This is a genomic window from Streptacidiphilus rugosus AM-16, assembly GCF_000744655.1.
GTDB lineage: Bacteria > Actinomycetota > Actinomycetes > Streptomycetales > Streptomycetaceae > Streptacidiphilus > Streptacidiphilus rugosus.
Genome location: NZ_JQMJ01000003.1, coordinates 57,672 through 284,155 on the forward strand (window position 1 = coordinate 57,672; position 226,484 = coordinate 284,155).

General features: G+C 71.0%; 212 protein-coding genes, 9 tRNA genes and 3 pseudogenes (2 of these 224 cut by a window edge). 74 read left to right on the top strand and 150 right to left on the bottom strand.

Translation table 11 applies throughout. The features are described from left to right. Positions 1-141 carry the 3' portion of a hypothetical protein gene (locus tag BS83_RS03620; protein WP_232248037.1) on the top strand. 108 nt of this gene lie to the left of the window's left edge, so only the last 141 of its 249 coding nucleotides appear in the window; its start codon lies beyond the left edge, outside the window; the stop codon is at positions 139-141. A 101-nt stretch (positions 142-242) separates the two neighbouring features. Here BS83_RS03620 and BS83_RS03625 read toward each other — a convergent pair whose 3' ends face one another. From BS83_RS03625 to BS83_RS03635, 3 genes are all read right to left on the bottom strand, one after another. Further along, on the bottom strand, positions 243-1,514 hold the full coding sequence (locus tag BS83_RS03625; RefSeq protein WP_198035137.1) for a styrene monooxygenase/indole monooxygenase family protein: 1,272 nt from the start codon (positions 1,512-1,514) through the stop codon (positions 243-245). A gap of 113 nt (positions 1,515-1,627) precedes the next feature. Beyond that, on the bottom strand, positions 1,628-2,359 hold the full coding sequence (locus BS83_RS03630; protein WP_037600907.1) for an MBL fold metallo-hydrolase: 732 nt from the start codon (positions 2,357-2,359) through the stop codon (positions 1,628-1,630). Positions 2,360-2,646: 287 nt separating this feature from the next. Then, positions 2,647-2,973 carry a carboxymuconolactone decarboxylase family protein gene (locus BS83_RS03635; protein ID WP_037600910.1) on the bottom strand — a complete coding sequence of 109 codons (327 nt, stop codon included), beginning with the start codon at positions 2,971-2,973 and terminating at the stop codon, positions 2,647-2,649. 420 nt (positions 2,974-3,393) lie between these two features. Between BS83_RS03635 and BS83_RS03640 the strand changes: the two genes are divergently transcribed. Further along, the gene (locus BS83_RS03640) at positions 3,394-3,633 is read left to right on the top strand and encodes a hypothetical protein (protein WP_157596878.1); all 240 of its coding nucleotides are present in this window, start codon (positions 3,394-3,396) and stop codon (positions 3,631-3,633) included. A gap of 105 nt (positions 3,634-3,738) precedes the next feature. Here the strand turns inward: BS83_RS03640 and BS83_RS03645 are convergent. Beyond that, positions 3,739-3,811: transfer RNA gene (locus tag BS83_RS03645), tRNA-Lys, on the bottom strand. A gap of 166 nt (positions 3,812-3,977) precedes the next feature. Between BS83_RS03645 and BS83_RS03650 the strand changes: the two genes are divergently transcribed. Beyond that, on the top strand, positions 3,978-4,940 hold the full coding sequence (locus BS83_RS03650) for an SPFH domain-containing protein (RefSeq protein ID WP_037600916.1): 963 nt from the start codon (positions 3,978-3,980) through the stop codon (positions 4,938-4,940). A gap of 189 nt (positions 4,941-5,129) precedes the next feature. On the opposite strand, the gene BS83_RS03655 is transcribed toward BS83_RS03650, so the two are convergent. Further along, a complete protein-coding gene (locus tag BS83_RS03655; RefSeq protein WP_084713121.1) occupies positions 5,130-5,879 on the bottom strand; it encodes a nucleotidyltransferase domain-containing protein in 750 nt (249 codons plus the stop codon). Between the two features lie 112 nt (positions 5,880-5,991). On the opposite strand from BS83_RS03655, the gene BS83_RS03660 reads away from it, so the two are divergent. Then, positions 5,992-6,816 carry a metallophosphoesterase family protein gene (locus BS83_RS03660; RefSeq protein WP_157596880.1) on the top strand — a complete coding sequence of 275 codons (825 nt, stop codon included), beginning with the start codon at positions 5,992-5,994 and terminating at the stop codon, positions 6,814-6,816. Between the two features lie 311 nt (positions 6,817-7,127). Here the strand turns inward: BS83_RS03660 and BS83_RS03665 are convergent, their stop codons facing one another. The 3 genes from BS83_RS03665 to BS83_RS03675 are packed head-to-tail and all read right to left on the bottom strand — an operon-like array spanning position 7,128 to position 10,721. Further along, positions 7,128-9,047, bottom strand: coding sequence for a JmjC domain-containing protein (locus BS83_RS03665; protein ID WP_037600921.1), 1,920 nt, complete (start codon positions 9,045-9,047; stop codon positions 7,128-7,130). A 52-nt stretch (positions 9,048-9,099) separates the two neighbouring features. Beyond that, positions 9,100-10,494: a helix-turn-helix domain-containing protein gene (locus tag BS83_RS03670; RefSeq protein WP_051942571.1), complete on the bottom strand. Its 1,395-nt coding sequence runs from the start codon at positions 10,492-10,494 to the stop codon at positions 9,100-9,102. Further along, positions 10,494-10,721, bottom strand: coding sequence for a hypothetical protein (locus tag BS83_RS03675; protein WP_037600922.1), 228 nt, complete (start codon positions 10,719-10,721; stop codon positions 10,494-10,496). The genes BS83_RS03670 and BS83_RS03675 overlap by 1 nt, the downstream gene beginning before the upstream one ends. A gap of 143 nt (positions 10,722-10,864) precedes the next feature. Between BS83_RS03675 and BS83_RS45085 the strand changes: the two genes are divergently transcribed. Next, a complete protein-coding gene (locus tag BS83_RS45085) occupies positions 10,865-11,995 on the top strand; it encodes a phospholipase D-like domain-containing protein (RefSeq protein WP_157596882.1) in 1,131 nt (376 codons plus the stop codon). Here BS83_RS45085 and BS83_RS03690 read toward each other — a convergent pair. From BS83_RS03690 to BS83_RS03725, 8 genes are all read right to left on the bottom strand, one after another. Continuing rightward, positions 11,877-12,869 (bottom strand): arginase family protein, encoded by a 993-nt coding sequence (locus tag BS83_RS03690; protein ID WP_037600929.1) that lies wholly within the window; start codon positions 12,867-12,869, stop codon positions 11,877-11,879. The genes BS83_RS45085 and BS83_RS03690 overlap by 119 nt on opposite strands. A 121-nt stretch (positions 12,870-12,990) precedes the next feature. Next, the gene (locus BS83_RS03695; RefSeq protein WP_051942572.1) at positions 12,991-14,349 is read right to left on the bottom strand and encodes an MFS transporter; all 1,359 of its coding nucleotides are present in this window, start codon (positions 14,347-14,349) and stop codon (positions 12,991-12,993) included. Then, on the bottom strand, positions 14,349-15,014 hold the full coding sequence (locus tag BS83_RS03700; protein WP_051942573.1) for a GAF domain-containing protein: 666 nt from the start codon (positions 15,012-15,014) through the stop codon (positions 14,349-14,351). Before BS83_RS03700 ends, BS83_RS03695 begins: the two co-directional genes overlap by 1 nt. Further along, positions 15,001-15,921 (bottom strand): S8 family serine peptidase, encoded by a 921-nt coding sequence (locus tag BS83_RS03705; protein ID WP_232248038.1) that lies wholly within the window; start codon positions 15,919-15,921, stop codon positions 15,001-15,003. The genes BS83_RS03700 and BS83_RS03705 overlap by 14 nt, the downstream gene beginning before the upstream one ends. Before the next feature lie 94 nt (positions 15,922-16,015). Then, positions 16,016-19,237 carry an adenylate/guanylate cyclase domain-containing protein gene (locus tag BS83_RS03710; protein ID WP_037600932.1) on the bottom strand — a complete coding sequence of 1,074 codons (3,222 nt, stop codon included), beginning with the start codon at positions 19,235-19,237 and terminating at the stop codon, positions 16,016-16,018. After that, positions 19,224-21,404, bottom strand: a complete 2,181-nt coding sequence (locus BS83_RS03715; RefSeq protein ID WP_037600933.1) for a B12-binding domain-containing radical SAM protein — start codon at positions 21,402-21,404, stop codon at positions 19,224-19,226. Before BS83_RS03715 ends, BS83_RS03710 begins: the two co-directional genes overlap by 14 nt. Before the next feature lie 97 nt (positions 21,405-21,501). Then, positions 21,502-21,696 carry an aroma-sacti cluster domain-containing protein gene (locus BS83_RS03720; RefSeq protein ID WP_037600936.1) on the bottom strand — a complete coding sequence of 65 codons (195 nt, stop codon included), beginning with the start codon at positions 21,694-21,696 and terminating at the stop codon, positions 21,502-21,504. Positions 21,697-21,939: 243 nt separating this feature from the next. Further along, the gene (locus BS83_RS03725) at positions 21,940-24,150 is read right to left on the bottom strand and encodes a DEAD/DEAH box helicase (RefSeq protein ID WP_037600937.1); all 2,211 of its coding nucleotides are present in this window, start codon (positions 24,148-24,150) and stop codon (positions 21,940-21,942) included. Positions 24,151-24,459: 309 nt separating this feature from the next. Here BS83_RS03725 and BS83_RS45090 point away from each other — a divergent pair, with 309 nt between their 5' ends. Next, positions 24,460-24,954 carry a hypothetical protein gene (locus BS83_RS45090; RefSeq protein ID WP_157596884.1) on the top strand — a complete coding sequence of 165 codons (495 nt, stop codon included), beginning with the start codon at positions 24,460-24,462 and terminating at the stop codon, positions 24,952-24,954. Here the strand turns inward: BS83_RS45090 and BS83_RS03735 are convergent. Then, on the bottom strand, positions 24,945-25,295 hold the full coding sequence (locus BS83_RS03735; RefSeq protein WP_037600940.1) for a metallopeptidase family protein: 351 nt from the start codon (positions 25,293-25,295) through the stop codon (positions 24,945-24,947). The genes BS83_RS45090 and BS83_RS03735 overlap by 10 nt on opposite strands. A 113-nt stretch (positions 25,296-25,408) precedes the next feature. On the opposite strand from BS83_RS03735, the gene BS83_RS03740 reads away from it, so the two are divergent. The 7 genes from BS83_RS03740 (at position 25,409) to BS83_RS03770 (ending at position 32,811) form a co-directional block, all read left to right on the top strand. Continuing rightward, positions 25,409-25,481: transfer RNA gene (locus BS83_RS03740), tRNA-Glu, on the top strand. 31 nt (positions 25,482-25,512) lie between these two features. Continuing rightward, positions 25,513-25,586 (top strand) — tRNA-Asp (locus BS83_RS03745). A gap of 27 nt (positions 25,587-25,613) precedes the next feature. Further along, positions 25,614-25,687, top strand: a tRNA-Phe gene (locus BS83_RS03750). Positions 25,688-26,166: 479 nt separating this feature from the next. Further along, entirely contained in the window at positions 26,167-27,636 is a 1,470-nt protein-coding gene (locus tag BS83_RS03755) for a DUF3375 domain-containing protein (RefSeq protein WP_037600943.1), read from the top strand. 23 nt (positions 27,637-27,659) lie between these two features. After that, positions 27,660-28,220 (top strand): DUF4194 domain-containing protein, encoded by a 561-nt coding sequence (locus tag BS83_RS03760; RefSeq protein WP_232248039.1) that lies wholly within the window; start codon positions 27,660-27,662, stop codon positions 28,218-28,220. Beyond that, positions 28,217-31,642, top strand: a complete 3,426-nt coding sequence (locus BS83_RS03765) for an ATP-binding protein (RefSeq protein ID WP_051942574.1) — start codon at positions 28,217-28,219, stop codon at positions 31,640-31,642. The genes BS83_RS03760 and BS83_RS03765 overlap by 4 nt, the downstream gene beginning before the upstream one ends. Next, positions 31,639-32,811 carry a Wadjet anti-phage system protein JetD domain-containing protein gene (locus tag BS83_RS03770; RefSeq protein ID WP_037600948.1) on the top strand — a complete coding sequence of 391 codons (1,173 nt, stop codon included), beginning with the start codon at positions 31,639-31,641 and terminating at the stop codon, positions 32,809-32,811. The genes BS83_RS03765 and BS83_RS03770 overlap by 4 nt, the downstream gene beginning before the upstream one ends. A gap of 93 nt (positions 32,812-32,904) precedes the next feature. On the opposite strand, the gene BS83_RS03775 is transcribed toward BS83_RS03770, so the two are convergent. The 3 genes from BS83_RS03775 to BS83_RS46270 all read right to left on the bottom strand — a co-directional run bounded on the left by BS83_RS03775 (position 32,905) and on the right by BS83_RS46270 (position 35,591). Further along, complete coding sequence (locus BS83_RS03775; protein ID WP_037600951.1) at positions 32,905-34,113, bottom strand: tyrosine-type recombinase/integrase; 1,209 nt, start codon at positions 34,111-34,113, stop codon at positions 32,905-32,907. Then, positions 34,113-34,280, bottom strand: coding sequence for a helix-turn-helix domain-containing protein (locus BS83_RS47205; RefSeq protein ID WP_037602464.1), 168 nt, complete (start codon positions 34,278-34,280; stop codon positions 34,113-34,115). Before BS83_RS47205 ends, BS83_RS03775 begins: the two co-directional genes overlap by 1 nt. Before the next feature lie 678 nt (positions 34,281-34,958). Further along, entirely contained in the window at positions 34,959-35,591 is a 633-nt protein-coding gene (locus BS83_RS46270; RefSeq protein WP_037600953.1) for a helix-turn-helix domain-containing protein, read from the bottom strand. 621 nt (positions 35,592-36,212) lie between these two features. On the opposite strand from BS83_RS46270, the gene BS83_RS03790 reads away from it, so the two are divergent. From BS83_RS03790 to BS83_RS41345, 6 genes are all read left to right on the top strand, one after another. Continuing rightward, the gene (locus BS83_RS03790; protein WP_037600956.1) at positions 36,213-37,259 is read left to right on the top strand and encodes a hypothetical protein; all 1,047 of its coding nucleotides are present in this window, start codon (positions 36,213-36,215) and stop codon (positions 37,257-37,259) included. Positions 37,260-37,339: 80 nt separating this feature from the next. Beyond that, positions 37,340-37,969, top strand: a complete 630-nt coding sequence (locus BS83_RS03795) for an ATP-binding protein (RefSeq protein ID WP_051942807.1) — start codon at positions 37,340-37,342, stop codon at positions 37,967-37,969. A gap of 107 nt (positions 37,970-38,076) precedes the next feature. Further along, positions 38,077-39,024: a DUF2637 domain-containing protein gene (locus BS83_RS03800; RefSeq protein ID WP_051942575.1), complete on the top strand. Its 948-nt coding sequence runs from the start codon at positions 38,077-38,079 to the stop codon at positions 39,022-39,024. A gap of 290 nt (positions 39,025-39,314) precedes the next feature. After that, positions 39,315-40,055 (top strand): plasmid mobilization protein, encoded by a 741-nt coding sequence (locus BS83_RS03805; RefSeq protein WP_157596886.1) that lies wholly within the window; start codon positions 39,315-39,317, stop codon positions 40,053-40,055. Further along, positions 40,052-41,812: a relaxase family protein gene (locus tag BS83_RS48215; RefSeq protein ID WP_037600959.1), complete on the top strand. Its 1,761-nt coding sequence runs from the start codon at positions 40,052-40,054 to the stop codon at positions 41,810-41,812. Before BS83_RS03805 ends, BS83_RS48215 begins: the two co-directional genes overlap by 4 nt. 271 nt (positions 41,813-42,083) lie before the next feature. Beyond that, the gene (locus BS83_RS41345; protein WP_051942577.1) at positions 42,084-42,416 is read left to right on the top strand and encodes a hypothetical protein; all 333 of its coding nucleotides are present in this window, start codon (positions 42,084-42,086) and stop codon (positions 42,414-42,416) included. A gap of 67 nt (positions 42,417-42,483) precedes the next feature. Here BS83_RS41345 and BS83_RS03820 read toward each other — a convergent pair whose 3' ends face one another. The 12 genes from BS83_RS03820 to BS83_RS03875 form a co-directional block, all read right to left on the bottom strand. After that, complete coding sequence (locus BS83_RS03820) at positions 42,484-42,894, bottom strand: NUDIX hydrolase (RefSeq protein WP_037600962.1); 411 nt, start codon at positions 42,892-42,894, stop codon at positions 42,484-42,486. A gap of 53 nt (positions 42,895-42,947) precedes the next feature. Continuing rightward, positions 42,948-43,595 (bottom strand): L-threonylcarbamoyladenylate synthase, encoded by a 648-nt coding sequence (locus BS83_RS03825; RefSeq protein ID WP_037602476.1) that lies wholly within the window; start codon positions 43,593-43,595, stop codon positions 42,948-42,950. 96 nt (positions 43,596-43,691) lie between these two features. Then, positions 43,692-44,456: a phytanoyl-CoA dioxygenase family protein gene (locus tag BS83_RS03830; protein ID WP_037600965.1), complete on the bottom strand. Its 765-nt coding sequence runs from the start codon at positions 44,454-44,456 to the stop codon at positions 43,692-43,694. Beyond that, positions 44,437-45,273 carry a creatininase family protein gene (locus BS83_RS41350; protein WP_084713125.1) on the bottom strand — a complete coding sequence of 279 codons (837 nt, stop codon included), beginning with the start codon at positions 45,271-45,273 and terminating at the stop codon, positions 44,437-44,439. Before BS83_RS41350 ends, BS83_RS03830 begins: the two co-directional genes overlap by 20 nt. Then, entirely contained in the window at positions 45,270-46,061 is a 792-nt protein-coding gene (locus tag BS83_RS03840; protein ID WP_037600966.1) for a methyltransferase domain-containing protein, read from the bottom strand. The genes BS83_RS41350 and BS83_RS03840 overlap by 4 nt, the downstream gene beginning before the upstream one ends. Continuing rightward, positions 46,058-46,720 (bottom strand): HAD family hydrolase, encoded by a 663-nt coding sequence (locus BS83_RS41355; protein WP_051942579.1) that lies wholly within the window; start codon positions 46,718-46,720, stop codon positions 46,058-46,060. The genes BS83_RS03840 and BS83_RS41355 overlap by 4 nt, the downstream gene beginning before the upstream one ends. Next, positions 46,699-47,160 carry a hypothetical protein gene (locus BS83_RS03850; protein ID WP_037600969.1) on the bottom strand — a complete coding sequence of 154 codons (462 nt, stop codon included), beginning with the start codon at positions 47,158-47,160 and terminating at the stop codon, positions 46,699-46,701. The genes BS83_RS41355 and BS83_RS03850 overlap by 22 nt, the downstream gene beginning before the upstream one ends. Further along, positions 47,157-48,206, bottom strand: coding sequence for an enolase C-terminal domain-like protein (locus BS83_RS03855; protein ID WP_157596888.1), 1,050 nt, complete (start codon positions 48,204-48,206; stop codon positions 47,157-47,159). Before BS83_RS03855 ends, BS83_RS03850 begins: the two co-directional genes overlap by 4 nt. Further along, complete coding sequence (locus BS83_RS03860; RefSeq protein ID WP_037600972.1) at positions 48,206-50,251, bottom strand: phosphoketolase family protein; 2,046 nt, start codon at positions 50,249-50,251, stop codon at positions 48,206-48,208. The genes BS83_RS03855 and BS83_RS03860 overlap by 1 nt, the downstream gene beginning before the upstream one ends. Continuing rightward, positions 50,245-51,342 carry a hypothetical protein gene (locus BS83_RS03865; RefSeq protein WP_051942582.1) on the bottom strand — a complete coding sequence of 366 codons (1,098 nt, stop codon included), beginning with the start codon at positions 51,340-51,342 and terminating at the stop codon, positions 50,245-50,247. Before BS83_RS03865 ends, BS83_RS03860 begins: the two co-directional genes overlap by 7 nt. Before the next feature lie 316 nt (positions 51,343-51,658). Further along, entirely contained in the window at positions 51,659-51,886 is a 228-nt protein-coding gene (locus tag BS83_RS03870) for a hypothetical protein (protein WP_037600974.1), read from the bottom strand. Beyond that, a complete protein-coding gene (locus tag BS83_RS03875; RefSeq protein ID WP_051942583.1) occupies positions 51,883-52,440 on the bottom strand; it encodes an ATP-binding protein in 558 nt (185 codons plus the stop codon). Before BS83_RS03875 ends, BS83_RS03870 begins: the two co-directional genes overlap by 4 nt. A 135-nt stretch (positions 52,441-52,575) precedes the next feature. On the opposite strand from BS83_RS03875, the gene BS83_RS03880 reads away from it, so the two are divergent. Both BS83_RS03880 and BS83_RS03885 read left to right on the top strand, forming a co-directional pair. Further along, the gene (locus BS83_RS03880; RefSeq protein WP_232248040.1) at positions 52,576-53,802 is read left to right on the top strand and encodes a helix-turn-helix domain-containing protein; all 1,227 of its coding nucleotides are present in this window, start codon (positions 52,576-52,578) and stop codon (positions 53,800-53,802) included. A 27-nt stretch (positions 53,803-53,829) separates the two neighbouring features. Then, the gene (locus tag BS83_RS03885; RefSeq protein ID WP_037600979.1) at positions 53,830-54,303 is read left to right on the top strand and encodes an NUDIX domain-containing protein; all 474 of its coding nucleotides are present in this window, start codon (positions 53,830-53,832) and stop codon (positions 54,301-54,303) included. Positions 54,304-54,556: 253 nt separating this feature from the next. Here the strand turns inward: BS83_RS03885 and BS83_RS03890 are convergent, their stop codons facing one another. Next, positions 54,557-55,096, bottom strand: coding sequence for a hypothetical protein (locus tag BS83_RS03890; protein WP_030459225.1), 540 nt, complete (start codon positions 55,094-55,096; stop codon positions 54,557-54,559). Further along, positions 55,093-56,196 (bottom strand): ImmA/IrrE family metallo-endopeptidase, encoded by a 1,104-nt coding sequence (locus BS83_RS03895; RefSeq protein ID WP_037600983.1) that lies wholly within the window; start codon positions 56,194-56,196, stop codon positions 55,093-55,095. Before BS83_RS03895 ends, BS83_RS03890 begins: the two co-directional genes overlap by 4 nt. 62 nt (positions 56,197-56,258) lie before the next feature. Here BS83_RS03895 and drmD point away from each other — a divergent pair, with 62 nt between their 5' ends. Genes drmD through drmC form a run of 5 tightly spaced genes read left to right on the top strand, consistent with a single transcriptional unit; the run spans position 56,259 to position 70,125 of the window. After that, positions 56,259-59,558 (top strand): DISARM system SNF2-like helicase DrmD, encoded by a 3,300-nt coding sequence (gene drmD, locus BS83_RS03900; protein WP_232248041.1) that lies wholly within the window; start codon positions 56,259-56,261, stop codon positions 59,556-59,558. Further along, on the top strand, positions 59,555-63,634 hold the full coding sequence (locus BS83_RS03905) for an Eco57I restriction-modification methylase domain-containing protein (protein ID WP_037600986.1): 4,080 nt from the start codon (positions 59,555-59,557) through the stop codon (positions 63,632-63,634). Before drmD ends, BS83_RS03905 begins: the two co-directional genes overlap by 4 nt. Next, positions 63,631-67,365 (top strand): DISARM system helicase DrmA, encoded by a 3,735-nt coding sequence (drmA, locus tag BS83_RS03910; protein WP_037600989.1) that lies wholly within the window; start codon positions 63,631-63,633, stop codon positions 67,363-67,365. Before BS83_RS03905 ends, drmA begins: the two co-directional genes overlap by 4 nt. Then, positions 67,362-69,398 (top strand): DUF1998 domain-containing protein, encoded by a 2,037-nt coding sequence (gene drmB, locus BS83_RS03915; RefSeq protein ID WP_037600992.1) that lies wholly within the window; start codon positions 67,362-67,364, stop codon positions 69,396-69,398. The genes drmA and drmB overlap by 4 nt, the downstream gene beginning before the upstream one ends. Then, entirely contained in the window at positions 69,373-70,125 is a 753-nt protein-coding gene (drmC, locus tag BS83_RS03920) for a DISARM system phospholipase D-like protein DrmC (RefSeq protein ID WP_037600995.1), read from the top strand. The genes drmB and drmC overlap by 26 nt, the downstream gene beginning before the upstream one ends. Positions 70,126-70,173: 48 nt before the next feature. Here drmC and BS83_RS03925 read toward each other — a convergent pair whose 3' ends face one another. Both BS83_RS03925 and BS83_RS03930 read right to left on the bottom strand, forming a co-directional pair. Continuing rightward, the gene (locus BS83_RS03925) at positions 70,174-70,653 is read right to left on the bottom strand and encodes an ASCH domain-containing protein (RefSeq protein ID WP_232248042.1); all 480 of its coding nucleotides are present in this window, start codon (positions 70,651-70,653) and stop codon (positions 70,174-70,176) included. Further along, positions 70,650-72,707 carry a GNAT family N-acetyltransferase gene (locus tag BS83_RS03930; protein ID WP_051942585.1) on the bottom strand — a complete coding sequence of 686 codons (2,058 nt, stop codon included), beginning with the start codon at positions 72,705-72,707 and terminating at the stop codon, positions 70,650-70,652. The genes BS83_RS03925 and BS83_RS03930 overlap by 4 nt, the downstream gene beginning before the upstream one ends. A gap of 186 nt (positions 72,708-72,893) precedes the next feature. Here BS83_RS03930 and BS83_RS45095 point away from each other — a divergent pair. Beyond that, positions 72,894-72,971 (top strand) — tRNA-Phe (locus BS83_RS45095). 87 nt (positions 72,972-73,058) lie between these two features. Here BS83_RS45095 and BS83_RS03935 read toward each other — a convergent pair. The 20 genes from BS83_RS03935 to BS83_RS04030 form a co-directional block, all read right to left on the bottom strand. After that, a complete protein-coding gene (locus tag BS83_RS03935; protein ID WP_037600999.1) occupies positions 73,059-74,294 on the bottom strand; it encodes a site-specific integrase in 1,236 nt (411 codons plus the stop codon). After that, positions 74,294-74,479 (bottom strand): helix-turn-helix domain-containing protein, encoded by a 186-nt coding sequence (locus BS83_RS03940; protein WP_037601001.1) that lies wholly within the window; start codon positions 74,477-74,479, stop codon positions 74,294-74,296. The genes BS83_RS03935 and BS83_RS03940 overlap by 1 nt, the downstream gene beginning before the upstream one ends. Before the next feature lie 123 nt (positions 74,480-74,602). Next, positions 74,603-75,661, bottom strand: coding sequence for an AAA family ATPase (locus BS83_RS03945; RefSeq protein ID WP_037601004.1), 1,059 nt, complete (start codon positions 75,659-75,661; stop codon positions 74,603-74,605). Between the two features lie 36 nt (positions 75,662-75,697). Next, positions 75,698-76,567: a bifunctional DNA primase/polymerase gene (locus tag BS83_RS03950; RefSeq protein ID WP_037601007.1), complete on the bottom strand. Its 870-nt coding sequence runs from the start codon at positions 76,565-76,567 to the stop codon at positions 75,698-75,700. A gap of 67 nt (positions 76,568-76,634) precedes the next feature. Beyond that, positions 76,635-76,988, bottom strand: a complete 354-nt coding sequence (locus BS83_RS03955; RefSeq protein ID WP_051942586.1) for a hypothetical protein — start codon at positions 76,986-76,988, stop codon at positions 76,635-76,637. After that, the gene (locus BS83_RS03960; RefSeq protein ID WP_051942587.1) at positions 76,985-77,923 is read right to left on the bottom strand and encodes an adenine nucleotide alpha hydrolase family protein; all 939 of its coding nucleotides are present in this window, start codon (positions 77,921-77,923) and stop codon (positions 76,985-76,987) included. Before BS83_RS03960 ends, BS83_RS03955 begins: the two co-directional genes overlap by 4 nt. Continuing rightward, positions 77,920-78,573 carry a GGDEF domain-containing protein gene (locus tag BS83_RS03965; protein WP_063774087.1) on the bottom strand — a complete coding sequence of 218 codons (654 nt, stop codon included), beginning with the start codon at positions 78,571-78,573 and terminating at the stop codon, positions 77,920-77,922. Before BS83_RS03965 ends, BS83_RS03960 begins: the two co-directional genes overlap by 4 nt. Before the next feature lie 97 nt (positions 78,574-78,670). Continuing rightward, the gene (locus BS83_RS03970; protein WP_037601010.1) at positions 78,671-79,150 is read right to left on the bottom strand and encodes a single-stranded DNA-binding protein; all 480 of its coding nucleotides are present in this window, start codon (positions 79,148-79,150) and stop codon (positions 78,671-78,673) included. A gap of 129 nt (positions 79,151-79,279) precedes the next feature. After that, on the bottom strand, positions 79,280-79,597 hold the full coding sequence (locus BS83_RS03975; protein ID WP_037601013.1) for a hypothetical protein: 318 nt from the start codon (positions 79,595-79,597) through the stop codon (positions 79,280-79,282). Between the two features lie 12 nt (positions 79,598-79,609). Beyond that, positions 79,610-80,023, bottom strand: a complete 414-nt coding sequence (locus BS83_RS03980) for a hypothetical protein (protein ID WP_037601017.1) — start codon at positions 80,021-80,023, stop codon at positions 79,610-79,612. A gap of 21 nt (positions 80,024-80,044) precedes the next feature. Then, positions 80,045-80,236: a hypothetical protein gene (locus tag BS83_RS03985; RefSeq protein WP_037601021.1), complete on the bottom strand. Its 192-nt coding sequence runs from the start codon at positions 80,234-80,236 to the stop codon at positions 80,045-80,047. A gap of 17 nt (positions 80,237-80,253) precedes the next feature. Then, positions 80,254-80,520, bottom strand: coding sequence for a hypothetical protein (locus BS83_RS03990; protein WP_232248043.1), 267 nt, complete (start codon positions 80,518-80,520; stop codon positions 80,254-80,256). Positions 80,521-80,683: 163 nt separating this feature from the next. Next, entirely contained in the window at positions 80,684-82,849 is a 2,166-nt protein-coding gene (locus tag BS83_RS03995; RefSeq protein ID WP_037601024.1) for a cell division protein FtsK, read from the bottom strand. A 96-nt stretch (positions 82,850-82,945) separates the two neighbouring features. Continuing rightward, positions 82,946-83,203 carry a hypothetical protein gene (locus BS83_RS04000; protein ID WP_037601027.1) on the bottom strand — a complete coding sequence of 86 codons (258 nt, stop codon included), beginning with the start codon at positions 83,201-83,203 and terminating at the stop codon, positions 82,946-82,948. 28 nt (positions 83,204-83,231) lie between these two features. Further along, on the bottom strand, positions 83,232-83,564 hold the full coding sequence (locus BS83_RS41360; protein WP_051942589.1) for a hypothetical protein: 333 nt from the start codon (positions 83,562-83,564) through the stop codon (positions 83,232-83,234). A gap of 20 nt (positions 83,565-83,584) precedes the next feature. Then, entirely contained in the window at positions 83,585-83,785 is a 201-nt protein-coding gene (locus tag BS83_RS04010) for a hypothetical protein (protein WP_037601030.1), read from the bottom strand. Positions 83,786-83,805: 20 nt separating this feature from the next. Beyond that, positions 83,806-84,627: a DUF2637 domain-containing protein gene (locus tag BS83_RS04015; RefSeq protein ID WP_037601032.1), complete on the bottom strand. Its 822-nt coding sequence runs from the start codon at positions 84,625-84,627 to the stop codon at positions 83,806-83,808. Continuing rightward, entirely contained in the window at positions 84,624-84,833 is a 210-nt protein-coding gene (locus tag BS83_RS04020) for a hypothetical protein (protein WP_037601035.1), read from the bottom strand. Before BS83_RS04020 ends, BS83_RS04015 begins: the two co-directional genes overlap by 4 nt. Beyond that, the gene (locus BS83_RS41365) at positions 84,830-85,204 is read right to left on the bottom strand and encodes a WhiB family transcriptional regulator (RefSeq protein WP_051942590.1); all 375 of its coding nucleotides are present in this window, start codon (positions 85,202-85,204) and stop codon (positions 84,830-84,832) included. The genes BS83_RS04020 and BS83_RS41365 overlap by 4 nt, the downstream gene beginning before the upstream one ends. After that, entirely contained in the window at positions 85,204-85,548 is a 345-nt protein-coding gene (locus BS83_RS04030; RefSeq protein WP_332262311.1) for a hypothetical protein, read from the bottom strand. Before BS83_RS04030 ends, BS83_RS41365 begins: the two co-directional genes overlap by 1 nt. Positions 85,549-85,723: 175 nt before the next feature. Between BS83_RS04030 and BS83_RS04035 the strand changes: the two genes are divergently transcribed. After that, the gene (locus BS83_RS04035) at positions 85,724-86,080 is read left to right on the top strand and encodes a GntR family transcriptional regulator (protein ID WP_037601038.1); all 357 of its coding nucleotides are present in this window, start codon (positions 85,724-85,726) and stop codon (positions 86,078-86,080) included. Between the two features lie 214 nt (positions 86,081-86,294). After that, positions 86,295-87,530, top strand: a complete 1,236-nt coding sequence (locus BS83_RS04040) for a helix-turn-helix domain-containing protein (RefSeq protein WP_037601041.1) — start codon at positions 86,295-86,297, stop codon at positions 87,528-87,530. Positions 87,531-87,697: 167 nt separating this feature from the next. Here BS83_RS04040 and BS83_RS45100 read toward each other — a convergent pair whose 3' ends face one another. Together BS83_RS45100 and BS83_RS04045 are read right to left on the bottom strand one after the other, a co-directional pair. Beyond that, a complete protein-coding gene (locus BS83_RS45100; RefSeq protein ID WP_157596891.1) occupies positions 87,698-88,222 on the bottom strand; it encodes a HEPN domain-containing protein in 525 nt (174 codons plus the stop codon). Further along, complete coding sequence (locus BS83_RS04045; protein ID WP_037601044.1) at positions 88,219-89,361, bottom strand: DUF262 domain-containing protein; 1,143 nt, start codon at positions 89,359-89,361, stop codon at positions 88,219-88,221. Before BS83_RS04045 ends, BS83_RS45100 begins: the two co-directional genes overlap by 4 nt. Positions 89,362-89,833: 472 nt before the next feature. Between BS83_RS04045 and BS83_RS04050 the strand changes: the two genes are divergently transcribed. Beyond that, positions 89,834-90,472 (top strand): hypothetical protein, encoded by a 639-nt coding sequence (locus tag BS83_RS04050; protein ID WP_157596893.1) that lies wholly within the window; start codon positions 89,834-89,836, stop codon positions 90,470-90,472. Positions 90,473-90,771: 299 nt separating this feature from the next. Here BS83_RS04050 and BS83_RS04055 read toward each other — a convergent pair whose 3' ends face one another. Then, entirely contained in the window at positions 90,772-91,515 is a 744-nt protein-coding gene (locus tag BS83_RS04055) for a hypothetical protein (protein ID WP_037601050.1), read from the bottom strand. A 125-nt stretch (positions 91,516-91,640) separates the two neighbouring features. Next, positions 91,641-91,853: a hypothetical protein gene (locus BS83_RS45105; RefSeq protein ID WP_157596895.1), complete on the bottom strand. Its 213-nt coding sequence runs from the start codon at positions 91,851-91,853 to the stop codon at positions 91,641-91,643. A 179-nt stretch (positions 91,854-92,032) separates the two neighbouring features. Here BS83_RS45105 and BS83_RS04060 point away from each other — a divergent pair, with 179 nt between their 5' ends. Continuing rightward, positions 92,033-92,380, top strand: a complete 348-nt coding sequence (locus BS83_RS04060; RefSeq protein ID WP_157596897.1) for a hypothetical protein — start codon at positions 92,033-92,035, stop codon at positions 92,378-92,380. 24 nt (positions 92,381-92,404) lie between these two features. Here BS83_RS04060 and BS83_RS41370 read toward each other — a convergent pair whose 3' ends face one another. Continuing rightward, entirely contained in the window at positions 92,405-92,929 is a 525-nt protein-coding gene (locus tag BS83_RS41370) for a hypothetical protein (RefSeq protein WP_051942592.1), read from the bottom strand. Positions 92,930-93,089: 160 nt separating this feature from the next. Between BS83_RS41370 and BS83_RS04070 the strand changes: the two genes are divergently transcribed. Further along, positions 93,090-94,016, top strand: coding sequence for a TolB family protein (locus BS83_RS04070; protein ID WP_037601056.1), 927 nt, complete (start codon positions 93,090-93,092; stop codon positions 94,014-94,016). A gap of 125 nt (positions 94,017-94,141) precedes the next feature. Here BS83_RS04070 and BS83_RS04075 read toward each other — a convergent pair whose 3' ends face one another. From BS83_RS04075 to BS83_RS43535, 5 genes are all read right to left on the bottom strand, one after another. Next, positions 94,142-94,543, bottom strand: coding sequence for a hypothetical protein (locus BS83_RS04075; protein WP_051942593.1), 402 nt, complete (start codon positions 94,541-94,543; stop codon positions 94,142-94,144). A 163-nt stretch (positions 94,544-94,706) separates the two neighbouring features. Further along, positions 94,707-95,252: a Clp protease N-terminal domain-containing protein gene (locus BS83_RS48805; protein ID WP_037601058.1), complete on the bottom strand. Its 546-nt coding sequence runs from the start codon at positions 95,250-95,252 to the stop codon at positions 94,707-94,709. Position 95,253: 1 nt separating this feature from the next. Continuing rightward, a complete protein-coding gene (locus BS83_RS04085; protein WP_037601062.1) occupies positions 95,254-95,505 on the bottom strand; it encodes a hypothetical protein in 252 nt (83 codons plus the stop codon). Between the two features lie 104 nt (positions 95,506-95,609). Continuing rightward, positions 95,610-96,734 carry an alpha/beta hydrolase gene (locus tag BS83_RS04090; protein WP_051942594.1) on the bottom strand — a complete coding sequence of 375 codons (1,125 nt, stop codon included), beginning with the start codon at positions 96,732-96,734 and terminating at the stop codon, positions 95,610-95,612. Positions 96,735-96,887: 153 nt separating this feature from the next. Beyond that, the gene (locus tag BS83_RS43535; protein WP_051942595.1) at positions 96,888-97,751 is read right to left on the bottom strand and encodes a M23 family metallopeptidase; all 864 of its coding nucleotides are present in this window, start codon (positions 97,749-97,751) and stop codon (positions 96,888-96,890) included. A gap of 242 nt (positions 97,752-97,993) precedes the next feature. Between BS83_RS43535 and BS83_RS04100 the strand changes: the two genes are divergently transcribed. Continuing rightward, the gene (locus BS83_RS04100; protein WP_232248142.1) at positions 97,994-98,641 is read left to right on the top strand and encodes a VIT1/CCC1 transporter family protein; all 648 of its coding nucleotides are present in this window, start codon (positions 97,994-97,996) and stop codon (positions 98,639-98,641) included. Positions 98,642-98,705: 64 nt separating this feature from the next. Beyond that, positions 98,706-98,779 (top strand) — tRNA-Asp (locus BS83_RS04105). 276 nt (positions 98,780-99,055) lie between these two features. On the opposite strand, the gene bldC is transcribed toward BS83_RS04105, so the two are convergent. Together bldC and BS83_RS04115 are read right to left on the bottom strand one after the other, a co-directional pair. Next, positions 99,056-99,262 carry a developmental transcriptional regulator BldC gene (gene bldC, locus BS83_RS04110; RefSeq protein WP_033321412.1) on the bottom strand — a complete coding sequence of 69 codons (207 nt, stop codon included), beginning with the start codon at positions 99,260-99,262 and terminating at the stop codon, positions 99,056-99,058. A gap of 665 nt (positions 99,263-99,927) precedes the next feature. Next, a complete protein-coding gene (locus tag BS83_RS04115; RefSeq protein WP_037601069.1) occupies positions 99,928-100,896 on the bottom strand; it encodes a hypothetical protein in 969 nt (322 codons plus the stop codon). Positions 100,897-101,066: 170 nt separating this feature from the next. Here BS83_RS04115 and BS83_RS04120 point away from each other — a divergent pair, with 170 nt between their 5' ends. Beyond that, positions 101,067-102,200, top strand: coding sequence for a Glu/Leu/Phe/Val dehydrogenase dimerization domain-containing protein (locus BS83_RS04120; RefSeq protein WP_037601072.1), 1,134 nt, complete (start codon positions 101,067-101,069; stop codon positions 102,198-102,200). 337 nt (positions 102,201-102,537) lie between these two features. Next, the gene (locus tag BS83_RS04125) at positions 102,538-102,792 is read left to right on the top strand and encodes a DUF3073 family protein (RefSeq protein ID WP_037601075.1); all 255 of its coding nucleotides are present in this window, start codon (positions 102,538-102,540) and stop codon (positions 102,790-102,792) included. Positions 102,793-103,032: 240 nt separating this feature from the next. Here BS83_RS04125 and purM read toward each other — a convergent pair whose 3' ends face one another. The 3 genes from purM to BS83_RS04140 all read right to left on the bottom strand — a co-directional run bounded on the left by purM (position 103,033) and on the right by BS83_RS04140 (position 106,653). Continuing rightward, positions 103,033-104,109 (bottom strand): phosphoribosylformylglycinamidine cyclo-ligase, encoded by a 1,077-nt coding sequence (purM, locus tag BS83_RS04130; protein WP_037601078.1) that lies wholly within the window; start codon positions 104,107-104,109, stop codon positions 103,033-103,035. A gap of 75 nt (positions 104,110-104,184) precedes the next feature. Then, positions 104,185-105,762 carry an amidophosphoribosyltransferase gene (gene purF, locus BS83_RS04135; protein WP_037601080.1) on the bottom strand — a complete coding sequence of 526 codons (1,578 nt, stop codon included), beginning with the start codon at positions 105,760-105,762 and terminating at the stop codon, positions 104,185-104,187. Between the two features lie 90 nt (positions 105,763-105,852). Further along, entirely contained in the window at positions 105,853-106,653 is an 801-nt protein-coding gene (locus BS83_RS04140) for a maleylpyruvate isomerase family mycothiol-dependent enzyme (protein ID WP_037601082.1), read from the bottom strand. A gap of 370 nt (positions 106,654-107,023) precedes the next feature. On the opposite strand from BS83_RS04140, the gene BS83_RS04145 reads away from it, so the two are divergent. Beyond that, positions 107,024-107,992: a DMT family transporter gene (locus BS83_RS04145; protein ID WP_232248044.1), complete on the top strand. Its 969-nt coding sequence runs from the start codon at positions 107,024-107,026 to the stop codon at positions 107,990-107,992. Here the strand turns inward: BS83_RS04145 and BS83_RS04150 are convergent. The 5 genes from BS83_RS04150 to purS all read right to left on the bottom strand — a co-directional run bounded on the left by BS83_RS04150 (position 107,965) and on the right by purS (position 112,872). Beyond that, a complete protein-coding gene (locus BS83_RS04150; RefSeq protein WP_037601085.1) occupies positions 107,965-108,540 on the bottom strand; it encodes a transglutaminase-like domain-containing protein in 576 nt (191 codons plus the stop codon). The two genes, BS83_RS04145 and BS83_RS04150, sit on opposite strands and share 28 nt — an antisense overlap. A 62-nt stretch (positions 108,541-108,602) precedes the next feature. Further along, complete coding sequence (locus tag BS83_RS04155; protein ID WP_037601089.1) at positions 108,603-109,478, bottom strand: RNA polymerase sigma-70 factor; 876 nt, start codon at positions 109,476-109,478, stop codon at positions 108,603-108,605. A gap of 210 nt (positions 109,479-109,688) precedes the next feature. After that, positions 109,689-111,944 (bottom strand): phosphoribosylformylglycinamidine synthase subunit PurL, encoded by a 2,256-nt coding sequence (gene purL, locus BS83_RS04160; protein ID WP_037601092.1) that lies wholly within the window; start codon positions 111,942-111,944, stop codon positions 109,689-109,691. Then, positions 111,944-112,624, bottom strand: coding sequence for a phosphoribosylformylglycinamidine synthase subunit PurQ (purQ, locus tag BS83_RS04165; RefSeq protein WP_037601094.1), 681 nt, complete (start codon positions 112,622-112,624; stop codon positions 111,944-111,946). Before purQ ends, purL begins: the two co-directional genes overlap by 1 nt. Further along, positions 112,621-112,872: a phosphoribosylformylglycinamidine synthase subunit PurS gene (gene purS / locus BS83_RS04170; protein WP_037601097.1), complete on the bottom strand. Its 252-nt coding sequence runs from the start codon at positions 112,870-112,872 to the stop codon at positions 112,621-112,623. Before purS ends, purQ begins: the two co-directional genes overlap by 4 nt. A gap of 365 nt (positions 112,873-113,237) precedes the next feature. Between purS and BS83_RS04175 the strand changes: the two genes are divergently transcribed. The 4 genes from BS83_RS04175 (at position 113,238) to BS83_RS04190 (ending at position 114,144) form a co-directional block, all read left to right on the top strand. Next, positions 113,238-113,564: a histone-like nucleoid-structuring protein Lsr2 gene (locus BS83_RS04175; RefSeq protein WP_037601100.1), complete on the top strand. Its 327-nt coding sequence runs from the start codon at positions 113,238-113,240 to the stop codon at positions 113,562-113,564. Between the two features lie 152 nt (positions 113,565-113,716). Beyond that, positions 113,717-113,788: transfer RNA gene (locus tag BS83_RS04180), tRNA-Gly, on the top strand. Between the two features lie 94 nt (positions 113,789-113,882). Continuing rightward, positions 113,883-113,958 (top strand) — tRNA-Gly (locus BS83_RS04185). A gap of 110 nt (positions 113,959-114,068) precedes the next feature. Next, positions 114,069-114,144, top strand: a tRNA-Gly gene (locus BS83_RS04190). 88 nt (positions 114,145-114,232) lie between these two features. On the opposite strand, the gene BS83_RS04195 is transcribed toward BS83_RS04190, so the two are convergent. The 4 genes from BS83_RS04195 to purD all read right to left on the bottom strand — a co-directional run bounded on the left by BS83_RS04195 (position 114,233) and on the right by purD (position 120,237). Next, positions 114,233-115,138, bottom strand: a complete 906-nt coding sequence (locus BS83_RS04195) for a phosphoribosylaminoimidazolesuccinocarboxamide synthase (protein WP_037601102.1) — start codon at positions 115,136-115,138, stop codon at positions 114,233-114,235. Between the two features lie 94 nt (positions 115,139-115,232). Next, a complete protein-coding gene (locus BS83_RS04200; RefSeq protein ID WP_037601105.1) occupies positions 115,233-116,729 on the bottom strand; it encodes a N,N-dimethylformamidase beta subunit family domain-containing protein in 1,497 nt (498 codons plus the stop codon). Between the two features lie 186 nt (positions 116,730-116,915). Then, positions 116,916-118,403 (bottom strand): M48 family metallopeptidase, encoded by a 1,488-nt coding sequence (locus BS83_RS04205; RefSeq protein ID WP_037601108.1) that lies wholly within the window; start codon positions 118,401-118,403, stop codon positions 116,916-116,918. A 580-nt stretch (positions 118,404-118,983) separates the two neighbouring features. Then, a complete protein-coding gene (gene purD / locus BS83_RS04210) occupies positions 118,984-120,237 on the bottom strand; it encodes a phosphoribosylamine--glycine ligase (RefSeq protein WP_037601111.1) in 1,254 nt (417 codons plus the stop codon). Positions 120,238-120,530: 293 nt separating this feature from the next. On the opposite strand from purD, the gene BS83_RS04215 reads away from it, so the two are divergent. From BS83_RS04215 to BS83_RS04230, 4 genes are all read left to right on the top strand, one after another. Further along, entirely contained in the window at positions 120,531-121,325 is a 795-nt protein-coding gene (locus tag BS83_RS04215; RefSeq protein WP_037601114.1) for an SLATT domain-containing protein, read from the top strand. 116 nt (positions 121,326-121,441) lie between these two features. Next, positions 121,442-122,707: an IS701 family transposase gene (locus BS83_RS04220; RefSeq protein ID WP_037601117.1), complete on the top strand. Its 1,266-nt coding sequence runs from the start codon at positions 121,442-121,444 to the stop codon at positions 122,705-122,707. A 291-nt stretch (positions 122,708-122,998) separates the two neighbouring features. Further along, on the top strand, positions 122,999-124,342 hold the full coding sequence (locus BS83_RS04225) for a hypothetical protein (RefSeq protein WP_037601118.1): 1,344 nt from the start codon (positions 122,999-123,001) through the stop codon (positions 124,340-124,342). Beyond that, complete coding sequence (locus tag BS83_RS04230) at positions 124,309-126,105, top strand: FG-GAP repeat domain-containing protein (protein ID WP_198035139.1); 1,797 nt, start codon at positions 124,309-124,311, stop codon at positions 126,103-126,105. The genes BS83_RS04225 and BS83_RS04230 overlap by 34 nt, the downstream gene beginning before the upstream one ends. Positions 126,106-126,167: 62 nt before the next feature. On the opposite strand, the gene BS83_RS04235 is transcribed toward BS83_RS04230, so the two are convergent. The 6 genes from BS83_RS04235 to BS83_RS04260 form a co-directional block, all read right to left on the bottom strand. Continuing rightward, a complete protein-coding gene (locus tag BS83_RS04235; protein ID WP_037601121.1) occupies positions 126,168-126,815 on the bottom strand; it encodes a hypothetical protein in 648 nt (215 codons plus the stop codon). A 40-nt stretch (positions 126,816-126,855) separates the two neighbouring features. Beyond that, positions 126,856-127,608: a GntR family transcriptional regulator gene (locus BS83_RS04240; RefSeq protein WP_051942599.1), complete on the bottom strand. Its 753-nt coding sequence runs from the start codon at positions 127,606-127,608 to the stop codon at positions 126,856-126,858. 175 nt (positions 127,609-127,783) lie between these two features. Then, entirely contained in the window at positions 127,784-129,139 is a 1,356-nt protein-coding gene (locus tag BS83_RS04245) for an aspartate aminotransferase family protein (protein ID WP_037601124.1), read from the bottom strand. Positions 129,140-129,218: 79 nt separating this feature from the next. Beyond that, positions 129,219-129,677, bottom strand: coding sequence for a GNAT family N-acetyltransferase (locus BS83_RS04250; protein WP_037601126.1), 459 nt, complete (start codon positions 129,675-129,677; stop codon positions 129,219-129,221). A 15-nt stretch (positions 129,678-129,692) separates the two neighbouring features. Then, a complete protein-coding gene (locus BS83_RS04255) occupies positions 129,693-130,289 on the bottom strand; it encodes a GNAT family N-acetyltransferase (RefSeq protein ID WP_037601129.1) in 597 nt (198 codons plus the stop codon). Between the two features lie 143 nt (positions 130,290-130,432). Continuing rightward, entirely contained in the window at positions 130,433-131,719 is a 1,287-nt protein-coding gene (locus BS83_RS04260) for an adenylosuccinate synthase (RefSeq protein ID WP_037601130.1), read from the bottom strand. A 132-nt stretch (positions 131,720-131,851) separates the two neighbouring features. Here BS83_RS04260 and BS83_RS04265 point away from each other — a divergent pair, with 132 nt between their 5' ends. Then, entirely contained in the window at positions 131,852-132,667 is an 816-nt protein-coding gene (locus BS83_RS04265) for a diacylglycerol kinase family protein (protein ID WP_063774088.1), read from the top strand. Between the two features lie 113 nt (positions 132,668-132,780). Here the strand turns inward: BS83_RS04265 and BS83_RS48530 are convergent, their stop codons facing one another. The 6 genes and pseudogenes from BS83_RS48530 to BS83_RS04290 form a co-directional block, all read right to left on the bottom strand. Then, positions 132,781-133,038 (bottom strand): Rieske (2Fe-2S) protein, encoded by a 258-nt coding sequence (locus tag BS83_RS48530; protein ID WP_232248144.1) that lies wholly within the window; start codon positions 133,036-133,038, stop codon positions 132,781-132,783. A 216-nt stretch (positions 133,039-133,254) separates the two neighbouring features. After that, a pseudogene (locus tag BS83_RS47220) lies at positions 133,255-133,713 on the bottom strand (DoxX family membrane protein); the annotation flags it as partial. An 8-nt stretch (positions 133,714-133,721) separates the two neighbouring features. Then, positions 133,722-134,813, bottom strand: a complete 1,092-nt coding sequence (locus BS83_RS04275) for a hypothetical protein (protein WP_037601136.1) — start codon at positions 134,811-134,813, stop codon at positions 133,722-133,724. Positions 134,814-134,898: 85 nt separating this feature from the next. Then, positions 134,899-136,122 carry a cytochrome P450 gene (locus tag BS83_RS04280; RefSeq protein WP_037601139.1) on the bottom strand — a complete coding sequence of 408 codons (1,224 nt, stop codon included), beginning with the start codon at positions 136,120-136,122 and terminating at the stop codon, positions 134,899-134,901. A gap of 13 nt (positions 136,123-136,135) precedes the next feature. Then, complete coding sequence (locus tag BS83_RS04285) at positions 136,136-136,555, bottom strand: DUF3151 domain-containing protein (RefSeq protein WP_037601142.1); 420 nt, start codon at positions 136,553-136,555, stop codon at positions 136,136-136,138. Positions 136,556-136,665: 110 nt separating this feature from the next. Beyond that, positions 136,666-137,493, bottom strand: a complete 828-nt coding sequence (locus tag BS83_RS04290; protein WP_037601145.1) for a nuclear transport factor 2 family protein — start codon at positions 137,491-137,493, stop codon at positions 136,666-136,668. 277 nt (positions 137,494-137,770) lie between these two features. On the opposite strand from BS83_RS04290, the gene BS83_RS04295 reads away from it, so the two are divergent. Both BS83_RS04295 and BS83_RS04300 read left to right on the top strand, forming a co-directional pair. Then, positions 137,771-139,018, top strand: a complete 1,248-nt coding sequence (locus BS83_RS04295) for an IS701 family transposase (RefSeq protein ID WP_198035140.1) — start codon at positions 137,771-137,773, stop codon at positions 139,016-139,018. Then, a complete protein-coding gene (locus tag BS83_RS04300) occupies positions 139,011-140,126 on the top strand; it encodes an XdhC family protein (RefSeq protein WP_037602534.1) in 1,116 nt (371 codons plus the stop codon). The genes BS83_RS04295 and BS83_RS04300 overlap by 8 nt, the downstream gene beginning before the upstream one ends. 626 nt (positions 140,127-140,752) lie before the next feature. Here BS83_RS04300 and BS83_RS04305 read toward each other — a convergent pair. From BS83_RS04305 to BS83_RS04435, 27 genes are all read right to left on the bottom strand, one after another. Continuing rightward, positions 140,753-140,974: a hypothetical protein gene (locus BS83_RS04305; protein WP_037601147.1), complete on the bottom strand. Its 222-nt coding sequence runs from the start codon at positions 140,972-140,974 to the stop codon at positions 140,753-140,755. 47 nt (positions 140,975-141,021) lie between these two features. Further along, a complete protein-coding gene (locus BS83_RS04310) occupies positions 141,022-141,639 on the bottom strand; it encodes a TMEM175 family protein (protein WP_037601150.1) in 618 nt (205 codons plus the stop codon). An 86-nt stretch (positions 141,640-141,725) separates the two neighbouring features. Further along, entirely contained in the window at positions 141,726-142,067 is a 342-nt protein-coding gene (locus tag BS83_RS04315) for a nuclear transport factor 2 family protein (protein ID WP_037601152.1), read from the bottom strand. A gap of 28 nt (positions 142,068-142,095) precedes the next feature. After that, entirely contained in the window at positions 142,096-143,541 is a 1,446-nt protein-coding gene (locus BS83_RS04320) for an ATP-binding protein (RefSeq protein ID WP_037601167.1), read from the bottom strand. A gap of 19 nt (positions 143,542-143,560) precedes the next feature. After that, the gene (gene glgB, locus BS83_RS04325; RefSeq protein WP_051942601.1) at positions 143,561-145,441 is read right to left on the bottom strand and encodes a 1,4-alpha-glucan branching protein GlgB; all 1,881 of its coding nucleotides are present in this window, start codon (positions 145,439-145,441) and stop codon (positions 143,561-143,563) included. Next, positions 145,438-147,477, bottom strand: a complete 2,040-nt coding sequence (locus BS83_RS47225; RefSeq protein WP_408640962.1) for an alpha-1,4-glucan--maltose-1-phosphate maltosyltransferase — start codon at positions 147,475-147,477, stop codon at positions 145,438-145,440. Before BS83_RS47225 ends, glgB begins: the two co-directional genes overlap by 4 nt. A gap of 179 nt (positions 147,478-147,656) precedes the next feature. Then, a complete protein-coding gene (locus BS83_RS41375) occupies positions 147,657-148,493 on the bottom strand; it encodes an FAD binding domain-containing protein (protein WP_051942607.1) in 837 nt (278 codons plus the stop codon). Further along, complete coding sequence (locus tag BS83_RS04340; protein WP_037601169.1) at positions 148,490-150,883, bottom strand: xanthine dehydrogenase family protein molybdopterin-binding subunit; 2,394 nt, start codon at positions 150,881-150,883, stop codon at positions 148,490-148,492. The genes BS83_RS41375 and BS83_RS04340 overlap by 4 nt, the downstream gene beginning before the upstream one ends. Before the next feature lie 34 nt (positions 150,884-150,917). Further along, the gene (locus BS83_RS04345; RefSeq protein WP_232248045.1) at positions 150,918-151,382 is read right to left on the bottom strand and encodes a (2Fe-2S)-binding protein; all 465 of its coding nucleotides are present in this window, start codon (positions 151,380-151,382) and stop codon (positions 150,918-150,920) included. A gap of 32 nt (positions 151,383-151,414) precedes the next feature. Then, a complete protein-coding gene (locus BS83_RS04350) occupies positions 151,415-152,152 on the bottom strand; it encodes a type 1 glutamine amidotransferase domain-containing protein (RefSeq protein ID WP_037601171.1) in 738 nt (245 codons plus the stop codon). Positions 152,153-152,307: 155 nt separating this feature from the next. Continuing rightward, positions 152,308-153,459: a glycogen synthase gene (gene glgA, locus BS83_RS04355; protein ID WP_037601173.1), complete on the bottom strand. Its 1,152-nt coding sequence runs from the start codon at positions 153,457-153,459 to the stop codon at positions 152,308-152,310. A gap of 15 nt (positions 153,460-153,474) precedes the next feature. Beyond that, positions 153,475-154,797, bottom strand: coding sequence for a sugar phosphate nucleotidyltransferase (locus tag BS83_RS04360; protein WP_037601174.1), 1,323 nt, complete (start codon positions 154,795-154,797; stop codon positions 153,475-153,477). Between the two features lie 14 nt (positions 154,798-154,811). Next, positions 154,812-155,594: a MinD/ParA family ATP-binding protein gene (locus BS83_RS04365; RefSeq protein WP_232248047.1), complete on the bottom strand. Its 783-nt coding sequence runs from the start codon at positions 155,592-155,594 to the stop codon at positions 154,812-154,814. Beyond that, positions 155,591-156,805, bottom strand: coding sequence for a PP2C family protein-serine/threonine phosphatase (locus BS83_RS04370; protein ID WP_084713131.1), 1,215 nt, complete (start codon positions 156,803-156,805; stop codon positions 155,591-155,593). The genes BS83_RS04365 and BS83_RS04370 overlap by 4 nt, the downstream gene beginning before the upstream one ends. Positions 156,806-156,846: 41 nt before the next feature. Then, complete coding sequence (locus tag BS83_RS04375; protein WP_063774090.1) at positions 156,847-157,281, bottom strand: ATP-binding protein; 435 nt, start codon at positions 157,279-157,281, stop codon at positions 156,847-156,849. Continuing rightward, positions 157,274-157,585 carry an STAS domain-containing protein gene (locus tag BS83_RS04380; RefSeq protein WP_037601177.1) on the bottom strand — a complete coding sequence of 104 codons (312 nt, stop codon included), beginning with the start codon at positions 157,583-157,585 and terminating at the stop codon, positions 157,274-157,276. Before BS83_RS04380 ends, BS83_RS04375 begins: the two co-directional genes overlap by 8 nt. Positions 157,586-157,646: 61 nt before the next feature. Next, positions 157,647-159,773 (bottom strand): glycogen debranching protein GlgX, encoded by a 2,127-nt coding sequence (gene glgX, locus BS83_RS04385; RefSeq protein WP_232248048.1) that lies wholly within the window; start codon positions 159,771-159,773, stop codon positions 157,647-157,649. Between the two features lie 25 nt (positions 159,774-159,798). After that, complete coding sequence (locus BS83_RS04390; RefSeq protein WP_037601178.1) at positions 159,799-160,137, bottom strand: STAS domain-containing protein; 339 nt, start codon at positions 160,135-160,137, stop codon at positions 159,799-159,801. Continuing rightward, positions 160,137-161,975 (bottom strand): AGE family epimerase/isomerase, encoded by a 1,839-nt coding sequence (locus BS83_RS04395; protein WP_037601180.1) that lies wholly within the window; start codon positions 161,973-161,975, stop codon positions 160,137-160,139. Before BS83_RS04395 ends, BS83_RS04390 begins: the two co-directional genes overlap by 1 nt. After that, entirely contained in the window at positions 161,972-162,418 is a 447-nt protein-coding gene (locus BS83_RS04400) for a VOC family protein (protein WP_037601182.1), read from the bottom strand. Before BS83_RS04400 ends, BS83_RS04395 begins: the two co-directional genes overlap by 4 nt. Continuing rightward, positions 162,418-163,035: a DJ-1/PfpI family protein gene (locus BS83_RS04405; protein WP_232248049.1), complete on the bottom strand. Its 618-nt coding sequence runs from the start codon at positions 163,033-163,035 to the stop codon at positions 162,418-162,420. The genes BS83_RS04400 and BS83_RS04405 overlap by 1 nt, the downstream gene beginning before the upstream one ends. Beyond that, positions 163,028-164,644, bottom strand: coding sequence for a GMC family oxidoreductase (locus BS83_RS04410; RefSeq protein ID WP_037601183.1), 1,617 nt, complete (start codon positions 164,642-164,644; stop codon positions 163,028-163,030). Before BS83_RS04410 ends, BS83_RS04405 begins: the two co-directional genes overlap by 8 nt. Before the next feature lie 32 nt (positions 164,645-164,676). Continuing rightward, the gene (locus tag BS83_RS04415; RefSeq protein WP_332262312.1) at positions 164,677-165,054 is read right to left on the bottom strand and encodes a nuclear transport factor 2 family protein; all 378 of its coding nucleotides are present in this window, start codon (positions 165,052-165,054) and stop codon (positions 164,677-164,679) included. Positions 165,055-165,114: 60 nt separating this feature from the next. Further along, positions 165,115-165,564 (bottom strand): nuclear transport factor 2 family protein, encoded by a 450-nt coding sequence (locus BS83_RS04420; protein ID WP_037601188.1) that lies wholly within the window; start codon positions 165,562-165,564, stop codon positions 165,115-165,117. Positions 165,565-165,595: 31 nt separating this feature from the next. Next, on the bottom strand, positions 165,596-166,042 hold the full coding sequence (locus BS83_RS04425; RefSeq protein ID WP_037601190.1) for a hypothetical protein: 447 nt from the start codon (positions 166,040-166,042) through the stop codon (positions 165,596-165,598). A 33-nt stretch (positions 166,043-166,075) separates the two neighbouring features. Next, positions 166,076-167,731, bottom strand: coding sequence for a thiamine pyrophosphate-binding protein (locus BS83_RS04430; RefSeq protein WP_037601192.1), 1,656 nt, complete (start codon positions 167,729-167,731; stop codon positions 166,076-166,078). A gap of 4 nt (positions 167,732-167,735) precedes the next feature. Continuing rightward, positions 167,736-168,560: a type 1 glutamine amidotransferase domain-containing protein gene (locus BS83_RS04435; RefSeq protein WP_037601195.1), complete on the bottom strand. Its 825-nt coding sequence runs from the start codon at positions 168,558-168,560 to the stop codon at positions 167,736-167,738. A 300-nt stretch (positions 168,561-168,860) separates the two neighbouring features. On the opposite strand from BS83_RS04435, the gene BS83_RS04440 reads away from it, so the two are divergent. The 5 genes from BS83_RS04440 (at position 168,861) to moaA (ending at position 173,635) form a co-directional block, all read left to right on the top strand. After that, positions 168,861-170,567 carry an FAD-dependent oxidoreductase gene (locus BS83_RS04440; protein WP_051942611.1) on the top strand — a complete coding sequence of 569 codons (1,707 nt, stop codon included), beginning with the start codon at positions 168,861-168,863 and terminating at the stop codon, positions 170,565-170,567. Positions 170,568-170,727: 160 nt separating this feature from the next. Beyond that, positions 170,728-171,063 (top strand): putative quinol monooxygenase, encoded by a 336-nt coding sequence (locus BS83_RS04445; RefSeq protein ID WP_037601196.1) that lies wholly within the window; start codon positions 170,728-170,730, stop codon positions 171,061-171,063. Further along, positions 171,060-171,542: a group II truncated hemoglobin gene (locus BS83_RS04450; protein ID WP_037601199.1), complete on the top strand. Its 483-nt coding sequence runs from the start codon at positions 171,060-171,062 to the stop codon at positions 171,540-171,542. Before BS83_RS04445 ends, BS83_RS04450 begins: the two co-directional genes overlap by 4 nt. A 55-nt stretch (positions 171,543-171,597) precedes the next feature. Further along, positions 171,598-172,632, top strand: coding sequence for a GTP cyclohydrolase II (gene ribA / locus BS83_RS41380; RefSeq protein WP_051942613.1), 1,035 nt, complete (start codon positions 171,598-171,600; stop codon positions 172,630-172,632). A 13-nt stretch (positions 172,633-172,645) separates the two neighbouring features. After that, the gene (gene moaA / locus BS83_RS04460) at positions 172,646-173,635 is read left to right on the top strand and encodes a GTP 3',8-cyclase MoaA (protein ID WP_037601201.1); all 990 of its coding nucleotides are present in this window, start codon (positions 172,646-172,648) and stop codon (positions 173,633-173,635) included. A gap of 20 nt (positions 173,636-173,655) precedes the next feature. Here moaA and BS83_RS04465 read toward each other — a convergent pair whose 3' ends face one another. Together BS83_RS04465 and fbaA are read right to left on the bottom strand one after the other, a co-directional pair. Then, on the bottom strand, positions 173,656-174,585 hold the full coding sequence (locus BS83_RS04465) for a TolB-like translocation protein (protein ID WP_037601203.1): 930 nt from the start codon (positions 174,583-174,585) through the stop codon (positions 173,656-173,658). A 199-nt stretch (positions 174,586-174,784) separates the two neighbouring features. Beyond that, a complete protein-coding gene (gene fbaA, locus BS83_RS04470; protein WP_269664841.1) occupies positions 174,785-175,813 on the bottom strand; it encodes a class II fructose-bisphosphate aldolase in 1,029 nt (342 codons plus the stop codon). A gap of 193 nt (positions 175,814-176,006) precedes the next feature. On the opposite strand from fbaA, the gene BS83_RS04475 reads away from it, so the two are divergent. Continuing rightward, positions 176,007-176,741: a DedA family protein gene (locus BS83_RS04475; protein WP_037601207.1), complete on the top strand. Its 735-nt coding sequence runs from the start codon at positions 176,007-176,009 to the stop codon at positions 176,739-176,741. Positions 176,742-176,757: 16 nt separating this feature from the next. On the opposite strand, the gene pyrE is transcribed toward BS83_RS04475, so the two are convergent. The 5 genes from pyrE to BS83_RS04500 form a co-directional block, all read right to left on the bottom strand. After that, on the bottom strand, positions 176,758-177,294 hold the full coding sequence (pyrE, locus tag BS83_RS04480; RefSeq protein WP_037601209.1) for an orotate phosphoribosyltransferase: 537 nt from the start codon (positions 177,292-177,294) through the stop codon (positions 176,758-176,760). A gap of 234 nt (positions 177,295-177,528) precedes the next feature. Continuing rightward, the gene (locus tag BS83_RS04485; protein WP_037601211.1) at positions 177,529-178,371 is read right to left on the bottom strand and encodes an aldose epimerase family protein; all 843 of its coding nucleotides are present in this window, start codon (positions 178,369-178,371) and stop codon (positions 177,529-177,531) included. Between the two features lie 53 nt (positions 178,372-178,424). After that, on the bottom strand, positions 178,425-179,276 hold the full coding sequence (locus tag BS83_RS04490; RefSeq protein WP_051942616.1) for an SRPBCC domain-containing protein: 852 nt from the start codon (positions 179,274-179,276) through the stop codon (positions 178,425-178,427). Between the two features lie 41 nt (positions 179,277-179,317). After that, positions 179,318-180,808 (bottom strand): polyamine aminopropyltransferase, encoded by a 1,491-nt coding sequence (locus tag BS83_RS04495; protein ID WP_051942617.1) that lies wholly within the window; start codon positions 180,806-180,808, stop codon positions 179,318-179,320. A gap of 131 nt (positions 180,809-180,939) precedes the next feature. Beyond that, the gene (locus tag BS83_RS04500; RefSeq protein WP_037601214.1) at positions 180,940-181,446 is read right to left on the bottom strand and encodes a DUF2617 family protein; all 507 of its coding nucleotides are present in this window, start codon (positions 181,444-181,446) and stop codon (positions 180,940-180,942) included. A 438-nt stretch (positions 181,447-181,884) separates the two neighbouring features. Here BS83_RS04500 and BS83_RS04505 point away from each other — a divergent pair, with 438 nt between their 5' ends. Then, positions 181,885-182,493 (top strand): DUF1707 and FHA domain-containing protein, encoded by a 609-nt coding sequence (locus BS83_RS04505; RefSeq protein ID WP_232248050.1) that lies wholly within the window; start codon positions 181,885-181,887, stop codon positions 182,491-182,493. On the opposite strand, the gene BS83_RS04510 is transcribed toward BS83_RS04505, so the two are convergent. Further along, positions 182,432-183,478 (bottom strand): Lrp/AsnC family transcriptional regulator, encoded by a 1,047-nt coding sequence (locus BS83_RS04510; RefSeq protein WP_051942620.1) that lies wholly within the window; start codon positions 183,476-183,478, stop codon positions 182,432-182,434. The two genes, BS83_RS04505 and BS83_RS04510, sit on opposite strands and share 62 nt — an antisense overlap. A gap of 84 nt (positions 183,479-183,562) precedes the next feature. Between BS83_RS04510 and BS83_RS04515 the strand changes: the two genes are divergently transcribed. Both BS83_RS04515 and BS83_RS04520 read left to right on the top strand, forming a co-directional pair. Next, a complete protein-coding gene (locus tag BS83_RS04515) occupies positions 183,563-184,984 on the top strand; it encodes an MFS transporter (RefSeq protein WP_037601218.1) in 1,422 nt (473 codons plus the stop codon). Between the two features lie 97 nt (positions 184,985-185,081). Next, positions 185,082-185,888: a hypothetical protein gene (locus BS83_RS04520; protein WP_037601221.1), complete on the top strand. Its 807-nt coding sequence runs from the start codon at positions 185,082-185,084 to the stop codon at positions 185,886-185,888. A gap of 6 nt (positions 185,889-185,894) precedes the next feature. Here BS83_RS04520 and BS83_RS04525 read toward each other — a convergent pair whose 3' ends face one another. Then, complete coding sequence (locus tag BS83_RS04525) at positions 185,895-187,064, bottom strand: pyridoxal phosphate-dependent aminotransferase (RefSeq protein WP_037601224.1); 1,170 nt, start codon at positions 187,062-187,064, stop codon at positions 185,895-185,897. 126 nt (positions 187,065-187,190) lie between these two features. Between BS83_RS04525 and BS83_RS04530 the strand changes: the two genes are divergently transcribed. Beyond that, complete coding sequence (locus BS83_RS04530; RefSeq protein ID WP_037601227.1) at positions 187,191-188,180, top strand: zinc-binding dehydrogenase; 990 nt, start codon at positions 187,191-187,193, stop codon at positions 188,178-188,180. A gap of 59 nt (positions 188,181-188,239) precedes the next feature. Here BS83_RS04530 and BS83_RS04535 read toward each other — a convergent pair whose 3' ends face one another. Then, the gene (locus BS83_RS04535) at positions 188,240-188,992 is read right to left on the bottom strand and encodes a hypothetical protein (RefSeq protein ID WP_051942622.1); all 753 of its coding nucleotides are present in this window, start codon (positions 188,990-188,992) and stop codon (positions 188,240-188,242) included. Positions 188,993-189,203: 211 nt separating this feature from the next. Between BS83_RS04535 and BS83_RS04540 the strand changes: the two genes are divergently transcribed. The 4 genes and pseudogenes from BS83_RS04540 (at position 189,204) to BS83_RS46275 (ending at position 193,061) form a co-directional block, all read left to right on the top strand. Beyond that, positions 189,204-191,033: an N-6 DNA methylase gene (locus tag BS83_RS04540; RefSeq protein ID WP_051942624.1), complete on the top strand. Its 1,830-nt coding sequence runs from the start codon at positions 189,204-189,206 to the stop codon at positions 191,031-191,033. 47 nt (positions 191,034-191,080) lie between these two features. After that, on the top strand, positions 191,081-191,686 hold the full coding sequence (locus BS83_RS04545; RefSeq protein ID WP_157596905.1) for a hypothetical protein: 606 nt from the start codon (positions 191,081-191,083) through the stop codon (positions 191,684-191,686). Continuing rightward, a pseudogene (locus BS83_RS04550) lies at positions 191,683-192,797 on the top strand (serine/threonine-protein kinase); the annotation flags it as partial. The gene BS83_RS04545 and the pseudogene BS83_RS04550, both read left to right, overlap by 4 nt. Positions 192,798-192,884: 87 nt before the next feature. Beyond that, entirely contained in the window at positions 192,885-193,061 is a 177-nt protein-coding gene (locus BS83_RS46275; protein WP_198035141.1) for a DUF6191 domain-containing protein, read from the top strand. A 99-nt stretch (positions 193,062-193,160) separates the two neighbouring features. Here BS83_RS46275 and BS83_RS04555 read toward each other — a convergent pair whose 3' ends face one another. From BS83_RS04555 to BS83_RS04590, 8 genes are all read right to left on the bottom strand, one after another. Further along, the gene (locus BS83_RS04555) at positions 193,161-194,168 is read right to left on the bottom strand and encodes a L,D-transpeptidase (protein WP_037601233.1); all 1,008 of its coding nucleotides are present in this window, start codon (positions 194,166-194,168) and stop codon (positions 193,161-193,163) included. 117 nt (positions 194,169-194,285) lie between these two features. Beyond that, entirely contained in the window at positions 194,286-194,837 is a 552-nt protein-coding gene (locus tag BS83_RS04560) for a type III secretion system chaperone family protein (protein ID WP_037601236.1), read from the bottom strand. A gap of 144 nt (positions 194,838-194,981) precedes the next feature. After that, positions 194,982-197,576 carry an ATP-dependent chaperone ClpB gene (gene clpB, locus BS83_RS04565; protein WP_037601237.1) on the bottom strand — a complete coding sequence of 865 codons (2,595 nt, stop codon included), beginning with the start codon at positions 197,574-197,576 and terminating at the stop codon, positions 194,982-194,984. Between the two features lie 131 nt (positions 197,577-197,707). Next, on the bottom strand, positions 197,708-198,214 hold the full coding sequence (locus BS83_RS04570) for an LURP-one-related/scramblase family protein (RefSeq protein ID WP_037601239.1): 507 nt from the start codon (positions 198,212-198,214) through the stop codon (positions 197,708-197,710). A 98-nt stretch (positions 198,215-198,312) separates the two neighbouring features. Further along, the gene (locus BS83_RS04575) at positions 198,313-199,011 is read right to left on the bottom strand and encodes a flavin reductase family protein (protein ID WP_051942630.1); all 699 of its coding nucleotides are present in this window, start codon (positions 199,009-199,011) and stop codon (positions 198,313-198,315) included. Positions 199,012-199,322: 311 nt separating this feature from the next. After that, positions 199,323-200,666: an RNA polymerase sigma factor gene (locus BS83_RS04580; protein ID WP_037601242.1), complete on the bottom strand. Its 1,344-nt coding sequence runs from the start codon at positions 200,664-200,666 to the stop codon at positions 199,323-199,325. Beyond that, positions 200,639-201,058, bottom strand: a complete 420-nt coding sequence (locus BS83_RS04585) for a YciI family protein (protein WP_037601245.1) — start codon at positions 201,056-201,058, stop codon at positions 200,639-200,641. Before BS83_RS04585 ends, BS83_RS04580 begins: the two co-directional genes overlap by 28 nt. Before the next feature lie 141 nt (positions 201,059-201,199). Then, positions 201,200-202,135: a DMT family transporter gene (locus tag BS83_RS04590; protein ID WP_198035142.1), complete on the bottom strand. Its 936-nt coding sequence runs from the start codon at positions 202,133-202,135 to the stop codon at positions 201,200-201,202. Positions 202,136-202,209: 74 nt separating this feature from the next. Between BS83_RS04590 and BS83_RS04595 the strand changes: the two genes are divergently transcribed. Beyond that, a complete protein-coding gene (locus BS83_RS04595; RefSeq protein WP_037601252.1) occupies positions 202,210-203,121 on the top strand; it encodes a LysR family transcriptional regulator in 912 nt (303 codons plus the stop codon). Positions 203,122-203,234: 113 nt separating this feature from the next. Beyond that, the gene (locus BS83_RS41390; protein ID WP_051942631.1) at positions 203,235-203,804 is read left to right on the top strand and encodes a hypothetical protein; all 570 of its coding nucleotides are present in this window, start codon (positions 203,235-203,237) and stop codon (positions 203,802-203,804) included. Positions 203,805-203,856: 52 nt separating this feature from the next. Here BS83_RS41390 and BS83_RS04605 read toward each other — a convergent pair whose 3' ends face one another. Together BS83_RS04605 and BS83_RS46280 are read right to left on the bottom strand one after the other, a co-directional pair. Then, the gene (locus BS83_RS04605; RefSeq protein WP_232248051.1) at positions 203,857-204,552 is read right to left on the bottom strand and encodes a hypothetical protein; all 696 of its coding nucleotides are present in this window, start codon (positions 204,550-204,552) and stop codon (positions 203,857-203,859) included. Between the two features lie 100 nt (positions 204,553-204,652). After that, positions 204,653-204,853 (bottom strand): hypothetical protein, encoded by a 201-nt coding sequence (locus tag BS83_RS46280; RefSeq protein ID WP_198035143.1) that lies wholly within the window; start codon positions 204,851-204,853, stop codon positions 204,653-204,655. Between the two features lie 536 nt (positions 204,854-205,389). On the opposite strand from BS83_RS46280, the gene BS83_RS04610 reads away from it, so the two are divergent. Beyond that, a complete protein-coding gene (locus BS83_RS04610) occupies positions 205,390-205,629 on the top strand; it encodes a hypothetical protein (protein WP_037601254.1) in 240 nt (79 codons plus the stop codon). Between the two features lie 56 nt (positions 205,630-205,685). On the opposite strand, the gene BS83_RS41395 is transcribed toward BS83_RS04610, so the two are convergent. The 3 genes from BS83_RS41395 to BS83_RS04625 all read right to left on the bottom strand — a co-directional run bounded on the left by BS83_RS41395 (position 205,686) and on the right by BS83_RS04625 (position 208,331). Next, complete coding sequence (locus BS83_RS41395; RefSeq protein WP_051942632.1) at positions 205,686-206,198, bottom strand: hypothetical protein; 513 nt, start codon at positions 206,196-206,198, stop codon at positions 205,686-205,688. A gap of 365 nt (positions 206,199-206,563) precedes the next feature. After that, positions 206,564-207,829, bottom strand: a complete 1,266-nt coding sequence (locus tag BS83_RS04620) for an IS701 family transposase (protein ID WP_037601117.1) — start codon at positions 207,827-207,829, stop codon at positions 206,564-206,566. Between the two features lie 64 nt (positions 207,830-207,893). Next, entirely contained in the window at positions 207,894-208,331 is a 438-nt protein-coding gene (locus BS83_RS04625) for an SMI1/KNR4 family protein (protein ID WP_037601257.1), read from the bottom strand. Between the two features lie 66 nt (positions 208,332-208,397). Here BS83_RS04625 and BS83_RS04630 point away from each other — a divergent pair, with 66 nt between their 5' ends. Beyond that, positions 208,398-210,215 (top strand): thioredoxin-like domain-containing protein, encoded by a 1,818-nt coding sequence (locus tag BS83_RS04630; RefSeq protein WP_037601260.1) that lies wholly within the window; start codon positions 208,398-208,400, stop codon positions 210,213-210,215. A gap of 54 nt (positions 210,216-210,269) precedes the next feature. On the opposite strand, the gene BS83_RS04635 is transcribed toward BS83_RS04630, so the two are convergent. Next, positions 210,270-211,580, bottom strand: a complete 1,311-nt coding sequence (locus tag BS83_RS04635; protein WP_037601263.1) for a M18 family aminopeptidase — start codon at positions 211,578-211,580, stop codon at positions 210,270-210,272. Positions 211,581-211,845: 265 nt separating this feature from the next. Then, positions 211,846-213,675 carry an acyl-CoA dehydrogenase gene (locus tag BS83_RS04640; RefSeq protein ID WP_037601266.1) on the bottom strand — a complete coding sequence of 610 codons (1,830 nt, stop codon included), beginning with the start codon at positions 213,673-213,675 and terminating at the stop codon, positions 211,846-211,848. Positions 213,676-213,812: 137 nt separating this feature from the next. Between BS83_RS04640 and BS83_RS04645 the strand changes: the two genes are divergently transcribed. From BS83_RS04645 to BS83_RS04655, 3 genes are all read left to right on the top strand, one after another. Further along, positions 213,813-214,238 (top strand): SseB family protein, encoded by a 426-nt coding sequence (locus BS83_RS04645; RefSeq protein ID WP_037601269.1) that lies wholly within the window; start codon positions 213,813-213,815, stop codon positions 214,236-214,238. Between the two features lie 125 nt (positions 214,239-214,363). Beyond that, positions 214,364-215,323: a pirin family protein gene (locus tag BS83_RS04650; protein WP_037601272.1), complete on the top strand. Its 960-nt coding sequence runs from the start codon at positions 214,364-214,366 to the stop codon at positions 215,321-215,323. 192 nt (positions 215,324-215,515) lie between these two features. Beyond that, positions 215,516-216,256, top strand: a complete 741-nt coding sequence (locus BS83_RS04655) for a hypothetical protein (RefSeq protein ID WP_037601274.1) — start codon at positions 215,516-215,518, stop codon at positions 216,254-216,256. A 12-nt stretch (positions 216,257-216,268) separates the two neighbouring features. Here BS83_RS04655 and BS83_RS04660 read toward each other — a convergent pair whose 3' ends face one another. Both BS83_RS04660 and BS83_RS04665 read right to left on the bottom strand, forming a co-directional pair. Continuing rightward, the gene (locus BS83_RS04660) at positions 216,269-217,090 is read right to left on the bottom strand and encodes a protein phosphatase 2C domain-containing protein (RefSeq protein WP_037601277.1); all 822 of its coding nucleotides are present in this window, start codon (positions 217,088-217,090) and stop codon (positions 216,269-216,271) included. 52 nt (positions 217,091-217,142) lie between these two features. Next, entirely contained in the window at positions 217,143-218,186 is a 1,044-nt protein-coding gene (locus BS83_RS04665) for a P1 family peptidase (protein ID WP_037602587.1), read from the bottom strand. A gap of 382 nt (positions 218,187-218,568) precedes the next feature. Here BS83_RS04665 and BS83_RS04670 point away from each other — a divergent pair, with 382 nt between their 5' ends. Both BS83_RS04670 and BS83_RS04675 read left to right on the top strand, forming a co-directional pair. Beyond that, the gene (locus BS83_RS04670) at positions 218,569-218,961 is read left to right on the top strand and encodes a VOC family protein (protein ID WP_037601280.1); all 393 of its coding nucleotides are present in this window, start codon (positions 218,569-218,571) and stop codon (positions 218,959-218,961) included. A 49-nt stretch (positions 218,962-219,010) separates the two neighbouring features. Further along, positions 219,011-219,391 carry an ArsR/SmtB family transcription factor gene (locus tag BS83_RS04675; RefSeq protein ID WP_084713136.1) on the top strand — a complete coding sequence of 127 codons (381 nt, stop codon included), beginning with the start codon at positions 219,011-219,013 and terminating at the stop codon, positions 219,389-219,391. Positions 219,392-219,402: 11 nt separating this feature from the next. Here the strand turns inward: BS83_RS04675 and BS83_RS04680 are convergent, their stop codons facing one another. Next, entirely contained in the window at positions 219,403-221,433 is a 2,031-nt protein-coding gene (locus BS83_RS04680) for an APC family permease (RefSeq protein ID WP_037601281.1), read from the bottom strand. 167 nt (positions 221,434-221,600) lie between these two features. On the opposite strand from BS83_RS04680, the gene BS83_RS04685 reads away from it, so the two are divergent. After that, positions 221,601-222,035 carry a hypothetical protein gene (locus BS83_RS04685; protein WP_037601284.1) on the top strand — a complete coding sequence of 145 codons (435 nt, stop codon included), beginning with the start codon at positions 221,601-221,603 and terminating at the stop codon, positions 222,033-222,035. 137 nt (positions 222,036-222,172) lie between these two features. Here BS83_RS04685 and BS83_RS04690 read toward each other — a convergent pair. From BS83_RS04690 to BS83_RS04700, 3 genes and pseudogenes are all read right to left on the bottom strand, one after another. Then, positions 222,173-223,188, bottom strand: a pseudogene (locus BS83_RS04690) (acyl-CoA dehydrogenase family protein). Positions 223,189-223,190: 2 nt separating this feature from the next. Beyond that, entirely contained in the window at positions 223,191-224,327 is a 1,137-nt protein-coding gene (locus BS83_RS04695; protein WP_037601287.1) for an acyl-CoA dehydrogenase family protein, read from the bottom strand. Next, on the bottom strand, positions 224,327-225,184 hold the full coding sequence (locus tag BS83_RS04700; protein ID WP_037601291.1) for an enoyl-CoA hydratase: 858 nt from the start codon (positions 225,182-225,184) through the stop codon (positions 224,327-224,329). Before BS83_RS04700 ends, BS83_RS04695 begins: the two co-directional genes overlap by 1 nt. A gap of 45 nt (positions 225,185-225,229) precedes the next feature. Here BS83_RS04700 and BS83_RS04705 point away from each other — a divergent pair, with 45 nt between their 5' ends. Both BS83_RS04705 and BS83_RS04710 read left to right on the top strand, forming a co-directional pair. Continuing rightward, a complete protein-coding gene (locus BS83_RS04705) occupies positions 225,230-226,021 on the top strand; it encodes an SDR family oxidoreductase (protein WP_037601294.1) in 792 nt (263 codons plus the stop codon). Next, positions 226,014-226,484, top strand: partial view of a TetR/AcrR family transcriptional regulator gene (locus tag BS83_RS04710; protein ID WP_037601296.1) — the 5' portion only. Its footprint extends 108 nt past the window's final position; only the first 471 of its 579 coding nucleotides appear in the window; its start codon is at positions 226,014-226,016; its stop codon lies off the right edge, out of view. Before BS83_RS04705 ends, BS83_RS04710 begins: the two co-directional genes overlap by 8 nt.

The following is a 226,484-nucleotide window of genomic DNA, read 5'->3' on the forward strand; positions in this document are numbered from 1 at the left end:
ATCCTCGGCACCGAGGTCGGCAAGGCGCACAGCTTCCGCGACGTGGTGGAGTTCTGCCGCCGCGCGGGTCTGGACGAGAGCGACCTCGAATCCCAGGACCTGATCGAGTGGATCGGCGGCGGCCCCGACATCTGGGAGTGACGGGCCCGCCGGAGGCCCCGGCCGCTCGGGACGGCCGGGGTCCGCACCGCCTGCCCGCCGGGCGGAGCGGAGCCGAACTGCGCCGCCGGCCGCTGCGCCGGTCAGACCGACGGGCCGGCGGTCCCGCCCGGAGCCGCGGAGCCGGTGAGGTAGCGGGCCGTCGCCTCGGGGGAGCCGAGCCAGCGGGAGAAGTCGGTCGGGTCCTCGTAGGTGCCGGCGAGGCGGGCCGCGACCTCGGGGCGGGCGGCGGCCTCGGCGAAGGCCCAGCCGATGTGGTCCGGCAGCGGGCCGAGCATCGCCGCGGTGAAGTCCACGGTGTGCCGGGCCTGCTCCCAGTACGCGGCGAAGACGCCCCGCATCCACGCCTCGTCGAAGGGACCGTCCCCGTGTTCGGTCACCGCCGCGGCATGGAGCGCGGCGCAGCGGGTCGCGTTGTTGGCCCCCTGGGCGGTGATCGGGTCGTTGAGGACCAGCGTGTCGGCCATACCGAGGACGGGCCCGCCGTCCGGCGTCGGCCGCGCCACGGGGTGGCGCACGATCGGGGTGACCGCGCCGAAGAGGGTGGCCCCGGCGTCCGTGGGTTCGGCGTCGGAGAGCGCCTCGTACTCCCAGGGGAGATGCCACCGGATCAGGTCGAGCGAGCGGGCCAGCGCCGTGGCGGGGTCCGGGCCGTCGCCGAAGACGTCGAGCGGGCCCCCGGGAACGGCCTCCCAGAGCAGGATCACGCAGGGCCCGGAGAGGGTCAGCGCGGGCTGGAGCACGAGTTCGCCCGCCCCGGCGACGATGTGGATCCTGGCCGGGTCCCCTGCCGTGGAGGGCAGGTCGGCCGGGGTGCCCACGCCGTTCAGGTACAGGCAGGCGAGGGTGCGCTGCGGCGCGTCGAACCGGCTGCGCGCGTCGTCCCGCGCGAAGACGGAGCCGAGCGCGCCGCGTCCGGCCGCGACCACCGTCAGCTCGTGCCGCGCGGCGAGCGCGGCCAGCCCGTCCGGCTCCAGGCGGCGGTACTCGACCCGGCCGCCGCGCTCCTCGAAGAGCTCCAACCACGCGGCGGTCTTCACCCGCTGGTCCACCGAGTGGGCCGCCGCCGCGGGCTGGGCGTCGATCGTCAGCACCGGCTTGGCGTCGACCCCGACCACCGTGTGCAGGGCCCGGGTGTCGGGGGCCACCCCGTCCCACAGGGCGAGTCCCGCGGCCCGCTCGATGGCCCGGGCCGGTCCGAACATGGCCTGGGACGAGGTGATCCGACCCGCCCGGATCTGCTCCGGGGTGCGCTCGGCCACGACCGTCACCCGGTGCCCGTCCGCCTGCAGCGCCAGCGCCAGGTGCAGCCCCGACTGGCCCGCCCCGACGACCGCGATCTCCCGCATCCCCATCCCCCGCGCCTTTCGAAAGCTCCGGCCGTGACCGTGACGGCTCGTCACTCCCCCATCCTCGGTGGCCCTCCGGCCCGCCACAAGGCGGCCTCGACCGGTCGTCTTCCGTGCGCTCAGGCGTCCTTGAGCGCCTCGGCGTCCCGCAGGAAGCCGCGGACCTTCTCCCTGGCCTGCTCGGAGACATGCTTGCCGTGGGTGAACGCGGCGATCTGGTAATCGAGTTCGCCGAGCACGTGGGCCGTCTGCCGGTTCAGCCTGATGTCCTGGCAGAAGGCCTTGACCGACCACTTCATCCGGCGGATGTTCCAGATCGAGTCACCGGTGATCAGCACCCCCGTCGTCTCGGCCAGCAGGGCGACGTGACCGGGGCTGTGGCCGGGCGTGTGGACCACGCGGAGCCCGCCCGCGATCGGCAGCACGTCGCCGTCCTTGAACTCCTCGCCGATGATCACCGGCGGGAAGGCCGGCTTCTTCGCGTCCTGCTTGGAGACCATCCGGCCGAGGAAGGTGCTCTGGTCGCGCGGCGGCGCCTTGCCCTCCCGCGCGAAGGGCGCGTCGATCTCGTGGATCGACACCCCGGCGCCCGACTGCTCGGCGATCCTGGCCGCGCCGCCGGCGTGGTCGCCGTGGGCGTGGGTGAGCACGATCCGGGTGATGTCGGAGAGACCCTTCCCCGCCAACGCCAGTCCGGCCTCGATGCGGCCGCCGGAGCTGGCCATGCCGGTGTCGACCAGGGTCACCTGGCCGTCGTCGTCCAGCAGGACGAAGGCGTTGACGAAGTCGAACGGCCCGGCGGGGATTCGCCAGACATTGGGTGCCAGCTGGTAGGCGGCGGGCTTTGCCACGATGACTCCTCGCGGATCGGCGTCTGTGTCGGTCGGGCGCAGGGGACCGGCGAACTCCCTCGGCGGACAGGAGTGTTTCCGATCGCCGCAGCAACCGCAAAGGGATTCCCCCGCCCGCCCAACGGTCCTCCGCGTACCGTCAACTCCCTTACGGCCCTTCAGGCAACGCCCCGGAGACCGGAAGAACGCCGCCGCGGCCACCGCCCCGGGCCACCCCCTGTGACGAAGGCCCCCGACGCCGGGTCCGGCGTCGGGGGCCTTCGCTGCCGCATGGCCCGGCCGTCCCGCTACGGGGCCGGCATCTCGATGTCGGCGACCGCGATGGCGATGCCCAGCGCCTGCGCGATGTGCCCGGCGGCGGCCATCACCCGGGCGGTGCCGATCACCGGGGCGACGGCGACCAGGACGTCCTGCACCTGCTCGGGGGTCAGGCCGGCCTCGGCCGCCGGACCGAAGTGGGCGAGGTACGAGATCGCCGGCGCGTCCATCGCGGCGAGCGCCGCGATGCGGGTGAGGATCAGCGTCTTCTCGTCCAGGCCGCAGCGGTCGAGCGAGTCGACCGTCATCGCGGCGAGGGTGTCGAGGACGGGGGTTTCGGATGATGCCGTGGTCATGCGTGCCTCCGTGAGTGCTCGGCAGACCGCACGAACCCCTGGGGCGCTGCTGTCCCAGCCGGGCGGCGGCTTGCCCCTTCGAAGCTAGGTGCATTCCGGGTGGACCGCATGCCGGGAAGCCGACGGAGCGTCGGACCGCCCCGAGCCGATCGGTCAGCCGAAGAGCGAGGGCAGGAACAGCAGCGCCGCTGCGATGAAGGTGAGGGCGATGGGGGTCCCGATCGGGATGAAGAGGTGCATCGTGCCGCCTTTGCGTCGCGGTTGCGGTGGTCGACCGCCGGCCGACTCCGCACGGAACGGGGGTCGGTCCCAGCGTGGCGGCGCAGCGCCGGGGCGGCATCCCGACCGCGTCCGGCCTGCGCCGACCGGGTGTCCGCCGGCGCGGTCGCGATCACCGCGGGCCGGAGTCACCCTGGAGTGGTGAGCACCAAGCACTTCCGGGGCCCGCTCCAGCCGATCTACGTCGGGCCGCTGAACCCCCTCGACCGGCACCGCCAGGTCCGCGTCGAGCCGCCGTCCGGCACCCCGATCTGGCGCAGCACGGCCAACGAGGCCGACCTGCTCGCACTCGTCGCGGAGATCCGCCCCGACCTGGACGTGAAGGCCCATCCGGAACTGATCCACTGGATCAGCGACCCGTGGACCTGGTCCGGCGTCTAGCCGTCCCTGGTCGGGTCGGGGCAGCCGCAGGTCCGGCCCGTCCGTCGTGGCCGCCGGGAAGCAGAAGAGCCGGCTCAGCGAGGGTGCTGATGCCGGCTCCGAAAGTGGGGCGCGTGGGGCTCGAACCCACAACCTACGGATTAAAAGTCCGCAGCTCTGCCAATTGAGCTAGCGCCCCGCGGCCGGGCTGCCCAGGGGGGCGGTGGACCGGCCAGGCGTAGCCTACCTGGTGGGAACGGGAACGTGTCGATCATTGTGCTGCGGGAGCGCCGGAGGGCGGCGTACAGTCCTGGCTGCCGCCATGGCGGCGGCACAACAGGGGACTGTACGGAGCGGGTGGGGACATGAGGCGCAAGCGCGTCGTCTACGGGGTGGCCGCGGCAATCGGCGGGATCATCCTGCTCAACGTGGGGCTGTCGTTCTCCGACGCCTTCGACCGTACCGACGGCGGGCAGGTCGCCGTCGTGCGCAACGGGGGGCCGTTCGACGACAGGAACATTCGACAGGTGATCCAGCCCGCGTCCGGGCTGACCTGGATCGGGTGGTACTCGGAGAGCCACAAGTACCCCTCGCAGCAGCGGTTCTACACCATCACCGCCGACCCGAAGGGCGGTGACCGCCCCGGCGTCGACGTGGTGCACACGCCCTCCGCCGACGGCGTCAACATGGGCATCGAGGGGACTCTCTACTTCTCCCTCAACACGGACGACAAGACCCTGCGCGACTTCGACACCAAGTTCGGCACCCGGACCTTCACCGCTGCGAACGGCAACGCGTATCACGCGTACGACGGGGACGCGGGCTGGTCCGCCTTCCTGGACCAGATCATCCGGCCGGTGATCGACAACGACCTGCGCGAGCAGATCGGCAACTTCCGCTGCGCCGAACTGGTCTCGTCCTGCGCGCTGGTGCAGAACGGCGGGTCCTCACCCGCGTCGACCGGCGGCACCGGGACGAACAACAACTCCAACATCGCCGCCGTGCAGAACGCCATCAACACCTCGCTCGCCCAGGACCTGCAGAGCACGCTGGGCGACAAGTTCCTGGTCGATCTGCGCTTCAACCTGGTGCGGGTGACCCTGCCGGACAACGTGCAGTCCGCCGTCGACCAGGCGCAGGCGGCCTTCGCCGCCGTCTCGGAGGCCCAGGCGAAGGTCGCCCAGGCGAAGGCCGAGGCCCAGGCCAACCTGATCCGCCAGCAGGGCTACGCCGCCTGCCCCGCCTGCGCGACCATCGACGAGATGAAGGCCATCCCGCCGACGGTCACCACCTTCGCCCCCGGCTCGGGCTTCGCGGTCACGAAGTGACGGCGACGACGTAGCGGAGGCCGCGGCGCGCCACTGCGGGCCTGACGGACCGGCCCGTGGTGTCCGGCGCGGTCGGCCGCACGGCGCGGAATCGGCCCGGCACGGGCGGTGCCCGGGCGATTCGGCGACGCGGCAGCCGGGCGGTGCCGGGGCGCCGCGAGCCCGGGGGATCCTCCCCCCAGGCCGGCCCTAGGCTGCCGCCGCCAGGCCGGCTCGGCGGACGCGGCGCAGCCAGGCCTCCGCCGGACGCTCGTCCGGGGCGTCCGGCAGGGCGCCGCGCGCGGAGAACGCCTCCTCCGCCCAGCGAAGCCGCTCCTCCGCCGCCGTCGGCTGCGCGGCCAGCCGCTCGCCCTCGGCGCGCAGCCGGTCCGGGTCGGCGCACCGCACCCGCAGCTCGCCGGTGCGGTGCAGGTGGACGCCCTGCTCCAGCAGCCGCACCAGGTGGCGGGCGTGCTTGGCCTGCCGGGCCGGCGGCGCGTCGCCGCGGCCGTCCCTGGCGACGAGCTTGCGGAACTGCTGCGTGGCATAGCCGAGGTAGGCGTTCCGCACCGGCTTGGCCGCGTGGAAGGAGCGGCGTATCGCGATCAGCTCCTCGCCGAGCCCGGTGCGCACCTCGTAGCAGTCCTCCGGAAGCCAGACCAGCTCGGACGCGGTCGGATTGCTGCCCAGCGCGAGCCGACACCACTTCGCGGCCTCGTGCAACGTGCTGTCCGGCGCGGAGGTCACCCGCGACTCGGTGGGTCGGTGCAGGCCGAACAGCTCCTCCGTCGGCACGGCGTAGACGCCCAGCCGGTCGATGTCCGACCCGGCGTGCGCCAGGCCGTACGCGGTCGAGCCGACGATGCCGCTCAGCAGCACGCCGGACACGCTTCGGGGCTGACGGGACCCGCGGAGCGGCAGGTCTGCCAGGTCCGGGCGGTCGGCGGCGTTGTCATCCATGGGCGGAGTCTGCACGGGGCGGCGCCTCCGCGGCCATCGAAATAGTCGGCAGGAACCCGGCTACGACCGTCATCTCCCGGGCACCATCGTCTGGTTGACGAGGGAGGACGAGATGGACGACACACCTGGCGCACCCGTCCGACACGGCCCTGCGGCGTGGGAGGGACCGCCCAGACGCCACGGCCCGGTGGCCAGGGTCGCCGTGCTGTCCGACGTCCATGCCAATGTCACCGCCCTGGAGTCCGTGCTCGCCGAGCCGGACGTCCGCGCGGCCGACCTCCTCGTCTTCTGCGGCGACATCACCTGGGGCCCGGAGCCGGAGCGCACGCACGCGCTGATCGCCGCGCTGGGCGACCGCGCCCTCGCGGTACGCGGCAACGGGGACCGTTTCGCCGCCGAGATCGCCGCGGGCGTCCGCGAGCCGGGCAGCCCGCGTGAGCGCTGGATCCCGGCGCGGCATTCCGCCGCCGCGACGCGGTTCGTCGCCGGGCTGCCGTTCAGCCTGCTGGTGGAGATCGAGACCCTGGGACCGGTCCTGTTCTGCCACGGTTCGCCGCGCAGCGACAACGAGTTGGTCACCCCGGCCACCCCGGCCGACCGCTTCGCCGCCCTCGCCGCGTCGGCACCTGCGGGCGCGCGGACGATCGTGACCGGGCACACGCACCTGCAGTTCGACCGGGCCGTGGCGGGCCTGCGCAGCGTGAATCCCGGCAGCGTCGGCCTGCCCTTCCACCGCGGGATGCCGGGAACGGCGTACTGGGCGCTGCTCGGTCCGGACGTTTCCCTCCGGTCCACCCGTTACGACGTCTCCGCCGCTCTGGCCCGCACCCGCGCCACCGGCGACCCGGCCGCCGACCGCATCGCGGAGCTGCTGCTCCGACCGCCGAGCCCCGAAGAGATCATCACGGACGCCGAGTCCCGCGTCTTCGCCGACTGAGGCGCTCCCGCGCTCCCCGCGGCCCGATCGCCCCGCGGAATAAAGGCATTGCAAGCCGTGGATCGACCTGCTTACTGTGGGTCCACACTGAAAGGAGGTGATCCTGAGTTGAGTACTCCCAGGACGCGTGAGGTGGCTGCGCGCTAGCGCTGCCCTCGCCCGTGGCGGCTGGTGCCGCGGGTAGCAACACCGTGCGCGCGAGCGCAATCCATAGCAGTCACCCGGCCCGCAGGCTCACCGGATCGTCCTCCGGTGCCTCGTTCCTCCCGGTGGGAGAGGCGAGGAGTCAGCCTGCGGGCCGTCTGCTGTTCTCAGACCGCCGCCGAGGCCGTCACCCAGTCCGCGATCAGGCGGCCCCAGGCGGTGAGCCCGGTGCGGACGCCGGGATCGAGGACGGCGTCGGCCGTGCCCAGACGGGCCTCGACCAGGGCGGCCCTGGCTGCCCTGCGTTCCGGCACCGAGAGCTGATCCGGCGCGAAGACCGGCTGCAGCCGCAGCAGGGTCTCGATCTCCTGCCTGGCCCGCGCCGCGCGTAGCGCGGCCGTGAGCCGGATCGGGTCCTCGTCGCCTGCCACGACCAGCCGGGTCGTCCCGCCGCAGGCCGAGGTGGGGACCCCCTCCCGCAGCAGGATCCAGCTCAGGAAGGCGTCGTCCACCGGGTCCAGTGCGGCCCAGGCCGAAGCGAGCCGCTCGAGGCGCGCCGGCAGCTCCGCGGCGGGGACCGCAGCCCCGAGGGCGCGCGGGTCGGCCTCCGGATCCCTCCGGAGCCAGTCGGACACGGCGGTGGTGACCACCGCCCGACGCCCCTCGCGCTCACCCGCCCAGGGCAGCCGGGTGACCGAGAGGCCGCCGGAGGCCGTGCCGTGGCCAGGCTCCAGGACGCGCGGGCCGCCGGGCAGGAAGGCGCACGGGACGCCGTCCCAGAGACCGAGGCTCACCCGGCCTGCCGCACCGAAGTCCCCGGCGAGGCGCAGACCCAGCCGACGCAGTTCGAGACCCCCGTCCTCGTCCAGCGGCACCCGCACCACCAGGGGATCCGACCGGTCCCTGAGGGCGACGAGCTCCGGCAGCACCAGGGCTCCCAGGAAGTGGCCGAGCGGGTCCTCCTGGCGCGGGAAGGCCACGGGCAGTTCGCGTTCGGCGACGGCCAGCCAGGAGCACAGCTCCGGGTCCCCCAGCAGCGGTGCGAGCAGTTCCAGCGTCGACGCCGAGGGGGAGGACAGCACGTCCGCGACGACGCCGTAGACGCGCAGGGCGTCGCTGTCCGTCGTCCGGGTCGCGCGCTCCGCGCACCGCGCGCGCAGCGCGTGGAGGTTGCGCTCACGCCGGGCCCGGATCGCGAAGGCCGGCAGGTCGGCGCCGCCCGGTGGAGGTTCCGGCAGTGCGGGAGTGGCGTCGGTGGCGGTGTCGGGTGCCGGACCTGCGGTCGGGCCGGCCGCGGCCCGCGCTCGGGGCTTGGCCACGACCCGGCTGCCTTCGCGCTCGACGATTCGGGCACGGACCGGATCCCGGAGCGGGGTCGGCAGGTCCTCGGTGGCGAGCCGCTCGAGCAGCCGGTTGCGCACGGCAGTGCTGCCGGGCCCGACCGGAAGCGGTCGCCACCAGCGCTCCTCGTGTCGGAGTCCGTCCATGAGCACCTCCTCGAGCGCGTGGAGGGCGGACGCGACGTTGACCACCAGGCTGACGCTGGTGCTGTCGCCGTCGGAGAAGCCCCAGTGCACCCAGGTGCTCGGGATGTACAGCACGTCGCCGGCCTTGACCTCGAACATCTGCACCTCGGTGCTCGAGACCGTCGCACGACCGAGCGCGGGCTCCCCGAGCAGGCGCCGTCGCCTGTCGTCCGGGTGGATCCGGTCGGGCGTCGGCGGGCTCAGGAACCACTGCTTGTTGCCGGTGAGCTGGATGGTGAAGTTGTCGCTGCCGTCGTAGTGGCTGCCGATGGTCGACGGTCCCCGGGTGGCGAAGACGTCGCACCAGACGTCGTGCCACTCGAAGTGGCGGCGCGCCGCGCCGACCAGCTCGGGGAAGCCGGGGAAGCCGTCGGTCAGTCCCTCCAGGAACCACACGGTGGAGCCGTCGGTCTGGTGGTCGGCGCCGGATCCGATGGCATCGAAGATCGACTGCCGCGACGGCGGATCGGGCAGGAACCGGCGTGCGGCCCCCGGGAGATGGAGCGGCGCGCGGCGCCAGTGGTCCTCGATGAAGGTGTCGGGCAGGCCCCACGCTTCCATGACGGGCTCTCTCCTGATGGTGAAGGGGTGAAGGGGGCGGCCGTGGTCGGGCTCAGGCCACACCGCTGTGCAGGGGGCCGCGATCGGTCGCGGCGAGCGCCACGGGACCCTCCAGCATGCGCAGGGCAAGGAAGGTCGTCCGCGCGCCCGCCTCGGCCGGCCGCACCAGGCCCTTGAGCAGCAGCTTCTGGACCAGCGCCGAGGACGCGGGCAGGGTCAGGCCGGCGAGCTCGGCGGCCTCCCGCACCGTCCAGGCCCACTCGCGCTCGGTCAGCAGGGTCAGCAGCCCGCTCTCCTCGGCCGTCAGTCCGCGCTGCTGTTCGGCGAGGTAGTGGTCCAGGTCCGTCAGCCGTTCGCCCGCCAGCGCGCGGCAGGTGGTGCGCAGTTGGGCGGACATCTCCTCCGGTTCGAAGAACAGGAAGAGCGCCGACGCCTCCGCCAGGGCCGCCGGGATCCCGTCCAGCGCGCGGCACAGTTCGGCGACGACGCGGGCGTTGTCCGCGTCCAGGCGGAAGTCAGGCCGGAGTTCCCGGATGTGGCGGGTGAGGAAGTGGACGGCGGGCACCCGCGCGAGCGATTCGACCGGACCGGACTCGTGGGCGGCGCCCGGCACGGCGAGCGGCCACAAGGGCAGGCGGCGGGCACCGGCCGGGGCGAACCCGGTCCGCGCGGTGCAGAGCACCCGTGCGGACCGATGCCGGGTCAGCAGCTCCCGCACGTCCTGAGCCCGCTCGTCCGGCGCCACGGTGCCGAGCGGCCCGCTCCCGGCCAGGGCGCCACCGTGCCCCGGGACCTGGGTCCCGGTGGCGTCCATGGCGTCCAGCACCACCAGCCGGGGGGCGTCCGCGGACGCCTGGCTCCGGCCGAAGAGGTCGGGCCCCAGGTCGCCACTGCGGATCCGCTCGCGCGCGTCGCGATCCGCGTGCGAGAGCCAGGAGACCGCGAACCCCTCCTCCCGGTGCAGGCGGGCCGCCACCTCCAGTGCCAGCCGGGTCTTGCCGACCCCGGGAACCCCGGTGATCACGGCCAGCCGGTCCGCGCCGTCGCGCAGCAACTCCACCAGCAGGTCGGTCTCGGCGCCGCGCCCGACCTGCAGATCCACCGGGCCCGGCGCGGCTCCGGTCACAACCGCCGCACCGGGCGAACCGGCAAGGGCCGGGCCTTCGTCGTACGGCGGCCGACCCGGCGGGAGGGCCGCGGCGTGGACGCCGGGCTCCACCGCCCCCTCCGCCAACGCGACACGCTCCCGGCCGGACAACCGCAGTGCGTCGCTGATCAACCGAAGGGTCTCGGAGCGGGGCCGGTGCGCCCGGCCCCGCTCGAGTTCGCGGATGGTCCGGATGCTGACGGTGGACAGGTCGGCCAGCTGCCGCTGGGTCACGCCACGGCGTCGGCGATGGGTCCGGATCAGCTCGCCGAGGAACGGCCCCGGCTCGGTGAGCTGCATCAGACGAGGTGAGCGATCGGGCCGGCCCCGTCCCAGTTGAGGTCGCCGTCGAGGGTGACGGTCACGCCCGGCACGGCGACGGTCCCGGCGACGGCCCCGACGGCCGCCCGGTGGGTGGCCGGTGCGCCGCCCTGGCCGGCCGCGCAGATCAGGGGGAGCGCGAGGAGCAGTGCGGTCAGCACCGCGACTCTGACGGGACGGCGGCGGACGGTGATCGTGCGAATCATGGTGACTCCCCAGGTCAGTGGCCAGGCCGCGCTGATGGGACGCGACCCGGTTGTGATGGAACTAACCCTCCTGTGTCTCCACCTCCAGTGGGTACAGTTACCGGGCTGCATATTTCGGCGCGCCATTTCCCGCAGGTGAACAGATGTCCGAACAGCCAGACTTTCCGGTTCCTTTCGCCCTCGACCCCGAACTCAGGGACGCCTATCGGCGGATCGCCATGGGGACGGGTAATTCGGACTCAGTTCCTCCGGATGTACTGGAGCAACTCCTCTCCTTGGGCCTGGTGACCCGCGGACCCGAAGAGGGTGCGCTTCGCGCGGCCGATCCGGCCGCGGCCGCACGCCGGCGCACCACCCGGTGGCGGGCCCAGGCGGCGACCCTGGAATGGCAGGCGAGCGCACTGGAGGAGCAGTTCGCCCCGCTGGCCGCGCAGTACCAGGCCCTGGCCCGACAACCCTCCGCCCAGGGGGAGTTGGAACTGCTGGAGGGGCACGAGGCGATCAACGGGTTCATCCGCGCCACGGCCGCCGGCGCCAAGCGGGAGCTGATCACCGCGCAGCCGGGCGGCGGACGCGGCGAAGTGGGCCTCGACGCGGCGCTCCAGGCCGCGCTCGCGTCGCTGGCCAGGGGAGTCGCCATGCGGACGCTCTACCAGAGCACCGCGCGGTTCAGCGAGACCACACGACGATATGTCGGCGTGGTCACCGAAGCCGGGGCCCAGGTGCGGACTTCCGACGACTCATTCGAAAGGCTGCTGGTCTTCGACCAGGAGATCGCGCTGATCCCGGCGGACAAGCGGCGCTCTTCGGCCCTGGTTATCCGGAGGCCGGAAATATGCCGCTATCTCATGGAGTCGTTCGACTACCGATGGGACCTCGCCGTCGATTTCGTCGCCGGCAATCCGCGGCTCACCGCGGCGGAAGTGGTCCCGAGGGTCCGCGAACAGATCAAGGACCTGCTCCTGGCCGGACACACCGGAGAGACGATCGCACGACGCGTCGGCCTGCGGCCGCGCGCCTACCAGGACCACGTCACCGCGCTGAAGCACAGCTACAACGCCTCGACGCTGGTGCAGCTGGGCTACGGCATCGCCATGGAACGCCAGCGCGCCGAGCAGGCGCGCACGGCGCCCGCCCGGGAGGCCGGCGGCCGGCTCAGCCCTGCGGAAGGGGAGTTACCGAGGCGTCGAGGGCACGCAGCAGCAGCTCCGCGGCCACGGCAGCGGAGAACGGGTCCTTGTCGGGCAGGAACTCCACCATGTCCATGCCGATGATGCGGCGCTGCGAGCAGAGCCCCTCCAGCAGCGGCACCGACTGAGCCAGGGTCAGTCCCCCGGGGAGCGGCGTGCCGGTGCTCGGCATGTCCTTCGGGTCGAGGAAGTCCACGTCGATCGTGACGTAGTACGCGAGGTCCTCGGGCAGGCCGGCCAGGACCTCCGCGAGCGCCCCGGCCGCCGTGGTGCCCGGCCAGCGCGTGATCTTCTCCGAGGGGCTCGGAGCCTTCGCGATCAGCTGACGGACCCCGATCTGCACGACCCGCTCCACCCGGTCGTCGCCTACCAGCCAGTCCATGAAGTTGCCGTGGTGGCACTCGCCGCGCCAGTCGTCCCGTCGTGGGCGGCCGTAGTCCAGGTGGGCGTCGAAGTGGATGATGCCGACCCGCTCGCCGCCCGCCATGACCCCGCGCACGGCCGGCAGCGTGACCGAGTGGTCCCCGCCCAGGACCACCGGCACCTTGCCCGTCCGGGTGGCGGCGGCGGTGAGCTGTTCCAGCGCGGTCAGCGTGTCGCCGTTGCGCGTGTGCACGTCCGCCGAGAGGTCGCCGAGGTCCGCGATCCCGACCCCGGCCAGGACCTGACGGTCCCGCACCGGGTCGTACATGCCGGGCGCCCCGGGCAGTCCCGCGGCCCGGAACAGGCCCTGGCTGGCGGTGCGCAGGTAGTGCGGCCCGAACCGGGAGCCCGGCCGTCCGGTGGACCCGACGTCGTAGGGCACCCCCAGCACCACGACCCGCGTCCCCGGGTCGCCGAGGGCGTCCACGACCTCACGCCGGGCGCTGCCGAACAGACCGGGGCCGGGCCCCCGCGCCGCGGACGAGGAAGCCCCCGACGGGCCGGTCGCCGCCTCGTACGTCTCCGTGGCCGACATGATCTCTCCTGGTCGTGATTCGGGTCCTGGTTCGGGCTCTGGTCCGGGTCCTGCGCGGGCGGCGTGCCCGCCGTCGCGGCCGGCCCGCCGGGGTCGGTGCGCGGCGGTCGTTGAGCCGCGGTCAGTGCGCGGCGGCGGGCTGGGGTGCGGGGGCCGCGGCCGGCTCGGGTTCCCGCTTGCGGGGCAGCGAGATCGCCGCGTACAGCCCGGCCATGACGATGCAGAGTCCGGCGGCGGAGAACACCGTGTCGATCGGACCGATGCCGACCCCGGCCAGGTGGCCGTGGAAGTCGCGCAGCGCGGAGCTCGCGAGCCAGCCGGCGACCACGACCGAGAGCATCGAGGCGAGTTGGTTCACCGGGTTGAACACGGCCATCATCCGGCCCAGGTACTCCGTCGGCGTGGCGTCCAGCAGCAGCGGCGTCATCGCCGTGTTGAGCATCGCCACGGGCAGGGAGAAGGCCGTCAGCAGCACCACGCCGCCGACGAAACCGGTCTGCCGCGCGTAGGCGAGCACCAGCGCACCGGTGAGCAGCAGCGCCGCCCACGTCGTGGTCCGCGCGCCGAGCCGTCGCACGACCCGCCCCGCGAGCAGCGATCCGGCGATCGCCCCGACGCCGAAGGCCGTGGACACGAAACCGTAGAGCCGGGAGTCGGTGTGCAGGTTGCCGGTGACGAAGAAGATGTTCAGCGAGTTGATCGCCCCGGTGCCGCACTGGGCGATCACCGCGATGCCGAGCAGCGCCACCAGGAAACGGTTGCCGACGAAGAACCGCAGCCCGGCGACGAACTCCTGACGGAGGCGGCCTGCGCCCGCGGCGGACTGCCCGTCGTGCTGCTGCTCCGCGACACGCACCGAGCGGATCGCCCACCAGGAGAACACGTACGACAGCGCGTTGAGCACCAGGGCCCACTGCAGCCCGGCCGCGAACAGCAGCGGCGCGGCGAGCGGCGGTCCGATGATCGAGGCACTCGCGGTGGTCGCCTGACCGATGCCGGCCGCACGGGTGCGGTCCGCGTCCCCGGAGACGACCTGGCCCAGCACCGCGAACCGGGCCGGCGAGAAGAACTGCCCCGCCGCGTTGACCCCGAAGACCACCGCGTAGATCAGCGCCAGCCAGACCCCGGTCGGCAGCGCGGAGGCGGGCAGGAACGACACCGCCGCCAGCGACCCGGTCAGGAGCGCCCGCACCACCTCGGTGCGCAGCAGCACCCGTTTCCGGTCCCAGCGGTCCACGAAGACCCCGGCCAACGGGCCGACGACGAGCACCGCGGTGCCGACCGCGAGCATCACGCCGCTGACCGCGGCCGGAGCCCACGAGCGTCCACGGGCCAGGTCCGTCGCCACCCAGAGGACGAGCGTGGTGTCGAAGACGAAGTCCCCGAGCGTGGAGACCGCCTGGCCGTACCAGAGCCTGGCGTAGTCCCGGTTGATCAGCTGCCGTTCGATCCCGCCGCGCAGGGCGGACAGGCCCGCCATCAGATCCCCCGCGAGCGGGTCGCCGCCTCGCTGAGCCCGCCGGCCAACTGCAGCATCTGGCCCACCAGCCAGGTCTCACGCTCGCTGAGGTGGGGCATCCCGGCCGTGATCCGGTCCAGCACCGCGGCCGGCTCGTCCGCGCCCGCGCCGACGCCGACGGTGTGGCCCTCATCGCGTGCCGCCGAGCGGAGCGCGCTCTGCCGCCGCACCCGCTGCAGCAGTTCCAGGCCGAGCGCGGCCTGGCTGGCCAGCAGGCCCAGCAGGTCGAGGGTGCCCAGCTCGTCGTGCTGGTCGCCGCGGTCGAGCACCTCCAGCACGCCGATGCACTCCCCGGCACGGAAGAGCGGCGCGGCGGCGAGGGTCTTCGGCACGTAGCCGGTGGCCTCGGCGGCCGGCTTGGAGAACTGCGCGGAGGTGTCGAGGTCGTCGGTGATGAGGGCCTGACCGCAGGAGACGACCCAGCCGGCGATGCCGGTGCCCGCCGGGAAGCGGGTCCCGACCAGGTGCTCCTCGCCCTGGCCGGAGACGGCCTCGAAGACCAGGTCGCCGCTGTCCTCGTCGATCAGGAACACCGAGGCCGCCTGCGCGTGGAAGGCGGCCTGCGCCACCTCGACCACGCACTGCAGGAGCTGACGACCGGTGATCTCACACTCACTGTCCCACATGGACGACATGAGGCTCCTCCCTACGCTCTTGATCGGCACGCTTGCTCTCGGACATCCCCGCCACGTTCTTCGCCGCCAGGTACAGCACTGTCTTCAGCTGGAACGGGGTCAGCCACGGATGCTTGCCCAGCACGCGCGCGCAGACTCCGGCCAGGTGGGGCGCGGCGAAGCTGTTGCCCGTGCTGATCTTCTCGGTCCCGCCCACCCAGGGGACGCTGACCTTGACCCCGCGGGCGTAGAAGTCCACCGGCGGGGCGGCGTTGTAGTAGTAGAGCGACGAGTCGGGCTCGTTGTGGCTGGCGACCGAGATCACCGAGGAGAAGGTCCACGGGAAGCTGTGCACCGGCATGTTGTGCGCGGAGACCACCAGCGCGCTGCGCTTGAAGTAGGCCCGGTCGGCCAGTTCGCGCAGCTGCGGTTCGAGCGCGGGGGACGTCGTGGCCAGACTGAGGTTGATCACCTCGAACCCCTGGTCGATGGCCCATTCGAGCCCGGCCATCAGGGCCTTCCCGCTCCCGTACTTGCCGCGGGTCAGCACCCGCACCGAGGAGAGCGAGGCCCCGGGTGCGATCGAGCGGATGACCCCGGCGCAGGCCGTGCCATGACCGGCCAGATCGCCGAAGTCCCCCTCCTCCACGTGGACCTCGTCGTTCTCGTCGGCGACGACGGAGGCCGAGCGCTCCAGGCCGCCGACCCTGGGATGGTCGGCGTCGACGCCGGTGTCCACGACGCAGACCCGAACCCCACTGCCGTCCGAACCGCCCCAGGCCCACTCAGGGGTGACATCCTGCATCAGGCTGATGTCGAAGTCCTCCAGCGGAGTGCTGGACGTGGGCATTCCCCAGGCGGGGATGCCGGGGAACTTCTTCTGCTGGGGACGCTGCCACGGTGGCGCATCCGTTGTCACTCGTCCACTCCCTTCACTCCGGCTTCACTCCTGTCTCTGCCGGCCACCCCGACGGCCACCGGCCCACGCGGTGCCGGCCCGGTCCCTACCCGGCTCACGACGCCGTCTCCGCGCCGAGCCTGACGAGCAGTCGCTCCGCCCGTTCGACGCCGGTGACCGCGCCCTTGGACCGGTGTCGGTCCAGCGCCTCGGCGGCCGCCTCCAGGGCGGGCTGCCGCGCGCCGACCGCGTCGAGCAGTTCGGCGACGTCCTCCAGGACGGTGCCCTGGAAGTACGGGTCCTCCATCCGTGTCAGCAGCAGGCTCCGCGCGCGCTCGCACAGGGACCGGGCCAGGTCGAGGTCCGGGGTCCCGGCACCGGCTCCGACGCCGGTGAGTTCCGCGCGGGCACGGAGGACCGCCGCGAGCGGACCGGTCCTGGGGTCACCGACCGCCTCGACCTCCGCCTCGGACATGTCGGCGAAGCGCCGTGGCACCGGCTCCCCCAACGCCACCGACGCGCAGGCCGCGTAGGCCTCCAGCAGCAGCGCGCCCTCGGCCTGTCCGGCTGCCTCCAGCACGCCGCGCACCCGGTCGAAGTGGTCGAACGCGGTCCGGTGGTCGCCCCCCATGGAGGCGATGACCCCGGCGACATGGGCCAGGCCGATGTCCGCGCTGCGCAGCCGCAGGTCCTGGGCGTACTCGTTGGCCCTGCCCCACGCCTGCCACGCCTCGTCCTGGCGCCCGGCCAGGCCGAGCAGCCCGGCGGTCGCGGCCAGGATCGGCACCAGCGACACCCGGCTGTCGCCGACCGCGTCCGCCAGCTGACGGCAGCGCTCCAGGCCCTCGGACACCGGCGTCGGGCCCCACAGGGCCAGCTCGCCGACGGTGCGGCGGACCCGGTCCAGCTCGTAGTCGTCCGGCAGCCCGGCCGCCGCCCGCTCGGCGCACCGCAGGCTCTCCTCGGCCGCGCCGATCCGTTCCTGCATCAGGTGCCGGTTCGCCCGCAGCTGGTGGAAGCGGCACCAGAGGAGGTCGCCGGCACCCAGGGCGAGGAGATCCCGCTCCAGTTCGGCCTCGGCCGCCAGGATCTCCGCGGGGGTCCGCGCGCCGAAGCCGAGCTCCAGCAGGTGCCGCTGGATCTCCAGGCCGAGCCGACGCTGGCGCACGTCGTCGGCCCCGCCGGGGTCCGCCGCCACGGCTCCGAGGGCGCCCTCGCGGTCCTGCAGCGCGAGCCGGCCGTCGGACAGCCGCAGTACCAGCTCCAGATGGCCGGGAGCATCGCTCGGCAGGATCTCGTGGGCTCGTTCGAGCAGGCTCACGGCGGCGGGCAGATCCTTGCGGTCCATGGCCACCGCGGCCTGCGCCGTCAGCACCGCCGCGGCCCGGTCGGCCACGTCCCTGGTCGCCGCGCCGTTGGGGTGCAGCTCACGGGCCAGCCCCCAGGCCGCCTCCAGGTGGTAACCGAGGTCGTCGAGGTCGGCCGGCTCCGCCAGGTGCCCGTCGTGCTCCGGAAGGCGGCGGCGCTCGATGCCAGCGGCCAGCACCAGGTGCCAGCGCAGCCGGTGGCGTTTGGCCGTGAGTTCGTAGGCCGTGTCCCTGACCAGGGCCTGCGCGAAGCGGTAGGGCTCGCTCGCGCCGCGCCCGATGACCAGGCGCCCGCGGCGCAACCGGTCCAGGACCGCGCCGAGGTCGGTGTCGGACCTCTCGTCCGCGTCGAGCAGCGACCTGGCCGCCCCCGCCGTGAACTCCCGGCCGGCCACCGCAGCCATCTCCAGGACCAGCCGCTCGTCCGTGGGCAGCCGGTCGAGGCGGGCTGCGAGCATCGCCTGGATCGTCGCGGGGGTGGGGTTGTCGGGGGCCTCGCCGACGACGTCCAGCATCAGCTCGGCGAAGAGCGGATTGCCCTCGCAGGACTCGGCCACACGACGGCAGACGTCGTCCAGGTCCTGCGCGGCCACCTCGCCGTCCGCGGCCAGTTCGAGGACCAGTTCGGCGGTCTCCTGCTCGGTGAGCGGCAGCAGCTCGAGGACCATCGTGCCGGCCTGGCCACCCGACCACGAGGTCCTGCTCTCCAACAGCTCGGGGCGGGCCACGCACAGGTGCATGACCGGGAAGTCCGACAGCTCGTCGCACAGGTACTCGACCACGTCGAGCAGGGTGGGCTCGGCCCAGTGCAGGTCCTCCCAGACCAGCAGCAACGGGCCGCGCTCGGCCAGCGACCCGAAGAAGACGCGGAGCGCCCAGGCGATGTCCCGCACCTCGGCGCCGTGCGCGCCCTCGTCGGCCGCGCCGCGGGCCGGAGTCCGCAGCACCGTGGACAGGTAGCCGACCGCACGCCGGATCTCCGGATCCGTCTCGCCCCTGAGCTGGAACGCGGCCCAGCCCGCGGCCGCGGACTCCAGCATCTCGGCCACCGGCCGGTAGGTGACGCCCTTCCCGTAGGAACGCGCGTGGCCGCGCAGCACCGTGGGCGCCGCACCGCCGATCGTCCCCTCGAACTCCGTGGCCAGTCTGCTCTTGCCGATGCCGGGCGGGCCCAGCAGCGTCACCAGGCACCCCCGTTCCCGCAGGATCGTGCGCCGGTAGGTGTGCTCCAGCTGCGTCAGCTCGAAGTCCCGGCCGATGAGTCTGACGGTGCGGCCGACCGCGGCCGCGTCCGGGCTCGCGGAGAGCACCCGCCAGGCGCGCAGGGGAGCCTCCTTACCCTTGACCCGCAGCGGCGGCACCTCCTCCAGCGCCATGTGCGGCCGCACCACCTGGGCCGTCGACTCGCCGAGCAACAACTCCCCCGCCTGGGCGGCGGACTGGAGCCTGCTGGCGGTGTTGACGGTGTCGCCGACGATCCTGAAGTCGCCGAAGGTGTCGTAGGAGGCGGAGACCGGACCGGCGTGCACGCCGATCCTGATCTTCAGGCCGATCCCGTAGTCGCGACCGAGTTCGGCGTTGAGCGCGCCGAGTTCGGTGATGATCTCCAGACCGGCGCGGGCGGCCCGCAGCGCGTCGTCCTCCCTGGCCACGGGAATGCCGAAGACGGCCATCACCGCGTCGCCGATGAACTTCTCCGTGGTCCCGCCGTGGTTCCAGATCACCTGCGAGCACAGCCGGAAGTAGCGGTCCATCACCGCGCGGAGCACCTCGGGATCGAGTCCCTCGCTGATCGCGGTGAAGCCCTCCAGATCGGCGAAGAGCACCACGACGTGACGTCGCAGCTCCGCGACCTGACCGCCGGCGGAGAGCGAGGCGCCGCACATCGCGCAGAAGCGACTGGTCGCGTCCGGCACCGTCCCGCAGGTGCCGCAGCGCCGCTCGGCGGCGGCTCCGTCAGGCTCGAACACGGACGACCGCCTGTCCGGGGCTCAGCACGATCCCGAGGCTGCGCAGCACCTTGGCGTAGTCGACCGAGTCGTTCCCCGAGGCCAGCGTGGCGGAGCCGCCTCCCGGCAGCACGACGGCCACGCTGGAGCCACGGCGCGAGGAGCCGTCCCCGCCCAGCCAGGCGGCCATGCGCGGGTAGTCCACACCGTCGGGCCCTGCGGCCAGGCGGGAGTGCTCGCCCTCCAGGTCGGCGGCGGTCGTGAAGCCGTCGAGATCGGTGAAGGGCACGTCGAGCAGGTGCTGACGCACCAGGGCGACCCTGGCCTCGCCCTGGTCACCGGTCGGCAGCAGGCCGCGTCCGTGCTCGCTGAAGTAGAGCAGCGAATGGCTGCTGTCGATGCCGCCCACGAAGGGCCTTCCGCCCAGTCCGCGGCGGATCTGTGCCTTGAGCGCGGCCGGGATCGGCGTCTCCGCCTCACCCCTGGTCTCCACGCCGGTCGTCAGGTCCCGCCAGCCGACAGCGCGGGCGATGTCGTGGGAGCGCGGCAGTTCCAGCACCTCCACCCCGAACCGCTGCGGCTGCTTGGCGATGATCGAGCCGGGGGTCAGTGAGAATCCGCCGACTCCCGCGAGCGACCACCACTGCTTGTGGCGGGCCAGGAAGTGGTAGGTCTCCTCGGCCTCCTCCTGCGTCTCGGTGGGGAAGCCGGTGAATCCCATCATCTGCGCGCCGATGCCGGCCTCCGCCAGCTGTTCCAGGATCAGCGGGACCTGGTCGATCCGCACGCCCTTGTCGATCAGATCGAGGATCCGCTGGCTGCCGGACTCGTAGCCGAAGGCGATCGACACGCATCCGGCGGACCGCAGCAGCTGCGCGGTGCCGCGCTTGGGGAACGTCCGCTCCAACCTGAGCTCGGCGCTCCACCGGAGCCCGAGCTGCTCCTCCGCGAGCTGCTCGGAGAGCGTGCGCAGGTAGCGCGGCGACATCGCGTCGACCGAGAAGTAGAGGGTCCGGGCGAAGCCCGATATCTGCCGCAGGTCCTCCATCACGAGCTCGACGGGCCGTTCCCTGGAGGGCGAGGTCGGCCGGTCGGTGTTGAGCCCGTAGTCGCAGAAGGTGCACTTGTTCCAGTAGCAGCCGCGGGTCGGGCTGTAGAGCACGACCGGCTCGGGCGACCAGTAGACGGGCCAGTCCCACACGTCGTACTTGGGGCCGGGCAGCCGGCCGACATGCTCGTAGTTGAGCCGCATACCGCGGCGGTCCGCGCCGCGGTGCAGCACGCCGCCCAGGCCGATGAAGCCCTCGGGCCGCTGGGCGGAGGCGCCGTCGCGCACGGCGCAGAGGATGTCGACGAGGGGCGACTCGCCCTCGCCCGGCACGATGAGATCGGCGTGGGGGAACATCCGCCAGATGTCCGCGTCCGCCCGCGCGTACTTGACGTCGTCGCAGACCTCCGTGCCGCCGAAGACGATCACCGCGTCAGGGAGCAGCTCGCGGATCTCGCGCGCCATCCTGAGCGCGAAGGGCAGTTGCGAGGCGTAGTTGACCGATAGGCCGACCATCCGCCAGGGCCGTTCGGCGAGCACTTCACGGAACGGGCCGGTCACGTAGTCGAGGAACGGGCCGACGATCTCGTCCAGCAGCTCCTGGTCGGCGAGGTCGCGGTGGCTCAGGTAGTTGACCGCTCCGCCGGTGCGCAGGGTGAACCCGTTGTAGACGCCGGGCACCGAGCGCAGCGACAGCAGGTTCAGCCAGCGGTGCACCGCCATCGTGGCCTGGTGGTAGGTCGGGTAGTGGTAGAAGTCCCGGCCGTCCTGGAACACGTCGATGGCGCGCCGCATGAAGTCGGGCTCCAACCCGACGCCGGAGAGAGCGGCCTGGTAGGCGATCTCCTCCCCCCGGCTCAACTGCGGCTGCTCGCCGGCCCACTCGCGGAATCCGGCGGCCTGCTCCAGCAGGCCCTCGACGTACTCCGGGCGGGCGAGGTGGTTCAGGGCCTCCACGTTCGCGTCCAGGCAGCGGTGTCCGGTGAAGCCGAACTCCTCGCAGGAGGCCACGAGATAGGAGATGGAGTGGTACGGATAGGTGGGATCGGTCAGGGGCGGGTTGATCAGCAGATAGGGGACTTCAGCGTTCTCCGGTCGGGACTTCTCCCGTCCGACGGACAGCTGGAGCGGGGGTGCCATCCTGTGCCTCCGAAACCATCGATCCTGGGTCTGCCACCTGCAGGGGTGACGGCTGCGGAATCGCGCCGCCACCCCTTGCGGGTGTCGAGGGGAGTGATCAGCCGATGCGGAAGATCACGACGTCCTGGCCCTCGACCTCGCCGCCGCCCACGGCGTTCAGGCGAGCCTGGACCGAGGTCAGGACGGCGACCTCCTCCTCGGACAGCTGGGCCACGACGGCCTGCTGCTCGACGGTGAGCAGGTCCACGGCGTTGCCGGCGGAGGCGAGCTTGGAAAGAGCGTCAAAAGCCATGAGCTTCTCCTCAGTTGGTGTTTCGCTGTGTTCGGACCGAAGCGCTTCGAGAAGAAAGTTATGGCCGGGCGACCGGCAGAAGCGGCAGCGTTCGGCGGCAGCTTCAGCCCCGGAGCGGCAGCCGCGGCGGCAGCGGCAGAGCGGCGGCAGAGCCGGTGTGGGCACACGGAAAAGCGGACTGGCCGCCACCCGGAGGGGTGGCGGCCAGTCCGCTTCTGCTCTGAGCCCCGGTGGGGCTACGCGTCAGTTCTTCCAGCGCGGCTTGCGGTCCGCGGAGCCGGCGCCGCCGGCGGAGGGGCGGCCGTAGCCGGCCGGGCCGCGGTCGTCACGGCGCTGGAAGCCGCCACGGTCGTCACGGCGGTCGTCACGGCGGAAGTTGCCCGAGGCGGGACGGTGGTCGTCGCGGCGGCCGGCGCCGAAGGACGGGCGGCTGCTGCGGTCACGGTCACGGTCGCCGAAGGACGGGCGGCCGCCACCGAAGGACGGACGGTCGTCGCGGCGCTGGAAACCACCGCGGTCGTCACGACGGTCACCACGGTCGTCACGGCGGAAGCCACCGTCACGGTCGTCCCGACGCTGGAAACCACCACGGTCGTCCCGACGCTGGAAACCACCGCGGTCATCACGACGGTCACCACGGTCGTCACGGCGGAAGCCACCGTCACGGTCGTCCCGACGCTGGAAACCACCACGGTCGTCCCGACGCTGGAAACCACCGCGGTCATCACGACGGTCACCACGGTCGTCACGGCGGAAGCCACCGTCACGGTCGTCCCGACGCTGGAAACCACCACGGTCATCGCGACGCTGGAAGCCACCGCGGTCATCGCGGCTGCGCTCGTCGCGGACCGAGTAGCTGCGCTCGGTGCGCGGCGCGCGGGCCTCGACCCCGACCGGGGCGGCGTCGTCCGCCGACTCGGTCGCGACGACGGCCTCGGACTCGGCGGTGACCGCGGTGGTCTCCTCGGCGTCCTCGTCGTCCAGACCCAGCTCGGCGCGCTCGGCGGCGACGCGGGCCGCCAGGCGGTCCGCCTCGTCGCGGAGGTTCGCGGCGTGGCGGGTGGCCCGCTCCAGCTCCTTGGTCAGCGCGGCGACGTCACGCTCGGCCTGCTTGGCCTGCGTGGCCGCCGACTCCGCCTGGACGTGGGTCAGCGAGCGGGCGCCGGTGATGCGGATCAGGTCCGCGTCGAAGGAGCCGCCGACGATGTGGCGGGTGGCCTCGACCCCGGCGTCCTCCAGCAGGCGGAAGGTGCTGCGGCGCTGGTGCGGCAGGATCAGCGTGACGACCGTGCCGGAGCGGCCGGCGCGCGCGGTGCGGCCGGAGCGGTGCAGGTAGTCCTTGTGGTCACCGGCCGGGTCCACGTTCAGGACCAGGTCGATGCCGTCGACGTGGATGCCTCGGGCGGCGACGTCGGTGGCGACCAGGACGTTGACGTAACCGTCCTTGAAGTCGGCCAGGGTGCGGGTGCGCGCGCCCTGGGTCATGCCGCCGTGCAGGGCGTCGGACTTGACGCCCGCGTCGCGCAGCTGCTCGGCGACGCGGTCCGCGCCCATCTGGGTGCGGACGAAGATGATGGTGCGGCCCTTGCGGGCGGCGATCGCGTTGGTGACCGGGGCCTTGTCCTTGGGCTTCACGACCAGGACGTGGTGGGTCATGGTGGTGACGGCGCCGGCGGACGGGTCGACCTCGTGGGTGACCGGGTTCACCAGGTAGCGCTTCACCAGCGAGTCGATCTCGTTCTCCAGCGTGGCGGAGAACAGCATGCGCTGACCGCCGGCCGGGACCTTGTCGAGGATCTCGGTGACCTCGGGCAGGAAGCCCATGTCGGCCATCTGGTCGGCCTCGTCCAGGACGACGATCTCGGTCTCGTCCAGGGTGCAGGCGCCACGGTCGAGCAGGTCGCGCAGACGCCCGGGGGTGGCGACGAGGATGTCGACGCCGCGCTCCAGGGCCCAGATCTGCTTCGGCATGGAGGTACCGCCGCAGACGACCTTGAGGTTCAGGCCGAGCACCGAGCCGTAGGGCTCCAGGGCGTCGGAGACCTGCATGGCCAGCTCGCGAGTCGGGACCAGGATCAGACCGCGGGGGCGCTTGGCGCGGGTGCGGCCCTGCTCCAGGCGGGCCAGCAGCGGCAGGCCGAAGCTCAGCGTCTTGCCGGAGCCGGTGCGGCCGCGGCCGAGGACGTCCTTGCCGGCCAGCGCGTCCGGGATGGTGGCGGCCTGGATCGGGAACGGCGTGGTCACGCCGCGCTTGGCGAGGGTGCGGACCACCTCGGCCGGCAGACCGAGGTCGCCGAAGGTGATCGAGGGGGTCTCGGGGGTGTCGTCGGCGGTGTCGGTGCCGGCAGCGGCGGCGTCCGCCAGGACCTCGGCAGCCTCGACGACGGCCTGGTCGACGTGGTCGGCCTGGTCGTTTTCGGGCATGGCGAAGCGGGCGTCGTCAACGAGGGACATGAAAAACCTTCCGGATATCGGCACGCGCCAAATCCGCAGGATTCCAAACCGCCTCAATGCGGTGAGCCACGGAGTACCGGTACGCGCCAAGGGCGCCTGTTACTTACACGGCGCCGGGCAAATTGAGCACAACGATCTACCAAGATAGCGCAGCGGGGGCGGAAGCGGCAAACCGCCCCACTTCACCCCGCAGAAGCGCTGGTCGAAGGGGTGGGTGTGGGGGTCGGCGGGGGTGGCGTGGGCGTCGGCGGAGGAGTGGTGGGACTCGGGTGATCCGTCGGGCTGGCGCTGGGCTGAACGGGCGGGGTCGTGGGCACGACGGGACCCGTCGCGCTCGGCCCGGGCGTGACCGCGACCGGCAGGCCGACTCCGCCGCCGACGACCGCGCCCGCGGAGGAGCCCGCGCTGGGGCGACCGCCGTCCGGGCTCGCCGAGGCGCTCACTCCGGCGTCCGCGCCGGGCGCGCCGCTGGGGTGGTGCCTGCCCTCACGCCGGGTGCGCACCCCGTCCTGCGACCCGCCGTCCTCGGCCACGCCCGCCGTCGGCACCCCCGCCCCGGTCGGAGCGACAGCCGGGCCCACCTCCATGCACCCGGCCAGCGTCCCGACCGCTCCGACCGCCGCCCCGGCCACGACCGCCCACGCCGCGGCCCGACGCACCCCCGCTCCGACCTTGCCCAATGCGTCCGGCCCCGCTTCCTTCGCCCACGTCCTGGCCCCCGCCTTCTCCCCCTGCTCAACGGCGGCGGCACCCCAAAGGACACGGCACCTCTTCGCGACGCGCCCCTTCCCTGTTCACCCGTAGCCCAGCTCGTGCAGCCGCTCCTCCTCGATCCCGAAGTGGTGCCCGATCTCGTGCACGACGGTGACGCCCACCTCCCGCACCACCTCGTCCTCGCTCCGGCACATCCGCAGCGCGGGATTCCGGTAGATCGTGATCCGGTCCGGCAGCACCCCGGCGTACCACTCGCCGCGCTCGGTCAGCGGCGTCCCCTCGTAGAGCCCGAGCAGCTCCGGCGAGCCCGCGGGCGGCTCGTCCTCGACGAAGATCACCACGTTGTCCATCAACCGGGTGAGCTCGACGGGGATCCGATCGAGGGCTTCCCCGACCAACTCCTCGAACCGCTCGCGACCCATCTCCAGCACGCCGACGCCCCTGACCTCGAATCGACCTCGAAACCGATTTTGGCGATCCCGCTCGCACCCCGTATGCTTCTGAACGTCCCCGACGGCCGCAAGGTAGCCGGGAGGGTCCAATCGCCCTCATCGTCTAGTGGCCCAGGACGCCGCCCTTTCAAGGCGGTAGCACGGGTTCGAATCCCGTTGGGGGCACGGTATTACCGTGCATGTAGGTTGTGCACATGGCTCCGTGGAGCAGTTGGTTAGCTCGCCACCCTGTCAAGGTGGAGGTCGCGGGTTCAAGTCCCGTCGGAGTCGCTCAGGATCCCCCGCAAGGGGGAGCCTGGCCAGGTAGCTCAGTTGGTACGAGCGTCCGCCTGAAAAGCGGAAGGTCGCCGGTTCGACCCCGGCCCTGGCCACATAGCCTGACCAGGCACGATGCCCTCGAAGCAAGTCGCTTCGAGGGCATTTGCGTGCCGGTTGACGCCAGCACTGACGCCAACGGCCCCGAATCGCGGCACACCGGGCCGCTCGTCCTCGGGCATCCGATGATCGACATCAAGTGATGTACATCACATTCGGGGTCCGCCGGGGCCCGCCGTCGACATCCCCGGAGGCACACGCCTCCAGCCCGAGTCCGGCCATTCACGGAGCAGGCAGGGCGCAAGAGCAGCAGCCTTCCTCGCCTGCGACCAGGGCAAACGGGTCACGGCTGCAGCCGACCGAGAGAACCGCGAGCACGCGCTCCCGTTCAGAATGCCGCCTTCACCCCAAGTGGCATGAATTCGAAAATATATTCGCTTTCTGCTTTTTGTCGGTGGCCCCTTCTAAGGTGGGCGCTGCCCGCCTTCCGTAGGCGGGCGTGGTGCCGAACGCGTGCGATCCAGGGTGGGGCTGCATGGAATTCGATGACGTCACTGGTCTACTCGACCATCCGGCATGGCGGCTGCTGCGGGCGGAGAACGCCCCGCTGGTGCTGGGGTTCTGCGGCACGGTCTTCGTCGATGAGAACGTGCGAGGCGTACCCGAGAACGTGCTGGTCTCCCGCCTGGACGATCAGCTGTATGACCTCAACGAACGGGGAATGGGCTCATTCCCACGCCCTGCTGCCGCATATCTGACGGAGTGGACCAACAGTGGCTGGCTGCGTAAGTACTACCCGCCCGACGAGGACGAGGCCCATTTCGACGCGACCAGCGCCCTGGAGAAGGCCGTCGCCTGGGTCCGGGGGTTGCCCGCTCGTTCCTTCATCGGCACCGAGTCACGGCTGAGCACCATCGTCGCCCTGCTGCGGCAGATGACATTCGGTACCGAGACCGATCCGCAGGCGCGTATCGACGAACTCCGTCGCGAACGTGATCGGATCGATGAGCAGATCGCGCAGCTCCTCGCGGGCGAAGTCGATCTCCTGTCCCCGGTGGCCCTGCTGGACCGCTACCAGCAGGTCGAAAACACGGCGGTCGAGTTGCTGCGGGACTTCCGGGAGGTCGAGGCGAATCTGAGGGAACTGGATCGGCGGCTTCGTCAGGACGTGGCAACCGCGGAGGGAAGCAAGGGCGAGCTCCTGGCCTCATTCCTCATGGACCGGGAGATGATCGCCGAATCCGATCAGGGCCGCAGCTTCCAGGCGTTCTTCGATCACCTCCTCTCCCCTCAACGCCAGGAAGAGCTACGAGGCCTCCTGGAGCAGGTACACCAGTTGCCGCAGTTGGGCGGCAGAGCCAACAGGAACCTGCTGAAGATCCCATTCGCATGGCTGGAAGCGGCGGAGAGCACTCAGGACACAGTGCGGCAGCTCACCGAGCAGCTCCGCCGGTTCCTGGCCGACCACGGCCGCGAGGAGGACCGCAGGGTCGTGGCGCTGGTTCGCTCTGTGCAGCGCCACGTGGCAGCCCTCGACGGCCGAAGTGATCTTCCCGGCATCGAGCTGGAGGTCCCCCAAGTGGAGCTGGCTCTGCCGATGGAGCGCCGGCTGTACATGCCGGTCGAACGAGTGGAGCTGGACAGCACTGCCGTCGAAGCGTTCGACGACTCGGAGGTGGACGTCTCCGAACTGTTTGCCGGCGTCCATGTGGACCACGAGACTTTGGTCGCACAGGTACTGGAGCTGATCCAGGCCAGCCCGAGTGGTCAGGCGAACCTACCCACCGTCGTCGAAAAGTACCCGTTGGCCCTGGGACTCGCGGAACTGCTGGCGTACTTCCAACTGGACCAAGGGGGCCTGGACATCGTGATCGACCCCAGCCACACCCACAACCTGGTCTACGAGCGATTCCACTCTCCAGGGCACTCCATGGCCACCGTCCCGCAGGTGACGTTCGTGCTCAACGAGGGCGGCGTGACCGCCGGAGAGGTAGAGCAGGCATGAATGACGCTTTGACCGTACCCATCGTGAACCTGCTGAAGGCAGGCGTGCTCTACCAGAGCGACGTGCCCGCGATCTGGGACCAGCTCACAGCCCACCAAGCAGCCATCGGTGACTACCTGCGTGTGATCGGCCTGGACGTCGTGGTCGACCGTGCCGAAGGCTATGCCTACACGCGCCAGCTCGACCCGGATACCCGCGATGACGGCGTGACCGTACCGCGGTTGGTGACACGCCACCGGCTCTCTTTCCCCGTCAGCTTGATGCTCGCCCTCCTGCGTGGGCGACTGGCGGAGAGCGATGCCACCTCATCGGACCCCCGTCTTCTTCTGACTCGTGACGACCTCGTGGAAATGGTCCGTAGTTTCCTCCCTCCTCGCAGCAACGAGGCACACCTGGTCGACCAGATCGACAGCAACATCAAGAAGTTGTGCGAGCTCAAGGTGCTCCGCCAGACCAAGCAGCCGGGCTTGTTCGAGGTACGGCGCCACATCAAGGCCCTGGTGGACGCCCAGGTTCTCAACGACTTCAACGAGCTGCTCGCCACCTACCGCGGCACCATCGCGACGCCGGAGGACAACGAATGAGCCTCATCTCCTCGGAACTGCCCCTCATCCCGCAGCAGTCAGGTCCAAGCGACGACACCCTCGGCATCGGCCCCGGCTTCCGGCTCACCCGCCTGGAGGTGCTGAACTGGGGGACCTTCCACCGCAGCATCTGGTCTTTCACCGTCGACGGGCGAAGCGCTCTGTTGACGGGCGGCGTCGGATCCGGCAAGTCGACACTGGTGGACGCGATGACCACCCTCCTGCTCCCAGCTCACAAGATCGCGTACAACAAGGCTGCCGGCGCCGAGGCAAAGGAACGGGATCTGCGCTCGTACGTGCTGGGCCACTACAAGAACGAGCGGGTCGAGGCGACCAACAGCACCCGTCCGGTCGGGCTGCGCAACGCCTCCTCGTACAGCGTGATCCTTGGCGTGTTCAGTAACTACGTGCTCGATACCCACGTCACACTCGCTCAGGTCTTCTGGGTTCCCGACGCCAACACCGGGCAACCCGACCGGTTCTACGTCACGGCCGACACCCCGATGTCAATCGACGCCGACTTCACCGGCTTCGGCACCGACATCGCAGATCTGCGCCGACGCCTGAAGCAGAGGAAGGCGACGGTCTATGGTCACTACCCGCAGTACGGAAAGGCCCTGCGTCGCAACCTCGGTATCCCCAGTGATCAGGCTCTCGACCTGTTCCACCAAACGGTCTCGATGAAGGCCGTCGGGAGCCTCGACGAGTTCGTGCGAGACCGGATGCTCGAGCCCTTCGACGCACGAGCAGCGGTCGACAAGATCGTCGCGCACTTCGACGCGCTGACCGCCAGCCACGCCGAGGTGGTCCGGGCCAGGGAGATGATCGACGGGCTCGGGCCGATCGTGGATGCCTGCGAGCGGTGCGACGGCATCCAGCGAGACATCACGATGCTGCAGCAACGCCGTGAGGTCCTACCGGTGTTCTTCGCCCAACATCGACGCCGGCTTCTGGATCTACTCAGCCAGGACCTGAAGTCGCGGATCACCGAGCTCGCCGATCAGCAGACGGGCCGTGAGTCGGAACTGGAGCGGCTCCGCGACTCCGCTGACACCTTGCGCCGCCGCATCGACGGTGCCGGCGGCGAGAAGTTGGTGGAACTGGATGCCCGGATTAAGGAACTTGGCCGCGACCGCGAGCGGCGTCGCGATCAGGCTTCCAAGTACGACGGCTGGCTTGGTCAAGCCAGCCTGGCACCCGTCATCGATGCGGTGTCGTTCCGTGAACGCTCCGACCAGATCGCCCAGGTCCGAGCTCGGATCGAGCAGCAGGAGCAGCAAGCGCGCGAGGAACTCGATGCCCTTGCCGTGCAGCGAGACAAGAACAACACGGCAACGCAGGAACTCCGGAGGGAGATCACCAGCCTGCAGAGTCAGCGCTCCAGCATCCCCTCGCGGCTGCTGAGCCTGCGCCAGGACCTCGCCGCCGCTCTTGAGGTCGTCGCCGACGAACTTCCCTTTGCCGGTGAGCTCATCCAGGTCCGCGATGACGAGGCGGCATGGGCTGGCGCCGCTGAGCGTGTCCTGCGCGGCTTCGCCCTGTCCCTCCTCGTACCCGAAGTCCACTACGAGAAGGCCTCGGCCTGGGTGAACGGCAGACACCTGGGATTGCGGCTGGTGTACTACAAGGTCCCGGCCCACACACCGGCACAGGAACCGCCGAACGATCGCGACCTGCTTCTGGGCAAGCTCGAACTCAAAGACGACTGCTGGGCCCACGACTGGCTCGCCATGCAACTGCGGAACCGAGCCGACTACCTGTGTGCTGCGGATCTGGACACATTCACCCGTTCCTCTCGCCCCGCGGTCACGAGGCAAGGTCTGGTCAAGGGCGGGGGTGGTCGCCACGAGAAGAACGACGCCTCCCGCATCGACGATCGCAGCTCCTGGGTGCTCGGCTGGTCCAACCAGGCCAAGCTGGAGGCGCTCCTTGCGGAAGCGGCCAGCTTGACCAAGGAGAGCGCGGCGATCACCACCCGCACAGCAGAGCTGAAAGAACAGCAGAAGGGTCGCGAGAGGATCAGCTCGGCCGTGACGCTCCTCGCCAACATCAGCGAGTACGTTGAACTCGACTGGCAGGCGTGTGTCACTGAACTTGAGCAGGCCGAGACGCAGAAGAAGGCGCTTGTGGCGGAGGCCGGCCTGGACAGGCTCACAGCCGAGCTGAAAGACACCAACGCCAGTATCAGCCACTACGACAAGCTCGTGCGCACTGGCCTGGAGGCACTTGGTGGCCTTCGACGTGACAGCGAGGACGTCGCATCTCAGCTGAAGCAGGCCGAGGGTTTCATTGAACGGGCCGACGTCGAAGCGGTCGCCAAGCACGAGAGCGCGCTGAGGCTCTTTCTGCCGTCCCCGGTCGCAGACGTACAAGTCCACTTGGACCTGCTGAAAACGGCGGAGACCGAGGCCCCGGCAAAGCTGAGTCGTGATCTCGATGGGCGAAGCGACGCCCTTCGGCGCGCTGCGAGCCAGGCCACCTCGAAGATGACAGCATTCCGAAGCACCTACCCCCAGTACACAAACGATCTCGACGCTTCCCTGGAGTCCGCAGCCGGATATCGCGCGCTCCACAGCCAACTGGTCAGCGACGACCTACCGCGATTCGAGGCCCAGTTCCTGCTGTACCTGCGCACCAACGTCATTCGAGACATCGCGTCCTTCCAGGCCAACCTCCTCAAGCAGGAACAGGAGATCAGCGAGCGTATCGAGCTCATCAACACCTCGCTGGCGGGCATCGACTACAACCCCGGCCGGTACGTCCGGCTCAACGCCGCGCCCACCACCAATGTGGAGATCCGCGACTTCCGCCAGAGCCTTCGCGAGTGCACGAGCGATGTGCTGGCCACCGAGACCGACGACGCTTACACCGAGGAGAAATTCCTTCAAGTGAAGCGACTCCTCGACCGCTTCAAGGGCCGGCCGGAGCACACCCGTATGGACGCCGACTGGACGGCCCGCGTCACCGACGTACGTCGCTGGTTCACCTTTTCGGCGAGCGAGCACAGCCGGGCCGACGGTGCCGAGCACGAGGTCTACTCCGACTCCGGCGGCAAGTCCGGCGGGCAGAAGGAAAAGCTCGCCTACACCATCCTCGCCGCTTCGCTCGCCTACCAGTTCCGCATCGACCCGCAGGCCAAGAAGCCCAAGACCTTCCACTTCGTCGTCATCGACGAAGCGTTCGGACGGGGAGACGACGCCTCGGCCCACTTCGCCTTGGACCTCTTCCACCGCCTCGGACTCCAACTCCTCGTGGTCACCCCTTTGCAGAAGCTGCACGTCATCGAGCCCCACGTCACGCGCGTCGGCTACGTCGACCGTCCCGACAAGATCCGTTCGCGGCTGACCACGCTCACCATCGAGGAGTTCCGCGCCCACAAATCGTCCCGCCAGCCGGCTCCTCACTCCGAGGCCCAGCAGTGACCCGAACCCAGTGGACGACCCCGGACCAGGTCGTCGAAGTACTCCGTCGTAAATGGGACGGCGGCCGGTTCCTCACCGAAGCCACCCAAGGACTTCCGTTCGAGCCCATCCGTATTCCACTCAAAGGCCCTGCCGCAGCCGACGTCATCAGCCATTTCGACAAGGCGCTGGCCTGGGCCCAGTCCTGGGCCGCCAGCCGACATCCCCACCTGCGCATCCAGACCAAGACCGTCAGAGGACGCGGAAACACTCCGACGAATACCATCCCTGACCGGGCCTGGATCGACACCCGCGAGAACCTCTGGGCCCTTCTCAGCGTCGACACGCAGGTCGACCTGTTCCACACCCTTCACTCCCGGGCAATCGACCACAATCAGGACCTCGCCCAGTGGATGGCCACTCATCCCATGAAGGTCCTCCAAGCCCATGCCCACTGGCAGCGCGTCGTCGACACTGTCTGCTGGATCCGCGACCACGTCACCAACCCGATCTACTTGCGGCAGATCGACATCCCGGGCGTCGACACCAAGTTCATCGAGACCAACAAGGGGCTCCTCAGCGAGATCCTCGACGTCGTCCTGCCCGCGAGCCGGATCAATGCCGACGCGCCAAGGACGGATTTCGCCGCGCGCTACGGCTTCCTCAGCAAGCCCGTCTATGTACGGCTGCGCTACCTAGCCGACCAGCCGGGCCCATTCAGCGAACTCATCGTTCGGGCCGATGAGCTGACCGCCCAGCCCTCCGGCGTCCGCCGCGTCTTCGTGCTCGAAAACGAGATCACCTACCTGTCGCTTCCTCCCGTGCCGAATGCCATCGCCATCCTCGGCTCCGGCTACGCCGCCACACTCCTGCGCCATCTGCCGTGGCTTGCCGACGTCGATCTCAGGTACTGGGGGGACATCGACACGCACGGCTTCGCCATCCTGAGCCAGGTCCGCCGCCATTTCCCGCACACCCGATCGCTACTCATGGATCGGAGCACTCTGTTGACCCACAAGTCGCACTGGGGCGAGGAGAAGACCCAGACCATCGAAACGCCCGACCATCTCACGCCGGACGAGAGCGAACTGGAACGGGATCTGCGAATGGGCACCTACCAGCCGCGCCTTCGCCTCGAACAGGAGCGCATCCCGATCAGCACTGTCGAACGGGCTCTTGCGGGGCCGTGACGGAGTCGCTCCGACCTGCACCGGAGTGGTCGTGACCGACCTGTGCCCGGCAGGACCCGTCTGCTGACGGGTCCTGCCGGGCACAGGGTATGTCTAGGAGAGCGCCTCCCCGAGGCGGCTCAGGGCCTTGAGGCGCTCGGCGAGGGAGGCGTGCGCGTAGACCTTCATGGTCACGCCGACGTCGCTGTGGCCGGCGATCTCCCGAACGATGTGCGGGGGCACGCCGAGGTCGAGCAGCAGGGTGATGCAGGTGTGGCGGAGGTCGTGGAAGCGGAGGTCGTCCAGGCCCAGGCGACCGCGGACCGCGTGCCAGCTGCGGCGCAGGTTGTCCGGCTCGTACGGGGTGCCGATCCGGGACGGGAAGACGAGGTCGTTCTCCTGCCAGTCCATGCCGGCGGCGGCGCGCTCGACGGCCTGACGCTCCCGGTGGTCCACCAGGGCGGCGAGGACCGGCGCGGGCAGCGGCAGGGTGCGCTCGGAGGACAGCGTCTTGGGCAGGACGAGTCGCAGCTCGCCGTCGACCCGCTGGAGGTTGGTGCTCACCGTGAGGGTGCCGCGCTCCAGGTCGACCGAACTCCAGCGCAGACCGAGCAGCTCGCCCCGGCGCATGCCGAGCATCAGCGCGAACACGTAGAGGGTGTGCAGGCGGTGGCCGCTCAGCTCCTTGAGCACAAGCTTGGCCTGAGCGGTGGTCAGGCCCTTTCCGATCCGATAGTCGGGCGTGGGGACCTTCACGAGCTTGGCCACGTTCTTGTGGATCAGCTCCTCTCGGACGGCATGCTCCAGCGCGTTGCGGAGCACGGCGTGCACGGACTGGATCATCCGCGCGGACAGCAGCCGCTTGCAGCACTCACCTGCGGCACAGCAGATCGGCTTGGGCCGCTGCGCGTCCCAGCCGCCCTTGCAGCACTGGCACTCGGCGCGCACCCGGTTCAGCCAGACCCGGACCTCCTGGGCCCGCAGGTCGCGCAGCCGCTTGGTGCCGAGGCCGGGTATGAGGTGGACGCGGACCACGCTCTCGTAGCCCTGGTAGGTCTTGGGCCGGCGGTTGGGCAGGACCTCCTCGGCGAGCCAGTAGTTGAGGTACTGGCCGACGTTGGAGTCGGTGTCGGGCAGCGGGATGCCGTTGATAGCGTCGGCCTGCAGCTCGACGAGGGCGTTGTGGACCTCGTCCCAGGTCTTGCCGTAGATGGAGACCCGCTTGCGGAGGCCGGAGGTGGTGATCACGTACGCGCGGCCGTGGTAGCGGCCGTCCTTGCGAAGGGTGATGCTGCCCGCGCCGTTGGGGTTGCGCTTGGCCATCAGGCCGCCACCTCCGCGAGCTCGGCGACGAACGTACGCACGGCGGCAACCGGGACGCGGCGGGAACGGCCGATGGTCACCGAGGGCAGACGGCGGGTGCGGATGAGGTCGTAGACGGTGGAGCGGCCGAGCTGGAGCTGGGCCATGACGTCCGGGATGGTGAGCAGGAGCTGCTCGTGCGGGGCCGTGGGGTCGGCCGCGCCGGCCGGAGCGGCGACAGGTACCGAGACGAGGACCGGACCGCCGAGCGAGCCAGCGGCTTCGGCGGAGGTGAGCGACGGCGGCGCTGAGACCTTCGGCGAAGCAACGATCGAGAGTGCCATGCTAGGGACAGGACCCTTCAGTTGGCGGGCGCGCGAGCGCCCAGGTGCGGAGGGATCTGGCCCGGCAGGGGCGAAGGTTTGGCGACTGGACGCCTCTGCCGGGAACAGGAGAGAAGTCCCGACCGGCCCGATGCGGGGCGGCGGGTGACTGGGAAGAAGCTGTCGGCCCGAAGGCAGCACCGGGAAGTGGTCACCGGCGACAGCGTGGATGGACCGTCAGATCGGTCTGAGGGCCGCACTCGCGGCGGGCATGGCAGGTACGGCGAGACGGCCGAGGATGACCTCGGCCTGCGCCGGGCCAGTGGCAGTCTGGCCGACGGCATGGCGACGCGTGGACAGCACGCGGTTCCTTCCCCGGTGGTTGGTGGGCGGCAACCCGGCACCGTGGTTGATCGTCGTGGATGGGCGTTTCACGCGGTTGGTAGCCGCAGTGGGGTGTGACAGTAGCTCTGGATTCCGGCCGCACCAAATGGCACGGCGACGGCCGAGGGGTGCTCGGGCGGTCGGCCCGGAACGGGCTCGTTACTGGGCGGTCTCCGAGGACTCCAGGTAGGCGAATTCATCAGGCAGCGCGGGGGGCACGACCTCCAGTTCGCGCATGCGAGCACGCCAGTTGCGGAGCGACTGGATGTCTCGTGCGTGAATCCTGTCGAGCTCGGCGACCATGTCGAGGAACTTCGCCCGGTGCTCGGGATCTCTGGCCAGGGCCGCCTCGCGGCGCTTCTCCTCGCCCAGCTCGCGGCTGAGCATCGCGACCGAGACGAGGATGCCGTGTTCGCGGAACATGTTGAGCACGGTCTGCGTGGGCGCCTTCATCGCCTCCTCCCGCGACTCACCAGTCACCCAGGCCACCGCGTCCCACATCGACACTTCCCGCCCCGGCAGCACCTCGATGGTGGGCGCGGTGCCGAGGGGGAAGAGCATGGTGATCGGGGGCACGCCGAGGACCTCTGCAAGGACGAGAAGCTCGGCCACATCGACACTCGCCCGCCGGCCGCTCTCGAGGTTGGCGATCACAGTGCGTGGGATCGGGTACCCGAGCGCGGCGCAAGCGTCGGTGACGTCCTGGGCGCTCAGGCCGAGCTCCTTGCGCCGAGCTCGAAGAGCATCGGCGACGCGGGCTGTCACCTTGGACGGCCAGTCGGTCTGTGTCATGGATGCAAAATTAGCTCCGATTGTGTGTCGCCGCAAGTCCGTGGTAGGGATTGGGGCATCGACTCCTGACCTGCCGGACGAGGTGATCCCATGACTACACAGGAAGACCGGCCTGCTGTGTTGCAAGCCGAAGCCGAGTTCCCCAGACCTTCGCGCGGTGGCGCCTTCCGTCGCGCCGGCGCGTAGCCGAGCGGGCTCGCGCCCAAGCGCTGCCGGGAGACCGTGTCGAGCAGCCTCGCGACACCGGGCGGACCGCCCTGTCTGCCGTGAGCGGATGGGGCCACTTCGCGTTGGATCTTCGAGGGGGCTCGACATAGTGTCGAGCTCGCGCCGCCAAGCGGACGGTCGCTTCAACATCCTCTGCGCGGCTGGCAGTTGACCAGATCTGCTGCGGCCTCACCGAAGAGGCCACCCACCTACACCGAGGCCCTCGGTGCTACCAACACCGAGGGCCTCCACGGATCCCCTAACCGCCCATCCACGACGATCGACCGCGGTGACCGGATTGCCGTCCGAAATGTCACCGGGGAAGGAATCTCCGTGCCCAAGCGTACGACGCCGCGTGCCGCCAGCGCACGCCTTGTCTCGCACGCCTTCTCCCCGAAGGCGGGGTGGTAGGCCATGGCGCGCATCCGCACCATCAAGCCCGAGTACCCCGTCTCCGAAGACCTCGCCTCGGTCTCCCTGACCGCCGAGCGCACGTTCGTCTGCCTGCTCACCCAGGCCGACGACGAGGGACGCCACCGCGACAACGCGGCCGTCCTCAACGGCGCCCTGTGGTCGCTGCGGCCCGAGCACACCGCGCTCGACACCGAGGACGAGCTTCGCCAACTCGCCGAGACCGGCCTCATCTGCCGGTACACCGGCTGCGACGGGCGCCAGTACCTGCACGCCACCAAGTGGCACGAGCACCAGAAGATCTCCCACCCCACCCCCTCGCGCCTGCCCGCCTGCCCCGTCCACGAGCCCGCGGGCTGGTGCGGAAAGTGCAAGGCCAAGGGCAAGGGCTGCGCGCGCCCGGCTCCGGAGAACTTCCGGAGCCTTCCGGAACCGCTCGCGGCGCTCGCGGAGACCGTCCCCGCCCAACGGCCCTTCTCGGCCGACGTCGATCCCACCCCCGCAGCGGCCCGGCCAGTGCCCAATGTGGCAGATCCGAGCGAAAGTGCAGGTCAGACGGCTTGTCCGGAGTCCCTTCGGAGGGCTCTGGAGAACGTCGTGCCTGGACCATGGACCTTGGACCATGGATCTACCCCTGAAGGGGGCGGCTTCGCCGCGCCCATCCCGGCACCCTCGTCGGCAGCACCTGACCGGGTCGGCCCGGTCCTGGTCGCCGTGCCCACCGGCAAGCCGTCAGTGAACGCGGGCGACCTGGTGGCCGAGTACGTCGCCGGCTGCCCGAAGCCGGTACCGGCCAAGGTGCGGGGGCACCTCGGCAAGGTCATCAAGGAGCTGCTCGACGGCGGCACCGGCGACGACGACATCCGTGCCGGGCTGCGGCTGTACGCGGCGAAGCCGATGAGCCCGAGCGTGCTGCCGAGCATGGTCCACGAGGCGATCAACGCCCAGCCCGCCGCGCCCTCCCACGCCGGGCAGAGCGCTGCCCGGTCCCCGTACCGGCCCTTCGCCAACCCGGCCGACGCCCGCGACTACTACGAGGGGGACCTGTGACCAGCCTGCCCAACCCCCGCCGCGCGGACGAGCGTCGCGACCCGCAGCCGGCCTCCGGCGCTGTCCTGCGCCTGGAGCGGATGCTGGCCGCCAAGGGCATCGACCCTGACCGGCCACTGGCCGACGCCGACCAGCCCTCCACGGCGCTGGAGCTCGCCGACCGCCGCATCCCCCCGCGCTACCGCCTCGCCGAAGCCGACCACCCGGAGGTCACCACCTGGGTCCAGCAGGTCACCCTGGCCTGCCGACCCGGCCCCGGCGGCACCCCGGGCATCGCCCAGGGGCCCTCGCTCCTGATCGCCGGACCCACCGGCTCGGGCAAGACCCACCAGGCGTACGGCGCAATCCGCAGCCTGCTGAAGGCCGGTGTGCGTCTGCGCTGGACCAAGCTCACCGCCACCGAGCTGTACGCCTCCCAGCGGCCCCGCCAGGGCGCGGACCTCGAGCGGGAGATGCGCGATCTGATGGCCTGCTCGCTGCTGGTCCTCGACGACCTCGGCGCCGCCAAGGCGTCCGAGTGGACCGAGGAGCTCACGCTGCGGCTGGTCGACCACCGCTACGAGCACCTGCTCCCGACGATCTTCACCACCAACCTGGCGCCCGGCGACATCAAGAACGCCCTCGGCGACCGCACCGCCTCCCGCCTCGCGGAGATGTGCGAACGCGCGATTCTCACCGGCGCCGACCGCCGCAGGCGAAGCGCAGCCTGACCGGCGCCGGTTCCCCGCGCACCCCGGCCTCCCCGAACTGAACCCCACCACCGCCTTGCCGCTTCGGCACGCCCGCCTGCGGCGAGGCCACCCCTGGAGCACCACCGTTGACCAGCATCGCAATACCCCCTGCCCACACTCCGACCGTCCGGGTCACCCTCTGGGACCGCCTCGCCGTCGCCCTGCTCGGCGTCCTCGGCTTCGTCCTGTCCTACGACGCCCTGCGGCAGATGGCCGGCGCGACCCACGTGCGCGGACCGCTCACCTACCTCTTCCCGATCATCATCGACGGCTTCATCGCCTACGGCGTCCGAGCCCTGCTCGTCCTACGCGAGGCCCGCTGGCCCGCCCGCGCCTACGCCTGGACGCTCTTCGCCGGAGCGACCGCCACCAGCGTCTGGGCCAACGCCCTGCACGCCGTCCGCCTCAACCAACTGCCCACCACCGGCAGCGGGCTGAGGCTCACCGACACCGTCGTCGGTGTTCTGTCCACCCTCGCCCCGCTCGCCCTCGGCGGCGCCGTCCACCTCTACATCCTCATCGCCCGCCACGGCCACGACACCCCAACCGGTCCCGCTGAGCAGAACGCCCTTCCGCACACCGAGACTTCTGCCGACCTGGTGACCGCCGACCCCGAGCCGGAGTTCCAGCCGGAACGGGCGGAGGACCGCAGCGACGAGAACGCGCTCCTGACGCTCATGTCCGCAGCTGGACTTCTGCCCGCAGAGTGGCGCGACGCGCTGCCCGATCCCGAACCGGCAGAAGCCGACGACCGACCGGCCGATGCCCCGGACACCCGGGCCGAAGCCGCCGAAGGCGCCGCCGGGGCGGAGAGCAAGCCGATCGGGCGTCCGCCGGGCGCGCCGATGGAGCGGCTGCTGGAGGTGGGCCGCGCGGCGGTCGCCGCTGAGGGCCGTCTCACCCGCGCGATCGTCGAAAAGGCCGTGCGCGAAGCCGGCCTTCCGCTCGGCAGTACCCGCCTCACCGAGCTGATGCGAAAGCTCCGCGAGGAGCAACCCGACGAACAGAACCCTCCGCACCCCGAGGTCGGCTGACCGGTCCTGGTGTCCGGTTGTCCGGCCCGGTCGGTCAGCCGGACACCGACTTCTGCCGACCCACGGCCGCACTCAGCAGAAGGCCACCTCCGCCCGGTCACTGCACCCGGCCGGACTCGACTCGCACCGCGGACACCAGTCCCATGCGGCAGTCGGTCCCGGGAAGGCCGCGCCTGACACGTCGCCCATACCTGCGAACTCCGGCGCGGCCAAACCGGCAACCACCCGGACACTGCCCACCCGTACTCCCACCAGCCCGAATCGCCAGCCGCCACCGAGGAACGACACGCGTGAACGCCGTCCGACGAACCCTGCACAGCCTGCTCGGGAAGCCTGTAAGCTCCCAGGACCGCACCGGAGTTGACCGCCTCCCTGCCCCTGGCGGAGCAAGCGAGTGCGTACGGGGCCCCTACGGGGCCCCGTACGCGGACGTCCCCGCCCAGGAGGGCGTGGACGGGCCGGTGCTGCCGAGGGCGGCAGCACCGGAGCTTCACCGCGAGGGCGCGGCGAAGCAGGAGAAGCCCACCGACACGCCGTCCGAGCCCGCCGCCGACGCCGCCGACGTGCTGACGCCCCCCGTTGCCAGCCCTTCCGCGAGCGCCGCCCGCCGCGCACAGCGCGCCCCGAAGCGTCGCCGCCGTGACCCCGATAACCCCTTGCCGAAGAAGGTCGGCTTCCGCTGCACCGAAGCCCAGAAGGCGCGTATCGAGCAGTTGGCCGCCGCAGCCGAACTGAACGTTGCCGCCTACCTGGAGCGCCGGGCTCTGGCCGATGACTTCGTCGGCATCACCACCCGCGACGAGCGTCTGGAGCGGGCCATCGTGGCGCTCGACGCGGCACGCGGCCAGCTGGCGCCGGTCGGCAACAACGCTAACCAGATCGCCTACCGGCTCAACGCCGGCATCGGCGTCGAACCGGGCCCTGCGGCAGCCGTCCTCGACAGGGCCCTGGCCCTGGTCGTCGAGGTCCGGGCGGCCGTCGCGGAGGTCGACTCGTCGGCCATGCGCCTGGCGAAGGCGAAGCACCGATGATCAGCAAGCCCATACGCGGGTCCAAGACGCACGGCGCGCTCAAGTACCTCTTCGGTCCAGGCAAGGCCAACGAGCACACCGATGCGCATATCGTCGCTTCCTGGGGCGGCTTCGCGCCCGATCCCGGCCGCGACCCGGGCGACCCCGATGCCATCCTCGTCCAGCTGCGCGACGCGCTCGACCTGCACGTGGTCCGCTACGGCAAGCCGGTCACCCAGCACGTCTACCACCGGCCCGTGCGGGCGGACCCGACCGACCGCATCCTCAGCGACGAGGAGTGGGGCACCATCGCCCGCCGGATCGTGGCCGCCTCCGGGATCGCACCGGACGGCGACCGGAACGGCTGCCGCTGGATCGCCGTGCGCCACGCCGACGACCACATCCACATCCTCGCGACCGTTGTGCGGGCGGACCTCACGCAGGCCCGCCTGCGCGGTGACCAGTACCGCGTCGAGACCGAACTCACGAAGATCGAACGCGAGTACGGGCTCAAGAACCTCTCCGACACCCGCACCCGCGAATACCGGGACGCGATCCCCAAGCGCGCCAAGGGCGCGGAGTTGCACAAGGCCCAGCGCCTCGGCCGGGAAGGCACCGACCGCGACCGGCTGCGAACCGCCGTACGCCAGGCCCTGGCCGGGGCCGCGGACGAGGAGGAGTTCACTGCCCGGCTCGCTGCCAAGGGTGTGCTCCTTGCCGTGCGCCGCGCGCCGTCCGGCGACGTGACCGGCTACAAGTTCGCCCTCCCCACCGGCGACGAGAGCGCGCCGATCTGGTTCTCCGGCAGCAAGCTCGCCTCCGACCTCACCCAGCCGAAGATCCAGGCCCGCTTCGCGCTCGGCGTCGACGAACCCGCCTTCCCCACGCCCGACCCCCGCACCTGGCCCGCTGACGGCCGCCACCGGGCCAGCACCACCATCGAACGCGCCTACCCGGCCTTCGAGGACGACCAGGACGCCGCCCGCGCGGAGGCAGTAATCCGAGGCGGCCTCGAAGTCCTCGACACGCTCGCCGCCACCAGCCCAACCCTCAGCAGGAAGGAACTCCACCAGGCAGCACGGGCCCTGGAGTACACCCGCACCGCCCACACCCGCGCCGCCGGTGCCGACCTGCGCGCGATGCGCTCCGCCGCCCGCGAACTCCTCTACGCCGGACCCGCCACCGGCCGGGGCGAGGACGGCACGGCTGCCGCCACGGCCCTGACCAGCCTCGTCCTGCTCGCCATCATGATCGCCAAGTGGCACGCCGCCCAAGGCCACCGCCACCAGGCCGACGCCGCCCGCACGGCGGCCGACCACCTTCGCGCCGCCTACACCCGGCACGCGGCCAAGCCGATCGCCCACCTCACCCTCGAAGGCCGACTCCTCCCAAAGCCCGACCACGACCGGCAGGCCGACGCCGTCCGCCGCACCCTGCCCGCCGACCAGGCCACCCGCCTCCTCGCCGAGGAGAACTGGGCAGCCCTCGCCGCCACCCTCGCCCAGGCCGAAGCCGCCGGCCACAACCCGGCCACCCTGCTCACCAACGCCGCCGGGCGCCGCGAACTCGCCACCGCCGACTCACCCGCCGCCGTCCTCACCTGGCGCATCCGCCGCGACGCCAACCTCCCCGCCCCCGCACCGGCCGCCACCCCCGACGAACTGCGCACCAGGGCAGCCCGCGCCCGCACGACCAACCGCACCAACGGCACACCGGCTACCACGGCCATCACACCGCCGACGCCGGTCGCACCCGACCAGGTGCGCCGAACGCGCTGACCACCCAGGTGGGCGGGTACGGAGCCTCCGCACCCGCCCACCACCCCCCCCAATCCCGCCCAGCACGGACGTCACCCGCCAGCCGCTGGCGAAAGCAGGACCAGCCAACGAAGCGGACCGCCGCGAGGAATCCGGCGTGGCCGGAGCGCCACAACTGACCTGTAGCAAGGTGACGGTGTCGATTCGATGTCCTTCTCGCTGGGAGGGATCCATTCCGACAGCGCACGTCGTATGGTCCCTTGCTGCCCCGCTGCCAACCCGAAGGGACCGCATGACCGACTACGACCACGACTTCTACAACCCCACCCCCGAACCCGCGCGTGCCGTCATCCGCGCCGTCCCGCACCCCGCCGAGCTCAACCCGCGCGGCTTCAGCATCACCTGCACCGGCTGCGGCGCCCGCCGCGACTGGCTCCTCCTCGCCGTCCACGACCAGATCTTCGTCCGCTGCCGCTGCGCCCACGAATGGCGCGAGCCCGACCTCACCCGCGCCGACTTCGACGAGCACTACACCGAACCCGAGCACGAGTGGGACGACTTCGACACCGCCATGAGAGCCCTCGCCTTCGACGGGATGATGGCCGGAGCGATCTGGAACGAGTAGGCCGAACTGGTGCGGGGACGCCACCGAACCGGTGGCGCCCCCGCGGCGAGCATGTCCGGCGGCGAGATCAACCGAGGGACGCGCCGTCCAGGTATGCCTGCACGGGCTCGAAGATCCCGTAGGGCACGTACGCGGGGATCTCAGCAGGAGAGACCCAGGCAAGCTCGGCTACTTCGTCGGGAGCCGCTACCTGCGCCTCCCCGGTCTGGGCCGCGCAGGCTACGTAGAACAGCCGCCGCCCGGTCTTCGGGTGGATACGGTCGCCCAGGAGCCTGACGGCTACCACGCTCAGGCCCGTTTCCTCCCGGGTCTCACGGACGGCGGCCTGCAACGGCGTCTCCCCGGCCTCGATCTTGCCGGCCGGGAACTGCCAGGACAGCTCCCCCTCGCTGACCAGGCGCCGCACCATCAGCACGCGGCCCTTGTGAACCACGATCGCAGCGGCGATACCGGGCACCCTGTCGGACGTCTGCGTCACGCCTACTCCTTCCGCGAGAGGTGGCGCCGAGATCGGAGCATCGGTGGCTCCTTTCAGGAAAGGATCTCGCGTCCGAGTACCGCTTCGACCGCGCGTTCGTGAACGAGCCCGGCCCGGACGAGGCGTGCGTCAGCGGTCGAGCAGTCGATGATCGTCAGGTGGTTGGCGGCCGGGCAGACACCGCCGTCCAGGATCACGGTCGCCTTGACGCCCGTGAGGCTCAGGAAGTCGGCGACCTCCTCGGGCGAGATCGCTGGCCCGCGCGCGTCGATGCCCGCATCCCCGGAGATGTTGACAGTGGTCGCGGCGATGGGCGTGCGGGTCAGCGAGGCCAGCATCCCGAGTGGGCCCGGGGAGTTGGTGACGAGGGCCGGAGTACCGACGGCAGAGTGCCGAGCGCCCTCGTCGGCGTCACGCCACGGCAGGAGGAGGGCCAGATCGCCCGGCCAGAATGCCTCCGCCAGCCTGCGGGCCTCGTCGGAGATCACGAAGCGTTGTTCGCAGTCCGCCAGGGACGGGGTGACGAGGACGAGGGACTTGGCGGCGGGCCGCCGCTTGCCTTCGAAGATGCTCCGGCAGGCGGGCGCGTTGGTGGCGTCGGCACAGATCATGTACCACCGCGAGGTGGGGACGATGACCAGCTCGCCGGCTTCGAGGGCGCTGGCGGCTCGGTCGAGCTGGTCGGTTGGGATCTGCTGCATGAACACTCCGCTTTCAAGATCGGCGAGTTGGATCAGGTCTGGCTCGGCAGTAGTGCTTCCAGCGGCTGTCGTGCACGGGGGCGCTGCGGGAGGTTCCTACGAGGACGCCGCGGCCTGGTGCAGCCCGGCGAGACCCGGGTAGTCCAGCCATGGGTCCCGCAGTGACTGGAGTCGGTGTTCGGCATGGGCGACGTGCGACACGCGGTAGTACGCCATGATCCGGGGTTCGCGGCTGAGGTTGCGGCCCACAGCGTGCGGCACGAGGTGGTGCATGAGCAGGACGTCTCCGGGTGCCCCGAGGAACGGTGTGCCGGTCCGGGCGTCGACGTCCGGGGGGACCTGGTCGGTGATGCCGAGGGACCACTGGTCGCGGAACCACTCGGACATGGTCAGGTGTCCGCCGGACTGGTAGCGCAACGCTCCGCCGGTCGGGTCCGTGATGTCGGAGAGCACTACGCCGACGAGGAGCGAGAAGGTCCGCAGTTCGTCGGGATCGAGGTGGGGGCAGGCGACGCCGTCGACGTGCATCGCCTTCTCGGGTTGCGACTCGGGGAGCTGCGACTCGGGGATGCGGACCTGGATCTGCGTGGTTGAGACGGGCAGGAAGTCTCCGAGCAGCGCACCGGCGAGAGCGGCTGCCCCGGAGCTGGAGAAGAGGCCCAGCAGATCGGGGTGGCCGCCGAGTTCAGGGGCGAAGGTGCGCTGGGTGTAGGAGTGGATGAGGGCAGGGTCCATCGACTCTCGGAGCCAGTCGTCGACGAGCGCACGAGCGCGAGCGACGAGATCGGAGCCAACGGCGCCGCGCTTGATGAGCAGGCCGTCACGTATGAAGGCGCTCTTCTCAGCAGGGGTGAGGGCCATGGGAACTCCTGACGAAGGCGGGCCGCTGCGGGCGGTGAGGGAGAAGCTGGGTGAGGACTCCGGCAGCCGAGTCCAGGGCGCTCTCGACGATCGCGTGGCCGACGTCGGGGGATGCTGCTCGCGGGTCGCCGCCGATCACCCCGCAGGCCGCGATGGCGCTGTCACCGGAGTTCCACGGCCACGTCGCCCCACGGTCGAGCACCCGACGGTCGATCTCCCTGCGCCGCCCTCCGTCGGCACTGAAGTCCACGGGGAAACGGTCGAGACGGACGTCCTCGGGAGCGAGGGCGAGCATGAGCGAGGTCTCGCGGTGGCCGGCGTGGATCTCCGGCAGCTCGCCCTCGTTTCGGAAGGCCGACAGCGAACTCGGGTGGATCACACAGGCGGCGAGCGCGTACCGGTCCTGCAACTCGTAGAGTGCGGCCTCCAGGACGCCGCGGTTGCCGCCGTGGCCGTTGACGATCAGGAGGGTCCGGGCAGGGGTGGATCGGACGTAGCCGCCGACCACCGCATCGAGCAGCGACATGAAGCTCGCCACCCGGAGCGAGACCGTCCCGGGCGACCAGATGTGTTCCAGCGACAGGCCGTACGGGATCGCCGGCAGCGCCCACAGGTCGTGGTGGTCGCCGTAGCGCTCGACCAGCCGAGTGGTGAACTGCTCCGCGATGACCGTGTCCGTGTTCAACGGCAGGTGGGGGCCGTGCTGTTCGACGGAGCCGATCGGCAGGCACAGCACAGATCCGGCACCGAGCTCGGCAGCGACGTCCGGGGCGGCAAGCCGACCGTACTGCCGAGCCGTCGCTGCGGCTGGCGTCACGTCTTGCTCCGGCGGCCGATCCGGATGAGGAACTCGTTGTCCTCGAGGAACGTGTCGTCGCTGCTGTGCTCGGCGAGGGCGGCCCGGACGGCGGTCTCGAACTCGGCGAGTCGATCGCCGAAGAGGTGGGGTGCGGCGAAGCTGGTCGAGTAGAGATAGCCGAGGATGCCCTCGGTGGTCCAGGTGCGCTGGACCGGCACCCGGACCTCTTCGACCTGGTTGAACGGGGATTCCTCCATGATTTCGCTGTAGGGCCGGTTGTGGTGCTTGAAGGTGCTGCTGCCGGCCCGGCGCTCCTCTCCGAGGAACTCCTGGACGACCGCACGCACGGACTGCTTCCAGGGGCTGTCCGCGGCCCAGAAGCTGTTGTCCCCGAAGATCGCGACCGCGCCGTCCGGCGCGACCTGGTCGTCGAGGAGTGAGAGGACGGTGGCCTGGTCGAGCCAGTGGAAGGCCCGGCAGATCGTGACGAGGTCGGCGAGCCAGCCCGTCGGAGGCGTGAAGTCCTCGGCCGTGGACTCGACGAATGCCAGGGCGGTCCCGTCCGGCAGCGCGGGGCGGAGAGCCGACTCCGCCGCCGCGAGCATCTCGGCGTCGTTGTCGATCGCGATGATGTCGTCGAACCGGTCCAGCAGGGCCTCGGCAACCAGGCCGGTGCCGGTGCCGACGTCCAGGAGCCGGCGAGGGCTGCTCTTCGGTGCGGCCTGGTCCAGGACAGCGGCGACCTCCTCCGGGATACCCGGGCGGTACTGGCGGTAGTAGCCGACGGTGCCGGTGAACAAGCTCATGGAAGCCTCCGTGCGAGTAGATGACGTACGTGCTGCACAGCATCAGCGAGATCGTTGGCCACCAGCACGCCATGTCCAACGAGTGACGTTTCGTCAGGAACCGTACGCCCGTGGGACACCCACACGGCGCGCAGTCCTGCGTCCGTGGCTCCTCGAATGTCGCACTCCCAGTCGTCGCCGACGTGGATGATCTGCGAGGGCGACACCTGGTGCGAGTCGGCGACCGCCCAGAAGGCCCGGCGGTCCGGCTTGGCGTAGCCGGTACGGCACGAGGGGAAGTGGCCACTGACCCAAGGGGACAGGAGCTTGAGGAGTCGCTCGGGGTCGGCCTCCGTGCATGTGACGTTCGACAGGGTCACGACGGTCGCCTCCCGGCTGAGTTCCTGCAGCGCATCGACCGTCCCCGGGAACAGCACGAGCGGCGTCACCGGAAGGTCTCGGGGGAAGGCCGAGGGCTCGATGCTCAGGGCACGGCACACCCGGTCGACCACCGCATCGGTGATCTCGGGCGCGGTGTGCAGGACGTCGCGCATGATGCGTCGGGCTTGCTTCGGGCCGAGCGGCGAGGCGGCGGCCAGGTGGGCGGCGAGACCTGGTCCCTGCGCGTTCCCCAGCGTGCCTCCGATGTCGAGGCTGATCAGCGATCGGACGGGCTCCATCGGGCGGTCTCCATTCCGGTGACGGGCAAGGCGGAGACGATCGCCTCGATACGCGCCGTACGGATCGACTCCGTTGTGGCCTCTCCGAGGAAGGTGAGCGCATACCGCGTCTCTGCCTGATCGAGCGCGTCCAGGTCGCGTCCGTGCCTCTGGGCCGCCTCCGCAAGGTCCGTCGGGATGGTGCGCGGACGCAGCCCGTGCGGCAGGTGAAGCATGCCCGACCAGACGGGCGCTGGCACCGGCACCCGATGCATCGGCCGCAGGACGGTGACGTCGTCGAGGCTGATGATGCGCACTGGCGCGCGCCCATCGCCGAGGTCGAGTTCGCCGGACAGGAAGGTGTCGTGGCCATCGAGGCGGTGGTCGAGCACGAGGAGGGGGCCCTGTTCGTCGTGCCGGGTTGTGCCACGGACGGGAAGGCTCTCGCTGCTCCGGGTCATTGGGGTCTCCGTGGTTGGGTGCCGAGGCCGGGGGTTCGGGGCGAGGGGAGATGGCCGTGCTCGGGTGTCCAGGGTTCGGCGTAGAGGGTCTGGCGGCGGGGCTCCCACTGACGGCGGTACTCGACGGCAGGTACGGCGTCGGGGAAGGCCGCCGCCAGGTGGATCCCCGGCACCATCGAACGGCCGTGGGGGTAGACGGGGATGCCGACCTTGCGAGCCGCCGCAACGATCTCGACAGCTCGGGTGAGCCCGCCACACCCGACGACGTCGATGGTGAGCGCCTTCGGCCTCACCTGGTCGAACAGCATGGGCAGGTCCTCGTCCGGCCGCAGTCGCTCCCCTACGGCCACGGGCAGGCCGGCATTGGCAAGGCGGTGGTAGATCCGCAGGTAGTGCTCCGGCAAGGGGTCTTCCAGCCAGGTGAGTGCCGGATTGTCGAATCGCTTCGCGAACGCAGCGGCGAGCTCGGGACTCCACGTTCCGACCGCGTCGACGGCGAAGCCGTTGCCGAGGATCTCGGCTGCCCGGTCCACGGACTGGAGAAGGTGACTCGCTTCGGTGGCGGTGGTGGAATCCGGTCGTCGCCGGAGACCCCACTTGGTGAAGGCCCAGCCCTCGTCGGCGACTTGGGTCAGGGCACCCGGCGCGGGAGGGCCGCTGAGATCAAGGCGGAGCCACGAGGCGTACGCCGGTACGGACGTGCGGCTCGCTGCCGGGGCCAACAGGTCGGCCACTGGCTGATCGGCCAGACGTCCGTGGAGATCCCACAGAGCACAGTCCACTGCTCCGACGGCCCACTCGGCCACGCTGCCGACCAGTCCGCCGGCCGCGACCTGCAGTCGTGCTCGGTGGCCGTCGTGGTCGGTCACGAGGTGACCGATCGCAGCGTGGGACAGCACGTCGACAGCGCGGCCGACGGGCTCGCTGACTGGGCCGTACCAACCTGTCTGACCACCGCCGTGCACGGTGACGAAGACGGTGTCGTCCCCGGCAGCGGCGCCTGCTCCGACCAGCATAGTTTCGACCTTGTCGATAGTGACGTCCATCAGCACGCCACCTTCCGCGAGGCGGTCAGCTTGCAGGCGGCCTGGAGCAGACCAGCCGGGTCGAGGCCGAGTTCACCAGCGAGCGCTGCCTGGGGCATCGGCCCAGGGGGCTCGCGCCAGCCGATGACTTCGACGGGACGGCCGAGCCGTCCGGCGAGCAGTCCCCAGACGGCAGCCGGATGGCCCAGCGTGGCCACGAGGACCGCAGCGTTCTCGCCGAGGTACGTCGCTGTCTCGGCCGCCGACAGACCCCTTGGCCAGATCTGCGGATCTCCGAGGACCGTCAGGTCCAGTACGCCCACGACGCGGATCCGGCAGCCCAACTGGGCTCGGATCACGGGAACCGCCGCTGTGGTGGCCTCCGCAGGAAGATCGCCTGCAACCAGGATGGTGAGCTCGGGCTCGCCTTGATCGCTCAGGTGGGGCCAGACCGCCAAGCCCCGTGCCAGTTCCTGCTCGATGGTCTCGTCCGGCTGCCGTGTCGTCGCATGCTTGCCGGCGACCACCACGTTGACGCGGCCGGTCGACCCCAGCGCCTCGTCCAGAACGAGGGCCGCCCTCGCAGGGTCCGCCGGGGTCAGCACCCGCACGACCGGATCGCATGTGGCCAGCAGAGCAGTCGCCAGGGAAGGATCGCCGTGCGTGTAGACGTTGTGCCACCCGTACGAGGTCAGCAGCAGGTTGAGACTCGGTGCGGGGGCTCCGGCGGTGAGCCGGCGGTGCTTGAGGTGGCCGACGACTCCGGAGGTCAGGAGCGGCGCGAAAGCCTCGTAGGACACCAGGACACCGCGTCGGCCACCGGCGAGCCAGCCGCACAGCCATCCCAGCAGGACCTCCTCCGCCAGGACCTCGGACACCCACGGCTCATCCTGAAGCGCACCGAGGCGGTTCGAGGCGAGCTCGTCAGGGCTGAAGAGGCGGAAACCCCCTGCGACGGCGTGGTTGCGAAGAACTTGGCTCACGGCGTGCCCGAAGTCGTCGCCACCCCGGGCCCGACGGGATACGGGCTGGATCGCGGTCGGCTGAGAGAGCGGGGCTGCCGGGCGCCGCCCTGCCGTTTCGAGTGCGCCGGCCAGCTCTCCGGTCGGGCGCCCGTCGGTGTCGAACAACTCTGCCGGCCGGTACGAGGCGAGCCACTTCCCCAGGAGCTCTCGCTGGCGGCCGTCTTCGTGTGCCAGGCCGAGCGGTGTCTTGTGGGCGCCAGGTGTGCCGAGTACGGGCCGTTCACCAATCCGCTCTGGCCCGCTCCAGCCCTTCACGCACCGCAGGAAGACGGCGGCGCGCACACCGTCCACGGCCTGCCCCACGGACTCCAGGAGAGCCTGCCGGAAGGACTCATGCTCTTCGCGGGAGGCAGCGGACACGTGCACCACGCGGCTCTGCCAGCCCAGCCCGGCCGCGTATCCGGCGACTTCCCCGTCCGTCATCGCTCCCAGCAGGGACCGGTCGCCCATGCGGAAGCCGTTGACGTGGACGATCGGGACCACCGCACTCGCGGGCAACGCCCGTGCCGCGAGCCAGGAGGCCGCCGTGGTGGGCGTTTCGCACTCGCCGTCCCCGATGATCGGGAGAACGACGCGGTCAGGCGCGTCCAGTGCGAGCCCGTGGCCGAACGCCAAGGCGCCACCGAGACAGCCCCCGGGAGCCGTCCCCGCTGTGAGCAGGGGATGAACCTCTGACCCCAGGCCGTCCACCTCCGGAAAGTCGTGGGCCAGACGCGCCAGGCCCGCAGCGTCCCGGGAGTACTGCGGACGTACAGAGGCGAGCTCTCCCGACAACCACGCGAAGGCCAGCTGCACCACACCCGCATGGCCGGCGCCAAGCACGGGGACGAGCGTCCGGTCAGGAGCCGCCTCCCCCGTTGCGAGCGCCGTGTGGGCAAGGGCCCACGCAGTCCCTGGCACCGTTCCCCAGTGGCCCGCCGGCCGGCGCTTGATGTGGTGGGCTCGCAAGGGCTCCGCCAGGAGAACGTTCTTATCGAGGTGCAGGAGCACCACCGACACGTACACGGCGGCCCTCCAGAGCGCATCAGCCCGGCTCAGCACGGGGGCACCAGGCTCTCGCCGTCGAAGGTGAAGTACCACAGCGGCCGGTAGCACTCCCAGGCTGCCGGACGGAGCCCGATCGGGCTCACGATCCGCTCGATCTCGCGACGCGCTCGAAGGTAGAACTCCAGTGAGTCCGACCCACCGGCCCGCAGGCCAGCCATGATCGAGTTGTGCGCCTGGTAGACCTGGAAGTTCGGGAACTCGGTGACGAACGGCATCAACTTGGACACCCCGTCGCTGAGTTCCGCGAGGCTGTCCAGACCGACTATGTAGGTGAACGACGTGGCATGACCGGCCGCCATCGCCCGCCGGAGGACCTCGGGCATCTCCTCGGCCGTCAGCACCGCCTTGCTGGCCTTGAGCAGCAGGTCCCGCCGGCTGAAGCACTCGGCGGTCAGCCGGAGCACGAACGGCGTCACGCGCTGGGCCAGTTCCTCGAAAGCGCTGGCGCTCCGGATCACCGAGGTGAGGAAGCCGATCCGGGCGCCGATTCCGTGGGCGCTGAGCACCTGACGCAGTCCGATCAGGTGGTCGACGGCAGCCCGCTCGCGCTCGAAACAGCCGGTCGACACGGTGACTTCGCGTAGTTCGGTCAGGTCCCGGTGGGGGTGCTGTTCGACCATGGTGGCGAGCAACTCGGTCAGCTCCCGTTCCTCGGCGAGCCGGGGGTCTGCTGCCGCCTCCAGCGTGTTCGGGCAGAACGCGCACCCCACGCAGCGGCTGCGGGCGTTGGGGTTGAGCGTGGCGGCGCGACCGTCATCCCGGAAGTACCCGCCGACCGCCTCGTCGGCGGCGACCCGCTCGACGGTGGCGATCGGGCTGCCGGCCAGCATGAGGTCGTCGCCCTCCAGCCTGAACGGCGATGCCTCGGCGTTGAGCGGGACGATCACCATCCACGAGACCTCGGGCCGGGTGGCCATGCGCACTGCGACTCGGGCCCGGTGGCGGGCGTGGACGGAGGAAATGCCGAATAGGTTGATCGCCATGAGTAGTGCGTCCTCGACCGGCACGCCGAAGCGGTCCGCCAGGCGTTCGACGTGCGGGAGGGTGAGCGCTGCTGTTGATGAGTCTCCAAGGACTGCCGTCATGATCCGTTCTCCGTCGGTGTCTGGACCCGGCCTGGGATGAGTCGTCCGCCTGTGCGCCGTGCTGGACATGCCGTCCTCCCCACCGCTATCTGGGAGGATCAGCCCGTGCGGGCCTGCCGGGTTCCGTCCGGCAGGCCCGCACGGTCTCTCTTCCGCCTACCGCCCCGGGTAGGGCGGCTGCGGGGTCGGCGGTGCCGGCGGCGGCGGGGGAGGTGGCGGCGGAGGCTGCGGCGCCTCCAGGCGAACGCTGGTGAACGTCATGGCTGTGTTCCCTTCTGATCAGCGGTGCGCGATGGTGCCGGGCCTGGCATCGTTGTCAGGCCCCGGTTTCGACCGCGGGCTCACGTAGTGGCTCGCGGTCGGGCTCGTGGTCGGCCGCCAGGGCGGGGCCCGAGTGATCAGCGCTGAGCTGGTGGTGTGCCGTGACTCCGAGGAGCGTCAGAACGATCAGGTGTCCGAGTGCCCACAGCCAGGCGAGCGCGGCACCCAACGGGTCGTGGTGCGCGCCCCGGTGTCGGGCCGGCGGCGCGTGGTGGGCGGTCACGCTGCATCAGCTCCGACTTCGGCCCAGACGACCTTGCCGCTGCCACCCTCCTCGACGCCCCAGCGCCGGCACACCGCCTCGACCAGGAAGAGCCCACGGCCGTGCTCCGAGGTCGACTTGGAGTGTTCGACGCTGGGCAACTGCGGGCTTCCGTCCGAGACCTCGATCCTCAGCCCGCAGGGGCAAGGAACGAGGCGGACATCGAAGCAAGTGCAGCCCGCCGCGTCACTGTGCAACACGACGTTGGCCGAGAGTTCGGAAGCAATCAGCTCGGCATCGTCGATCAGCAAGGCGTCGAATCCCCAGGCGTCAGCGATCCGCCTCACCGAGGTCCGGATCAAGGGCACGGAACGGGCGGACAGGACGAACCTCATCTGCACCGAGACGCACCGGACTTCTTCGGTCTGTGTGCTTCGCGTGGGCACGCTGCTGTCGCCCAGGACGAGGCTGCCCAGTGCCTGACGGGTGTGAGGACGCTCAGAGTCCGGGTGGAGGGTGACCGTCTCCTCCGGGGCGGGTGCAGCGGCCTGTCGGCCGCGACGTTCCATCGCCATGTGCCCCTCCTCGTCTCGTAACAGGCGGCTCATCAGCACTGCTTGATGGCACGTCAGAACGCTAGGAGGATGGATGCAGCGGAACCCGGAAAATTCTTCCGGGGTAAGGAAGCCAAGCAGCGCCAGGCTGGGGGCATGCGAGGGATGACCGAGACGCTGACCATCGGGGAGCGCGTCGCCTGGTACCGCCGCCGACGAGGCATACCGCAGGAGGTATTGGCCGGCCTCGTCGGGCGGACCGCCGACTGGCTGAGCAAGGTCGAGAACGGCCGCATCGAACTCGACCGGCTCTCGGTAATCAAGGCGCTGGCCGCTGCGCTCGACGTCCAACTGGGCGACCTGCTGGTCGAACCGTCCCTCATCGACTGGAGTACCGACGGCCGGGGCGGCGCAGTGCCGAAACTGCGCGAAGCACTCACGGACTACAAGCACATGTCGCCGTTACTGGCGTCCGAGTCCACGGATCCGCCACCCGACTTGGAGATCCTGCGAGCGGAGGTCGGATCCGCATGGTCGGCCTACCAGGACGCCCGGTACGCCAGAGCCACTCGTCTCATCCCGGAGATCCTCTCCGACGCCCAGCGTGCTGTCCGTGCCTACGACGGCGAGGAGCAGCTGAAGGCCAAGGCCCTGCTCGCGATGGCCTACCAGGGCGCGGCCATGGTGCTGACGAAGATAGGGGAAGCCGATCTCGCCTGGATGGCCGCCGACCGCGGTCTTGCTGCCGCGCAGGAGTCGGGCGACCTCGTCGTCACCGGTTCCCTGTTCCGATCGGTCTCCCACTGCCTCCTTTCCAGCGGCCGCCTCACCGCAGCGCGGGACTTGGTGGCGGACTCGGCGGGCTATCTGGAGAGCGGCCTCGCCGACGCCTCGCCGACCTACCTGTCGATCTACGGGACGCTCTTCCTCGTCGGCGCGGTGACCGCCGCCCGGCTCGACGACCGGGCCACGGTGAGCGCGTTCCTCGCCGAGGCGGACCAGGCCGCACAGCGCCTCGGCCACGACGCCAACCACATGTGGACGGCCTTCGGGCCGACCAACGTCGCCATCCACCGCATCTCGACGGCCATGGAACTGGGCGATGTCCAGGTCGCCGCGGACCAGGGGCCGCGCGTGGACTCCTCCACCCTGCCGCTCGAGCGGCGTGTCCGGCACACCCTCGAAGTGGCCCGCGCCTACAGCGCGCAGAACCGGATGGACGAGGCACTCGCCCTGGTACTGGACGCCGAGGAACTGGCCCCGGAACAAGTCCGCTACCACTTCATCCCACGGCACTTGGTGACCACCTGGGTCCGGCAGCAGCGCGGCAAGCCGAGCCACCAGCTTGCGGGCGTGGCCCAGCGGCTGCGCATCGTGGGGTAGTCCGGCGGGGACGGCTACAGTCATGGCATGAGCGACTCCGACGCACCCGAGGCCGTTGCCCAGCCGCGCACCGCCGCCGGCGTGCTGTTCTTCGACGAAGCTGACCGCGTGCTCCTGGTGAAGCCCACATACAAGCCGGGCTGGGAGATCCCGGGCGGCTACCTCCACCCCGGCGAGACCCCGAGCGAGGGCGCGGCCCGAGAGGTCAAGGAGGAGCTCGGCATCACCCCGCCCATCGGCCGCCTCCTCGTCGCGGACTGGGCACCCCACCCGACCGAGGGCGACAAGCTGCTCTTCGTCTTCGACGGGGGCATCCTCCCCGCAGAAGAGCGAGCTCAGATCAACCTGGACGGGGTGGAGATCGGCGAGTACGCCTTCCACACCGCCGACCAGATCGACGAGCTCCTCATCCCTCGTCTGGCCCGGCGGGTCCACGCCGGCCTTGACGCCCGATCTCGCTCGGCGACCTCCTACCTGGAGCACGGAACGCCTCGCCTCTGACCAGGTGCCCGGGGCGTCCTCAGAATGCCCAACTCGGCCTCCAACAGCCTCACTTCTCCTGGCGAACACTTCTTGAGCGCCCTGGCTACCGACCCGCACCTGACAAGTACAGCGCTGCTCCGCCGAAGCGCCACGCGAAACGCAAGTGCGGCCCCGAACACCACGATGCCAAGAGTGGCGTCCCAGGACCCGCTGGCCACGCCACCACCCGCTGGGCCAGGCCCGCATACGAGCCAGGTACACGTGCCGGTCGTCAGTTCAGAAGGTCAGCCGCGGACGAGGGCAGCCGCAAATGCCGCCCCTGGGCGGCCATTGCCCGCATTAACGCGTAGGCGTCCTGTGCACTGATATCCCCGTTCACAGCCGCGATGGCCATGAGATCAATTGTCTCGCGGGTGGTGATGCCCTTGAGTCGTGCGTATCTGAGCGCCTCGTTGTCATCCGAGATCCACCACGAGCCCGCGAACTCCCCGAGGTTCAGAATGACGTGGCAGGTCTCCGCTTCGCCGAGGTGCTTCAGCGGCTCGTCGTCGGTGCCGCCGAAGACCGTGCGGCGGATGCGGTTGATCTGTTGGACATCGACGTCACTGGTGATCTCGATTGGCTCGCCGAGCCAGCCGTCAGCTGCGACGTTGCCGAGGGAGGGCAGGACGGATGCTGACCGGTGCGCTTCGTAGGCGACTGCGGCGGTCCACCGTCCGCGATCGTCGAGTACTGCCTTGAGCAGATCGAGTCGCTCCACCGAGGCAAAATTGCACAGCACCGTGTTGTCAGGGAAGAAGTAGGCGTTCACGAGGAGCTGGAAGCCTCGCTTCCCGTTTCCAGATCGCGCCTCAGCGCGTCAACGTCCCTGCCAAGAAGGCCAGCGTACGGGCGGAGCGTGGCCTCGCCCGCCTCGTAGGCTGCATAGGTGTCGCGCACGAGGAGTCCTGGGGGTCGAGAGCTGCTTGTGATGACGGTCCGTCGGGCGAGCTCCTCACCACGGCCAGCCAGGGCTGCCGCATTGGCCGAGGTGATGGCCTTGTAGCGCTCGCAGGCGCCGGCGTCGATCAGACGAAGGTTCAGCAACCGATACGCGAGAGCCGAAGGGGTCACCATCCAGTCGCAGGCTAGAGCGGCAAAAGATGCCTCGGTGAGACCGGTCGTGCCGACAGCCTGGCGCATGTCCTCTTCTGGCGTGAGGAAGGCTGCAGCGAAGGCGTTGGCTTGGATCTCGCTCGGCTCCTTCGCGTACGCCTTGTCGAATACGTCGTTGTCGAGGTGCAGCTCTTGGTTGTCACCTGCCAGCAAGTGACCAAGTTCGTGGGCCAGAGTGAACCGCTGCCGAGAGGGGAGGTGGCAGGTAGCGAGCACAATGATCTTCGCCTCGCTTGACGCGGCAGCAAGCCCGTCGAAGTCGGGGCCCACCTCGACGACCGCCACGTCGACTCCGAACACCTCCTCCACCAGCTTCGGGAGGTCCTCCTGTTGTACAGACAGGCCGCGGCGAGCTACAGCACCCAGTGCGTTCGTGGCCAGACGGCGACCCCGCTCCGTCCAGTTCCCTGCAGCGGGCCCCTGGAGCACAGGCTGCCACGGCTGCGGGAAACCAACAGCTGCCATGTCTGATCTGAGCGTGCTGTATCGCCTCGCGGCGCGGATCGCCTCGCCGGCGCTACCGCCGGTGGTCCGCGCTGCCAGAGCCAGCGGAGGCTCCTCCCCGGTGATCAGCCAGTCGACTGTCACGGTGCACAGCTCGGCGATACGCGCCAGGTCAAGCGACGAGAAGCGGCGACTGCCGCTCAGGGACTTGGACAGCTTGGAGTCGTCGAGCCCGATTCGGAGGCCGAAATCGCGTTGACTCAGCCCCGATGCCTGGATCAGCTCGCGTACGCGGTCGGGGGTGTTCGGCATGCAAGCCATGCTAGCAGGGCCGTTTGCGAAAATCGAAAAACAGCGCGAGGATGATGGGACACATGGGCCGTCGTACTCTTCCGCTGGTTTGCTCCAGAGATGGTCCCGGCTCGGGCATGATCAGGTGGCAAGCAGCGGTGGTAGCGAAGGGGCACCCGATGGCGGTTGTATCTGACGAGCAGGTGCAGCGGGGCCCGCGCACCGTGCAGCCTGCGGCCCTGCCGCAGGTCCCCGAACCGGGGCAGGTCGTCAATGTCCGGGGCTCCACCTGGGCTGTGACCGATGTGCGCCAGCAGGGCTTGCCGCGCAGCCCCGCCGACGAGGGCACTGCGCAGCTCACCCACGTGGTCAGTCTCCAGTCCCTCGAAGAGGACCGCCTGGGCGAGGAGCTCGCGGTGGTCTGGGAGCTGGAGGTCGGGCACACCGTCGCGCCCGATCAGGGGCTGCCAGAGACCATCGCAGTGGATGGCTTCGACGACCCGAACACGCTCGCGGCATTCGTTGACGCCGTACGTTGGGGTGCGGTCACCTCCGCTGACGCCGACTCGTACCAGGCACCGTTCCGTAGCGGCGCCAACGTCGAGGCATACCAGCTGGAGCCACTGCGCCGCGCCCTGCAGTCTTCCCGCACCAACCTGCTGCTTGCCGACGACGTGGGCCTGGGCAAGACCATCGAGGCCGGCCTGGTAATCCAGGAGCTGCTGCTGCGGCACCGGGCGCGCTCGGTCGTCATCGTCTGCCCGCCGAGCCTTGCACTGAAGTGGCAGGACGAGATGCGGGAGAAGTTCGGCCTGGACTTCGTGATCGTCAACAGCGAGCTGATGTCGCAGGTGCGGCGCAGCCACGGGCTGAACGCGAATCCGTTCCGGCTCTTCCCGCGGGTCATCGTGAGCCTGTCGTGGCTGCCGACGGTGCGCGCACAGCGTCTGCTGCGCTCGATCTACGCCGACGCCCGGGACACGGCCACTGCCCGGCGGTTCGCGTTCGATGTGCTCGTCGTCGATGAAGCCCACCATGTTGCGCCCGCCGGCCCGAGCGCAGCGGACGGCCACCGCGGGTACGCCGTGGACAGCCAGCGCACGGTGGCCACCCGCGAGCTGGCGGAGCGGTGCGAGCACCGCCTGTTCCTGTCCGCTACCCCGCACAACGGCTACCCGGAGTCGTTCACCGCGCTACTGGAGATGATCGACGGTCGGCGGTTCAGCCGCGGCGCCCTCCTTGACGAGCGAGCGCTGCGCGAGGTGACGGTGCGTCGGCTGAAGACTGAGCTGAAGGACAAGGGCTTCAAGACCCGGCAGCTGAAGACCATCCCGTTCACGCCGGACGACGACGAGCAGCAGCAGTTCGCGGTTCTGGAGCGCCTCCTCGCCGAGAGCGCCCGCGCCAACGGCAAGAAACGCTCGGGCGACATCGTGGCGATGCTGCTGAAGAAGCGGTTCCTGTCCAGCCCCTGGTCGTTCGCCCGCACGCTGGAGCTCTACGAGCAGGCCGCCGCAACGGGTCGCCTGCCGGATCTGGATGACGAGGACGACTACTACGAGGAGATCCTCGGCAGCCAGCAGTCGGACGAGGAGGAGGGCCGGGAAGACCATCCGGAGTTCACCGCACTGCGGCAGAGCAAGGGCTCCGATCCGCTGGTAGCCGCGAGCCCCCAGGAGATTTCCGCCCTGGTCTCATGGGGCCGGCGCTTCGAGCACCGGCCGGACTCGCGTCTGAAGGCGCTGATCGGCTTCCTCGACGCGATCTGCCGTCCGGACGGCAGGACCTGGACGAATGAGCGGGTGGTGGTGTTCACCGAGTACGCCGCCACCTTGGACTGGATCGCCGACGTGCTCACGCAACGCGGCTACGGCGAAGTGCTGGCCACTATCCAGGGATCCACGCCCACTGAGGAGCGGGAGGAGATCCGCGCCCGCTTCACCGAGGACCCGAGCAAGGAGCGCGTGCGGGTGCTCGTCGCCACCGACTCGGCTGGCGAGGGCATCGACCTGCAGACGTACTGCCACCGACTGGTCAACTTCGACGTCCCGTTCAACCCCTCCCGGTTGGAGCAGCGAATCGGGCGCATCGACCGCTACGGCCAGCACCACACGCCCGAGATCTACCACTTCGCGCCCGACTCGACCTCGGCGACCTACGCCGCGGACATGGACTTCATGCGCCGCATCGCGGAGAAGGTCGGCAACGTCGCCCACGATCTCGGCTCGGTCAACCAGATCATCGACGGCGAACTGCAGGAGCATTTCAGCCCGACCACGGCCACCCGCAAGAGCCGGTCCACCGACCGCGAAAGCGGCGACGCGATCATCACCCGAGCACTGGCGGGCGGCATCGAGCTAAACCGCCGCCTCACCGAGCTGTCCCGCACCTACGACCAGCGCAAGCTGGAGATGCACCTGACGCCAGGCAATGCCCGTCGCGTGGTGGACACGGCTCTGGCGCTCACTGCACAGCCACCGCTGATCGAGATCGGCGACGACCGCACCGACGCCAAGGTGTTCGAGATCCCCTCGCTCGGGTCTGCGTGGCAGCACGCCCTCGAAGGGCTCGACACCCGCCTGAACCCTGGTGCCCTGCGCCTGATCACCTTCGATGACAAGGCTGCTCAGGACCGCACCGATCTGGTGCACGTGCACCTCGGCCACGCGCTGATGCAACGCTCGGCCCGGCTGCTGCGCAGCGCACTGTTCAGCGTCGACTCCCCAGTGCACCGGGTTACCGCAGTCGTGGTCGAGGACCTGCCGCAGTCGTGCGTGGCCGCCGTGTCCCGGCTGGTCCTCGTCGGGCGCGGGGGCTTGCGGCTGCACGAGGAGGTCTTCCTCACCGGCGTGCGTCTGCGGGGCCAGGCCATGGCCGAGGCCAAGGTGGAGGAGGTGCTCGACCAGGCCCTCGACGCGGAGCACCTGATCCTGGCCGACGAGGGCGTGCGCGCCACGCTCGCCCAGCTGTGGGACGCGGAGGACTCCCGGCTGCGAACCCGCCTACTCAATGCCGTGGCGCGCAGGGCCGAGTCCCACCAGGAGCGAGTCACGGAGGCGCTGCGCACCCGCCAGGAGTCCGACGTCTCCCGTGCCCGGGAGATCTTCGGGGCCTTCCGGATCAACCTGGAGGAGTCCCGCCAGCGGCTGGCTCTGGAGATCCAGGCCCAGGAGGAACTGCTGTTCACCGACGACCAGCAGGCACAGCGCCGCCGTGACCTGCTGGCCATGGAGGACCGGCTGGCAAACCTCCATGAGGAGGAGCAGCGCGAGATCGCCGCGATCGGTGAACGGTATGCCGATGTCAAACCGCACGTGTCCGCCGCAGCCGTGGTCTTCGCACTGACCCCGGCCGACGCTGAAGCAGGAAGGGCGCAGTCATGAGGCGCAAGTCCGCCGGGTCAGCACGTTCCACCGCCGACCTCCACCGCGCGTGGCTGGAGCTGGTGGACGCCGACGGGCCGTTCCTGTCCGTTCCCGCCCTCAAGCGCGTCTGGCAGCAGGGGATGCCCCAGCTCGGTGCCGACCAGGCGGCCCTGCTCAAGGACGCCAAGCCGGCATTCGAGAAGGCATGGGAAGGCTGGGACCTGCGCCGAGACGACCCGTCCGCGCTCGACCGCTACCGCGAGGCCCGCGACGCCTGGGTCGAACTGGTTCTGCGGAACATCCTCGGCTGGGGCGACCACTACACCAGCGATCTGACTGGGGCGCTGTTCGCCGAGGCCGCCGGCGGCGTGCGGTCGCCCAACTACACCGTGACGGTGACGCCCACCGGAGCGATCGCCCACGGCGAGACGATCGGCGCGCTCGTCCTCGTCGTCGACCCGGTGGACTCGCTACGCGATCCGCTGGACGACGGTTGGGCGACCAGCCCGATCGACCGCATGGAAGAACTGCTGCGGCACGGAAAGGTCCCCATCGGCGTCGTCACCGACGGACGCTGGTGGGCCGTCGTTAGCGCCCGCAAGGACACCATGGTCGCCTCCGGCATCATCGACGCCCAGACCTGGATCGAGGAACCCCAGACTCGCAACGCCTTCGTCGAACTGCTCCGGCTACGGCGGCTACTCGGCGGACGCCCAGAGGACCGCCTGACCGAGCTGTTCGGCGAGTCGGTCGCCGCCGCCGAGGAGATCACCGAAGCGCTCGGCGTCCAGGTGCGGCGCGCGGTCGAGCTGCTCGTCCAGGCCCTGTCCGAGGCCGGCCTGGACGCCGTCCGCCACGGCGAGCCCGACCCTCTGCCGGCGGACCGCGAGGAGGTCTACGAGGCCGCCGTGACGGTGATGATGCGCGTGGTCTTCCTGCTCTTCGCCGAGGAACGCGGCCTGCTTCCGCAGAGCCGGCTGTTCGCCATGGGCTACGGCATCAGCGACGAGGTGGACGCCCTCGACCGTCGCGAGCGCGAAGAGGGCAGCGAAACCCTCGACGGAACCCACCTGACCTGGCACCGGCTGCTGGCGACATCTCAGGCACTATCGCGCGGCGCGTCGTTCGAGGACTTGCGACTGCCCTCGTACGGTGGCTCGCTGTTCGACCCCGACCGGTTCCCGTTCCTCACCGCCCACAGCCCGCGCGGCACCCTGGCCATCACGGTCAGCGATCGGGTCATGCTGGAGGTGCTGCGCGCAGTACAGATGGCCGAGCTGCGTGGCGAACCAGCACGGCGAATCTCCTTCCGCGACATCGACGTCGAGCAGATCGGCTACATCTACGAGGGCCTGCTCGGCTACTCCAGCGAGGAGACGAACGAGGTCACCGTCGGCCTCATCGGCAAGTCCGGTGAGGAGCCGGAGATGCCACTGGCCGAGCTGGAGGACATGGCCGCCCGGTACCGTGACCCCACGAAGCTGGCCGACGCCATCCTGGCCTGGGTGAAGGACGACCAGCCCGCGGCCAAACCGCCGTCCAAGGCCGCGCTGGCCAAGGCGATCCGCGGCAGCGGAGAAGTCGAGGACGCCGAACGCGCCCTGCGCGCCGTCACCACCGACGGGACACTACGCGACCGGCTGCGGCCCCTCATCGGCATCATCCGACGGGACCTGCGCAACCGGCCCTTCGTCGTCGAGCCCGGCGGCGTCCTGCTCATCGAAACCCCGTCCCGCGCCACGGCAGGCGCCCATTACACTCCGCGCAAACTGGCGGAAGAGGTCGTCCAGCACGCCCTGGAGCCGCTGGTCTTCAACCCTGGGCCATACCAGACCGCCGACCACGACGCCTGGCGACCAGCGTCGTCCGACGACATCCTCGATCTCAAGATCGCCGATATCGCCTGCGGCTCGGGCGCGTTCCTCGTCGCTGCCGCGCGGTACCTGGCCGCCCGGCTGGTTGAGGCATGGCGCCGAGAGGGCGTGGCGACCGGGACCGCCCATGACCTATACGTCCATGCGATAAGGACGGTGGTCGCGAGGTGTCTCTATGGCGCGGACATCAACGCCATGGCCGTGGAGATGTGCAAGCTTTCGCTGTGGCTGGTCTCCCTCGACCCCAAACTGCCGTTTTCCTTCGTCGACGACAAGGTGCTGCACGGCAACTCCCTACTTGGCCTTACCGATGCCGAGCAGCTCCGCGCGCTCCACATCACCCCGGTCAAGGCAGCCGCGACACCGCTTTTCGACATCGGCGAAGGAACCACAACGATCCGCCACCTCGACATCGAGGGCGTCCTCACGCGCGCTACGAGGCTGCGTCGAAGCCTGGCGAGCGAGGTCAACGACGACGACCCGCAGCGCTCGGCGGCCACGAAGCGGCGACAGTGGCGCGAGTACCAGGACTTGACCCGCCAACTCGCGGAAGTCGCCGACGGCGTGATCGCCGCCGGACTGCGACTCGGCGGCAAGCCCGGCAAGGTGCTGACCGAGGCCTACGAGAAGCTTCGCATCGCAGTCGGCCTGGCCTACCCCGCAGACGGCGCCAGGCCCAACCGGGCCATGTTCGACGGCATCCTCACGACTGGGCTTACGCCTTCGGTTGAGACTGATTACGCGCGATGGAAGCCGCTGCACTGGATCCTCGCCGTACCAGATGTGATGGAACGAGGTGGCTTCGACGCGATCATCGGCAACCCGCCGTTTTTGGGTGGTTCGAAGATTACCGGCGCAATGGGCACCAATGTGCGTGACTGGTTCGTCAACGTTCTTGCCTCCGGGCGACGGGGAAATGCCGACCTCGTTGCCTTCTTCTTCCTGCGCGCTATGTCCCTGCTGGCAGGGACGGGAAATCTTGGCCTCATCGCGACGAACACCGTTGCCCAAGGCGACACTCGGGAAGTCGGCCTGGACCAGATGGTCGCCAACAACTTTACCATCGCACGGTCGATTCAGAGCCGACCCTGGCCCGCAACTAGTGCAAATCTTGAATATGCCGCCGTGTGGGGAACTCGCAGCGCGATCGCCTCGGATGTGCCGCGAGTGGCCGATGGCGTCGAAGCGCAGCAAGTACTCACGCTCTTGGAGCCTGCTGGTCGCGTGGATGGGCCTCCAGTGCGCCTCGCCGAGAATTCGGGTATCGCCTTCAAGGGATGCTTCGTTCAAGGCATGGGCTTTGTACTAGGGATCGAAGAGGCCGATGCCTGGCTTAAGGCTGATCCCAGGAATTCAGAGGTGCTCTTCCCCTATCTCAACGGCGAAGATCTTAACTCTCGCCCCGACTCCACGCCATCCCGATGGATCATCGACTTTTATAATCGATCGGAATACCAGGCCGAGAATTACGAGCTGCCATACAGGCGTTTGCTTGAGCGGGTAAAGCCCGAACGCGCAACGAAAGCGAAAGCAGTGCGAGAGGCTCCGTGGTGGCTCTTCCTGCGCCCTCGCCCGGCCATGCGCAAGGCAATTTTTGGGCTTGACAAGGTAATCGCCATGGCCCAGACCAGCAATACTCTGCAGCCAGTTCTTGTGCCCGCTCGACAAATCTTCGACCAGAAGACCGTGGTCTTCGCAACCGATTCATTCGCCCTGCATGCTATTCTCAGTTCTTCCGTTCATTATTTGTGGGCACGTAGGTACTCTTCATCTCTACGCAAAGACCTGAGCTATACGCCATCGGACTCGTTCGTGACGTTGCCGCAGCCAAAGTTCACAGACCGCCTCGCCAAGGTAGGCGCGGATCTCGACATTAGGCGGCGGGAAATCATGGTGCGCCGCAATCTCGGACTGACTAAACTGTACAACCGCGTCAATGACCCGGATATCGCCGATTCGGCGGACCCAGACGTGGCGCAGCTGCGACAAATCCACGTTGCGCTGGACGAGGCAGTCATGGAGGCCTACGGCTGGGGTGATATTCCGCTGAACCATGGGTTCCATACGTACCGGCAGATGGAGCGCTGGACGGTCAGCCCGGCAGCGCGGTTGGAGATTTTGGATCGGTTGCTGGAGGAAAATCACCGCCGCGCTGCTGGACAGAGTGAGACACCGTCCCCGTCTGAGGGCGAGGATGAGATCGAGGGTGAGGACGAGTGAGCAAGCCCAGCTCGAAGCCGGCCGCGACGCCACCCGCTGCCAAGGCCGAGGACCAGGCGGAGTACCGGCTCGTGCGTGAGCCTGACGGACGGTCGTGGACTGCGCGGGAGAACCTGGTCGACATCCTCGAACGGGAGCTGCTCGGCCCAGCAGGCGGTCCGGAGGAGGTGCTGGACGCGGCGCCGGACGCTGCGTACCTCATCGGCCGGATCGCCCCATTCAAGCTGACCGTCAGCCGCGACGACCCGCAGGACGTCGACGCGAACGAGGCGGCCACCGATGTCGGTGACGCCGTGGACGCGGACCAGGGCCGCGGTGTGCCCGTCACGGCCGTCGATGAGAGCGGCTCGGGCGCCGACGAGGACGCCGGCGTCGAGGACCAGCCGCAGCAGCGCGGACTGATGATCCCCGCGTCAATGGGTCTGCGCTGCCAGGTCCCGTCCGATCTCGACTCGTTCACGGTCACCGCCTCCTGGGGGCTGTACGAGCCGGTCAAGGTGGAGTCCGAGGCCACTGATGGCGGGCGCGTCCGCCGCTACAAGCGCACGCCCATCGAGATCGTCACGAAGGTCGCCGTCGCCGACCTCAAAGCAGCGGCAACGACGGAGTTCCCGCTGAAGGACAAGGTCGTGCTGCGCGTCGACCGGCACGATGACGAGGCGCGGGGCTGCCTGATCGTCGAGGTGGCGTTGTGCAATGACCGGGAGACGCCGCGCAAGATCCCGGTCGAGGCGTGGCTTTACCAGACCAAGCTGATCGTGGACGCCGGTGGCGCCGAGGTGTTCCTCCCAGTCGCGGATCCCGTGGAGGACACCCGTCACGAGCGGGACGACGAGCTGCGGCGGCTGAATCTCCAATACCGGGACAGGCTGGAGTTCGCCGTCGGGCGTACATGTTCGGTGGATTGGCAGATGGCGGCGGGTGCGCGCCGGGCCAGCGAAGTGTGGACGACCTGGCTGCCGACCTGTCAGACGCCACAGACCACGGCAGAGGAGATCGGCAAGGCGCTGCTGGACATGACCGCGCTCGCCGCGGCGAGCGGGGAGGAGCTGCGGGCCGGCCTGGAGCCGATCGTCCGCGAGTACGCGGCCTGGCTGGATGGCGAGGAGCGTCGTGCCGAGGCTCTGCCGGAGCACCTGCGGGGCGAGGGTCTCGATGCGGTCAGCGAGGCGCGCAAGGTCCAGCGCCAGCTCGCCGATGGCTTGGAGCACCTCCTCGGCGACGACGAGGCGTTGCGCTGCTTCCAGTTCATGAACCGAGTGATGGCGAACCAGCGCATCCATACTCAGGTGGCCGAGCACCGAGCCAAGCACCCGCAGGTGAGCATCGAGCAGGCTCGCGCCGCCGTGCTGGCGGACAAGGGAGCAAAGGCGCACTCGTGGCGCACTTTCCAGCTGGCCTTCATTCTCATGCAGCTGCCGTTGCTCACCGATCCGGCGGCGGAGAAGCGCTCCGGCGATCTGGCGAAGGCGCAGCTGCTGTTCTTCCCGACCGGTGGTGGCAAGACCGAGGCGTATTTGGGTCTGGCTGCCTACACCTTCGCGATCCGGCGGCGCCAGGGCGCCGTCGTGACTCCGGACGGCGCGCTGGACGGTGGTACAGGTGTGTCCGTGCTGATGCGTTACACGCTGCGGCTGCTGACGGCGCAGCAGTTCCAGCGGGCGACGGCGTTGGTGTGCGCGGCTGAGTTGGCGCGCAAGGCGGAGCCGCAGACGTGGGGGGAGGAGCCGTTCCGGATTGGGCTGTGGGTGGGCACGGATGTGAGCCCGAAGCGGTTCGAGGAGGCGGCGACGCAGCTGGAGAAGGCCAACAACCGGTCGGGCTACCGGCTGACGGTGTTGCAGATCCAGCGGTGCCCCTGGTGCGGAAGCAAGATCGATGCACGGGAGGTCAAGGCGGTCAAGGCGTCCCGTCGGGTACACGTGTACTGCGGGGACGAGCTTGCGGGTTGCCCGTTCGCCGAGGGTGGTGAGGTGACCGAGGGGCTGCCGGTGCTGACCGTGGATGAGGAGATCTACCGGCTCACCCCGGCATTCGTCATCGCCACCGTAGACAAGTTCGCCCGGCTCGCACGGGAAGGGGAGGCCGCCTCCCTGTTCGGCTACGTATCCCGGTTCTGTGGGCGGCATGGTTACGTGCACCCGGACTCCCGGTACTGCGAGCTGACCGACAACGGCAGGCATCCGGCCAAGGACGGTCTGCCTGCCGCAGGGCTCCGCCCGGCGGGGCGGCTGCGCCCGCCGGACCTGATCATCCAGGACGAGCTGCACCTGATCACCGGGGCGCTCGGCACCACGGTGGGCCTGTTCGAGGTGGCAATCGACGTCATGGCGGGCTGGCGAGACGCGCAGGGCCGGGCGGTCCGGCCGCTGTTGGTCGCCTCCACCGCCACTGCCCGCAACGCGGCCGATCAGGTGCGCGCCCTCTACGGGCGGGATGTGACGATCTTCCCGCCACAGGTGCTCGACGCCGGGAAGACGTTCTTCTCCAAGGAGGAGCCCGTCTCGGAGCACTTCCCCGGCCGGCGCTACGTGGGGATCAGCACCACCGGGGTTCGGTTGACCACGGCGGAGATCCGGGTCGCCGAGGTCCTCATGGCCGGCGCGCAGCTGCTGCTCGACCGGTCCGGACCGGCCGCCGATCCCTACATGACCCTAGTCGGCTACTTCAGCGCCACCCGCGAACTGGCCGGCATGGCCCGCTACATGGGCGACGACATCCAAACCGCTCTCTTCAAGCGGCGACCATGGTCGAAGCTGCCCCGCCGCACCGGCACGGCCTACGGAACGCTCAACACCGCGGAGCTCACCTCCCGTGTGGCCAGTGCCGACATCACCACCACGCTGGACCAGATGGCAGTGCCGTTCGACCCGGCCTTCGACTCCGTCTCCGGTAAGCGGGAGTTGCGCGCGCTGCGCGAGGCGGGCAAGCCGATGCCTACCCGCGAGGTAAGCCCGTACGACGCGATCCTGGCCACCTCGATGCTGCAGGTGGGCGTGGACGTGACCCGGCTCGGGCTGATGCTCGTGGTCGGACAGCCGAAGAACACGGCGGAGTACATCCAGGCGTCCTCGCGCGTGGGACGTTCCGGAGACAAGCCGGGGCTTGTGGTTACGCTGGGCAACTGGGCCCGGCCGCGCGATCTCGCGCACTTCGAGCAGTTCCGGCACTACCACGAGACCTTCTACGCCCGGGTGGAGGCGCTGTCGGTCACACCGTTCTCGGTCACCTCACTGGAGCGCGGACTGGACGGCGTTCTGGTCAGTGCGGCCCGGGTCCTCGACGCCGTCCGACCTGACGGCTTGTCGCCCGAGCAACACGCGGGCCGGATCGCGGCCGAGCGCGACTTCGCGGAGGCGCTGATCGACGCGCTGGTGGCGCGGGTGCAGCGCGCATCCGACGAGAACGCAGCCGAACGGGCGCGTCAGCGTCTGCGCAACCGGCTCGACCAGTGGGAAAACCGGCGCACGCAGCTGGCGCGCTTGCGCAAGGGCCTGGTCTACGAGCGGACTTCGGACGAAGCCCACTTCGGACCACTCATGATCAGTGCCGAGAACGCCCGCTCCGGGGCGGACAAGAAGGACGCTCCACCATTCGTCGTGGCCAACTCGATGCGCGAGGTGCAGCCGGAGATCAACCTCTTGGTGAGCCCGATCAAGGAGAACCTGATCTTCGTGGAACCGCCCGGCAGCCCAAGCTGGAACTTCGCTCCGCCCAAGGAGGACTCGTGACCACCGCACCCCTTGCCGAGACACGGTTCCTCTACGACGCGTCCAACGCCGTCGATCCGCTGGGCGACGCCGAGCGGGAGTCGGACGAGGGCCGCAAGCACAACAGGGCCAAGGTCGGCTCGGGCCGCCCGTCCTCCCTGCTGTACACGTACGGTCCGGGCGCGATCATGGACCTTCCCCAGTTCACGGTCATGCCTTCCGGACTCGACGACTGGGACCGGATCTGGCGTCGCCGCGACGGCGTCCCGCAGATCCGTGCACCTCGGCTGCGTCAGGCCGTGGCGATGCTGTTGCGCTCACGGGATATCCAGCTGCGGCCCTTCCCCTGGCAGGCGAAGAAGATGAGCCTGTCCACCGAGGGCAACGACCTGGGTGTGCCAGCCCGCGTGTTCCCGCAGTGGCTGCGATGCACCGGCTGCGACATGCTCGGCAGCCTCGCGCAGTTCGACTACCGCAACACCCACCCCTACCGCACCGACCTGGCCTGCTTCGAGCACACCCGGTGCACCGGCCGAGCTGGTGACCGCATGCGCAGGCCGACCCGGCGCCCGGCGGTGCCGGCCCGCTACCTGCTTGCCTGCGTCGACGGTCATCTCGACGAGTTCCCCTACGAGCGTTGGGTCCATCAGGGCCAGCAATGCGACAAGGCAGAGTTCCCGGCGCTGAAGATGGTAGACCACACGGCCGGCAAGGGTGCCTCGGCCGTGATCCACTGCGAGTCCTGTGGCGCACGGCGGCCGATGAACGAGGCCCAGGGCGAAGCCGGACGGTCCAAGCTGCCGCGCTGCCGCGGGCGCCACCCGCACCTGGACGCGTTCGAGCCGAGCGGATGCGGAAACGACACCCGGCTGATGCTCGTCGGTGCCTCCAACCTGTGGTTCCCGGCGACGCACTCGATCATCGTGATGCCGGAGTCCTCGGAAGAGCGTAAGAGCGACCTCGCCGACCAGGTCCGCACTGCTCTGGGCGAGAAGCTCGCGAAGTACCGCGACGACCTGGAGACCCTGCGGGACGTGCTGGACGGCAAGGTCGACGTCACCGACCTGTCGGACGCCGAACTGGCGGAGGCGGTGGCGGCGGCTGACGCGCCGGCGGCCTCCGAGGCGGAGCAGGAAGAGCGCATCCGCAGCTGGGATCCCGTAGACCTCCTCGTTCCCGAATGGCTCTACCTGCAAAAGGACGTGCTCGGACCCGGGGTTGAGGACCCGGCCAGCGGGCTGACGCTCTCGAAACGAGAGTGCGATCCCAGCCTGCCGCCGCAGATCGCCCGCGTGCTCGCGGTCGAAAAGCTGCGCAAGGTCAACGCCCTGATCGGCTTCACCCGGATCGACGCCATGGACCGGGTCGGGGACCTGCCGCGTCGGCTCGTCCCATTGACCCGTAGTGCCCATCCGGCCTGGACCGTCGCCACCGAGGACCGCGGGGAGGGCATCTTCCTGCAGTTGGACGACCAAGCGGTCGCTGCGTGGGAGGAGCGGATCGCGACCAGCGATATCTGGCGGGCGCACCGTGACGCCCATCGGCGCAACTTCCACCGTCGTTTCTCCGAGACGGCCGTCGAGGTCGACCCCGACACCCGGCTGAGGCCGCCGCGCTACTGGCTCGTCCACACCCTCGCCCACGTGCTGATCCGCGAACTGGCCATGACCTGCGGTTACTCCGCAGCCAGCCTGAGCGAGCGCCTGTACGCCTGGCCGGCATCCGAGGGACGGGCTGCCGCCGCTGGCCTGCTGATCTGCACCACCGCCTCGGACAGCGACGGCACGCTCGGCGGCTTGGTGCAGCTGAGCGAGCCCATGCGCCTGCAGGGGGTCGTCTCCCGCGCCCTTTATCGAGCCACCCGGTGCTCCTCCGACCCGATCTGCGCCACGCGCACGCCGCAGGACCCCGAGGACTTCCTCCACGGCGCCGCTTGCCACTGCTGCGGCATGGCCTCCGAGACCTCCTGCGAACGGGCCAACCGCTTTCTTGATCGGCGCTTCCTCGTCGACCTACCTGGGAGCAACCTTGGCTTCTTCGACCACGCCGATTGACCCGGCAGCAGCAAGGCAGCTCGGGCGGCTCCTAACCGGCACCGAAGCCCGGGAGCTCGCCGACCGGCTCACCGACGGCGACACCCTGACGGCGGCCCTCAAGGTGATCGCCGCCGGACGCCGGCCCGAGATACGAGCGCTGCTGGAACGGGGTTCTGGACCAAGATCGCTCGGCACAGGCCAGGTCGTGGCCGTGCTCCGAGCCGTGGAGGGAGCGCGGTCGATCACTACCGCCCTCGACCCGCTCTGGACCATGCCCGGCCATCTCGCGCAGTCCGGTCCGCTGACCAGTTCCGTCGCACACCTCGTCGACAGCGCCCGCCAATCCGTCACCTGTTCGACCTTCAACTTCCAACGGTCCTCAGAGCTCTGGGGAGCACTACGCCGAGCGGCCACCCGTCCAGAGATCGATGTGCGGGTCTATCTCGATTCCCAAGCAGCCGACCGGCACTCCAAACCCGGGTCCCCGACCACAGCAGAGGTGGCCGCGCACCTTCGCCCAGGGATCGTCCTACGCACGAGGGAGTTCGATGGAGGACCAGTGCGCAACCACGCTAAGTTCCTCGCTATCGACCACCGGTTCCTCCTGGTCACCAGCGCCAACTTCTCCTGGAGCGCGGAGTACGGCAACGTCGAGTTCGGAGTCCTCATCGACAACCCCAATCTGACCGAGTCCGTCGAGCGAGCGATTTATCGGGTCGAAGACCAGCTCTACGAGCGCGTTTGATCCGCCGGTCTCGCCGAATCGTGCACGTCACTAGTGCTTAGGCTTGAGTTACACAGGGACCGGGGTACCCAAAACGCCCTGCAGGACAGCCCCTGCGGCAGACGATGCTTCCACCATCTGCCGGAGCGACTCACCGTGGAGGTAGCGGTAGCTCTGCGGCGGGTGGAACGGTCCGGCAGCCCGAAGCGCGCTGAGCGGAACCGGTTCCTCGAAAGTAACCGGTTCCGTAAGTGTGAGACCGCTTGCCTGCGAAGCACCGCTCATGTATTCGTCAAACTCGCGCCTGCTGATGCCCGTTTGCGCCCGGTGTGCCGCCCAGACCTCCCGAGGAGAGCCGACATGGACGGCAGCGACCAGAGCCGCTCCGACCAGGGCCATTGTGGGAGCAGTGGCGTAGAGCACGACGGGCGTGCCCGGCGGGACGGCGACGCGCTGTCGACGCACCTCCACGGTCTTACTGCCGGCGAGAATCGCGGTGGCGAAACGGGGGTGGACGGACAGCAGCATCGCGCGCTCCGGCTCGTTCACGTCCTTCGATGCCCTTCTTCGTAGATCGCTTGGAACAGCCTGTTGTCGATCTTCGTCAGCGAGATCAGGGACAACGGTAGGCCCAGGTCACCGGCAAACGACTTCAGCTGTCGCAGCGTCACCGGTTTGGGGAAGATCTCAGTGTCCGAGAATCGCAAGGCCATCGCTCGACCTGAGCCCTCGTGGGCGATCTCGCGGACCTCGGCTCGACCATATACGCCCAGGTGTTCGAATCTAGCGAACAGGGTGTCAGCTGTGTCGATCACCACCTCGTCCAAGCGCGAACAACCGATCACCATCTGCCCGTCCTGGCCGGGCAATCCCTCGCTGACGTACCAGAGCAGGCGGCCCGGGACGCTCTCGTTCCGGTGCCCGGGTGACCGGTAGTAGACGTGCTCGCGACTGATTCCCAGCTCGCTGCTCCGCGGCAGCAGCATCGCGGGAACGTTGAACAGCTCCGTGGACCAACGCGGTTTGATGGGCGCCATGAAGGAGGGCATCAGAGAGTCCATGACCTTGGCCGGCCACCAGGCCCGCTCCACGGCTCCCGTCACCTCGGCTGGCAGTCCTGTATGGAGGACTGTCGCCGTACACCCCAGGCCACGAGCGGCCTCCGCAGCGGACTGCGTGACTGCATCGGCCGTCCCAATCACGTCGACAAGCAAGGCCGCTTGACCGCCTTGATGCTCGAAGAATCCATCACTGCCAGCAGCTGCCCTTGCGACGGGCGAGATGAATGCGTCCGAGATATGTACCGCTCGAGCGCCCCGCTCACGACCCAGGCGCTTCAACCCGAAGAGCAACTGCCGGGCCAGGGTCTGCTCCAACCGGTGTGTAGCCGTACGCAGGAGGGGCACAGTCAACGTCCGGCCGTCCATCGCCCATACGTACAGAGCGACCGGTCGGCCGTCCCCGTCACGGAGGAGCTCCCGACGCCACACGACGGCGTCCTCCGCAAGCCCCCGGAGTCGTCGTGCGAAGGCCGAGCCGTTGTCGCTGCTCGACTGGTCGAAGAAGGCGACGAGTTCGCCCTCGGTGCCCGGAGCGACCTCCCCGACCCGAAACTCGGTGCCCATAAGATCGGCCGGCCTGTAGACCTGGGCCTGGTGCAGTTCGTCCACGTGAAGGGTGACGACCGACGGATGGACGACCCGTACTCCGGCGATGTCCCATGCTACGTCCGCCAACCCGGCGAGCAGCGGATCACGTGTGACGAGTACCTGGAGCCCCGCACACGAGGTCTCGGCCACGTACCTTACGCGCCGCTCCAGTTCGGACCCTTCGGACAGGTCGACCCCGACGCCACGGGCCGCCTCGAGCAACTCGCGGCTTCTGGCAGCCACGGGTTCCGAAGCAGGAGTGATCTGGCGCAGTCCAGAGAGGGCAGCCCGCTGATGCTTGCGCTCCGCCGCATCAGCGATCTCACGGACGTCACGGAACAGTTGAGGGGTGAAGGCCAACTCCACGAGATCGGCCAGCCAGCCGGCCTCCAGTGCCTCCGACTCCAGCGCTCCGGGTGAAGGAGTCAGCCCGCGCAGGTCCGCGAACACTCCGTGGTCGACGACGATGGTCAGCGCATCGCTCTCGACGTCGGTGAAGAGGTCTGGATGACTGTGATCATGCCACCAGCCGTCCAGGTCGTCGCCATTCTTGCTACGGCCCCGCACCTCACCACGCGGGACGAAACCGAGACTCGTCCACATTTCCGTGAGCCCATAGTCACGCCGACACTTGACCTTGATCCCGAGCCGCTGCGAGTACCTGGTCCGGATGGTCTCCACCAGCAGGCGAGCAACGCCTTCACCCCGGCGTTCCTCGGCGACACAAAGGTGAGTCAAGCGGACATGTGGGCTCCGCTTGGGAAGTCCGCAGAGCGCGTAGCCGATCACCTCATCACCGTCGACTGCGATCAGCAGGCCGCCCTCGTCCGCGGCGTTCTGGTAGACGGGTGGAGTCAACAGGCCCAGCGTCTTGGTGTAACGATTTCCTAGCGCGATCGCCGCTTCGATCATGTCCGCCTGCGTACCGGACGCCGGCACGATCTTGATCCCCATCAGTCCCCTCCCGAGAGATGCAGGCTCAGTCTCGCCTCTTCGGCGGAACCGGCACGGAGAATCGTGTGAATCAAGGAGCAGTCTGTTACCTGGTGACACTTCCAGCCCGCCCCGGTTGACGCCAACGCTGACGCCAACCGACCCAAACGACGGCGTCCGATGGCAGCCTTCTACGGACGGCAGAATCGCCCAAACCAGGGCATCCCACCGCCCCGGCTTGGCCTGAAAAGCGGAAGGTCGCCGGTTCGACCCCGGCCCTGGCCACCTTGATTGACCAGCAGAAAGCCCCTAGCGGAGTAGTCCGCCAGGGGCTTTTTCGTTCTGACTACACCAACCGGTACACCAACCGGGTCAGCCGAGCCGCTCTCCGAGCGCGTTCAGGGCCCTCCGCTGCTCGTCCAGCGACGCGTGGGCGTAGACCTTCATGGTCACCCCGATGTCGCTGTGCCCGGCGATCTGGCGAACGATGTGCGGCGGCACCCCCTCGTCCAGCAGCAGGGTGACGCACGTGTGCCGGAGGTCGTGGAACCGGAGGTCCAGGCCGAGCCGCCGGCGCAGCGGGTACCAGCTCCGACGCAGGTTGTCCGGCTCGATCGGCGTGCCCTCGCGGGTCGTGAACACCAGGCCGCGGGAGTTCCACGCGGGGGCCTCCGCGCCCTCTTCTCGCGGGCGCCCGTCGAACGCCTCGCGCTCGACGTCCTGGCGCTGCTGGTGGGCCTTCAGCGCGCGCAGGACCAGGGGCGGGAGGGGGAGGGACCGGATGGAGTGCTCAGTCTTGGGCAGCACGAGCGCCAGCGCACCCCCGACACGCTGAAGGCTCGCCTCCACCATGAGCGCGCCGCGGTCCAGGTCAATCGACTCCCAGCGCAGCCCGAGCAGCTCTCCGCACCGCAGCCCCATCACGAGCGCCAGGGCGTAGAGCGCGTACAGGCGGTCCTTCTCGGCTTCAGCCAGGAGCAACCGGGCCTGCGGGACCGTCAGGCCCTTCCCGATGCCGTAGGCGGGCGTCGGGACCTGTACGAGCTGGGCGACGTTACGCACGATCAGCTCCTCTCGGACGGCGTTCTGGAGGGCGTTGCGGAGAACCGCGTGGATCGACTGCACCATGCGGCGGGAGAGCACGGTTCGACAGCACTCCCCCGCCGCACAGCACTTCGGCTCCTGGCGGGCGGAGTCCCAACCGTGCTTGCAGCACTGGCACTCGGCGGCGACCCGCTGAAGCCAGGTGCGGACCTCTGCCGCCCGGAGCGTGCGGATCTTCTTCTTCCCGAGTCCAGGGATCAGGTGGACGCGCACGACGCTCTCGTAGCCCTGGACGGTCTTCGGCCGACGGTGGAGCCGGACCACGGTGGCGAGCCAGTAGGTCAAGTACTCCTCCAGCCTCATGTTCGTGTCGGGCGTCGGGATGCCCTTGGAGTCCTGTGCCTGAAGTTCGACGATCTTTTCCCGCACGTCGTCTCGGGTCTTGCCATAGACCGTGACGCGCTTCCGGATGCCGGAGGTCGTGGTCACGTAGGCCCGGCCCATGAAGAGGCCGCTCTTGGGGTGTCGGGTGATGCTGCCTTCTCCGTTGGCGCGCTTGGCCATCAGTCACTCTCCTCGGTCTGCTTGCGGATGTAGGTGGCGAGGCTCTCGACGGCGATCCGGCGGGACCGGCCGACGGTGAAGCTGGGCAGCTCACGGGCGCGCAACAGGTCGTAGACCTTGCTTCGGCTGAGTCGGAGCGCGCTCATGACCTCGGGCACGGTCAGAGCCTCGGGAACGGTGGTCATCGCTGGCTTCTCCCCAGGTGTGAAGCGGTGCGGTGGCGGGCGGCTGTCCCCGGTGTCCCCGTGCTGTCCCCGTGGGTTCGCGCTGGTGGCGGCGCTTTCGGGGACACGGGGACATGAGGGACATCACGTGATGAGTTCGGCGCTGTCCCCTTGGTCGGGCGCCGCGAGGGGCAGGGCGTAGGTGCCTCCCGCGCCGCGACGGAGGTCGCCGGAGTCGGCGATGCGGGGGCAGGCGCGCTTGACGGTCTCGTAGGCGAGGCCAGTGGCTTCGGCGATCTGCTTGGGGGTGCTGTAGGGGTTGTCGCGGACGTAGGCGATCACGGTGGAACGGGTATCGCTGACGGCGTGTTCGCTGGCGGGTCCGGGCAGCAGGGCCCAGTTGCCGGTGTCCTTGTCGAACTGCATGGCGTGCTCGGCTTCGTCCACGTCGCGGCCGGTGACGTGGAGGAAGCCGTCTGCCTTGCCGCGGGCGCGCTTGAGGACGATGGTCGTGTCGGCGGCGCCCGCGAGGCCGTTGGTGCCGGACACTTCGGCGAGGAAGTCGTCACTGGCCTGCTTGCGGACATGGTGGACCAGGACGATGGCCACGCCGAAGTGGTCGGCGATCTTCTTCGGCCGTCCGACGGCGGCGTAGTCGGCGTCGTAGGCGGACACCCCGGGTGCAGCCTGACCGCGGACCTTGGCGAACACGTCGATGACGACCATGCGGGCGTCGGGGTGTTCGGTGAGCCAACCGGCGATCAGGTGGTCGCCGCCCTGGTTGAGCGGCGGGCAGGTGGTCTCCAGGTGTAGCGCGGCCGGGGCTTTGCGTCCGGCGAGCAGGTGCCCCATACGGGACTGGAGGCGGCGTGGGGTGTCCTCCAGGGCGAGGTAGAGCACGGGCCCGGCGTTGACGGCGATGGTGCCGAGGGCGGTTCCGCCGGCGGCGACCTGGAGGCCGAGGCCGAGGGAGAGCCAGGACTTGCCGACCTTCGGCGGTCCAGCGAGGACGGTGACGCCTTCGGCGAGGATGCCGGGGACAGCCCATTTCGGCTCGGGGAAGGTGGCTTCCATGAGCCGGTCAGCCGTCCACAGGCTGTGGAAGCCGGGCCGTGGCTGCTCGGGGGTGTCGTCCGGTTCCACGATGGGCGGTTCGGCGTCGCCTGGCGGGACGACGCGCAGGCGGGGCGGGGGCTGGGTCACCGGGGACTCCCTCTGATCACGAGTGGCGGGCTGGGATCAGGCGGCGAAGGTGCGGGGGCGGCGGGCGCCCCAGCGCAGGCCGGACGCGATGGTGCGGGCGGCGGCACGTGGGTCGTGGTTGACCTGGGCGGCGGCCTGCATCAGGTCGGCGGTGACTTCCTGCTCGCCGAGTTCGCCGCCGGCCACGAGCTGTCCGAGGGCGCAGGCGGCGGCGTAGAGGGCATCGTTGTGGTGGTCCGGCGCGCTGGTGACCGTGGCCAACTCTCGCTTGATGGCCGTGTGCAGGTAGCGGGAGCGGCGGTCGGTGCCACGCAGCGCGACCGTGAGCGGTCTGGCGGGCGGTTGCGGGGCGGGCTGGTGAAGGTCCGCGATCCAGGCCGGAAGCGGGGCAACCGGAGCCTTGCTGAGGACCTCGTAGCGGCCGCTTGGGGTGCTGCTGCCGGGGGCGACGACGTAGCCGCCATGGGCGCGGGTGTCGATCTTCCAGCCCAACCGCTTGCGGGTGGAGCGCAGTTCGGGCCCGTGCTCAGGGTGGGCGAAGTACAGGTGCGTGCCGCCGGAGGCAGTGCGGACGGTGAACGTGTGGGCGGGGTACGGCTGTCCGGCGCGCTCGGCGAGCACGGCGAGCACGTCGGTGCCGTCGGCCACCCCGGGTAGTGCCCACGCGGAGGGGCGGGCGTCGGCAGGCTTGGGGATGTCCAGGTCCACCACGACCAGCCGGGACGGGCCGGTGGCGAGGCCGATGTTGAATCCCTGCTGCCGCCACCAGGCGGCGAGGCTCTCGGGGTCGGTGGTGGCCTGGTGCTCCCAGTCGCGGACGGCGGGGGTCTTGTCGCCGGGGACCAGGGGGAAGACGTGCCAGCCGCGGCGGGCGGCGGCGAGGGCGTAGGCGAGCAAGTCGGGCACGGCGGTCCTCTCGGGTGGTGCGACCGGGCGAGCGGAGGCGATGTCACGCCCGCCCGGTCGGCTCGGTTCAGAACAAGGCGTCGGTGCTGTCGGCTTGCAGCTCGGCGAGGGCCTTGCGGTGCTCGCGCTGGGCGCGGGCGCGGGCGTTGTCGTGGCAGGGCCGGCACCAGGCGGCGAGGTCGCAGGCGCTCAACTTCGCCTGCTGATGGGCGGGCAGTATCAGCGCGTGCGGGTCCTTCGGCGCTGCGAGCAGCCGGACCGGTCCGGTGTGCTTGCTGATGAAGCCGCCGTTCTCGTGCTCGCAGCGGCCCTGTCCGGCGGCGTGCTTGTTGCCGCACTGCCCGGCGCACTGGCACCGGCCGCCGGACAGGTGGATGAGCAGGTCCCACAGCGGGAGCGGGACCACCGAGGGCGCGGTCATGCGGCCGTCTCCTGGTCGCCGTGGCAGGACCAGGGGGAGCAGCCGGGGGTGTCGGCTTCCTGGTCGGCGAGGGCGTCGAACAGGTCGCCTTGACGCTGGTGCCATTCGCCGCGGGTGACCTTGTCGATCGGGGCTTGGTCGAGTGGGAGCAGGCTGCGGTGCAGGTAGGGCTTCTGCTTGATGCCGCGCAGCTCGGTGGTGCGCAACTGGTGGTCGAACGCGACGGCGTCGCCCCATTCCTCGGGGTGGTGGTCGCGCAGCTCGCGCCAGGCGGCGTTGCCGTGGAACGGGCAGCCGATGCACGCGCTCTTGGGCGTGCTGCCCCACCCTTGGGCGGTGAGGTAGCGGGTGCAGTCGGTGCGACTCCATCCCTCCACCCCGCCCGGGGCGGGCAGGTGGAGCAGCGGGAAGACGTTGCGCAGGTACTGCACCGAGGCGTCCTTGGCGCGCTCGAACTCGTCCCGGCTGATCCCGATGGCCTGCTCGGCGAAGACGCCGGCCGGGACGGGGCGCGGGTGCGGGTAGCCGAGCAGGGCACGGATGGCCTGCTTGATGGGCTTGACCTTGTATTCCTCTGTGCACTGGCGCCGGACCATGGCAGCGTGCTTGCCGGTGCGGTCGGCGACGAACGCGGGGATGCGGACCCAAGCGCCGGGGTTGAGCGAGTCCGCGCGCAGGTTGCCCGTCACCCGGCCCGCGGTGCCGGTGGTGGCCTTGACGCGGATCACGGGGATGCCGGCGGGCTCGGCGACCTCGCGCACGAGCCGCTCGAAGTGCTCGTAGACGTGCCGGGGTTCCCATCCGGTGTCGGCGAAGACCGCGGCGTCGAAGCGCGGGATGCGGCCGTCAGCGGCAAGCAGCAGCAGGGTGGTGGACTGCACTCCGGCGCCGAGCGAGAGCACTCGCACCGCGGGCGTGTTGGCGGTGCTGGTCATGCTGCCCTCCGGGCTGTGGTGGCGGGGCGGTTGCGGTCCCAGCGGCGCTGGGCGGCGGGGTGCATGTGGTTGGCGTGGGCGAGGGCCCAGAGGTTGCCGCCGTGTTGCTTGGCCTCGTACATCGCTGCGTCGGCGGCGGCGAGCGCGGCCGAGAGCGACGGCACGGGCAGCTCTGCGGGGCGGACGGCGCCGACGCTGGCGGCGGTGTCCAGCGCGAGGCCCTCCCACGTGGGACCCGCGAGGGCGGCGGCGAGGGCGCCGAGTCGGTCGGCGATCCGCTCCGGCCGGACGGTTAAGGCGGCGGTGAACTCGTCGCCGCCGAACCGCCCGACGACGCCGCGGGGACCGGCCCACACAGTCAGGGCGGTGGCGGTGCGGGTCAGGATCGCGTCGCCGGCGGCGTGGCCGTGGGTGTCGTTGACCTGCTTGAAGCGGTCCAGGTCCACGAACACCAGCAGGCCGTTCGGGTGAGCGAGGGTGCGGGCGGCGGCGCGGGTGAAGCCATCGCGGGTCAGGACGCCGGTCAGGGGGTCGCGGCGCGCGGCGCGCAGGCGCGCCGTCAGTACGCCGGAGTGCACGGCCCATCCGGCAAGCGGGAGTGCCGCCGCGAGCACCGGGAGGTGCTGTGCGGCCATGGCGTTGCGGTGCATTCTGGAGTCCTCCAGCCGAATCGTTGGGATTGCTGCTGGGGGCGGCGGCCGGGGCTTCTTGGCAGGATCACCGGCCGCCGCGTGCTGCTTGGCGGGTCTAGAACGGGGGCTCCTCGCCCCCGCCGCTGTAGCCCGAGGTGACCCCGGCCGGGGCGGGGCGCGAGGTGTGCCACGGGTCGTCGGCCGCCGACGGCGCGGCGCTGCCGGGGCGCTGGGTCTTGGTGACCTTGGCGGTGGCGAAGCGCAATGAGGGGCCGATCTCGTCCACCTCGACGGCGAGCATGGCGCGGTTCTCGCCCTGGTCGTTCTTCCAGTTGTGCTGCCGCAGGCGGCCGGTGACGATCACGCGCATGCCCTTGGTCAGCGTCTCGGCGGCGTGGTCGGCGAGCTCGCGCCACGCGGTGCAGCGCAGGAACATGCCCACGCCGTCCTGCCACTGGCCGGTGTTCTTGTCGTAGGTGCGCGGGGTGCTCGCGACGGTGAACTTGGCCATCGCCGCGCCGGACGGGGTGAACTTCAGCTCGGGCTCATCGGTGAGGTTGCCGACGACGGTGATCGGGGTTTCTCCGACGGACACGGTTCCTCCGGTTGCTGCTGGCGGCAGGGTTGCCGTCGTTCTCGGGACACGGGGTCTGTCCGGTCCCCCGCACCGCCCCGGCAGGAAGCCGGGGCGGCACGGCCGGTTGGGCAGGCCGGGGGCGGCCCTTCAGCAGACGAGTTCGTCGGAGGCGAACTCCAGACCCTCCAGGTGCTTCGCGGCCTTGCCGAGCAGCACCGCACGGGCGGCCGGGTCCGAGTCCTCCTCGGCGTCGGCCAGGTAGGACAGGGCGGTGTCGATGTCCTCGGCGGCGTCGGCCAGGGAGCCGCCGAGCCGGGCCAGGCAGTCGCGGGCGTCGGCGAGCCGGTCGCCGAAGGTGTCCGGCGTGAGCGTCGTCGGGTCCAAGTCGTCCACCTCGCCCAGCACGTCGGCGAGCGTCTCGGAGTACCGGGCGTACAGGGACTCGAACGTGATGGGGCTGGTCATGGTGGTGCCTCCTCAGCGGTTGCGGTTGGTGAAGCGGTTGTCCACGCGGACGTTGACCCCGCCCCTGCTTCCGCCGGAGTGGGCGAGCAGGAAGACCAGGGCGAGGACGCCGAGCAGCAGGCCGATCGCGGTGGTGGCGGCGGCCAGGGCGGTGAACAGGAAACTCAGGCCCACGCCGGTCGCACCGAGCCCGATGCCGCCGGCCAGCAGCCGGGCGACGATCGGGTCCCGCAGCGGGCTGTAACCGCCGCTGGTCGGCTGCGCCGGCAGCGGGGCGGGCTGGTAGACCACGGCGGGCTGCGCGGGCTGGTGGTAGGGCACCAGCGGCGCTGCCGGGGTCTGCGGGAAGGCGTAGTGGGGGCGGCCGTCGGCGTCGTAGACGACGGTGGGAATCGGGGCCGGTATGTAGGGCTGCGGGCTGGTCATGGCTGGCCTCCTGACGGCTGGTCAGTGGATGGAGAGCGCGGCGTGGGCGACGGCGGCCAGGGCGTGGTTCACGTAGGGGGCCAGGCCCGTGGAGGCGACGGTGAAGCCGGACAGCCACAGCACGGCGGCGGAACCGGCGCCGACGCGGCCGTAGCGGACGGTGGCGACGGCGGCGATGCCGAGCAGCAGGGCGAGGGAGACGGTGAGGAGCACGGGTCTGGTCCCTTCGGTCAGGCGCGGGGCGTGCGGCGGGCGGGGGTGCGGTCGGCGCGTATCGCCGCGTTGCGGCGGGTGCGGGCGAGGTTGAGGAGGTGGCGTCCGTAGCGGATGCGCAGGCCGGTGGTGTCGCAGTGGCGGCACGGTTTGCCCCGGGTGGGGCGCCCCTTGCGGTCGGTCTTGAGCTGGTGGCCGATGCCGTTGCAGCGCGGGCAGCGTTTGAACGGGCTGGCCAGGCAGAGCGCGAGGTAACCGACGGTGAGCAGGAGTAGGAGCGGCATAGCGGCGGCGAGGATGCGCACTTCGGGCCTCCCAGGGCGGTTTTGGGGTGTGCCGGGGGAAGGGCGCTAGCTACTAGCGTCCTGATCAGGCGTGTTATGGGGTGCTAGCGGGGGTGCTAGGTCTAGCGGGTGCGGGTGCTAGACCTAGCGCCGGATCGGATCGCTACTTGCCCCGCTCCTTGTCGCGCAGCGTGACCGCGCCGGCGATGTCGGCGCGGATGATGCCGCGCCGGTTGGCGCCCTTGCCGCCCTCGGGGGTCAGCCACACCTGCCCGGTGTTGATCCCGTGCGGCTTGAGCGCGGCGGCGAGCTGGTCGGGCGCCCATCCGCCGTAGACGTCGGGCCGCAGCACGGCCAGGCGCGCGGTCACGGTCTCCGACCACGCCTTGGCTTCGCTGTCTGGGACCACCGCGAGGACGTCGGCGAGCAGGTCGTAGGCGGGTGCCGTCTCGGTGACGGTGTCGATGCCGGCGGCGTAGCCGGCCAGGGTGCCTGCCCGCAGCCGGGCGGCCCGGCCGCGGGCCGCGATGGCCCTGGCCTTGGGCACGTCGACCTCGACCGTGCGCACGATCCGGGCGTCCGCGCCCTCGCCGACGAAGTAGCAGATGCCCTTGTCAGCCCACGCGAACGTAGTGGCGCGGATGCCGTTCTTGTGCGCGGAGGTGCCCAGCACCATGTCATTGGCGGTGTGGTCGAGCACCTTCATGCACCAGCGGGCCACCGCGTTCGCGCCGATGCCGGTGGGCAGGGACTTGGCGTCCGGGCGCTGGGTGGCCAGCAGCAGCACGATGCCGGTCGCCGGTCCCCGCTTGACCAGGTCGGTGCAGATCTCCTCCAGCTCAGCGCCGTGCTTGGGGTGCTCGAACCACTTCTGGCACTCGTCCACCCCGATCACGATCGGGTGCAGGCCCAGCGTCGGGTTCGACGCGAGCGCGCTGGTCACCTTCGACTCGGGGCACAGGTCATCCGGCAGGGCGCGGATCACCTTGGCCCGGCGCCGCAACTCCTGCTGCACCGCGCGCATGTCGGCCACCGCGTGCTCGATGTCCTCCTCTTCCTCGCCGGCGCGGTGGCGCACCGACACGGCATCCCCGACCGCGTCGAGGTCGCCGGTGCCCTTCAGGTCGTAGGTGTGCAGCTCGGCGCGGGGGTCGAGGGCGGCGATGAGCAGCAGCAGGCGCAGCAGGAACGTCTTGCCCATGCGCGGGATCGCTCCGATCACCCCGGCGATGTACATGAGCGTGATGGAGACCCAGCGTCCGCGCTGGTCGGTGGAGAACGCGGCGGGCTTGAACAGGTCCACCGTGCCCGAGGTCATGAGCGGCCAGGTGGGCTGCTTGGCCTTGTTCATGTCCTGGTCGCCGACCCACAGCAGCATGTGGCCGGGGTGCTCGCCGGGCATCGGCTCGGGCCACACGCACCCGAGCGGGCGGCGCAGACCGGACGCGAGCTTGTCGCGCTTGTCCATGACCTCGGTCACCGTGACGCCGTGCGGCAGCTCCACGTCCGCGCGCCAGCCGGGGCCGTCGCGGGTGATCGGGGCGGTGAACACGATCCGCCCGCCCTTGCCCAGAGCGCGGCCGATCTCCGCGATCCCCAGCACCGCGAGGGCCTTTTCGACCACCTCGGAGGTGAGCCGCTGCACCGTGGGGCGGGTGACCGCACGGGAGATCAGCGGCTTGTCGGCAGGTGCCCCGATCACCCCGAACACGGTGACCAGCGCGCCGGCCACGGCCAGGTGGACCAGGCCCGGGGTCAGACCCCAGACGACCAGCGCGGCAACCAGAGCGAGCACGGCGGCCACACCCAGGGTCCAGCGGCGCCACACCACCCGCCCGTCACGACGGCGCAGCAGGTCCAGGTACAGGCGCGCGTCCTCGTCGTGCACCGCCGACAGCCGCAACGGCTGCGCCTCGGCGTCGGTCACCCACCGGCCCACCCAGCGCGCCGCACGAGCCATGCCGCGCGGCGAGCGCCCGGCGAGCACCGCCGCGTACAGCGGGGCGCGGACGGCGTGGAACCCGGCGGTGTGGCCCACGTGCCGTGCCAGCCACCCGGCGGCAGTCTTGAACTCCGCAGCCGAGCGCAGCCACCCGGGGATGATCGGCCGCAGCCGCTCCGCCTTGACCTTCTCCAGCAGCGACGGATCAGCCGGAGCAGGAGCGTCCACGTACACAGACGGGCCGTCCTCGTCCGTCTCGGTGACGACGTCGAGCGGCGTCGTGTACCGCGTAGGTGCGCTGGTCGGAGTGTCGGTGCTGGTCAGGTCGGCTTCGAGTCGGGCGAACAGCTCGCGCTCGCCCTCGTTGTCGATGGGGTCGTGATTCACTGAACTGTCCTTCTCTCAAGGAGTGATCCGGATGGAGAGGGGTGCAGTCGCCGGGGCACGGCAGCTTGGTAGGCAGGGCGTGCCCCGGCGGTGGAGCTAGGCCGCAAGCGAGTCCGGGCCGGAGCCGGGGTCCAGGTGGGCGATGGCGAACTGTTCGGTGAGGGCGAGGAATTCGCCGGTGGCCTCGTAGAAGGCTCGGACGAACGGCAGGGCGTCGGCCGGGGTGTCGGTGACCGGCAGCATGATCCGCAGGACCACATCGCCGCAGGTCATCGCGAGCAGCGGGCCGAACTGGTCGCACTCGACGTCGACCGAGCCGACCTCGGACGGGTACAGGTTGAAAGTCGCGTACACGGTGGTGCTCCCTTCGGTGGTTGGCGGGTCAGGCTGCGGCGGCCGGGGCGGCGTCGAGGACGGGCGGCAGGTAGCCGATCAGCCGGACGCGGATACCGTCGGTCTGGCCGAAGACCTTGACCGCGGCGAAGTCGGAGAACGCGACCAGTTCCGAGTTCTCCGGGTTCAGGCCCAGGGCCTCGCGCCACATCTCGAAGCCGGCCGGGTCGTTGTGGACGTTGATGGTCAGTCGCTCCCCGACCGGCGAGGACGACACGTCGAAATCGGCGGCGGGCAGGTTGGGGTACTGGTCGATCAGTGCCAGCAGGGTGCGAACGGTGCTCGCCTGGCGGTGCAGCGGGGTACGGGTCGGGCTGGTCATGATCGTGGCTCCTCTGCTGGTCAGCGGGTGAAGAGATCGAAGTCGGTGACCTGCGGGCCGCGCAGGCCGCTGCCGTGGCGGACGTCGGCCAAGACCCGAGCCTGAACGGCGGCGTGGTCCTCGCCGGGCCGGACCGCGACGGTGCCGGAGAAGAAGTGCTGTTCGCCGGTGGTGTTGTCGAAGACGGTCAGGTTGTAGTGGTGGCGCTCGGTGCTGGCCATGGCGTGGGAGTCCTTCCGGGTCACGGGGCGGCGGGGACGGCGTGAAGCGCGGGGGCAGTGCCGGTGCGCTCGTTCAGGAGCAGGTCCCGCAGCATGCGCCCGTTGGCGGCGGAGGTGCGCAGGGCCTTACGGATGCGCTCACCGGTCAGCTCGGAGTCGGGCCAGGCGGCTGTCTCGGTCCGGGCCTGGTCGAGCAGTTGGGTCCGCGTGCGAGTCGGGACGACTGTGCGGGCGGCGGCGGGGACCTGGCCGGTAGCCGGTCGGGGCTGACGGACCGGCTTCACCACCGCAGCAGGGGACGGTGCAGGCTGTGCGGGCGGGGTGCTGACGGGGGCAGCCGGGGCGGGAATCAGCTGGTCAGGTATCGACTGGTCTGCGGTAGAAGATCCTGATTTGCCGGAGTCGGGGCGGTGGTGCAGGACCTTAGCCACCAGGTCGGAGCCGAAGAAGATGGAGCCGACCGGCAGCGAGGTGCCGAGCAGGACCAGGGCCCAGTTCGCAGGGCCCCAGTCGGCCAGTCGGATCCGCGAACCGTCGGGGGCGGTCAGCCCGTGGACGTAGTTCAGGACCAGCGAAGCCAGGGTGTAGGCAGCGAGCACCCGCAGCGCGAACCGGCGCGGCGAACCCTTACGGCCCTCGCCGATCTCGTCCGGCAGGACCAGCGTCGCCACCAGGGCGAGCGCCATCAGCCCGTCCACCACCAGCGGGTAGACCACGGCGGCCGTGTGGTCCGCGCCGATCGTGTGGGCCACGTCCCGCAGCGCGTTCCAGGAGACGCGGAACGCGAGCAGGACCACGGCCAGTAGACCGGCGACCAGGAAGCCCTTGCCGGTGCGGCTCATCGCGCACCCCCGAACCAGGACTTCAGCACGACCAGGACCACCAGGTAGGTCGCGGCCGTGGCCACGAACCCCCACATCCCGAAGTGCCAGCAGTTCCACAGCACCACGCCGGCCGCGATCCCGGCCGTCCACTTGGCGCCCTCGCGGTCGCCCGAGCCGCCGCGGCGTCCGCGTCCGCTCTCGACGTAGATGACCTGACGCTTCATGCTGCTGCTCCCTTCTTGGCGTATCGGGTGGTGCCGCTGACGAACGGCGCGGTTGCCGCGAGGATCTCGACGCGCCCTGCCGGGCTGAACCCGCCCCGGATGCCCTGCCGCTCCTCCGAAGCGAGCGCCTCGCGCAGGCAGGCCATCCGCACCGGGCAGCGCGAACACAGCCCGAACGCGATGTCCGCCGACCTGCTGTCGCCCGGGTCCGGGAAGAACACGTCCGGGTCGACCTCCGGCGAGGCACAGAGCGCGCCGCGCAGCGGATTGGCGAAGGCCGACGGAAGCGCGCGGGTCTCGAAGCGGGCCTGACGCTCCGACAGGCGGCTGATGGAACCGAGAATCGGCAGGTGCGTGCGCGGGATGGCCATCACGCCACCTCCGCGAACTGCGCCACCGAGCGAACTCGATTGGCCGGGCGTCGAAGCGGCATGCGCGCCGTCCGCATCAGTTCCACGGCCACCAGAGCCGCGGTCGGGTCGTCCTGCTTCAGGTCCGCCAGAACATCGGCGGCGGCGTCCAGCCGTGCCGAACGCTCGGCGGCCGACTCGCCGGGCACCCCGGCGAACAGCTCGAAGTCCACACCGAGAGCCGCGCCGAGGCCGGGCATGTCGGCCCCCAGGGGCGCACGGTCGATCGCGGTACTCGTTTCGCGCTCCCGGACGACCACCGCATTGGGCGGTACGTCGGGGCAGGACGCGAGATATCCAGGCATGATGAAACTCCCTGAAATGGGCGATGAGCGGCGTACTGACTTGGCGGTTGGGCGCCGCTTCATCGCGTTGACGTGGGATTCCGTCTCGCATGACCTAGATTGCTCTAGGTGTATTAGGGTGTCAACCCCTTCGGCCTAGATGTCTTGGGACACCCGAGGGCCTACGCTGGGGCACATGACTCTCGCCGAGGACAGCCGCCCGCCGTACGTGCAGGTGGCGGACACCATCCGGGCCCAGATCGTGTCAGCGGAGTACGGGCCAGGAGCCAAGCTGCCGTCTGTCCGCGATCTCGCGAAGCAGTTCGGCATTGCCGAGATGACGGTGAACGCCGGCCTGCGCGTGCTTCGCGAAGAGGGGCTGATCACTGCCACGCCGGGGCGTGGGACGTTCGTCCGCAAGGACGCCAAGGTGCCTGCGCCTGAGCGGGATGTACGCGAGTTGGTTGACCATCTCGCCTCCCAAGTCAAGGAACTGACGGATCGTGTAGCCGCGCTGGAGGGAAAGTCCCCCTCCTCACCGGCTGTTGACTAACCATCAGGCATGACTAGGCCCTGACATCAGTGACACCGGCGGTGTCAGCTGGGGGTAGTTCGCCTGTCACCAACCTGTCCCCCACTTGAACAGGGCCGTAAGGGCTACGACGGGGCGCCGGACAAACCGGGTGTCACCTGCCTGTCACCTCTCCTGTCCGAGCAGTCCTTGCTGAAAGACTCAGGTTGAAGCACCACCCACCAGGGAGGGCACCATGAGCAACGACAGGCCCGCTTGGGCGCAGCGCATCGCCAACGAGCGCACTGCCCGCGGCTGGTCGCAGCAGCAGGCGATCGCAGCGCTTCGCGCGCACGCGCCGAGTGAGCTGGTAGCCGATGCCTCACTGCTCCGCCAGTGGAAGCGCTGGGAGGCCGGGGAGATCAAGCCCAGTGACTTCTATCAGCCGATCATCGCTTCCATGTTCGGCACCGTGACTCACGCCATTTTCCCTGTTGCCGGTCGCCGGGAGGGCGATGCCGAGATCGTGGCCGTGAGCGGTATGGAAACGCTGGACATCATCAGCCGACTCCAGGCGTCTGACGTGGACAACGCGACCATGGAAGCCCTGCGGATCACCACCGACCGTCTGTGCTCCGAGTACGCCCTTCTCCCGGCGCCGCAGCTCCTGATCGAGGGGCGCAACTGGCTTCAGCGCGTGCTCGCACTCCGCGCCCAGCGGCTGACGCTCTCCCAGCACCGTGAGGTTCTGTCCATGGCCGGGTGGCTCGCCCTGTTGGTCGGGTGCGTGGAATACGACCTGGGGGACAGGCGCGGAGCCGAAGCGACCCGCCGAGCTGCTCTGTCGATCGGGAGTGAAGCGGAGCACGCAGGCATCCAGGGGTGGGCCAGTGAAATGCGCGCCTGGTTTGCCCTGACTACCGGCGACTACCGCGGCGTCATCGCCGCGGCGCAGGCCGGCGGCGAGGTCGCCGCCCATCAGGGCGTGGCGGTCCAGCTTGCAGCCCAGGAAGCGAAAGCATGGGCCCGACTCGGCGACCGGAGGCAGACTGAGGTCGCCTTGGATAAGGGCCGACGCCTCCTCGAAGGCATGCCCTACCCGGAGAACCTCGATAACCACTTTGTGGTTGACCCCGCGAAGTACGACTTCTACGCCATGGACTGCTACCGCATGCTGGGCGAGAACCGCATGGCTGAGGTCCTCGCCGGTGAGGTGATCCGCGCAAGCACAGACTTCGATGGCGCGGAGCGCTCCCCGATGAGGATCGCAGAGGCCCGGCTGACGCTCGGTGTCGTCGCTGCGCGGGATGGCGACCTTGATGGTGCTCTGAACTACGGCGAATGGGCCCTGCGGGGGGATCGGCAGTCGCTCCCCTCGCTGCTCATGGTGAGCCGTGAGCTAGCAACGATCGTAAATCGCGACTACGCCGACGCTCCGCAAGGTCGGGCCTACCTCGATCACCTCACAGAGCTGAGCCAAGCGCCCCACTAAAGCCCCTGGGCACCCGACCCCGTTTGATCACCTGCTTGCCCCCCCGGAGGCGAGCAGGAACGTCGGGTGCCAAGCATTTCTCGTGGCTTGAGACCTAGGGATGGCTGGTTTTAGGGAGTATCAGCAGTGGCCGGAATGAGTGATGGATAAAAATTGTTAGTACCTCATCATTGCTTCACGGAATTTTGTGCTTTTTCTCCGAAGCGCTCCATGAGCCACTCAATTATCTCTTCGGCAAGCTCGTAATACTCCCAAGCTTGCTGCCGCGACATGCCCTGCTGCTTGCCGTGTGCCACATCATTGCGAATGCCGATCAATGCATTCAGGCTTGCTCGCCGCTCCTCTTGAGCCAACAATCCATCCAGCTCATTTGCCCAGGTCGCATTGAAACGCTTAACGAGCTTCACGAAGGCATCTGAGCTAAGGTTTGGCATTCGATCCAACCACGAGTGGGCGAACGATTGCACCTCACCCCAAGCATTTCGGGTACAGTACTCCCGTAGAATTACCTGCGTAGCCTGCTCCAGGAAACCGGAAACTCGGACGCAGAGGTATCTGCCCAGGTCGCTCGCGATTTCCGGGTCATCAATTGATCGCGGATCGGCACGGATATAGAGATCCTCGAGCGACTTCTTCAGTCGGTCCACCTGGGCCCGGGCCGCAGCAGAGTGATTCGCCTTCTTCCGAGTCATCGGATACTTCCGAAGGCTTCCTTTGCCAACGTCAGGCGACGCGTAACGCGATCTTCATCTGCTGTGGCGCGGGCAATGGCGCTCGTGAAGTCCGCATTTCCAAGCAGCGACTCACGAGCCTCCACCAATTTCTGCGGCTCTTCAACCGGCCCGGCCTTGAGTCGATGCGCCAAACCGACGAGGACTGCGTCTGCGAAGGCCGCGTTCACCTGGCTCTCTGCCCGGAGCGCGCGCCTGCCGAGTGTGGAACTGGCGAGGTCGCAAGTCTCGTGGAAGGCCTTGCGGAGGCCATCCTTGGACAGCCCCTCTAGATCTCTGTGAGCAGACAAGAAGTCATTCAGGAAGGCCTTCAGAGGCCTCTTATATTTTTCTTCTTCTTCAAAGAAAGCCAGGAAGCGAAGGATTAGTTCCTGATCCTTCAGTCGCTCCGACGGAGGCCCATAGATCTCCCTCCACTTGGGATAGCTATTGAGCTCTCGAAGTAGTTCGACGAGTTCGCCGTGATACAGAGCAACCCTAATCTCTTGCGGGTAGAGATTAGTGCCGCCAGTATTCAGGCGCTCAAACAGCGAGTACACACTCTCATCTCCCCCAAGAGAGCGGTTGTACTTGACGATCGTGGCATGGATGAAAGTATTGTCCAACAACCTTCGCTGCTCGTCATCCAGCGTTTCGTACGTAAGCCCCTTGAAATCCTCGCCGACATTCTCCAGTCGGAACTCAACTTCTGGAGCATACCATCCGCTAAAGAATTTCTGGAGAGTGCGCAAGCGCTGCTGGCCATCGAGTACGAGCAGCTGCTTGTTAGATTGCTGGACGAGAAAGATCCCAGGGATCGGGAATCCGAGAAGCAGCGATTCGATAAATCGGTCCATCTGGGTTTTCTTCCAGACGAACTTTCGCTGAAAGCCCGATAGGTCCGATTCCGGATCTGCCAACGGGTCAAAATTTGGTACAACGATGTCCTCTTGATTTAGCCTGCGCACTAGGCCGTGAACATCGAAGTCGGTTCCAAAGTAGGAGAGGGGCTCCAGGCCAGAGATCGCCAGGTCGCGATCTTCCTCGTCAAGGTCCACCCCGCCGGCCTGCAACTCGACATCGTCGGGGCCTTCCTCGGTCTCGCTAGCGCCCGCTGCCATGGTGCCTCCTTGCGCCCCCACCAGGGGAGTACTCAGTCGTGTATCTCGAGCCGCCTCAGCGCTAACTTACCTGTAGGGGGACGCAGTCGAGGCGGATCCGGCCTTCCAGGTCCCCCGCGCGAAGGCCACAGTGTTGGGCACACGCTCCTCCACTCGGGACGCTGGAGCCCGGGGCAGCGCACAGCTATGGGCGACAGCTCACCCGCGGGGACATCCGAAGTCTGTCCCCCATGTCCCTGTGTCCCCGATGTGGCTCTGAGCTGGAAAGACCGTCGGGGACACAGGGGACGGCATTGACGGGGCGCGGCCGGACTCTGCTTGACCACTTACTGATCAGTTGGTGGTCAAGCCGGAACCTTGGGTGCGGCACACCTTCCCGGGCTCTGAACATCCGATCAAGATCACCAAGGCCTGAACGAACCGAGTTCCCGAAACGGCCGCCGAGCAGTTCCGGCGCTGCGATCATCGAGAGGTGAGTTCTATTCCGCTCTGGGTGCCCCTCTTGGTCGCCGGCATCGGCGTGGCGGGCACGCTGGCCGCTGGGATCATGGGTGCGCTGATCACGCATCGTTGGTCGGAGCGCCGTGAAATTGCCGCCTGGGCCCGCGAGCGAGAGCGCGAGCACGAGCGATGGGCTCGCGAAGACGAAGCCCGAACGTTCGAGCAGCGGAGGCACGCCTACCTGGAGTTCTATGAGGCCGTGAAGTTGCTCGCCAGGACTGCCTATGACCACTGCTACGGCTTCACGGAGGAGCCAGAGCTGCTCGAAGGATGGCAGTCCGATGCGTTCGCGAAGCTTTCACGTCTGCAGTTCTACGCCGACCGGCCCGTGTCAACAGCCGCATCGGCTGCTTACGGCGCCGCTTGGTCCTGGGGCACTTACGGCAAGCACAACGATCCCGATGACCCTGGCTTCTACGAGCGACAGCAGAAGTACGAGGACGCCGAGCTGGCCATGGTCCTGTTGATGCGGCAGAGCCTGTCAATCCCAGAATCTGACCTGACGCTCCCGCCTCCGGGCTACAGCTACGGCGATCAAGACCCCGCGCAGGAGCAACTCCCCGAAGCCTCCGAGGCTCGACAGTTGAATCACCGGCCTGAGCAGCCTTGAGCACTCTGCACCGAGGGACACGGTCTTACACCAACGCGTACACCAACAGCGACAGACAGCCACCGACTCCGACGACCGGTGACGCAACCCGCTTCCATCACGTTCTCGCAGTTCAGAGGCCATATCGCGGCCTGAAAAGCGGAAGGTCGCCGGTTCGACCCCGGCCCTGGCCACCTTGTTCGACCAGCAGAAGCCCCGAGCGGAGTAGTCCGGCCGTGGCTTTTTCGTTTCTGCTGACGGCAACACGACGGCGGACGCGTGGGGGTGGATCGCCGGGCTCTCGATTGATCCGAGCGACGTCAGTGGGTGCCGAGCGCTGACAACCGGTCGGGGAGGTTGGCAGCCGTGTATTCGGCGGCCACGTTGAACCGGCAGGCGCAGCCTGGGCATTCGGCGTCGCCGAAGACGTAGGCGATCCCGTCCGCAAGCGTGTCCTGTCCGTCGCGAACCGCCGTCTCGTGCATCCATCGCCCGATGCCTTCGAGGGCCCGGGGGACCGCCGGCCGCAGGTCCCGCCGGTCCACATCCCCGAGGTTCCAGTCTCTGATCGCCGAATAATGTCCGTAGTTCCCCACGGCGATCGTCACTTCCACGGCGCAGTTGGGGCAGCCCAGCTGGAAGAAATCATCCGTGAAGTCCCCCAGGACAGCGCTCCAGTGGTACTGCCCTCTGACCGCGAGCAGGTGCAGGAAGGTCGGAAGGTAGTCGTCCGGCCGCGCCTGCAGGTGCCGGTCCAGAAGCGGTCCGAACTCGGCGATCACGTCAGCGCAGTCCGCCAGCAGGTCATCGCAGCCATGGGGACCCGCCACGCGGGCGATGATCGTCCCAGCAAGCCCACGAGCACGCGCACTCGTCGGCGCGAGACGCACCAGGGTTGGCAGAGCGGCGAAGCCGGCCGGGAAGACAAGATCGCCCTCCAGGCACAGCCGGTAACCGAGCTCGTCCCACGCTTCGAGGTCATCGCGGTGCTCCACCCGTGCCAGCAGCTCAGGGACGCGATCCACCTCCCCGAAGCAGTCGCGCATCCTTGCCCGGTCCACCACGCAGCCATTCAACAAGATTCGGACGGTCGCGGCCCAGGCCCGGTGCCGCAAGGGTGTGCTCCCGGGCAGCTCAACACCCGATTCGCTCTGAGGGAGACCCGGGCAGCTGCCCACCGGCAGACGGTTCAGCTTTTCCGCGGCCTTCGGAACACCAGGCTGAGCAACGTGAAGACGGCCGCACCGAACAGCAGCCCGCCCCACTGCGCTCCGACACCGGTCGAACCCACGCGATGGGCCGCCATCCGGTACGCCACGGAGCCGAGAGCGCCGGAGATCAGGAAGATCGGCAGGCCGCGCAGCACGGACCGGCGTAGCGGGCGGGCATCGTCTGACGTCATGCGAGGGATTATCCACACGTGCCCGCCGGTATTCAGTGGCCGGGCTCCGTACGGGTGTGAGAACGTGCCGGGCATGACGATCTCGCTCTGGAGCGATGCCGCGTAAGCGGCCTGCGGCGGTGCGCGCCGCGATGACTCTGCGCGTGCCAGCGGATGTGCGGCTGTCGGTGGTTGACGGAGTGTCCGCTCGTACCGTCGCCGAGATTCAGCGTTGGGAGCGGGCGACGGGGTGTCCCGGCAAGGTCGCGACGGACCTGCGCTTCTGGAAGCGGGAGGCCGCCCGGATGTGCGGGCGCGGCTGGCGTGGGCTGCACGTCAGTGCGTACGACGCCGGCTATCTGGGCTGTCCCTGTTGTGACTACGAGTCCCCGGAGGGGCGCGCCGGCCTGGAGCGGGTGATGCGGGCGCTGTCCCGGCGTGGGCGCAGGGAGCTGGCCGCCGTCGTGGGCGCCGTCGACGCGCGGGTGCTGGCCCGGACTTACGGCGAGGAACCCACCCAGCCCGGCTGGTGGGACCGTCGCATGTGACCACGGGGCCTCGCGAACCGGGCGTCAGGGCTGACGCGCGGGGGCCCAGCGGGCGAAGTGGTCGAGGAAGTCGGGGAACTCGGCCCGGGCCGCCGTCTGGGCCTCCGTCCAGGTCCGGCGCCCGGTCGGCGCGAAGCGCCGGGCGACGCGGACGAGGTCGTGGTTGCTGTCGGTCTCCAGCGAGGCGTCGATCCCGTCCGGGCTGAGGACGTCGGCGATGCCCCAGAGGAAGCCGGCCAGATCGGAAGCCAGCAACTCGGGCATCGACCAGGGGCCGAGGGCGACGACCGGCTGTTCCTCGATGCGGACACCGGGGCGGGCGAGCCAGAAGGTCACGCATTCCTCTTCTTCCTCTCCCGTCAGGGCGAAGGCGAGGAAGTCCTGGGCCGCGATGCCGGCGCGGGGCCGGAGCTCGGCGAACCAGGCGTCCATCCATGCCGTCGGCAGGAAGTCGGGGAGAAACCGCAGGCCCACGCCGTCGGCTTCGATCGGGATGTCCGCCAGGGCTCGCAGAGCCTCGGGCAGCGAAGGAATCTGTGGCTGCGTCACCCGCAGGAGGGTACGCCTCCGCTTCGGGCGCTGTTGCGAGGCGGTGACATCAGCCCCATAGATCCACGATCTTCCGTTGACAGGCTTCTCGTATCGCACCGAGCGGCACTCCAGCGGCTCCGGCACTCGCGACCACCACCGACCAGGAAGAGGCTTTGCCATGTCCGTCCGTCACCGCCGCACTGCCGCCGCCGTCGTGATCGCCGCCGCTGCCGTGGCCGGAGCCTTCGCTCCCGCGATCGCCAACGCCGCCCCGCAGGCCACCTTCCTGAACGGCACCGCGGGCAACCACCTGACCATCAGCAACGGCACGCCGTGGGTGGTCATGAACGGCACCCGCGTGAACTTCGGCACCGATGTCCGGGACCTCGCCTGGAACCCGAGCGGGACCAAGGCTGCGTTCGTCGACAGCCAGGGCAATCTCGACGTCGCCAACCCGAACGGCACCGGCCGCGTCGTGGTCGCCAAGAACCCCGGCGGGCAGACCTGGTCCCACCCGACCTGGCAGGTGGCCAAGGCCTACCAGGGCGACGAGGTCCCGGCCAAGGACAACCTGATCTTCGTCGCCTCCAAGGCCGGCGTCACCCGCCTGGAGACGGTCCCCGCGACGGCCCGCAACGGCAAGCCCGCCCAGCTGTCGCTGAACGCCTACTTCGGCGAGGGCAGCACCCCGCTGCCGACCACGGCCAACAACTGGCCCAACTCGGGCGGCGACGTGGGCACCATCGTGTACGACAACGCGAAGACCGGCGAGGTCTACATCCGCGACGACTACCTGCGTCAGCAGGGCGGCTCCTTCGTCAAGGGCTCCGAGCCGGCACTCTCCCCGAGCGGTGAGGAGATCGTCTTCGTCCGGTCCGTCGCCGGGCACGACCACATCTTCGAGACGAGCCTCACGGACTCGAAGCACGTGGCCCACGACCTCACGCCGCACGCCACGACCAACTACACCGAGCCGACCTTCTCCCCCGACGGCCGCACCATCGCCTTCCGCACCCCGACCGGGATCGACACCATCGGTGACAACGGACGCGGCGCGCCGGTCCAGGTCTCCAGCTACACCGGGCTTGCCGCCTACCGCGGCTGACACTCCAACACTTCCGCCGCACGCCCACGACGCCCGAGGGCCCGGAACCGCCGTACCGGTTCCGGGCCCTCGGCCTCGTCCTGTCCCACCCCGCGCCCCCGTCGCCGACCGGCGGTCATCGGCGGTCACCGGGCCCGCAGCGCGAGCCGGGCGCACAGCCCCGCGATCGGCAGTTCGAGCAGCAGCGCCAGGAACCAGGCCTGGGTGAGCTCCGCACCATGGGAGGTCATCACGTCGAACCAGGCGTCCATCAGCAGCAGCGCCGCCGTCGCGCTCGCGGTCAGTGCGGCGCGGCCGTCGCCGCGGCGGAGCAGCAGGCCGGTGGAGATCAGACCGGCCGCCTCCAGGACGTCCAGCCCGACCCAGGGCCACTCCCCCGACGCGGCCAGCACGCCCATCCACGGGACCAGGGCGACCCCCATCAGCACCAGCAGCGTGGGCAGCGAAGGCAGCTTGGGCAGGGCGGGAAGCGCCGCCGTCCGCGCCGAGAAACCCGCACCGTCGTGTATCGCGACCGAGCTCGCCATGACTCCCCCACCAGAGCTTTCACACCGTCAACCCGCTTGTCGGGCACAGTGATCAGCCTGCTCTGACGGAGGCGCGAAGTCGGTGGCTCCTACCGCCGAATCGTGGGTGGTGCCAGGTACACCCCACTGCGGGAGCGAGCTCCAGCCGGGGGTGGTCCGGGCCTCAGTCGAGGCGTGCCAACAGAGCCGGACGCAGGCCCTCGGCGTCGACTCCGAGGGCGGCGAGGACGTCGACGGCCGCCGGTTCCGACTCGCTGGGACCGACCGCGAGCAGGGCGAGCAGCATGTGTTCGGTGCCGAAGCGCTCATGACCGAGGGCCTTCGCCTCGCGCAGAGTCTGCGTCAGCGCCTCCTTGGCGTGGGCGGTGTAGGCGGGACGCGGGAACTGGAACGCGCCGGCGCCGAAGCTGTCGTCCGCGCGCCGCTGGATCTCGGCGACGTCGATGCCGAGGGAGGCGAGCGCATCCCTCGCCTGCTGACCGCCGCCGGCCGCGATGCCGGCCTCGTCGAGCAGCCGGACCGTCGCCGCGCGGGCGCGGTCGAGCTCGACGCCGCTTTCGGCCAGCAGCGTGCCTGCGGTGGCCTCGGGCACGGCGATGAGGCCGAGCAGCAGGTGCTCGGTGCCCATGAAGTCGTAGCCGGCCGCGACCGCCTCGTCCTGGGCCGCGACGATGGACCGCTTGGCCCGGTCGGTGAAGTACTCGAACACGTCAGTTCTCCTTGCCCGTCGCCTTGCGCCTGCTTGCGTGCTTCTCGTGCACCGACTGTCGGCTGACCTGCAACGCGGTCGCGATGCTCTGCCAGGTCCAGCCCTGCTCCCGCGCGTTGTCCACGTGCAGGCGTTCCAGCTCCTCCAGCAGTCGGCGCAGCGCGACGACGGCGCTGAGCCCGACGGCCGGATCCTTGCCCGTGACCTGGCCGATGAGATCGGCGGCCGGACGCTCCTGCTCCGAAGGCTCCATGTCTGTCAGGGTAACCTGACAGACATGGCAGCTGTCAAGGAATCCTGACACGAAGGATGCGCCGACGCCCTCCGGACGGACGAGTCAGGTGAAGTCGGGCGGAGTCAGACGGAGGGCCCGCGGAAAGCCCGCGGAAGGTCAGCCGAGTCGGCCGGAGAGCCAGAGGAGCGCGTCGGGGAGCATGGTGCGCCAGACGTCGGTGGTGTGGCCGCCACGGGCCACGGTGAGCAGTTGGTTGGGCCGGGCGTGTGGAGCACGGAGAGCAGGGCCTTCGCCGCCGGGACGGTGCCGGGGTCCTGGGCGCTGCCGGCCATCAGCAGGGCGATGTCGGGCTGCTTCTTCTCGTGCCGCAGCAGCTCGTAGGGGTTGTTCGCGCGTGCCAGCACCGGATCCCTGAGCACCAGCGGCGCCTCGGGGGCGTTGTAGCCGGAGAGGCTCACCGCCGCATGGAAGACGCCGGGGTGCTGGACGGCGAGGTTGACCGCGCAGTACGCCCCGGCCGAGTAGCCCATCAGCGCCCAGTTGTGCGGGCCGCGCGCGGTACGGAAGTTGGCGGCGATCAGCCGGGGCACGTCCTGGCTGAGCCAGGTCGCGGTCCTGGCCGCGCCCGGCACGTCCGCGCAGCCAGGGTCGACGCCGCCGGGCAGCACGTTGAGCTTCGCCGCGACCAGGATCATCGGCTTGACCTTGCCGGCGGCCACGAGCGGCGCCATCGCGTCCTGGATCTTCATGGAGCCGAACCAGGCCTGCGGCGTTCCCGGCGTCCCCGGCAGCAACTCGACGACGGGGAAGTCGGTGTGCGCGTAGGCCGGGTCGTCGTACTGCGGCGGGAGCCAGACGTAGAGGCTGCCCACGACACCCGACGCCGCGCCCCGGGCGGAGGTCTGCAGCACGCCCGGCAGATAGGTGCGGAAGCGCAGCTTCTCGGCGCCGTGCCCGTCGGAGACGCCGGACACGCCGCCGCCGACGTTGGTGGCGGTCGCGGACTGGTCCGCGTCGCCGCCGAACAGGTCCTCCCAGTTGTCGTAGAAGGGCCCCATGGAGTTGTTCACGTAGACCAGGACCACGACCACGGCGGCGATCTGGCTGAACATCGTCGCGCCCAGCCGTCCGGCGTAGCGGACCGGGCGCGGTCCGGGTATCCGGTTCCAGACGAAGGCCAGCAGGGCCATCGTCGCCACCAGCACCAGAAGGGTGACGGCGAAGAACGGCGTCCCGGTCAGACTCATGTGGGCCCTCTAGCTCGTGCGCGTGCTCGCGTGGCGGCATGTCCACGCCGCGCGCAGCGTATCTGGGAGAACCCTGGGAACCGGGGACCGCACGGCAAACTCTTGCCGAACCCTCACTGGACCACTCGGGGGCTCTGACCAGGCCGTCGTCGGTCAGAAACGGCAGCCGTGCGCCCGCAGGTAGGTGAGCGGGTCGATCACCGCTCCGTACGCGTTGCGAGTGCGGATCTCGAAGTGCAGATGGGGTCCACGGGTGTGCCCGCTGTCTCCCGAGAGACCGATCGGCTGACCCGCCACCACCCGCTGACCGGCCTTCACGTCCAGCCGGGACATGTGGGCGTAGAGCGCGAAATGCCCGTCGGGCAGCCGCAGCACCACCCGGTTCCCGTACGCGCCGCCCCATCCGGCGACCTCGACGGTGGAGGCCGCGACGGCGAGCAGCGGCGTGCCGGTGAGGACCGCGAAGTCGACGCCCGTGTGATAACCGGCGGCGTACTCGGTGTCGGGCACTCCGAAGACCTGGCTGATCCGTGCCCCCGGCGCCGGACTGAACCAGTCGGGCGCGGCGTCGGGTGCCGGGACCGGCCAGGCGGGCACGGGCGGCTGGTCGTCCAACGGCCCCTCGGTGAAGCGGGGTCGGCCCCAGCCGCCCCCGAGGGCCTCGGCGCGCAGCACCGCGTCCTGGGCGAGTGCCGCGGTGGCCCGGCCGGACGGGGCGGCCGCGCGGGACGCCGTCGATGTGGCGGATCCGAGCGGGATCCGCGACGCCGCCTGTGCGAGCCGCTCCGCGCCGGGCGCCAGGGCGGCGGGCAGCAGGGCGCCGATCCCGACCGTCAGCGCCGCCCGCCACCCACTGCGCGCGAACCCGACCGCATGCGGCGGGCGCGCCGTCCCGGCCGGTTCGGTCAGGCCGGGCGGGCCGACCGGGCCGACCGGGCCGACCGGGCCGACCGGGCCGACCGGGCCCGGGAGGTTCCGCTGCGAACCCGTGGGCTGCGGGCGGGTGAGGAGAGGCACAGCCAACGTCTACCGGGCCCGGACCGACGCGACCAAAGTCCCCGTCAGCCGTTCGGACCAGCGATCGACGCGACCGGTTTCGGCGGGTTGGCCACGCACCCGCCGCCCCGCGGGTCAGACTGCGGGGTGTGAGCAGCGACGATCGGTCCAGCCCGCCCCCCGACCCGCCGTCGGGCGGGCCCGACGGCGGTCACCCGGACGAGCCGCACCACGGCCCCGGGCTCGGCAGCCGCCTCAACTGGTTGCGTGCCGGGGTGCTGGGGGCCAACGACGGGGTGGTCTCGACGGCCGGACTGGTCGTGGGCGTGGCCGGGGCTGCGGGCTCCTCCAGCGAGCTGCTGACGGCCGGACTCGCGGGTCTGCTCGCCGGCTCGATGTCGATGGCGGCCGGGGAGTACGTCTCGGTGAGCACGCAGCGCGACTCCGAGCGGGCCGCCCTGGACCAGGAGCGCCGGGAGTTGGACCGGACCCCGGCGGCCGAGCTGGAGGAGCTGACGGGCCTCTACGTGGCCAAGGGGCTCTCCGAGGAGCTGGCCCGCCAGGTCGCCGTCGAGCTCACCGCTCACGACGCGCTGGCCGCGCACGCCGAGACCGAGCTGGGCATCGACCCGAACGAGCTCACCAATCCCTGGCACGCCGCCTGGGCCAGCTTCATCGCCTTCACCGTCGGCGCGCTGCTGCCGCTGCTGGCGATCGTGCTCCCGCCGGCGTCGGTGCGGGTGCCGGTCACCGTGGCCGCGGTGATCGCGGCGCTGGTGGTCTGCGGCTGGATCAGCGCCACGCTCGGCGGGGCCAGGATCGCCCCCGCGGTGGTGCGCAACGTGGCGGGCGGTGCGCTGGCCATGGCGATCACCTACGTGGCCGGACTGCTGCTCAACGCCTCCACCTGAGTCGGGGCCCGGGACGCTGATTCGACCGGGGTGGGCGGGATGCAGTACAGTCACACTTGTTCCTGGCTCCGTGGAGCAGTTGGTTAGCTCGCCACCCTGTCAAGGTGGAGGTCGCGGGTTCAAGTCCCGTCGGAGTCGCAGTAAAGATCAGCCCGGATCCATTCGGATCCGGGCTGATCTGTTGTCCGGGTCGTTTTCTGTGACGGTCGGGCACGCCTGGAACACCTGGAAGGGGTGTGACAGGCATCACGCCACTCATCCTGACGACTGCTCACGTTCGGCCCGTCACGAGGGCCACCCATTTTATATGTGCAATTGCACAGTGGGAACAGCTAATTCCGGACACAAAAAAGCGGCTGCACCGGACCCGGCGGAGTCCGGTGCAGCCGAAAAGCGTCTACTCGATCAGCCCTTTCAGGCCTCCGTGCGCTGCTGCGGAATGCCCGCAAGCAGTGCACGCACCTCCGCCTCGCGGTAGCGGCGGTGCCCACCAAGCGTCCGGATCGACGTGAGCTTGCCGGCCTTGGCCCAGCGAGTGACCGTCTTCGGGTCAACGCGGAACATGGTGGCAACCTCAGCCGGCGTCAGCAGGGGTTCGGCATCAGGGGTACGAGCGGTCATGAGCGGCCTCCTCGGGAGAACCGAACCAACACGGTTCTTTCCTAGAAATTCTGCACCTTGGCATGCGATGCCCGAAATGGCCACCGCCTACCAAGTCGGTAATAGGACGAACGGCTTGTCCTTGGCACTACAACTACACCATCCGTCCAGTCCAATCAGCCAAACCGGCGGAATTGACCCCTGGGGGGCCAAGCTCGACGGATGACGATGGACCATGCCATAACGGACAGTCGCCGCAAAGCGACCCTCTGTCACGACACTCCAGACCCCCCGCTTCCCCCGCGAAGGCCCTCAATCTCTGCAGAACCACTCCAATGTGGGCACAGTGGTCTGCAGTGAGGCTGGTTGTCCTATTTTGACACCCAGTGCGGCCTTCGAGTCAACGGTGAGTCACGTCACGTTGGTGTGGGATTGACCCGATCCGGGACGTAGGTCCTATGTGGAGAGGGGATAAGCACCCGTGTGACGTCTGAGGAGATGGTGCCACGCATGTCCGACAGGTCCGGTGGCCGCCTGCTGGCGTGATCGGTCGTGGCGGAAGTCCGCCATCCGCTACGCGCGTGGACTCGGCTTCGATGCGGAAACGGTGCCCGCACCCGGGGATCTCCGAGATCCGTCGAGATCCCTTCTATGCCCGACCGTTGCGCAATCGAAGCGGAACGGGCTCAGTTCGCGAACTGCAGTTCCTGCACCCGGCGCCAACGCTCGGTCAGTCGGCGGTAGCAACGTCCGGCACGAACCGGGTCGCCGGCGCGCAGCGCGGCGACGCCCTCCGCCACCTCCTCCGCGGAGCGGTCGCCCGCCAGCCCCTGCTCGGGGATCGCGTGGACCAGGCCGCCGTAGTCGAGCTCGACCAGCGAACGCGGGTGGAACTCCTCCAGCCAGCGGCCGACCTCCTCCACGCCGTCGACCAGCGGGCCGTCGTCCAGGGTCTCCCGCAGCACCCGGAAGCCGCGTGCCACCCGCCGCCTGGCCTGGGCCATCGGTGTGCGGTAGCGCAGCACCGGCGCCGTCCGCCGCTTCGCGCCCACCTCCTCCTCCCGTGCGCCCGCCGAACGGGGCTCGGCCTGCTCGCCCGCGGCCTGCTCCGAGCCCTGCTCGGCGGGCGGCAGCTCCGAGGCGGGGAGTTCCGAGGCGGAGAACTCTGAGGGGATGTACTCGCGCTCGTCGTCGCCGAAGAGCAGGAACCAGCGCACCGGGATGTTCCAGGTGCTGGTGAGGATCCACGGCCGTCCGTCGGGGTGCTGCGCCCGCCAGCGGTCCCAGTCGGACTCCGCCTGCGCCCGCACCACCGGGGGCACCACCGCGTCCAGCAGCGACGGCGGCAGTTCGTCGGCCAGCTCGGCCAGGGCCAGCCAGCTGCGCAGCCGGGTCCGCCACGGGCAGAGGTAGAGGACGCCGTCCGCCTCGTGCACGAAGGCGTCCCTGCTCTCCTGCTCCGGCACCGCCAGCGGCGGGGTGCCGACCAGGTCGGCCAGCCGGCCCCGGTGCTCGTCGATCGCCGCTGGTCGTGGGCGCTGCGCCGCGTAGCCCTGCCAGTACGAACGCTCCGGCTCCGCGAAGGCCGCCAGTGGCTCGTAGACGCGCAGATAGGCCGCGTAGGGGGGATGCACCGAGGTCCGCAGCGTAGGCACCCTGGCATCGTCGCACGCCGAGGCCCCCTGGTGGCCCGGAAGGCCACGGTCCGTTCCTGACCGTCCGGCCCGTGGGCGGGCGTACCGCCGGAGCCGGAGGCGGATCTAGGCTTCAGGCAGAACGTCCGCACCACAGCAAGCGGACGCGAGTCGACAATGGAGTCACCACCGTGACCGATGTCAGTGAGCGTTCCGGCGTACTCAGCCGGATCTTCTCGAGCGACGCCACCGCGGCGCCCGGCGACAGCCATGAGCAGGTCGTCCTGTGCCATGACCGCGACACCGGCCTGAAGGCCGTCATCGCGATCCACTCCACCGCCCTGGGCCCCGCCCTCGGCGGCACCCGGTTCCACCCCTACGCGACCGAGGAGGAGGCCGTCCAGGACGCCCTCAACCTCTCCCGCGGCATGTCCTACAAGAACGCCCTGGCCGGGCTCGACCTCGGCGGCGGCAAGGCCGTCATCATCGGCGACCCGACCAAGATCAAGACTGAGGCGCTGCTCCGCGCCTACGGCCGTTTCGTGCAGTCCCTGAACGGCCGCTACGTCACCGCCTGCGACGTCGGCACCTACGTCGCCGACATGGACGTCATCGCCCGCGAGTGCGACTTCGTCACCGGCCGCTCCCCCGAGTACGGCGGCGCGGGCGACTCGTCCGTACTGACCTCCTTCGGCGTCTTCCAGGGCATGCGCGCCGCGGCCCAGCACCGCTGGGGCACCCCGAGCCTGACGGGCCGCCGGGTCGGCGTGGCCGGCATCGGCAAGGTCGGCCACTACCTGGTCGAGCACCTGGTCGCCGACGGCGCGCAGGTCGTGGTGACCGACGTCCGCGAGGACGCGGTGAACCGCGTCAAGGCCGCCCACCCGGGCGTCGAGGTCGTCGCCGACACCCAGGCCCTGATCCGGGCGAACCTGGACGTCTACGCCCCCTGTGCCCTCGGCGGCGCGCTGAACGACGAGACGGTGCCGGCCCTGACCGCGACGATCGTCTGCGGCGCGGCCAACAACCAGCTGGCGCACCCCGGCGTGGAGAAGGACCTGGCCGACCGGGGCATCCTCTACGCCCCCGACTACGTGGTGAACGCCGGTGGCGTGATCCAGGTCGCGGACGAGATCGAGGGCTTCGTCTTCGAGCGGGCCAAGGCCAAGGCTTCGAAGATCTTCGACACCACCCTGGAGATCTTCGCCCTCGCCGACTCGGATGGCGTTCCCCCGGCCGTCGCGGCGGACCGGCTCGCCGAGCGGCGGATGGCCGAGGTCGGCCGCCTCCGCACGATCCTGCTCCCCGGCTCCCGCCGGGCGTGACGGATACCCCCGGACGGGAACGCGGTTCTCACCTGACGCCCCCGTCCGGGGGATACCCCTTGCCCGTACGGGGGATAATCGTGTCGGATCGGTCACCGCGGACGCGCGGCGCCTGCTCCCGCGCATGCCCCGTTTTGCGGCCCTGACCTGCATCAATATGGTTACAACCCGGGGTGGCGTGCGCCACGTCGCACAGGCGGCGTACCGTACGGCGCTGTAAGCAGGTACCGTTGTTGCTCTAAGGACCGGCTCTCTCACTTCAGCGAGGGGCCGTTCCGAATCATGAACGCGTGACAAGACTCGGAGCCAGGAGCTCCGTCGTTGAGGGGGTCGAGCCATGGGGCGCGGCCGGGCCAAGGCCAAGCAGACAAAGGTCGCCCGCCAGCTGAAGTACAACAGCGGCGGCTTCGACGCGTCGCGCTTGGCCAATGAGCTGGGCGTTGCGTCAACGGACGAAACGGTCAATCCGGAGCCGTTCGATGACGACGAGGAAGAGGACGACGATCCTTACGCCTCGTACGCACAGCTGTACAACGACGTGGACGACGAAGAAGAGGACGTGAACGAGAGTCCCTCTCGCAAACGAGCCTGACGTCACCACCGCCTGAAAACGACGAAGCCGACCTGGTCCAACCAGGTCGGCCCTTCGTCGTCCCCGGAAGCCTGTGGCAGGCGAGGACCATGCAGAGACCTCAGGGGCGCGGGGAACTGCGCGAGCAACCACCCTGTGCGGATGGCCCTGCGCGAGGAGGACCACCCGCGCGCCAGTGGCTTGTCGCGCCCGCGCGCCGGAGGCGCATGTCAGCGGAGCCCCGCGCCCCTGGCGGTGCGACTACTGCGCGTAGCTCCCGTACAGCGCCGCGCCGCCCGCCGCGTAGTCGCCCGACGCGTCGACGATGTCGCCCAGGAGCCAGGCCTCGACGTCGCGGTCCTCCAGGACCGCGAGAACCGTGTCCACGGACTCCTGCGGGACCACGGCGACCATGCCGATGCCCATGTTCAGCGTCTTCTCGATCTCCAGCGTCTCCATCCGGCCGACCTCGGCCACCGTCCGGAAGACCGGCATCGGCGTCCACGTGCCGCGGTCGAGCCGTGCGTGCAGGCCCTCCGGGATGACGCGGGCCAGGTTCGCCGCCAGGCCGCCGCCGGTGACGTGGGAGAAGGCGTGGATCTCGGTCGCCCGCGCCAGCGCCAGGCAGTCCAGGGAGTAGATCCTGGTCGGCTCCAGCAGCTCCTCGCCCAGGGTCCGGCCGAACTCCTCGACCTTGCGGTCGAGCTTCCAGCCGGCCTCGCTCAGCAGCACGTGGCGGACCAGCGAGTAGCCGTTCGAGTGGAGGCCGGAGGCCGCCATCGCGATGACCACGTCGCCCGCGCGCACCCGGTGCGCGCCCAGCAGGGCGTCCGCCTCGACCACGCCCGTGCCCGCGCCGGCCACGTCGTACTCGTCCGGGCCGAGCAGACCCGGGTGCTCGGCGGTCTCGCCGCCGACCAGCGCGCAGCCGGCCAGGACGCAGCCCTCGGCGATGCCCTTGACGATCTGCGCGACCCGCTCCGGGTGGACCTTGCCGACGCAGATGTAGTCCGTCATGAACAGCGGCTCGGCGCCGCAGACGACCAGGTCGTCCACGACCATGCCGACCAGGTCGTGGCCGATGGTGTCGTGCTTGTCCATCGCCGCGGCCAGTGCGACCTTGGTGCCGACGCCGTCCGTCGCGGTGGCCAGCAGCGGACGCTCGTAGCGCTTGAACGCGCTCGCGTCGAAGAGCCCGGCGAAACCGCCCAGGCCGCCGACGACCTCGGGGCGGGTGGTCTTGCCGACCCACTCCTTCATCAGCTCGACGGCCAGGTCTCCGGCCTCGATCGACACTCCGGCGGCGGCGTAGGTGGCGCCGGCGCCCTCGGCAGGCATGGACTGGTCAGACACGGGACGGCCCTTTCGGGTCAGTTGCTGGGGAGCAGGAAAATCTTGGAGCCCGGGTGCGGCTCAGGGGCGCCGCAGGGCGTCCGCCGCGCCGGGGCCGCCGAGCAGCGACTGCACGCCGTCGACGTCCGAGCGGTTGCCGCCGCGCACGGCCGGGGGCTGCTTCGCGGCGGTGATCTCCGCCTCGAGCAGGTGCTTGCCGAGCAGCTCGGGGTCGGGCAGCTCGACCGGGTAGGTGCCGTCGAAGCAGGCCCGGCAGAGCCGGTCCTTGGGCTGGTCGGTGGCGGCGATCATGCCGTCGATGGAGATGTAGGCCAGCGAGTCCGCGCCCAGCGAGGCGGCGATCTCGTCGACCGACAGTCCGTTGGCGATCAGCTCCGCGCGGGTGGCGAAGTCGATGCCGTAGAAGCAGGGCCACTTGACCGGCGGGGAGGAGATCCGGATGTGGACCTCGGCCGCGCCCGCCTCGCGCAGCATCCGCACCAGCGCGCGCTGGGTGTTGCCGCGGACGATCGAGTCGTCCACGACGACCAGCCGCTTGCCGCGGATGACGTCCTTGAGCGGGTTCAGCTTGAGCCGGATGCCCAGCTGGCGGATGGTCTGGTTGGGCTGGATGAAGGTCCGGCCGACGTAGGCGTTCTTCACCAGACCGGAGCCGAAGGGGATCCCGCTCTGCTCGGCGTAGCCGATGGCGGCCGGGGTGCCGGACTCCGGGGTCGCTATCACCAGGTCGGCCTCGACCGGCGCCTCGACGGCCAGCTTGCGGCCCATCTCCACACGGGAGAGGTGCACGTTGCGGCCGGCGATGGTGGTGTCCGGACGGGCCAGGTAGACGTACTCGAAGACGCAGCCCTTGGGGGCGGCCTCGGCGAAGCGGGAGGTGCGCAGGCCGTTCTCGTCGACGGCGATCAGCTCACCGGGCTCGACCTCCCGGATGAACGACGCGCCGACGATGTCGAGCGCGGCGGTCTCGGAGGCGACGACCCAGCCGCGCTCCAGCCGGCCCAGCACCAGCGGGCGGATGCCCTGCGGGTCGCGGGCGGCGTAGAGGGTCTGCTCGTCCATGAAGACCAGCGAGAAGGCGCCCTTGACCTGAGGCAGGACCTGGCGGGCGGTCTCCTCGACGGTGAGGTCCGGCTGGCCCGCGAGAAGCGCGGTCAGCAGGTCGGTGTCGTTGGTGACGGCGGCCCGGCCGGAGCGGGAGACGTGCTCCTCGCCCGGCAGCTCGGCGACCAGCTTGGCCAGTTCGGCGGTGTTGACCAGGTTGCCGTTGTGGCCGAGCGCGAGGCTGCCCTGCGCCGTGGCGCGGAAGGTCGGCTGGGCGTTCTCCCACACCGAGGACCCGGTGGTGGAGTAACGGCAGTGGCCGACGGCGATGTGGCCCTGCAGGGAGTTGAGGGAGGTCTCGTCGAAGACCTGGGAGACGAGCCCCATGTCCTTGTAGACGAGGATCTGCGAGCCGTTACTCACTGCGATGCCCGCGGACTCCTGTCCGCGGTGCTGCAGGGCGTAGAGCCCGAAATAGCTGAGCTTGGCGACCTCTTCGCCGGGGGCCCAGACACCGAAGACGCCGCAGGCGTCCTGCGGGCCCTTCTCGCCGGGGAGGAGGTCATGACTGAGTCGTCCGTCACCACGTGGCACAACACCGAGTCTAGGGCAGGGCGACCCACCGGGCGGACGGACCAAGATCCGCCCGCCGCCGCGATCGCTTCGGACGCGCGTAGACCGGCCTCAGCCCATCACAGGCAGTAGCGACGACAGATCACTGCGCTCACCACTCGCCGTGAGTTCCGCCACGTCCAGCGCCTGCGCCCAGGTGGTCCTGCCGGTCGCCAGCCGGATCCACGGCAGCGGGGAGGTCTCCACGACGTTGGGCGGCGTGCCGCGGGTGTGCCGGGGACCCTCGACGCACTGCACCACCGCGAAGGGCGGGATCCGCAGCTCCACGGCCCCTCCGGGGGCCTGCGCGGCGAAGGCGTCGGCGAGCAGCCGGCAGACGGAGGCGAGGGCGTGCCGGTCGTGCGGGAAGTCGTTGATCTTCAGCGCGTCGGCGAGGTCGTCGGCGTGGACGACGGCCTCGACCAGGCGGGTGACCAGGTAGTCGTCGAGCAGCATGGCGCCCCGGCGGTGGACGATCCGCGTCTCCGGCCCGAGGTCCGCGTCCAGGACCGCGACGGCGCGGTCGACGGCCGCGTTCAGGGCCTCCCTGAGGTCCCCTGCGGCGGCGCGCTCCTCGGCGTCCTCGGCGATGGCCGCGGCGGCGCCGCGGGTGCCTGCGGCCCAGTCCGAGACGGTCATGGCTGGCTGCCCGTCGTCGGGCGCGGCAAGGAAGGTCGGCAACGCGTCGAAGGCGGTGGCCAGATGGGCGACCAACTCGGCCACGCGCCACGCTCCGAGCCGCGTGGGCAGCGCGAGCTGCTCGTCCCCGAGGGAGCGGGCGAGCCCCCTGATCGCCTCCGCCTGCGCGCGCAGCGCGGCACGGGACTTGAGCCGGTCATAGGTACGGGCACGTGATCGCGAAGCGGGCGGCATGCGACGCACTCTAGCCATCCGGCACCGAGCAACCCGGCAGGGCCCCCGGGGAGCGTTCCGCCGCCGAGCAACCAGGCAGGGTCCTCAGGGGCGCGAGGAACTGCGCGAGAAACCACCCAGTGCGGACGGCCCTGCGCGATGAGGGACCATCCGCTCATCAGTGGCTTGTCGCGCAGTTCCTCGCGCCCCCAAGCGGTTGCAACGGGCCCTCTGCTGGGAAGTGCCGCGCCCTGCGCCGGGGGCGGGGACTTCCTCGCGCTGCTGGGGTGGTGCAACGGACTCTCGGTGAGAGGGGGTGTGGCGGGATGTAAGTACTGTCATGGCGTTTTACCGCTTGCCTGGGGCCCGGTCGCGCCGGAACCCTGGAGGGGTGACCACCGAGCGCATCGAGACCCGTGTCAGTCCCTCCTCCGACTCCCCCTCCTCCGCGCGTTCCGCGCGCCTCGCGGCCGGCGCGGCCGGGCTCACGGTCGTGCTGTGGGCCTCCGCCTTCGTCGGCATCAGGTCGGCCGGACACGATCTCTCCCCCGGCGCGCTCGCGCTCCTGCGGTTGGCCGTCGCCACCCTGCTGCTCGGCGGCATGGTCGTGGCCCGGCGTGAGCCCCTGCCCTCGCGGCGCGATCTGCCGCGCATCATCGCGGTCGGCCTGCTCTGGTTCGGGGCCTACAACGTGATGCTCAACGCCGCCGAGCAGCGGGTCGACGCCGGGACGGCGTCGATGCTGGTCAACATCAGCCCGATCCTCATCGCGCTGATCGCCGCCGCGGTCCTGCGCGAGGGACTGACGAAGGCGCTGGTCCTCGGCATGCTGGTGTCCTTCTCCGGCGTTCTCGTGATCGGCTTCGGCTCCTCGCGCCACGGCGGCACCGACTACCTCGGCGTCCTGCTCTGCTTCGCCTCGGCCGTCGTCTACGCCGTGGCCGTCGTGGTCCAGAAACCGGTGCTCACCCAGGTCTCCGCGCTGCAGACGACCTTCCTCGCCTGCGCTGTCGGCACCGTCGCCTGCCTCCCGTTCGCACCCCAGCTGCTGCACGAGATCCCGAGGGCGCACAGCTCCGCGATCGCCTGGGCGGTCTACCTCGGAGCGGCGCCGACCGCCGTCGCCTTCACCACCTGGGCCTACGCGCTCGCCCGTACCAGCGCGGGCAAGCTCGGCGTCACCACCTACCTGGTGCCGCCGATCTCCATCCTGCTGGGCTGGCTGATGCTGAGCGAGACCCCGAGCTGGGTCTCCGTCGGCGGCGGTCTGCTCTGCCTGGGCGGCGTGGCCGTGGCCCGCTTCACGCGGAAGCCGGACGCCGCCCGCCCGGCTCAGTCCGGCAGCTCGCTCGGGAGGTAGTAGCCGTAGCCGTCGCGGCCGGGCTCGGCCTCCGCCAGCGCGCGGACGAGGCCGGCCGGAGGGGTCGCGTGCACACCGGGGTAGTCCAGCTCGCCGGGCTCCGCCACCGGCCAGGCCAGCCGCTCGTGTTCGAGGTCGTAACGGGCGTCCACGCCTTCCTTGTTGCCCCGGGCGTCGAGCCGTGACCAGCGGCCGCCGAGCCGAACGGCGATCAGCCCGTGCACCATGAAGCCGCCCTCCCCGTCGCCGAGTCGCTGGTAGCAGAGCCCTGCGGGCACGCCCTGCGCCCGCAGGAGTGCGACCAGCAGGTGCGACTTGCCGTGGCAGATCGCGTTGCGCGCCGCCAGCACCTCGGAGGCGCGGTAGGCACCGCTGTACACGCCGGCGTCGGCCGAGTGGCGGACCTCGTCCCGCACGAACAGGTAGGCCGCCTCCGGGGTGGCCAGCTCGGCCGCGAGCCGTCGGAGATCCGGATCCTGGTGGTCGATGGTCGCGTCCGCCGCCAGGTAGGCGGCCGGATCGTCGGTCACGGGGGCAAGGATCGTCATGCCGGGACTCTCGCAGTGCCCCCGCCCCGCCCGTGCGGGATTCCGGTGGCCGAGACGCGGGCTCAGGGGACGACCACGTGGGTCAGCTTGTCGGGGTTGCGGACGAGCCTGATCCCGACGATCGCGCCGTGCTCGTCCAGGTCGAGCACGGCGACGCTGTCCGCGACCGCGCCCGACATGAACAGCAGGCCGGGCTCGCCGTTGATCCGGACCTGGTGCACCGACAGGTCCGGAATGGGCCGCTGGAGCACGCCCAGGATCCAGCGGGCGGACTTCTCCGCGCCCGTGATCGGCCGGAGCGCGGCGCGGACCTTGCCGCCCCCGTCCGACCAGACGGTGACCTCGGGCGCGAGCAGCTCCATCATCCGGTTCAGGTCGCCGCCGACGCAGGCCGCGAGGAACTCGTCGGTGACGGCGCGGCGGGTCTCGCTGGGCGCGTCGTAGCGGGGACGGCGGGCCTGGACGTGGCTGCGGGCGCGGCTGCCGACCTGGCGGACGGAGGCCTCGCTGCGGTCGAGCATCTCGGCGATCTCGCCGAAGGAGAAGCCGAAGACCTCCTTGAGCAGGAAGACGGCCCGCTCCAGCGGGGACAGCGTCTCCAGGACCACGAGCATCGCGAGCGAGATCGCCTCCGCCTGCTCGACCTCGCCGCTGGCGTCCGGCGCGGTCACCAACGGCTCCGGCAGCCACGGGCCGACGTAGGACTCGCGCTGCACGGCCGCCGACTGGAGCCGGTTGAGCGAGAGGTTGGTGACGGTCCGCGCGAGATAGGCGCGGGGTTGACTGATGCTGTCGGCATCCACGGTGCTCCACTTCAGCCAGGCGTCCTGGACGATGTCCTCGGCATCGGCGGAGCAGCTGAGCATCCGGTAGGCGATGCCGAAGAGCGTCCCGCGGTGCTCCTCGAAGGTCCTGAGTGCGTCGGTGTCCGTGGTCACGTCTCCGACGGTAGCGCGCACCGGTCGGGGAAACGCCGACCCCTCGGCCCGCAGGCGCAGTTGACGCGCGATCGGGGCCGCCGGCGAAGAGGACCACGAGCGGCCGCCCGTGCGCCGTCACCCGGTGCGCGGCGCGACATGCCGTCGGCCCCCGGCGATGTCACATCACCGGGGGCCGACGGCAGGCGGTACGCCTCAAGGGCGGGCGGCTCAGGCGAGCAGCGCCTCGATCACGCCGGTGCCGGCGTCGCGCAGCTCCTCCAGGGACAGGGTGAACTGGCCCTGGAGCTCGATCGTGTCGCCGTCCACGACGCCGATGCGGGTGGCCGGGAGGCCCCGGACGCCGCACATCTCGGTGAAGCGGAGCTCCTCGCTGCGAGGGACGGAGACGATGGCGCGTCCGGCCGACTCGGAGAAGAGGAACACGAAGGGGTCCAGACCGTCAGGGACGACCAGACGGACGCCCTGGCCGCCACGGAGCGCGCTCTCGACCACGGACTGGATCAGGCCGCCGTCGGAGAGGTCGTGCGCCGCGTCGATCATGCCGTCGCGGGAGCCCGCGATCAGGATCTCGGCGAGCAGCTTCTCGCGCTGCAGGTCCAGCTTCGGCGGCAGGCCGCCGAGGTGGTCGTGGGCCAGCTGCGCCCACGCGGAGCCGCCCAGCTCGTCCGCCGTGTCGCCCAGGAGATAGACCAGCTGGCCCTCCTCCGCGAAGGCGATCGGCGTGCGGCGGGTGACGTCGTCGATCACGCCCAGCACGGCCACGACCGGCGTCGGGTGGATCGCCTCGGTGCCCGTCTGGTTGTAGAGCGAGACGTTGCCGCCGGTGACCGGGGTGCCGAGCTCCAGGCAGCCGTCCGCGAGACCACGGGTGGCCTCGGCGAACTGCCACATGACCTCCGGGTCCTCGGGGGAGCCGAAGTTGAGGCAGTCGGAGACGGCCAGCGGCTTCGCGCCCGTCGCGGCGACGTTGCGGTAGGCCTCGGCCAGCGCCAGCTGCGCGCCCGTGTACGGGTCGAGCTTGGCGTAGCGGCCGTTGCCGTCCGTCGCGATGGCGACGCCCAGGTTGGTGGACTCGTCCACGCGGATCATGCCGGAGTCCTCCGGCTGCGCCAGCACGGTGTTGCCGAGCACGAAGCGGTCGTACTGGCTGGTGATCCAGCTCTTGTCCGCCTGGTTCGGCGAGGAGACCAGCTGGAGCACGGTCGCGCGCAGCTCCTCGCCCGTCGCCGGGCGGGCCAGCCGCTCCGCGGTGGGGGCGTCGGCCTGGAGCGCGTCCTGCCAGCTCGGGCGGTGGTACGGACGCTCGTACACCGGGCCCTCGTGGGCGACGGTGCGCGGGTCGACGTCGACGATCTTCTCGCCGTGCCAGAAGATCTCCAGCCGGTCGCCGTCGGTGACCTCGCCGATGACGGTGGCGGTGACGTCCCACTTCTCGCAGATGGCGAGGAAGCGCTCGACCTTCTCCGGCTCGACGACCGCGCACATGCGCTCCTGCGACTCGCTCATGAGGATCTCCTCAGGAGTCAGCGTCGCGTCGCGCAGCGGGACGTCGTCCAGGTCGCAGCGCATGCCGCCGGAGCCGTTGGACGCCAGCTCGCTGGTCGCGCAGGAGAGACCGGCCGCGCCGAGGTCCTGGATGCCGACCACGAGCTTCGCCCGGAAGGCCTCCAGGGTGCACTCGATCAGCAGCTTCTCCTGGAACGGGTCGCCGACCTGGACCGCGGGGCGCTTGGACGGCTTGGTGCCGTCGAAGGTCTCCGAGGCCAGGATCGACGCGCCGCCGATGCCGTCGCCGCCGGTGCGGGCGCCGTAGAGAACGACCTTGTTGCCGGCGCCGGACGCCTTGGCCAGGTGGATGTCCTCGTGCTTCATCACGCCCACGGCCAAGGCGTTGACCAGCGGGTTGCCCTGGTAGCAGGAGTCGAAGACGACCTCGCCACCGATGTTCGGCAGGCCCAGGCAGTTGCCGTAGCCGCCGATGCCGGCGACGACGCCGGGCAGCACGCGCTTGGTGTCCGGGTGGTCGAAGGCGCCGAAGCGCAGCGGGTCCATGACCGCGACCGGGCGGGCGCCCATCGAGATGATGTCGCGCACGATGCCGCCGACGCCGGTCGCCGCGCCCTGGTAGGGCTCGACGTAGGACGGGTGGTTGTGCGACTCGATCTTGAAGGTGACCGCGTAGCCCTGGCCGACGTCGACGACGCCGGCGTTCTCGCCGATGCCCACGAGCATGGCGTCCGACTGCGGGGCCTTCTCGCCGAACTGGCGCAGGTGCACCTTGCTCGACTTGTAGGAGCAGTGCTCGGACCACATCACCGAGTACATGGCCAGCTCGGCCCCGGTGGGGCGGCGGCCCAGGATCTCGCGGATCCGGAGGTACTCGTCCTCCTTGAGGCCCAGCGCCGCCCAGGGCAGCTCGACCTCGGGGGTCTGCTCCGCGTTCTTAACCGTGTCGAGCGTCATTACGCGTTCACCAGCCGCTTGAGGATCGAGGTGAAGAAGCCGGTACCGTCCGTGCCGCCGGTGCCGACGGTCGGCTCGACCGCGTGCTCCGGGTGCGGCATCAGGCCGACGACGTTGCCCGCGGCGTTCGTGATGCCGGCGATGTCGTTGATCGAGCCGTTCGGGTTGCCGTCCAGGTAACGGAAGACGACCCGGCCCTCGGCCTCCAGCTCGTCGACCGTGCGGCGGTCGGCGGTGAAGCGGCCGTCCATGTTCTTGAGCGGGATCATGATCTCCTGGCCGGCGGCGTAGTCGCTCGTCCAGGCGGTCCCGTTGTTCTCCACCCGCAGCTTCTGGTCCTTGCAGATGAAGTGCAGGTGGTTGTTGCGCAGCATGGCGCCGGGCAGCAGGTGCGACTCGGTCAGCACCTGGAAGCCGTTGCAGATGCCGAGGACCGGCATGCCCGCCTTGGCCTGCTCGATGATCGACGTCATCACCGGCGAGAAGCGCGAGATCGCCCCGGCCCGCAGGTAGTCACCGAAGGAGAAGCCGCCGGGCAGGACCACGGCGTCGACCTGGTGCAGATCGGTGTCGCGGTGCCAGAGGGCGACCGGCTCGGCACCCGCCAGCCGCACCGCGCGCTGGGCGTCGCGGTCGTCGAGGCTGCCGGGGAAGGTGACGACGCCGACCCTGGCGGTCACTGGCCCTCCTCGACACGGACCGTGAAGTCCTCGATGACGGTGTTGGCCAGGAAGGTCTCGGCGGCCTGGTGGATGCGGGCGAGCGCGGCGTCGTCGACGGGGCCCTCCACCTCCAGCTCGAAGCGCTTGCCCTGACGAACGTCGGCGATCCCCTCGAAGCCCAGGCGCGGCAGCGCGCGCTGCACCGCCTGGCCCTGCGGGTCGAGGATCTCCGGCTTGAGCATGACGTCGACCACGACGCGTGCCACGGGTACTCCCGGTGATGAGTGGTGCGGGGGGAGTTCCCAGCCTACCGGGGCCAAAATGCGATCTTGGAGACTCCTCCAGCGCGACGCGCGTAGATCGGCGAATCGTGCGGAGGTTCACACAAACGCCTACCCCCGGGTAGCGGCCGCCGGGCCCGACGGGCCATGCCGGGACTCTCGCGACACACCTACCAAAAATGCACGATTCCGAGGTTTCGCACCGGTATCGGAGCGGTACCGAAACGACACGAAAATAGCGACGTAAAAACTTGCCTCTTCGATTTCGGGGGTTCCGGGGGGCAGAATGGCAACGCCGGTTGCGACCAGCACCTGCGGTCGCACGGCAATGCCCGAGAGGATTGGCTCCCATGGCTCAGCGCGTTGTGGTCACGCTCTCCGACGATCTGGACGGAGGCGTCGCCGAGGAAACGGTTCAGTTCGGACTCGACGGAAAGTCGTACGAGATCGACCTGTCCACCACCAATGCGGAAAAACTCCGCGCCGCGCTCGCGCCCTATGTGCAGGCAGGCCGCAAGCAGGGGCGTGGCGCAGCGGTGAAGGCGGCGCCCCGCCGCACCGAGATCGCCCCCGACCCGGCGACGGTCCGCGCCTGGGCGCAGTCCCGCGGCATCGACCTGCCGGCCCGCGGCCGTCTGCCGAAGCACGTCTACGAGGCCTTCGCCCAGGCGAGCTGACCGGACGTGAGGGCCGGATTGGCTGTGACTTTTGCAGCAATTCGGACATACCGCCCCGCCGTGGTGATCACGGCCCGCGGGATGGGCTAATGTTCTTCTCAGCGGAACGCACCGCGGACAGACCGAAAGGCCTGCTCAGCGGGGCGGATCTCGCAGGTGTAGCTCAGTAGTAGAGCGTCCCTCTTCCAGAGGGAAGGCACAGTGTGCAATCCCTGTCACCTGCTCGGTCCACACACCAGCGCGACGGTCGGCGAAAGCAGTCCGGCGGGTAGGGTAGAGTGGAGCGCACCGGAGCCCCAGGGCGACGGTGAGCAGCATGCGGACGTGGCTCAGTTGGTAGAGCATCACCTTGCCAAGGTGAGGGTCGCGAGTTCGAATCTCGTCGTCCGCTCCAGCATGAAAGAGCGCCCCTCGGGGCGCTCTTTCGGCTTTCCTGGCCTGCTCGTAAGGTGTTTGGAGCACCCTCCGAGTCGTTGTAGAGTAGGTCTCGCCGGAAACGGCAGTGCGGACGTGGCTCAGTTGGTAGAGCATCACCTTGCCAAGGTGAGGGTCGCGAGTTCGAATCTCGTCGTCCGCTCCAAGGGCGCCCTACGGGGCGCCTTTTTCATGCCCTCGTGCAGCGGCAACGCCCGAAGGGGCGCGAGGCAGCCTCGCGCCCCCGGAGGGCGCTACGCCCAGGTGGTTCCGGTGAGGCGCTCGAAGGCCTCGATGTAGCGGGCGCGGCTCTGGGCGACGATGTCGTCCGGCAGCGCGGGCGGCGGCTCCTCCGACGCGGGGTCCCAGCCGGACGCCGGGGAAGCCAGCCAGTCGCGGATGAACTGCTTGTCGAAGGACGGCTGCGCGCGGCCCGGCTCCCAGCCGTCCGCCGGCCAGAAGCGGGAGGAGTCCGGGGTCAGCACCTCGTCGCCGAGGACCAGGGTCTCGCCGTCCTCGGCGAGGCCGAACTCGAACTTGGTGTCCGCCAGGATGATCCCGCGCTCGCGGGCGATGTCCCTGGCCCGGCCGTAGACCGCGATGGTCGTCTGCCGCAGCTGGGTGGCGATCTCCGCGCCCACCCTGCGCGCGACCTCCTCGTACGGCACGTTCTCGTCGTGCTCGCCGACCTCGGCCTTCAGCGCCGGGGTGAAGATCGGCGCGGGCAGCTCGGAGCCGTCGACCAGGCCCTCGGGCAGGGTGATCCCGGTGACCGTGCGCTGCTGGTTGTACTCCTTGAGGCCGGAGCCGGTCAGATAGCCACGGGCGACGCACTCCACCGGCAGCATGGTGAGGTTGCGGCAGACCAGCGTGCGGCCCTCCCAGTCGGCCGGGGCCCCGGCCGGGACCTCTGTCGAGACGACGTGGTGCGGGACGATGTCCGTCAGGCGCTCGAACCACCAGAGCGAGAGCTGGGTCAGGATCCGGCCCTTGTCCGGGATGTCCGTCGGCAGGACCCAGTCGAACGCGGAGGTGCGGTCGCTGGCGACCATGACCAGACGGCCCGCCTCGTCGCGGTAGAGGTCGCGCACCTTTCCGGTGTGCAGGTGGATCAGGCCGGGCACCTGCACCGGCTCGGGCTTCTCGACAAATCCGCTCAAGGTGGTTCCCTCGGGGCTTCGGGACGGGAGTCTTGTGGGTGGGTGGCCGTCCCCGAGTCTTTCATGCGCAGGCTCCGGCGCTCTCAGGGCACCGTCAGTGCACCTTGCAGATACGATCCAGCAGATTCGCGGTCGCCCGCTGGATCCTCTCGTCCGTATGGCCCGGACGGTCCAGCGCGGGCGACCACGCGAAGGTGCCGCTGGCGAAGACATGGGCCCCGCTGGGCGCGCGGTAGAGCGAGGTCTCCTGGTGCCGCGGCACGCCCTTGGCGTCCTGGTACCGGGAGTGCGCCAGCAGCACGCGCTCGGTCGAGACCGGCAGCGGGACGCGGGGGAAGTAGCGGTCGGACTCCCCCGCGACCAGGCCTGGCAGCTCGTCCCCGTCCTGGAGGCCGGTTCCCTCCCAGAGCCAGTGGTCGGTGTTGTGCACGACCAGCGGCACCGGCTCGGGCACCCGGCCCGCGTACTGGATGCCCATCACCTGCTGCTCCGGCTCGCCCAGCTCGCGCCAGAGCACGCTCGGCGGGGTGTCGGCCTGGCGCTTGCTGCAGGTCAGCAGCCGGTCCTGGTCGCCGGACGGCCCGGGGTGGAGCTGGACCTGCCAGTACATGGTGTTGGCGGAGAGGAAGACGAGCGAGGTGCCGCCGTCCCTGGCCTCCTCGACCGCGCGGCGCATCGGTACCGACCAGTACTCGTCGTGGCCGGGGAAGACGAGCCCCCGGTAGCGGTTCGGGTCGATCCGGCCGGCGTGCAGGTCGGTGGCGTTGGCGTAGGCGAGGTCGTAGCCGTAGCGCTCGGCCCAGCGGATGAAGTCGTAGGCGTGGCCGATGTGCAGCGGCAGCCCGGCGCCGGCGTAGGGGCGGTCGAAGGAGACCGTGGTCGCCGCCTCCTGCTCGCCGAGCAACTCCCCCTTCCCGTTCCAGGCGTGGTAGAGGCTGGCGCCGGTCCGGCCGTCCTCGGGGAAGAGGTTGTAGGCCTGCCAGGTGACGTCGGGCAGCAGGAGCAGCAGGTCGGCGTCGCGGCCGGTGCGGACGGTGAAGGGGATGTGGCTGCGGTGACGGTGGTCGGCCGTGGTCAGCACGGCGACGTGCGCCCCGGGCGCCCAGTGGGTCGGGATCTGCAGGCGCCAGGACATCCACCAGTGGTGGCAGGAGACCGTGCGCCCGGCGACCAGCGGGGGTGGTTGCACCAGGCCGGAGACGCGGGGGCTCGCGGCGACGTGCCGCGCACCCGCACCGCCGTAATGGCCGATCCGGTAGACGTCGACGGTGAACTCCTGCGGCGGGTTGACGCTGACCCGCAGGTCGAGCGAGCCGCCGAGGTCGGTGGCCCCCGCCGCGAAGCCCTTGATCTGACCGCCGACGTCGTCCGAGGTGCGCGGCCGGCCGAGGGCCGGGCGCGGGTCGTAGTCGGGCGCCCGTCGGGCGGCGGGCAGCAACGCAGGGTCGACGTACCAGGGCACCATCAGGCCGGTGTCGTCGAAGTACTGGTCGGCGCCGCGGAGCCAGGGCAGCGGCCCCTGGCCGAACGGGTCGGTCACCCCGTGCGCGAGCGCGCCGGACTCCCAGCGGCGGGTCTGTTCTGCACCCACTGCCCCCGCTCCCCTCCTGGGACCTGGCCCTGCCCAACCTGACGAACTGTTATGCGAGGCTCCGTTACCGTGCGCTGCCACGAACTCACCGACAGTATGTCCATCGTAAGCACATCTGCGGCTTTACAGCAGTGGCCGAGGCGGAGGTTGACGCTCCGTCACCACGCTGCCCGGTGCACCCGGTGTTCACCGCAGTCGGGCGGGGTGGTCGGGGGTGATCCCGAGCTCCTCCAGCCAGGCCCGGAGCGGCTGCTCGTCCCCGTGCTCGACCGCGAGCGCGATCGGCGCGCCGAGATCGCCGCGACGGCGGCCGTCGACGAGCAGCACCGGCCCGTCCAGCCAGTCCAGGCCCGGCTCGGCCCGGCCCGCGTCGACGGCGGCGCGGCAGACCAGCGCCTGCAGCCCGTCGGCCACCCCGTCCCTTCCGCTGCGGGCGGCGGGCAGCCGTCCACGCTGCGCCTCCACCTTGGCGGTCAGCGCCTCGCCGTCCTCGCGCAGCGCCCGCAGGGCGGCGGCGAGAGCGGGCAGCGGCTCGGCCGTCTCCGCCGCCGGGCCGAGCGCGGCGAGCAGCGCGGCGGACTGGTTGCGCCACTGCCGCAGCACGATCTCCTGGGGGTACTCCGACCAGTCGAGCCCGCGGGCGCCCTCCGCAGGGAACCCGGCGTAGAAGAGCTCGGCGGCCAGGAAGGACGCGGCCTCGTCGATCCGGCCGGGCTCCTCCAGCAGGTCGCAGGCGGGACGCTCGCCGAGGCGGCTCTCGAAGCCCTCGGCCAGCCGATCGCGACGGGAGAGCTCGGTCAGCGCGGAGACGACACCGGCGTTGAGCCGGTTCGGGCAACGGCCCAGCCGCCAGGCGGGCAGGGCGACCCTGGTCAGCAGCCGGTCCCAGCCCGCGTAAGCGAGGCCGACCTGCTCCTGGGCGGCGATCCGCTGCCCGTAGTCGACCTGCCGGGCCCGCTCGGAGGCCCAGCCGGCGACGGCACGCTCCAGCTCGGCCGCGTGGACGCGCGAACGGCGCAGCAGCCAGCGCGCGGGTATGGACGCCCAGCCGCCGAGCCGCCCGGGGTGCGTGCCGAGGACCGCGTCCAGCCCGTGGGTGAAGCGCCGGGCGGCGGAGATCTCCGGGTGCAGCGAGCAGGCCGCGCCGGCGACCACCGGCGCGAGCAGCGCCCGCAGCTCGGCGACCCGCATCCACCACAGGAAGGGCGAGCCGACGACGAGCGTGGGCGGCGCGGGTGTGCGCCCGCCGGGCGCCGTCTCGTCCTCGAGCCAGCTGTCGCAGTCGGGTGTGAGGGCGATAGCCCCCGGCGCGGGCACGTCCATCCGGTCGGCGAGATCCCGCACCATCCGGTAGAACTCCGGCGCGTCGCGCTCGGTGAGCGGCACGGCGGGCGTGCGGGCGGGCCTGGCCCGGCGCAGGGCCGCGGCGAAGGCGGCGGCCCAGCCGAGGGTGAGCAGGGCGACCGCGGCCACGGCGTAGCGCGCGGCGTCCCAGACCCCGGCGTCGGCGCTGCCGGCCGCGCCGAGCCGGCCGGTGAGCCGCCCGGCGATCAGCACGGCCGCGACGGCCGCGGGCACGGCGGCGGCGGCGAGCGCGCGCCCGCGCCACCGCAGGATCGCTGCGGCGCGGGCGACGGCGGCGTCAGCGCCGGCCCCCATCGTGTTGCCGCTCATGCTTCGGCTACTGCCCATGGCTCGGATCACCCCCTACCGCCGACGAGAAATCCAGCCGTTGTGGCTTTCGCACGTGCTACGCCCCTGTCCGATCCGACGCACGAGCCCGGCCCGGTGTTCCTGCCTCGGTCCGGAACCACTCGGATCAGTGATTCCCTGTGGACCGCAGCTTCCCCCCTGGCGTGGTGGTGTACCCGCGCAGGCGACCCTGGCACTCCGGGGAGCGCGGCGGTCCTGGGCACCATACGGCGGCACGCCGGTACGCGTCAGCCGGATACGGTTCGGATCACCCGAAGGAATGTGCGGGTGGGCTATCCGCGGCGCTCCGCGGGTTTTTCTGCTTGCGTCGGAGTCAGTAGGCCGAAGCGGGGACGTCGGAGCCGTTCGCGACGGCGGCCCGATTGCCGCACGAAGAGGCCCGAGACTCTGCCGATCTGCGCCTCCGGCGCGTACGAAGGGGCGCGGGGAACAGCGCGAGAAACCACCCGGTGCGGATGGCCCTGCTCGATGAGGGCCATCCGCGTGTCAGTGGCTTGTCGCGCAGTTCCCCGCGCCCCTGGAGGTGCGACTGCGCCCCTGGCTAGACGCCGGCCGCCTTCGCGGCGATGTCGGAGCGGTGGTGGCTGCCCTTGAGGGTGATCCTGGCGACGGAGTCGTACGCGCGGCCGCGGGCCTCGGAGAGGTCCTTGCCGGTCGCCGTCACGGAGAGGACGCGGCCGCCCGCGCTGAGGACGGTCTCGCCGTCGTCGGCCAGACGCGTGCCCGCGTGCAGGACGTAGGCCGTGCCGTCGGCCGCCTCGGCCTCGGCGAGGCCGCCGATCGGGTCGCCGGAGCGCGGGGACGCCGGGTAGCCCTCGGAGGCCACGACCACCGTCACCGCCGCGCCGTCGCGCCAGCGCAGCTCGGGGAAGTCCGCCAGGTGGCCCGTCGCGGCCGAGTACAGCAGGCCGCAGAGGGGGGTCTTCAGGCGGGCCAGCACGACCTGGGTCTCCGGGTCGCCGAAGCGCGCGTTGAACTCGATCACGCGGACGCCCCGCGAGGTGATCGCCAGACCGGCGTACAGCAGGCCGGAGAACTCCGTGCCGCGACGCCGCAGCTCGTCGACGGTCGGCTGGAGAACCGACTCCTGGACCTCCTCGACCAGCTTGGGGTCGGCCCAGGGCAGCGGCGAGTACGCGCCCATGCCGCCGGTGTTCGGGCCGGCGTCGTCGTCGCCGACGCGCTTGAAGTCCTGGGCGGGCTGCAGCGGGACGACGGTGGTGCCGTCGGTGACCGCGAAGAGCGAGACCTCGGGGCCGTCGAGGAACTCCTCGATCACGACGCGCTCGCAGCTCGCCGCGTGGTCGACGGCCTCCTGGAGGTCGTCCGTCACGACGACGCCCTTGCCGGCGGCCAGGCCGTCGTCCTTGACCACGTAGGGCGGGCCGAAGGCGTCGAGTGCGGCGGCCGCCTCCTCGGCGGTGGTGCAGACGTAGGAGCGCGCGGTGGGAACGCCGGCCGCGGCCATCACGTCCTTCGCGAACGCCTTGCTGCCCTCCAGCTGAGCGGCCTCGCCGCTCGGGCCGAAGACGGGGATGCCGCGCTCGCGGACGGCGTCGGCGACGCCCGCGACGAGCGGGGCCTCCGGGCCGACGACGACGAACTCGGCGCCGAGCTCCACGGCGAGGTCGGCAACGGCCCGGCCGTCCAGCTGGTCCACGGCGTGGACCTGGGCGACCTGGGCGATGCCGGCGTTGCCGGGCGCGCAGTGCAGGGAGGTGACTTCGGGATCGAGCGAGAGCGCGCGGCACAGGGCGTGTTCGCGGGCGCCGCCGCCGATGACAAGGACCTTCACAGCACAAGAGCCTAGTGCCTGCCGCGGGCGACACGGCCCGCGGCAGCCGCCATGTCACGACTAAAGCGACAATCAGCCACAATTCGGCAACTGGTCAGATCGACGCCACGAATACACCCACTCGTAGGGGTGAGATGTGAATCAGGCAAAGAAAGCGTGACCATCGCGCCGACCATGCAGAACCTCCACGGTTTCGCACAACAATCCGACCCGAACCGCCACCACGGTCAGCCATTTGGCGGTAAGAAGTATCTCTTGGAAGCCGAGCAGGCCGAAGGACAGGGAGTTCCACGGTGAGCCAGCCGGAGATGCAGCCCGAGGAATCCTCCTGGGGCAAGGAGGCCGGGGCTGAGGACACGTCAGCCGCCCCCGCTCCCGCCGTGCCCGCCCCGCGCTCGGCAGGAAGCGGACGCGACCTGAGCGTCCGGCAGTTCCCCCTGGGTGACTGGGGCGAGCCGGCCGAGCGCCTGGAGGAGCTCTACCGCTGGTCCGAGGAGCGCGCCGTCGAGGCGATCGACTGGTACCACCGCGACCGCCGCTGGAAGCGCAGGGGCGCGCGGCTCCTCCGGGCGCTCGCGGCGATCCTGGGCGCGGGCGGCGCGGTGCTGCCGCTGGTCGCCCTGACGGGCGTCTGGAAGGCCGGTCACGACTGGGGTTACGTGCTGCTGCTGCTGGCGGCCTGCTGCCTGGTCGCGGACCGGGTCTTCGGCCTGACCAGCGGCTGGATGCGCGACATCAGCACGGCGCAGGCCCTGCAGCGGCGACTGGAGGCGTTCCAGTTCGACTGGGCCTCGGAGTGCGTGCGCGAGGTGCTCGGTCCCACCGAGGGCACCGCGGGCGAGGCGGCCGAGCGCTGCCTCGGCGTGCTGCGCCGCTTCTGCGAGGACGTGTCGGACATGGTCCGCACGGAGACCTCCGAGTGGATGCTGGAGTTCCGCGCGTCGATGACCCAGCTGCCGACGCAGGCCGCGGGCACCTGGGGCGGCCGCGTCGAGGGCTCGGGCGCGCAGGTCCGGGTCCTGCCCTCCCTCGGCACCAGCCGCCCGACCATGCCGCGGCAGCGCCCCCCGGAGTCCCCGCTGCGCTGAGCCGGCGTTCGCACCGGCCGGACGTGTCCGGACAATCCCTCCCAAGGCCTAGTAGGGCTTGGTCAGGTGTACGCGCTGGTGGCGTGTCCTGGTGGGGTTGCGCGCGTTGATGGTGTGTGACACCTGGGGAGTTGGATCAGGTCCGGGAGGACCTGGTGGCGTTCACGGCGGAGATGTTCGAGGCGTTCGCGCGCACCGATCAGCACCGCTGGGGGCAGGCGTATGTGCGTGGGCTGCTGTTGGACGGGCGGCGCAAGTCAGTGGAGCCGATGGCCGCCCGGCTGGGAGAGGACGGAAACCGCCAGGCCCTGGCCCATTTCGTGACCTCCAGCCCGTGGGACTGGGCGCATGTGCGGGCGAGGCTGGCGTGGCGGATGCACGAGGCGATCGACCCGAGCGTGCTGGTCGTGGACGACACCGGGTTCCTCAAGGACGGCGACGCTTCCGCGGGCGTGTCGCGGCAGTACACCGGCACCGCGGGCAAGGTCACCAACTGCCAGGTCGGCGTGTCGGTGCACCTGGCCCGCGACCACGCCTCCGCGCCGGTCAACTGGCGCCTGTTCCTGCCCAAGTCCTGGGACCCGGGCTCGGATCAGGCCGACCCCGTCAAGGTCGCCCGCCGGGATCGCTGCGGCATCCCGGCCGACCTGGGCCACGTCGAGAAGTGGCAACTCGCGCTCGACATGATCGACGAGACCCGCTCGTGGGGCGTGGACGTGCCGCTGGTCCTGGCGGACGCGGGCTATGGCGACGCTGCCGCGTTCCGGCTGGGGCTGAACCAGCGCGGTCTGCACTACGTAGTCGGGATCTCGACCACACCCACTGCCCATCCGGCTTCGGCCCGCCCGGTCACGCCGCCGTACAGCGGCACCGGGCGGCCACCGGTGCCGAAGTACCCCGAGGCGGCCCGCTCGGTCAAAGCCCTGGTCATCGAGGCAGGGCGAAGTGCGGCACGTCCGGTGCAGTGGCGCGAGGGTTCACGTCCGGGCACGGGCCGCAGCGGCTACAAGCGCATGTACTCGCGTTTCGTGGCCCTGCGGATCCGCCCCGCCGGACGCGAGATCCGCGACGCCACCCAGGGCGTGGAACTCGCCGAGTGCTGGGTGCTGGCCGAATGGCCCGCGAAGGAAGCAGAACCGGTCCAGTTCTGGCTCTCCGACCTGCCTGCCGACACCCCACTGACCACCCTGGTCCGGCTGGCCAAACTGCGCTGGCGGATCGAGCACGACTACCGCGAGATGAAACAGGCCCTCGGCCTGGCCCACTTCGAGGGCCGCACGTTCAACGGCTGGCACCACCACGTCACCCTGGTCTCCCTCGCCCACGCGTTCTGCACGCTGCGCAGGCTGACCACCGCCCCAAAAGACGCGGCGCCGGCCTGAGCCTCTACCAAATCGTCCGGGAGTTGCAGTTACTCCTCGCCACCTGGGCCGGCGCCTGCCCTACCTGCCACCGCGACATCCCCACACCCATACGAACCTGACCAAGCCCTACTAGGGCCGGGAGGGATTTCTCTTGCCCCGGTGATCAACTCGGGACTACGATCCGCCCGCGCTTCGTGCACGCAGCCCGGCGCGCGGCCCTGGTCGGCCGCCCCGCTGCGACAGGCGCAGACGACTTTCCGCTCCGTATACAGGGGTGCCGCGATGGCAGCAGGACGACGACGGACAGCTGTGGCTCTGGCCTCGCTGGTGGTGACGGCAGCGATATCCGGGGTCACGCCCCTCGCGGCGCACGCCGCAGGGCCGACGGGGACGCCGAGCGAGGTGGCCACGATCCCGGCGCCGACGCTGGCCCCGCGCGCGGACTCGGTGTACGTCGCCGGGGCGACGGGCTTCCTTCACCAGGAGCAGGGCCGGCCCGGCTACACCTGGACCGACTACGCCGGCGGCACCGACACGCCAGTGCCGCAGCTGACCGGCAAGACCTTTCCGGTGCGCTCCCCCTACTACCAGCTGAACAGCGCCGGCGGCGACAAGGTCGCCTACTGGACCCCGAACGCCACCGGGCCGGCGAGCCTCACCGTGGGCGACCCGGCCTCGGGTGTCTGGAACACCTACGCCCTGCCGACCAACGCGATCGCCGTCGCGGGGCTCGACGGCACTCGCGCCCTCATGCGCACCTCCGACGGTGCCGATCACCTGCTCCAGCTCAACTCCGACAACACCACCGCGGAACTTCCGCTGACCGGGCTCCCCGACCCCACGATCTACAACCTCGCCCCTTTCTCCGTCGACGTGCACTCCGGCACGGTGGCGGTGGTGACCGCCACCCCGAGGCCCGGACTCACCGGCGTCGCGCAGAGCTACCTGGTGAAGCTGGACACCGGCGAGGCCGTCCCGCTTCCGGCCGGCACGGGAATCGGCTGGAACATCTCGGACGGCTACCTCTACCGGGTGGCGGCGCAGGCGGGACAGGTCACCGTCCTGTCGATGAAGGTCTCCGACGTCCTGGCCGGGACGGTGACCACGCCGACCACGAGCGCCTTCACCCCGTCCGGAGCGCCCCAGTACCTCGGCGTCACGGGCGGCAGCCTGTTCTTCACGATCGCGGCCCAATCCCTCTACGCGCTCCCGCTGACCGGGAACGCCTCGCCGGTCCAGCTGGAGCAGCAGCTCGGCGTGACCCCGACGATCCCGGTCGCGTCAGGCCCGGGCGGCGTCGTCGCAGTGGGCGGGGCGAGTGGCGCGCCCGCCGTGACGCGCTTCGCCGAAGCCGCCGACGGCAGCCTGAACACCACCGTGATCCGGCAGTTGACGCCGCCGCCGGCCACGACGTCCACGCTGTCGATGGTCTACGGCGAGGTCCACCAGGTCCTCACCGTGCCCCAGCTCGACGGAACCGCCAAGTTCGGGTCAGCACCACCCCGCTCGCCGCCAAGGCGGCGGACAACACCACTCAGCTGGGCACCAGCCCGGCCGGGTTCGGGTTCATGGCCCGTCAGCTCGGTCCCTGCGCAGCGGACGCCGACTGCGTACGCCTGGTGGACGGGAGCTGGTACGGCGCCTCCTACGTGACGCCGGACGGTGTCGCTTATGCGGGCACGACGCAGAGCTTCGGCGCCGGCGCGGCGATCGTCGATGCCGACGACACCTTCGAGCTGGTGAACAGCGGCGGCTCGCAGTACGTCTGGGAGCCGGGACAGGGCGTCGTGAGCACCGCCGCGCCGATCACCGGTGCGGCACTGTGGGAGGGGACGCTCTGGCGGTCCGCCGGCGTGGGCCGGATCCAGGCCTTCAAGCTCCCGGAGCGGCTCACGTCGATGCCGCTGACCCGGACCGTCGACACCGGGGCGTCCTGCGCGCCCACCGAGGTCCAGGTCGCGCAGCACTGGCTGTACTGGAGCTGCGGCACTGCCGGTCCCGCGGGGGTCTACGACCTGACCACCAACGCCTCCTTCGGTGTCCCCGCCGGCCCGGTCCTGCTCGGCGACGGCTATCTGGTGCGCCATGACGCCGCCTCGGGCGACCTGCGGCTCACGGACGTCCACACCGACGCCGTCGGCGCGGACACCACGCTGGCGACCTTCGCCGCCCGGGGCTCCGGCGACGACCGGCACCTCACCTGGACCGTCGACCGGACCAGCGGGGACGTGGCCTACGCCGACGCCGACCACGTGGTCCACGTGCTCACCACCGGCGTCCCCTCGTCCCCGGAGACCGCCGTCTCCGCCCAGTACATGGACACCCTGGAGGCCGGCGGAAACCAGTACCCGTGGACCGTGGGCGGTGTGCTGAGCCGCCCGGCTGCCTCCTGGCGCTTCGTGGTGGAGCGGACGTCCACCGGCGAGCAGGTCCACGTCGCAACCGGCGGCCCCACCCCCGCCGCCTTCTCGACCGCATGGAGCGGCCTGACGGACGCCGGCAAGAAGCCCTACAGCGGCGCATACACCTGGCAGATCTGGGCGACTCCGGCCGACGCCCCGGACGCCCCGGCCCAGCTCGCCGCGACGGGCTCCGTCGTGCTGCTGGACGGCCGCGCGCCCTTCCACTCGCTCAGCGACAACGGCCAGCCGGAGGTGATCGGCATCCTCCGCGGCGACATGATGGGCTACACGGCCGGTGAGGGCCTCGTCTACGACGGCAACGGCCACGGCGGACTGTCAGGTCAGGGCGGCTACTTCTCACTCACCGACCTCACCGGCGTGAACCAGTCGAACGCGGTCGTGCTCTTCGGCGACCTGAACGGCGACGGGATCAACGACACCCTGGTCCGCACGGTCACCGGCGCGCTGCGGGTCTATCCCGGCCTGGCCGGCTACCCGAACCCGCTGGCGGGCAAGCCGGTCACCCTCGGCACCGGCTGGAACATCTACAACCAGCTGGTCTCGGTGGGCGACCTGAACGGTGACGGCCGCGACGATCTCGTCGCCAGGGACGGTGCGGGGGTGCTCTGGTTCTACGCCGCCAACGGCAAGGGCAGCTTCGTTCCCCGGGTGAGGATCGGCAGCGGCTGGAACGTCTACACCCGGATCGTCGGCATGGGCGATCTGAACGGTGACGGCGCGGGCGACCTGCTCGCCGTGGACGCCCACGGGTCCCTGTGGCGCTACCTGGGCAACGGCCACGGCAGCTTCGCCCCGCGGGTGCAGATCGGCTCGGGCTTCTCGATCTACAACGCCATCGTCGGCGTCGGCGACCTGACCGGGGACGGCAGGAACGACTACGTGGCCCGCGACAGCGCCGGCCTGCTCTGGCGCTACGACGGCGACGGCAAGGGCCGCTTCTCCGCTCGGACCCGGATCGGCACCGGCTGGAACATCTTCTCCACGGTGCTCTGACCGCACCTCGCCCGGCCTCAGCACCCCCGCTGGGGCCGGGCGGCCGGTCCCAGGGCCGGACCCTAGGCGAAAACGATCATGGAGCCCTGGGCCAGCGCACGCGTCGCGGCGGCGTAGAGGCCGATCCAGGCGTGGCGTTCGCGGGCGTAGGGGCCGTCCTGGCCCGGCGGGGGGAAGGCGGGGCCTTCCAGGGTGGTCGGGGCGACCGGGCGGACCGGGACCGGGGGGAGCTGCGGGTCGATGCCGATGTGCGGGGCCACCGCTTCCAGCTCCTTCAGGAGCCGCTGCACCGATCCCAGCGGGCCGCCCGTCGCCAGCAGGGCGTCGTCGACCACCGGCATGTCGAAGTCGAGCGGGACGTACGCTCCCGCGTGGTCGAAGTGCCAGACCAGATGCGACTGCTCGGCCGTCGCCTCGAACATCTCCAGCAGCTGCTCGTAGTCGCCGCCGAGCTCGTCCACCGGCGTCACGTCCAGGCCGGTGAGCTGGAGCAGGTACGCGCGCCGCAGGAAGTGCAGCGACTCGTAGTCGAACGCGGCCACCGGTTCGACGTCCCCGCTCAGGCCGGGCATGTACTGGAAGACCGGAACCGCTGGGAGACCTGCCGCCGCGAGCGACGCGTTGTAGATCTCCAGGTCCTCGCCGAAGGGGTTGTCAGGGCTGAGCACCAGCAGGTCGACCAGGGGGACAAGCCAGATGTCGCAGGCCAACACGCTCTCCTGACGATCTCGGGGCCGGGGCCCGTCCACCCTACTGCGTCGCCTGGGGTGACGTGCCAGGTTCGCGCGGGGAGGGGACCTGCGGCAGGGGGCGGTCGCACAGGACCGCCATCTGCTCCAGCGACTCCTGGTTGTAGGCGTGGAGCATGGCGTGGATCGAGGCGACGTCGCGGGCCTCGATCAGGTCGACCAGCTCCAGGTGGCGCGACCAGCAGAAGGCGGCGATGTCCTCGCGGCCGCGGAGGTAGCCGGAGGCGAAGATCCAGTACTGGACCCTGAGCCAGTCCAGGTAGTCGCTGATCCTGCGGTTGCCGGTGAACGCGCCCAGCTCGCCCCAGAACCTTCGGTCGCAGCCGACCAGCACGTCCAGCTGACCCGCCCGGGCGGCGCGCACCGCGGCGTCCGCGCGGCGGCGCAGGGAGGGGACCGCGTCCCAGTGGAAGCCGGCCCAGCGGCGGTGCACCCGGCGGAAGACGCCGTCGATCACCAGCGCGCGGGCCTCGACGATGTCCACGAAGTCGTCCCAGGTGAACCGGGGGACGGCGAAGCCGCGGCCGGGCTCGACCACCAGCATGCCCTGGGCGGCCAGGTCGACCAGGGCCTCGCGGACGGGGGTGGCGGAGACGCCGTAGAGGTCGGCGATCTCCTTGACGGTGAAGTGACGGCCGGCGCCCAGGCGCCCGGCCATGAGCTCGTCACGGAGTGCGCCGGCCACCTGCTCGCGCAGCGAGCTGCGCTGGACGACCGGGGCGAAGGGTCGGTCGGAGGCTCTGCCAGATGGCATGACCAACTCCTCCGCTTCGGGTCTTCGCAGAATTCATCCGCACACTGCCGGTCCGGGCCCCCCAATGGTACGGCCCCGCACCCCCCGATCGGCGGGGTTGCGGGGCCGAAATGGTGTAGACCAAGTCACGAGCCGGTTAAGGCCGGCGCGTGCGTGTGACGGACAGGTCCGCAGGTCAGACCGTGTGCGCGTCGGTGAGGGTGAGCACCTCGTCGAGGATCGACAGGCCTTCCTTGACCTCGGCCTCGGAGACGTTGCACGGCGGCACGACATGGAAGCGGTTCATGTTCGTGAAGGGCCACAGACCGCGCTTCTTGCACTCGCCCGCCAGCTCCAGCATCGGCGCGTTGGCGGCGCCGGCCGCGTTGTACGGGGTGAGCGGCTCGCGGGTCTCGCGGTTCTTCACCAGCTCGACGGCCCAGAAGACGCCCAGGCCGCGGACCTCGCCGATGGACGGGTGGCGCTCGGCCATCGCCCGCAGCTCGGGGCCGATCACGTTCTCGCCGATGTGCTTGGCGTTCTCCACGATGCCCTCCTCGGCCATCGCGTTGATCGTCGCCACGGCGGAGGCGCAGGCCAGCGGGTGCCCCGAGTAGGTCAGGCCGCCGGGGAAGGGGCGCTCGGCGAAGGTGGCTGCGATCTCGCCGCTGATGGCGACGCCGCCCAGCGGGACGTAGCCGGAGTTGACGCCCTTGGCGAAGGTCAGCAGGTCGGGCGTGACGCCCCAGTGGTCCGCGGCGAACCACTCGCCGGTGCGGCCGAAGCCGGCCATGACCTCGTCGAGGATGAAGACGATGCCGTAGCGGTCACAGATCTCGCGGACCCCGGCGAGGTAGCCGGCCGGCGGGATCAGGATGCCCGCGGTGCCGACGACGGTCTCCAGGACGATCGCGGCGACGGTCTGCGGACCCTCGAAGGCGATGGTCGCCTCCAGGTGGGCCAGCGCGCGCTCGCACTCCTGCGCCTCGTTCTCGGCGTGGAAGTTGGAGCGGTAGGTGTAGGGGCCCCAGAAGTGCACGATCCCGGAGACGCCGGTCTCGTTCGGCCAGCGGCGCGGGTCGCCGGTCATGGCGATCGCGTTGGCGGTGGCGCCGTGGTACGAGCGGTAGGTGGAGAGCACCTTCTGACGGCCGGTGTGCAGGCGCGCCATGCGGATGGCGTTCTCGTTGGCCTCGGCGCCGCCGTTGGTGAAGAAGATCTTGTCCAGGTCGCCCGGCGTGCGCTCGGCGATCAGGCGCGCAGCCTCGGAGCGGGCCTCGACGGCGAAGGCCGGCGCGAAGGTGCAGAGCTTGGCGGCCTGCTCCTGGATCGCGGCGACGACCTTCGGGTGCTGGTGACCGATGTTGGTGTTGACCAGCTGGGAGGAGAAGTCGAGGTAGCGCTTGCCCTCGAAGTCCCAGAAGTACGAGCCCTCGGCCCCGGCGACGGCGAGAGGGTCGATCAGGGACTGCGCGGACCACGAGTGGAAGACGTGGGCACGGTCGGCAGCCTTGACCGCCTGTCCGGCTGCGGGGTCTGGGGAGATCGTCATGCGCACCAGCGTATTTTCGGCCTGCCGGCCCCCGGTACCGACAGCCTGTCTGGCGATCCGAGGGCAGGGCGACAGCCTGTCAGCCCATTGTGTCGACGGACATGGCGTAGAGCAGGAACGGAGTCTTCTCGCCGTGGCGGTCGTAGACGGCGCGGGCCCGGTAGTTGTCCTCGGCCGTGTTCCAGCGGATCTGGTACCAGCCGCGGTCGCGGCCGATCCGGCGGAGCTCCGCCAGGAGCGCGTCCACGGTGCCGCCGCCCCGGTGGGCCGGGTCGACGAAGAGGTCGTGCAGGAAACCGCGGGTACCGCGCAGCGGGGAGTGGTCGGGAGCGAAGTGGGCCAGCCCGATGGGCGTGCCGTCAGCGGCGCGTGCCAGCAGGCACTCGGTGGGGTGGTTTGCGTCGTGGATCCAGGCCCAGGACTCGGCGAGCCGCTCCTCGGTCAGTTCGACGTGGTAGAACTCGGCGTAGCCGATGAACAGCTCGCGCCAGCGCGGGCGGTCGGCCTCGGTGGGCGCGGAGATGACGATGTCCGACATGGTGATGCCTCCCCCTCAGCCCTTGGCGAGTCGTTCGGTCAGCCGGGCCCTGGCGGCCGGCCACTCGTCGACGTTCATGCCGAAGTAGACGCTGTCGCGCCAGCTCCCGTCGCCGCGCTGCACCTGTCGCCGCAGCACGCCCTCGCGCCGGGCGCCCAGGCGGGCGATGGCGTTCTGCGAGCGCTCGTTGTTGATGTCCGTCTTCCACTGGACCCGCCCGTAGCCGAGGTCCTCGAAGGCGTGGGTCAGCAGCAGCAGCTTGGCCTCGGTGTTGGCCCCCGTGCGCCAGTGGGTGCGGGCGTACCAGGTCCAGCCGATCTCCAGACGCTCGTGCTCCTCCTGGATGTCGAGGTAGGTGGTCCAGCCGACGGGCTGCTCCGTGGCCAGATCCACCACCACGAAGGCGAGGTAGCGGTCCGGGCCGTTGAGCAGCGTGTCGGCGTACCCGGCCAGGTCCTCGACACTGCGCGGGTAGGGGCGGATCCAGCGGAAGACCTCCGCCGCGTCCGCGCCCAGCGCCGCGTAGAGCGCGGGGACGTGATCGAGAGTGAGCGGCTCCAGTCGGACGTGGCGTCCGGTGAGCACGACGGGCAGCGGGGGCTTCGCGGTCATGATCGAACGGTAGCCGCTTTTTGCACTAGCAGCAATCGAGTTCTGCACTAGTGCAATGTGCTGGGTGGGTTCGCGAACCGGGCATGCGAAAGGCCCCCGCCCGGTGGGGGCGAGGGCCTCTGCGCGACGGTGAGAGCCGCGGACTAGTCCAGCAGCGAGTGCACCTGGATCGTCTCGGTGCGGCCGGGGCCGACGCCGATGGCGGAGATGCGGCAGCGGGAGAGTTCCTCCAGCGCCTTGACGTAGTCCTGCGCGTTCTTCGGGAGGTCATCGAAGGTCTGCGCCTTGGTGATGTCCTCGGACCAGCCGGGCAGCTTCTCGTAGATCGGCGTCGCGTGGTGGAAGTCGCTCTGCGAGTGGGGCACCTCGTCGACGCGCTTGCCGTCGACCTCGTACGCGACGCAGACCGGGATCTCCTCCCAGCCGGTCAGCACGTCCAGCTTGGTGAGGAAGATGTCCGTCAGGCCGTTGATCCGGGTCGCGTAGCGCGCGATCGGGGCGTCGAACCAGCCGCAGCGGCGGTCACGGCCGGTGGTCACGCCGCGCTCGCCGCCGATGCGGCGCAGCGCCTCGCCGTCCGCGTCGAAGAGCTCGGTCGGGAACGGGCCGGAGCCGACGCGGGTGGTGTAGGCCTTGAGGATGCCGATCACGCGGTCGATCTTGGTCGGGCCGATGCCGGAACCGGTGCAGGCGCCGCCCGAGGTCGGGTTCGACGAGGTGACGAAGGGATACGTCCCGTGGTCCACGTCCAGCAGCGTGCCCTGGCCGCCCTCCATGAGCACGACCTTGCCCTGCTCCAGGGCGTCGTTGAGGATCAGCGCCGTGTCGGCCACGAAGGGGCGCAGCTTCTCGGCGTAGCCGAGGTACTCCTCCAGCACCAGGTCGGCCGGGATCGCCCGACGGTTGTAGAGCTTGACCAGAATCTGGTTCTTGTCGTTCAGCGCAGCGTCGATCTTCTGGCGCAGGATGCTCTCGTCGAAGAGGTCCTGGACCCGGATGCCGATGCGGTTGATCTTGTCGGCGTAGGCGGGGCCGATGCCGCGACCGGTGGTGCCGATCTTGCGCTTGCCCAGGAACCGCTCGGAGACCTTGTCCAGGGTCCGGTGGTACGGGGTGATCAGATGCGCGTTGCCGGAGATCAGCAGCTTGGAGGTGTCCACGCCCCGGTCCTGCAGGCCGGCGAGCTCGGAGAGGAGCACGGCCGGGTCGATCACGACACCGTTGCCGATCACCGGGACGCAGTTCGGGCTGAGGATGCCGGACGGGAGAAGGTGCAGGGCGTATTTCTGATCGCCTACGACCACCGTGTGACCGGCGTTGTTGCCGCCCTGATAGCGGACCACGTAGTCGACAGAGCCGCCGAGAAGGTCAGTCGCCTTCCCCTTGCCCTCGTCTCCCCACTGAGCGCCGACCAGCACGAGTGCGGGCACAGGCGTACACCCCTTTCGGGCGGGGCAAAACACACGGCGGAAGGTCGCCGCACTGGCCCCGGATAGACCAAGCCCCTGGCGCAAAAGCGCAAGGGGCTCTTACACCGAGAGATTACCCGAGGAAGGACCACGGTGTCGGCTGAGCGTTCGGTGGGCGAGCCCGTGTTGGTCCTGGTATCCCCCACGGCGCTGGCTCTGGACGGCGAGTCGGTGCGGGTGGCCAGGGACGTGCTGGGGGCCGCGCTGGCGATGAAGGCGGTCGTGCCGGAGAGCCTGCTCGACCTGGAACGTCTGCTGGCCAGACGTGGCCGTCGCCGACCGGTAGTGATCGGTGACGACCGGTCCCTGCGACAGGTCGTCCAACTCCTCCACCAGCAGGCGACGCTGGCCGCGGCGCCGGTCGGCATGATCCCGGTGGGCCGCGGCCACGGGGTCGAGCTGGCCCGCGCGCTGGGCGCGGAGACCCGTCCGGTCCAGGCCGCGCGGGCGATCGTGAACGGCGCGGACCGGCGGCTCGATCTGCTGGTCGACGAGGACGGCGGAGTGGTGCTGGGAGCGGTCCACATCCCCGGGGGGCGTTCGCCCAGGGCGAACAAGGTGGCGTCCGCCTGGTGGACAGGTATCAGCCGACGGGTCACCCACGCGCTGGCGCCCCCGGCGGACCGGGAACCGACGCCGCCGCCGCTGCGCGTCGAGGCGGACGGCCAGGTCCTCGCGGACCCGACCCACCCGATGCGGGCGCTGGCGCTGCGCAGCGCGTCGGGCAGTGCGGAGTTGCGGATCAACGCGCGGCGTGGGAGGGGCGCGCCGATGATGGTCCAGGCCCAACGGGTCACGGTCGGCGGCCGGCTCTTCACCTACGAGGCGGACCACGCACTGAGCGCGCCGGTCCACGAACGCACCTGGACGGTGGAGCCGTCCGCGTGGTCGCTCCGCGTTCCGGCCTAGAGCAAGCTGCAACCTCCTCAGGGGCGCGGGGAACTGACCCTTGGCCGTGAGGTGTCGCGCCACGCGCCGGAGGCGCAGATCAGCAGAGCCCCGCGCCCCTGGGGTGACTGCAACTACCCCTGGCCGGAGACGTGCAGGACGCCGTTGGACTCCGTCACGGCGAAGCGGGGGAGGGGCTGGGTGGCCGGGCCCTGGAGGACCGCGCCGGTGGTGGCGTCGAACTTGGAGGAGTGGCAGGGGCAGACGAAGGCGCCGTCCTTCGGGGGGAGGACCGTGCAGCCGGCGTGGGTGCACGCGCTGGAGAAGGCGCAGTAGGTGCCGGCCTTCGGCTGGACGACGTAGACCGGGTCGGTCGCTCCCGGGACGTTCATCCGGACCGCGCCGCCCACCGGCACCTTCGACGTGGCCACCGTCGCTCCGCTCGAGACCGGGGCGGACGTCGGGGCGGACGTGGGCGCGGATGCCGTCGTCCGGCGACGGTTGCGCGCGGTCCAGGAGCCGGTGAGGAGGCCCACGCCCGCCAGGGCGAGCGTCGCCGCGCCGGCCTCGGTCAGGGCGCGGCGACGGTCCGACGTGGCGGGCTCCGCGCGGCGGCGGGAGAGCCACGCGTCCAGGGAGAGCGTCGGGGCGCCCGCGGCCACCAGCGGTGTCCACGCCGCGAGGTAGGCGAGGTCGTTCCCGAGGAAGTACGGCGAGGTGCGCCAGCTGACCGTGAGGAACAGCATCAGGCTCAGCGCCGCGCCGCCCGCGGCGGCGAGCCGCGCCCAGAGGCCGAGCAGCGTGCCGAGGCCGACCGCGAGCTCGCCGAAGGCCAGCGCCGTGCCGGTCGCCGTCGGGGCGTGTTCGGCCAGCCGCAGCAGCGGTGCCGCCGGGCTGTGGGCCGCCAGCGACGCCTGCAGCTGGGAGAGGTAGGAGGCCGGATCCGCCGCCCCCGCGAGATAGTGCGGGTCGGCCAGCTTGTCCAGCCCGGCGTAACAGAAGGTCACCCCGAGGAAGAGCCGCAGCGGCAGCAGGGCGTGACGGGAGATCAGGTCGCGGAAGCTCATCATCGGTCTCAATCCGCCGTGCCGCTGCCCGGAGCGGCCGTCCGGCACAGGTCACGGGCCTCCCCCGCGAGCTGCGGGCAGAGGCGGGTCCGGGCAGACGTGTCGTGGTAGTTGACGTTCCAGTAGCTGACCAGACCGGCCACGCAGATCTGACGCTGCCCGTCCCGCGGCGCGGCCATGCACTGCGCCGCGTCCCAGACCGGGCGTTCCAGGTTGTACTTCATGATCCTGGAGCCCGTCCCCTTGGTGCAGGAGTCCCGGCCGTCCTGGTCCGGTGCACCCAGGCACCAGCGCAGGGACTGCCCGAAGGCCTCCTGGTGGTGGACGTAGTCGTGGGTCTGCAGGAAGTAGATCGGTGCGTAGAAGTAGCAGGCGCTCCGGAACACGCTCGGCTGTTCCGGACAGGGATAGAGGGGTTCGGCGGCCAGCTGTGCGGCGGGGAGCTTGGCCAGCGCGGTCGGGTCGTCCTCGTCCGGCTCGAAGAGCTGCATGAAGATGCCCTCGGCGCAGGAGCCGATCTGGCCCCGGTCGCCGAAGCGGTCGCAGAGCTGCTCCGCCTTGGCGACGTCCAGGTGCGAGACGAACATCGCGCCGTGGCCGATGCCGTGGAGGCAGGAGCCGGTCGGCGAGGGGCCGCAGAGGCGGGTCACGTCCCGCTCGGGGTCGGCGCTCTGGGCGAGCTTCTCCTCCATGATTCCGTGCAGGTAGCCGGAGCCGCAGACGTCGTTGCTGTAGTTCAGCGCCTGGGTGACGCTGCCGTGGTACTTCTCCAGCGCGGCATGTCCCAGGTCGTGCGCCACCGGGTGGCAGAAGTCGTTGACCTGCGGCTGGCTGACGGTGATCCGCTCCAGCTCGGCGAGCGCCCTCCCCGGGTCGGTCGCGTCCAGTTCGGCGACCAGGTGGTCCCGCAGCGTGCTGCGGGTCCAGGCGGCCGGCGTCACCGGGGCGGTGGCGGACGGCCGGGGGGTCGGCGGGACGGCGACGGGGAGGGCGTCCACGGACGTGGTCGCCACCGCGACGGTCCACGGCGTGGTCGCGACCGCCCACACGCCGGCGAGAAAGATGCCGAGCGCGGCAAGCAGTGCGAGTGGTCGGCCCACGATTCCCCCCGTGACGTTGGGTGCTGTGTACATCCACCCGGATGCGGATCACCACCCGATCGGTTGCGGGGGAACGATCCTGTCGTCAGACGGTGACATCCAGGGACTCGAGCCCTCTGATCACGTATCCGGGCTTCCAGCGCGGCTCCGACGCTAGGGCCAGATCGGGCGCGAGGCGCAGAAGCGCGCCGAAGGACTCCGCGAGCTCCAGCCGGGCCAGCGGCGCGCCCAGGCAGAAGTGGATGCCCGCGCCGAAGGTGATGTGCGGGTTGTCGGCGCGCCCGAGGTCGAGTCGGTCGGGGTCGGCGAAGCGTTCGGGGTCCCGGTTGGCGGAGCCGAAGAGCAGGGCGATCTCGCTGCCGCGCGGGATCAGCTGCCCGCCGACCTCGACGTCGTCCAGCACCCAGCGCTCGAACATCTGCAGCGGGGTGTCGTAGCGGAGCAGCTCCTCCACCGCCGTCGGCATCAGCGCCTCGGGTGCGGCCCGGAGCCGGTCGAGCTCGCCGGGGTTGCGGAACAGGGCCCACCAGCCGCTCGCCGTCGTGTTGACGGTGGCCTCGTGGCCGGCGTTCAGCAGCAGCACGCAGGTGGAGATCATCTCCTGCTCGCTGAGCCTGTCCCCGGCGTCCATCACCGCGATCAGTGCGCTGACCAGGTCCTCGCCGGGCCGGGCGCGGCGCTCGGCGATCAGTGCCCGCAGGTAGTCGGAGAACTCGACGCTGGCCCGCACGGCCCGCCGGGCGGTCTCCTCGGTCGGGTTGAGCTCGAACATGCCGGTGATGTCGGCCGACCAGGGGCGCAGCAGCCCGCGGTCCGCCTCGGGGACGCCCAGCATCTCGGCGATCACGGCCACCGGCAGCGGCTCGGCCACGGCGGCGACGAGGTCTCCGCCTCCGTCCGCCACCAGCCCGCCGGCCAGCTCCTCGGCCAGCCGCCGCACGGTCGGGCGCAGCGACTCGACCATGCGCGGGGTGAACGCCTTGCCGACCAGGCGCCGGATCCGGGTGTGGTCGGGGGCCTCCAGGTCGAGCAGGCCGTTGCCGTTCAGCACGTGGAACGGCTCGTGCTCGGGCGGCGGGGCCTGCCGCCCGAACTCCTCGTGGGTGAAACGGTGCAGGTAGGTACGGCCGAGCCGGCGGTCCCGCAGCAGGGCGTTGACGTCCTCGTAGCGGGAGACCAGCCACTGCCCGCTCGGCTCGTACCAGCTGACCGGCGCCTCGGCGCGGAGCCGCGCGTAGGCGTCGTAGGGGTGCGCCACGAACTCGGGCGACCAGGGATCGAACGCGGCGGCCCCGCTCGTGGCGCTCATGGTGCCCCGGCCCTTACTGCTTCAGCTCGGCGAAGGCCTCGGCGCTGCTGTCCTGGAGGAACTGCCAGCAGCGGGACGCCTCGTCGGTCTCCTTGATCGCGTCCGCGGCGCGGGCCAGCGCGGCGAGGCTGCGCAGGAAGCCGCGGTTCGGGCGGTGGCTCCACGGCACCGGGCCGTGGCCCTTCCAGCCGGCGCGGCGGAGCTGGTCGAGCCCGCGGTGGTAGCCGGTGCGCGCGAAGGCGTAGGACTCGACCACGCGGCCGGCGGTGAAGGACTCGTCGGCGAGCTGGGCCCAGGCCAGCGAGAAGGTCGGGAACTGCGCGGCGACGTCGGCCGCGGAGAAGCCGCCGTCCGCGAGCATGCCGTAGGGCTGTTCCTCCTCCGGCAGGAGGGTGGGCGCGGGTCCGCCGAGCAGGTTCTCGTGAAGGCTCATGCGTGCAGTCTGCCACGACGCCCGAAAGGCCCGGCGGAGTCGGCTGCGGACCCGGCGGTGGATTCGCCGGGCGGCTCCGCCGTGGCCCGGACCATGCCCGGCGGCCGGGTTCAGCCGCCCACGATGTCGTCGTAGACGCGGACCGCGTCGAGCGCGCCGTCGGGGCCGCGGTGGTAGACGCCGAGGCCCGGCTGCGGGGTCAGCCGGAAGTCGCCCCAGCTGAGCGCGTTGTACTCGACCGCGCAGCGGACGCCGTCGTCGACGACCGTGCAGATGTCCACGCCGATGCCGCCGACCGCGCCGAGGAAGGCGGCGAAGAACGGGCCGATGTCGTCGCGGCCGTGGTGGACGTAGGGGCCGCCGGAGGGCTCACGGAAGCTCGCGTCCTCCGCGAAGCAGTCGGCGACCGCGTCCGCGTCGGCGGCGGCGAGGGCGGCGAAGTAGGCGCCGACGCGGTCCGCGGGCAGCGCTTCGCCGCCGGGGAGGCGGGCCGGGCGCATCCGGTTGGTACCGGTCAGCGGCCAGCTGCTGGCGTGGACCCGCACCTCGACCCGCCGCCCGCTGTGCTCGATCACGGCCGCGACCGGTTGCGGCACGCGTTCGCCCGGGCCCCTGGGGTGGTCGAGCTCCAGCTCGGCCTCGACCACGGCCCTGCGGCCGACCATGATCCAGTCGAGCACCCGGGCCTTGGTCTTCCGCTGCTCCTGCCAGCGGGCCGAGGCTCCGAGCAGGTCGGCGACCGCGGCCCGGTCGGTGGTGAGGCCGCGCTCGGGCTCGTCGACGACCAGGTCGACGGGCCAGGGCGAGTCGGGGTCGGGTGGCTCGCCCGCGGCGAGCGATCTCAGGAAATCCACGCGGGCCGAGATCGAGGTATCGGCGGCGGGGTCCGCCGCGAGGAGGTCGGCAGCGGCGGCGGCGAAGTCGGGAATCCAGAACATGGAGAGTCACGGTAGGGCGCTCGTCCGGGCCTGCGGGAGAACTGCCGGGCAACTCGGCCCGACAAAGTCAGCTCAGTCTTCAGGCGGCGCTCGAGCGGGACTCAAGTGAAACTCGAGTTTTCTTCGTCCAGGAATGATCCAGCCCCATGTACACCTCACGAAGTATCGAAGCACCCCTATGGAGGCCTCGGGCTGGCGGGTACCGTCGGAGGCCTATCGACGGGGGAGGGTAGCGATGACCGAGCGATCCTGGACTCCTATGACTCCGGCAGCTGCCTTGGAATTCGCAGATTTCCTGAGCGATCTGATCTTCAGGTCCTTGCCCAGAAGTGACCAGCGAAGATGGGCACGGGTCTACCTGCAGGGCCTCGTCATAACCCCCGGAAAGAAGACCATCCGCAATATCGCCAGCGAATACGAGGGTCCGGTTGAACAGAGTCTCCAACAGTTCATCAGCAAGTCACCCTGGGAATGGTCTGCCGTCCGCCAGGATTTGGCTCGCTATGTCGAATCCCGCATCCCGCAGCGGTCCCAGGCCTGGGTGGTCCGCCCGCTCGTGATCGAGAAGGCCGGCAGTCATTCGGTCGGCGTGGCCCGGCAGTTCGTGACGGAGCTCGGCCGGGTGGCCAACTGCCAGCAGGCGGTGGGGATCTGGCTGACCTCGCCGGAGGCGAGCTTCCCGGTGGAGTGGAGCCTGGTGCTGCCGCGCCCCTGGAACACCGACCCGGGGCTGCGGCGCCGTGCCAGGATTCCCGAGGCGGCCGGGGTGCACACGCCGGAGCAGGCGGCGCTGAACGCGGTACGCCACATGATCGAGAAGTGGCGGCTGCCTCCGCGCCCGGTGGTGATGTCGCTCCAGAACGCCAACGAACTGGAGACGGTCGCCGCCTTCCACGCGCTGGACATCCCGTTCGTGTTCAAGGTGAGCGGCTCGCTGCCGATCACCACCGGCCACGAGTCCCGTGGGCATCTGGGCCAGGGGCGGACCAGGGCGCTCGACCTGATCAACCTCTGCCGTGCGCAGCGCCGCCCGGTGGAGTGGGACTGCCCACGCCGTGAGGAGCGGCGGGTCACCCCGCTGGTCGCGCAGGAGGTCCTGATCCAGTCCGGACAGCCGTCGTCGGCCCAGCCGTCGGCGGTGCCGCAGCAGGCCGGCGGCGGGGAGGGGGGTCCGATGCTGTTACTCGGCGCATGGTCGGGATCGGGCGAGCAACCGGACGAGTTCTGGCTGAGCAACATGAGCCAGACCTCTCCCGCGCACGTCTTCCGGCTGGCGAAGCTGGCGGAGCGGGTGGAGCGCGACTACGACGACATCCTCGAACCCATCGGCATCAGGGACTTTGAAGGCCGCTCCTTCCGCGGCTGGCACCACCACACCACCCTGGTCTCCGCGGCGCACGCGGTGATCGCGCTGGGCGCCCGCCAGGCGCTCGCGCCGGTGCCGCCGCCGACCTCGGCCTACCTCTACACCCCTGACCCGCGTCCGCGCTGGGTCGGCTCGGAGGGAGGGCACCACCGTGCTTGAGATCTCCGCGGAGCTGGACGGCTGGTACGCCGCCGAGCGGGAGTTCGCGCTGGCCACGGTGGTCCGGGTGACGGGCAGCGCGCCGCGCGGGGTGGGCGCCGCGCTGGCCGTCGACGAGTCCGGCACGGCGGTGGGAAGCGTCTCCGGCGGGTGCGTCGAGGGCGCCGTCTACGAGCAGTGCCAGGAGTCCCTGAGGACCGGCCGCAGCAGCCTGCAGCACTACGGCTACAGCGCGGAGGACGCGTTCGCGGTCGGGCTGACGTGCGGCGGCGAGCTGGACGTCCTGGTCACCCCGCTGCTGCACGGCTCGGCGCCGCGGGGTGTCCTCTCGGAGACGCTGGCCGTGCTGCGCGACGGCAGACTCGGCGCGCTGGCGCGCGTCGCGGCGGGGCCCGAGCTGCTGGTCGGCCGGGCCCTGCTGGTCCATGCGGACGGCGCTCAGCGGGGGACGCTGGGCGTCCCCTCGCTGGACCGCACGGCGGCGGCGGAGGCGCGGGCGCTGCTGGCCGCCGGGCAGACGGCGACGGTGGACATCGGCGTGCGCAGCAGTCGCTGCGGCGAGCCGGTGAGCCTGCTGGTGGAGACGAACACCCGCCCGCCGCGGCTGATCGTCTTCGGCGCGGTGGACTTCACGGCCGCGCTGGTCCGGCTGGGCGCCTACGCCGGCTTCGAGGTGACCGTCTGCGACGCGCGGCCGGTCTTCGCGACGGCGGCGAGGTTCCCCGAGGCGGAGCGGGTCGTCGTGGACTGGCCGCACCGATACCTGGCGGCGGAGGCCGAGGCGGGCCGTCTGGACGGCCGCACCGCGGTGTGCGTGCTGACGCACGACGCGAAGTTCGACCAACCCCTGCTGCGGCTGGCGCTGCGGCTGCCGCTCGCCTACGTGGGCGCGATGGGCTCCTGGCGGACCCACCACGAACGCATCACCGAACTCCGCGAAGCGGGCCTCACCGACGCGGAGCTGGGCCGCCTGCGCTCCCCCATCGGCCTGGACCTCGGCGGCCGCACCCCGCAGGAGACCGCGCTCTCCATCACCGCCGAGATCATCGCCGACCGCCACGGCGCCACCGGCGCCCGCCTGGGCGCCTCCGGCCGGCCGATCCACTAGGGACTCCGTCCGGGACACTCAGCCCTGATCGTCAGGCGCGGTGCGGCGCAGGGCGGCTGGTCGGCCACGCATCGGGCCCACTCGGCCGAGCCCACCAATCCCCCGCCCTTCGGCGGGGAGGGGCCGCGAACCGCGGTGCCCGCCGGGCCGGCCCGGCGAGTACTCCCACGGGCCCCGGCCCCGCCCGGTCCACGCCGGATCAGCCCCGGCGTCAAGCGCCGTGCAGCGCAGGGCGAATCCCCCGGCGGTCGGCCGGGAGGGACCCGCGAAGCCCGGCACCGGACGGGCCGACCCGGCGAGCCCTCCGACGGGCCCTGGCCGCAGCCGGTCCGCGCAGGACCGGTCCGCGGCATCAAGCGGCCTGCCGCGCAGGGCGGATCCCCGGCCGTCGTCCGGGAGGGACCCCGCGAAGAGCGGCACCACACGAGTCGGTCCGACGCGGCCTTTCCGCCGGGTCCTGGCCCCACGCCGGATCAGCCCCCGGCGTCAAGCGCCGTGCAGCTCAACGCGAAGAGTCGGCGCGGTCCGGGAGCCTGGGGGTGTACCCGGCCGAGCCCGGCGGCTCGGCCGGGGGGCGGTGGCAGGTGACGCGGGCCGGCGGGAGTCGACGGACCGGGCCGGGGGCGTCAGTTCCACGGCTCCCGGTCGGGGTCCTCCCCGAGCAGCGCCGCCGCGACTGCGCAGAGGTCCTGGCCGTAGAGCTGGTTGCTCCCGAAATCGGACCCCCAGAGCTCGCTCGCGGCCTGCGCCACGGCGCGCCAGCTGTACTCCTCGTCCACCCGCCAGGTTCGAATCTGCAGCGCCGTCTCCAGGCTGATCGTCGCCGGATCCACAAGGGGTGGGTTCATACCGCCGATCATAGGGACGCGGCGACCCCGGCCGGCGCCGCGCGCCTTCACGCCGGTTCGCGGAGGGGGATCGCCAGTTGGTTGGCGGCGTAGTAGGCCGCGATGAGGCCGTGGGCGATGAGGGTGAGGGAGGCGGAGACGAAGGCGAGGCCGAAGGCGACGGGGTAGGCGACGGCGCCGAGGCCGAAGCGGAGGCGGGTGCCGCGGGCGCCGGCGGGGTCGACCTTGGCGTGGAAGAGGTGGCCCTCGCGGGTGACGTACCACCAGAAGACGGTGAAGGAAAGGGCGTAGACCACCATCCAGCCGCTGTACAGCACCGCCGCGGCGAGGCCGTCGTCGACCGAGACGGTGAGGTTCTGCGCCATCACCGCCGTCGTCCACGGGATGATCGAGACCACCATCAGCACCAGCAGGTTCAGGAAGAGCAACGGGCGGTCCACCCGCACCAGGTGGTTGAAGATGTGGTGGTGGTTGACCCACATCACGCCGATGATGGTGAAGCTCACCACGTAGGCCGCGTAGTGCGGCCACTGCACGCCCAGCTGATGCCAGAGGCTGTGGCCGGGGCCGCCCTTGGGGGCGTGGATGTCCAGGATCAGCAGGGTGATCACGATGGCGAAGACGCCGTCGCTGAAGGCCTCGATCCGGCCGGTCTCCTGTTGCATGCGGGTGCGCTCCTTCCGGGAGGAAAGAGGGGGGAGGAGAAGGGGCGCGGAAGGACGGGGGGACCTCCCGCGCCCCGGTCAGGGGGTCAGCTGCCGAAGCCGGCGGTCTGGCGCCAGATCTTGTCGTCGCGCACGATCAGCGTGCCGAAGGCGTGCTCGGGCTCGCCGTTGAGGCTCATGATCGCGCGGTAGAAGATGGTGTCGTCCGTCTCGACGTACTCCTGGAGCTCCAGGAGCCGCGGCTTGACGCTGAGGTAGCCGGTGAAGGTCTCCCGCACCTCCTCGATGCCGGTCGAGACGCCTTCGAAGCGCAGCAGCACCGCGTCGTCGTTGTAGTTCTTCATCAGCGCGTCCAGGTCGAGCGCGTGCAGCGCGTCCATCTGGCGGCGGAAGACGGGGTGCAGCTTGGACATGTCGTAGCTGGCCATGGTCGGTTCCTCTCGGTAGGTCGTCGCACTACGGATCGGCGGAGACGGGGAGGCGCACCTCGATGCGGGTCTCGCCGGGGACGGAACGGGCGCTGATCGTGCCCTTGTGGCGCTGGGTCACGATCTGGTGGGCCAGGTGGAGCCCGAGGCCACGGCCCCGGCCCACGTCCTTGGTGGTGAAGAAGGGCTCGAAGACCCGCGGCAGGGCCTCCGCCGCGATGCCGGGGCCGGAGTCGATCACGTCGACGACCAGCGCGCCCGACTCCTGCCGGACCCGGAGCGTCAGCGTGCCGCGGCCGGACATCGCGTCGACCGCGTTGTCGACCAGGTTGGTCCACACCTGGCCCAGCTCGGCCGGATAGCCGCTGAGCGCAGGCAGTTCGGTCTCGTACTCGCGGACCACGCTGACCGGGCCGAGCTTGGTGCGCAGCAGCGTCAGCGTGCTCTCCAGGCTCTCCACGACGGAGACCGCGCGGCGCGGGCCGCGGTCGCGGCGGGTGCAGTCGCGGGTGGCCGCGACCAGCGCGGCGATGCGACGTCCCGCCTGGCTGAGCTCGGCGGCGGTGGTGCGCGCCTCCAGGACCGCCGCGAGGTGGTCCAGCGCGGCGGGGAGGACCGTCGGGCCGAGCCCCGCCGTGTGTTCGCGCAGGTCCGCGAGGAGCAGACCGCGTTCGGCCATCACCGTGGCCAACAGCCCGGGATGGGCGGCGCCGGCCGCCTCGGCCCAGTCGGCGAGCTCGTCCTCGATGTCGGCCATGGTGAGGGCGTCCACCGGCAGGGCGTCGTCGGGCTCGGCGGCGACCAGCTGGCGGATCATCGCGGCGACGGAGGCGTGCTCCGCCGGGGAGGCCACCTCGCCCCAGGTCCACGCCGTCTCCACCAGCAGCTCGACGACGTCGGCCAGTTCGCGGGCGGCCCGGTCGACCACCGAGACGGGGTTGTTGAGCTCGTGGGCCAGGGCGGCCGCGAGAGTGTCGAGGGCCGCGGCGGCCGCGTGGTCGCGGGCCTGCGTCTGGACGCTCTTGAGCCGCCAGGCCAGCACCGGAAGCAGCCGGCGGGCCACACCGTTGCAGCGGTCGAGCATCTCGGCGAAGTCCTCGCCGGAGTAGCCGACCAGCTTGACCGGTCCCTCGGCCCGCACCGTGGCGGCGTGAGCGGTACCGCTGAGCAGCGGGATCTCGCCGGTGACGCAGTTCGCGGCGAGCGGCTTGCCAGGCTCGGGGCGGGCCGCGGCCGGGTCGGAGCTGTGCCGGGTCAGCTCCTCCTCCTGACCGTCGAGGACCTTGGTGACCACGAGCTCGCCGTCCAGCAGCACGTAGAAGTGGGCCGCGTCCTGGCCCTCGCGGAACAGCACCTCGCCGGGGACCAGCCGGCGCGGCTCACCCACCTTGGCCAGCCAGGCCAGCTCCGCGTCGGCCAGGCCCTCGAAGAGCAGCACCCGTCCCAGCGCGGCACGCAGTGATCCGGTGCTCATCGCCTGTCCTCTCGCGTGCTCATCGCGGCACCAGCCAGAGCGCGCCGAGCGGCGGCACGGTCAGTCGGGCGTGGGCCGGCAGGCCCGCGTGCGGGACGGGGGCGGCACGGACGCCGCCGGGGTTGCGGACGCCGCTGCCGCCGAAGTCCTTGGCGTCCGTGTTCAGCAGCTCCTGCCAGACGCCCGCGCGGGGCAGGCCCAGCCGGTAGCCGTGGTGCACGACCGGGCTGAAGTTGAAGATCCCCACCAGCGGGGCGCCGTCGGCGTCGTAGCGGACGAAGGAGTAGACCTGGTGGTCGGCGTCGTCCGGGTCGATCCAGCGGAAGCCGCCGGGCTCGCAGTCGCGCTGCCAGAGCGAGGGCAGCGCCCGGTAGTGGCCGTTGAGCGCCCGCACCAGCTGCTGGACGCCGCGATGACCGAGGCCCTCCTCGCCGGGCAGGTCGAGCACGTCCCAGGCGAGCCCGCTGTCGTGGTCCCACTCGCCGGGCTGGGCGAACTCCTGGCCCATGAAGAGCAGGTGCTTGCCCGGGTGCGACCAGAGATAGGCCAGGTAGACGCGGAGGTTGGCGAAGCGCTGCCAGCGGTCGCCGTGCATCTTGCGGAGCAGGCTGCCCTTGAGGTGGACCACCTCGTCGTGGCCGAGCGGCAGCAGGAAGCGCTCGCTGTGCGCGTACATCATCGCGAAGGTCATCCGGTGGTGGTGGTACCGCCGGTTGATCGGGTCCTCGGCGAGGTAGGCGAGGGTGTCGTGCATCCAGCCCAGGTCCCACTTCAGGCCGAAGCCGAGACCGCCGTGCTCGACCGGGCGGGTCACGCCCTCCCAGGAGGTGGACTCCTCGGCGATGGTGACCACGCCGGGGCAGCGCCTGGCCAGCGTGTCGTTGAGCTCGCGCAGGAAGGAGACGGCGTCGTGGTTCTCCCTGCCGCCCTCCGCGTTGGGCAGCCAGGCGTGCTCGGCGCGGCCGTAGTCGAGGTAGAGCATCGCCGCGACGGCGTCCACGCGCAGCGCGTCGACGTGGAACTCCTCGCACCAGTAGACGGCGTTCGCGATCAGGAAGTTGCGGGCCTCGGGGCGGCCGTGGTCGAACTGGAGGGTGCCCCAGTCGGGGTGTTCGGCGCGGCGCGGGTCGGGGTGCTCGTAGAGGTGGGTGCCGTCGAAGCGGGCCAGCGCCCAGCCGTCCCTGGGGAAGTGCGCCGGCACCCAGTCCATGATCACGCCGATGCCGGCCCGGTGCAGCGCGTCGACCAGGGCGCGGAAGTCGTCCGGGGTGCCCCAGCGGGCGGAGGGCGCGTAGTAGGAGGTGACCTGGTAGCCCCAGGAACCGCCGAAGGGGTGCTCCATCACCGGCAGGAACTCCACGTGGGTGAAGCCCATCCAGGCGACGTAGCCCGGCAGCTGTTCGGCCAGCTGGCGGTAGCTCAGGCCGTGCCGCCAGGAGCCGAGGTGGACCTCGTACACGCTCATCGGCGCGGCCTCGGCCGGACGCTCGCCCCGCGCGGCCAGCCAGTCCTGGTCGCCCCAGCCGTACGACGAGCGCTGCACCACCGAGGCGGTGCGCGGCGGGCATTCGGCGGCGCGGGCGAACGGGTCCGCCTTCTCCCGCACGACGCCGTCGGCGCCCAGCACCTCGAACTTGTACCGCGCGCCCTCCACGACCTCCGGCACGAAGGTCTCCCAGACGCCGCTGTCCTCGATCCGGTGCAGCGGATGGCCGCTGCCGTCCCAGCCGTTGAAGTCCCCGACCAGCCGGACGGCGCGGGCGGCGGGCGCGAGCACCGTGAAGGCGGTGCCGGAGCGGCCGTCGGGACCGGTGTCCCGGTGCGCGCCGAGGACCCGCCACAGCTCCTCGTGGCGACCCTCGGCCAGCAGGTGGAGGTCGAGTTCGCCGAGCCTGGTCACCAGCGGCTCCGGCGGATCGTCAGGATCTGCGCCACCCGCTGACGCGGGTCCAGGCGCACGGTGTTGACCTGGCCCCAGCGCGAACTCCCACCGCCGAGCTCGTCGTCCACGACGAAGCCCTCCCCCGGACGCAGACCCAGCGCGGCCGGGTCCAGCTGGACCCGGCCCTCCTGCGGCCGGTACGGGTCGAGGTTGAGCACGACGACCACCCGGTCCTCGCCGGCTCCGCCCGTCGCGCCCACGCTCTTGGAGAAGCAGAGCAGGTGCTCGTTGTCGGTCCGGTGCAGCCGCAGGTTGCGCAGCTCGCGCAGCGCGGGGTGGCGGCGGCGCAGCCGGTTCAGCCGGGTGATCAGCGGAGCGATGCTCTCGCCGCGTTCCTCCGCGCCGGCCCAGTCGCGCGGGCGGTAGTCGTACTTCTCCGAGTGCCGGTACTCCTCGCTCCCCGGCCAGGCCGCGACGGACTCGCAGAGCTCGAAGCCCGCGTACATGCCCCAGCTCGGCCCGGTCGTCGCCGCCAGCACCGCGCGGATCTCGAAGGCGGCGCGGCCGCCGGTCTGCAGGTGCGCGGGGAGGATGTCGGGGGTGTTCACGAAGAGGTTGGGCCGCAGGTAGTCGGCGGCGGGCGTGCCGTCGAGCCCGGTCAGCTCGGCGAGGTAGTCCTCGACCTCCGCCTTGGCGGTGCGCCAGGTGAAGTAGCTGTACGACTGGTGGAAGCCGACCCTGGCCAGCGCCTGCAGCATCGGCGGGCGGGTGAACGCCTCGGAGAGGAAGAGCACGCCGGGGTCCTCGGCGTGCACGGCCCGCAGCAGCCGCTCCCAGAAGTGCAGCGGCTTGGTGTGCGGGTTGTCGACCCGGAAGATCCGCACGCCCTGGGCCCGCCAGTGGCGCAGCACCCGCAGGCACTCGGCGAGGATGCCGTCGGGGTCGGTGTCGAAGTCGATCGGGTAGATGTCCTGGTACTTCTTCGGCGGGTTCTCCGCGCAGGCGATGCTGCCGTCGAGCCGGTAGCGGAACCACTCGGGGTGCTCGGTCACCCACGGGTGGTCCGGCGAGCACTGCAGCGCGAAGTCCATCGCCACTTCGAGTCCCAGCGACTCCGCCTTGGCCACGAAGGCGCGGAAGTCGTCGAGATCGCCGAGGTCGGGGTGGACCGCGTCGTGGCCGCCGTCGGGGGAGCCGATGGCCCAGGGCGAGCCGGGGTCGCCGGGCCGGGCGTCGAGGGCGTTGTCCCTGCCCTTGCGGTGCGAGCTGCCGATCGGGTGGATCGGCGGCAGGTAGACGACGTCGAACCCCATGGCCGCGATGGCGTCCAGTCGGCCCGCGGCGCTGCGCAGCGTGCCGGAGCGGCGCTCGGCGCCGCTGCCGGTCGCTCCTTCGGAGCGGGGGAAGAACTCGTACCAGGAGCCGTACAGGGCACGCTGCCGGTCCACCCGGAGCGGCAGGGCCGCGCTGCTGCTGAGGTGCTCGCGCAGCGCGGCCGGCCGCGCGGCCAGCACGTCGGCGACCTCCGGGGCGCGCAGGGCGGCGAGGCGCTGCAGCGGAGGGCGACGGCTGTCGCGCAGCAGCTCGGCGGTGGCCGCGAGCGCGGGCACGCGAGCGAGCAGCTCCGCCCCCTGCCAGAACGTCAGCTCGACGTCGACCCCGGCCGCGACCTTCGCCTGGGCGGCGCGCAGCCAGGTGGCCACGGGGTCCACCCAGGCCTCGACCCGGTACTGCCAGTCGCCTTCGCGGTCGGCACGGATCTCCGCGGTGAACCGGTCGGTGCCGCGGGTCAGCTCCCTCATGGGGAACCGCAGTTCCCTGGCGGGACGGCCGGGCGCGAGCAGGACGACTTGGGCGGCCAGCGTCTCCGCGCCCTCCTTGAACACGGTGGCCGAGACCTCCACGGTCTCGCCTGGCACGGCGCGGGCGGGCCTGGCCCCTCCTTCGACCTGCGGTCTGATCCTTTCGATCACGACCCTCCCGAGCGTCGACGCGGTCTCCGCGGAGCGGAGCGCGGTGGGGTCGTAGCTCGGTGTGGTCGTCACTGTCCTCATCCCCCGTCTCGTCGTGATCGTCATGCAGAGGCGTTCAGCCCCCAGGGGCGCGAGGAACTGCGCGGGCAACCACCCGGTGCGGACAGCCCTGCTCGTTCGGTGACTCACCCCATGGGGTGGCTTGTCGCACGCAGTTCATCGAGCAGAGCCCCGCGCCCCTGGGGTCGTGCGACTGGGCGTCAGCGCCAGCTGCGGTGCAGGGCACGGCCTGCCAGGACGCCGGTGAGGTGGCGGAGGTATTCCGCCGAGGCGCCGTGGCCGGACCGGAAGGTGGTGATCGGCTCCGCCGTGACCGCGGTGATCACCTCGCGGATGGTCGGCCTGGCGCCGCCTGCCAGGCGGGACTCCACGCCCGGCAGGCGGATCGGGGCGGGGGTCGCGGCGGTGACCGCGACGCCGCAGGTGCCGGCGGCGCGGTCCACGCGGACCGCCACCGCGCACATCGGGAAGCGGGTGGCGCGGTCGGCCCACTTCTCGAAGCCGCTGACCTCGCCGCCCGGCGGGATCTCCAGAGCGACCACCACCGCGCTCGGCGTCAGCACCGAGCCCAGCAGCTCCGCAGGCACCGTCCGGCGGCCCGACGCGTCGGCCACGGTCACCGTCGCGCCCAGGGCCACCGCCGCGACCGGCAGGTCCGTCGCCCGGGCCGGGCCAGGGCGGTCGGCGACGAGGTTGCCGCCGACCGTGGCCCGGTTGCGGACCTGGGCGTCGTCGTTGGCGCGGGCCGCCTCCGCCAGGGCCGGGGCCAGCCGCAGCACCTCGGGGTCGGAGGCCAGCTCCGACAGCGTGGTGCTCGCGCCGACCCGCAGACCGCCTCCCGCCGCCCCGGGGGTGATCCCGCGCAGTTCGTCGATCGTGGACAGGTCCACCAGGATCGGCGTCTCCGTCTCGCCGGTCGCCAGACCGACCAGCAGGCTCTGCCCGCCGCCGAGCGGCAGGCCGCCGGTGGCCTCCAGCAGCGCGACGGCCTCGCCCACCGAGGCCGGGCGGGCGTAGTCGAATCGGGTCAGGATCATGGCGCCACGCCTTCCGGGTTCAGCTGCCGCCAGACCTTCTCCGGTGTGAGCGGCATGTCCAGGTGCTGTACGCCCAGGTCGGCGAGGGCGTTGACGACCGCGTTGACCACGGCCGCCGCCGGGGGCACCGTCGCGATCTCGCCAGCGCCCTTGGCGCCGAGCGGGTTGTGCGGGGTCGGCGTCTCGGTGCGGTCCAGCTGGAAGAAGGGCACGTCCGCGGCGCGCGGCAGCGCGTAGTTGCGGAAGTCCGCGGTGACCAGGTTGCCCTGCTCGTCGTAGACGGCCTGCTCCATCAGCGCCTGGCCGAAGCCGTGCACGATGCTGCCCTCGATCTGGCCCTTGACGATGGTCGGGTTGCCCACGAAGCCGGCGTCGTCGACGGCGGTGTAGGACACGACCTCGGTCTGGCCGGTGAGTTCGTCCACCTCGACGACGGCCACGTGGGTGCCGAAGGGGTAGTTGAAGTCCGGCGGGTCGAAGAAGGTCGTCTCGTCGATGGTCGGCTCGATCTCCGGGGGGAGGTTCCAGCCGTACCAGAGCGCCATGGCCAGGTCCGCGAAGGTCTTGGACTGGGTCTCGCGCTCGCCCTGGACGAAGATGACGCCGTCCTCGCCGTAGACCACCTTGTCCACGTCGACCTGGAACAGCGCGGCCGCGGCCCGGCGCATCTTCTCCTTGACCTTGCGCGCGGTCAGCGCCAGCGAGGGGCCGGCCATGCTGAACGAACGGCTGCCGTAGGTGCCCTGGCCGTAGGGGGCGCGCAGCGTGTCCGCCTCCATGACCTGGACCTGGGCCGGGTCGATGCCCAGCTCGTCGGCGACCACCTGGGCGTAGACCGTGTAGTGGCTCTGCCCGGTGGACGCCGAGCCGACGGTGGCGCTGACCTCGCCGGTCGGGTGGACCCGGATGTTGGAGCTCTCCCAGGTGCCGCCCAGCATGCCCTCCTGCGACATCCGGGTGGACGGGCCCACGCCGCAGATCGCGACGTAGCAGGCGATGCCGACGCCGAGCCGCTTGCCCCGGCCGCGGGCCTCCGCCTTGCGCTCGTCCATGTCGGTGTAGCCCGCCAGCTCGAGGGCCTTGTCGAAGTTCTCCCGGTAGCTGCCGGAGTCGTAGGTCCAACCGAGCCCGTTCTCGTACGGGAAGGCGTCGTTCGGCACCAGGTTCTTCCGCCGCACCTCGGCCGGGTCCATGCCGATCTCGGTGGCGTAGCGGTCGACGAGGCGCTCCATCAGGAAGGTGGCCTCGGCCCGTCCCGATCCGCGCTGCGCGCCCAGCGGGACGGTGTTCGTGAAGGCCACGTAGACCTCGCAGAAGGCGGCCGGGATCTGGTACATCCCGCTGATGCTGCGGCCCATCAGCGCGGTGGCGACACCGGGGCCGATGGTCGAGGGGTACGCGCCCAGGTTGGCGTAGCTGGTGCAGTGCAGACCGGTGATCCGCCCGTCCCTGGTGCCGGCGAGCGTGACGTGCTGCCGGTGGTCGCGGCCCTGGACGGTGGAGCGCATCAGCCCGGTGCGGGTGTCGACCCACTTGACCGGCCGGCCCAGCATCTTGGAGAGCAGCAGCACCAGGGCCATGTCCGGGTACAGGTAGCCCTTGGTGCCGAAGCTGCCGCCGACGGTGGGCGCGATCACCCGCAGCTTGTTGAAGGGGATGCCCAGCACCAGCGCCGCCAGCAGGAAGCGGTGGTTGTGCGGGCCCTGCGTGGAGGCGTAGAGGGTGTAGTCGTCGGTGGCGGCGACGTAGTGTCCGACCGCGCCGCGCGGCTCCATCGGGGAGTTGATGGTGCGCTGGTTGACCAGGTCGAGCTCGACCTTCACCTCGGCATCGGCCAGGGCCCGCTCGGTGGCCTCCTTGTTCCCGCAGGTCCAGTAGGCGTTGAGGTTGCCGGGCACCGCCTCGTGCAGCTGCGGTGCGCCCTCGGCGATCGCGTCGTCCGCCCTGGTGACCACGGGCAGCAGCTCGTAGTCCACCCGGATCGCCTTGAGCGCCGCGTGCGCCTGCCAGGCGGTCTCCGCGACCACCGCGGCGATCTGGTCGCCGACATGGCGCACCCGGTCGCCCGAGAGCAACGGCCGGGAGCCCGGCAGTCCGTAGGGGTGCGGCGGGAAGTGGCTCTCCACCCCGCCGGGGATCCAGATGCACGGCAGCGGCATGACGTTGGCGAAGTCCGCCGCCGTGACCACCTTCAGCACACCCGGCATCGCCTCGGCGGCGCTGGTGTCGATCCCCTTGATCAGCGCATGGGCGTGCTCGCTGCCCAGGATCGCCATGTGCGTCATCCGCGGCAGCTCCACGTCCGCGATGAACGTGGCCTCTCCGCGCAGCAGTTGCGGGTCCTCGCGGCAGTCGCTCGCCACGCCGAGGACGCGTCGTCCTGCACTCATCTCCGGTCCACCTCCCTCTTCTCCGACCGGTCCCTCAGCTGCCGGCGGCCGGGACGGCGACCGAGGCGGCGGCGACGCCCTGGGCGCCGCGAACGATGCTGTGGTAGCCGGTGCACCGGCACAGGGTGCCGGTGAGCCACTCGCGGATGCGCTCCTCGGAGGGCTCCTTCTCCCGCTCCAGCAGGTCGCGCAGCGACATCACCACCCCGGGGGTGCAGAAGCCGCACTGGGTGCCGTGCTCCTTGCGCAGCGACTCCTGGACCGCGTCCAGGCCGCCCTCGGGGGCGACGCCCTCGATCGTGGTGACCTCGTGGGCCTCCGTCTGCACGGTCAGCACCAGGCAGCTCTTGACCGAGAGCCCGTCGAGCTGGACCACGCAGGTGCCGCACTGACCGGTGTCGCAACCCACCTTGGTCCCGGTCAGCCCCAGCTCGTCGCGGAGGGTCTCGACGAGCAGCCGCTGCGGCTCGACGTCCGTCTCCACGGTCTTGCCGTTCACTCTCAACGACACCTTCACGGTGGACACCCCACTCACGCGGACAGCTGCTTGACGAAGGTCTCCGCCAACGCGCGGGACGAGTAGGGGTTCTGACCCGTGGTGAGGTTGCGGTCCACCACCACGTGGGAGTCCCAGATCAGCTCGGCCTTCTCGTAGCGGGCGCCGAGCCGGGTCAGCTCCACCTCGAGGATGAAGGGCAGCCGGCCGGCCATGCTGGTGACCAGCTCCTCGCTGTGCGAGAAGGCCGTCATCCGGTAGCCCTCGAAGGGCCAGTGCCCCTCGCCGTCGCGCAGTGCCAGCAGCGAGGTGTGCCCGTGGCAGACGGTGGCCAGCGGCTTGTCCGTCGCCAGCCACCAGCGCAGCAGCTGCGCCAGCTCGTCGGACTTGGGCAGGTCGCCGATGGCGCCGTGGCCACCGCTGACGTAGACGCCGTCGTACTGGGCCAGCGAGTCCTGGGTCAGCGACTCGATCGCCAGCGGCCGCTTCAGCTGCGCGGCGCCCTCGACGACGCGGACGTACTCGGCCGCGTTCTCGGCGTCGTGGTTCTCACTGCCCTGCGGACGGACCCACTGCAGGAACTCGGGGTCGATGCTCGTCAGGTCGACCGTCGGGGAGGCCCCGCCGACGGTGGCGACGTCCACCTCGTAGCCGTGCTCACGGAAGATCTGGTAGGGCACCACGAACTCCTCCGCCCAGAAACCGGACGGGTGCAGCTCGCCGTCGAGCAGGTGCAGGGTGGCCTTGGCCGTCATGATCACGAGAATCTTCATGTCTGCCTTCCCCTTCGGAACCATTGCCTGATTGCCTGATGCGGTGCGGCTTCTGTCGATGGCTCCGCTCCCGCTATTCGGCGGAGCGGTATTCGAGCTAGATTCCAGCACGGCTGCAGGCGGCAATCGAGCGACCGTGCGGATTCCCCGACTACTTAGTCAACTGCGTTCTGGAGCAGGGCCTTGCGGTAAATGTCGCGCACCTGGAGACAGGCCGACTCCCAGGAGAACGCGCACTGCGCCCTGGCCCGGCCCGCCGCTCCCATCGAGGCCGCGAGCGCCCGGTCGGCGAGCAGCCCGTTGACCGCTTCGGCCAGCTCGGCGGCGTAGGCCTCCGGGTCGGGATCGGGCTTCACCAGCAGTCCGGTGAGGCCGTCGGCGACCACCTCGGGGATGCCGCCGGTGGCGGTGCCCACCACGGCCGTGCCACAGGCCATCGCCTCCAGGTTGACCAGTCCCAGCGGCTCGTAGACGGACGGGCAGACGAACACGTCGGCCAGGGTCAGCAGCCGGCGGAGGGTGGGGACGTCCAACTGCTCGCGGATCCACAGCAGGTCGCAGCCGGAGGCACGGACCCCGTCCGCGAGCGCCTCGAACTCGGCCGCGATCTCCGGGGTGTCCGGCTCGCCCGCGCAGAGCACCAGCCTGGTCCCCGGCAGCAGCCGCGGCGCGGCCCGCAGCATCCGGTCCAGGCCCTTCTGCCGGGTCAGCCGGCCCACGCAGACCACCGTCGGCGGACCGGCCCGCACGTCCAGCCGGTTGGGCCGGTGGTCGGGCCGGTAGACGGAGGTGTCGATGCCGTTGTGGACCACGCTGACCCGCGCGGGGTCGAGCGCGGGCCAGAGCCGCAGCAGGTCGTCCCGCATCGCCGCGGAGACCGCGACGACGTGGTCGGCCGAGGTCAGCGCCACGTCCTCGGCGAAGGCCGAGACCGCGTAGCCGCCGCCCAGCTGCTCCTGCTTCCAGGGCCGCAGCGGCTCCAGGCTGTGCGCGGTGACCACGTGCGGGACGCCGTGGCGCAGCTTGGCCAGATGGCCGCCGAAGTTGGCGTACCAGGTGTGGCTGTGCACCAGGTCGGCGCGCTCGGCGGCGCGGGCCATGGCCAGGCCCACCTCCAGCGCGGCCAGCGCCGGGTCGCCCTCGGGCATCGGGTGCGCGACCACGCCCGGCGCGTCCCTCGGCCGTCCGAAGCAGTGCACCTCCAGGTCGACGAGCGGAGCCAGACCGCGCGCCAGGAAGTCGACGTGGACGCCCGCGCCGCCGTAGACCTCCGGCGGGAACTCCCTGGTCAGCAGATGCACACGCATGTCCGCCCCACCTCCTCACACCCATCGCAGCAGGTCGCGCACCCCGGAGAGGCTGACGCCCGCGGGGTAGCGCGCCGCCTCGGTGATCCGCACCTTCGGCGAGGCGTGCACCCCGCGCAGCCTGGCCCCGGGCGGCACCTGCACCTCGTCGCCGAGCGCGCAGTAGTCGCTGAGGTGCACCGGCCTCTCCAGCGTGGAGCGGACGTCGACCATGCAGCCGAGGAAGACGTCGCTGAGCCGCGCGCCGGGACCGATCACGGTGTGGTCGCCGCAGGCGACGCCGCGCAGCACGCAGTCCTGGCCGATGTCGGCCCCGTCGCCGATGTCGGACTCCATCAGGGTCACCCCGGGACCGATCTCGACGTCCCTGCCGATCCTGACGCCTGGACCGATCCTGACGCTGCCGTCACTGATCTTGTCGGCCAGGGTGCGGCCGCTGACCGGGTCCTTCATCTCCAGGCTGGTCTCGTGGATGCGGACGCTGTCGGACCGCCACGGCTGCGGGTCGAGCCCGGCGCTGAGCAGCGGATAGCGGTCGAGCAGCACGTCCTTGAGGGTGTCCAGGTAGGCCGGCGGGCTGCCCAGGTCGCCGAAGCGGCGGATCGGGTGGGTCAGCACCCGGTGACCGGCGGCGACCAGGTAGGGCAGCAGGTCGCCGCCCCAGTCCAGCCTGACCCGCGCCATCGCGGCCAGCGCCGGGTCGGTGGCGGCCATCCGCAGCCGGTGGCAGTCCACCAGGTACATCCCGGTGTTGGTGTGCACCCGGCCGTCGGGGTCGGCCCGGCCCATCGCGCGGGCCTCGGCCCAGCTGGGCTTCTCCACGAAGCGCCGCAGCACTCCGTCGGCCCCGGCCTCCAGGACGCCGTAGGTGCCCGCCGCGGTCTCCGCCGGGCGCAGCACCGAGGCGACGGTGACCACCGCGCCCGCGTCCAGGTGCGCCCGGACCAGCGGTTCCAGGTCGAAGTCGAAGACCGAGTCGGTCGGCACGACCAGCGCCAGGCCGCTCAGGTCCCAGTAGTCCAGGCACCGCAGGGTCGCCTCGCCGCTGCCGGTGTTGCCCTGGTCGAAGCGGGCCCTGGAGTAGCGCACGGCCGCGCCGAAGCGTTCGCCGTGGCCCAGCACGCCCTTGGTCTGGGCCCGGTTCTCGCGCCCGTTGGCCACCACGTAGAACTGCCGGACGCCGAGGCGCCCGAGGCTGGTGACCGTCCACTCGATGAGCGGCCGTCCCGCGACGGAGACGGCCGCCTTGCTTCTGAGGTAGTCGTCGGAATTCAAGGTGATCGGCCTGGCCCTTATCCCCTGGCCGCCGGCGAGCGCTATTGCCGAGACTGATTCCATTTCCCCCACCGCCCTTAGTCGAGAACCATGTTCGCCAGTCGTCGGAATCCGGTGGCCAGAGAATGTTTCGGCCGTGCTTCGGAAAAGATCCGAACTCCGGCCAGCTGCGACATTTCCAGGGCGTAGGGCAGCGGGAGCGCGGCGACGCCGTGGGCGCGCTCCGCCCGCTCGCCGGCCTGCTGGGGGTCCTCCTCGGTGGCGACCATGTTGACGACCAGGGCACGCGCGCAGCCCAGCCGTCGGACCACGGACTCGGCCTCCTCGGTGCCCGGCAGGTCCACCATGTCGGCGCGGACCACGGTCACCAGGACGTCGGCGCAGGCCATCGCGGTCACCGTCTCGTTGTTGAGCCCGGTGTGGGTGTCCAGCAGCAGCACGTCCAGGGAGTGACACTCGATCAGCCGCCGGAACCCCTCGGGCAGCAGGCCGACGTCGTAGCCGGCGGCGAGGATCTGCGCCAGCGGGCAGGAGGCGGTCCTGGCCGGGACCAGCCACAGCCCCGGTGGGCCGACCGGGGTGGCGGCGGCCTCGATCTCGCAGCGGCCCAGCAGGTAGTCGCCGAGCGAGAGGCCCTCGGCGGGGAGGCCGAAGAGGGCCTGCAGGGTGGGCGAGTGCAGGTCGGTGTCGACCATGGCGACCCGCGCGCCGGCCTGGGCCAGCAACTGGGCCAGGTTCGCCACGACGGTGGACTTGCCGGTGCCGCCGCGGAAGGAGTGCACCACGACGGTCCGCGCGCTGCCGCGCCTGCCGCCCTCCAGCCGGCCGTGCACGCCGCTGTTCACGCCGACGCCCGTCACGCCGCCACCGCCTGGGCGCGCGGGGCGGCGTCGCGTCGCACCACCATCATGGTCACGTCGTCGTGCTGCTCGCCGCCGCCGGTGTGCTCCACCACCGCCCGGCCGACCCGGTCCAGCAGCTCCCTGCCGTCGGCGGCGGGCTCGGTGAGCAGGGCCAGCATCGCCTCCTCGCCGAGGAAACGGCCGTCCGGGCAGCGGGCCTCGGGCACGCCGTCGGTGTAGACGAAGAGAGTGTCGCCCGGCTCCATGTGGGCGTAGCCGAGCGAGAAGGTGCTGTCGGGGAGCAGCCCGACGGCCGGTCCGGTCACCTCCAACGCCGAGAGCTCGCCGCTCTCCTGGGCGATCAGCCGGGGCGCGTTGTGGCCGCCGTTGATGTAGACCAGGCTGCCGGTGGCCGGGTCGAGCACGCAGAAGAAGAGCGTGGCGAAGTAGCCCTGCCGCAGGTGGTTACGGGTCAGGTAGTGGTTGGTGCCGAGCACCGCGTTCATCATCGGGGTCACCCCGACCGGGTACAGGGCGCCCAGGTCCTGCCCGCCGGCGACCAGGTGCTGCAGCCCGCTGTACTCGGCGGTGTGCCGCAGCAGCGTCCGGATCAGCGCCATGAACAGGGCCGAGCCGACGCCCTTGTCGCAGACGTCGGCCACCACCAGGGCCAGGCGCCGGCGGTGGACCAGCTCGAAGACGTCGTAGAAATCGCCCGCGACCTGACGGGCGGGGCGGAAGCTGACCTCGATGTCCCACCCCGCGGGGGTCGGCAACTGCTCGGGCAGGAATCCCGCCTGGATCTCCCTGCCGATCTCCAGCTCCCGCTCGTAGCTCATCCGCTCCGCGTGCGCGTGGGCACGGGCCCGCTCCGAGCAGTCCTGCAGCCGGGACCTGACCAGGGCGGGCAGGAAGGGCGGCACCAGGAAGTCGTGGCCGCGCCTGACGTGGTCCTCCAGCGCCTCGAAGCCGTCCTCCGCGTAGACCAGCACGATCGGCACCGGGCGCCCGGTCAGCCGCAACCGCTGGGCGACCGCCGCCACCGAGACGGGCGGCACTCTGGCGGGGGCCATCAGCACCTCCACCTTGGGCAGCTCCGCGAGCGGCAACGAGAGCAGTTCGGCAAGGCCACAGCCGACGACGCCCACCCCCTCCGACTCCAGACTCGCCAGCAGGCTGTGCGGCGGGCGCGGGAGTGCATCGAGCATCAGGACCGTGACTACTGACATGAGAGGGCGTACCTCCTGGGCGTCGACGCCTCGTGCGGGCGTCAGCGGCGGACCGCGAGGGTGCAGACGTTCCTGTCGTCGAGCCGGGCGTACTCGAACTCGTCCGCACTGGTGAGCGCGAGATGGATGCCGAGGCCGCCGATCGGCCTGGCGTGGGCGGGCAGCCCCGGATCGGGCCGCCGCCAGCGGCTGCGCGGGTCGAAGGGCGGCGCCTGGTCGCTCAGCCGCACCCGGACCAGGTCGGCGGTCACCTCGCCGGAGACGGCGAGGTCGCCGGGACGGCCCCGGTAACCGTGGATCACGGCGTTGGTGGCCAGTTCGTCGACGGCCAGCCGCAGCCGGTAGCGCGCCGGTTCGGCCAGCCCGCCCTGCCCGGCCAGTGCGAGGACGAACGCGCTGATCGCCCCCAGTGAGCCGAGCGAGGCGGGCACCCGCAGCACGGGTGCCCGCTCGCCCACCACGACCTGCTCAGCCATCGCTGAGCTGGACGCTGCGGTCGAGGCCGGCGGCGCGGATCACCCGCGTCACGGCCTCGTTGGCGCCCACGACCCTGATGTCCACGCCCCCGCCCATCTTCTGCCGGGCGAAGACCAGGGACCGCAGACCGGCGCTGGCCATGTAGCCGACCTTGGTCATCCGGATCTCCACGGTGCCGAGACCACGGGCCGCGGCCTTCTCGATGACCTCGTGGAACTCGGCGGCGGTGGAGGCGTCCAGCTCTCCCGCCAGTTCGATCACCGAGGTGTCGGCGGAGCTGCTGTACGAGATGGACAGTGGCATGTCGGTCAACCCTTCTGTGCGTCAGGCGTTGTGTTCCAGTTCGGACGTCGTGCGGCGGGGCTCAGCTCTCGTTCGGCACCCGGCCCACCAGGACCACCACCGAGCGCGGTCCGGCCAGGTAGCTGCCGGGGTTCTCCAGCGCCGGCTCGCTGCCGGGCGCGTGCGCGCCCTGCGGCCCGGTGAGCGAGGTGTCCACGGCCAGGTGCCAGACCCGGCCGCCAGGAAGCTGCGGCAGCTCCAGGTCGTGCGCGTCCCAGTGGGCGTTCATGGCCGTGTAGACGCAGTCGTCGTCGCCGACCGAGGTCCGCATCACCGCCAGCAGCCGGCTGTACTCGGACCAGTCCGGCTGCCAGGCCCACTCGCCGTGCCAGCTGATGTCCGGCATCACGTCGCCCTCGGGCACGTCGCCGTAGGGGTGCTCGGGGACCCGCAGAACCGGGTGGGCCGCCCGCAGCGCGATCAGCTGTCTGGTGAACTCCAGCAGTTCCGCGTTGCTCTCGGCCATGCCCCAGTCCAGCCAGGAGAGCTCGTTGTCCTGGCAGTAGGTGTTGTTGTTGCCCTGCTGGGTGCGGCCGAACTCGTCACCCGCCAGCAGCATCGGCACGCCCTGGCTGGTCAGCAGGATGGCGAGGGCGTTCTTGGCCTGCCGCAACCGGAGCGCGTTGACGCCCGGGTCGTCGGTCGGCCCCTCGGCCCCGCAGTTCCAGCTGTTGTTGTCGTTGGCGCCGTCGCTGTTGTGCTCGCCGTTGGCCTCGTTGTGCTTGTCGTTGTAGCTGACCAGGTCGGCGAGGGTGAATCCGTCGTGCGCGGTGAGGAAGTTGATCGAGGCGTGGGTGCCGCGCCCCGCGTACAGGTCGGGCGAGCCGGCGATCCTGGTGGCGAGCTCGGGCACCATGCCGCTGTCGCCCTTGAGGAAGCGCCGCACGGCGTCCCGGTACTTGCCGTTCCACTCCGCCCAGCGGCCGTAGGCGGGGAAGTTCCCCACCTCGTACAGGCCGCCGGCGTCCCAGGCCTCGGCGATCAGCTTGGTGTTGCGCAGCACCGGGTCGTAGGCCAGCAGCTCCAGCAGCGGCGGGTTGGCCAGCGGGGTGCCGTCCTCGGCCCGGCCCAGGATCGCGGCCAGGTCGAAGCGGAAGCCGTCGACGTGGAAGTCGGCGACCCAGTGCCGCAGGCAGTTGAGCACGAACTCGCGCACCACCGGGTGGTTGCAGTTGACCGTGTTCCCCGTGCCGCTGAAGTTGTAGTAGTAGCCCTCGCTGGTGAGCATGTAGTAGGTGGCGTTGTCCAGGCCCCTGAAGGAGATGGTGGGGCCCTGCTCGTTGCCCTCCGCGGTGTGGTTGAAGACCACGTCCAGGATCACCTCGATCCCGGCCGCGTGCAGGTCCTTGACCAGTGTGCGGAACTCGTCCGACTGCATGCCCCAGCGCCCGGTCGCCGCGTAGCCGGCCTTGGGGGCCATGTACCCGACGGTGTTGTAGCCCCAGTAGTCGAGCAGCGGCTCGCCGGTCTCCGGGTGGCTGTTGGGGTTGTCCCACTCGTCGAACTCGAAGATCGGCATCAGCTCCACGCAGTTGATCCCGAGCTCCTTCAGGTACGGGATCTTCTCGCGCAGCCCGGCGAAGGTGCCGGGGGCCGCCACCCCCGAGGAGGGGTGGCGGGTGAAGCCGCGGACGTGCGTCTCGTAGACGACCAGGTCCTCGGTCGGGATCCGGGGCGGGGTGTCCCCGCCCCAGTCGAAGTCGTCCAGTCCGATCCTGGCCCGGTACTGGTAGGGGTCGGAACGGTCGGGCTGCCTGCCCCACACGTCCCGGCCCGCGATGATCCGCGCGTACGGGTCGCTGAGCACCTTGCGCGGGTCGAAGCGGTGGCCCCTGGCCGGGTCGAACGGGCCGTCGGCCCGGTAGCCGTACTCGATGTTCTCGTGGTCGAGGCCGAAGACCGTCATCGAGAAGATGGAGCCGGTGCGGAACTCCTCCGGGTACTCCAGCTCCGCGTAGGGCTCGGGCTCCCCGCGCTTGAACAGCACCAGCGTCATCGCCGTGGCCTGGTCGGAGTAGACGGCGAAGTTCACCCCGCCCGGGACCAGCGTGGCCCCGAGCGGGAAGGGCCGGCCGGCCCGGACGCCGAACTCGCCGATCCGGTGGGTCGGGTAGGAGTCGATCCGGTGCACCGCCTCCATGGCGCTCATCGCCCGTCCTTTCGCGCTTCGCCGCTCATCGCAGCACCCTGGAAGGGGCCGTCTCCGACTCCTCGAAGAAGTCGAGGAAGCCGGTGACCGACATGACGAACCGCAGTTCCTCGCTGAGCCCGGTCAGCCGGACCGCGGCCGAGCTGCGCTGGGCCTCGCGGTAGACGACCAGCAGGGTCCGCAGGCCCGCGCTGGACACGTACTCCACCTTGCCCAGGTCGATGACCAGGGTCTTGCCCTTGGACTGGTCGAGCAGCGGCAGCAGCCGGTCCAGCAGCCCGGCCGAGGTCGCGCTGTCGATCTCGCCGTCGAGCTCCGCGATGGTGCCCTTGCGGCCGTTACGGATCTTCAGGTCGAGCGTCATCACGCACTCCTGTCCGGGCGGTCCACCGGGGTGAGCGTGACCTTGACCTTCACCCGGTCGTCGCCCTCGGGCAGGGTCACGGTCAGCGCCTCGGCGTCGAAGTCGGTGTGCTCCTTGCCCTCGATCTCCACGCCGGTGATCCGCACCGAGCCGGCCGGCAGCAGGTCGGGGGAGACCCGCAGCACCCGGCCGGGCAGGCCGTTCGGGGTCGGCTTGAAGTGGAAGTCCATCGCCCGGCCGCGGATCAGCAGGTTGTTGTAGACCGCCGCGAGGTAGCAGAGCTCGGCGGAGTGGTACATGCTCATCGAGTGGCTGCCCTTGAGCCGCTCCGTGCCCAGCAGGTACGGCATGCCGCCGGCCAGCACGTTGAAGTAGACGGCTCCCTCGTCGTGGTCGAGGAAGAAGGCGTTGTAGAAGGACTCCGCCTGGCGCGCCTCGCGCTCGTAGGCGCCCTTGCCGGTGACCCCGCCCAGGATCAGGTAGGCGAGGATCGCCTGTTCCTGCTGCCACCAGGCCTTGCGGTCGTGCCAGGCGAAGCGGTGGTGGTCCTCGCCCTCGTTCTTGAGCCGCTCGACCACGTCGTACCAGCCGCCGCGCTGCTGGTCGCTGCCGGCCGCCGGCATCAGCTCGGCGATCTGGCCGGCCAGGTCGGCGTACTCCGGCTTGGACCGCAGCGAGTTCATCCGCATCAGGTTCCAGGCGATCTTCAGGTTGTGCCCGACCACCGCGCGGTTCTGCTGCCAGCCGTGCTCGGTGTCGTGCGACCAGTCGCGGTGGAAGCGCTCCTGCACGAACGGGGAGGACTTGTAGTCGGGGAAGTGCTCGACGATGGTGTCGAAGGTCTGCTCCAGGAAGTCCGCGTAGCCCTGCTCGCCGGTGGCCAGGTAGAGGTTGATCAGGTACGCGGGGGCGTGGTCGCCCACCGAGTTCCAGTTCTTCCGCTCCTTGTTCTCGCCCAGCGACTCGTGGTCCGCGGTGAACAGGATCGGGTCGACGTGCGAGTAGTAGCCGCCCAGCTCCGGGTCGTGGAAGAACTTCTCGAAGAGCCGGATGGTGGCGTCCGCGTCCGCCTTGATCTGCGGGTCACCGGTGATCCGGTACGTCTGCACCGGGCCGGCCAGTGCGTAGATCTGCTCGTACATCGGGATCGCGTCGTAGTCGTCGGAGAACTCCGAGCTGAACAGCTTCCGCTCGCTGGCCCCGTCGATGCTGACGCCGTGGTACCAGTAGACGACGTCGTCCTCGGTGTCGACCACGCGCATGTGCTTGCGCAGGTACTCGGTGCCGCGCTCGGCGACCTCCAGGTACTCGTCCTTGCCGGTGAGCAGGTAGGCCGAGGCCATGCCGTAGACCAGCCGGGAGATGGTGTCGGTCTCCTGCACGTGGCTGGAGCCCTTCTCGCCGCCGAGCCTGACCTCGGTCCGGTACTCGTCGAAGTCGACCTCGCCCTCGGGGAACTGGGCCTTGCGGTAGAAGGAGGCCAGCTGCTCGATCTGGCGCACCCACCAGCCGGTCTCCTCGAAGCGGAACTCCTCCGCGCCGCGGCCGAGGAAGACCAGCCGCTTGGCGGCGCAGTGCACCTGGTCCGACTTCGGGTAGAAGATCCCGTAGACGAAGAGGAAGCGGCCCGGCGAGAGCATCTCGTCGATGTGCCCGGAGGCGTCGATGTAGGGCTCGCCCAGGTTGCGGACCAGCTCCGCGCTCGGCTGCTCGGCCAGCGAGACGGTGAACGCCCGGCCGTCGGCGGTGTGCATCCGCAGCAGCCGCTTGTCGGAGTCGAAGTGGTCGATGTAGCCGGCGATCGTGTCGGAGAAGGTGAAGTTCGCCGTGTCCGTCATGACGTGCTCCTTCCGTCGGTTGCTCGCAAGTCCTCGTCGAGCCGGTCGTCGTCCTGGAAGCCCTGGCTGACCTCGACGATCACGCCGTCCGGGTCGCGCAGCCACACGCTGCGCCAGCCGCAGATGAAGTCGTCGAAGCCCATCGGGCCCAACGTGATCTCGGCCGCCTCGCCCATGCCGGCGAGGAAGGCGTCCACGTCCTCGGTCTGGAAGGCGAGATGGCGCATCCGGCCGGGCGCCGCGGGGCCGTCGTCGTGCGCGGCCGCGGCGACCGGTTCGGCGGCCTGGAACAGCTCCAGGTAGGCCTCGCCCCGGCGCAGGAAGACGATCTCCGAGTCGCCGAGGTCGACCACCCTGGCCCGGTCGAAGCCGAACCAGCGGGTGTAGAACTCCTCGGTCGCCTTCTGATCGCGGCAGTTGAGGCCGACGTGCGACCAGCGCATCACCGGGCACCGCCGCTGGTCCCGCCGCGCGCGGAGAGCAGCTCGACGATCCGGCGGGCGAACAGGTGGTGGTGCGCCCCGGTCCGGCCGGTGACCAGGTCGCCGTCGACGACGACGTCCTCGTCCACGTAGTTCGCGCCCATGTTCCTGATGTCGCCGATCAGGTTGTTGTGGCAGACGACCTTCCGGCCGCGCACCTTGTCCGGGATCGAGGCGGCCAGCCACATGCCGTGGCAGATCACGCCCTTGAGCACGCCCTGCTGCTCGAAGGCGCGCCGCAGCAGCTCGGTGGCCGGGGAGAGCCGGTCCACGTCCTCGGTGTAGCGGAGCCGGTCGGCGACCATGCCGGAGGGCACGATCACCGCGCCGTAGCCGCGCAGGTCGGCGTCGGAGAGGCCCTCGAAGCTGCGCTCGACCACGAAGGGCGCGCGGTACTCGTGGCCGGAGAAGGTGATCGACTCCTGGCCCCAGAGCCGGGTGAGGAAGTCGACCTGGGCGCCCTCCTCGGCGAAGCGGTGCTGGTAGTAGAAGATCTCCGGCTCGTAGTAGTCGCTCTCCATGAGCACGGCGATCCGCTGCCCGGTGAGCGGGCCGGGCGCGAGCACGGCGTCAGACACGGGACACTCCCTTGATCATGTCGGCCGCCCGCTCGGCGATCATCACGATGGCGGCGTGGCAGTTGCCGGACGGCACCGCCGGCATCACCGAGGCGTCGACCACGCGCAGCCCCTGGACGCCGTGCACCCGCAGCTCGGGGTCGACGACGGAGAGGTCGTCGACGCCCATCCGGCAGGAGCCGGCCTGGTGGTGGTAGCTCTCGGCGCTGCGGCGGACCCAGGCGCGCAGCGCCTCGCGGTCGCCGACCTCGGGTCCTGGCTGGAGCTCCTGCTTGTACCAGGAGGAGAAGGCCGAGGTGCCGAAGAGGTCCCTGGCCAGCTCGACTGCCTGGACCATCCTCTCCAGGTCCCAGCGGTCGCCGAAGTAGTTCGGGTTGATCAGCGGCGCGGCCAGCGGATCGCGTCCGGCCAGCCGGATCCAGCCCCGCGAGACCGGGCGGACCACGCCGGGCAGGATGGAGACGGTGTTCGGGTGCGACTGGCCCACGATCACGTCGAAGGGCACGTGCACGAAGGCGATCTGCAGGTCCGGCGCGGGCAGGCCGGGCCTGGAGGCCAGGAACAGCGCGCTCTCGGAGAGGTTCTGGTGCGGCGGCGCCAGCTCCTGGCGGACCTCGGCCATCAGGCCCGTCAGCACGTGGTTGTGGAAGTTCTCGCCGACGCCCGGGACGGCGGAGCGGAGCGGGATGTCGAACTGCCGCAGTTGCTCCGGCGCGCCGATGCCGGAGAGCAGCAGCAGCTTGGGCGACTCGATCGCGCCCGCGGCCACGATCACCTCGCGCCTGGCTCGCACCTGCTGCAGGCCCCCGGGCGCGGCCTCGCCCCGCGCGTCCTGGACGATCCGGCCCGCGCCAGGCTCGGGGCGGGCGGGCTGCGCCGACTGGACGTACTCGGCGCCCACACAGCGCTCTCCCTCGAACAGCAGCCTGGTGGTCTGCGCGGCGGTGCGCAGCGTCAGGTTGGGGCGGGCGAGAGCCGGCTCCAGGTAGGCGGCCAGCGAACCCTGGCGGCGGCCGTCGGCCACGTCCAGGTGGTGCCAGCCGGTGCCGAAGAGGCCGCGGTTCGGACCGTCGATGTTGAAGTCGGCGATCTCCTCGTGGCCCAGCTCCACCGCGGCGTCGATGAAGGCGCGGGAGGCCGGGTTGGGCCGGTGCTTCGAGGCGTTGGTGATCCGCTGCGGTCCGGCGGTGCCGGTGGTCGGGGCGGTCACGTCCTCCTGGGACTCGGCGAGCGCGAAGTAGGGCAGCACGTCCTGGTAGGACCAGCCGGCCGCGCCCTGGTAGGCCCAGTTGTCGAAGTCCGAGGCGTGGCCCCGGATGTGCATCATGATGTAGAGGTTGCTGCTGCCGCCCGGCGCCTTGCCGCGCGGCTCGTAGACGCTGCGCCCGTCCAGTCCCGGCTGCGGCACGGTGGTGTAACCCCAGTCGATGGAGCTGCCCAGCAGCCGGTACCAGACCGAGGGGTCGTCGACCTCGGGCGGGATCACGTTCCCGCCGGCCTCCAGCACCAGGACGCTGACGTCCGGGTCCTCGCTGAGGCGGTTGGCCAGCACACCGCCCGCCGCGCCCGCCCCGACGACGATGTAGTCGTACTCCTTTGCGGCTGTCACCTTGGCTCTCCTCCTGTTCGGCCCGGGCCGGCTCAGACCTGCGAGAGCACCTGGAAGGGCACGGTGTCGTGGTAGTTGGCCATATAGGCGATCTTTCCGCCGACGATCCTGAAGTAGTTCATGACCTCGGCCTCGACCGGCTTGCCGGACAGGCTCTCAGCGACCAGGTGGGAGACGGCGGCCGCGTCCTCGCCGTCGACCAGGAAGCGCACCGGGTGGTTCTGGAAGACCCGGTACATCTTGTCCATCCCGGCCATCATGGTGCGCAGCGTCGCCAGCCCCTCGATGTGGCCGGCCAGCTGCTCGTCCATGACCATGTCGTCGGTGAACAGGTCGCACCAGGCGTCCCAGTCGCCCTTGTTCGCGTACTCGTAGTACTTGGTCAGCACGTCGCGCGCGTCCATAGCCATCGCCTCTCGCCTGTGGGGTTCGGGGTGTCGGTGTGGGATGTCCGTGGGGGAAGCCGGCGGTCAGTAGCGGATGCCGCCGGGGCGGAACGGGGCCCAGAACTGGCTGAAGGCCGCGGCGTCGTCGCCCATCAGGCCGTCGTGGCCCTCGACGATCCGGCCGTCGCGCCAGCGCATGAAGTGGAAGACGGTCACGTCCAGCCGGTCGTACGGGGACAGGCTGTCCTCCGGCGCGCCCGCACGCATGCCGTAGTTGTGGCAGACGTCGGCCGAGCAGTCCTCGCCGACCATGACCACCTCGCGGTCCATCCGGAAGCTGCCGCCGGTGAGCTTGCCCGCGGTCGCCATCATGTCCAGGAAGGCGTCGAGGCTCTCGTACCAGCCGGCCAGCGGGTGGTTGCCGGGGACCAGCCAGCGCAGGTCCTCGGCGTAGTACTCGGTGATCCTCTTCCGGTCGCCGCTGCCGAGCGCCTGGTAGGCCGCCTCGACGCGGGCACGGGTCACAGCTGTCATGGCAGAAGCCCCCTTCGGGTCCGGTCCGGGATCACAGCGAGCCCGAGCCGGGCATCGGGTCCAGGGCGTTGACGGCGTAGCTGCGGATCAGCGGCCCGTTCGGGCCGGCCACCACGGTCCAGGTCTGGTCGGCGTCGAAGCCGAGCCACTCGCTGCGGTCCGCCGGCGGGTTCCAGATCCGCGCCTGCCAGTTGACGAACACCCTGACCGTGACCGGCTGCCCGGCCGGGCCGCCGAGGTCGGGCTCGACCTTGGTGACGGTGTGCACCTCGTCGAAGAAACGATTCGTCACCGCCTCGTACCAGCGGGCGAAGCCCCGGTGGCCGATGAACGTGTCCTCGGGCACGCCGAACTCGAGCTCCGGGTGCAGGAATTCCAGCGTCTCGTCGAGCGGGACGTGGCGGTCCAGGGCGACGTACCAGGCGACCGCGAAGTCGTGGATCGACGCCTCGGTGAGCGCCTTGGGAGCCTCGGGCACGGCGGGCCTCCTTCGAGAGTGGGAACGGGTGGGTCAGATGCGGATGTCGACGTCGACCAGGAACGGGCCGGGGTGGTCGAGCATCCGGTCGGCGGCGGCAGCGGCCTCGCCCGGCTTCTCCAGACGCAGTCCCTCGGCGCCCAGCGCGCGGGCCAGACCGGCGAAGTCGAGCTCCGGGTGGGACAGGTCGAAGGAGGAGGGGAAGGGGTGCGCGGGGATGCCGCGCTCGCGCCAGTACTGGTCGATGTTGTCGTCCAGCAGCCGGTACTTGCGGTTGTTGCAGACCACGAACTTGGCGCCGACGCCGTGCCGGACCGCCGTCCACAGGGCCTGGTAGGTGTACATCGAGCCGCCGTCCCCGGCGAAGCCGATGACGGTGCGCTCCGGGTGCGCCAGCTTCGCGCCCACCGCGCCGGGCAGGCCCACGCCGAGCGAGCCGCCGCGGGTCAGGTGGTAGTCGCCCGGCCGCTCGGGCGGCAGGTAGCGGCTGACCAGCGGGGAGTTGGTCAGCGCCTCGTCGAAGACGACCAGGTCGCCCCCGGTCCGCTGGGCGATCCGGTGCAGGAACAGCTCGAACGCGCTCGCGTCCGGGCCGGGCTCGGCCGCCGGCTCGGCCTGCCGCTCGGCGACGCGGGCCGCCAGCCTGCGCTCGGCCGCCGTGCGCCGGTCCTGACTCATCCGTCCCCGCAGCGCCCCGGCCAGCGCGGCCAGGGTGGCCCGCGGGTCGGCGGCGATGCCGAGGTCGACCGGATGGTTCTTGGCGATCTCGTAGGTGTTCAGGTCGACGTGGACGATCCTGGCGTCCGACCGGAACGGCGAGACCAGCTCGGGGAAGACCTCGGGGAAGACGTAGGTGCCGACGATCAGCACCGCGTCCGCCTCGCGCACCAGTCCGGCGCTGTGCTCGCCGAACATGTGCCCGGTCATGCCGCGACGCAGCGGGTGCGAGGCGGGCAGGTTCACCTCGGAGGCGTCGACCTCCCACACGTCCGCGCCGAGCAGCTCGGCGACCCTGGCCAACTCGGCCTGGGCGCCCGCCAGGTGCACGCCGTCGCCGACCAGCAGCAGCGGCCGCTCGGCGTCCGCGAGCAGCTCGGCCGCCGCGCCGACGGCCGCCGGGGAGGGCAGGCTGTCGGTGCGGGGCACGACGGTGGGCAGCACCGGCTCCTCGTTGGGCGCGTCCAGGACGTCCATCGGCAGCGCGACGAAGACCGGGCCCTGCGGCGGGGTCAGCGCGATCTTGACCGCACGCCGGATGGTGCGCAGCAGGGAGGCCGGATCGGTCACCCTGGTCGCGTACTTGGTGACCGGCTTGGCCATGGCCACCAGGTCGCAGGCCATCTGCGCGTCCATCGCGTCGAACCGCACACCCGCGTCGCCGGCCACGACGAGCAGCGGGGTGTGTCCGCGCAGGGACTGGTAGAGCATGCCGATGCCGTTGCCCAGGCCGACGCCCGAGTGCAGCTGCAGCAGGGCCGCTCCGCCGGTGGCCCGTGCGTAGCCGTCGGCGATGCCGGCGGCCACCGTCTCCTGGAGGGAGAGGATGTAGCGGAATTCCGGGTCGAGGTCGGCGGCGTCCAGGAATCCCTGTTCCACGGTTCCCGGATTTCCGAACATGAGCCCGAGGCCGTCCGCCCGGAACTGCTCGATGAGTTTGAACTTTCCCGCCCTGGAGGCACTGGAAGTCATTTCCTCACCAGCCGTACCGGGTCAGTCCGCTCTCCAGGACCTCGACGATCTTCTGCCCGGTGAGGTAGGAGTCCGGCGTCGAACGTCCGGTGACGAACGGATAGTCGACGATCACCGAGACCGGGTGGCCGAAGTTGCCGTGGTAGGCGCCGTCGGGACCGGTCGCGTCGCGCAGGATGTACTCCAGCGGATACGGCGGCGGACCCATGACGAAATCGGTGCCGAGGAATCCGGTGCCGTCCTTGTAGTCGTACTCCTTGCAGTGCCCGGTGACGTGCTTGCCCCAGATGATGCTCTTCCTGTCGCTCCAGTCACGGGCGAAGGCCAGACAGGCGACCCCGTAGCACTCGGCCGCGACCACCTTCCCCGCCTGCCGGAAGGCCAGGATCAGGGCGTGCGCCCGCTCGTTGTTGGCGAGGTCCACGATCGGCCCGCTGCCGCCCACGATGAGCAGCGCGTCGTAGCCGGCGATGTCCTCGGCGATCTTGTCGAGGTCGCGGTGGTACTGCTCCAGCGCGGGCAGGTAGCCGGCGTCGCTCGTGTAGGGGCGCTCCGGCAGCCAGGAGCTGAGGTCGATCGGGTCGTCCAGGCGGGTGGACGCGTCGAACTCCCGGCCCAGCTTGGCGTTCTCGGCCGAGGTCACCGAGCGGCCCAGCGGCGGGTCGATGTAGTTCTCGTCGAGACTGGGCGGGAGCGCGTGCGCCCGCTTTCCGGTCGGGGTCGCGAAGACCACGTCGTAGCCGTGGTCGTCGAACTGGGAGACCGGGCCGATCAGTTCCTCGGCCCAGTAACCGTGCTCCGAAACCAAGACCAGAATTCTCTTGCTCATCGAGCCCTCCCACGGATTTCGCACCACGGATTTCAGGCCGTGGATTTGGCGGCTGAAGGCAGGACAGTCAACGCCGGGACAGTCGACCCGAAGGCGTCCCGGCCCCCACCTACGCTGCGCCGCATCGCGATTGCCGTCAAAGGGATCGGAGGCGACTTAGTGATGTGGCGTCATTCGATGATGTTCTAAGGGGACTTCACGAAGTATGAGCGATCGTCGGCGGATATCAGGGGGATCGGACCACGGTGTCAGCCGCCCGTCTATCCTTCGAAATCCAGGCGCACCCACCAGGAGGGCTGCATGAGCCGGGGATCGAGGGAGCCCGACCCGCCCGAGGGCGAACCCAAACCGGTCATCCTTGCCGTGGACGACGACCCACAGGTGCTCAGAGCGATCCGCCGCGACCTGCGCAGGGCGTATGCGGACCGGTACCGGATCCTCACCGTCGGCTCCAGCAAGGAGGCGATGCGCGCGCTCGACCAGTTGGACGAGCGGCGGCAGGAGCCTGCCCTGTTCCTGGTGGACCAGCGGATGCCGGAGATCACCGGCGTCCAGTTCCTGGTCGAGGCGCTGGCCAGGTTCCCCGGCTCGCGCCGGGTGCTGCTGACGGCCTACGCCGAGTTGGAGACCGCGCTCACCGGGATCAACCACTCCCATCTCGACCACTACCTGCTCAAGCCCTGGGGCCCACCGGAGGAACTGCTCTACCCGGTCCTCGACCGGCTGCTCGACGAGTGGTCGACCGGCCGCCGCCCCACGCGGCGCAGGATCGAGGTCGTCGGGCACGCCTCCTCCCCCGCCACCAGGGCCGTGCGCGACTTCCTGACCCGCAACGGGAGACCGTACCGGCTGCGCGACCCGCTGAAGGCCCCGCACGACCCCGCGACCGGCCGGCTGCTGGCCCGCGCGAACGGGGCGGCGCTGCCGCTGGTGGCCCTGCTCGACGGCGAGGTGCTCTCCGCCCCCGACGAGGGGGAACTCGCCGAACGCCTGGGCCGGGGCGAGGCGTCGGTGCTGCCGCATTACGAGTGCGTCATCGTCGGCGCGGGCCCGGCCGGTCTGGCCGCCGCCGTCTACGCCGCCTCGGACGGGCTGCGCACCCTCGTCCTGGACGCGGTCAGCCCCGGCGGCCAGGCCGAATGCGCCGGGCACATCGAGAACCACCTGGGCTTTCCCTCCGGGCTCTCCGGCCGGGAGCTGGCCCGCCGGGCCTCGGTGCAGGCGCTGGGTCTCGGGGCCGAGCTGCTCTGCCCGGCCGAGGTGGTCGCCCTGCGCAGGGACGACCCCGCGAAGATCCTCACCCTGGCCGACGGCTCGGAGGCGAGCGCCGAGACGGTGCTGCTCTGCCCCGGAGCCAGCTACAACCGGCTCGACGCACCGGGCGCCGAGCGCTTCGAGGGCGTGGGGCTCTACTACGGCCTGGCCAACACCGAGACCCAGGCCTGTCTGGGCCTGCAGGTCTTCGTGGTCGGCGGCGCGAACACGGCGGGGCTGGCCGCGATCCGGCTGGCCAAGTACGCCGCCGAGGTCACCCTGCTGGTCCGCGGCGACTCGCTGCTCCCCAAGATGTCGCCCTACCTGGTGGACGAGATCGAGCGCACCCCCAACATCGTGGTCCGGCTGGGCGCCACCGTAAGGGAGCTGCTCGGCGGGGAACGGCTGGAGCGGATCGTCGTCCACGACGCCTCGACCGGGCGGCTGAGCCAGGAGGAGACCGGTTTCCTCTTCCTGTTCATCGGCGCCCGCCCGCACACCGACTGGCTGGAGGACGTGGTGGAGAGGGACGCCCACGGGTTCGTGCTGACCGGTTCCGACCTGGTGGCCAACGGCGGCGAGGTGCCCAGCGAGTGGAGCCTGGAGCGCGCCCCCTATCCGCTGGAGACCAGCGTCCCCGGGGTGTTCGCCGCCGGCGACGCGAGAGCCCAGTCGGTGAAGCGGGTCGCCGCCGGCCTGGGCGAGGGCTCGATGGCCGCGGCGCTGATCCAGCGCTACCGCGTCACAGGCTGAGCCTCCCGTACGTCATCCGTATCGGGCGAGTACGACCGAAGCGGTTGCGTCGACAGCCGCAACAACGTAATCATGATTACAGACTCTCACTCACTATCCCGGTTCGGACCGAATCAGCCGGAACCGACCGGTCGGCACCGATGAGCAAGGGGTTGCATCCGTGACATCCACCGTCGAGTACATCCGCTACCGCATCGCCGCCGAGGGACACGACGCCTTCCTCGCCGGGTACCGCAAGGCCGCCGAGTCCCTGGCCGCCGCGCCGCAGTGCATCGACTACGAGCTGAGCCGCTGCGAGGAGGAGCCGGACCGCTACATCCTGCGGATCCGCTGGACCTCCGTGCAGGACCACATCGACGGCTTCCGCAAGGGCGAGCACTTCCCCGCCTTCTTCGCGGCGGTCAAGCCGTTCTTCAACGGCATCGAGGAGATGCAGCACTACACCGTCACCGACGTCGTGGGCATCGGCAAGGCGGCGGGAGAGGAGCAGTCATGAGCGAGCAGACGAAGAGCACGCCGAGCATCCTGGAGTGGGTCGGCGGGCTGGAGGCGCTGCAGGAGCTCACCAAGGTCTTCTACGGCCACGTGATGAAGGACCCGCTGCTCGCGCCGGTCTTCGCGGGCATGGACGAGGAGCACCCCAAGCACGTCGCGCTCTGGCTGGCCGAGGTCTTCGGCGGCGAGCGCGCCTACAGCGAGAACCGCGGCGGACATCCGCACATGGCCAGCCGGCACCTCGGCCGTCACATCACCGAGGAGCAGCGCAAGCAGTGGACGCGGCTGCTCGCCGACACCGCCGACGAGGTGGGCCTGCCCACCGACCCCGAGTTCCGCGCGGTCTTCCTCTACTACATCGAGTGGGGCAGCCGGATGGCGCTGGTCTACTCCGGCGACAACCCGCCTCCGATCGACGCGGCCGACGTGCCGGTCTGGGGCTGGGGCCAGACACCGCCCTGGCAGCCGGCCTCGGAGTGAGTACCCGGGTGCCCGCCGCACCGCCAGCCAAGTCTTGGAGCAGGTCATGCCACGGATGAGCACTGAGCAGCAGCCGGCCGTGATCGACGGATTCGTCGGTCCCTGGGAGTTCCTCGACAACTCCTTCCCGGTGCCGGTCCACCTCGACGGCCGCAGGTACCCCTCGGTCGCCCACGCCCTGGCGGCCTCCCGGGCCACCGAGAGGGCGGACTGGGAGGAGACCAAGGTGGCGGTCGTCCGCCGGCTGGTCGAGGAGAAGTTCCGGGACCCTGAGCTGCGCGCCCGGCTGCTGGCCACCGGCGGCGCCGAACTGGTCGCCGACGAGGCGGACACCTTCTGGGGCGGATGCAGCGGCAAGGGCCAGAACAGCATGGGCCTGATCCTGATGGCGGTCCGCGCCGAGGCCAGGCGGCAGTCGGAGCCGGGCTCCGCGCCGCAGCCCCAGGCCGAGGCCCTGGGCGAGTCGGGCGGCGGCGCGCTCGACTGCGCGGCCCGCGCGCTGATACCCACGGTGCACGGGTCGTTCACCGCCTGGGGCTACCGCGGCGTCCTCCAGGGCGAGGAACAGGTCGCCCTGACCCTGGGGCCGATCCGCGGCCAGGAGCGGCTGCTGGTCCGGGTCCACTCCGAGTGCCTCACCGGCGAGGCCTGGGGCTCCCTGCGCTGCGACTGCGGACCGCAGCTCGACGCCGCGATGGCGGCGGTGGCGGCGGAGGGCGCGGGCGTCATCCTCTACCTGCGCGGGCACGAGGGCCGCGGCATCGGCCTGCTGGCCAAGCTGCGCGCCTACGCGCTGCAGGACGCGGGCTTCGACACGGTGGACGCCAACTCGGCGCTCGGCCTGCCGGCGGACGCCAGGGACTACCGGATGGCGGCGCAGATCCTGACGGACCTCGGGGTCCGCTCGATCCGGCTGCTCTCCAACAACCCCGACAAGGTGGAGTCGCTGACCCGCTTCGGCATCGACGTGGTGGAGCGGGTACCGCTCTACGTCACGCCGACCGCGCACAGCATCGCCTACTTGCGCACCAAGCGGGACCGGATGGGCCACGACCTGCCCGAGCTGGGCGTCGCCGGCAGAGCGTCCTGACGGGCGGGCGACCGTGCTTCTGGACAGCTTCGGCAGACGTGCGGTCGACCTGCGGGTCTCGCTGACCGACCGCTGCAACCTGCGCTGCGGCTACTGCATGCCGGCCGAGGGCCTGCCCTGGCTCCCCAAGGCCGAGCTGCTGACCGACGCCGAGCTGGTCCGGCTGATGGACCTGGCCGTGACCGCGCTCGGCGTCCGCGAGATCCGCTTCACCGGCGGCGAACCACTGCTGCGGCCCGGCCTGGCCGGGCTCGTCGCGGCGTGCGCGGCGCTCACGCCGCGACCGGAGCTGTCCCTGACCACCAACGGCCTCGGCCTCGCCCGCCTGGCGGCGCCGCTGCGCGAGGCCGGTCTCGACCGGGTCAACGTCTCGCTGGACACCCTGGACCCCGTCGTGTTCCACCGTCTGACGCGACGCGACCGGCACGCCGACGTGCTGGCCGGCCTCGCGGCGGCGGAGACGGCGGGGCTCCGCCCGGTGAAGCTGAACGCGGTGCTGATGCGCGGCGTCAACGAGGGCGAGGCGGCGGGCCTGCTGGAGTGGTGCCTGGAGCGGGGCTACGAGCTGCGCTTCATCGAGCAGATGCCGTTGGACGCGCAGCGCGGCTGGGACCGCGAGGCGATGGTCTCCGCCGAGGAGATCCACGCGATGCTCGCGCAGCGCTTCACGCTGACCCCGGAACCGCGAGGGGCACGGGGATCGGCCCCGGCGGAACGCTGGCTCGTGGACGGGGGCCCGGCGCGGGTGGGCATCATCGCCAGCGTCACCCGCCCGTTCTGCCGCGCCTGCGACCGCACCCGCCTCACCGCCGACGGCCAGGTCCGCGACTGCCTCTTCGCCTCCGAGGAGACCGACCTGCGCGGCGCGCTGCGCGCGGGCGCGGACGACGCGGAGCTCGCCGCGCTGTGGCGCACCGCCATGTGGGGCAAGAAGGCAGCGGCCGGGATCGGTGAGCCGTCCTTCGCCCAACCGTCCCGGCCGATGTCCTCGATCGGCGGCTGACCCCCGCCCCTGCCGCGCCCTCAGGCGCGGTAGGCGGGCAGCCCCTTGAAGGTCGAGAAGCGGACCGGGCCGCTGCTGCCGCGGTCGCCCATGGTGTAGACGCCGTTCGGGGTACGGAAGGCGATGGTCCTGCCGTCCGGCGAGAAGGCCGGCTCGGTGCAGTCGACGGTGGTGTGCGGGGTGAGGTCCCGCAGCACCTCCTTGCCCGTCGCGGCGGTCCAGCTGTTCTCGAAGAGGTGGTCGCGGCCCGCGACCGAGCGGACGAACACGACCTCGAACTCGCCGGGCGTGCTCAGCAGCGCGGGCTCGGAGCCCCTGAACATCGCGTCGCCCTGCTGCCGGAGGTAGTCGTCGTGGATGTAGACCTCGCCGGTGTGCGGGTTGTCGTAGACGATCTCGCCGCCGCCCCGGGCCGCGTTCGGCCAGACGTTGCCGGTCTGCGGGACGTCGGGCCCGCCGAAGTTGCCGGACAGCGGCACCGCGGTGGGCGTGCTCAGGCGCCCGGTGGCCGGAACACTCTCCAGGCGGGTCACTCCGTGCTTCGCGGCCACGAAGATCAGCTGTGCCTTCGCCGCCGGGTCGCCGTAGTGGGCCGGCGGGACCACCCAGGTCGGGTGGGACCAGGTCTGCCCGCCGGGGTTCTTCGCCACCACGACCCGGCCGCGGCCGTCCGGGCCGGCGACGTCGAGGTCGCCCCGACCGTCGACGAACACGGCCTTCGTGCCGGTCGGGTTCCAGGCCAGGTCGCGCACGTCGGTGTGGAAGTCCACCCAGGAGCCGTTCTCCAGCACCCAGGGGCTGCCGTTGCTGATGGTCAGACCGGTGCGGGGCCCGACCGGCGGGCCGGCGGAGCGCGCCGGGGCGGCGACGGCCAGGGTGGGCGCGAGGGCCGCGGCGGTCGCCGCCACGGCGACGGCGACGGCGATGAAGCTGCGACGACGAACGGACATGGAAGTGCCTCCCCGATGGCCCCGGCGGCCGCACTCTCCCGGGCCAGGAAGGCGGCGGGGTGCGGTACGACCATGCTCCGTACGGAACATCGGCTACCGGTGCCGGGACTGTCACCGCCCCGCAACAGACCGTCACACACGCCACAGGGGCACCAGGAGTGGTTCCTGATGCCCCTGCGGGAAGACCGTCCTGGCAGGACTACTTCAGCTTGGTGCCCGCCGAGCGGAGCTGCTTGGCGGCCTCGGTGACGCGGGCGGCCATGCCGGCCTCGGCGAGCTTGCCCCAGGTGCGGGGGTCGTAGGTGTTCTTCTTGCCGACCTCGCCGTCGACCTTCAGGACGCCGTCGTAGTTGCGGAACATGTGGTCCACGACCGGGCGGGTGAACGCGTACTGCGTGTCCGTGTCGAGGTTCATCTTCACGACGCCGTTCTCCAGCGCCGTCTCGATCTCCTCGACCGAGGAGCCCGAGCCGCCGTGGAAGACGAAGTCGAACGGGTCCGTCTTGCCGTACTGCTTGCCGATCGCGTCCTGCAGCTCACGCAGCAGCTCCGGCTTGAGGACGACGTTGCCCGGCTTGTAGACGCCGTGCACGTTGCCGAAGGACGCGGCCAGCAGGTAGCGGCCCTTCTCGCCCAGGCCCAGGGCCTCGGCCGTGCGGACGGCGTCGTTGACCGTGGTGTAGAGGGAGTCGTTGATCTCGTGGGAGACGCCGTCCTCCTCGCCGCCGGTCGGGGTGATCTCGACCTCGAGGACGATCTTCGCCGCGCGGGCCTGGGCCAGCAGCTCCTCGCCGATGGCGAGGTTGTCGGCCAGGGTCTCCGCGGAGCCGTCCCACATGTGGGACTGGAACAGCGGGTTCTCGCCGCGGGCGACGCGCTCCGCGGAGATCGCCAGCAGCGGGCGGACGTAGCCGTCCAGCTTGTCCTTGGGGCAGTGGTCGGTGTGCAGCGCGACGGTGACGTCGTACTTCGCGGCGACGATGTGCGCGAACTCGGCGAGCGCGACCGCGCCCGTCACCATGTCCTTGTTGTACTGGCCGCCGAGGAACTCGGCGCCGCCGGTCGAGATCTGGATGATGCCGTCGCTCTCGGCCTCGGCGAAACCACGCAGCGCGGCGTGCAGGGTCTGCGAAGAGGTGACGTTGATGGCCGGGTAGGCGAACTTGCCAGCCTTGGCCCGGTCGAGCATCTCGTTGTAGACCTCAGGCGTTGCGATAGGCATTCGAATCCGCTCCTGTCGGTGGGCGTCTACGCATGTAGTGAGTGGCTACGCCGGGCGACAGCGACCGGGCACCTGCGCCATTCTCGCATTCCAGGGCAAGGGCTTCACCCCGCCCGACGGCTCGTCCGGGGATGACCTTGGTCCCCGCGGCGCCGGGGCGGCACACCGTAGGCACACGTCGGCCCGCTACTCTGCGCGGGTGACCCAGTTTCTCGCGCTCAACCCGCTGGACGCCAAGGCGCTGATCGGACAGGTCGGCATGGTCGGGCTGCTCGCGATCGTCTTCGCCGAGACCGGCCTGCTGATCGGCTTCTTCCTGCCCGGCGACTCGCTGCTGATCCTCGGCGGCGTGGCCGCGTCCGGGGCGGGGAAGGCGCTGCTCGGGACGCAGATGCCGATCGGCGTCCTGCTGGTCGCGACGCCGCTCTGCGCGATCGCCGGGGCGCAGCTCGGGCATCTGCTCGGCGCGAAGGTCGGCGGCCGGCTGTTCGACAAGCCGAACTCGCGGCTGTTCAAGCGGAGCCACGTGGACAAGGCGGAGGAGTACTTCAACCGCTTCGGACCGGCCAAGGCCGTGGTGATGGCCCGCTTCATCCCGGTGGTGCGGACCTTCCTCAACCCGGTGGCCGGAACGCTGGAGATGCCGGCCAGGACCTTCCTGCTGTGGAACGTCGTGGGCGGCCTGGCGTGGACCGAGATCATGCTGCTGATCGGCTACAAGTTCGGCGACTCGATGGCGCCGGTGATCGACAAGTACCTGATCCCGGCCGTGCTGCTGATCGTGCTGCTCTCGGTGATCCCGATCCTGATCGAGGTGCTGAAGGGCCGCCGCAACGGCGGCGAGGCCGCTCCGGCGACGGCGGGCGGCAGCGGCAGCGGCAGCGGCAGCGGCAGCGGCAGCGGCAGCGGCGGGGGACGTCACCGCAAGCGGTGACGTCCCTGGCGTGGTGCTACAGCCCGAGGTCGGCCAGCTGGTAGGCGGCCAGGTAGGGCAGGCCGGCCTCGGCGATCGCCGGGGCGGCGCCACGCTCGACGATCACGGCGACGGCCACGACCTCGCCACCGGCCTCGCGCACGGCCTCGACGGCGGTGAGCGGCGAACCGCCGGTGGTGGAGGTGTCCTCGACCACCAGCACGCGGCGGCCCTTGACCTCGGTGCCCTCGATCCGGCGCTGCATGCCGTGGGCCTTCTGCGCCTTGCGGACCACGAAGGCGTCCATCCGGGAGCCGCGCGCGGCGGCGGCGTGCAGCATCGAGGTGGCGACCGGGTCCGCGCCGAGCGTGAGCCCGCCGACCGCGTCGAAGTCGAGGTCCTTCGCCAGGTCCAGCATGACCTGGCCGACGAGCGGCGCGGCGACGCCGTCCAGCGTGATCCGGCGCAGGTCGATGTAGTAGTCCGACTCCAGCCCGGAGGACAGGGTCACTTTGCCGTGGACGACGGCCTTGTTCTTGATCTCTTCGAGAAGCGCGTCACGTGGTGTGCTCATGAGGCTCCAGCTTAGAGCGTCACAGCCGCACCGCAGGCCGGGGCCACAGCGCCGGGGCGAGGCCGCGCAGAGCTGGACCGCGCGGGCGGCCGGTGGCCGGGCCGGCAGTCGGACCTCGGCGCGAGGACGAGCACCTCACCCCGGTCGGTCGCGGTCGGAGCCGGCTTTCACGGCGCAGGGTGCTGCCGGCGCCTCGCGGCCGCGCCGAGGCACAGGGCCGACCGGGCCGGAGGCCTACCCCCGGTGCCAGGTCCAGACCGTGCCGACCTCCAGCGGGTCGATCGGGGTCACCACGCGCGGGGCGGTGTTGAGGCCGTTGGGCGGGCCCGACTGGGGTTCCACGCAGATCGCGTCGGCCTGCTCGTCGAAGACCACCGCCCAGGCGCAGTCGCTGGTCAGCGTGACGGCGAGCTCGTCGCCCCAGCGCAGCGTCGCCTCGACGCCGTCGGGGAGGCCGAAGCAGTCGTCCCAGGGGCCCGGCTTCGGGTCGATCCGGTGGCCGGTCGGGAGGTGGTCGGCGCCGCGTTCCTCCTGCCACGCGGGCTCGAAGTCGATCGCGGCGACCGGCCCTTCGGGCCGCAGCTGCTTGCGGAACCACGGATGCCAGCCGGCCTGGGCCGGGAAGGAGTCACGGGTGGCCTCGACCGAGAGGGTGATCCGCAGTTGCTGCGGCGTCAGCTCGAACAGCTGGGTGACCCGGCCCGGGCAGGGCCAGGGCGCGGCCAGCTCGTAGTAGAAGGCCGCGGTCGCGCCGTCCTCGGTCCGGGTCAGCGGGGCGGCGGTGCGCCAGGCGCTGCGGACGCCGGTGCCGTGGGCGGCGTGCGGGGTGAGGTCGATCGGCAGCTGATGCCGCATCGGGCCGTTGTTGAAGCGGCCGCGGTCGACCCGGCCCGCCCACGGGACCATCGGGAAGGAGCCGTAGCCGAAGACGTCGCCCGGCTGCGCGGCCGGGTCCTCCGCGGTGCGCAGCAGCTCGGTCTCCCCCAGGCGCAGACTGCCCACCCGGCAGCCGTCGTCGGGCAGCACGGTGACGGCCACGTCGTCCGCGGTCAGCAGGACGGGGGCGGGGTGGTGCACGGGGTGGTTCCCTTCGACGATCGGTTGTTCCGGCAGGGCTGGCGGTCGGGCGCTCAGCGGGAGCGGCGCAGGACGCGGACCAGGATGACCGCGCCGCCGAGCAGCGCGACGCCGCCGCCGAGCAGCCAGGGTGCGCGCGGCCGGTCGAGCTCGGCGACGGGCGGCTCGCCCATCCGCCGCTCCGGGCCGCCCCAGCGTGCGGAGGCCCGGGAGCGCGCGCTGCGGGCCGGCAGCGCGGGCGCGTATCGTCCACGCGGCGGCGCGTGGTCGACCTCCTCGGCCGACCGGCCGACGATGCTCCGTCGCGCCGGGTCGCCGCTCGCGGCGTCCTCCAGCGCCCCGAGCGCCTCAAGATCCCGCAGGTCGCGCAGGTCCGCGAGGTCGGCGAGGTCCGTCAGCTCGCCCAGCTCGCTCAACTCAGGGAGGTCCTCGAGCTCGGCCGGTTCGGCCGGCTCCTCGACGTCGTCGAGGAATCCCTCCGCCGCCACCGCCAGGTCCGCGCAGAAACGGTCCAGCATGCGGCGGCCCGCGGTCTCCAGCGCGGCGGGCGACAGTTCCTCGACGCGGCCCTTGCCCTGCAGGGAGGTCAGGAACGTCACCATCGTCGCGGCTCCCTCCGCGGTCGTGAGACGCAGCCGGACCGTGCCGGCCACGCTGCCCGTGCCGACGGACTGCTGGCCGTCCAGCGCGAACGCGTATCCCGCGTCGCCGCCGTCCAGGCGGCGCAGCTCGCCCCGGTAGGTGATCGAGGAACTGCCCACCCGCAGCTTGAGCCGCCCGGTGAGGGGCAGTGCGCCGACCTCGTCCGGGGTGAAGCCGGGCAGGCAGGCGGCGAGCAGCTCGGGCCGGTCCAGCGAGCGCCGGAGGGCCTGCGGCGGCAGTGGTACCAGAACCTCATGCTCCATGCCAGGTGAGCCTACCCACCCGGCGCCCGCGAAGGGCCGGTTCAGCGCGGTTCGAGCAGCGTGGTGACCCGGCCGGCGCTGCCGACCGGCTGGGAGAGCACCCGGACGCCGTCGGCGGACAGGCGGTCGAGCACGCCGAGGTCCGGGCGGTGCTCGGCCGCGAGCACGAAGCGCCAGCTTCCCGCCTCCTTCGCGCCGGGCTCCTGGCAGCCGCCCCGCCCGGGCGCGGCGTAGCCGACCGGCGTCAGGCCCACCGCGCGAACCGTGTCGGCGACCGACCAGAGCCGGTCCCCCGCCCGCACGACGAACCGACCGCCCGGCGCGAGCATCCGGCGCACCAGGCCGTAGAACTCCGCGGTGTAGAGCTTGTCGTCCGCGTCCAGGAGCGGCGGCAGGTCGGCGACGATCACGTCGTAGGGGTGTTGCTGCCGGGGCGCGGTGCGCAGCCAGCCGAAGGCGTCCGCGGTGGCGATGTCGACCCTGGGGTCGTCCAGGGCGTGCCCGTTGAGCCCGGCCAGCACCGGATCGGTCCTGGCCAGGTGCAGCAGCACCGGGTCCTGTTCGACCAGGGTGACCCGTTCGACGCCGGCGGTGTCCAGCGCCCGGCGGACCGCGAGGCCGTCGCCGCCGCCCAGCACCAGCACCCTGGCGCGCCCGCCGTCGGCCAGGGCGGGGCCGGTGAGCGCCGCGTGGTAGGCCGCCTGGTCCCGTCCGCAGAGGGCGAGCCGCGCGCCGAGGTAGAGCCGGGTGGGCGCACCGGAGGAGCCCGTCCCGCCGGTCAGCACGATCTGCTCGTAGCGGCTCTCGGCGCTGACCCGTACCGGTCCGCCGTAGAGGCGGCGCTGCGCGGCCCGCTCGAACGCGCCGCTGCCGGCCCAGGCCAGCAGCAGTATGGTCACCACGGCCCCGCTGAGCAGCCAGAGCAGCAGCCGGGCGCGCGGCGCGGGCTCCTCGCGGAACAGCCAGAGCGCGATCAGCCCGCCGGCGGCGGCGTTGACGACGCCGGTCAGCAGCGCGCCGGTGAGCTGACCGAGGTGGGGGAGCAGCAGGAAGGGGAACGCGAGCCCGCCGATCAGCGCGCCGACGTAGTCGGCGGCGAAGAGGTCCGCGACGGCGCGGCCCGCCTCCTGCCGCCGGATCCGTTGCATCAGCGTCATCAGCAACGGGATCTCCGCGCCGATCAGCAGCCCGATGAGCGAGGCGACGGCGACCAGGGCGGCCTGGTAGTGGCCGATCCAGACGAAGCAGCCGTAGAGCGCGAGCACGGAGAGGCCGCCGACCAGGGCCAGCACGCTCTCCACGAGCGCGAAGGACGCGGCGGGGCGTCTCGTGAACCGTTTGGCCAGGAGCGATCCGAGACCCATGGCGCAGACCATCACGGAGAGCACGACGGAGGCCTGGGTGATCGAGTCGCCGAGCAGATAGCTGCCGAGGGCGACCAGTTCCAGCTCGTAGACCAACCCGCAGGCGGCACAGACGAAGGCCGCGAGCAGCACCAGCAGGCGCGCGGCCCGGGGGGACGGGTTGATCACGCAGAAACGCTAGGCGACGAAGCGGTGCGGGCACGTCGCCCGTCGGGGTGGTGACACGCGGCGTCGGCTTGACCTGCCGGACAAATGAATGATTGTCAGTCCCGTCATCGGTCCCGTGACGAGTGCCGTCATCAGCTTCGTCGACGAAGTGTTGACCGTGTACAGACCAATCTGCCCTCCTGTGGATAGGCGTGCCAGGTCCGCCAGAGGATGCCGCCCTCGTCGCCGCCCGCCAGCAATGCGGTGAAGGCATTCGGATCTCCGGGGAAGACTCCGGCCAGACCGTGCGGATGGTTCTCCACCAGCGCCAGCAACTCCCCCGCCCTGCCGTCGAACTCGTGCGGGGTCAGCCTTTCGATGCGCGCAGCGAATTCGTACTCCCAGCCGCTGACACGTTCTGCCGCGCGGGCCGGGAGCGGGGTGCGGCGGCCGGGCAGACAGGCCACCGTCTCGACGCACTCCTGGTCCCCCTGGTCCAGGACAACCTGGTGCGAGGCGCCGAGAAGCCGCAGCTGGATGGCGCTCGGGCCGAGTTGCAGATCGAGCACGGCGAGCGCCGGCAGCAGGCCGCTGCCCAGGCACCAGGCCAGGTCGCCGGCACGGGTGTCGGTGTAGTGGGTGTGGAGTGTGGTGAGCATTCTCGGCTCCGCGTACTCGGGTCACTCGACGACGCCTGGGCACGTCCGGACATGGCTGGGCATGGCTCGGCATGAGGGTGCCGCGGCGGAGAGACATTCGGGGGACTCAGGAAGCAGGGAAGCACGAATACTCCGTGTCCGTAGGGGATTTACCCATTTTCGGCGGCCGCCCATCACGGGCGCCCGGATTCCTTCGGGATCCCTGTCATGCTGGGTCTCATGGCCGTTGACGTGCCGCGTTCCGAGGCGGTTGCGGCGGCACATGCTTTTCGCCCATTCGTCGGGCATATACAGCCATATCCGCGCCCCCGACATCACTCTTGCGAGCGCCACCCGAACGGCGTCGCGTCCCGTCAACCACGCGCGGGCCATTCACCCCCAGGAACGACACCCCGACCGATCTGGACGCACCCCCGCGCAGGCCGGACAATCGGCACCATGAGCGTCTCCCCCCGGCCGCGGGCCGAGTCGGCCACCATGATCGCCCGCCCTGCCGAGCGGCTCTCCGACGCCGACCGCGAGCGCGCCATCGAGCAGTTGCGTGAGCACTCCGTCCAGGGACGGCTCTCCCACGAGACCTTCCTGCGCCGGATGGAACTGGTCCTCACCGCCCAGGGCCGTGACGAGCTGGACGCGCTCACCGCCGACCTGCCCTCCGAGGGCCGGTTCACCCGCGCCCTGACCCGGACCGTCGCCTCGGTCGCCACGCTCAAGGTCCGGCTGGGGAACGCCTGGCGGACCCCTCAGCTCCCCGCGCTGCCGCTGCCGCGCGACGCGTTCGGCCCGGTGAAGATCGGCCGGCTGCCGGGCTGCGACCTCAAGCTGGGCCACGACTCGGTCTCCCGCGTCCACGCCGAGCTGCGCCGCGAGGGCGGCACCTGGCTGCTGCGCGACCTCGGCTCCACCAACGGCACACAGGTCAACGGCTGGCGCGTGGTCGGCGCCGTCCCGGTCCGCGCGGGCGACCGGGTCACCTTCGGGACGATCAGCTTCCGCCTCGCCGCGTCCGGCGCGACGGCGGTGGAGGGACCGGTCCCGGGCCCTTGACCACCCGCATGATCGGGGCCGACTCCACGCGCTGGACAGCGGGCAGGGCCGCGATCCTGGTGGTGAGGTAGGTGTAGACCGCGTGGGTGTCGCCGCTGAGCAGACTGGCCCGCAGGTTGTTCGGACCGGTCGTCGCGGCGACGTAGCCGACCTCCGGATGCGCGGCCAGCGCCTCGCCGGTGGCGACCAGTTCGGCCGGGGCGACGTTGAGCCAGAGGTTGGTGTTGGTGCGGACGCCGAACATCCGCCAGTCCAGGTCGAGGTCGAAGTAGAGCACCCCGCAGCGCAGCAGCTCGTCCATCCTGCGGCGTACCGTGCTGGCCGACCAGCCGGTGGCGGTGGCCAGTTCGGCGAAACCGGCCCGGCCGTCCACCGCCAGTGCGGCCAGCAGCCGCCGGTCCCCTTCGTCCAGCCGGACCGGGGCCCGGCGTTCGTCCGGGGCCATCGGCGCTTCGGCGTCCGCGGGACGCAGCCGGGCCGTCTGCTCGGCGCTGAGCGGTCCCGACTTGAGCACGATGCTGTTCGCGCCGCCGAAGAAGGTGTGCAGGACGCAGTGCGCGGTCACCCCGACGACGCCGGCCGTCCGCGGCAGCCGCTGCAGCAACAGGCTGTCGTCGTCCTGCCGTTCGGGGTCGACGCGGACCGAGCAGTTGATCTCCGTCCCGCCCGATCCGAGTGTGACCCAGGTGGTGTCCTCGCGGCGCGCGAGCGCCTCGGCCACTGCCACTGCGGCGCCCGGAACGCACTGCACGCGGACGAACCAGCGCACCTCGCCGAGCGCCTCGGGATCGCTCAGTCCGAGCACCCGGGCGGCGCCGCTCGCCCGCAGCCTGGCGTAGCGGCGGGCGACGGTCTGGTCGGAGACCCCGAGCACCTCGGCGATCCGGCTGAACGGCGCACGGCCGTCGAGCTGCAGCGCCTGCACCAGCCCGCGGTCGAGCGTGTCGTAGCCGGGGCCACCGCCCGTCCGGCTGTCGAGATCCACCACCTCAGCGTAGGTGATGTCGAAATCGACCGCAGGAGTGGCGGCGGAGGTGGTTCCCTGGGGCCGGACCCGCAGAGTTGCCGCATGCGTAAATGGATACCCCTGGCGGCCGTCTGCACCGGCGCCTTCATGCTGCTCGTCGACGTCAGCATCGTGAACGTCGCCCTGCCCGAGATGGCGTCCGACCTCAGATCGTCCTTCACCACCCTGCAGTGGGTCGTCGACATCTACGCCCTGGTCCTCGCCTCCCTGCTGATGGCCTTCGGCTCCCTCGGCGACCGGCTGGGCCATCGCCGGCTCTACCTCTCGGGGCTCGTCGTCTTCGCCTCGGCCTCGCTCGCCTGCGCGCTCGCGCCCAGCGCCGCCGTTCTGATCACGGCCCGCGCGGCCCAGGGCATGGGCGGCGCGGCGATGATGACCTCGACCACCGCGCTGCTGGCCGCCGCCTACCAGGGCCGCGACCGCGGCACCGCCTTCGGGGTGTGGGGCGCGGTCAACGGCGCGGCCGCCGCGATCGGCCCGGTCCTCGGCGGGCTGCTCACGGACCAGTTCGGCTGGCGCTCGATCTTCATGGTCAATGTGCCGGTGGCCGTGGTGGCGGTCGCGATGACGCTGGGATACCTGAAGGCGGGCGCGCGCCGCGACGCGGGGGCGGGCGCGGGCCGGCTGGACCTGGCGGGCGCGCTCGCCTTCACGCTCTTCGCCTCGGCGCTCACCTACGGCCTGATCGAGAGCGGCGACAAGGGCTGGGGCAGCACGACGGTCCTGGTCGCGCTCGGCGGCTCGGTGCTCGCGATGACCGCCTTCGTCGGCATCGAACTCCGGGCCGAGCGACCCCTGGTGGACCTCTCACTGCTGCGCAACCGCAGCTTCCTGGGGCTGCTGCTCGGCGGGCTGCTGCTCTCCGCCGCCGCGTTCGCGGAGCTGACCTACACCTCCCTCTGGCTCCAGCAGGCACTCCACCTCAGCCCCCTCGGCGCGGGCCTGGCCGTCTCCCCGATGGCGCTGGCCGCGTTCGTCGTCGCCCTCGCCACCGGCAAGGCGCTGCACCGCAGCTCGCCGCAACTCCCCATCGGGATCGGCCTCCTGCTGATCGGCGGTGGCACGCTGCTGCTGGCCGTGGTCTCGGCGGGCTCAGGCTGGACGGCGCTGCTCCCCGGCCTGCTGATCACCGGCGTCGGGGTCGGCCTGTCCACCCCGATGCTGATGTCCGCGGCGCTGGCCTCCGTCCCCCCGCAGCGCGCCGGCATGGCCAGTGGCGCGCTCAACACGGCACGCCAACTGGGCTACGCCCTGGGCATCGCGGTACTCGGCACGATCTTCCAGGGCCACTTCCGCGGCCACACCCCCCGCACGGCCTTCGCGGCCGGCCTCGACCCCGTCTTCCTCACCGCCGGCGCCGCCGGCCTGGCGGCCGGCCTCCTGGTCCTGGCCCTGGTCCGCCGCACTCCGCCGCCGACGACCCCCCAGTCCAACCCCACTCCGGAACCGGCACGCGCCCGCTGATCCCGCTCCGGAGGAGAATGAGCGCATGAGCGCCGACCGCCGGCCTGCGCGGTGGGGACCACCACCCCTTCTACCAGGGAGGCACGGTTTGCCCGGGATGACCACCGCGTCGACGGAACAGCAGCTGGCCGGCTGCGGGCTGGCCGTGCTGGGGCCCGTCGCCGACACGGGCCTGCCGTCGACCGCGTGGGCGATGCACCTGGTCGCGGGCGTCCATCAGCCCACCTCCGCGGTCCCGCTGGCCGGCGGCCGGTTGGGCGACCGTGTCGACGCCGAGTGGCTGCGCCTGGCGAGGGAGCACGGGATCGTCGACGGTGACGGAGTCTTTCTCGTCGCGCTCGCGCGCGGCCTGCCCTGGATCGAGGTGCGCCTGACCGACGAGACGCGTCTGTCGGAACACCTCACGGGCGCGAACAGGTCTTCGGGGGAGGGGGAGTTCGTCACCATGGCCCGGGACGGCAGCGTCATGTGCGGGGTGACCACCGAAGAGTACGACGTGTGGCTCGTCGTGGACGGCGAGCTGCTGCACACGATTCCGCCGCCGGCTCCGCGCCCGGACGAAGTCGACCTCTCGCAGCTGAACTTCATGCAGCTCAACGTCGTCTTCGCCCCGGAGCGGCTGAAGCCGCCGCACCAGGACGGGTGGGTGTTGCTGGGCCTTCTGCGCATGACGGGCCGTCTCGTCCGCCTGCACGAGCTTCCCGAGCCGGCTGCTCGGCTCCCCTGGTTTCCCGCCTCGGCCGAGACCGGCGTACCCCCTCGTCCGCTGACGGCGGATCAGGTCGGTGAGCTGGGATCGGTCGCCGGGTTCCCCGTCGACGACGGCAAGCTCGCCTACTGCCTCGAGTACCAGTCGGCGGAGACGAAGAGCCGGCAGAACCGGGCGCGGACCCTGCCCCGCTAGTCCACTTCAGGCACGCAGGCGCTGGAGGCGTTCCGACGCGTCGGCGAGGATCTCGTCGCGCTTGCAGAAGGTGAAGCGGACCTGGCTCCGCCCGGCCTCCGGGTCGTCGTAGAAGACGGAGTTGGGGATCGCCACCACGCCGCAGCGCTCGGGCAGGGTGCGGCAGAACTCCAGGCCGTCCTTCTCGCCGAGCGGGGTGATGTCGGTGGTGATGAAGTAGGTGCCCTGCGGCTCGTAGACCTCGAAGCCCGCCGCGCGCAGGCCGGCGTCCAGCAGGTCGCGCTTGCGCTGGAGGTCGGCGCGGAAGTCGGCGAAGTAGGAGTCCGGCAGGCGGAGGGCGTCGGCGATCGCGTACTGGAAAGGGCCCGCGCTGACGTAGGTGAGGTACTGCTTAGCCGTGCGCACCGCCGCCACGAGTTCGCGGGTGCCGGTCACCCAGCCGACCTTCCAGCCGGTGAAGGAGAAGGTCTTGCCGGACGAGGAGATCGACACCGTCCGCTCGCGCATGCCCGGCAGGGAGGCGATCGGCCGGTGGACGGCCGGGCCGAAGACCAGGTGCTCGTAGACCTCGTCCGTGACCACCAGCAGGTCGTGCTCGACCGCCAGCTCGGCGATCTCGCGCAGCTCCTCGGGGGTCAGCACCATCCCGGTGGGGTTGTGCGGGGAGTTGAGCAGCAGCAGCCGGGTCCGCGGGGTGATCAGGGAGCGCAGCCGCTCCAGATCGGGACGGAAGGAGGGCGCGCGCAGCGTGAGCGGGATCCGCTGCGCGCCCGCCATCGCGATGCAGGCCGCGTAGGAGTCGTAGAACGGCTCGAAGGCGATCACCTCGTCGCCCGGCTCCAGCAGGGCCAGCAGCGAGGCCGCGATCGCCTCCGTCGCACCGGCGGTGATCAGCACCTCGCCGTCGGGGTCGTAGTGGAGGCCGTGGAAGCGCTGCTGGTGTTCCGCGACCGCGCTGCGCAGTTCCGGGATGCCGGGGCCCGGCGGGTACTGGTTGCCCTTGCCGGTCAGCACGGCCCGCGCGGCCGCCTCGGCGATCTCGCGCGGGCCGTCCGTGTCGGGGAATCCCTGGCCCAGGTTGATCGAGCCCGTCGCCGTGGCGAGCGCGGACATCTCCGCGAAGATCGTCGTCCCCATGCCCGCCAGTCGGCGGTTCAACAGCGGCCTGTCGCTCATGACCGCAGCATAGGGCCTACGACCGGGGGTGTAGGCCCGATGCCCGAGGCGCCGACCACGGTCCCGCGCGTAGCGTCGATCGGGAGCGAACGATCACGTGGGGCCGGGAAGAGGGAGCACAGGGCGATGCTGGCGAGCGTTCTGCGGGAGTACGGCGGGCCTGAGCGGCTGCGGGCGGAGCAGGTCCCCGACCCCGTTCCGGGGAGCGGGGAGCTGCTGGTGCGGGTCCGGGCCGCCGGAGTGCAGTTCGTCGAGACCCAGGTGCGGTCCGGGGCCATGGCGGGGACGCCGCTCGCGCCGCCGGAGCTGCCGTGGACGCCGGGACGCGAGGTGGCCGGCGAGGTCGTCGCCGTCGGACCGGACGCGGATCCGGCCCTGCTCGGCCGCCTGGTCGCTGGACAGACGGCCGGGCGGGGCGGCGGCTACGCCCAGCTGGCGCTGCTCTCCGCCGCCGAGGCCCACCCGGTGCCGGAGGCGCTGAGCGCCGCGCAGGCGGTGTCGCTGCTCGGCACCGGCCGGACCGCGGTCGCGCTGACGGAGCTCGCCGGGGTCGGGCCCGGGGACACCGTCGTCGTCGAGTCGGCGGCCGGCGCGGTCGGCGCGCTGCTGGTGCAGCTGGCGCGGAACGCCGGGGCGACGCGGGTGGTCGGGCTGGCCCGCGGCGAGCGGAAGCTGGCGCTGGCCGAGGAGTTCGGTGCGGACCTGGTCGTCGACTACGGCACGCCCGGCTGGTCGGCGGCGCTGCGCGCGGCGGGCGTCACCGAGGCCACCGTCGTCTTCGACGGAGTGGGCGGCGCGATCGGCCGTGAGGCGTTCGAACTGCTCGGTGCGGGCGGCCGTTTCGTCGCCTTCGGCTTCTCCGGCGGCGCCGGCACGAAGCTGGCCGAGGGCGAGGCGGACGCGCGCGGGGTCGGCGTGCTCTCGTACTGGGGCCCGCCGGTCGGTCCGCGCGGGCCCGAGGTCCAGCTGCGGCAGACCCGCGACGCGCTGGCCGCCGCCGCGACGGGGGACCTGCGCCCGTTCGTCGGCCTGACCTTCCCCCTGGCCGAGGCCGCCGCCGCGCACCGCGCGATCGAGGCACGCGAGTCCACGGGCAAGACGGTGCTGCTGCCCTGACCCGCGCGCCGCCCCCGCCCGGGCCGGGGCGGCCGAGCCCCCGGCCCGGCCGAGTCCGGTCAGGCCTGGGTCGCCGGGACGCCCTTGACCAGGCGCCGGGTCAGCGTGACGCCGACGCCGCCCGTCGTGCGCTGGTCGTTGTAGAAGGTGGTGACCACCAGCTTGCCGACCCGGGTCGCGACCAGCGTGGTGCCGCCGTTGTAGCCGGGGAGCGTGATCGTCGCCTCCAGCGACTGGTCGCCGACCCCGGCCAGGGTCTTGAACCGCAGCTTCGCCGTCGCCGGCGTGCCGTCGACCGACAGCTTGAAGGTGCCGCACTCGGCGAAGACATGACGCAGCCTGGCCATCACCGTGGTGGCGCCGGTGCCCTCGAAAGCGTCGATCTCCTCGGCGAACTCGTCCCCGTAGGCGTCCTGGTAGTCGCTCTGGGCGAACGCCGCGCTGCCGAGGCCGCCCGCGGCGACCCAGGCGGTGCCCCCGAGCGCCTGGCAGCTCTCCGTCTTCGACATCGCGATGGGGGTGGGCGGGGAGTAGCCGTCGCCGGAGTTCCGCGTGCCCGCAGGGTCGACCTTGAGCTTGGGCAGGTCCTTCGCCGGGAGCAGCCAGCCCGCCAGCTTGGGGCCCTGCGGCAGCCCGTCGGTCGGCGACCCGGCCTGAGCGGCCGCCGAGGACGCCGTCGAGGGGGCCGCCGAGGAACCGTCCGCCGCACCGACGACGGGGCTCGACGAACCGGAGGACCCGCACGCGGTCAGGGCCAGCGCGGCTCCGGCACAGACCGCGCCGGTCAGGGCGCGACGAAGGTGCTTGGTCATGGAGTGGTGAGCCCCTTCCGGGCTGTGATCAGGCAGGGCGGACAGCGACGCGGAGGCGTCGCACCGTTCCGCACTGACCCGGGGTCAACTGTGCGGCGATGACATAAGAGCATGAGCTGTTAAGTGAGTCAACACGTAACTTGTCTGTGAAACCATGACTCGTCAGGGCCGTGTACCATCCCCGTAGTTGTCGGAGGGGGAGACCGGAAACGTGGCCCAGCACGGCGGAACAGACGATCCGAGCACCGGCCCGGCGAGCAGCGAGGTGACCGCGGGCGCGATCGCCCGGCTCGCAGGCGTCGGCCCGGCGGCCGTCAGCAACTGGCGTCGGCGGCACGCCGACTTCCCCCGTCCCGTCGGCGGCACTCCGTCCAGCCCGACCTTCGCGCTCGACGAGGTGGAGCGCTGGCTGCTGGCCGAGGGCAAGCTCACCCGGATCCCGCTGCGCGAGCGCGTCTGGCAGCTCGTGGAACAGCACCCGGCCGGCCCGGTCGCCGCGCTGCTCGGGCTCGGCGAGGCCCTGCTCCACACGCCAGCGGATCCCGGAACCCCGCTGGTCACGGGCGCCCTGGAGCTGGCCGCTTCGACCGGCGCCGCCGAGGCCTTCGACTTCCTGCTGACCCGCCACCTGGACGCGGTCTCCCGCCAGTACACCCTCACGCCGGCCGAACCGGCGGCCCTGATGGTGGAGTTGGCCGGCCCCGCGGCCACGGTGCTGGATCCGGCGTGCGGCTTCGGCACCCTGCTCCGCGCCGCACTCACCGCGGACCCGACCACCACCGTGCGCGGACAGGAAACCGATGCCGACCTCGCCGCGCTGGCCCGGCTGCGGCTCGCGCTGAGCGGCGCCGCGCCGGACATCCGCGTGGGGGACAGCCTGCGCGCCGACGCCTTCGACCGGCCCCCGCTGGCTCCCGGCGCGGACGTGGTGGTCTGCCACCCGCCGTTCAACGTACGGAACTGGGGCCACGAGGAGCTGGCCTACGACGACCGCTGGGACTACGGCTTCCCGCCCCGCTCCGAGTCCGAACTCGCCTGGGTCCAGCAGGCCGTGGCCCACACGCGCGAGGGCGGCACGGCCGTGGTGCTGATGCCGCCGGCCGCCGCCTCCCGGCGCTCCGGCCGCCGCGTCCGGGCCGAGCTGCTGCGGCGCGGCGCGCTGCGGGCGGTGATCGCGCTGCCCGCCGGGGTCGCGCCGCCGTACGGGATTCCACTGCACCTGTGGGTGCTGCGCCGCCCGGTCACCGGTGCGCCGGTCCCGCAGCAGCTCCTGCTGGTGGAGACCGCCGGCCTGGGCTGGCCCGAGGCGCGGTCCGCCGCCCTCGACGCCTGGCGCGCCGCCGACGCGGGGGCGGCGGCCGGGGAGCAGGGGCTGCACCGCGTCGTCCCCGTGGTCGAGTTGCTGGACGAGGAGGTCGACCTCACCCCGGCCCGCCATCTGGCCTCGCCGGCCGTGGACGGCGGCGCACCCGGGCTGGACGAGCTCCGCGACCGGCTCGCCGCCGCGCTGGACCGGGTGAGCGCGCTGCCGCCGAGCGCCCCGCCCGGTCCCGGCGGAGGACGGCCGACGGTGACCGTCGGCGAACTGGTCCGCGCCGGGGCGCTGGCCCTGCTCACCAGCGGCGCCGAGGAGGCGGTCCGCACCGAGCCGGGCGACGTGGTCGTGCCCCTGCTGGGCCAGGACGCCGCGCCTCGCACGGTGGACGTCGTCGCGGAGGACGGGGCCGGTGCGCCGCTCGCGCGGGGCCTGCAACTGCTCCGCGCCGACCCGCGGCAGCTGGACCCGTGGTTCCTCGCCGGCTTCCTGCGCGGCTCCGCCAACAGCCGGCAGGCGTCCACCTTCACCGGCACGTCGAGCCGGCTGGACGCGCGCCGGGTGCAGCTCCCCCGGCTGCCGCTCGCCGAACAGCAGCGTTACGGTCGGCGGTTCCGTGAGGTCGCCGGGTTCGAGGCCGCGCTGCGGCTGGCCGGGCAGCTGGGCGAGCAGTTCGCCCAGGGCCTCTACGACGGCCTGACGGAGGGGGTCCTCGGCCCGGAGTGAGCGACGGTACGCTACCGACGACCGACGCCCGACCCCTGGAGCTGCGCATGTACGGCCCCGGCCCGATACAGCCGCCTCCCGCAGGCCTCCCGCCGGGATTCCACCCCGTCCCGCCTCCCGGTTCTCCGTCCGGCTCCGCTCCCGGCGTCTCCCCCGGCCCTCCCGCACCGCGCCGCGGCCGGGCCGCGCGGGTGGGCCTGTTCCTGCTGCGGACCGTGCTGGCGCTGGTGCCGCCGCTGACTCTCGGCATTCTGGCCTGGGTCCCGCTGCTGCGGACCGCCGCCGTCCGGCGGCGGCGCGGGGACTGGATCCTGCTGACGGCGACGGCGCTGCTCTGCACCGCCGCCTTCGTCCTCCAGGGCAACTCCCCGAACCTGGACGCCTGGCAGACGAACGTCGGGATGGGGGTCCTGCTGTCGCTCGCCGTGGCGTGCCCGATCTACTTCCTCGTCTGCGAGCTGCGCTCCCCCGCACCGGCGTCCTGGCCCGCGCAACCGGCGGCGCAGCCGCTGTGGCCAGGGCAACCCCCGCTCGTGGCGCGGCCCCCGTTCCTGCCGCAGCCCCCGCAGCCCCCGCTGGTTCCGCTGGGCCAGGTGCAGGCCGAGCTGGACGAGTTGAGCGCCCTGCTGCGCGAACAGCACCGGCCGTCGTGACCGGGCGCACCGTCGGCGGCCGCTACCGGCTCGACACCCTCGTCGGCCAGGGCGGCATGGGCCAGGTGTGGACCGCGCTGGACCAGACGCTCAGCCGTCAGGTGGCCGTCAAGCTGCTGCGTCCCGCCGCGGGTGGCGGAACGCGGACGGACGAACTGCGCCGCCGCTTCGCCCGCGAGTCCCGCGTCACCGCCGGGGTCGACCACCCCGGCCTGGTGACCGTGCACGACGCCGGGACCGACGGAGACGACCTCTACCTGGTCATGCAGTACGTGCGCGGCACCGATCTGGCCGACCACCTGGCCGAGAACGAGCCGTATCCGTGGCCCTGGGCGGTCGCGGTGGCCGCCCAGCTCTGCTCGGTCCTGGCCGCGGTGCACGCGGCCGGCGTCGTCCACCGGGACCTGAAGCCCCGCAACCTGATGCTGCGTCCGGACGGCACCCTGGTCGTGCTGGACCTCGGCCTCGCCGCCGTCCTGGACGCCGACACCACCCGGGTGACGCTCACCGGCTCACCGGTCGGCAGCCCTGCCTACATGTCACCGGAGCAGGCCCTGGGCGACCAGGTCGGGCCCCGCAGCGACCTCTATTCGCTCGGCGTCGTCCTGCACGAACTGCTCAGCGGCATCGTGCCGTTCGACGGCTCGTCCGCGCTGGGCACGCTGCACCGCCATCTGAACGAACCGCCGGTGCCGCTGCGCCGCCTGAGACCCGAACTGCCGGAGGAGCTGGAGGAGCTGGTCCTTCGGCTGCTCGCCAAGGACCCGGCGCGGCGCCCCGCAGACGCGCACGCGCTCCACCTGGCGCTGACCCCGCTGCTTCCCGCACCGCCGACCGAGCACGCCGCCGCCGCGCCTCGGCTGCCGAGCGACCCGACCCGGCCCTTCCGGCTCCCGTTCGCCCCCTGGCCCGACCGCGCGGCCCTGCCGTCCCGGCCGCCCCGGCCGCCCCGCTGGCCGCGACCGTGGACGAGGCCCGCCGCCTGATCGGTGCGGGCCGGATCGTCCCCGCGCTCGGCCTGCTCGCCGCCGCGCTGCGCACCGCCGAGTCGGAGCACGGCCCCGACTCCCCGGTCGCCTCGTCCCTCCGCCGCCAGTACGCCGCGCTGCTGCCGCACGCCGACCCCTCCGCGGACCCCACCCCGCGGCTGGGCTGAGCCGCGGGGAACGCCGTCCCGCGGGTTCTTCGTTCGACCGGCATGGGCATCTTCGACGATCTGTTCGCGCCCGGCCGGCGGCACACGGAGGAGGAGCGGAACAGGCTCGAATGGACCCGCGACGAAGAGGGGGAGGGCGACCCCCACCGCGGGCCCATCGACCTGGACGGCGGACACGTGGTGATCCGCGTCCCGCAGGACGCCCCGGACGGGCCTTAGGCCCGGGGCGGCTGCCGGCGCGCGGGACGCAGAGACCTCCCCCGGCCTTCGGCCGGAGGAGGTCCTGGACAGGCGTGGGCGGCGTCTCGGCCGGCCCCGTCAGCCGACCGTGGTCGGCTGCTCGCCGAGGCTGCTGCCCGCGAGCCACTGGGTCCAGCTCAGGTTGAACGCGGCGTAGCCGTTGTCGCCGGCCGCGAGGCCGCGCGGGGAGCCGGTGATGGTGACCGGGTCACCGACCTTGACGTAGTTGTAGTACCACTTCGAGTTCTCCATCGACAGGTGCACGCAGCCGTGCGAGCCCGCGCTGTGACCCGGGTACGGGTCGCCGGTCGAGTAGTGGACGTAGGTGCCCGAGAAGGTCAGCTCGACGTCCCAGGGCAGCGTCAGGTCGTAGAAGTTCGGGTTGCTCTTGTCGCAGGTGATGTTCACGCTGCAGGAGGTCATCCGGACCGTCGGCTGCTTGACGATGACCGCCATCGTGCCGTCCCAGGAAGGGAAGCTCGAGCTGCCCGCGTCGATCGGCATGGTCCGCACCAGCGTGCCGTCGCGGTAGACCTGCATCGAGTGGCCGGGGACGCTCACCTTGGTCTCGGTGTCCGAGCCGATGGTGAAGGAGTGGTGGTAGTCGCGGGTGCCCCAGCGGCCGTTGCCGTCGGTGACGTCCTTGAGGTTCGCGTCGACCGAGACCTTGGTGCCCGACTTCCAGTAGGCCTGCGGACGCCAGTCCACCCGGTGGCTGCTGAACCAGTGCCACGCGCCGGTCATCGGCACCGAGGTGGTCACCTTGAGCGCCTGCTCGACCGTCTTGCGGGCGCCGGAGTCCACGGCGTGCGTGAACACGATGGAGATCGGCATCGCCACGCCGACGGTCGCACCGTCGGCCGGGGTGATCGAGTCGAGCTGGACCGGCGGGCCGGCCGGGTGGGTCGGCGAGGGACTCGCCGTCGGGCTGCTGCCGGCCGGCGCCGTGCTGGCGCTGTCGCCACCGGCCACCGGCGCGGTCGAGCCCTTCGCCGTCGCCGCGGCGTTGCCCCCGCAGCCGGTCGCTCCCGCCAGCACGGCACCGGCCAGCAGTGCTATACCGATGCTCTTCTTGATCCGCCCCACGCGCCCCACGCCACCTGCTCCGCTCACGTCACTTCATCACCGGACGTACTCACCACGTCCAGAGAGTCCGAACCCTACGCAAGCGGTTGCAGGCGACATGTAAAGCAGAGGTCAAGATTAGGACTCGGTGGCGTCGCCCTCGGCTTCGCCCTCGCCCTCACCCTTGCCGTCGACGTCCGCGACCAGGCCGAGGCGCTCGCTCATCCACTGGTTGAAGGTGACCGAGGCCTGCACCCAGTTCACGACCATGGCCATGAAGTAGTTGATGTTCACGCCCATGCCGACGATCATCTGCGTCTCGCCGACCACGCGGAGCACGCCGTCGTCGTGCGTGTGCGTGTAGACCTTCGGCCACAGGGTCTCGCGGTTCCACTCGTCGAGCGCCTCGAGCAGCCCGGCCTTGCCGGCCAGCTCGACGGAGTGGTTGTAGAAGGCGCGGACCGCGAACAGCTCCTTCTGCTCCCCGCGGAACATGAAGTAGATCTGGAAGTCCTCCCAGGGGGCGACGACGTCGCCCTCGTCGTCCACGCCGTGCTTGAGCTCCATCTGGTCCAGCAGCTGCTTGACCAGATCCGCGTCCGGAATGATCACCGGCGGCGGGCCCTGCGGCACCTGGGGCTGGGGCGTCGGCCCACCGAAGGAGGGGATGGAGGACGGGTCGATGCTCACGAGAGGGGTTCCCTTCGAGTTACGGCTTGCCGTAACTCATCCTGCCTCACCGGGCGGCCGAGCGCCCAGCCTCACCGGCAGATCGCCACGCCGGTGAGGCCCGGTCGGTCCCGGGGCGCCCCGGTCGTCCGCTCGGTCCTTCGCTCAGTCCTTCCGGCGGACGGTCAGCGCGTCGGCGCCCTCGTCGGCGTCGACCTCGACCGTGTCGCCGTCGCGGACGGTGCCGGAGAGGATGGCGCGGGCGAGCTGGTCGCCGATCGCCGACTGGACCAGGCGGCGCAGCGGGCGGGCGCCGTAGGCCGGGTCGTAGCCGGTGATGGCCAGCCAGTCGCGGGCGGCGTCGGAGACCTCCAGGGTGATCCTGCGGTCCTCCAGGCGCCGGCCCAGCGCGGCGACCTGGAGGTCGACGATCCGGCCCAGCTCCTCCGTGGAGAGCGGGTCGAAGACGACGATGTCGTCGAGCCGGTTCAGGAACTCCGGCTTGAAGGCCGTCCTGACGGTCTCCAACACCCGGTCCTTCTTCACCGCCTCGTCCACCGTCGGGTCCACCAGGAACTGGCTGCCCAGGTTCGAGGTGAGGATCAGGATCGCGTTGCGGAAGTCCACCGTGCGGCCCTGGCCGTCGGTGAGGCGGCCGTCGTCGAGGACCTGGAGCAGGACGTCGAAGACCTCGGGGTGCGCCTTCTCCACCTCGTCCAGCAGCACCACCGCGTAGGGGCGGCGGCGGACGGCCTCGGTGAGCTGGCCGCCCTCCTCGTAGCCGACGTAGCCGGGCGGGGCGCCGACCAGGCGGGCGACGCTGTGCTTCTCGCCGTACTCGCTCATGTCGATGCGGACCATGGCCCGCTCGTCGTCGAAGAGGAAGTCGGCGAGCGCCTTGGCCAGCTCGGTCTTGCCGACGCCCGTCGGGCCGAGGAAGAGGAACGAGCCGGTGGGGCGGTCGGGGTCGGCGATGCCGGAGCGGGAGCGCCGGACCGCGTCGGAGACGGAGCGCACCGCGGCGTGCTGGCCGACCAGGCGCCGGCCCAGCTCCTCCTCCATCCGCAGCAGCTTCGCCGTCTCGCCCTCCATCAGCCGCCCGGCCGGGATGCCCGTCCAGGACGCCACGACGTCGGCGACGTCGTCCGGGCCGACCTCCTCCTTGACCATGGACGAGGTGGTGGACTCGGTGCGGGCCGCGTCCTGCGCCCCGGCCAGCTCCTGCTCGGCGGCCGGGATGTCCGCGTACATCAGCCGGGAGGCGGTGGCGAAGTCCCCGTCGCGCTCGGCCCGCTCGGCCTGGGTGCGCAGCCCGTCCAGGCGCTCCTTCAGCTCGCCGACCTTGTTCAGGCTGCCCTTCTCCTGCTGCCAGCGCGCGGTCAGCGCACCCAGCTGCTCCTGCTTGTCGGCCAGGTCGCGGCGGAGCCGGTCCAGGCGCTCGACGCTGGCCGCGTCGGACTCCTTGGCCAGCGCCATCTCCTCCATCCGCAGCCGGTCGACGGCGCGCTGCAGCTCGTCGATCTCGACCGGGGAGGAGTCGATCTCCATCCGGAGGCGCGAGGCGGCCTCGTCGACCAGGTCGATTGCCTTGTCCGGCAGGAAGCGGGAGGTGATGTAGCGGTTGGACAGCGTCGCGGCCGAGACCAGCGCCGCGTCCGCGATCTGAACCTTGTGGTGCGCCTCGTAGCGGCCCTTGAGGCCGCGCAGGATGGCGATGGTGTCCTCGACGCTCGGCTCGCCGACCAGCACCTGCTGGAAGCGGCGCTCCAGCGCGGCGTCCTTCTCGATCCGCTCGCGGTACTCGTCCAGCGTGGTCGCGCCGACCATGCGGAGCTCACCTCGGGCCAGCATCGGCTTGAGCATGTTGCCCGCGTCCATCGCGGAGTCGCCGCCCGCGCCCGCGCCGACGAGCGTGTGCAGCTCGTCGATGAAGGTGATGACCTGGCCCTCGCTCTGCTTGATGTCCGACAGGACGGCCTTGAGCCGTTCCTCGAACTCGCCGCGGTACTTCGCGCCGGCCACCATCGCGCCGAGGTCGAGCGCGACCAGGCGCTTGCCGCGCAGCGACTCGGGGACGTCACCGGCCACGATCCGCTGGGCCAGGCCCTCGACGACGGCGGTCTTGCCGACGCCGGGCTCGCCGATCAGCACCGGGTTGTTCTTGGTGCGTCGGGAGAGGACCTGGACGACGCGGCGGATCTCCTGGTCCCGGCCGATGACCGGGTCCAGCTTGCCGTCGCGGGCCGCCTGGGTGAGGTCGGTGCCGTACTTCTCCAGCGCCTTGTAGGTGGACTCAGGGTCGGCCGAGGTGACCCGGCCGCTGCCGCGGACCTCCTTGAAGGCCTCCAGCAGCGCCTTGGCGGTGGCGCCCTCGGCCTTCAGCGCGTCGGCGGCCGGGCCGCCCTCGGCCGCGAGGCCCACCATCAGGTGCTCGGTGGAGACGAACTGGTCGTCCAGCTCGGCCGCGCGGGCGGCGGCCTCGTTCAGCACCGAGACGGTCTGCCGGGCCAGCTGCGGCGCGGCGACCGTCGAACCCTGGGCGCTGGGCAGCGCCTGGGCCAGCCGCTCGGCCGCGCCGCGCAGGCGCGCCGGATCGGCGCCGACGGCCTCCAGCAGCGGCCGGGCGATTCCCTCGGGCTGCTCCAGCAACGCGAGCAGGATGTGCACCGGGGTGACATCCGGATTGCCCGCGCTCGAAGCCTGTCGGATCGCCGCGGACAGGGCCTCCTGGGCCTTGGTGGTGAGCTTGCTGGCGTCCACGTCTGTTCGGTCCTCCTCCGGTCGCTGCACCGTGTCTGCTGTGAGTCGGCTGTCTCTGCCTCATCCAGCATGACATAAGTTGAGCCGATTCCACTCAACCTTTAGCTCCCCCGCCCGGGCGGCCCCGTCGCTCAGGCGTCGCGGTGGTGCTCCTCGGCGTTCAGGTGGTCGACGCAGACCGCGATGGAGATGAGCAGGGCGACGTCCTCGCCGTCCTCGATGTCGATGGCGTAGGTGTCCCGGATCGAGAACCACTTGCGGCTGACCTTGGCGACCCGGCAGCCGTCGCGCTCCATCTCGAACTCGTGGTCGGTGAAGTGGCCGATCACCTCGATCTCGCCGCCTCCGACGGAGTCCTCCAGCTCGGCGAGGTACTTGTCGCGGAAGACGGTGATCAGCTTCTTCTTGACGGCGGCGATCCGGTCGTCGTCGCGCTCGATCACCATGGTGTCGCGGACGGAGATCAGCTTCTTCTTGATCACGGCGGCGATCTCGCCCGTCGCGTGGTCCTTCAGCTCGAAGGTCTCACGGATCCGCAGCGCCTTGCCGTCGACCAGGAACGCCTTGTCGCCGTGCTCGGTGGTGATCCAGTGGTCGTCGCCGATCCCGAAGACCCGCTCCCGCATCAGATACTTCATCGCGCTGCCTCTCTGTCTCTGCGCGCGCTGCTCCGCCCGCTGAGGCACCATGCTCGCACCGTCCGGTGCCGTTGCCGCACCGGGGCGATGACATGCCGTCAACGCGAAGGCGTCGCCACCGGCGCCGGCGGCGACGCCGCCGGGCGGTAGAGGTCCTCGTCGATCGAGGCGAGGGTGGAGGCGCGCAACTGCGGGCCGAGCCCGTAGTACTTCTGGAAACTCATGATCATCGGACGCCACCGGTCGGGATCGACGCGGTTCGGCCGGCCCGGCACCCGGATCTCCGCGGCGACGTGGACGCGGACGACCTCCACCTCGACGGTCCAGATCCGCCCGCGCTCCTCGGGGTCGTCCTCGGCGAGTGAGCGGAACGCCGCGACCCTCGCCTCCAACTGCACCGGGCACTCCGCCGCCCGCGGCGCGTCCACACTGCGCCCGGGCAGCGGCGTCAGCCCGGCCACGCCGAACTTGTCCGCCTCGTGGCGGTAGCCCTTGGCCCGCTTCCCCTCCGGCACCGGCTCGGCCCCGGTCGTCAGCGCGAGCGCGTCGACGGCGTCGGCCTGGTCCGCAGAGGGCAGGTTCAGCACGCAGGCCCGCTCGCGACGCAGGTTGGCCAGGCTGTGGGACGAACTGCCCAGTCCGATCACCCCGCGCCTCCCGAGCCAGAACGCGGAGGAGATGGGCGCGAGGTTGGGCGTGCCGTCGGCGTTCCGGGTGCCGACGAGCACGACGGGTGTGCCGAAGTAGAGGATTGCCGGGTCGATCTCGACGTGGTCGTCACGGTGACTGAGCTGCATGAAGTCCAGGCTGGACGATCAACCCACCTCCGTCCGGCGGGAATCGGACCTCTCATCCCGACGTCCCCGGCGTCTCGGCATGCCGTCCCGCCCGGGGGGGGTGATGCACGGGTCGGTGCCGGACGGACCTCGTGACTGAACGGCGCCGCGGGTCCGGCCGGGGAGGACCGGACCCGCACACGACGTGCCGGTCGAACACCGTCACACCGCAACTTACCTGCGGCGCAGCCGCCGAGAGGATTTCCGCGCCCGACTTCTCGAGGTCCCACCGCCGAAGCCCCGCCGCCGGGCCCGTCGGCCCGGCGCGGCCGTCAGCGGATCGTGGCCGCCTTGCGGAGCAGGACGGCGCGTTCGCGGTCGTTGCGGCAGAGGCGGGCGGCGAGTTCGAGTTCGGTGCGGGCCTCGGTGGTGCGGCCCAGGCGGAGGAGGAGTTCGCCGCGGACGCCGGGGAGCAGGTGCGACCCGGAGAGGCGGTCGGAGGCGACCAGGTCGTCGACGAGGGCGAGGGCCTGCTGCGGGCCGGTCGCCATCGCGACGGCCACCGCCCGGTTGAGCTCGACGACGGGTGACGGGGCCACCCGGCCGAGCGCCTCGTAGAGCAGCACGACCCGATCCCAGTCGGTCTCCTCGACCGAGGCCGCCGTCGCGTGGCAGGCGGCGATCGCGGCCTGCAGCCCGTACGGGCCGAGGCCGCGGCCGAACGCCGAGGCCCGGCCGAGGCTCGCCAGCCCGCGGCGGATCGCCGAGCGGTCCCACAGCCGCCGGTCCTGGTCCTCCAGCAGCACCGCCTCCCCGTCGGGCCCGGTCCGGGCCGGAAAGCGCGCGGAGGTGAGCTCGCACAGCGCGAGCAGCCCGTAGGCCTCCGGCTCCGCGGGCAGCAGCGCCACCAGCGTCCGGACCAGGCGCAGCGCCTCGTACGCGAGATCGGCGCGCAGCAGGCGCTCGCCGGTCGCGGCCGTGGAACCCTCCGTGAAGATCACGTACAGGACGCTCAGCACCCCGCCCAGCCGCTCGCGTCGCTCCTCGGCCGGCGGCAGCGCGAACGGCACTCCAGCCGCGGCGAGCGTCTTCTTCGCCCGGGTGATCCGGGCCTGGACGGTCGGCACGGACACCAGGAACGCCTGGGCGATCTCCTCACTCGTCAGACCGCCCACCACGCGGAGCGTGAGCGCGACCCTGGCCTCGGGGGCGAGCACGGGATGACAGGCGGTGAAGATCAGCGCGAGGACGTCGTCGTCGACCCGGTCGGGGTCCCACGGCAGTTCGGCGTCCGGCCCCCGCCCGGGGAAGACGCCGGCGCCCGCTCCCGCGCTGAACTCGCCGTCGGACAACTGACCCGCCAGCAGGGCGTACCGCGCGTCCAGGGCCGACCGGCGGCGGAAGCCGTCGATCGCCCGGCGTCGCGCGGTCGCCAGCAGCCAGCCGACCGGGTTGGCCGGCGCACCGTCGCGCGACCAGGCGACGAGCGCCTCCGCCAGCGCCTCCTGCGCGACGTCTTCGGCGAGCGGGAAGTCCCCGGTGTAGCGGGCCAGCGCACCGACGATCCGCGCCGACTCGATCCGCCAGACCGCCTCGACGGCCCGCCGCGCCGACTCGGCGATCGGCGGGCCGCCCTCGGCTTCGACCATCAGATCTGGCCGGTCCTCTCCCGCCACGCCCGCTCCTTGACGATCCACTCGTTGTCCTGCGGGAACTCGTCGATGCCCGGCACCCGGCGGACCTCGCACTTCGTGCCGGGGAAGGCCGGAAGGCGCCTGGCCCACTCGACCGCCTCTTCCTTCGAGGCGACGTCGATCAGGTAGAAGCCGCCGAAGAGCTCCTTCGTCTCACCGTAGGGTCCGTCGGTGACCACCGGCGTCTCCCCGCTGAAGTCCACCACCACGCCCTGGGACGGGTCGTCCAGGCCCTCGGCCGCCACCAGCACGCCCGCCCGGATCATCTCCTCGTTGAAGCGGCCCATCGTCTCGAGCATCTCCTCGAAGGGCGTCTCCATCATCTTCGCGAGGGACTCGTCGGTGCCGCGCATGATCAGCATGTACTTCGACATTCTCGGTCTCCTTGCCGGGGGTCGCTGCTCGACCCTCTCTACCCCAGGTCGAACGGCGGCAGCCCGGATCGACACGGCGCACCGAGATCGTCGGAACTTTTTTCCGCACCCCTGCGGTCCGTCTCCTGCTGGGGTGCGGCGCTACTGTCCGCGCTGGACCAGCGCCGCACCCAGCAGCACGATCACCGCGCCCACCGGGGTGTTCCAGTGCAGCGCCTCGCCCAGCACCACGACCCCGGCCACCGTGGCCACCAGCGGGGTGAGGTAGGTGACCGTCTGCGCGGTGGTCGGGCCGACCTCGGCCACCAGGCCGTACTGGAGCAGGAAGGCGAAGCCCGTGCCGAGCACGCCCAGGGCGAGCACCGAGAGCGTGGGGGCGAGCTCGAAGCTGCCGGGCAGGTGCGTGCAGAACGCCGAGACGATCGCCAACTGGGTGCTCGCCAGCAGGAGCTGTCCGGTGGTCAGGGAGAGGTTCGACTCGCTGCGGCCCGCCAGTGTGCGGCGGACCCAGATCCAGCCGACGGGGTAGCTCAGCGAGGCGGCCAGGGCCAGCCCCGCGCCCAGCGGGTCCACGCCGTGGAATCCCTGCCAGACGCCCAGCACCGTCAACACGCCCAGGAATCCGACGCCGAGCCCGGCCATGCGCCGCGGACTCGGCCGGTCCTCGGCGAGTGCGACCAGGGAGAGCAGCATCCCCCACAGCGGCGAGGTCGCGTTGCAGATGCCCGCCAGCTGGGAGGGGATGCGCGTCTCCGAGTAGGCGAACAGGGCGAAGGGCAGGGCGTTCAGCAGGAAGGCCGCGACCGCCAGCCGCCACCAGACGCCGGCGCCGCGCGGCAGCGGCTGCCGCTTGGCGAGCAGCACCACCAGCAGCACCGCCGAGCCCGCGACCAGTCGCCCCAGGGTGACCTGGAGCGGTGCGAAGCCCCGGTTGCCCACCTTCATGAACAGGAAGCTGAACCCCCAGATCAGCGAGAGCGCGGCGAACTTCAGCCGCCAGCCGGCCAGCCGACGGACGAGCGAAGGGCGATGGGCGGCGACGACCTGGGTGGGACGCGGAGCGATGGTGGCGGGCATGGACCCACCCTCGCTGAGCATTACGTCTAAGCACAAGCGAGAATACTTTCCAGCTACCGCGTAGTGTTGCTTACATGTTGAACCTGGAGCGTCTGCGCGTCCTCGACGCCGTGGCCCGGCACGGCTCGGTCACCGGAGCGGCCGAGGGCCTGCACATCACCACCTCCGCCATTTCCCAGCAGCTCGCCAAGCTGGAACGGGAGGCCGGCCAGCAGCTGCTGGCCAAGCACGGCCGGGGCATCCAGCTGACCGACGCCGGCCGGCTGCTCGCCGAGCACGCCGCCGGAATCCTGGCCCAGGTGGAACGCGCCCGCGCCGACCTGGAGGCCCAGCGCGGCGAGGTCGTCGGGGAGCTGCGCGTCGGCGCCTTCCCCACCGCCGCCCGCGGCCTGCTCCCCGGCGCGCTCACCACGCTGCGCGGCGCGCACCCGCAGCTGCGCGTGCGCGTGCTGGAGTGCGAGCCTGCGAGCTGCGTGCGCAGCCTGGTCCGCGGCGACCTGGATCTCGGCATCGTCGTCGACTGGTACAACAAACCGTTCGCCCTGCCCTCCGGCCTGCTGAAGGCGCCGCTGGTGACCGACACCGTCGACCTGGCCGTCCCGGCCGACCACCCGCTGGCCGACCGCACCGAGGTGGGGCTGGAGGACTTCGCCGAGGACGACTGGATCTGCTGGCGGGAGGGCGAGTTCTGCTACGACTGGCTGGTCTTCACCATGCGGGCCAAGGGAATCGAACCGCACATCGTCCACCACGCCGAGGAGCACGAGACCCAGCTGGCCCTCGTCGCCGCGGGCCTCGGCGTCGCCGTCCTGCCCCGCCTCGGACGCGGCCCCGCGCCGTCCGGCGTCCGCCTGCTGCCGGTCCGCCGCTCGATCAGCCGCCACCTCTACGCCACCTGGCGCGCCGACGCGGACCGCCGCCCCGCGATCCGCGCGGCCCTGACCGCGCTGACGGCGCTGACCGCGCCGGCGGCACCGCCCGCGTAGCCGACGGCTGTTACGGAGTTGAGAAGAGCTGCCGCAACTGCTGTTCGAGGGACGAACGTCCATAGCGGCGACGGGCGGGCCAGGGGGGCACGCCGTGGCCTCTGGAGACTCACGTGAACCGCAAGAGCGTCGTTCTGGCTGTCCTGCTTTCCGCCGCCGTGGGCGGACTGACCACGGCCTGTTCCGGGTCGACGCCCACCGCCGCGCCGTCCACCGGCAGGGTCACGGTCACCGCCTCGGCCGCGACGCCCACGACGGCGTCCCAGCCCACCACTCCTGCCACGACCGCGTCGGCGATCTCCCAGTCTGCCCCGTCGGCCACGGCCACCGCCGCCGCGCCGGTCCTCGGCACCGTCTGGGCGCCCGGCGTCCAGGGCTACGGCCTCGCCCGCCCCTCCGGACTGGACAACCACGGCGACCCCACCGGCATCGTGGACCACCTGCGCTGGTCCTCCTGGGGCGGGGCGACCGCCCGCGGCACCGGCACCGCCGAGTACGTCGCCCCCAACCAGTCCGTCGCCCAGGGCACGGAGACCCAGGCCACCGTCGTCGCCTTCGACCTCGGCACCTGCCACGGCAAGCCGGCCTACCGCGCGCTCGAGTGGTACTTCCCCGCCAAGGGCCAGCACTTCGACCCCACCCGCTACTTCGACCCGTGCACCGGCCAGGACCACGGCATGTAGCGACGCCGTCGGGCGCGGGCACACCTGCACGCGCCCAGCCGCACGTACCGCCTCAGCACCGGGACTGGATCTCCACGCGGTGGCGGATGTACTCGTCCGGATGGGCCCGGCCGATCGCCAGCGCCTCCGCCACCAGGTCCTGCAGTTCGGCTGGGAAGGCGGACGGCCCGAGGCGCAGACCGGGAAGGATGCACCTGCGGACGTCCACGTCCTCGTTGCCGACGAACGTCCGGAGGCAGGCCTCGTTCCAGTCCCGCGCCACAGCGCCAAGGGCCTCGGACTCCGCCGCTGTCGGAGACTCGGGGCGCTGGAGCGGGAGACCCGCCCAGTACCACGCGCGCGCGGCACCGGCGCGCTCCGGATCGCTTCCCGTCCGCAGGTAGTCCAGCAGCGCCGAGCAGACGGCCAGCCGTCCGAAGGAGTTCAGCGCCGCCTCGACGAACCAACGGTCGAAGCTCGGGTCCGGATCGTGGACGGCCGCTCTGAGCAGGGCGTCGAAGGAGCCCTCGGGGAAGGTCTCCCCCCGGCGAAAGGCCTCACGCAGCGCCCCGCGCACCGCGTGACCCCATTGCGCTTCTGTGCACGGGTCCGCCCTCGGGACGACGGACAGACCGGTGACCCTGGCCACCTCGTCCAGGCACTCCCGGAAGACCCCGCTTCCGTCCCGACTCTGCTCGGGCAACGCCATGAACACCTGCGCCGCCCCCTCGCGGTCCCCCTCGACCGTCCCGCTCTCGTCCACAGCCACATGCCCCCGCTTCTGTCGCGAACGTGTCCGGCAGCGTAGTCGGCGGCGGTTCACTCCGGAATGCGTCCACCGCACGATGCGGTTGGATGCAGGTATGGCATCACGTGCACGCGTTCGCGCCCCCCAGCTCGTCGGCAAGGGCGGATGGCTCAACACGGGCGGCAAGGAACTCACCCTTGCCGACCTGCGAGGAAAGATCGTCGTCCTCGATTTCTGGGTGTTCTGCCACTGAACTCCAGCCAATGAACGCCCAAGAAAATGGACCGCCTGAGTCGCGCTGAACTGCGATGATGCCGCCCATGCAGGATGTCGATCTTCTTGCCTCTCTTCTGGGCTCGTTGGCCAAAGCGCCACGCGTCTACTCGCTCTGCCGACAGGACTCGGACGCAGACCTGGCCTCCCACGTCCTCGAAGTAGCCAAGGCCGCAGAGAAGCAGTGGGCTCACGACGCGATGCAGGGGGCCATGGGTCCCAGCTCCGTCGACCAAGTCGCCGCGGCGCTGAGTCCGGTCACTTCGGAAGTTGCGCTCGAACTGACGGTCAATCTGTCAGCGTCGGACCTGATCCACCCCAACCACGACCACCGCGATCGTGCTCACGCGGCACGGGCGGCCCAACGAGTCGTCGCCTTGCTGGGTCCGCAAGCCCAATGGGTCTCCAACACCGAGGCCCCTGGCAGAACGGCCGCGCCTGGGACCCGGTCACGATGTTCACCTTCGACGGCGTCATCGCCGGCCGGGGAGCAGGCTTCGTGATTGTGCTCCTTCAGTTTGGCGAAGACCGACGAGCCAGCAAGGGGACCCCGCCACGGCCCCACGCCGAGAGACGAGGACAGGCATGTTCAGCAAGGTTCAGGGACTGAGGCCCGACGTAGCCGTGCAATGGGCTGCCCTCGTCGAGGAATGCCGACCTCTGCTGGCAAAGGACGGGATGGACTCCGTGCAGACGCACTTGGCGGAACAAGGCGTGAGCATCATCGCCGCGATCGCCATCACCAGGGCCTTGCTCGGTTGGGACGAGACCCCGCTCCGAGTCGCGCACGAGATCGTAATCATGAGTGGCGCGCGAAACAGCTGAGCAGCGAGAGCGCCCACGACCACGAATCCCCGGGGCCACCGAGCCCGGAAGCGGGATCACGGCACTACTGGCTCAGCCCCTGCCAGGTCGCGCCAGCGGGCTTCCTCAGCCTCGTGCGAGCCCCTGAGCGTTTCAGCCACCACGACATTCCCTTCGACCGGCTCGCTCGCGCGCGCAAGAAGGGTCAGCGGCCAGGTCGGTGTCCCGCTCTTTCCGCTGAAGCAATGCCAGCTCCAGGGATGCTCAAAGCGCCACGCCTCGCCCTCCGCGTCGACGACCTCGTCTCCGATTTCAAGAAACGCATAGGGCCGGAACAGCAGCTCCAACTCCATCGGCTCGTGGCCGCCCGGGTACATGAGGCACCCCTGGTCTTCGAGGTCGGGGTCGAAGGTCTGTCCGTGGCGCATGACGTACAGAGACCAGGTCGGTCTCGGCAGCCATCCCGAATCCTGAGCCGGGTCGAACCGCTCGACGGACAGCACATGGACTGTCGTCGCAGGGATGCCGACCCGACAGACATCCCCGGCAGCAAGGTCGAGCGCGTCGGGGTCCAGGCAGAAGAGGTCCATGTCCCGCTCGTAGTGGTCCGACCTACGTGGGAAGGCTCGATCACCGTTCCAGCGGTACCGCGAGTCGCGATCAACGTCCCCCAAGGCCAGCGGACGAAGACGTAGTACGGCGAATCGCTGGAGATACGAGCGTCGACCGGCTCGCACCGCACTCTCAGCACGTCCCCTGCACGAACGTCCATCGGCGCGGGCTGATCGTCGGCTGAAGGATCCACTCTGTTGTCCGGCACTTCTTGTCCCGCCCCCACAGCTAGTAGGGCTTGGTCAGGTTCGTATGGGTGTGGGGATGTCGCGGTGGCAGGTAGGGCAGGCGCCGGCCCAGGTGGCGAGGAGTAACTGCAACTCCCGGACGATTTGGTAGAGGCTCAGGCCGGCGCCGCGTCTTTTGGGGCGGTGGTCAGCCTGCGCAGCGTGCAGAACGCGTGGGCGAGGGAGACCAGGGTGACGTGGTGGTGCCAGCCGTTGAACGTGCGGCCCTCGAAGTGGGCCAGGCCGAGGGCCTGTTTCATCTCGCGGTAGTCGTGCTCGATCCGCCAGCGCAGTTTGGCCAGCCGGACCAGGGTGGTCAGTGGGGTGTCGGCAGGCAGGTCGGAGAGCCAGAACTGGACCGGTTCTGCTTCCTTCGCGGGCCATTCGGCCAGCACCCAGCACTCGGCGAGTTCCACGCCCTGGGTGGCGTCGCGGATCTCGCGTCCGGCGGGGCGGATCCGCAGGGCCACGAAACGCGAGTACATGCGCTTGTAGCCGCTGCGGCCCGTGCCCGGACGTGAACCCTCGCGCCACTGCACCGGACGTGCCGCACTTCGCCCTGCCTCGATGACCAGGGCTTTGACCGAGCGGGCCGCCTCGGGGTACTTCGGCACCGGTGGCCGCCCGGTGCCGCTGTACGGCGGCGTGACCGGGCGGGCCGAAGCCGGATGGGCAGTGGGTGTGGTCGAGATCCCGACTACGTAGTGCAGACCGCGCTGGTTCAGCCCCAGCCGGAACGCGGCAGCGTCGCCATAGCCCGCGTCCGCCAGGACCAGCGGCACGTCCACGCCCCACGAGCGGGTCTCGTCGATCATGTCGAGCGCGAGTTGCCACTTCTCGACGTGGCCCAGGTCGGCCGGGATGCCGCAGCGATCCCGGCGGGCGACCTTGACGGGGTCGGCCTGATCCGAGCCCGGGTCCCAGGACTTGGGCAGGAACAGGCGCCAGTTGACCGGCGCGGAGGCGTGGTCGCGGGCCAGGTGCACCGACACGCCGACCTGGCAGTTGGTGACCTTGCCCGCGGTGCCGGTGTACTGCCGCGACACGCCCGCGGAAGCGTCGCCGTCCTTGAGGAACCCGGTGTCGTCCACGACCAGCACGCTCGGGTCGATCGCCTCGTGCATCCGCCACGCCAGCCTCGCCCGCACATGCGCCCAGTCCCACGGGCTGGAGGTCACGAAATGGGCCAGGGCCTGGCGGTTTCCGTCCTCTCCCAGCCGGGCGGCCATCGGCTCCACTGACTTGCGCCGCCCGTCCAACAGCAGCCCACGCACATACGCCTGCCCCCAGCGGTGCTGATCGGTGCGCGCGAACGCCTCGAACATCTCCGCCGTGAACGCCACCAGGTCCTCCCGGACCTGATCCAACTCCCCAGGTGTCACACACCATCAACGCGCGCAACCCCACCAGGACACGCCACCAGCGCGTACACCTGACCAAGCCCTACTAGTCGTTCCGGTACCAGTCGCCTTGTGCCTTCAGGGCCCGCGTCAGGTAGTCCCGGAGGCTGTAGGTCACGAGATAGCGGCTGTCCGTCTCGTGGTCCCAGACGAAGACCTCGTCACGTTCAGGCTGCCGAACGAAGGCGAAGTGGTCTCCGCCCCCGTTGTCCCCGAAGAACATGACCGGCTCGAACGGCATGTACAAGCTCCGGAAGTCCGGTGTGGACCGGAAGACGAGGTTGTCCCGCACGATGCGCTCGGCGCTCCAGACGACGTCCAGTGCGGTGGGGCCGCGGACCCCGTCGCACTCGGCGAGCAGGCTCGCAAGGTCCGGCGAGATCGGCTGTCCCAGCGCCTCAGCCACATCAGCCAGCGCCTTCTCGGATGCCGGCTCACCACACACGGCGTCCCCGAACACCTCAAGGACCAGTTCACGCCACACCGGGCACCTCCATGGCGTGACAACCTACTGGAATGCCCTGACAGCCTGATGCGGTTGGATGCAGGTATGGCATCACGTGCACGCGTTCGCGCCCCCCAGCTCGTCGGCAAGGGCGGATGGCTCAACACGGGCGGCAAGGAACTCACCCTTGCCGACCTGCGAGGAAAGATCGTCGTCCTCGATTTCTGGACCTTCTGCTGCATCAACTGTCTCCATGTGCTCGACGAGCTCCGCGAGCTGGAGGAGGCGCATCGGGACACGTTGGTGATCATCGGGGTGCACTCGCCCAAGTTCGTGCACGAGGCCGAGCACCAGGCCGTGGTCGACGCCGTCGCGCGGTACGGGGTGGAGCACCCCGTGCTGGACGACCCGGAGCTTGCGACGTGGAAGCAGTACGCCGTGCGGGCGTGGCCGACGCTGGTGGTGATCGATCCCGAGGGGTACGTCGTCGCGCAGCACGCCGGGGAGGGGCACGCGCATGCGATCGCCTCGCTGGTCGCGGAGCTGGAGGCGGAGCACGGGGAGAAGGGGACGCTGCGGCGCGGGGACGGTCCTTATGTCGCGCCGGAGACGGTGCCGGGGGCGTTGAAGTTCCCCGGGAAGGCCGTCGCGCTGCCCGGGGGCGGATATCTGGTCGCGGACTCCGGGCACCACTCGCTGGTGGAGCTCGCCGAGGACGGCGAGACCGTCGTGCGACGGATCGGGAGCGGGGACCGGGGCTTCGTCGACGGGAAGGCGGAGGAGGCCCGGTTCAGCGAGCCGCAGGGGCTGGCGCTGCTGGGCACGGACGAGGTCGTCGTCGCGGACACGGTCAACCACGCGCTGCGCGCGGTGACGCTGGCGACGGGTGAGGTCAGGACGCTGGCCGGGACGGGTCGGCAGTGGTGGCAGAACTCCGCGACCAGCGGACCGGCCCGTGAGGTGGATCTCTCCTCGCCGTGGGACGTCGCCGTGTTCGACGGCGCGGTGTGGATCGCGATGGCGGGCACGCACCAGCTGTGGACCTACGACCCGGCCGCCCTGACCGTCCAGGTCGCGGCGGGGACGACCAACGAGGGACTGGTCGACGGGCCGCCGTTGGAGGCGTGGTTCGCGCAGCCGTCCGGGCTGGCCGCGTCGGCGGACGGGACGCGGCTGTGGGTGGCCGACTCGGAGACCTCCGCGGTTCGCTGGGTCGAGGCGGGCACCCACGTGGTGCGGACCGCCGTGGGCACCGGGCTCTTCGACTTCGGCCACCGTGACGGCGTCGCCGAGCAGGCGCTGCTGCAGCACCCGCTCGGGGTGACCGTGCTGCCGGACGGGTCCGTGGCCGTCTCGGACACCTACAACCACGCGCTGCGCCGCTACGACCCCGCCTCCGGCGAGGTCAGCACGCTGGCGACGGATCTGCGGGAGCCGTCGGGCGCGGTCGTGGTCGGCGAGGACGTGGTCGTGATCGAGTCCGCGCGGCACCGGCTGACCCGGATGCGGCTGCCGGAGGCGGCGGTGCGGGTCGAGGCGGCCGCGCACCGGACGCAGCGTCCGGCGACCGAGGTGGCGCCGGGCACGCTGACGCTGGACGTCGTCTTCGCGCCGCCCGCCGGGCAGAAGCTGGACGAGACCTACGGTCCGGCGACCCGGCTGCTGGTCAGCTCCACCCCGCCGGAGCTGATCCTGTCCGGTTCAGGCAACGACACCGCTCTGCGTCGCGAGCTGGCCCTCAACCCGGAGGTCTCCGAGGGCGTGCTGCACGTCTCGGCGATGGCCGCCTCCTGCGACGCGGACCCGGCGATCGAGTTCCCCACCTGTCACGTGCACCAGCAGGACTGGGGCGTGCCGGTGCGCGTCACGGACGCGGGGACGGCGCGGCTGGCGCTGGTGCTCGCGGGGATGGACGAGCAGTAGGCCTTTGCGGGGCCGCCGCCTGACGGCGGCCCCGGCAGCGGCCCAGGCGGCGGCTCAGCTCTCCAGGAACGCCTTGAGCGCGCTCGCCAGCAGGAACGGGTCGTCCGCGCCGCACAGTTCGCGGGCCGAGTGCATGGACAGCGCCGCGATGCCGCAGTCGACCGTCGCGATGCCCAGCCGGGCCGCGGTGATCGGGCCGATGGTCGTGCCGCAGGGGACGGAGTTGTTGGACACGAAGGTCTGCCACGGCACCCCGGCCCGCTCGCAGGCGCTCGCGAAGACGGCGCGGCCCACGGCGTTGGTCGCGTAGCGGTTGTTGACGTTGACCTTGAGGATCGGGCCGCCGTTCGGCATCGGGTGGTGGCCAGGCTCGTGGCGCTCGCTGTAGTTCGGGTGGACGGCGTGGCCCATGTCCGAGGAGAGACAGACGGTGCCGGCCAGCGCGCGGGCGCGGTCCTCCAGGCTGCCGCCGCGGGCGAAGACGGAGCGGTCGAGGACGTTGCCGAGCAGCGGGCCCTGGGCGCCGGTGTCGGACTCGCTGCCGTTCTCCTCGTGGTCGAAGGCGGCTAGCACCGGGATGCTCGTCAGTCCGCCCTGGAGGGCGGCCGCCGCGAGGGCGGCGGTGCCCGCGTGGACGGAGAGCAGGTTGTCCAGTCGCGGCGCGGCCAGCAGCTCCCGGTCGCGGCCCAGGTAGGAGGGCGGCTGGACGTCGTGGACCATCAGGTCCCAGCCGGCCACGTCCTCCGGCGCGAGCCCGGCCGACGCGGCGACGTAGGCGATGAGCGAGCCCTCGTCGACCTTGCCCAGACCCCAGATCGGCGTGACGTGGCGCTGCCGGTCCAGGGTCAGCGCGTCGTTGACGCTGCGGTCGAGGTGGATCGCCAGCTGCGGCACCCGCAGCAGCGGCTCGTCGAGCTGGACCAGGACGGTGCTGCCGTCGCGCAGCGCGAGGCGTCCGGAGAGGCCGAGGTCGCGGTCGAGCCAGGTGTTGAGCGGGACGCCGCCGTAGATCTCGACGGCGACCTGGCGCCAGCCGGCCGAGCCGGTGTCCGGGATCGGCTTGACCCTGAGGTTCGGCGAGTCGGTGTGGGCCCCGATGATCCGGAAGGGGGTGTCCGGGGTCGCGTCCTCGGGGACGTACCAGGCCACCAGCGCGCCGCCGCGGATCAGGTAGCGGCCGCCGGGGGTGCCCTCCCAGGCCGCCGTCTCCTCGACCTGCCGGAAGCCGGCCTTCTCGAGCCGCGCCGCCGCGCTCGCCACCGCGTGGAACGGCGAGGGGCTGGACTGCAGATAGGTGATGAGGTCATCGGTATGACTGCGGTCGAACGCGTGGCTGGTGGAGGCGGCGGCTGTGGCGGGGGTCAAAGCTGCTCCAGAGGTGCTGAGGGTTTCGGTGCTCTTCAATCTCTGCCCGAGCATAGGCCCGTGCCCCCACCGGGCGGGGGACGAGCGGACGAGGGGAGCGGCGGACGGGGCCGGACGGTTGCGGGGCGAGGACGGGGCCGGGCGGTGAGGCGCCCGGCGTGCGGGCAGGGGACGGCGAAGGCCCGGACCCCTGAGGGTCCGGGCCTTGGTGCTCCGTTCTCGGTCAGCGCGTCCGTCGGTCAGCGCCGACCGGGTGACCTTCCGGTCAGAACGCCGCCTCGGGGAGGTCCATGATCGCGTTGTCGATGCCCTCGGCGAGCAGACGCTGCGTGTGGACGCCCGGCAGGACGTTCCGGGTGAAGAAGCGGGCCGCCGCGATCTTGCCCTGGTAGAACGGCACGTCCTTCTCGGACGCACCGGCGGCCAGCTTGGCCTGGGCCACCGCCGCGGCGCGCATCAGCAGCCAGCCGATGACCACGTCGCCGGAGGCGAGCAGCAGTCGGGTGGTGTTCTGGCCGACCTTGTACATGTTGCGCAGGTCCTGCTCGACCGAGCCGAGCTGGGCCAGCATCGCGCCGACGATGGCCTCCAGGTCGCCCGCGGCGGCGGCCAGCAGGTCGCGCTCGGCGGCCAGCTCCTCGCCGCCCACGCCGCCCGCGATCGACTTGAGGATCTGCTCCGACAGGGCGGTCAGCGCCTGGCCCTGGTCCTTGACGATCTTCCGGAAGAAGAAGTCCTGGCCCTGGATGGCGGTGGTGCCCTCGTACAGGGTGTCGATCTTGGCGTCCCGGATGTACTGCTCGATCGGGTACTCCTGCAGGAAGCCGGAGCCGCCGAAGGTCTGCAGCGACTGGGCGAGCTGCTCGTAGGACTTCTCCGAGCCGTAGCCCTTGACGATCGGCAGCAGCAGGTCGTTCAGGCGCTCGGGCGCGGAGGCGTCCTCGCCGCGGGCCTTGGCCAGCTGGATCTCGTCCTGCACGGAGGCCGTGTAGAGGACCAGGGCGCGCATGCCCTCGGCGTAGGCCTTCTGCGTGAGCAGCGAGCGGCGCACGTCCGGGTGGTGCGTGATGGTGACGCGAGGCGCGGTCTTGTCGAGGAACTCGGCCAGGTCCGGGCCCTGCACGCGCTCCTTGGCGTACTCCAGCGCGTTCAGGTAGCCGGTGGAGAGGGTGGCGATCGCCTTCGTGCCGACCATCATGCGGGCGAACTCGATGATGCGGAACATCTGCCGGATGCCGTCGTGCTTCTCGCCGACCAGCCAGCCCTTGGCCGGGTGCTTGGCGCCGAAGGTCATCTCGCAGGTGTTCGAAGCCTTGAGGCCCATCTTGTGCTCGACGTTGGTGGCGTAGGCGCCGTTGCGCTCGCCCAGCTCGCCGGTCTCCCAGTCGAAGTCGTACTTCGGCACGATGAAAAGGGAGAGGCCCTTGGTGCCGGGGCCGTGGCCCTCGGGGCGGGCCAGCACCAGGTGGATGATGTTCTCGGACATGTCGTGCTCGCCCGAGGTGATGAAGCGCTTGACGCCCTCGATGTGCCAGGAGCCGTCCTCCTGCAGCACGGCCTTGGTGCGGCCGGCGCCGACGTCGGAGCCCGCGTCGGGCTCGGTCAGCACCATGGTGGCGCCCCAGCCCTTGTCGACCATCAGCTGGGCGACCTTGTGCTGCTCCTCGGTGCCCTCCTCCTCGACGACGCCGGCGAAGGCCGGGCCGGAGGAGTACATCCAGATGGCCGGGTTGGCGCCGAGCACCATCTCGGCGTACGCCCAGACCAGCGAGTTCGGGGTGGGCGTGCCGCCGATCGCCTCCGGGATGCCCAGACGCCACCACTCGGCGTCCATGAAGGCCTCGTAGCTCTTCTTGAACGTCGCGGGTATCGGCGCGGTGTTGGTCTCCGGGTCGAAGACCGGCGGGTTGCGGTCGGCGTCGGCGAAGGAGGCCGCCAGCTCGTTCTCCGCGAGGCGGGAGATCTCGCTCAGGATGGACTTCGCCGTCTCGACGTCCATGTCGGCGAACGGCCCGGTGCCGTAGACCTCGTCGCGACCGAGTACCTCGAAGAGGTTGAACTCAAGGTCGCGGAGGTTGGACTTGTAGTGACCCATAGTCGTGAACCCTCAACTCGATCGACAAGATCTACAGCGATCTACCAGCAAGTAGCCACCATGATGCTACCCAAGGGTAACTTAGATCAACCCCTCCGGGATCTGTCCTGCGTCACATCTGTCGCTAGCCTTGACCCGTGTACGGCTATGAGCAGCCCCAGCAGGGGCCGAACCAGGGTTACCAGCAGCCCTACCCGGAGCCCACTCCGCCCTCGCTGGCGGACGCGGTCCGGGCCTTCACCTCGGGCGCGATGACGGTCGAGGACTTCCAGTCGGTCTTCATCACCTCCAAGGTCTACTGCCCGCGCGGCGAACGCCCCGGCTTCCTGGCCCTGCACAACACGCCGCAGCCGGTGATCCCGATGTTCAGCTCCCTCAAGGAGCTGCGCCGCTACGCGGGCAAGGACTCGAAGTACTTCACGGTCAGCGGGGCAGAGGTGCTCGACCTGCTGCCCACCGGCTACGGCTTCGCGATGGACATGGAGGGCGAGCACCGGATGGTCTTCGACGCGAAGTCTGTCGAACAGATGGTCGATTTCACCATGCGGAGGATGTACGGCTGACGGTCCACGGAGAGCCGGACCCGGAGGGGCGGGGCAAGGGGCGGGGAATTAGTTGACGCTTCAACTTGCTTCACGGTTCAACGTTCAACTACTTTGGACGTGACGCAAGAGCCGAGGAGGCAGCCATGCCCGCTGTGACCGTTGAGAACCCGCTGGTTCTGCCGCGGGTGGAGACGCCCGACCCGGCGGCGACGACCGCACGCCCGGTCCTGGGCGTCGTCACCGCGCCCGAGGGCTTCGAGGGCGAGGGATTCCCGGTCCGCCGGGCCTTCGCCAAGATCAATACGAAGTTCCTCGACCCGTTCATCATGATGGACCAGATGGGTGAGGTGGAGTACGCGGCCGGCGAGCCCAAGGGAACCCCCTGGCACCCGCACCGCGGCTTCGAGACCGTCACCTACCTGATCGACGGCGAGTTCGTGCACCAGGACTCCACCGGCGGCGGCGGATTTCTCGGCGGCGGCGACACCCAGTGGATGACGGCGGGTTCCGGGATCCTGCACATCGAGACCCCGCCCGAGTCGCTGGTCCTCACCGGCGGCCTCTTCCACGGAATCCAGCTGTGGGTGAACCTGCCGGCCTCGGACAAGATGATCGAGCCGAAGTACCAGGACATCCACGGCGGCGAGGTGAAGCTGCTGACCACCCCGGACGGCGGCGCGGTGCTGCGCCTCATCGCCGGCGACCTCGGCGGCCACGACGGGCCCGGCTCGACCTTCACCCCGATCACCATGATCCACGCCACCGTCAGCCCCGGAGCCAGGATCACCCTGCCGTGGCGCCCGGACTTCAACGCGCTCGTCTACGTCCTGAACGGCGAGGGCACGGTGGGCGAGGAGAACCGTCCGATCCACATGGGCCAGGCGGCGGTCTTCGGCGACGGCGACAGCATCGCCCTGCAGGCGTCGGCGATGCAGGAGTCGCGCTCGCCCAATCTCGACGTCATCATTCTCGGCGGCCTGCCCATCCGCGAACCGGTCGCACACTACGGACCTTTCGTGATGAACAGTCATCAGGAACTGCAGCAGGCAATCGAGGATTTCAACGCCGGACGATTCGGGCAGATCCCCCCGTCCGCGTCCTGATCGACGCACCGTCAGTCCCGCCGGAGCCCCGTCCACGAATTAAATGGACGGGGCTCCGGCGCGTCTGTCATACCTATGGTCTAACGTTCAGACTATTCACAGCCGATGCGCTGTGCGGGTCGACTGCAGCGCCCTGCCCGCGTCGGTATTTACGGCGTGTTCACACACGCTTGTTCTGGGGGTCTTTCTTTCGTGAAGCTTCGTACTTCCGCTGCCACCGCTCTGGCCGCCACCGCCGCCGTCCTCGCGATGGGCGCCGCGCCGGCCATGGCCGCGACCACGCACACGGCCGCCACGCTCAAGCCGACCACGCTGTCGCTGAGCGCCAACGTCACCTGGGCCAAGTACGGCCAGTGGGCCACCCTGACGGCGCACCTGGGCCCGACGGCCGCCAACCGCACGGTCGAGATCGACGGCGCCGGCTGGGGCGCCGGCTCCTGGGTCCTCAAGAAGGCCAACGTCGACCGCAACGGCAACCTGGTCGCCTACGCCAAGATGAGCCGCAACACCACCTTCACCGCGAAGTTCGCCGGCGACTCCAAGGACGCCGCCGCGTCGGCCAAGCGCGTGGTCTACTCCTCCGCCGGGGTCACCAGCCGCATGTTCGGCTACTACGGCACCAGCGGCGCGTACCACCTGTACCACTACAACACCCTGGCCGGTAACAAGGGCAAGCCGGTCTTCGGCGGCCAGGTCCTGCAGAACAAGGGCGGCGAGTCCGTCAACCTCACCTGGCAGGTCTACTACCACGGCGCTTGGCGCACCGCGAACTCCGGCGGCTTCCAGCTGGACAAGCAGTACAGCGCGTTCAGCGTCTGGTTCCAGGACGTCCCGCAGTTCAAGGGCCTGAACGAGCGCGTCTCTTTCAGCTACGCCGGTGACGGCGTGAACACCGGCGCCAACTCCGGCTGGAGCTACTTCCGCGTCAGCTGACGCGGCGAAGCGCTAGCGCACGCGGGCGTAGAGGGCCGTGGCGTCGTCACGGCTCTTGCCCCGCGGCCAGCGGGCGCACGCCGGGTCCGTGGCCTCGGCCTCGCGGACCCGGCGGACCAGCTCGGCCGGGCCGCGCTGGTCCATCAGACGCATCGCGTCGGGCCAGCCGCCCAGATCGAACCGGTCGACGAACCGCGCCGCCCCGTCGGTGAGCGCCGCGAACGCGCGGAGCTCGGCGAGCGGGGCGCTGCCCGTCTCGGCGAACTCCGCCGCGCGGGGCAGCGCGGAGGCGACCCACGGGCCGTGCCCGGTGTTCCGCGCGGCCCGCACCGCCAGCGCGTAGCGCATGTGCAGGGAGGCCCGTTCAGGACTGCCGTGGGCGGCCGCGTAGACCTGGCGGCGCAGGCCCTCCCCCGCGGGAAAGGGCTGGTTGTCGCCGATCACGGCGTAGTTGCCGTCGCGGTCGAGCACCAGCTGCGAGTCCCCGAGTACGAGGTACTGCAGCGAGGGGCCGTGACCTCGGGCCGCGACGACCATCGCGGCGGGCGTGTTCGGATGCGCGAGATCGCACCGGGCACCGTGCAGGGACGCCGTCTCGGCGATGGCGTCGCTCAGACACTGGGCCATCGTCCGGTCCGGCCGGTCCGTCAGCCGGGCCAGCAGGTGCACGCCGAGACGGCGGACGAACCAGGCCGTCCCGTGCTCACAGCCGTTCTCCATCGCCGTCGGCGAGCTGCAGCCGTCCAGCATGACGAAGGCGTCGCCGGACGACGCCACGAAATCCTCGTTCGGACGGTCGACCCGCTGCGGTTCCCCCGCCATCTCCACACGCATGCTTGCCAGTGTGCGGCGCTCCGGCGTTGATCGGCAGGACTTTGACGCGCCATCACCCGCTATTCGGCTGGTTCGCACACATGTCCCGAAAACTACGGAACCCACCCACCGACTCGGCCGCCAGCATGGCGTGCCCGATGGCGCGGGTGACCACGTCCGCCGCGGCCGCGAAGATCTCGTTGAGCGCCCCCGCCTCGGCATGGACCGCAAAGGCCGGATCACCTTCCGGCGCCGGCAGCGGGCGGGCCCCGGAGGCCAGGGCGAAGACGGTGTCGCCGTCGGAGAGCAGGTGCACCGGGCGCAGGGCGCGGGCCAGACCGTCGTGGGCGGTGCCCGCGAGCTTGTGGGCCTGGGCCTTGGTGAGGGCGACGTCGGTGGCGACGACGGCGAGGGTGGTGTTCAGCGCGCCGGGGCGCTCCGCGGGCGGTCCGTCCTGCGGCGACAGGGCGAGCGCGGGGAACTCACCCGGCTCGCCGAAGCGGGCGGCGTAGAGCTCCCCCGACACCGGGTCCACCGCCGAGCCGACGGCGTTGACCGCGACCAGCGCGCCGACGGTGATCCCGGACGGCAGCCGCAGGGACGCCGTCCCGATCCCGCCCTTGAGCCCGCCGGCGACGGCGCCGGTCCCCGCGCCGACGTTGCCCTGGACGACCGCGGACGCGGCGGCCTGGGCGGCTTGACGGCCAAGGGCCGCGTCGGGGCGTGCCCGCCAGTCGCCGCCCCGGCCCAGGTCGAAGAGCGCGGCGGCGGGGACGACCGGCACGACCTGCGTCGGCTCCGTCCCGACCCTGAACCCCCGGCCCTGCTCCTCCAACCACCCGACCACCCCGCCCGCGGCGTCCAGCCCGAAGGCGCTGCCGCCCGAGAGGACGACCGCGTCCACCCGCGGCACGAGGTTGCGCGGATCCAGCGCGTCCGTCTCCCGCGTCCCCGGCCCGCCCCCGCGCACCTCCACGCCCGCGACGGCGCCCCCCTCCGGCGCGAGCACGACGCTGACCCCGGTCAGCCACCCCTCCCCCACCCGCTGGGCGTGCCCGACCCTGAACCCGGGCACGTCGGTGAGCGCGTTGGCGAGTGCACCTGTCGTAGCCGTCACCCCGTCAGTCTCGCACCGCCACGGCTTCGCCTCACGACGGGCGCGGCACATCTGCAGGCGAGGAACCACCCCGTGCGGATGGCCCTGCGCGTCGAGGACCATCCGCTCATCGGTGGCTTGTCGCGCAGTTCCTCGCGCCCCTGGGGGAGTGCAACTGGCTCTCTGTCGGGACCCGTCATGCCCGCGCGCCGGAGGCGCGCAGTTCCTCGCGCCCCTGGATGTTGCAACTCGCCCTTTGCTGACAGGCACCGCGCCCGCGCGCCGGAGGCGCGCAGTTCCTCGCGCCCCTGGAGAGTGCAACCGACCCATCGTCGACAGGTACCGCGCCCCCGGAGGGTGCAACGCACTCATCGCCGGGGGAGGGCGCGCTAGCGTGCGGGGTATGGAGCTCACGCAGATACGACTGCTGGTCACCGACTTTCCCGCCGTCTACCGGTTCTATCGCGACGTCGTCGGACTCACCCCCCAGTTCGATGCCGAGCAGGGTCCCTACGCCAAGCTCAGCCCGCCCGGCGGCAGCGCCGCCGTCGCCCTGCAGCAGCGCGACCACGTCGCCGCGCTGCTGACCGACGCCGCCATCCCGCCCGGCGAGGGCCTGCGCGCGCTGATCGCGTTGCGCGTGGACGACCTGGAGAAGGCCTGCGCGGAGCTGACCGAGCGCGGTGCCGTGGTCGAGCCCGGACCGGCGCCGATGGGCGACCGCCTGCTCGTGGCCTACCTGCGCGACCCCGAGGGCAACGTCGTCGAGCTCCAGCAGTGGCTGGCACTGGGCTGATCCCGGCGCTGGACGGGCACGCGCGGGCCGCCTGAGTACGATGAAAACCATGGTCCCCGGAGCCGCCGCCCCCGCTTCCGCCGTCGACGCGCAGTCCGCGCCCGCGGCGCTCGACGTGCCCGCCGCCGCGGCGCTCGACGCCGCCGACGCGGAGCGGGTGGCGAGCACGCTGCAGGCCCTGGCGACCCCGTCGCGGCTGCGGATCCTCTCCCGGCTGCGGCAGGGGCCCTGCACGCCCAAGGAGCTGGCGGCGGACGTCCGGATGGAGCAGTCGTCCTGCTCGCACCAGCTGCGGCTGCTGCGCAACCTGGGCCTGGTCGCGCGCGAGCGGCAGGGCAGGTCCGTCGTGTACGCGCTCTACGACGACCACGTCTCAGCCCTGCTCGACCAGGCCGTCTACCACGTCGCCCACCTCCGCGTGGGCGACTGAGCCGCTGCGCGCTACCGCACCGCCGGGGGCCTCGGCTGCTGGCGGCCGACGGGCTCGCCGCGGCGGACGGATCCGGGCGCGCGGCGGCTGGGGCCGCCGGCCAGCTTGGACGAGGCCAGCTGCCAGGGCACGCTGATCACCATCACGCCCGGCATGAAGAGCAGCCGGCTCTTGAGCCACAGCGCCGACTGGTTGTGCAGCGGCTGCTCCCACCAGTGACCGACCACGTACTCGGGGATGAAGACCGCCACCGCGTCGCGCGGCGCGTCCTTGCGCAGTGCGCGGACGTACGCGACGACCGGCCGGGTGATCTCCCTGAAGGGCGAGTCGAGGACCTTGAGCGGCACGTCGATCTCGTACTCGCTCCACGTCCGTTCGAGCTGGGTGGCCTCGCCCCGGTCGACGGAGACGGTGACGGCCTCCAGCGTGTCCGGACGCAGCGCCTCGGCGTAGCCGAGGGCCCGCAGGGTCGCCTTGTGCAGCTTGGAGACCAGCACCACGCCGTGGACCCTGGCCGGCCTGGCCCGCTCGCCGCTCGGGTCCTCGACCTCCAGCTCGTCGGAGACGGCGTCGTAGTGGCGCCGGATGGCCTTCATGTTGACGAAGAGGAAGATCGCGGCGACCACCGCCAGCCAGGCTCCCTGGGTGAACTTGGTCGCCAGCACGATCACCAGGACCAGGCCGGTGGTGACCGCACCGAAGGAGTTGATGACCCGTGAGCGCTTGGCCGCGCCGCGCACCCTCGGATCCTCCTCGACCCGCAGCAGGGCGTTCCAGTGCCGGACCATGCCGATCTGCGAGAGCGTGAACGAGGTGAAGACGCCCAGGATGTAGAGGTGGATCAGGCTGGTGACGTCCGCCTTGTAGGCGACCATCAGCGCCACGTTGACCAGTGCCAGCGCGAGGATGCCGTTGGAGTAGGCGAGCCGGTCGCCGCGGGTGTGCAGTTGGCGCGGCAGGTAGCGGTGCTGGGCGAGGATCGACGCGAGCAGCGGGAAACCGTTGAAGGCGGTGTTCGCAGCCAGGATCAGGACCAGCGCGGTGACGGCCTGGATGTAGTAGAAGAGCAGGCTGTGGTCGCCGCCGAAGATCGCCGCCGCGAGCTGCGCGATGACGGTCTGCTGCGGCGCGGTGGAGCAGTCGGGGAAGCCGACGAGCTGGCAGCCGTCGGCGGTGATGTGGATCTTCGAGGTCAGCGCCAGGATCGTGATGCCGGAGAACATCACCACGGCGGTGATGCCCATGACCGACATGGTCTGCGCGGCGTTGCGCGACTTCGGCTTGCGGAAGGCGGGGACGCCGTTGGAGATCGCCTCGACACCGGTCAGCGCGGTACAGCCGGAAGCGAAGGCGCGCAGGGCGAGCATCAGCAGGGCGAAGCCGGTCAGGGTGTTCTTGTGGTCCTCCGGCGTGATCGGGTACTGCGCGCTGGAGGCGACCGGCGAGTGCCCGAAGGCCATCTTGACGAACCCGGTGACCACCATCAGCACGATGCCCGCGATGAAGAGGTAGGTCGGCGCCGCGAAGGCGTTGCCGGACTCACGCACCCCGCGCAGGTTCACCGCCGCCAGCAGCGCGATGAAGATGACGGCCATCAGCACCCGGTAGTCCGCGAGCCCGTTGAACGCGGAGATGATGTTGTCCACGCCGGAGGCGACCGAGACCGCGACCGTCATCACGTAGTCGACCAGCAGCGAGGCCGCGACGACCAGGCCCGCGTTGGCCCCGAGGTTGGACGAGACGACCTCGTAGGATCCGCCGCCGCTCGGGTAGGCGTAGACGACCTGCCGGTAGGACATCACCACGACCGCCATCAGCACCACGACCGCGAGACCGATCCACGGGGTGAGGTAGAGGAAGGCCGTGCCGCCGATGGTCAGTACCAGCAGGATCTCCTGGGTCGCGTAGGCGACGGAGGAGAGCGGGTCCGAGGCGAAGATCGGCAACGCCAGGCGCTTGGGCAGCAAGGTCTCGCCGAGCTCTTCGCTGCGCATGGCCCGGCCGATGACCAGACGTTTGAGGGCCTGGGGGATGTTCACCACGAACCGAGACTAGGTGATTGGCCATATCTGTCCTGATCTCGCCGCGCCGCCACCGATCCGATCCCCCGTGCGCGGGGCGCAAAGAAGGCGTCAGAATGCGGACGCCCGGCGTATGGAAAGCGTCAAGGCCTCTCGAAACCCCGGGCGGGCGCGGCTGTGATGACCATGTGTTCCAGGACTCCGCCCCCGTCGACATGCCCACGCCGCTGCTCTTCGTGCTCGCCTTCGGCGTCGCGGCGGCGGTCTCGGTGTTCGCCGGCGCGGTGACCACGCCGAAGCACGCCGTGCTGGGCCTGGTCGTCGTCGGCGCGGCCTGCGCGGCCGTGACCCGCCGCGGCTCGGGGCCGAGGGCGGCGCTGGTCGTGGTCCCCGTCTTCTGGCTCTGCTTCGACGGCTTCGTCGAACACCGCTTCGGCGTCCTCGGGTGGAACGGAACCACCGACGCCTACCGCCTCGCCGCGCTCCTCGCCGCCGCGTTGCTCCCCTTCCTCGGCCGCGCCCTGCACGGCGTCCGGACCGCACGGCGCCGCTTCCGCCGCGCGTCCCTGGAGTGGTTCGAACCGGAGATGCCGGAACGGACGCACCCCTCGGCCTGGAACTAGAACCGCACGGCACGGGTGCGGGGCTCCGCCGCTTCCGGCCGAGCCCCGCACCTGACCGGGGAAACGTCAGGCCCGGAGCGTGAAGTAGAGCCAGGGGCCGGTCCTGCCGTACGCCACAAGGCAGTAGTGGAACGGCGTCAGCCGGATCGACCGAGCGCGGCCGACTCGACGACGAGCGTTCGGCAGGCGGCAGGCGTACCCCAGGCGTCGCGGAGAGGACGGGCCTTGCGGAGCCAGAGGCTGAGGTCGAGCTCCTCGGTGTAACCGATCGCGCCGTGGAGCTGGAGGGCGGCGCGGGCGGCGGTGCAGGCGGCCTCGCCTGCGGCGACCTTGGCCATGGCGACGTCGCGGCTGTCGAGCGAGAGCGCGGCGGCGTGGACGAGCGGCTGCGCGAACTCCAGCGCGATCAGCACGTCAGCAAGGCGGTGCTTGACCGCCTGGAACGAGCCGATCGCCGCGCCGAACTGGCGTCGCTCCTTGACGTACCCGACGGTCCGCGCGAGCAGCGTCCGCCCGACGCCGAGCGACTGGGCGGCGGTGACCAGCGCCGCGACCAGCCCCGCGCGTTCCGCGGCGCGGCGCACCGGCGGGCCGGAGGCGAGGATTTCGCCGCCGGCGTCGGGCCGGTGGAGCCGACGTGCCGGGTCGTGCGAGGCGAGCGGGGGCGGTCCGGGGACGACGGCCGCGCGCAGCTCGTCGTCGGAGACGACGAGGACGGCGTCCGCGCTGTCGGCGTCGAGCGCGTAGCGGGAGGTGAACGGCGAGGCCGAGGCGGTGTCGAGGCGTGCCAGGCTGAGCACCGCGGTGCCGGTGGCGATGCCGGGGAGCCAGGCCTTGGCGAGCGCGGGCTCACCCAGTTCGGCCAGGAGTGTCGCCGCGGCGACCGTCTCCACCAGCGGACCGGGGACGGCGTGACGGCCCAGGACCTCGAAGGCGACGGCCAGTTCGAGCGGGAGCGGCCCCACACCTTCGAACGGCCCGGGGACGGCCAGGGCGAGGACGCCCGCCTCGGCCAGACCGGACCAGAGGGCGCGGCCGGGGCCGGGGCGCCGCCCGACCAGGCCCGGGCGACGGCCGGGACGTCGGCGGCGGAGAGCATCGCGTCCAGCGAGTGCGCGAAGGCGCGCTGCTCGTCGTCGAGAAGGAACCGCACCGCTACCGCCGTCCTTTGGGCAGGCCGAGCAGGCGCTCGGCGATGATGTCGCGCTGGATCTCGTTGGTGCCCGCGTAGATCGGCCCGGCCAGGGAGAAGACCCAGCTCTCCGCCCAGGGCCCGTCCGCCAGTTCGGCCTCGCCGCCCAGCAGGTCCAAGGCCGTCTCGTGCAGGGCGATGTCGTACTCGGACCAGAACACCTTGTTGAGGCTGGACTCCGCTCCGATCGCGGCGCCCGCGGCGAAACGCGAGGCGTTGGCGTAGGTGAAGAGCTGGTAGGCGCGCGCACCGATCAGCGCGTCCGCGACGCGCGGTGCGAGCGCCGGATCGGCCGACTCCCGCCAGAGCGCGGCCAGCCGCCGGGCGGACGCCAGGAACCGGCCGGGCGAGCGCAGGGTGAGCCCGCGCTCGTTCCCCGCGGTGCTCATCGCGACCCGCCAGCCCTCGCCGACCGCGCCGATCACGTCCTCGTCGGGCACGAAGACCCCGTCAAGGAACAGCTCGGCGAAGGCCGGCTTGCCGTCCAGCCGCCCGATCGGACGCACCGTCACGCCGGGCGCCCCGAGGTCGAACATGAGGTAGGTGAGCCCCTGGTGCGGCCGCGGCAGGCCGGGCTCGCTGCGGAAGAGGCCGAAGGCGCGGTCGGCGAAGGCGGCCCGCGAGGACCAGGTCTTCTGGCCGTTCAGCAGCCAGCCGTCGTCCGTGCGCACAGCGGTGGAGCGCAGCGAGGCGAGATCGGAGCCGGACTCGGGCTCGGACCAGGCCTGGGCCCAGATCACCTCGCCGCTCGCCATCGGCGGCAGCACCCGCGCGCGCTGCTCGGCCGTGCCGTGGTCGAAGAGGGTCGGAGCCAGCAGGTTGATGCCGTTCTGCGAGACCCGGCCGGGGGCGCCGACGGCGAAGTACTCCTCCTCGAAGACCAGCCAGCGCATGATGTCCGCGCCGCGACCGCCGTACTCCTCGGGCCAGGACACCACCGACCAGCGGTCGGCCGCGAGCTCCGCCTCCCAGGCGCGGTGCGCGGCGAAGCCCTCGCGGGTCTCCAGGGAGGGCAGCGGCGTGGCCGGGGCGTGCGCGGCCAGCCAGGCGCGGGCCTCGGCGCGGAACGCCTCGACCTCGGGCGTGTGCTGCAACTCCACTACTGGCCCGCCTTCTTCATCTTCGCGATGTCCATCCCGCCGAGGGAGTCGGCCGCGACCTCGGCGTTGTGGGCGTGGGCGAGGTGGTGCAGGCCGAAGACGGAGTCCAGCCCCGCGTGCAGGCCCTGCAGATCCTCCGCCTGGTTGACGGCGCGCTTGGTGAGCGCGAGGCCGAGCCGCGGCATCTCGGCGATGCGCTCGGCGAGTTCGAGGGTGCGCTCGGCCAGCTCGGCGCGCGGGACGACGCGGTTGACCATGCCGAGCTCGTAGGCGCGCACGGCGCCGATCCGGTCGCCGGTGTAGAGGAACTCCTTGGCGATCCTGGGCGGCATCACCCACGGGTGGGCGAAGTACTCCACCCCGGGGATCCCCATCCTGACGACCGGGTCGGCGAAGAAGGCGTCCTCGGCCGCGACGATCAGATCGCAGACCCAGGCCAGCATCAACCCGCCTGCCACGCACGCCCCCTGGACCGAGGCGACGACCGGCTTGGGCAGCTCCCGCCAGCGGCGGCACATGCCGAGGTAGACCTCGGACTCACGGGCGTAGCGACTCTCCGCGCCCTGCTTGTCGGAGTGGTCCCACCACAGGCCGGCCCGGCGGTCGAAGGGCAGATGCGCGTCGCGGCCGGGCGTGCCGATGTCGTGACCGGCGGAGAAGTGCTCGCCCGCGCCGCCCAGGACCACGACCCTGACCTCGCCGTCGTCGGCCGCGCGATAGAAGGCGGCGTCGAGGGCGTAGGTCATCGCGGAGTTCTGCGCGTTGCGGTAGCGCGGGCGGTTCATCGTCACGAAGGCGACCGGGCCGCGCCGTTCGTACAGAACGGGCGCCTCGTCATCCGGTGGAGCGGCGCTCATCGGCTCTCCTTCCCTAACAAGTGTTTGGTAGGTTAACGTACGCCTATGACAGACGTCGATACGCCCCGCTACGTCTCCGGGCACGGTCTGCTGACCGGTCGGAGCGCGGTGATCACCGCCGCCGCCGGCGCCGGGATCGGCGGTGCGACGGCCCGGCGGTTCCTGGAGGAGGGCGCCCGCGTCCTGGTCAGCGACGCCCACGCGCGCCGGCTGAAGGAGTCCGCGGAGGCGCTGGCCGCCGAGTTCGGCACGGAGCGGGTGGCCTCGGTGCCCTGCGACGTCACCGAGGAGGCCCAGGTCCAGGAGCTGTTCGCGGCCGCCCGGGCGGCGCACGGCGAGCTGGACATCGTCGTCAACAACGCCGGCCTGGGCAGCACGGCCGCCCTGGTCGACATGACGGACGAGCAGTGGGACCGCGTCCTCGACGTGACCCTCGGCGGCACCATGCGCTGCACCCGCGCGGCGCTGCGCGCACTGAAGGCCTCGGGCCGCGGCGGCGTGATCGTCAACAACGCCTCGGTGGTGGGCTGGCGGGCGCAGGCCGGCCAGTCGCACTACGCCGCGGCGAAGGCGGGCGTCATGGCGCTCACCCGCTGCGCCGCCGTGGAGGCCGCCGAGTTCGGCGTCCGGGTCAACGCGGTCGCGCCGAGCCTGGCCATGCACCCGCACCTGGTGAAGGTGACCACGCCCGAACTGCTGGCGGAGCTGACCGAGCGCGAGGCCTTCGGCCGCTACGCCGAGCCGTGGGAGGTGGCCAACGTCATCGTATTCCTGGCCAGCGGCTACTCCTCGTACATGACCGGCGAGACCGTCTCGGTCAGCAGCCAGCATGCCTAGAGTCCGGCGCGCGGAGATCCTCGACGCCGCCGCCGAGGTCTTCGCCGACCAGGGCTACAACGCGACGACCGTCCGCACCATCGCCGACCAGGCCGGCATGCTCGCGGGCAGCCTCTACTACCACTTCGACTCCAAGGAATCGATGCTGGAGGAGATCCTCACCCGCTTCCTCGACGGCCTCTGGGCCGGCTACGACGCCGTGCTCGACGCCGGTCTGGGCCCGCGCGCGACACTGGAGGCCCTGGTCACCGAGTCGTTCAGGGAGATCGACCGGCACCGCGCCGCCGTCGCGATCTACCAGAAGGAGTCCGGGCAGCTGGCCCGGCAGCCGCGGTTCGCGTTCCTCGCCGACTCGCAGCAGAAGTTCGAGAAGGCCTGGCTGCGCACCCTCGAACGCGGCGTCGCCGCGCAGGCGTTCCGTGCCGATCTCGACATCCGTCTCACCTACCGCTTCGTCCGCGAC

Excerpts from the sequence above, each read along its gene's own strand:
- BS83_RS03625 (WP_198035137.1), bottom strand. The coding sequence starts at position 1,514 with ATGGGGATGCGGGAGATCGCGGTCGTCGGGGCGGGCCAGTCGGGGCTG.
- BS83_RS03635 (WP_037600910.1), bottom strand. The coding sequence starts at position 2,973 with ATGACCACGGCATCATCCGAAACCCCCGTCCTCGACACCCTCGCCGCG.
- BS83_RS03650 (WP_037600916.1), top strand. The coding sequence starts at position 3,978 with ATGAGGCGCAAGCGCGTCGTCTACGGGGTGGCCGCGGCAATCGGCGGG.
- BS83_RS03655 (WP_084713121.1), bottom strand. The coding sequence starts at position 5,879 with ATGGATGACAACGCCGCCGACCGCCCGGACCTGGCAGACCTGCCGCTC.
- BS83_RS03660 (WP_157596880.1), top strand. The coding sequence starts at position 5,992 with ATGGACGACACACCTGGCGCACCCGTCCGACACGGCCCTGCGGCGTGG.
- BS83_RS03665 (WP_037600921.1), bottom strand. The coding sequence starts at position 9,047 with ATGGAAGCGTGGGGCCTGCCCGACACCTTCATCGAGGACCACTGGCGC.
- BS83_RS03670 (WP_051942571.1), bottom strand. The coding sequence starts at position 10,494 with ATGCAGCTCACCGAGCCGGGGCCGTTCCTCGGCGAGCTGATCCGGACC.
- BS83_RS03675 (WP_037600922.1), bottom strand. The coding sequence starts at position 10,721 with ATGATTCGCACGATCACCGTCCGCCGCCGTCCCGTCAGAGTCGCGGTG.
- BS83_RS45085 (WP_157596882.1), top strand. The coding sequence starts at position 10,865 with ATGTCCGAACAGCCAGACTTTCCGGTTCCTTTCGCCCTCGACCCCGAA.
- BS83_RS03690 (WP_037600929.1), bottom strand. The coding sequence starts at position 12,869 with ATGTCGGCCACGGAGACGTACGAGGCGGCGACCGGCCCGTCGGGGGCT.
- BS83_RS03695 (WP_051942572.1), bottom strand. The coding sequence starts at position 14,349 with ATGGCGGGCCTGTCCGCCCTGCGCGGCGGGATCGAACGGCAGCTGATC.
- BS83_RS03700 (WP_051942573.1), bottom strand. The coding sequence starts at position 15,014 with ATGTGGGACAGTGAGTGTGAGATCACCGGTCGTCAGCTCCTGCAGTGC.
- BS83_RS03715 (WP_037600933.1), bottom strand. The coding sequence starts at position 21,404 with ATGGCACCCCCGCTCCAGCTGTCCGTCGGACGGGAGAAGTCCCGACCG.
- BS83_RS03720 (WP_037600936.1), bottom strand. The coding sequence starts at position 21,696 with ATGGCTTTTGACGCTCTTTCCAAGCTCGCCTCCGCCGGCAACGCCGTG.
- BS83_RS03725 (WP_037600937.1), bottom strand. The coding sequence starts at position 24,150 with ATGTCCCTCGTTGACGACGCCCGCTTCGCCATGCCCGAAAACGACCAG.
- BS83_RS03755 (WP_037600943.1), top strand. The coding sequence starts at position 26,167 with ATGGAATTCGATGACGTCACTGGTCTACTCGACCATCCGGCATGGCGG.
- BS83_RS03765 (WP_051942574.1), top strand. The coding sequence starts at position 28,217 with ATGAGCCTCATCTCCTCGGAACTGCCCCTCATCCCGCAGCAGTCAGGT.
- BS83_RS03775 (WP_037600951.1), bottom strand. The coding sequence starts at position 34,113 with ATGGCCAAGCGCAACCCCAACGGCGCGGGCAGCATCACCCTTCGCAAG.
- BS83_RS46270 (WP_037600953.1), bottom strand. The coding sequence starts at position 35,591 with ATGACACAGACCGACTGGCCGTCCAAGGTGACAGCCCGCGTCGCCGAT.
- BS83_RS03790 (WP_037600956.1), top strand. The coding sequence starts at position 36,213 with ATGGCGCGCATCCGCACCATCAAGCCCGAGTACCCCGTCTCCGAAGAC.
- BS83_RS03795 (WP_051942807.1), top strand. The coding sequence starts at position 37,340 with ATGCTGGCCGCCAAGGGCATCGACCCTGACCGGCCACTGGCCGACGCC.
- BS83_RS48215 (WP_037600959.1), top strand. The coding sequence starts at position 40,052 with ATGATCAGCAAGCCCATACGCGGGTCCAAGACGCACGGCGCGCTCAAG.
- BS83_RS41345 (WP_051942577.1), top strand. The coding sequence starts at position 42,084 with ATGACCGACTACGACCACGACTTCTACAACCCCACCCCCGAACCCGCG.
- BS83_RS03825 (WP_037602476.1), bottom strand. The coding sequence starts at position 43,595 with ATGCAGCAGATCCCAACCGACCAGCTCGACCGAGCCGCCAGCGCCCTC.
- BS83_RS03830 (WP_037600965.1), bottom strand. The coding sequence starts at position 44,456 with ATGGCCCTCACCCCTGCTGAGAAGAGCGCCTTCATACGTGACGGCCTG.
- BS83_RS03840 (WP_037600966.1), bottom strand. The coding sequence starts at position 46,061 with ATGAGCTTGTTCACCGGCACCGTCGGCTACTACCGCCAGTACCGCCCG.
- BS83_RS41355 (WP_051942579.1), bottom strand. The coding sequence starts at position 46,720 with ATGGAGCCCGTCCGATCGCTGATCAGCCTCGACATCGGAGGCACGCTG.
- BS83_RS03850 (WP_037600969.1), bottom strand. The coding sequence starts at position 47,160 with ATGACCCGGAGCAGCGAGAGCCTTCCCGTCCGTGGCACAACCCGGCAC.
- BS83_RS03855 (WP_157596888.1), bottom strand. The coding sequence starts at position 48,206 with ATGGACGTCACTATCGACAAGGTCGAAACTATGCTGGTCGGAGCAGGC.
- BS83_RS03865 (WP_051942582.1), bottom strand. The coding sequence starts at position 51,342 with ATGACGGCAGTCCTTGGAGACTCATCAACAGCAGCGCTCACCCTCCCG.
- BS83_RS03875 (WP_051942583.1), bottom strand. The coding sequence starts at position 52,440 with ATGGCGATGGAACGTCGCGGCCGACAGGCCGCTGCACCCGCCCCGGAG.
- BS83_RS03880 (WP_232248040.1), top strand. The coding sequence starts at position 52,576 with ATGCGAGGGATGACCGAGACGCTGACCATCGGGGAGCGCGTCGCCTGG.
- BS83_RS03885 (WP_037600979.1), top strand. The coding sequence starts at position 53,830 with ATGAGCGACTCCGACGCACCCGAGGCCGTTGCCCAGCCGCGCACCGCC.
- BS83_RS03895 (WP_037600983.1), bottom strand. The coding sequence starts at position 56,196 with ATGCCGAACACCCCCGACCGCGTACGCGAGCTGATCCAGGCATCGGGG.
- drmD (WP_232248041.1), top strand. The coding sequence starts at position 56,259 with ATGGGCCGTCGTACTCTTCCGCTGGTTTGCTCCAGAGATGGTCCCGGC.
- BS83_RS03905 (WP_037600986.1), top strand. The coding sequence starts at position 59,555 with ATGAGGCGCAAGTCCGCCGGGTCAGCACGTTCCACCGCCGACCTCCAC.
- BS83_RS03930 (WP_051942585.1), bottom strand. The coding sequence starts at position 72,707 with ATGGGGATCAAGATCGTGCCGGCGTCCGGTACGCAGGCGGACATGATC.
- BS83_RS03935 (WP_037600999.1), bottom strand. The coding sequence starts at position 74,294 with ATGGCCAAGCGCGCCAACGGAGAAGGCAGCATCACCCGACACCCCAAG.
- BS83_RS03940 (WP_037601001.1), bottom strand. The coding sequence starts at position 74,479 with ATGACCACCGTTCCCGAGGCTCTGACCGTGCCCGAGGTCATGAGCGCG.
- BS83_RS03955 (WP_051942586.1), bottom strand. The coding sequence starts at position 76,988 with ATGACCGCGCCCTCGGTGGTCCCGCTCCCGCTGTGGGACCTGCTCATC.
- BS83_RS03960 (WP_051942587.1), bottom strand. The coding sequence starts at position 77,923 with ATGACCAGCACCGCCAACACGCCCGCGGTGCGAGTGCTCTCGCTCGGC.
- BS83_RS03965 (WP_063774087.1), bottom strand. The coding sequence starts at position 78,573 with ATGCACCGCAACGCCATGGCCGCACAGCACCTCCCGGTGCTCGCGGCG.
- BS83_RS03975 (WP_037601013.1), bottom strand. The coding sequence starts at position 79,597 with ATGACCAGCCCCATCACGTTCGAGTCCCTGTACGCCCGGTACTCCGAG.
- BS83_RS03980 (WP_037601017.1), bottom strand. The coding sequence starts at position 80,023 with ATGACCAGCCCGCAGCCCTACATACCGGCCCCGATTCCCACCGTCGTC.
- BS83_RS03990 (WP_232248043.1), bottom strand. The coding sequence starts at position 80,520 with ATGCCGCTCCTACTCCTGCTCACCGTCGGTTACCTCGCGCTCTGCCTG.
- BS83_RS41360 (WP_051942589.1), bottom strand. The coding sequence starts at position 83,564 with ATGACCAGCCCGACCCGTACCCCGCTGCACCGCCAGGCGAGCACCGTT.
- BS83_RS04010 (WP_037601030.1), bottom strand. The coding sequence starts at position 83,785 with ATGGCCAGCACCGAGCGCCACCACTACAACCTGACCGTCTTCGACAAC.
- BS83_RS04015 (WP_037601032.1), bottom strand. The coding sequence starts at position 84,627 with ATGAGCCGCACCGGCAAGGGCTTCCTGGTCGCCGGTCTACTGGCCGTG.
- BS83_RS04020 (WP_037601035.1), bottom strand. The coding sequence starts at position 84,833 with ATGAAGCGTCAGGTCATCTACGTCGAGAGCGGACGCGGACGCCGCGGC.
- BS83_RS41365 (WP_051942590.1), bottom strand. The coding sequence starts at position 85,204 with ATGGCCATCCCGCGCACGCACCTGCCGATTCTCGGTTCCATCAGCCGC.
- BS83_RS04030 (WP_332262311.1), bottom strand. The coding sequence starts at position 85,548 with ATGCCTGGATATCTCGCGTCCTGCCCCGACGTACCGCCCAATGCGGTG.
- BS83_RS04035 (WP_037601038.1), top strand. The coding sequence starts at position 85,724 with ATGACTCTCGCCGAGGACAGCCGCCCGCCGTACGTGCAGGTGGCGGAC.
- BS83_RS04040 (WP_037601041.1), top strand. The coding sequence starts at position 86,295 with ATGAGCAACGACAGGCCCGCTTGGGCGCAGCGCATCGCCAACGAGCGC.
- BS83_RS45100 (WP_157596891.1), bottom strand. The coding sequence starts at position 88,222 with ATGACTCGGAAGAAGGCGAATCACTCTGCTGCGGCCCGGGCCCAGGTG.
- BS83_RS04045 (WP_037601044.1), bottom strand. The coding sequence starts at position 89,361 with ATGGCAGCGGGCGCTAGCGAGACCGAGGAAGGCCCCGACGATGTCGAG.
- BS83_RS45105 (WP_157596895.1), bottom strand. The coding sequence starts at position 91,853 with ATGACGTCAGACGATGCCCGCCCGCTACGCCGGTCCGTGCTGCGCGGC.
- BS83_RS04070 (WP_037601056.1), top strand. The coding sequence starts at position 93,090 with ATGTCCGTCCGTCACCGCCGCACTGCCGCCGCCGTCGTGATCGCCGCC.
- BS83_RS04075 (WP_051942593.1), bottom strand. The coding sequence starts at position 94,543 with ATGGCGAGCTCGGTCGCGATACACGACGGTGCGGGTTTCTCGGCGCGG.
- BS83_RS04085 (WP_037601062.1), bottom strand. The coding sequence starts at position 95,505 with ATGGAGCCTTCGGAGCAGGAGCGTCCGGCCGCCGATCTCATCGGCCAG.
- BS83_RS04090 (WP_051942594.1), bottom strand. The coding sequence starts at position 96,734 with ATGAGTCTGACCGGGACGCCGTTCTTCGCCGTCACCCTTCTGGTGCTG.
- bldC (WP_033321412.1), bottom strand. The coding sequence starts at position 99,262 with ATGACCGCTCGTACCCCTGATGCCGAACCCCTGCTGACGCCGGCTGAG.
- BS83_RS04125 (WP_037601075.1), top strand. The coding sequence starts at position 102,538 with ATGGGGCGCGGCCGGGCCAAGGCCAAGCAGACAAAGGTCGCCCGCCAG.
- purM (WP_037601078.1), bottom strand. The coding sequence starts at position 104,109 with ATGCCTGCCGAGGGCGCCGGCGCCACCTACGCCGCCGCCGGAGTGTCG.
- BS83_RS04140 (WP_037601082.1), bottom strand. The coding sequence starts at position 106,653 with ATGCCGCCCGCTTCGCGATCACGTGCCCGTACCTATGACCGGCTCAAG.
- BS83_RS04150 (WP_037601085.1), bottom strand. The coding sequence starts at position 108,540 with ATGACGATCCTTGCCCCCGTGACCGACGATCCGGCCGCCTACCTGGCG.
- purL (WP_037601092.1), bottom strand. The coding sequence starts at position 111,944 with ATGACGCTCGACACGGTTAAGAACGCGGAGCAGACCCCCGAGGTCGAG.
- BS83_RS04175 (WP_037601100.1), top strand. The coding sequence starts at position 113,238 with ATGGCTCAGCGCGTTGTGGTCACGCTCTCCGACGATCTGGACGGAGGC.
- BS83_RS04205 (WP_037601108.1), bottom strand. The coding sequence starts at position 118,403 with ATGAGCGGCAACACGATGGGGGCCGGCGCTGACGCCGCCGTCGCCCGC.
- BS83_RS04240 (WP_051942599.1), bottom strand. The coding sequence starts at position 127,608 with ATGCCATCTGGCAGAGCCTCCGACCGACCCTTCGCCCCGGTCGTCCAG.
- BS83_RS04245 (WP_037601124.1), bottom strand. The coding sequence starts at position 129,139 with ATGACGATCTCCCCAGACCCCGCAGCCGGACAGGCGGTCAAGGCTGCC.
- BS83_RS04250 (WP_037601126.1), bottom strand. The coding sequence starts at position 129,677 with ATGTCGGACATCGTCATCTCCGCGCCCACCGAGGCCGACCGCCCGCGC.
- BS83_RS04255 (WP_037601129.1), bottom strand. The coding sequence starts at position 130,289 with ATGACCGCGAAGCCCCCGCTGCCCGTCGTGCTCACCGGACGCCACGTC.
- BS83_RS48530 (WP_232248144.1), bottom strand. The coding sequence starts at position 133,038 with ATGAACGTCCCGGGAGCGACCGACCCGGTCTACGTCGTCCAGCCGAAG.
- BS83_RS04280 (WP_037601139.1), bottom strand. The coding sequence starts at position 136,122 with ATGAGCGCCACGAGCGGGGCCGCCGCGTTCGATCCCTGGTCGCCCGAG.
- BS83_RS04285 (WP_037601142.1), bottom strand. The coding sequence starts at position 136,555 with ATGAGCCTTCACGAGAACCTGCTCGGCGGACCCGCGCCCACCCTCCTG.
- BS83_RS04290 (WP_037601145.1), bottom strand. The coding sequence starts at position 137,493 with ATGTTCTGGATTCCCGACTTCGCCGCCGCCGCTGCCGACCTCCTCGCG.
- BS83_RS04305 (WP_037601147.1), bottom strand. The coding sequence starts at position 140,974 with ATGAACCCACCCCTTGTGGATCCGGCGACGATCAGCCTGGAGACGGCG.
- BS83_RS04310 (WP_037601150.1), bottom strand. The coding sequence starts at position 141,639 with ATGCAACAGGAGACCGGCCGGATCGAGGCCTTCAGCGACGGCGTCTTC.
- BS83_RS04315 (WP_037601152.1), bottom strand. The coding sequence starts at position 142,067 with ATGGCCAGCTACGACATGTCCAAGCTGCACCCCGTCTTCCGCCGCCAG.
- BS83_RS04320 (WP_037601167.1), bottom strand. The coding sequence starts at position 143,541 with ATGAGCACCGGATCACTGCGTGCCGCGCTGGGACGGGTGCTGCTCTTC.
- BS83_RS47225 (WP_408640962.1), bottom strand. The coding sequence starts at position 147,477 with ATGAGGACAGTGACGACCACACCGAGCTACGACCCCACCGCGCTCCGC.
- BS83_RS41375 (WP_051942607.1), bottom strand. The coding sequence starts at position 148,493 with ATGATCCTGACCCGATTCGACTACGCCCGCCCGGCCTCGGTGGGCGAG.
- BS83_RS04340 (WP_037601169.1), bottom strand. The coding sequence starts at position 150,883 with ATGAGTGCAGGACGACGCGTCCTCGGCGTGGCGAGCGACTGCCGCGAG.
- BS83_RS04350 (WP_037601171.1), bottom strand. The coding sequence starts at position 152,152 with ATGAAGATTCTCGTGATCATGACGGCCAAGGCCACCCTGCACCTGCTC.
- glgA (WP_037601173.1), bottom strand. The coding sequence starts at position 153,459 with ATGCGTGTGCATCTGCTGACCAGGGAGTTCCCGCCGGAGGTCTACGGC.
- BS83_RS04360 (WP_037601174.1), bottom strand. The coding sequence starts at position 154,797 with ATGGAATCAGTCTCGGCAATAGCGCTCGCCGGCGGCCAGGGGATAAGG.
- BS83_RS04370 (WP_084713131.1), bottom strand. The coding sequence starts at position 156,805 with ATGTCAGTAGTCACGGTCCTGATGCTCGATGCACTCCCGCGCCCGCCG.
- BS83_RS04375 (WP_063774090.1), bottom strand. The coding sequence starts at position 157,281 with ATGGCTGAGCAGGTCGTGGTGGGCGAGCGGGCACCCGTGCTGCGGGTG.
- BS83_RS04380 (WP_037601177.1), bottom strand. The coding sequence starts at position 157,585 with ATGCCACTGTCCATCTCGTACAGCAGCTCCGCCGACACCTCGGTGATC.
- glgX (WP_232248048.1), bottom strand. The coding sequence starts at position 159,773 with ATGAGCGCCATGGAGGCGGTGCACCGGATCGACTCCTACCCGACCCAC.
- BS83_RS04390 (WP_037601178.1), bottom strand. The coding sequence starts at position 160,137 with ATGACGCTCGACCTGAAGATCCGTAACGGCCGCAAGGGCACCATCGCG.
- BS83_RS04395 (WP_037601180.1), bottom strand. The coding sequence starts at position 161,975 with ATGACGGACACGGCGAACTTCACCTTCTCCGACACGATCGCCGGCTAC.
- BS83_RS04400 (WP_037601182.1), bottom strand. The coding sequence starts at position 162,418 with ATGCGCTGGTCGCACGTCGGCCTCAACTGCCGCGATCAGAAGGCGACC.
- BS83_RS04415 (WP_332262312.1), bottom strand. The coding sequence starts at position 165,054 with ATGGCTATGGACGCGCGCGACGTGCTGACCAAGTACTACGAGTACGCG.
- BS83_RS04420 (WP_037601188.1), bottom strand. The coding sequence starts at position 165,564 with ATGACAGCTGTGACCCGTGCCCGCGTCGAGGCGGCCTACCAGGCGCTC.
- BS83_RS04430 (WP_037601192.1), bottom strand. The coding sequence starts at position 167,731 with ATGACTTCCAGTGCCTCCAGGGCGGGAAAGTTCAAACTCATCGAGCAG.
- BS83_RS04435 (WP_037601195.1), bottom strand. The coding sequence starts at position 168,560 with ATGAGCAAGAGAATTCTGGTCTTGGTTTCGGAGCACGGTTACTGGGCC.
- BS83_RS04440 (WP_051942611.1), top strand. The coding sequence starts at position 168,861 with ATGAGCCGGGGATCGAGGGAGCCCGACCCGCCCGAGGGCGAACCCAAA.
- BS83_RS04450 (WP_037601199.1), top strand. The coding sequence starts at position 171,060 with ATGAGCGAGCAGACGAAGAGCACGCCGAGCATCCTGGAGTGGGTCGGC.
- ribA (WP_051942613.1), top strand. The coding sequence starts at position 171,598 with ATGAGCACTGAGCAGCAGCCGGCCGTGATCGACGGATTCGTCGGTCCC.
- BS83_RS04465 (WP_037601203.1), bottom strand. The coding sequence starts at position 174,585 with ATGTCCGTTCGTCGTCGCAGCTTCATCGCCGTCGCCGTCGCCGTGGCG.
- pyrE (WP_037601209.1), bottom strand. The coding sequence starts at position 177,294 with ATGAGCACACCACGTGACGCGCTTCTCGAAGAGATCAAGAACAAGGCC.
- BS83_RS04490 (WP_051942616.1), bottom strand. The coding sequence starts at position 179,276 with ATGGAGCATGAGGTTCTGGTACCACTGCCGCCGCAGGCCCTCCGGCGC.
- BS83_RS04500 (WP_037601214.1), bottom strand. The coding sequence starts at position 181,446 with ATGCTCACCACACTCCACACCCACTACACCGACACCCGTGCCGGCGAC.
- BS83_RS04505 (WP_232248050.1), top strand. The coding sequence starts at position 181,885 with ATGAGCGTCTCCCCCCGGCCGCGGGCCGAGTCGGCCACCATGATCGCC.
- BS83_RS04515 (WP_037601218.1), top strand. The coding sequence starts at position 183,563 with ATGCGTAAATGGATACCCCTGGCGGCCGTCTGCACCGGCGCCTTCATG.
- BS83_RS04520 (WP_037601221.1), top strand. The coding sequence starts at position 185,082 with ATGACCACCGCGTCGACGGAACAGCAGCTGGCCGGCTGCGGGCTGGCC.
- BS83_RS04525 (WP_037601224.1), bottom strand. The coding sequence starts at position 187,064 with ATGAGCGACAGGCCGCTGTTGAACCGCCGACTGGCGGGCATGGGGACG.
- BS83_RS04530 (WP_037601227.1), top strand. The coding sequence starts at position 187,191 with ATGCTGGCGAGCGTTCTGCGGGAGTACGGCGGGCCTGAGCGGCTGCGG.
- BS83_RS04535 (WP_051942622.1), bottom strand. The coding sequence starts at position 188,992 with ATGACCAAGCACCTTCGTCGCGCCCTGACCGGCGCGGTCTGTGCCGGA.
- BS83_RS04545 (WP_157596905.1), top strand. The coding sequence starts at position 191,081 with ATGTACGGCCCCGGCCCGATACAGCCGCCTCCCGCAGGCCTCCCGCCG.
- BS83_RS46275 (WP_198035141.1), top strand. The coding sequence starts at position 192,885 with ATGGGCATCTTCGACGATCTGTTCGCGCCCGGCCGGCGGCACACGGAG.
- BS83_RS04570 (WP_037601239.1), bottom strand. The coding sequence starts at position 198,214 with ATGAAGTATCTGATGCGGGAGCGGGTCTTCGGGATCGGCGACGACCAC.
- BS83_RS04575 (WP_051942630.1), bottom strand. The coding sequence starts at position 199,011 with ATGCAGCTCAGTCACCGTGACGACCACGTCGAGATCGACCCGGCAATC.
- BS83_RS04585 (WP_037601245.1), bottom strand. The coding sequence starts at position 201,058 with ATGTCGAAGTACATGCTGATCATGCGCGGCACCGACGAGTCCCTCGCG.
- BS83_RS04590 (WP_198035142.1), bottom strand. The coding sequence starts at position 202,135 with ATGCCCGCCACCATCGCTCCGCGTCCCACCCAGGTCGTCGCCGCCCAT.
- BS83_RS04595 (WP_037601252.1), top strand. The coding sequence starts at position 202,210 with ATGTTGAACCTGGAGCGTCTGCGCGTCCTCGACGCCGTGGCCCGGCAC.
- BS83_RS46280 (WP_198035143.1), bottom strand. The coding sequence starts at position 204,853 with ATGGGCGGCATCATCGCAGTTCAGCGCGACTCAGGCGGTCCATTTTCT.
- BS83_RS04610 (WP_037601254.1), top strand. The coding sequence starts at position 205,390 with ATGTTCAGCAAGGTTCAGGGACTGAGGCCCGACGTAGCCGTGCAATGG.
- BS83_RS41395 (WP_051942632.1), bottom strand. The coding sequence starts at position 206,198 with ATGGACCTCTTCTGCCTGGACCCCGACGCGCTCGACCTTGCTGCCGGG.
- BS83_RS04630 (WP_037601260.1), top strand. The coding sequence starts at position 208,398 with ATGGCATCACGTGCACGCGTTCGCGCCCCCCAGCTCGTCGGCAAGGGC.
- BS83_RS04640 (WP_037601266.1), bottom strand. The coding sequence starts at position 213,675 with ATGGGTCACTACAAGTCCAACCTCCGCGACCTTGAGTTCAACCTCTTC.
- BS83_RS04650 (WP_037601272.1), top strand. The coding sequence starts at position 214,364 with ATGCCCGCTGTGACCGTTGAGAACCCGCTGGTTCTGCCGCGGGTGGAG.
- BS83_RS04660 (WP_037601277.1), bottom strand. The coding sequence starts at position 217,090 with ATGCGTGTGGAGATGGCGGGGGAACCGCAGCGGGTCGACCGTCCGAAC.
- BS83_RS04670 (WP_037601280.1), top strand. The coding sequence starts at position 218,569 with ATGGAGCTCACGCAGATACGACTGCTGGTCACCGACTTTCCCGCCGTC.
- BS83_RS04675 (WP_084713136.1), top strand. The coding sequence starts at position 219,011 with ATGGTCCCCGGAGCCGCCGCCCCCGCTTCCGCCGTCGACGCGCAGTCC.
- BS83_RS04700 (WP_037601291.1), bottom strand. The coding sequence starts at position 225,184 with ATGAGCGCCGCTCCACCGGATGACGAGGCGCCCGTTCTGTACGAACGG.
- BS83_RS04705 (WP_037601294.1), top strand. The coding sequence starts at position 225,230 with ATGACAGACGTCGATACGCCCCGCTACGTCTCCGGGCACGGTCTGCTG.